This is a genomic window from Halalkalibacter sp. APA_J-10(15) (assembly GCF_023017105.1).
GTDB lineage: Bacteria > Bacillota > Bacilli > Bacillales > Bacillaceae_D > Halalkalibacter.
Window position 1 is genome coordinate 115,344 of sequence record NZ_JALKEV010000001.1, and the last position, 230,686, is coordinate 346,029.

At 40.7% G+C, this 230,686-nt stretch carries 204 protein-coding genes and 3 pseudogenes (2 of these 207 only partly in view); 154 read left to right on the forward strand and 53 right to left on the reverse strand.

The genetic code is table 11. The features are described 5' to 3' along the window. From MW695_RS00580 to MW695_RS00610, 7 genes are all read left to right on the forward strand, one after another. Window positions 1–529 carry the end of a glycoside hydrolase family 32 protein gene (locus tag MW695_RS00580; RefSeq protein WP_247101633.1) on the forward strand. It extends 923 nt beyond the left edge of the window, so the window shows 529 of its 1,452 coding nt (coding positions 924–1,452); its start codon lies off the left edge, out of view; the stop codon is at window positions 527–529. A gap of 274 nt (window positions 530–803) precedes the next feature. Then, entirely contained in the window at window positions 804–2,327 is a 1,524-nt protein-coding gene (locus tag MW695_RS00585; protein ID WP_247101635.1) for a BCCT family transporter, read from the forward strand. A gap of 256 nt (window positions 2,328–2,583) precedes the next feature. Then, a complete protein-coding gene (locus MW695_RS00590; RefSeq protein ID WP_247101636.1) occupies window positions 2,584–4,638 on the forward strand; it encodes a CocE/NonD family hydrolase in 2,055 nt (684 codons plus the stop codon). Between the two features lie 55 nt (window positions 4,639–4,693). Continuing rightward, on the forward strand, window positions 4,694–5,380 hold the full coding sequence (locus tag MW695_RS00595; RefSeq protein WP_247101639.1) for a TetR/AcrR family transcriptional regulator: 687 nt from the start codon (window positions 4,694–4,696) through the stop codon (window positions 5,378–5,380). A gap of 402 nt (window positions 5,381–5,782) precedes the next feature. After that, window positions 5,783–7,240 (forward strand): ABC transporter permease, encoded by a 1,458-nt coding sequence (locus MW695_RS00600; protein ID WP_247101642.1) that lies wholly within the window; start codon window positions 5,783–5,785, stop codon window positions 7,238–7,240. A gap of 17 nt (window positions 7,241–7,257) precedes the next feature. Further along, window positions 7,258–7,929 (forward strand): ABC transporter ATP-binding protein, encoded by a 672-nt coding sequence (locus MW695_RS00605; RefSeq protein ID WP_247101644.1) that lies wholly within the window; start codon window positions 7,258–7,260, stop codon window positions 7,927–7,929. Continuing rightward, window positions 7,922–9,367 (forward strand): PASTA domain-containing protein, encoded by a 1,446-nt coding sequence (locus MW695_RS00610; RefSeq protein ID WP_247101647.1) that lies wholly within the window; start codon window positions 7,922–7,924, stop codon window positions 9,365–9,367. The genes MW695_RS00605 and MW695_RS00610 overlap by 8 nt, the downstream gene beginning before the upstream one ends. A gap of 327 nt (window positions 9,368–9,694) precedes the next feature. Here MW695_RS00610 and MW695_RS00615 read toward each other — a convergent pair whose 3' ends face one another. From MW695_RS00615 to MW695_RS00625, 3 genes are all read right to left on the reverse strand, one after another. After that, window positions 9,695–10,072 carry a DUF6220 domain-containing protein gene (locus tag MW695_RS00615; protein ID WP_247101650.1) on the reverse strand — a complete coding sequence of 126 codons (378 nt, stop codon included), beginning with the start codon at window positions 10,070–10,072 and terminating at the stop codon, window positions 9,695–9,697. A gap of 57 nt (window positions 10,073–10,129) precedes the next feature. Beyond that, the gene (locus MW695_RS00620; protein WP_247101653.1) at window positions 10,130–10,564 is read right to left on the reverse strand and encodes a DUF6526 family protein; all 435 of its coding nucleotides are present in this window, start codon (window positions 10,562–10,564) and stop codon (window positions 10,130–10,132) included. A 141-nt stretch (window positions 10,565–10,705) separates the two neighbouring features. Continuing rightward, complete coding sequence (locus MW695_RS00625; protein WP_247101654.1) at window positions 10,706–11,311, reverse strand: TetR/AcrR family transcriptional regulator; 606 nt, start codon at window positions 11,309–11,311, stop codon at window positions 10,706–10,708. A gap of 138 nt (window positions 11,312–11,449) precedes the next feature. Between MW695_RS00625 and MW695_RS00630 the strand changes: the two genes are divergently transcribed. Then, window positions 11,450–11,998: a hypothetical protein gene (locus MW695_RS00630; RefSeq protein WP_247101657.1), complete on the forward strand. Its 549-nt coding sequence runs from the start codon at window positions 11,450–11,452 to the stop codon at window positions 11,996–11,998. Window positions 11,999–12,164: 166 nt separating this feature from the next. Here MW695_RS00630 and MW695_RS00635 read toward each other — a convergent pair whose 3' ends face one another. The 4 genes from MW695_RS00635 to MW695_RS00645 are packed head-to-tail and all read right to left on the reverse strand — an operon-like array spanning window position 12,165 to window position 12,989. Continuing rightward, window positions 12,165–12,254, reverse strand: a complete 90-nt coding sequence (locus tag MW695_RS00635) for a DUF2651 family protein (protein WP_247103045.1) — start codon at window positions 12,252–12,254, stop codon at window positions 12,165–12,167. Then, window positions 12,247–12,381: a hypothetical protein gene (locus MW695_RS22615; protein ID WP_260505815.1), complete on the reverse strand. Its 135-nt coding sequence runs from the start codon at window positions 12,379–12,381 to the stop codon at window positions 12,247–12,249. The genes MW695_RS00635 and MW695_RS22615 overlap by 8 nt, the downstream gene beginning before the upstream one ends. Before the next feature lie 16 nt (window positions 12,382–12,397). Further along, on the reverse strand, window positions 12,398–12,652 hold the full coding sequence (locus MW695_RS00640; RefSeq protein ID WP_247101659.1) for a hypothetical protein: 255 nt from the start codon (window positions 12,650–12,652) through the stop codon (window positions 12,398–12,400). A gap of 4 nt (window positions 12,653–12,656) precedes the next feature. Then, window positions 12,657–12,989, reverse strand: a complete 333-nt coding sequence (locus MW695_RS00645) for an ArsR/SmtB family transcription factor (RefSeq protein ID WP_247101661.1) — start codon at window positions 12,987–12,989, stop codon at window positions 12,657–12,659. A 136-nt stretch (window positions 12,990–13,125) separates the two neighbouring features. Between MW695_RS00645 and MW695_RS00650 the strand changes: the two genes are divergently transcribed. The 5 genes from MW695_RS00650 to MW695_RS00670 all read left to right on the forward strand — a co-directional run bounded on the left by MW695_RS00650 (window position 13,126) and on the right by MW695_RS00670 (window position 16,013). Further along, window positions 13,126–14,013, forward strand: coding sequence for a sensor histidine kinase (locus tag MW695_RS00650; RefSeq protein ID WP_247101663.1), 888 nt, complete (start codon window positions 13,126–13,128; stop codon window positions 14,011–14,013). Continuing rightward, on the forward strand, window positions 14,013–14,642 hold the full coding sequence (locus MW695_RS00655) for an accessory gene regulator ArgB-like protein (protein ID WP_247101665.1): 630 nt from the start codon (window positions 14,013–14,015) through the stop codon (window positions 14,640–14,642). Before MW695_RS00650 ends, MW695_RS00655 begins: the two co-directional genes overlap by 1 nt. After that, window positions 14,626–14,754, forward strand: a complete 129-nt coding sequence (locus MW695_RS00660) for a cyclic lactone autoinducer peptide (protein WP_247101667.1) — start codon at window positions 14,626–14,628, stop codon at window positions 14,752–14,754. Before MW695_RS00655 ends, MW695_RS00660 begins: the two co-directional genes overlap by 17 nt. Before the next feature lie 43 nt (window positions 14,755–14,797). Beyond that, complete coding sequence (locus tag MW695_RS00665) at window positions 14,798–15,268, forward strand: hypothetical protein (protein WP_247101670.1); 471 nt, start codon at window positions 14,798–14,800, stop codon at window positions 15,266–15,268. A 124-nt stretch (window positions 15,269–15,392) separates the two neighbouring features. Next, entirely contained in the window at window positions 15,393–16,013 is a 621-nt protein-coding gene (locus tag MW695_RS00670) for a DJ-1/PfpI family protein (RefSeq protein ID WP_247101672.1), read from the forward strand. A gap of 64 nt (window positions 16,014–16,077) precedes the next feature. Here MW695_RS00670 and nagE read toward each other — a convergent pair whose 3' ends face one another. The 6 genes from nagE to MW695_RS00700 form a co-directional block, all read right to left on the reverse strand. Then, complete coding sequence (nagE, locus tag MW695_RS00675; RefSeq protein ID WP_247101675.1) at window positions 16,078–17,526, reverse strand: N-acetylglucosamine-specific PTS transporter subunit IIBC; 1,449 nt, start codon at window positions 17,524–17,526, stop codon at window positions 16,078–16,080. Between the two features lie 88 nt (window positions 17,527–17,614). Next, window positions 17,615–18,433, reverse strand: a complete 819-nt coding sequence (locus MW695_RS00680; RefSeq protein ID WP_247101678.1) for a PRD domain-containing protein — start codon at window positions 18,431–18,433, stop codon at window positions 17,615–17,617. A gap of 24 nt (window positions 18,434–18,457) precedes the next feature. Then, a complete protein-coding gene (locus MW695_RS00685) occupies window positions 18,458–18,949 on the reverse strand; it encodes a PTS sugar transporter subunit IIA (protein WP_247101680.1) in 492 nt (163 codons plus the stop codon). Between the two features lie 192 nt (window positions 18,950–19,141). Next, the gene (locus MW695_RS00690; RefSeq protein ID WP_247101683.1) at window positions 19,142–19,447 is read right to left on the reverse strand and encodes a Rossmann-fold NAD(P)-binding domain-containing protein; all 306 of its coding nucleotides are present in this window, start codon (window positions 19,445–19,447) and stop codon (window positions 19,142–19,144) included. A gap of 162 nt (window positions 19,448–19,609) precedes the next feature. Continuing rightward, window positions 19,610–20,491: an RNA polymerase sigma-70 factor gene (locus MW695_RS00695; protein WP_247101686.1), complete on the reverse strand. Its 882-nt coding sequence runs from the start codon at window positions 20,489–20,491 to the stop codon at window positions 19,610–19,612. Further along, window positions 20,488–21,768 (reverse strand): phytoene desaturase family protein, encoded by a 1,281-nt coding sequence (locus MW695_RS00700; protein ID WP_247101689.1) that lies wholly within the window; start codon window positions 21,766–21,768, stop codon window positions 20,488–20,490. Before MW695_RS00700 ends, MW695_RS00695 begins: the two co-directional genes overlap by 4 nt. A gap of 204 nt (window positions 21,769–21,972) precedes the next feature. Here MW695_RS00700 and MW695_RS00705 point away from each other — a divergent pair, with 204 nt between their 5' ends. Further along, the gene (locus tag MW695_RS00705) at window positions 21,973–25,467 is read left to right on the forward strand and encodes a choice-of-anchor I family protein (protein WP_247101701.1); all 3,495 of its coding nucleotides are present in this window, start codon (window positions 21,973–21,975) and stop codon (window positions 25,465–25,467) included. Window positions 25,468–25,749: 282 nt separating this feature from the next. Further along, a complete protein-coding gene (locus tag MW695_RS00710; protein WP_247101703.1) occupies window positions 25,750–25,893 on the forward strand; it encodes a hypothetical protein in 144 nt (47 codons plus the stop codon). Window positions 25,894–25,922: 29 nt separating this feature from the next. Here the strand turns inward: MW695_RS00710 and MW695_RS00715 are convergent, their stop codons facing one another. The 4 genes from MW695_RS00715 to MW695_RS00730 form a co-directional block, all read right to left on the reverse strand. Then, window positions 25,923–26,933, reverse strand: a complete 1,011-nt coding sequence (locus MW695_RS00715) for a FecCD family ABC transporter permease (protein WP_247101705.1) — start codon at window positions 26,931–26,933, stop codon at window positions 25,923–25,925. Continuing rightward, complete coding sequence (locus MW695_RS00720) at window positions 26,930–27,940, reverse strand: FecCD family ABC transporter permease (RefSeq protein ID WP_247101706.1); 1,011 nt, start codon at window positions 27,938–27,940, stop codon at window positions 26,930–26,932. The genes MW695_RS00715 and MW695_RS00720 overlap by 4 nt, the downstream gene beginning before the upstream one ends. Window positions 27,941–28,052: 112 nt before the next feature. Next, window positions 28,053–28,991 carry an iron-hydroxamate ABC transporter substrate-binding protein gene (locus MW695_RS00725; RefSeq protein WP_247101710.1) on the reverse strand — a complete coding sequence of 313 codons (939 nt, stop codon included), beginning with the start codon at window positions 28,989–28,991 and terminating at the stop codon, window positions 28,053–28,055. Further along, window positions 28,942–29,787: an ABC transporter ATP-binding protein gene (locus MW695_RS00730; RefSeq protein ID WP_247101713.1), complete on the reverse strand. Its 846-nt coding sequence runs from the start codon at window positions 29,785–29,787 to the stop codon at window positions 28,942–28,944. The genes MW695_RS00725 and MW695_RS00730 overlap by 50 nt, the downstream gene beginning before the upstream one ends. Window positions 29,788–30,018: 231 nt before the next feature. Between MW695_RS00730 and MW695_RS00735 the strand changes: the two genes are divergently transcribed. The 6 genes from MW695_RS00735 (at window position 30,019) to MW695_RS00760 (ending at window position 36,930) form a co-directional block, all read left to right on the forward strand. Next, complete coding sequence (locus MW695_RS00735) at window positions 30,019–31,071, forward strand: NAD(P)/FAD-dependent oxidoreductase (RefSeq protein WP_247101716.1); 1,053 nt, start codon at window positions 30,019–30,021, stop codon at window positions 31,069–31,071. 176 nt (window positions 31,072–31,247) lie between these two features. Continuing rightward, window positions 31,248–32,672, forward strand: coding sequence for a carbon starvation CstA family protein (locus tag MW695_RS00740; RefSeq protein WP_247101720.1), 1,425 nt, complete (start codon window positions 31,248–31,250; stop codon window positions 32,670–32,672). Window positions 32,673–33,009: 337 nt separating this feature from the next. Further along, window positions 33,010–34,209, forward strand: coding sequence for a class I SAM-dependent rRNA methyltransferase (locus MW695_RS00745; RefSeq protein ID WP_247101723.1), 1,200 nt, complete (start codon window positions 33,010–33,012; stop codon window positions 34,207–34,209). A gap of 58 nt (window positions 34,210–34,267) precedes the next feature. After that, window positions 34,268–35,311, forward strand: coding sequence for a PP2C family protein-serine/threonine phosphatase (locus tag MW695_RS00750; protein WP_247101725.1), 1,044 nt, complete (start codon window positions 34,268–34,270; stop codon window positions 35,309–35,311). 147 nt (window positions 35,312–35,458) lie between these two features. Next, window positions 35,459–36,652, forward strand: coding sequence for an MBL fold metallo-hydrolase (locus tag MW695_RS00755; protein WP_247101728.1), 1,194 nt, complete (start codon window positions 35,459–35,461; stop codon window positions 36,650–36,652). A gap of 5 nt (window positions 36,653–36,657) precedes the next feature. Further along, window positions 36,658–36,930: a DUF3006 family protein gene (locus tag MW695_RS00760; protein ID WP_247101732.1), complete on the forward strand. Its 273-nt coding sequence runs from the start codon at window positions 36,658–36,660 to the stop codon at window positions 36,928–36,930. A 33-nt stretch (window positions 36,931–36,963) separates the two neighbouring features. Here the strand turns inward: MW695_RS00760 and MW695_RS00765 are convergent, their stop codons facing one another. Then, window positions 36,964–38,796: a DNA ligase D gene (locus MW695_RS00765; protein ID WP_247101736.1), complete on the reverse strand. Its 1,833-nt coding sequence runs from the start codon at window positions 38,794–38,796 to the stop codon at window positions 36,964–36,966. A 153-nt stretch (window positions 38,797–38,949) separates the two neighbouring features. Here MW695_RS00765 and ku point away from each other — a divergent pair, with 153 nt between their 5' ends. Continuing rightward, window positions 38,950–39,795, forward strand: a complete 846-nt coding sequence (ku, locus tag MW695_RS00770; protein ID WP_247101739.1) for a non-homologous end joining protein Ku — start codon at window positions 38,950–38,952, stop codon at window positions 39,793–39,795. A gap of 372 nt (window positions 39,796–40,167) precedes the next feature. Then, window positions 40,168–40,585: pseudogene (locus MW695_RS00775) on the forward strand (transposase); the annotation flags it as partial. Window positions 40,586–41,006: 421 nt separating this feature from the next. On the opposite strand, the gene MW695_RS00780 reads toward MW695_RS00775, so the two are convergent. The 4 genes from MW695_RS00780 to MW695_RS00795 all read right to left on the reverse strand — a co-directional run bounded on the left by MW695_RS00780 (window position 41,007) and on the right by MW695_RS00795 (window position 45,495). Continuing rightward, entirely contained in the window at window positions 41,007–42,953 is a 1,947-nt protein-coding gene (locus tag MW695_RS00780) for an ABC transporter permease (protein ID WP_247101742.1), read from the reverse strand. Continuing rightward, window positions 42,943–43,704 carry an ABC transporter ATP-binding protein gene (locus MW695_RS00785; RefSeq protein WP_247101745.1) on the reverse strand — a complete coding sequence of 254 codons (762 nt, stop codon included), beginning with the start codon at window positions 43,702–43,704 and terminating at the stop codon, window positions 42,943–42,945. Before MW695_RS00785 ends, MW695_RS00780 begins: the two co-directional genes overlap by 11 nt. A 100-nt stretch (window positions 43,705–43,804) precedes the next feature. Next, complete coding sequence (locus tag MW695_RS00790) at window positions 43,805–44,809, reverse strand: sensor histidine kinase (RefSeq protein WP_247103048.1); 1,005 nt, start codon at window positions 44,807–44,809, stop codon at window positions 43,805–43,807. Beyond that, a complete protein-coding gene (locus tag MW695_RS00795; RefSeq protein WP_247101748.1) occupies window positions 44,809–45,495 on the reverse strand; it encodes a response regulator transcription factor in 687 nt (228 codons plus the stop codon). Before MW695_RS00795 ends, MW695_RS00790 begins: the two co-directional genes overlap by 1 nt. Window positions 45,496–45,973: 478 nt before the next feature. Here MW695_RS00795 and MW695_RS00800 point away from each other — a divergent pair, with 478 nt between their 5' ends. Both MW695_RS00800 and MW695_RS00805 read left to right on the forward strand, forming a co-directional pair. After that, the gene (locus MW695_RS00800) at window positions 45,974–46,438 is read left to right on the forward strand and encodes a MarR family winged helix-turn-helix transcriptional regulator (RefSeq protein WP_247101749.1); all 465 of its coding nucleotides are present in this window, start codon (window positions 45,974–45,976) and stop codon (window positions 46,436–46,438) included. After that, entirely contained in the window at window positions 46,438–47,850 is a 1,413-nt protein-coding gene (locus tag MW695_RS00805; RefSeq protein WP_247101753.1) for an MATE family efflux transporter, read from the forward strand. The genes MW695_RS00800 and MW695_RS00805 overlap by 1 nt, the downstream gene beginning before the upstream one ends. Window positions 47,851–47,938: 88 nt before the next feature. Here the strand turns inward: MW695_RS00805 and MW695_RS00810 are convergent, their stop codons facing one another. Beyond that, window positions 47,939–50,002 (reverse strand): methyl-accepting chemotaxis protein, encoded by a 2,064-nt coding sequence (locus MW695_RS00810; protein ID WP_247101755.1) that lies wholly within the window; start codon window positions 50,000–50,002, stop codon window positions 47,939–47,941. A 200-nt stretch (window positions 50,003–50,202) separates the two neighbouring features. On the opposite strand from MW695_RS00810, the gene MW695_RS00815 reads away from it, so the two are divergent. From MW695_RS00815 to MW695_RS00845, 7 genes are all read left to right on the forward strand, one after another. Next, window positions 50,203–50,976, forward strand: a complete 774-nt coding sequence (locus MW695_RS00815) for an inositol monophosphatase family protein (RefSeq protein ID WP_247101758.1) — start codon at window positions 50,203–50,205, stop codon at window positions 50,974–50,976. 571 nt (window positions 50,977–51,547) lie between these two features. Further along, complete coding sequence (rlmN, locus tag MW695_RS00820) at window positions 51,548–52,609, forward strand: dual-specificity RNA methyltransferase RlmN (protein WP_247101760.1); 1,062 nt, start codon at window positions 51,548–51,550, stop codon at window positions 52,607–52,609. Between the two features lie 254 nt (window positions 52,610–52,863). Then, complete coding sequence (locus MW695_RS00825; protein ID WP_247101763.1) at window positions 52,864–53,784, forward strand: DUF7847 domain-containing protein; 921 nt, start codon at window positions 52,864–52,866, stop codon at window positions 53,782–53,784. A 15-nt stretch (window positions 53,785–53,799) separates the two neighbouring features. Continuing rightward, window positions 53,800–54,441, forward strand: a complete 642-nt coding sequence (locus MW695_RS00830) for a DUF4129 domain-containing protein (RefSeq protein WP_247101766.1) — start codon at window positions 53,800–53,802, stop codon at window positions 54,439–54,441. 7 nt (window positions 54,442–54,448) lie between these two features. After that, window positions 54,449–55,579 (forward strand): DUF4350 domain-containing protein, encoded by a 1,131-nt coding sequence (locus MW695_RS00835; protein ID WP_247101769.1) that lies wholly within the window; start codon window positions 54,449–54,451, stop codon window positions 55,577–55,579. Then, window positions 55,576–56,505 (forward strand): AAA family ATPase, encoded by a 930-nt coding sequence (locus MW695_RS00840; protein ID WP_247101771.1) that lies wholly within the window; start codon window positions 55,576–55,578, stop codon window positions 56,503–56,505. The genes MW695_RS00835 and MW695_RS00840 overlap by 4 nt, the downstream gene beginning before the upstream one ends. Beyond that, entirely contained in the window at window positions 56,456–57,814 is a 1,359-nt protein-coding gene (locus MW695_RS00845) for a DUF58 domain-containing protein (RefSeq protein WP_247101775.1), read from the forward strand. Before MW695_RS00840 ends, MW695_RS00845 begins: the two co-directional genes overlap by 50 nt. Window positions 57,815–58,126: 312 nt before the next feature. Here MW695_RS00845 and MW695_RS00850 read toward each other — a convergent pair whose 3' ends face one another. After that, window positions 58,127–59,104: a stage II sporulation protein M gene (locus tag MW695_RS00850; protein WP_247101778.1), complete on the reverse strand. Its 978-nt coding sequence runs from the start codon at window positions 59,102–59,104 to the stop codon at window positions 58,127–58,129. A gap of 151 nt (window positions 59,105–59,255) precedes the next feature. Between MW695_RS00850 and MW695_RS00855 the strand changes: the two genes are divergently transcribed. The 6 genes from MW695_RS00855 to bioB all read left to right on the forward strand — a co-directional run bounded on the left by MW695_RS00855 (window position 59,256) and on the right by bioB (window position 66,762). Continuing rightward, window positions 59,256–60,047 carry an RDD family protein gene (locus MW695_RS00855; protein ID WP_247101781.1) on the forward strand — a complete coding sequence of 264 codons (792 nt, stop codon included), beginning with the start codon at window positions 59,256–59,258 and terminating at the stop codon, window positions 60,045–60,047. A 282-nt stretch (window positions 60,048–60,329) separates the two neighbouring features. Beyond that, window positions 60,330–62,078, forward strand: a complete 1,749-nt coding sequence (locus tag MW695_RS00860) for an ABC transporter ATP-binding protein (RefSeq protein WP_247101783.1) — start codon at window positions 60,330–60,332, stop codon at window positions 62,076–62,078. After that, window positions 62,078–64,114, forward strand: coding sequence for an ABC transporter ATP-binding protein (locus tag MW695_RS00865; RefSeq protein WP_247101786.1), 2,037 nt, complete (start codon window positions 62,078–62,080; stop codon window positions 64,112–64,114). Before MW695_RS00860 ends, MW695_RS00865 begins: the two co-directional genes overlap by 1 nt. Window positions 64,115–64,128: 14 nt before the next feature. Further along, the gene (locus tag MW695_RS00870) at window positions 64,129–64,767 is read left to right on the forward strand and encodes a hypothetical protein (RefSeq protein ID WP_247101789.1); all 639 of its coding nucleotides are present in this window, start codon (window positions 64,129–64,131) and stop codon (window positions 64,765–64,767) included. 226 nt (window positions 64,768–64,993) lie between these two features. After that, a complete protein-coding gene (locus MW695_RS00875; protein ID WP_247101791.1) occupies window positions 64,994–65,647 on the forward strand; it encodes a FusB/FusC family EF-G-binding protein in 654 nt (217 codons plus the stop codon). Between the two features lie 101 nt (window positions 65,648–65,748). Next, window positions 65,749–66,762: a biotin synthase BioB gene (gene bioB, locus MW695_RS00880; protein WP_247101803.1), complete on the forward strand. Its 1,014-nt coding sequence runs from the start codon at window positions 65,749–65,751 to the stop codon at window positions 66,760–66,762. A 510-nt stretch (window positions 66,763–67,272) separates the two neighbouring features. On the opposite strand, the gene fumC is transcribed toward bioB, so the two are convergent. Beyond that, window positions 67,273–68,649 (reverse strand): class II fumarate hydratase, encoded by a 1,377-nt coding sequence (fumC, locus tag MW695_RS00885; RefSeq protein WP_247101806.1) that lies wholly within the window; start codon window positions 68,647–68,649, stop codon window positions 67,273–67,275. A gap of 228 nt (window positions 68,650–68,877) precedes the next feature. On the opposite strand from fumC, the gene rpiA reads away from it, so the two are divergent. Beyond that, window positions 68,878–69,576 (forward strand): ribose 5-phosphate isomerase A, encoded by a 699-nt coding sequence (gene rpiA / locus MW695_RS00890; protein WP_247101809.1) that lies wholly within the window; start codon window positions 68,878–68,880, stop codon window positions 69,574–69,576. A 161-nt stretch (window positions 69,577–69,737) separates the two neighbouring features. Here the strand turns inward: rpiA and MW695_RS00895 are convergent, their stop codons facing one another. Continuing rightward, window positions 69,738–69,998, reverse strand: a complete 261-nt coding sequence (locus MW695_RS00895) for a hypothetical protein (protein ID WP_247101811.1) — start codon at window positions 69,996–69,998, stop codon at window positions 69,738–69,740. A gap of 83 nt (window positions 69,999–70,081) precedes the next feature. Here MW695_RS00895 and MW695_RS00900 point away from each other — a divergent pair, with 83 nt between their 5' ends. Beyond that, window positions 70,082–70,876, forward strand: coding sequence for an HAD-IIA family hydrolase (locus tag MW695_RS00900; RefSeq protein ID WP_247101814.1), 795 nt, complete (start codon window positions 70,082–70,084; stop codon window positions 70,874–70,876). Window positions 70,877–71,262: 386 nt separating this feature from the next. Then, window positions 71,263–71,667 carry a hypothetical protein gene (locus MW695_RS00905; RefSeq protein WP_247101817.1) on the forward strand — a complete coding sequence of 135 codons (405 nt, stop codon included), beginning with the start codon at window positions 71,263–71,265 and terminating at the stop codon, window positions 71,665–71,667. Window positions 71,668–71,790: 123 nt separating this feature from the next. Here the strand turns inward: MW695_RS00905 and MW695_RS00910 are convergent, their stop codons facing one another. After that, window positions 71,791–71,955, reverse strand: coding sequence for a hypothetical protein (locus MW695_RS00910; RefSeq protein WP_247101819.1), 165 nt, complete (start codon window positions 71,953–71,955; stop codon window positions 71,791–71,793). 101 nt (window positions 71,956–72,056) lie between these two features. Between MW695_RS00910 and MW695_RS00915 the strand changes: the two genes are divergently transcribed. From MW695_RS00915 to MW695_RS00940, 6 genes and pseudogenes are all read left to right on the forward strand, one after another. Beyond that, the gene (locus MW695_RS00915) at window positions 72,057–74,444 is read left to right on the forward strand and encodes an NEAT domain-containing protein (protein WP_247101820.1); all 2,388 of its coding nucleotides are present in this window, start codon (window positions 72,057–72,059) and stop codon (window positions 74,442–74,444) included. A 189-nt stretch (window positions 74,445–74,633) separates the two neighbouring features. After that, a pseudogene (gene tnpA, locus MW695_RS00920) lies at window positions 74,634–74,954 on the forward strand (IS200/IS605 family transposase); the annotation flags it as partial. Between the two features lie 516 nt (window positions 74,955–75,470). Next, window positions 75,471–78,875 carry a glycosyl hydrolase gene (locus tag MW695_RS00925; protein ID WP_247101822.1) on the forward strand — a complete coding sequence of 1,135 codons (3,405 nt, stop codon included), beginning with the start codon at window positions 75,471–75,473 and terminating at the stop codon, window positions 78,873–78,875. A 182-nt stretch (window positions 78,876–79,057) separates the two neighbouring features. Beyond that, entirely contained in the window at window positions 79,058–81,052 is a 1,995-nt protein-coding gene (locus MW695_RS00930; RefSeq protein ID WP_247101824.1) for a hypothetical protein, read from the forward strand. After that, the gene (locus MW695_RS00935) at window positions 81,049–81,555 is read left to right on the forward strand and encodes a GNAT family N-acetyltransferase (RefSeq protein WP_247101826.1); all 507 of its coding nucleotides are present in this window, start codon (window positions 81,049–81,051) and stop codon (window positions 81,553–81,555) included. Before MW695_RS00930 ends, MW695_RS00935 begins: the two co-directional genes overlap by 4 nt. Window positions 81,556–81,570: 15 nt before the next feature. Further along, window positions 81,571–84,300 carry a hypothetical protein gene (locus tag MW695_RS00940; RefSeq protein WP_247101828.1) on the forward strand — a complete coding sequence of 910 codons (2,730 nt, stop codon included), beginning with the start codon at window positions 81,571–81,573 and terminating at the stop codon, window positions 84,298–84,300. A 103-nt stretch (window positions 84,301–84,403) separates the two neighbouring features. On the opposite strand, the gene MW695_RS00945 is transcribed toward MW695_RS00940, so the two are convergent. Beyond that, window positions 84,404–84,943, reverse strand: coding sequence for a YpiB family protein (locus tag MW695_RS00945; protein ID WP_247101831.1), 540 nt, complete (start codon window positions 84,941–84,943; stop codon window positions 84,404–84,406). Window positions 84,944–85,070: 127 nt separating this feature from the next. Between MW695_RS00945 and MW695_RS00950 the strand changes: the two genes are divergently transcribed. The 19 genes from MW695_RS00950 to MW695_RS01040 all read left to right on the forward strand — a co-directional run bounded on the left by MW695_RS00950 (window position 85,071) and on the right by MW695_RS01040 (window position 112,371). After that, window positions 85,071–85,484, forward strand: a complete 414-nt coding sequence (locus MW695_RS00950) for a GNAT family N-acetyltransferase (protein WP_247101833.1) — start codon at window positions 85,071–85,073, stop codon at window positions 85,482–85,484. A gap of 186 nt (window positions 85,485–85,670) precedes the next feature. After that, complete coding sequence (locus MW695_RS00955) at window positions 85,671–86,651, forward strand: Gfo/Idh/MocA family protein (protein WP_247101835.1); 981 nt, start codon at window positions 85,671–85,673, stop codon at window positions 86,649–86,651. Window positions 86,652–86,750: 99 nt separating this feature from the next. After that, window positions 86,751–87,776, forward strand: coding sequence for an agmatine deiminase family protein (locus MW695_RS00960; RefSeq protein ID WP_483299836.1), 1,026 nt, complete (start codon window positions 86,751–86,753; stop codon window positions 87,774–87,776). 7 nt (window positions 87,777–87,783) lie between these two features. Next, a complete protein-coding gene (gene aguB / locus MW695_RS00965; RefSeq protein WP_247101844.1) occupies window positions 87,784–88,659 on the forward strand; it encodes an N-carbamoylputrescine amidase in 876 nt (291 codons plus the stop codon). Window positions 88,660–88,829: 170 nt separating this feature from the next. Further along, window positions 88,830–91,481, forward strand: a complete 2,652-nt coding sequence (locus tag MW695_RS00970) for a putative bifunctional diguanylate cyclase/phosphodiesterase (RefSeq protein WP_247101846.1) — start codon at window positions 88,830–88,832, stop codon at window positions 91,479–91,481. A gap of 134 nt (window positions 91,482–91,615) precedes the next feature. Next, a complete protein-coding gene (locus MW695_RS00975; RefSeq protein WP_247101847.1) occupies window positions 91,616–92,920 on the forward strand; it encodes an ABC transporter substrate-binding protein in 1,305 nt (434 codons plus the stop codon). 59 nt (window positions 92,921–92,979) lie between these two features. Further along, window positions 92,980–93,291 carry a CHY zinc finger protein gene (locus MW695_RS00980; RefSeq protein ID WP_247103050.1) on the forward strand — a complete coding sequence of 104 codons (312 nt, stop codon included), beginning with the start codon at window positions 92,980–92,982 and terminating at the stop codon, window positions 93,289–93,291. Window positions 93,292–93,341: 50 nt separating this feature from the next. Then, entirely contained in the window at window positions 93,342–95,507 is a 2,166-nt protein-coding gene (locus MW695_RS00985; RefSeq protein WP_247101849.1) for a DNA topoisomerase III, read from the forward strand. Between the two features lie 271 nt (window positions 95,508–95,778). Next, the gene (locus tag MW695_RS00990; RefSeq protein ID WP_247103055.1) at window positions 95,779–99,198 is read left to right on the forward strand and encodes a glycoside hydrolase family 2 TIM barrel-domain containing protein; all 3,420 of its coding nucleotides are present in this window, start codon (window positions 95,779–95,781) and stop codon (window positions 99,196–99,198) included. A 19-nt stretch (window positions 99,199–99,217) separates the two neighbouring features. Further along, window positions 99,218–101,266, forward strand: a complete 2,049-nt coding sequence (locus MW695_RS00995) for an alpha-glucuronidase family glycosyl hydrolase (protein WP_247101853.1) — start codon at window positions 99,218–99,220, stop codon at window positions 101,264–101,266. Between the two features lie 171 nt (window positions 101,267–101,437). Then, window positions 101,438–102,376, forward strand: a complete 939-nt coding sequence (locus tag MW695_RS01000; RefSeq protein ID WP_247101857.1) for a helix-turn-helix domain-containing protein — start codon at window positions 101,438–101,440, stop codon at window positions 102,374–102,376. 399 nt (window positions 102,377–102,775) lie between these two features. Beyond that, window positions 102,776–103,732, forward strand: a complete 957-nt coding sequence (locus tag MW695_RS01005) for an ABC transporter permease (RefSeq protein ID WP_247101858.1) — start codon at window positions 102,776–102,778, stop codon at window positions 103,730–103,732. A gap of 12 nt (window positions 103,733–103,744) precedes the next feature. Further along, a complete protein-coding gene (locus MW695_RS01010; protein WP_247101867.1) occupies window positions 103,745–104,602 on the forward strand; it encodes a carbohydrate ABC transporter permease in 858 nt (285 codons plus the stop codon). A 57-nt stretch (window positions 104,603–104,659) separates the two neighbouring features. Then, window positions 104,660–106,207, forward strand: a complete 1,548-nt coding sequence (locus MW695_RS01015) for an extracellular solute-binding protein (RefSeq protein WP_247101876.1) — start codon at window positions 104,660–104,662, stop codon at window positions 106,205–106,207. A gap of 132 nt (window positions 106,208–106,339) precedes the next feature. Beyond that, the gene (locus tag MW695_RS01020; RefSeq protein WP_247101878.1) at window positions 106,340–107,938 is read left to right on the forward strand and encodes a glycoside hydrolase family 43 protein; all 1,599 of its coding nucleotides are present in this window, start codon (window positions 106,340–106,342) and stop codon (window positions 107,936–107,938) included. A 15-nt stretch (window positions 107,939–107,953) separates the two neighbouring features. Then, complete coding sequence (locus tag MW695_RS01025) at window positions 107,954–109,015, forward strand: NAD(P)-dependent alcohol dehydrogenase (protein ID WP_247101880.1); 1,062 nt, start codon at window positions 107,954–107,956, stop codon at window positions 109,013–109,015. Next, complete coding sequence (locus MW695_RS01030; protein WP_247101882.1) at window positions 109,016–109,729, forward strand: SDR family oxidoreductase; 714 nt, start codon at window positions 109,016–109,018, stop codon at window positions 109,727–109,729. A 26-nt stretch (window positions 109,730–109,755) separates the two neighbouring features. Next, complete coding sequence (locus MW695_RS01035; protein ID WP_247101884.1) at window positions 109,756–111,867, forward strand: glycoside hydrolase family 52 protein; 2,112 nt, start codon at window positions 109,756–109,758, stop codon at window positions 111,865–111,867. Between the two features lie 96 nt (window positions 111,868–111,963). Next, window positions 111,964–112,371, forward strand: a complete 408-nt coding sequence (locus MW695_RS01040; RefSeq protein WP_306421053.1) for a VOC family protein — start codon at window positions 111,964–111,966, stop codon at window positions 112,369–112,371. Between the two features lie 49 nt (window positions 112,372–112,420). Here the strand turns inward: MW695_RS01040 and MW695_RS01045 are convergent, their stop codons facing one another. Next, on the reverse strand, window positions 112,421–112,819 hold the full coding sequence (locus MW695_RS01045) for a hypothetical protein (RefSeq protein ID WP_247101887.1): 399 nt from the start codon (window positions 112,817–112,819) through the stop codon (window positions 112,421–112,423). 317 nt (window positions 112,820–113,136) lie between these two features. Between MW695_RS01045 and MW695_RS01050 the strand changes: the two genes are divergently transcribed. Then, window positions 113,137–116,052, forward strand: coding sequence for a LamG-like jellyroll fold domain-containing protein (locus MW695_RS01050; RefSeq protein ID WP_306421054.1), 2,916 nt, complete (start codon window positions 113,137–113,139; stop codon window positions 116,050–116,052). 249 nt (window positions 116,053–116,301) lie between these two features. Here the strand turns inward: MW695_RS01050 and MW695_RS01055 are convergent, their stop codons facing one another. Further along, the gene (locus MW695_RS01055) at window positions 116,302–117,834 is read right to left on the reverse strand and encodes an FAD-dependent oxidoreductase (protein ID WP_247101890.1); all 1,533 of its coding nucleotides are present in this window, start codon (window positions 117,832–117,834) and stop codon (window positions 116,302–116,304) included. 239 nt (window positions 117,835–118,073) lie between these two features. Here MW695_RS01055 and cshA point away from each other — a divergent pair, with 239 nt between their 5' ends. Both cshA and glnA read left to right on the forward strand, forming a co-directional pair. Then, window positions 118,074–119,552 carry a degradosome RNA helicase CshA gene (cshA, locus tag MW695_RS01060; RefSeq protein WP_247101893.1) on the forward strand — a complete coding sequence of 493 codons (1,479 nt, stop codon included), beginning with the start codon at window positions 118,074–118,076 and terminating at the stop codon, window positions 119,550–119,552. 574 nt (window positions 119,553–120,126) lie between these two features. Next, on the forward strand, window positions 120,127–121,485 hold the full coding sequence (glnA, locus tag MW695_RS01065; RefSeq protein ID WP_247101896.1) for a type I glutamate--ammonia ligase: 1,359 nt from the start codon (window positions 120,127–120,129) through the stop codon (window positions 121,483–121,485). Window positions 121,486–121,559: 74 nt separating this feature from the next. Here glnA and rarD read toward each other — a convergent pair whose 3' ends face one another. Continuing rightward, complete coding sequence (gene rarD / locus MW695_RS01070) at window positions 121,560–122,513, reverse strand: EamA family transporter RarD (protein ID WP_247101909.1); 954 nt, start codon at window positions 122,511–122,513, stop codon at window positions 121,560–121,562. A gap of 164 nt (window positions 122,514–122,677) precedes the next feature. Here rarD and pgmB point away from each other — a divergent pair, with 164 nt between their 5' ends. Both pgmB and MW695_RS01080 read left to right on the forward strand, forming a co-directional pair. After that, window positions 122,678–123,358: a beta-phosphoglucomutase gene (gene pgmB / locus MW695_RS01075; RefSeq protein WP_247101922.1), complete on the forward strand. Its 681-nt coding sequence runs from the start codon at window positions 122,678–122,680 to the stop codon at window positions 123,356–123,358. Further along, on the forward strand, window positions 123,351–124,031 hold the full coding sequence (locus MW695_RS01080; RefSeq protein ID WP_247101925.1) for a uracil-DNA glycosylase: 681 nt from the start codon (window positions 123,351–123,353) through the stop codon (window positions 124,029–124,031). Before pgmB ends, MW695_RS01080 begins: the two co-directional genes overlap by 8 nt. Window positions 124,032–124,416: 385 nt before the next feature. Here the strand turns inward: MW695_RS01080 and MW695_RS01085 are convergent, their stop codons facing one another. Both MW695_RS01085 and MW695_RS01090 read right to left on the reverse strand, forming a co-directional pair. Beyond that, window positions 124,417–126,627, reverse strand: coding sequence for a sensor histidine kinase (locus MW695_RS01085; protein WP_247101933.1), 2,211 nt, complete (start codon window positions 126,625–126,627; stop codon window positions 124,417–124,419). Beyond that, window positions 126,605–127,297, reverse strand: a complete 693-nt coding sequence (locus MW695_RS01090) for a response regulator transcription factor (RefSeq protein ID WP_247101935.1) — start codon at window positions 127,295–127,297, stop codon at window positions 126,605–126,607. Before MW695_RS01090 ends, MW695_RS01085 begins: the two co-directional genes overlap by 23 nt. A 404-nt stretch (window positions 127,298–127,701) precedes the next feature. Between MW695_RS01090 and MW695_RS01095 the strand changes: the two genes are divergently transcribed. The 5 genes and pseudogenes from MW695_RS01095 to MW695_RS01115 all read left to right on the forward strand — a co-directional run bounded on the left by MW695_RS01095 (window position 127,702) and on the right by MW695_RS01115 (window position 131,342). Then, window positions 127,702–128,970 (forward strand): ammonium transporter, encoded by a 1,269-nt coding sequence (locus tag MW695_RS01095; RefSeq protein WP_247101938.1) that lies wholly within the window; start codon window positions 127,702–127,704, stop codon window positions 128,968–128,970. Between the two features lies 1 nt (window position 128,971). Further along, the gene (locus tag MW695_RS01100; RefSeq protein WP_247101942.1) at window positions 128,972–129,976 is read left to right on the forward strand and encodes a DUF294 nucleotidyltransferase-like domain-containing protein; all 1,005 of its coding nucleotides are present in this window, start codon (window positions 128,972–128,974) and stop codon (window positions 129,974–129,976) included. Further along, entirely contained in the window at window positions 129,973–130,710 is a 738-nt protein-coding gene (locus MW695_RS01105) for an exonuclease domain-containing protein (RefSeq protein WP_247101944.1), read from the forward strand. Before MW695_RS01100 ends, MW695_RS01105 begins: the two co-directional genes overlap by 4 nt. 31 nt (window positions 130,711–130,741) lie before the next feature. Then, window positions 130,742–130,981: pseudogene (locus MW695_RS01110) on the forward strand (MerR family transcriptional regulator); the annotation flags it as partial. A 73-nt stretch (window positions 130,982–131,054) separates the two neighbouring features. After that, window positions 131,055–131,342, forward strand: coding sequence for a DUF5327 family protein (locus MW695_RS01115; RefSeq protein ID WP_247101946.1), 288 nt, complete (start codon window positions 131,055–131,057; stop codon window positions 131,340–131,342). Here the strand turns inward: MW695_RS01115 and MW695_RS01120 are convergent. Then, window positions 131,339–131,959 (reverse strand): GNAT family N-acetyltransferase, encoded by a 621-nt coding sequence (locus MW695_RS01120; protein ID WP_247101948.1) that lies wholly within the window; start codon window positions 131,957–131,959, stop codon window positions 131,339–131,341. The two genes, MW695_RS01115 and MW695_RS01120, sit on opposite strands and share 4 nt — an antisense overlap. A 162-nt stretch (window positions 131,960–132,121) precedes the next feature. On the opposite strand from MW695_RS01120, the gene MW695_RS01125 reads away from it, so the two are divergent. The 6 genes from MW695_RS01125 to MW695_RS01150 all read left to right on the forward strand — a co-directional run bounded on the left by MW695_RS01125 (window position 132,122) and on the right by MW695_RS01150 (window position 137,654). Further along, on the forward strand, window positions 132,122–132,799 hold the full coding sequence (locus MW695_RS01125; RefSeq protein ID WP_247101950.1) for a response regulator transcription factor: 678 nt from the start codon (window positions 132,122–132,124) through the stop codon (window positions 132,797–132,799). 8 nt (window positions 132,800–132,807) lie between these two features. Further along, window positions 132,808–133,845, forward strand: coding sequence for a sensor histidine kinase (locus MW695_RS01130; RefSeq protein WP_247101952.1), 1,038 nt, complete (start codon window positions 132,808–132,810; stop codon window positions 133,843–133,845). A gap of 234 nt (window positions 133,846–134,079) precedes the next feature. Then, on the forward strand, window positions 134,080–134,859 hold the full coding sequence (locus MW695_RS01135) for an ABC transporter ATP-binding protein (RefSeq protein WP_274169690.1): 780 nt from the start codon (window positions 134,080–134,082) through the stop codon (window positions 134,857–134,859). Next, complete coding sequence (locus MW695_RS01140; RefSeq protein ID WP_247101953.1) at window positions 134,856–136,766, forward strand: FtsX-like permease family protein; 1,911 nt, start codon at window positions 134,856–134,858, stop codon at window positions 136,764–136,766. The genes MW695_RS01135 and MW695_RS01140 overlap by 4 nt, the downstream gene beginning before the upstream one ends. Window positions 136,767–136,787: 21 nt before the next feature. Then, a complete protein-coding gene (locus tag MW695_RS01145) occupies window positions 136,788–137,108 on the forward strand; it encodes a YxeA family protein (RefSeq protein WP_247101956.1) in 321 nt (106 codons plus the stop codon). Between the two features lie 174 nt (window positions 137,109–137,282). Then, window positions 137,283–137,654, forward strand: coding sequence for a DUF423 domain-containing protein (locus MW695_RS01150; protein WP_247101959.1), 372 nt, complete (start codon window positions 137,283–137,285; stop codon window positions 137,652–137,654). Window positions 137,655–137,737: 83 nt separating this feature from the next. On the opposite strand, the gene gerQ is transcribed toward MW695_RS01150, so the two are convergent. From gerQ to hemQ, 3 genes are all read right to left on the reverse strand, one after another. Further along, entirely contained in the window at window positions 137,738–138,223 is a 486-nt protein-coding gene (gene gerQ, locus MW695_RS01155) for a spore coat protein GerQ (protein ID WP_247101963.1), read from the reverse strand. Window positions 138,224–138,265: 42 nt separating this feature from the next. Next, entirely contained in the window at window positions 138,266–138,697 is a 432-nt protein-coding gene (locus tag MW695_RS01160; protein WP_247101966.1) for a cell wall hydrolase, read from the reverse strand. A gap of 427 nt (window positions 138,698–139,124) precedes the next feature. Further along, complete coding sequence (gene hemQ / locus MW695_RS01165) at window positions 139,125–139,871, reverse strand: hydrogen peroxide-dependent heme synthase (RefSeq protein WP_247101969.1); 747 nt, start codon at window positions 139,869–139,871, stop codon at window positions 139,125–139,127. 508 nt (window positions 139,872–140,379) lie between these two features. Between hemQ and pta the strand changes: the two genes are divergently transcribed. Both pta and MW695_RS01175 read left to right on the forward strand, forming a co-directional pair. After that, window positions 140,380–141,375 carry a phosphate acetyltransferase gene (pta, locus tag MW695_RS01170; RefSeq protein WP_247101971.1) on the forward strand — a complete coding sequence of 332 codons (996 nt, stop codon included), beginning with the start codon at window positions 140,380–140,382 and terminating at the stop codon, window positions 141,373–141,375. A gap of 117 nt (window positions 141,376–141,492) precedes the next feature. Continuing rightward, window positions 141,493–142,416, forward strand: coding sequence for a hypothetical protein (locus tag MW695_RS01175; RefSeq protein ID WP_247101974.1), 924 nt, complete (start codon window positions 141,493–141,495; stop codon window positions 142,414–142,416). A gap of 205 nt (window positions 142,417–142,621) precedes the next feature. Here MW695_RS01175 and MW695_RS01180 read toward each other — a convergent pair whose 3' ends face one another. Next, the gene (locus MW695_RS01180) at window positions 142,622–143,449 is read right to left on the reverse strand and encodes a lipoate--protein ligase family protein (protein ID WP_247101977.1); all 828 of its coding nucleotides are present in this window, start codon (window positions 143,447–143,449) and stop codon (window positions 142,622–142,624) included. A 143-nt stretch (window positions 143,450–143,592) separates the two neighbouring features. Between MW695_RS01180 and MW695_RS01185 the strand changes: the two genes are divergently transcribed. After that, entirely contained in the window at window positions 143,593–143,835 is a 243-nt protein-coding gene (locus MW695_RS01185) for a YuzB family protein (RefSeq protein WP_035344632.1), read from the forward strand. Between the two features lie 89 nt (window positions 143,836–143,924). Here the strand turns inward: MW695_RS01185 and MW695_RS01190 are convergent, their stop codons facing one another. Then, window positions 143,925–144,326 carry a MerR family transcriptional regulator gene (locus MW695_RS01190; protein WP_247101980.1) on the reverse strand — a complete coding sequence of 134 codons (402 nt, stop codon included), beginning with the start codon at window positions 144,324–144,326 and terminating at the stop codon, window positions 143,925–143,927. Between the two features lie 417 nt (window positions 144,327–144,743). Here MW695_RS01190 and MW695_RS01195 point away from each other — a divergent pair, with 417 nt between their 5' ends. The 3 genes from MW695_RS01195 to MW695_RS01205 are packed head-to-tail and all read left to right on the forward strand — an operon-like array spanning window position 144,744 to window position 147,113. Next, entirely contained in the window at window positions 144,744–146,036 is a 1,293-nt protein-coding gene (locus MW695_RS01195) for an HD domain-containing protein (protein WP_247101983.1), read from the forward strand. A 22-nt stretch (window positions 146,037–146,058) separates the two neighbouring features. After that, on the forward strand, window positions 146,059–146,559 hold the full coding sequence (locus MW695_RS01200; RefSeq protein ID WP_035344634.1) for a YwgA family protein: 501 nt from the start codon (window positions 146,059–146,061) through the stop codon (window positions 146,557–146,559). Window positions 146,560–146,585: 26 nt separating this feature from the next. Further along, window positions 146,586–147,113: a YwhD family protein gene (locus MW695_RS01205; RefSeq protein WP_247101986.1), complete on the forward strand. Its 528-nt coding sequence runs from the start codon at window positions 146,586–146,588 to the stop codon at window positions 147,111–147,113. A 389-nt stretch (window positions 147,114–147,502) separates the two neighbouring features. Here the strand turns inward: MW695_RS01205 and MW695_RS01210 are convergent, their stop codons facing one another. Further along, on the reverse strand, window positions 147,503–149,560 hold the full coding sequence (locus MW695_RS01210) for a transglycosylase domain-containing protein (protein WP_247101989.1): 2,058 nt from the start codon (window positions 149,558–149,560) through the stop codon (window positions 147,503–147,505). A gap of 222 nt (window positions 149,561–149,782) precedes the next feature. Here MW695_RS01210 and speE point away from each other — a divergent pair, with 222 nt between their 5' ends. The 5 genes from speE to MW695_RS01235 all read left to right on the forward strand — a co-directional run bounded on the left by speE (window position 149,783) and on the right by MW695_RS01235 (window position 154,331). Then, a complete protein-coding gene (speE, locus tag MW695_RS01215; RefSeq protein WP_247101992.1) occupies window positions 149,783–150,616 on the forward strand; it encodes a spermidine synthase in 834 nt (277 codons plus the stop codon). Between the two features lie 207 nt (window positions 150,617–150,823). Continuing rightward, a complete protein-coding gene (locus MW695_RS01220) occupies window positions 150,824–151,258 on the forward strand; it encodes a YwiB family protein (RefSeq protein ID WP_247101995.1) in 435 nt (144 codons plus the stop codon). A gap of 4 nt (window positions 151,259–151,262) precedes the next feature. Then, complete coding sequence (gene argS, locus MW695_RS01225; protein ID WP_247101998.1) at window positions 151,263–152,933, forward strand: arginine--tRNA ligase; 1,671 nt, start codon at window positions 151,263–151,265, stop codon at window positions 152,931–152,933. Between the two features lie 257 nt (window positions 152,934–153,190). Then, window positions 153,191–153,361 (forward strand): XapX domain-containing protein, encoded by a 171-nt coding sequence (locus tag MW695_RS01230; protein WP_247103068.1) that lies wholly within the window; start codon window positions 153,191–153,193, stop codon window positions 153,359–153,361. Window positions 153,362–153,557: 196 nt separating this feature from the next. Beyond that, a complete protein-coding gene (locus MW695_RS01235; RefSeq protein WP_247102001.1) occupies window positions 153,558–154,331 on the forward strand; it encodes an alpha/beta fold hydrolase in 774 nt (257 codons plus the stop codon). A gap of 163 nt (window positions 154,332–154,494) precedes the next feature. On the opposite strand, the gene MW695_RS01240 is transcribed toward MW695_RS01235, so the two are convergent. Beyond that, window positions 154,495–154,935 carry a hypothetical protein gene (locus MW695_RS01240; RefSeq protein ID WP_247102004.1) on the reverse strand — a complete coding sequence of 147 codons (441 nt, stop codon included), beginning with the start codon at window positions 154,933–154,935 and terminating at the stop codon, window positions 154,495–154,497. A gap of 159 nt (window positions 154,936–155,094) precedes the next feature. After that, window positions 155,095–156,291 carry a cardiolipin synthase gene (cls, locus tag MW695_RS01245; protein ID WP_247102006.1) on the reverse strand — a complete coding sequence of 399 codons (1,197 nt, stop codon included), beginning with the start codon at window positions 156,289–156,291 and terminating at the stop codon, window positions 155,095–155,097. A 222-nt stretch (window positions 156,292–156,513) separates the two neighbouring features. Here cls and MW695_RS01250 point away from each other — a divergent pair, with 222 nt between their 5' ends. The 3 genes from MW695_RS01250 to MW695_RS01260 all read left to right on the forward strand — a co-directional run bounded on the left by MW695_RS01250 (window position 156,514) and on the right by MW695_RS01260 (window position 159,475). Then, entirely contained in the window at window positions 156,514–157,149 is a 636-nt protein-coding gene (locus MW695_RS01250) for a TetR/AcrR family transcriptional regulator (RefSeq protein ID WP_247102009.1), read from the forward strand. Window positions 157,150–157,212: 63 nt separating this feature from the next. After that, window positions 157,213–157,707, forward strand: coding sequence for a DNA-directed RNA polymerase subunit delta (gene rpoE / locus MW695_RS01255; protein ID WP_247102012.1), 495 nt, complete (start codon window positions 157,213–157,215; stop codon window positions 157,705–157,707). A 166-nt stretch (window positions 157,708–157,873) separates the two neighbouring features. Beyond that, complete coding sequence (locus MW695_RS01260) at window positions 157,874–159,475, forward strand: CTP synthase (protein WP_247102016.1); 1,602 nt, start codon at window positions 157,874–157,876, stop codon at window positions 159,473–159,475. A gap of 102 nt (window positions 159,476–159,577) precedes the next feature. Here the strand turns inward: MW695_RS01260 and MW695_RS01265 are convergent, their stop codons facing one another. Continuing rightward, window positions 159,578–160,096 (reverse strand): DUF2529 family protein, encoded by a 519-nt coding sequence (locus tag MW695_RS01265; protein WP_247102018.1) that lies wholly within the window; start codon window positions 160,094–160,096, stop codon window positions 159,578–159,580. A gap of 333 nt (window positions 160,097–160,429) precedes the next feature. Here MW695_RS01265 and MW695_RS01270 point away from each other — a divergent pair, with 333 nt between their 5' ends. The 12 genes from MW695_RS01270 (at window position 160,430) to MW695_RS01325 (ending at window position 171,922) form a co-directional block, all read left to right on the forward strand. After that, window positions 160,430–160,804 carry a response regulator gene (locus MW695_RS01270; protein WP_035344659.1) on the forward strand — a complete coding sequence of 125 codons (375 nt, stop codon included), beginning with the start codon at window positions 160,430–160,432 and terminating at the stop codon, window positions 160,802–160,804. A 224-nt stretch (window positions 160,805–161,028) separates the two neighbouring features. Further along, window positions 161,029–161,892, forward strand: a complete 864-nt coding sequence (gene fba, locus MW695_RS01275) for a class II fructose-1,6-bisphosphate aldolase (RefSeq protein ID WP_247102020.1) — start codon at window positions 161,029–161,031, stop codon at window positions 161,890–161,892. Between the two features lie 369 nt (window positions 161,893–162,261). After that, the gene (locus MW695_RS01280; RefSeq protein ID WP_247103070.1) at window positions 162,262–163,545 is read left to right on the forward strand and encodes a UDP-N-acetylglucosamine 1-carboxyvinyltransferase; all 1,284 of its coding nucleotides are present in this window, start codon (window positions 162,262–162,264) and stop codon (window positions 163,543–163,545) included. 268 nt (window positions 163,546–163,813) lie between these two features. After that, window positions 163,814–165,085: a transcription termination factor Rho gene (rho, locus tag MW695_RS01285; protein WP_247103074.1), complete on the forward strand. Its 1,272-nt coding sequence runs from the start codon at window positions 163,814–163,816 to the stop codon at window positions 165,083–165,085. 113 nt (window positions 165,086–165,198) lie between these two features. Further along, window positions 165,199–165,444 carry a type B 50S ribosomal protein L31 gene (locus MW695_RS01290; RefSeq protein WP_062052024.1) on the forward strand — a complete coding sequence of 82 codons (246 nt, stop codon included), beginning with the start codon at window positions 165,199–165,201 and terminating at the stop codon, window positions 165,442–165,444. Window positions 165,445–165,547: 103 nt separating this feature from the next. After that, window positions 165,548–166,159 (forward strand): thymidine kinase, encoded by a 612-nt coding sequence (locus MW695_RS01295; protein WP_247102023.1) that lies wholly within the window; start codon window positions 165,548–165,550, stop codon window positions 166,157–166,159. Window positions 166,160–166,408: 249 nt separating this feature from the next. Beyond that, entirely contained in the window at window positions 166,409–167,692 is a 1,284-nt protein-coding gene (gene urtA / locus MW695_RS01300) for an urea ABC transporter substrate-binding protein (protein WP_247102025.1), read from the forward strand. Window positions 167,693–167,770: 78 nt separating this feature from the next. Beyond that, on the forward strand, window positions 167,771–168,673 hold the full coding sequence (gene urtB / locus MW695_RS01305) for an urea ABC transporter permease subunit UrtB (RefSeq protein WP_247102027.1): 903 nt from the start codon (window positions 167,771–167,773) through the stop codon (window positions 168,671–168,673). Window positions 168,674–168,694: 21 nt separating this feature from the next. After that, on the forward strand, window positions 168,695–169,783 hold the full coding sequence (gene urtC, locus MW695_RS01310; RefSeq protein WP_247102030.1) for an urea ABC transporter permease subunit UrtC: 1,089 nt from the start codon (window positions 168,695–168,697) through the stop codon (window positions 169,781–169,783). After that, window positions 169,743–170,534 (forward strand): urea ABC transporter ATP-binding protein UrtD, encoded by a 792-nt coding sequence (urtD, locus tag MW695_RS01315; RefSeq protein WP_247102032.1) that lies wholly within the window; start codon window positions 169,743–169,745, stop codon window positions 170,532–170,534. Before urtC ends, urtD begins: the two co-directional genes overlap by 41 nt. Continuing rightward, window positions 170,512–171,207 carry an urea ABC transporter ATP-binding subunit UrtE gene (urtE, locus tag MW695_RS01320; RefSeq protein WP_247102034.1) on the forward strand — a complete coding sequence of 232 codons (696 nt, stop codon included), beginning with the start codon at window positions 170,512–170,514 and terminating at the stop codon, window positions 171,205–171,207. Before urtD ends, urtE begins: the two co-directional genes overlap by 23 nt. Window positions 171,208–171,436: 229 nt before the next feature. Continuing rightward, the gene (locus MW695_RS01325) at window positions 171,437–171,922 is read left to right on the forward strand and encodes a hypothetical protein (protein WP_247102036.1); all 486 of its coding nucleotides are present in this window, start codon (window positions 171,437–171,439) and stop codon (window positions 171,920–171,922) included. A 173-nt stretch (window positions 171,923–172,095) separates the two neighbouring features. Here MW695_RS01325 and MW695_RS01330 read toward each other — a convergent pair whose 3' ends face one another. Then, window positions 172,096–173,406 carry an FAD-dependent oxidoreductase gene (locus tag MW695_RS01330; protein WP_247102039.1) on the reverse strand — a complete coding sequence of 437 codons (1,311 nt, stop codon included), beginning with the start codon at window positions 173,404–173,406 and terminating at the stop codon, window positions 172,096–172,098. 313 nt (window positions 173,407–173,719) lie between these two features. On the opposite strand from MW695_RS01330, the gene prfA reads away from it, so the two are divergent. From prfA to MW695_RS01355, 5 genes are all read left to right on the forward strand, one after another. Further along, window positions 173,720–174,790: a peptide chain release factor 1 gene (gene prfA, locus MW695_RS01335; RefSeq protein WP_247102042.1), complete on the forward strand. Its 1,071-nt coding sequence runs from the start codon at window positions 173,720–173,722 to the stop codon at window positions 174,788–174,790. Then, window positions 174,777–175,667 carry a peptide chain release factor N(5)-glutamine methyltransferase gene (gene prmC / locus MW695_RS01340; RefSeq protein WP_247102045.1) on the forward strand — a complete coding sequence of 297 codons (891 nt, stop codon included), beginning with the start codon at window positions 174,777–174,779 and terminating at the stop codon, window positions 175,665–175,667. Before prfA ends, prmC begins: the two co-directional genes overlap by 14 nt. 124 nt (window positions 175,668–175,791) lie before the next feature. Next, a complete protein-coding gene (gene spoIIR, locus MW695_RS01345; RefSeq protein ID WP_247102048.1) occupies window positions 175,792–176,415 on the forward strand; it encodes a stage II sporulation protein R in 624 nt (207 codons plus the stop codon). 64 nt (window positions 176,416–176,479) lie between these two features. Further along, window positions 176,480–176,920, forward strand: a complete 441-nt coding sequence (locus MW695_RS01350) for a GNAT family protein (protein ID WP_247102051.1) — start codon at window positions 176,480–176,482, stop codon at window positions 176,918–176,920. Between the two features lie 203 nt (window positions 176,921–177,123). Continuing rightward, window positions 177,124–178,161 carry an L-threonylcarbamoyladenylate synthase gene (locus tag MW695_RS01355; protein WP_373647757.1) on the forward strand — a complete coding sequence of 346 codons (1,038 nt, stop codon included), beginning with the start codon at window positions 177,124–177,126 and terminating at the stop codon, window positions 178,159–178,161. 173 nt (window positions 178,162–178,334) lie between these two features. Here the strand turns inward: MW695_RS01355 and MW695_RS01360 are convergent, their stop codons facing one another. Together MW695_RS01360 and MW695_RS01365 are read right to left on the reverse strand one after the other, a co-directional pair. After that, window positions 178,335–179,243 carry a cation diffusion facilitator family transporter gene (locus MW695_RS01360; protein WP_247102053.1) on the reverse strand — a complete coding sequence of 303 codons (909 nt, stop codon included), beginning with the start codon at window positions 179,241–179,243 and terminating at the stop codon, window positions 178,335–178,337. Between the two features lie 24 nt (window positions 179,244–179,267). Then, the gene (locus MW695_RS01365; protein WP_247102055.1) at window positions 179,268–179,855 is read right to left on the reverse strand and encodes a TetR/AcrR family transcriptional regulator; all 588 of its coding nucleotides are present in this window, start codon (window positions 179,853–179,855) and stop codon (window positions 179,268–179,270) included. Between the two features lie 268 nt (window positions 179,856–180,123). Between MW695_RS01365 and MW695_RS01370 the strand changes: the two genes are divergently transcribed. The 22 genes from MW695_RS01370 (at window position 180,124) to spoIIQ (ending at window position 201,879) form a co-directional block, all read left to right on the forward strand. Further along, complete coding sequence (locus tag MW695_RS01370; RefSeq protein WP_247102066.1) at window positions 180,124–180,663, forward strand: manganese efflux pump MntP; 540 nt, start codon at window positions 180,124–180,126, stop codon at window positions 180,661–180,663. Window positions 180,664–180,769: 106 nt separating this feature from the next. Then, window positions 180,770–181,216, forward strand: a complete 447-nt coding sequence (locus MW695_RS01375; RefSeq protein ID WP_247102069.1) for a low molecular weight protein arginine phosphatase — start codon at window positions 180,770–180,772, stop codon at window positions 181,214–181,216. Between the two features lie 12 nt (window positions 181,217–181,228). Beyond that, window positions 181,229–182,530 carry a methyl-accepting chemotaxis protein gene (locus MW695_RS01380; RefSeq protein WP_247102074.1) on the forward strand — a complete coding sequence of 434 codons (1,302 nt, stop codon included), beginning with the start codon at window positions 181,229–181,231 and terminating at the stop codon, window positions 182,528–182,530. Window positions 182,531–182,563: 33 nt separating this feature from the next. Continuing rightward, the gene (locus tag MW695_RS01385; protein WP_247102076.1) at window positions 182,564–183,115 is read left to right on the forward strand and encodes a TIGR01440 family protein; all 552 of its coding nucleotides are present in this window, start codon (window positions 182,564–182,566) and stop codon (window positions 183,113–183,115) included. Between the two features lie 123 nt (window positions 183,116–183,238). After that, a complete protein-coding gene (gene glyA, locus MW695_RS01390) occupies window positions 183,239–184,492 on the forward strand; it encodes a serine hydroxymethyltransferase (RefSeq protein ID WP_247102078.1) in 1,254 nt (417 codons plus the stop codon). A 779-nt stretch (window positions 184,493–185,271) separates the two neighbouring features. Next, on the forward strand, window positions 185,272–185,901 hold the full coding sequence (upp, locus tag MW695_RS01395; protein ID WP_247102080.1) for a uracil phosphoribosyltransferase: 630 nt from the start codon (window positions 185,272–185,274) through the stop codon (window positions 185,899–185,901). Between the two features lie 463 nt (window positions 185,902–186,364). After that, window positions 186,365–188,611, forward strand: a complete 2,247-nt coding sequence (locus MW695_RS01400) for a S8 family serine peptidase (RefSeq protein WP_247102082.1) — start codon at window positions 186,365–186,367, stop codon at window positions 188,609–188,611. Between the two features lie 395 nt (window positions 188,612–189,006). Then, window positions 189,007–189,240 (forward strand): AtpZ/AtpI family protein, encoded by a 234-nt coding sequence (locus MW695_RS01405; protein WP_247102091.1) that lies wholly within the window; start codon window positions 189,007–189,009, stop codon window positions 189,238–189,240. Continuing rightward, complete coding sequence (locus MW695_RS01410) at window positions 189,237–189,629, forward strand: ATP synthase subunit I (protein WP_247102112.1); 393 nt, start codon at window positions 189,237–189,239, stop codon at window positions 189,627–189,629. Before MW695_RS01405 ends, MW695_RS01410 begins: the two co-directional genes overlap by 4 nt. 7 nt (window positions 189,630–189,636) lie before the next feature. Further along, complete coding sequence (gene atpB, locus MW695_RS01415) at window positions 189,637–190,350, forward strand: F0F1 ATP synthase subunit A (RefSeq protein WP_247102115.1); 714 nt, start codon at window positions 189,637–189,639, stop codon at window positions 190,348–190,350. Window positions 190,351–190,424: 74 nt separating this feature from the next. Beyond that, window positions 190,425–190,640, forward strand: a complete 216-nt coding sequence (atpE, locus tag MW695_RS01420) for a F0F1 ATP synthase subunit C (protein WP_035344710.1) — start codon at window positions 190,425–190,427, stop codon at window positions 190,638–190,640. Window positions 190,641–190,804: 164 nt separating this feature from the next. After that, the gene (gene atpF, locus MW695_RS01425) at window positions 190,805–191,290 is read left to right on the forward strand and encodes a F0F1 ATP synthase subunit B (RefSeq protein WP_252120605.1); all 486 of its coding nucleotides are present in this window, start codon (window positions 190,805–190,807) and stop codon (window positions 191,288–191,290) included. Then, the gene (locus tag MW695_RS01430; RefSeq protein ID WP_247102129.1) at window positions 191,287–191,835 is read left to right on the forward strand and encodes a F0F1 ATP synthase subunit delta; all 549 of its coding nucleotides are present in this window, start codon (window positions 191,287–191,289) and stop codon (window positions 191,833–191,835) included. The genes atpF and MW695_RS01430 overlap by 4 nt, the downstream gene beginning before the upstream one ends. A 21-nt stretch (window positions 191,836–191,856) precedes the next feature. Then, the gene (gene atpA / locus MW695_RS01435; protein WP_247102138.1) at window positions 191,857–193,365 is read left to right on the forward strand and encodes a F0F1 ATP synthase subunit alpha; all 1,509 of its coding nucleotides are present in this window, start codon (window positions 191,857–191,859) and stop codon (window positions 193,363–193,365) included. A gap of 37 nt (window positions 193,366–193,402) precedes the next feature. Then, window positions 193,403–194,266, forward strand: coding sequence for an ATP synthase F1 subunit gamma (gene atpG, locus MW695_RS01440; RefSeq protein WP_247102141.1), 864 nt, complete (start codon window positions 193,403–193,405; stop codon window positions 194,264–194,266). Between the two features lie 506 nt (window positions 194,267–194,772). After that, window positions 194,773–196,185, forward strand: a complete 1,413-nt coding sequence (atpD, locus tag MW695_RS01445) for a F0F1 ATP synthase subunit beta (protein ID WP_247103080.1) — start codon at window positions 194,773–194,775, stop codon at window positions 196,183–196,185. A gap of 100 nt (window positions 196,186–196,285) precedes the next feature. Further along, window positions 196,286–196,687: a F0F1 ATP synthase subunit epsilon gene (locus MW695_RS01450; protein ID WP_247102143.1), complete on the forward strand. Its 402-nt coding sequence runs from the start codon at window positions 196,286–196,288 to the stop codon at window positions 196,685–196,687. 350 nt (window positions 196,688–197,037) lie between these two features. Continuing rightward, window positions 197,038–197,274 (forward strand): DUF1146 family protein, encoded by a 237-nt coding sequence (locus MW695_RS01455; RefSeq protein ID WP_247102145.1) that lies wholly within the window; start codon window positions 197,038–197,040, stop codon window positions 197,272–197,274. Window positions 197,275–197,369: 95 nt separating this feature from the next. Next, complete coding sequence (locus MW695_RS01460; RefSeq protein WP_247102147.1) at window positions 197,370–198,143, forward strand: YwmB family TATA-box binding protein; 774 nt, start codon at window positions 197,370–197,372, stop codon at window positions 198,141–198,143. A 44-nt stretch (window positions 198,144–198,187) separates the two neighbouring features. Further along, window positions 198,188–199,513: a UDP-N-acetylglucosamine 1-carboxyvinyltransferase gene (murA, locus tag MW695_RS01465; RefSeq protein WP_247102162.1), complete on the forward strand. Its 1,326-nt coding sequence runs from the start codon at window positions 198,188–198,190 to the stop codon at window positions 199,511–199,513. A 164-nt stretch (window positions 199,514–199,677) separates the two neighbouring features. After that, window positions 199,678–200,694, forward strand: a complete 1,017-nt coding sequence (spoIID, locus tag MW695_RS01470) for a stage II sporulation protein D (protein WP_247102173.1) — start codon at window positions 199,678–199,680, stop codon at window positions 200,692–200,694. A gap of 357 nt (window positions 200,695–201,051) precedes the next feature. Beyond that, a complete protein-coding gene (spoIIQ, locus tag MW695_RS01475) occupies window positions 201,052–201,879 on the forward strand; it encodes a stage II sporulation protein SpoIIQ (RefSeq protein WP_247102175.1) in 828 nt (275 codons plus the stop codon). A gap of 262 nt (window positions 201,880–202,141) precedes the next feature. Here spoIIQ and MW695_RS01480 read toward each other — a convergent pair whose 3' ends face one another. Then, window positions 202,142–202,789: a transcriptional regulator gene (locus MW695_RS01480; RefSeq protein ID WP_247102178.1), complete on the reverse strand. Its 648-nt coding sequence runs from the start codon at window positions 202,787–202,789 to the stop codon at window positions 202,142–202,144. A gap of 457 nt (window positions 202,790–203,246) precedes the next feature. On the opposite strand from MW695_RS01480, the gene spoIIID reads away from it, so the two are divergent. From spoIIID to MW695_RS01540, 12 genes are all read left to right on the forward strand, one after another. After that, window positions 203,247–203,534, forward strand: a complete 288-nt coding sequence (gene spoIIID / locus MW695_RS01485; RefSeq protein ID WP_035344741.1) for a sporulation transcriptional regulator SpoIIID — start codon at window positions 203,247–203,249, stop codon at window positions 203,532–203,534. A gap of 112 nt (window positions 203,535–203,646) precedes the next feature. Then, a complete protein-coding gene (gene mreB / locus MW695_RS01490; RefSeq protein ID WP_247102181.1) occupies window positions 203,647–204,651 on the forward strand; it encodes a rod shape-determining protein in 1,005 nt (334 codons plus the stop codon). Between the two features lie 37 nt (window positions 204,652–204,688). Next, window positions 204,689–205,510 carry a flagellar hook-basal body protein gene (locus MW695_RS01495; RefSeq protein ID WP_247102184.1) on the forward strand — a complete coding sequence of 274 codons (822 nt, stop codon included), beginning with the start codon at window positions 204,689–204,691 and terminating at the stop codon, window positions 205,508–205,510. Window positions 205,511–205,522: 12 nt separating this feature from the next. Further along, on the forward strand, window positions 205,523–206,365 hold the full coding sequence (locus MW695_RS01500) for a flagellar hook-basal body protein (protein ID WP_247102187.1): 843 nt from the start codon (window positions 205,523–205,525) through the stop codon (window positions 206,363–206,365). Between the two features lie 27 nt (window positions 206,366–206,392). Continuing rightward, window positions 206,393–206,743: a DNA-directed RNA polymerase subunit beta gene (locus MW695_RS01505; protein WP_247102190.1), complete on the forward strand. Its 351-nt coding sequence runs from the start codon at window positions 206,393–206,395 to the stop codon at window positions 206,741–206,743. Window positions 206,744–206,845: 102 nt separating this feature from the next. Then, window positions 206,846–207,268 carry a 3-hydroxyacyl-ACP dehydratase FabZ gene (fabZ, locus tag MW695_RS01510; RefSeq protein ID WP_035344752.1) on the forward strand — a complete coding sequence of 141 codons (423 nt, stop codon included), beginning with the start codon at window positions 206,846–206,848 and terminating at the stop codon, window positions 207,266–207,268. Between the two features lie 49 nt (window positions 207,269–207,317). After that, window positions 207,318–208,985, forward strand: a complete 1,668-nt coding sequence (locus tag MW695_RS01515; protein ID WP_247102195.1) for a putative bifunctional diguanylate cyclase/phosphodiesterase — start codon at window positions 207,318–207,320, stop codon at window positions 208,983–208,985. Between the two features lie 291 nt (window positions 208,986–209,276). Continuing rightward, a complete protein-coding gene (locus MW695_RS01520) occupies window positions 209,277–209,558 on the forward strand; it encodes a hypothetical protein (RefSeq protein WP_247102198.1) in 282 nt (93 codons plus the stop codon). Between the two features lie 306 nt (window positions 209,559–209,864). Next, window positions 209,865–211,214: an efflux RND transporter periplasmic adaptor subunit gene (locus MW695_RS01525; RefSeq protein WP_247102200.1), complete on the forward strand. Its 1,350-nt coding sequence runs from the start codon at window positions 209,865–209,867 to the stop codon at window positions 211,212–211,214. 2 nt (window positions 211,215–211,216) lie between these two features. Continuing rightward, complete coding sequence (locus MW695_RS01530; RefSeq protein ID WP_247102202.1) at window positions 211,217–214,315, forward strand: efflux RND transporter permease subunit; 3,099 nt, start codon at window positions 211,217–211,219, stop codon at window positions 214,313–214,315. Then, window positions 214,305–214,886 carry a TetR/AcrR family transcriptional regulator gene (locus tag MW695_RS01535; protein WP_247102204.1) on the forward strand — a complete coding sequence of 194 codons (582 nt, stop codon included), beginning with the start codon at window positions 214,305–214,307 and terminating at the stop codon, window positions 214,884–214,886. The genes MW695_RS01530 and MW695_RS01535 overlap by 11 nt, the downstream gene beginning before the upstream one ends. Before the next feature lie 319 nt (window positions 214,887–215,205). After that, a complete protein-coding gene (locus MW695_RS01540; protein ID WP_247102215.1) occupies window positions 215,206–216,468 on the forward strand; it encodes a methyl-accepting chemotaxis protein in 1,263 nt (420 codons plus the stop codon). A 353-nt stretch (window positions 216,469–216,821) separates the two neighbouring features. Here MW695_RS01540 and MW695_RS01545 read toward each other — a convergent pair whose 3' ends face one another. After that, a complete protein-coding gene (locus MW695_RS01545; protein WP_247102225.1) occupies window positions 216,822–217,334 on the reverse strand; it encodes a sigma-70 family RNA polymerase sigma factor in 513 nt (170 codons plus the stop codon). Between the two features lie 266 nt (window positions 217,335–217,600). Here MW695_RS01545 and MW695_RS01550 point away from each other — a divergent pair, with 266 nt between their 5' ends. Continuing rightward, window positions 217,601–218,740 carry a CapA family protein gene (locus MW695_RS01550; protein ID WP_247102228.1) on the forward strand — a complete coding sequence of 380 codons (1,140 nt, stop codon included), beginning with the start codon at window positions 217,601–217,603 and terminating at the stop codon, window positions 218,738–218,740. Between the two features lie 194 nt (window positions 218,741–218,934). Here the strand turns inward: MW695_RS01550 and MW695_RS01555 are convergent, their stop codons facing one another. The 3 genes from MW695_RS01555 to MW695_RS01565 form a co-directional block, all read right to left on the reverse strand. Beyond that, window positions 218,935–219,381, reverse strand: a complete 447-nt coding sequence (locus MW695_RS01555; protein WP_247102230.1) for a VanZ family protein — start codon at window positions 219,379–219,381, stop codon at window positions 218,935–218,937. After that, the gene (locus MW695_RS01560; protein ID WP_247102232.1) at window positions 219,365–219,835 is read right to left on the reverse strand and encodes an NUDIX hydrolase; all 471 of its coding nucleotides are present in this window, start codon (window positions 219,833–219,835) and stop codon (window positions 219,365–219,367) included. The genes MW695_RS01555 and MW695_RS01560 overlap by 17 nt, the downstream gene beginning before the upstream one ends. Before the next feature lie 107 nt (window positions 219,836–219,942). Further along, entirely contained in the window at window positions 219,943–220,812 is an 870-nt protein-coding gene (locus MW695_RS01565) for an NERD domain-containing protein (protein WP_247102234.1), read from the reverse strand. Between the two features lie 450 nt (window positions 220,813–221,262). Here MW695_RS01565 and MW695_RS01570 point away from each other — a divergent pair, with 450 nt between their 5' ends. Next, window positions 221,263–221,694, forward strand: a complete 432-nt coding sequence (locus MW695_RS01570; protein WP_247102236.1) for a hypothetical protein — start codon at window positions 221,263–221,265, stop codon at window positions 221,692–221,694. Window positions 221,695–221,731: 37 nt separating this feature from the next. Here the strand turns inward: MW695_RS01570 and MW695_RS01575 are convergent, their stop codons facing one another. Next, window positions 221,732–222,550: an aldose epimerase family protein gene (locus tag MW695_RS01575; protein ID WP_247102238.1), complete on the reverse strand. Its 819-nt coding sequence runs from the start codon at window positions 222,548–222,550 to the stop codon at window positions 221,732–221,734. 381 nt (window positions 222,551–222,931) lie between these two features. Here MW695_RS01575 and MW695_RS01580 point away from each other — a divergent pair, with 381 nt between their 5' ends. Together MW695_RS01580 and MW695_RS01585 are read left to right on the forward strand one after the other, a co-directional pair. After that, the gene (locus tag MW695_RS01580; protein WP_247102240.1) at window positions 222,932–224,857 is read left to right on the forward strand and encodes a leucine-rich repeat domain-containing protein; all 1,926 of its coding nucleotides are present in this window, start codon (window positions 222,932–222,934) and stop codon (window positions 224,855–224,857) included. Between the two features lie 633 nt (window positions 224,858–225,490). Next, the gene (locus tag MW695_RS01585) at window positions 225,491–226,786 is read left to right on the forward strand and encodes a C40 family peptidase (protein ID WP_247102243.1); all 1,296 of its coding nucleotides are present in this window, start codon (window positions 225,491–225,493) and stop codon (window positions 226,784–226,786) included. A gap of 781 nt (window positions 226,787–227,567) precedes the next feature. On the opposite strand, the gene MW695_RS01590 is transcribed toward MW695_RS01585, so the two are convergent. Then, window positions 227,568–228,479, reverse strand: a complete 912-nt coding sequence (locus tag MW695_RS01590; RefSeq protein ID WP_247102244.1) for an LCP family glycopolymer transferase — start codon at window positions 228,477–228,479, stop codon at window positions 227,568–227,570. A 182-nt stretch (window positions 228,480–228,661) separates the two neighbouring features. Between MW695_RS01590 and MW695_RS01595 the strand changes: the two genes are divergently transcribed. From MW695_RS01595 to MW695_RS01605, 3 genes are all read left to right on the forward strand, one after another. After that, window positions 228,662–229,363 (forward strand): YveK family protein, encoded by a 702-nt coding sequence (locus MW695_RS01595; RefSeq protein ID WP_247102264.1) that lies wholly within the window; start codon window positions 228,662–228,664, stop codon window positions 229,361–229,363. 21 nt (window positions 229,364–229,384) lie between these two features. Then, the gene (locus MW695_RS01600; protein ID WP_308446057.1) at window positions 229,385–230,080 is read left to right on the forward strand and encodes a CpsD/CapB family tyrosine-protein kinase; all 696 of its coding nucleotides are present in this window, start codon (window positions 229,385–229,387) and stop codon (window positions 230,078–230,080) included. Between the two features lie 92 nt (window positions 230,081–230,172). Beyond that, a protein-coding gene (locus tag MW695_RS01605; protein WP_247102267.1) for a tyrosine-protein phosphatase crosses the window boundary here: on the forward strand, window positions 230,173–230,686 show its 5' portion. Its footprint extends 257 nt past the window's final position; 514 of the gene's 771 nt are visible here — the first part of the coding sequence; its start codon is at window positions 230,173–230,175; its stop codon lies beyond the right edge, outside the window.

The following is a 230,686-nucleotide window of genomic DNA, read 5'->3' on the forward strand; positions in this document are numbered from 1 at the left end:
GCATCCAACGATTAAGCATAAATGGCTCCATACGATGACGCTTCCGCGCGAGCTACAGCTCAAGGGAGATAAGCTCTATCAAGCTCCAGTTAAAGAGCTTGAGAATCTTCGAAAGGGTGATGCTGTTGTGGAGGAAGTGGTACTCAACAATCATGTCAAGCAAGTTGAGAGAGCGTATGGGCAAGCGTTTGAGCTGTTAGTAGAGAAGGTGGAGCTCGATGAGGGTTGGTTTGAGCTGACGATTCGTCATGCTGCGCGGATCATTTATTCGAGCGAGCAACGAGTATTGACGCTTGAACGTAAAAGCTATGTTGATGGGGTAATAGAGAAGCGTCAATGTCAGCTAGAGCATGTACGTAATTTGCGCCTATTTGTAGATACCTCGTCCATTGAATTATTTATGAATGATGGTGCGGAAGTCTTTACAACTCGTTTCTACCCGACAAAAGAAAGTGAACAGGTAACTTTTGCTACATCTGAGGAATGCCGATTTAAGGTGAAGAACTGGACATTAGCAAAAGTGACTTAATGGTGTGGTTGTTTAGTAAGGAGAAGCCTTATTAAGCAACCTTTTCTTTTTTTTGACTAGAAGAATGGTTTGGCTATTGCTGAATTAGCAAATACCGAATTACTGGATGCTGAAGAAAGCTGCTAAGTTTAAAAATGACTAAGTAAGTCTTCCTTAATGCTCCATTTGACAACATATCTATCTATGTTACTATGAACACAGTCACACAATGAACATGTTCATAAAATGAATGCGTTCAAATAAACGATAAAAATACTGGAGGTATGTGAACTGCATGAGTTATTCAAAGGTAGAAAAGTCAATATTTATCCCGTCTTTATTATTAATTGTCATTGCTACAGTACTACTAGTTGTTTTTCGTGAATCAGCTGGGCCAATGCTTGAGGGGATGCTCACAGCTATTACGTTTCGTTTAGATTGGGCATTTGAATTTTTAACAATTGGGTTATTTCTTATTTTAATTTGGTTAATGGTCGGGCGTTATAGCCGGGTGAAGCTCGGTGGCGTTGACGACAAGCCAGAGTTTTCTAGGTTCAGTTGGGGAGGCATGTTGTTTTCGGCTAGTATGGGAACAAGTATTATGTTTTGGTCGATTGTTGAGCCACTTTATTATTTTACGTGGCCACCATTTGGAATCGAAGCAGAGTCGAATGCAGCAGCGGAATATGCTGTTAGTTACGGGCTGTTTCATTGGGGGATTTCTGCATGGGCGCTCTATGCGTTACCAGCGGTCGTTATGGCGTATAGCTTCTATGTCATTAAAAATCCATCATTGAAAATTAGTGCTGCCTGCCGAGGTGTGCTTGGAAAACACGCAGATGGTTTTCTTGGGAAATCCATTGATGTACTCGTTATTTGGAGTATGATTGGAGGTCTTGGTACGTCATTAGGGTTAGGTGTGCCGATGATTTCTGCCGTTTTAGCTAATTTATTCGGTTTAGAGCCGTCAGTAGGCTTAAATATTATTATTATTGTTGTTTGGACAATTATCTTCAGTTCAAGTGCGTATTTTGGTCTCTATAAAGGCATTCGTCGATTAAGTGATTGGAACATTTATATGGCACTTGGACTAGCGATTTTTGTCATTATTGTAGGACCAACATTATTTATTTTATCGTATTTTACGAATAGCTTAGGTATTATGCTTGATCATTTCTGGATGATGAGTCTGTACACAGATCCGATTAATCAAAGTGGGTTCCCACAAGCATGGACGGTTTTCTATTGGGCTTGGTTTGCTGCGACAGCACCGTTTATCGGAATCTTTGTTGCTCGTATTTCAAAAGGACGTTCGATTCGTGAACTCGTATTTAACGTGTTACTTTGGGGTTCAGTTGGTAGCTGGGTCTATTTCGGAGTCTTTGGTGGCTATGCGATGGATCTTCAATTATCAGATAAAGTGAATCTTGTTGGTATTCAAGCAGAATCCGGTGATCCAGCTGTCATTGTAGCTGTGCTAAATTCATTGCCGTTACCAGTATTGGTTTCGATTCTGTTCGTTATTCTTGGCTTTATTTTCTTAGCGACATCCCTTGATTCAGCTAGTTATGTTATCGCAAGTGTTGCAACCAAAGAGCTAGGACCAGAAACACAGCCTGCTCGTTGGCATCGATTAATGTGGGGAATTCTCCTTTCAGCATTGGCGATAAGCTTAACGATGACAGGAGGATTGAATGTTGTTCAAACGACATCTGTACTCGTTGCTGTTCCTGTATTAATCATGTATATTCTTATTTCTGTCTCACTCGTGAAATGGTTGAAGCAGAACGAAGACAAGCACGTGTATGTGAAAAAATAAAGATAAGGGTGTCTCTAAAGGTTTATGAAAACTTGAAGGACACCCTTTTTAAAAGATAAGAAAGTATAAAATTATTAGAAGTACTGTGGGGAAATCAAGAAGACGGAAGCAGACTCAGTGATGTGCGTCGTCTCCGTTCGGGACACGTTATTCTGAAAGAACCCCACTTCAGAATAACTTCAATCCATTGTAACGACTGCGCACGACGCATTTAATAAAAAACGCTGTCGCGTTTTTCTTAAAAAGGATGGTTGTTATGGTATTTAATATTAAAGATTCAAATGAACGAGTGGTGAAAACGGATTTTCCACGTGAAATAAAGAAAATTGATTCCATCTTTATTCCGATGTCTGATGGAAAAAAGCTAGCTGCGACGATATGGTTACCGGTTGATGCAGATGAGTATCCGGTACCGGCCATTTTAGAATACATTCCGTATCGTAAAAATGATTTTACAGCGATTCGTGATTCGGTTCGCCACCCTTACTTTGCTGGACATGGTTATGCGAGTATTCGTGTTGATATACGTGGTACGGGTGATTCTGATGAGTACTTACCTGATGAATATTTAAAGCAGGAGCAGGATGATGCGTTGGACGTATTAAGCTGGATTGCTGAACAGCAATGGTCAACAGGAGCGGTTGGAATGATCGGTAAATCATGGGGAGGCTTTAATAGCTTGCAAGTGGCAGCAAGAGCTCATCCTGCATTAAAGACGATTATTACGCTTTGTTCAACCGATGACCGTTATGCTGACGATGTTCATTATCGTGGCGGAAATGTGCTAGCTTCAGATATGCTTTGGTGGGCGTCAACGATGTTTGCCTATAATGCACGCCCCCAGGACCCAGCAGTCGTTGGCAATAGCTGGAGGGAAAATTGGTATGAGCGTTTAAATACACCACCATTCGTTGAGGGATGGCTGAAGCACCAACGTCGTGATGATTATTGGAAGCATGGCTCTATTTGTGAGGATTTTTCAAAGATAAATATCCCTGTCTTTGCAGTAAGTGGCTGGCAGGATGGGTATACCGATTCTGTATTTAGACTGTTGGAGCATTTGCCTAAAGAAAGCAAAGGGTTAATTGGACCATGGGCTCATGAATATCCTGAAGTCGCGACACCGGAACCTGCGATTGGTTTCTTGCAAGAGTGTTTGCGTTGGTGGGATCAATGGTTGAAGGATGAAGATACGGGTATTATGGAAGAGCCAAAGCTCATGACCTGGATACAAAATAGCGAGCGTCCGGCTGTGACGTATGAGGAGCGGCCTGGGAAATGGGTTGGTGATCCATCGTGGCCGTCACCAAATGTAAATGGGCAATCGTGGTGGATTTCGAGTGGAAGATTACTCAATAACAAGCGAGATGTGAGACAGTCTGAAGAGGTGGTTCCGAGTGTCCAAGAGCATGGGTTCTATTCAGGTGTATTCTGTCCTTTTGGCCAGCCAGGAGATTTACCTGCTGATCAACGTAATGAAAATGGGAAGGCGGTTGTGTTTACATCAGCGCCATTAGAAGAAACGATTGAGCTATTAGGTCACCCAGTCTTTCATGCAGAGCTGTCTAGTGACCAAGAGAACGCACTGATTGCTGTTCGACTTATGGATAAAGCACCTACAGGCGAATCAACGTTAATTAGCTGGGGTATGCTGAATTTAAATCACCGTCATTCCCACGAGTTTCCAGAAAAGCTCAAGCCGAATCATCGATATCACGTTCAGGTTCAGCTTGATTCGCTCGGGCAACAAATTCCAAAGGGGCATCGACTTGAAGTGGCTGTAGCGCCAACCTATTGGCCGTCAGCGTGGCCGTCACCAAAGCCAGTAACACTCAGATTATTTGAAGGTGATACACGAATGGAGCTACCTGTTCGAACGGCTCAGACTGGAGATGGGGAAATGATTTCATTTGATCGACCTGAAACGGCTGACGTGATGGAGCGAGAGGTGATTCGTAAGGAAGAGAGAACGAGAGAAGTCATTCATGACCCTATTGAAGGTGTGTGGACAGTTGCCGACTTTTCAGATGAAGGGGAGCGCCGGTTGCCGAGTAATGGTATCCAATATGGTAGTATCAATCGTAATAAATGGAGCATTAAAGAAGGAGATCCCCTCTCGGCACGAAATATATGTGAGTGGGAGCTTACTTTAGGTCGGGGTGAAAATTGGCAGACAAGGCTTGAAACGTATAGTGAAATGTGGAGTGATGAGACACATTTCTTCCTTATTAATCGTTTAACAGCCTTTGAAAATGGCAAGCAGGTTTTCACTCGCACGTGGGAAAAATCGATTGAACGTGACCATGTTTAAGGAGAATGATAGAATAGTGTCATAACATTGGAAGTGATGTAAGGACGTGTCGTAAATGGCTACAAGTAGAAAGGACATACAGAAGGAACGAATGTGGCGTTATTTTGTTGATGCAACGGTAGAATTGATTGAACAAGAAGGCATTGAAAAGGTGACCATTCGTAAAATTGCTGATAAGGCAGGCTATACGAGTTCAACGGTGTATAACTATTTTAAAGAGTTATCTCATTTAATCTTCTTTGCTTCGATGCGCTTTACGAAGGAGTACATTGAAGAACTACCGTCTTATATGGAGGAAGGAAATCATACGGTGGAAAAGTGGCTGTATAGTTGGAAATGCTTTTGTAAGCATTCGTTTGAAAATCCATCGATCTATTCCATCATTTTTATTGACGATTTAGGTGTTGTACCAGAAGAGTTACTAGAATCGTACTATAAACTATACCGCAACGACCTAGTTGGGTTGCCAAAGCCCATTCAAGAAATTATCGTTCAGCATAGCTTTTCGAAAAGAAGTGCGCTATATATTAAGCAGGCTGTTAACGAAGGTTTTATGGAAGAAGCTGAGGTTGAACTGATTTCTGATATAACCTATCTTGTCTGGGCAGGGATGATGACTAGCTATTTAAACAATCGGATGAAGGCAACGAAAGAGGAAGTAATCGAACAAACGATGAAGTTGATCACGGACACAGTGTTAAAGGCGGTCAAGCCTGAAAAGCGACAAGAGGTGCAGTTTTAACTTCAATTATAGGAGTTTCAAAGGGGATGAGTCCTTTTGAAGCTCTTTTTTCGCCAAGTAAAAAGTGGTTGACAAAAAAAAGAAAACTCATTACAGTATTAACTGTATTAATAAAAATAATACAGAGAGTGCGATAAAGTTTTAATTTTTTTTTTACTATTTTTGAAACGAATGGTTTATGTCTTTCGTCTTATTAATGGAGGTAGTAGGAATTAGTAAAAATGAAGTGAAAAGATGTCGAAATATAGTTTTAATCTTTAGTTGTTGCAAATATATAAGAAGATTATAATAGAATTGTAGAAAAACCTGTCATTTTTACATATTTTTAACTGGATGGTGATGAGAGCAGGCATTGGCAACCTGTTTTAATGAGTATATTTTTCACTGCTAAGGAGGAAAAGGATGAATTTTTTTAAACGAGGATTGTTAAGTATTACGAGAAAAAAAGGGAAGTCTCTTATTTTATTAGCGATTATTTTCATATTAGGTAACTTAATAGCTGGTGGGATCTCGATTCAGCAAGCGACAAGTAATGTGGAACAAACGATCAAAGAAAGACTTGGGACATCAGCTACGCTGCAACCGGATCATGAAGCAATGAATCAAATGAGTGAAGAAGAGTGGATGGATTTTGAATATCCGACTGTAAGCCTTGATTTAATTAAGCAAGTCGGGCAGTTAAATTATGTGAAATATTATGATTATAGCATTTCCACCTATTTAGGTTCAGATAATCTTGATAGCTATCAAGGTGATATGGAGATGGATATGTACGAAGGGCATAGCATGGATTTCCGTTTGAAAGGGACGAACTATGCACCTGTAATGGATTTTGAAGAAGGGAATGCACAGCTCGTTGATGGACGTGTCTTCAATGATGAAGAAATCGCGAACGATACTCCTGTAGCCATTATTTCAAAGAACCTTGCCGAACATAATCAGATCGCAATAGGTGATACGATTGCTCTAACAAATATCGTATTTGATTATGATTCTGGTGATGAAGAAGTATACGATTCACGTGATACGGCATTGGAAGTGATTGGCCTATTTGAGCCTCTTTCGAGTGTAGAGGAAGGGGAGGAATCGAATCAGGATCGTGGTATGTGGGATTTCATGGATATGGAAGCGCAAAACACGGTATACGTACCAAATGGCGTTGTAGCAGAAGAATTTGAGTTTCAAATTGAAAAAACCATTGAACTGTATCCAGAAGATGCGATGTATTATGATGAAGGTATTGATGGCTTTTATACACCAAAATATGTATTGCACTCAGTAGACGATGTAGAAGCCTTTACAGAAGAAGTTCAGCCACTATTACCTGACATGTACCTCGTTAGGAGTGCAGTCGACCAATATGATAATATCGCAGGGCCGATTCAGTCGATGTCAAAGCAATCAAACTATGTTCTCATTGCTTCGATTATTGCCTCTGTATTAATTATTGGATTAGTTGTTCTTCTTTTCCTACGTGATCGAAAGCGTGAGCTCGGTATTTATTTATCTTTAGGCGAGAGTCGTGGGCGAGTCGTTAGTCAAATCTTAATTGAAGTTATGCTCATTGCGCTTATTGGTATTGCTCTTTCTCTATTTAGTGGAAATCTATTAGCTAGTAGTGTGTCTGATACATTAATAGCTAATGATGAACAAAATCAAGGATTTGATGATGGATTTTACTATTACGATGAATTTGAAACAAATGTTTCTTCTAATGATGTACTAGACTCGTATGAGGTTCAATTGAGTACAACGTATATCGTTTGGTTCTTAGTCGTTGGCTTATTAACAGTCTTACTTTCAACGGTCATCCCGTTATTATACATTGTCCGTTTAAATCCGAAGAAGATATTAATGTAGAAAAAGAGGTGATATGAATGATTTTAGAGGCGAAAAATGTAGACTACTATTATCAAGATGGTGAAAGCAGGCGTTATATTTTACGTGATACGAGTGCTTCATTTGAAAAAGGGAAATTTTATACGATTCTCGGTCAATCAGGATCTGGTAAAACGTCGTTATTGGCCCTGCTTAGTGCACTTGATACACCTCATGGTGGAAGTGTGTTGTTTAACGGCGAAGATATTAAAAAAATTGGCTATGAGAAATATCGTCGTAATAGCATCGGCATTATTTTTCAAAGCTACAATTTGATTCCGACATTTACAGCTGTAGAAAATGTACTAGTACCGATGACGATTACGGAAAATGACATTCCAGATGATATGAAAACTGTTGCTTACAATCTCTTAGATTATATTGGTATTGTAAAAAGTAAGGCAGATCGGTATGTCAATAAGTTATCTGGGGGAGAACAGCAGCGTGTAGCTATTGCACGAGCGCTAGCAACGAATGTTGAGCTGATTTTAGCAGATGAGCCTACCGGAAACCTTGATGAAGAAAAGGAACAGGAGATTATTGATATTTTTAAAAAGCTAGCTCATGAGCATCAAAAATGTGTCATTATGGTCACTCACTCGCAAGAAATTGCACAGCAGTCGGATCAAATATTCTCGTTAAGGAAAGGTGTCTTAACGCCACATGAGTGATTTTCTATCAAAATTTAATAAAGATCAGTATGATGAGCTGGTGAATGAGAAGGAAAAGGATACTGAGACGGAAAAGCCTTCAACAGAAAAAGTGGAGCAGACCGAAACGAAGTCATCTGCTTCTGAGCCTTCTACTCAACCGATTCCTTCTTCAAGTAATGAGGGGCGAAGGTATGAAGAGTTAGAGGAAACGGAAATTGATCCGACCTATAAAAGGAAGAAGCGACGAACAATCATTATATCGATTGTAGGAGGAGTCTTAGCTCTTCTCCTCATCTTCTTCATTTATGATCGTTCCGTCCATGTCGCAATGGAGGACTTTGTTGGACAGCCCGTTTCTGAAGCGCGAGCTTGGGCGGCTGAGTATAATATCGAAATTGACCTAACCCATGAAAGTAGTATGGAATACGACACAAATCAAGTGATGTCACAGGCGATTCCTGCAGGAGATAGGGTCAGAAAGGGCGAGACAATCTCGCTTGTTAGTAGTACGGGCCCAGATCCAGATGAGCACATAGAGTTACCTGATTTCACTGAAATGAGTCAATATGAGGCTGAGACATGGATAGCAGATTATAAAGTTGAAAACCTTCAACTATTATCTGAGTACAATGATGATGTTGAGGAGGGCGAATTCATTCGTCTTGTAATCCGTGATTCAAACGTTGCGGAGGAGGAATACCGCCGACGCGATAGCGCCATCGTTTATTATTCTAGGGGCGAGGAAGTGTTTGAAAAGGATATCGACGTACCAGACTTTACGGGTCAAACACGAGTCGAAGTAGAGCAATGGGCAGAAACAAATGAAATTGAAATCACATATAAAGAAGAAGCCTCAAATAGTGTTGAAGTGGAGCTAGTCGTAAGTCAAAGTGTTTCACCAGAAGATAAGGTTGCTAAAAGAGATGAAATGGAAGTTGTCATTTCGCTAGGACAAGCAACAACGGTTCCTCATTTTGGTGAACTTACAATGGAAGAAGCGACGAGTTACGGTGATTTAGTCGTAATGGTTCAACAGAGGTATCATTCTGAAGTTCCATTTGGCGGATTAATCTCACAATCGGTTAGTGCTGGTACTGAGTTGACCGATCGCGATAATAAAGAAATACAGGTTGTTTATTCGCAAGGACGTCCGTACTTAAGGGACTATCGTGGTATGCTTGAAGGGGATTTACCGCAGGCATTTTACGAGGACTACCAATCAAAGGGTGCTGATATTCGCTATACGGTCAAATATGTCGATGCACCAGAAGTAAAAGGAACAGTCGTTGGAATGAGTAAGTTTAATGAATTTGTTTCAATGTCTTATACGGTTGAAATTCGAATAAGCAATAACGCAAATGCTTCTTCTGGCTCTTGGGACGATGAAGAGGACATACAAGAAGAGATCTCTCCGATTGAAGAAACTCCTCAACCTGGAGAGGAAGAGGAAAAATAAGTATTTTATAAGCTCTTATTTACTTATAGCTGTTGATACAGGTATAAGTAAATAAGGCTTTTTTTCTTTAGAAGAAGAGGAATAAAGTGTTTTTCCATGATAAGTAGAGGCGTCTCGAAAATGAAAAAGTTCAATTATTAAATTTGTGGTATGAGTGTGGTAAGATATTGAACTCATACTCCTTTATTTCTTAGCAAATATGGGCGATATTAAAAGTGATACAGCTATGAAGCATAGCATGAATACACTCGTTAAACATAATAAACTCATTTTCGTCACTCCTATGTGTTCGAACTACATAGTACGTATACCCAAAAGAAACTGTATCTAGTACTCTTTATAAGGAGGGAGCAGCTTTACACAATTCCAAAAGACAAACAGTGCAATAATAGGGTGCAAGGCCCCAAAAATACTAAATCTTGCTGATATTACAGCTGTAAAAAACAACGCAATAATCATAACGAATAAACCAATACTTTTCCAAATGATTTTCTTTGGTAATTGGGCAAAATAGGCCAATAATGCCATGATAAGTGGAAGGAAAAAGAAGAATCTAGCAAAAATCACATGGTAACTCCAATTTATTGGGTTTATGAATAATGCAAATCCTGTTAGTAGGACCTGAATGATGATACAAAGAGTAAAGGTCCAAGAAATGATACCAAGGCAAGCTCGGAAAATGGGTACAAGTTTCTGTTTAGTCATTTATTTTTCCTCCTTATTAGGGAATGCTTCTCCCATTTATAAATCATGTTTGATTTTTTATACACGATCATGATCAGCTTTCCAACTTTGAATGGATTGTTTAATCTCATTAGGTGACAAGTTTTTTTGAATAGCTTTATTACATAAGCTTGGAAATTCTTCATCTGATGCAAAGCGTAAGGCAACAATTTGCTTAATTGATAAACGAGAGTCTGGTAATGTTCCTGTTAAAGTAAAATAACGGATACGCTCCTCGGCTCTTATAGCCCGATCCTGTACCTTGCAGGTGAAAGACCGAAGAAAAAATACTGTAATTGTTACGATCAATGCAATTGAAATTAATAGCATGGAGGTGAAAAGGAATTCTCCTCTTAGTGCCTCAAAAAAGGCGTTGCTAATAGCAAAAATAAAAGTAATGAAGCAAAGCGGAACTAAGAAATAGTGAAATACGGGTACCGATCTAGTATGGTTATTAAATGATTGTGGTTTCAATTGTGTTGTCTCCTTTCCTCATAATATAAGAGTCTTACATCATCACAATATATTATTTGAGTGGGTGCTCACTCAAATAATATAAAAGAGGCTGTATTTAAACCTCTCTAGACGTCTACGATGATCTCCAGAAAAATAAATCTAGCTACAATCATAGTCTACATCTATCTGTCGAAATAAAGTGTCCAACGTACGATAAACTACTATAATTGCTTCTGAATCTGAATGTTCATTTCCTAGAAAATTCATTTGAAATGCATATTGAAAGCAACTACCAAGTATCATATCAGCAGCAGCTCTCGGATTAATACTTAATGACAATCTGCCGATTAGTTGTTCTTCGTGAAGGTAAGATTCAATGGCTTCATTTGCTCGATGAGGGCCTTCATTACGCTGTTTAAATCCTTCTCTCTGACGAGTCAATAATGAAGGATCGGAAAAAATAGATGCCATTAAAGGCATTGAACGATAGTAGTCTTCAAGGGCGATAATGGCGACTTCCTCCAAGTTTTCTCTTACAGTTCTTGTTCCTATTCGATCTGGAAGAATCGTTAAAGCACTCATTAAGTTTCTTAGCTCTCCTCTTAAAACATACAAAAATAAATCTTCTTTATTCTCAAAATTGTTATAAATTGAGCCTTCAGAGCAATTTGCTAAGCGAGCAATTTCTTTAGTGGTCGTTCGTGAAAGTCCTTTTGTTTGAATAACCTCTTTGGCTGCTTGAATGATTTTTTCTCGTAACTCCAATTTGGGATCCCTGCCTTTCAATTTCTTGACAATAAATAAAATCGCGAGTACACTTTTTATTATGAGTGAGTACTCACTCTATGTCAACCTAAAAATGAGTGATCACTCACTCAAAAATAAAATTCTGGAGTGAAAAAGATGAAAAGTGAAAATGGTGTGAGTATAACTGTTTCAAAGTCTGTTCGATCAAACACTCTCAATAGGCTATTAATTCTTGTCGTGCTCGCTATTGAATTGTTGGCAACTTACGCCAGTGTAACGGGTGAACCCTTGAATCCGGTTGATCATTGGATAGTGACAAGAGAGACGGATTGGATGGCGTTTGTATTGGTGTTTGTAGGATGCGTTTCGCTTTTTTGGCAAAACATACGACCTACTCTTGCTTTAATTATCACGACGTTGTCTTATTGTGCATACATTTTGAGTGATTACGAATTGGGCTTGTTTCTCCCGGTCATGTTAATTTTATATACTAGTGTGGCAAATGGACATTCTCGTATATGGCCATTTTGTATGGCAATGATAAGTTTCCTTGTCTCGTTATTTTGGGTCTATCAACGACTGATTCAAGTAAACGATTCAGGTGTTATAATGTTTGCTTGGGTTGCATTTGGGGCGGTCTTTGCTGTATTCTTTATTGCGCCTCTTCTCATAGGAGAAATTGTGTACCTACGCCGGAAAAAGTAGTGAGCAGATTAGTGTTGAGCTATACAAATTTGATCAAAAAAGCACCTCCATTTGAATGTTGGTTCACACCTGGAGGTGCGAAATTGCCAAGACAGTATTCATAGTGTACATGTACATTATTTTCGTATTTGCTCATTGAGTTAGCGTACGGTTTGTTGAACCCTGTTTATGTATTCACCTTTTTCATCATTAAACTTACTAACAAGGAAAGAAGCGTATAAATCAATACCCAAACGAAGAATGAAGGATTAAAGATGGTAAATGTTAAATACGATAAATGTTAGTATAGGCATTAGCATCCACTTATGAGATAGAATGTAGCCTATTATAGAAGCTAGAATAAGACTAATAGGATATACGACTAATACTGAAATAAACTCCATGTACCTAAAACCCTCCTTAATCCACTTGCTTAAGAGTGTCCTCGATCGCTTCAAGTCTCTTGTTCATATCTTGAATGGCATTCATTTGCTGTTGCTGTAATGTTGTTATTTCTTGGTCGATTCTCAACCGTTCTTCAGCACGTCGTTCCGTGCGTCGCACAATACGTATCACATAGATGATTAAGAAGATGAACAGAGCAAGGGGTAGTAATATGGTTAGAAACGCGACTAATTGATAAAGAATTGATCCTAAATGAATGGAAGAATCCACTGATTTAATCACCTCTTTCTTTTTTCGGCTTTACTGTAAGGCTCCAAGACATTTGTGTAATGAACTGTTCATCTAAAGGGATATGAAAAGTGTTCAATTCATAATATTTCATCGTCTTCCCATCTGCTGCTATTTCATGTTGCCCTGTAACAAGTCCAGCCTCCTCTAATTTTTTCAAATGAAGATAGAGCAACGGCCTACTTATGGCTAGCTCTCGTGCCAATTGACTGACGTATGGTCTTTTGTTGAATAAGATCGAAATGATTTTAAGTCGGTAAGGATTAGAAAGGGCCTCTAGAACGTTTAGTAATTCATCGCCATTATGTATTTGTCTCATATGTAATAATTTTATGACAGGTTCTATTATCTTTCAATGGAAAGTAATAGATAAATTAAATCTTTTTCATTTGAAATGTAAAAGGAACTACAAATAAATGTTATAATTAAGTTAACTATAATAGGAGGAGTATCGATTGGATTGGATATTGTGCATGACCACAATAGACCAAACACATTTGATCAACAAAATGGCTATGCATATATTCATATTAATCGTATTTATTTTAGCGCAAGTTATTTTGAACTTTTTTTTAATCGGTTCATGGGTTGCTTTTGGTGAGCTCATGGAGATATATGGAATTCCTATACACTTTATATTAATGTGTGTATTAAATATCGGTTCTCTTGTTCTAGTTGTAACACTATTAAAAAATGAAGAAACAAAACAAATCAAATATACGGAATCCACTCACGAAGAGCAGTTCCGGGCGTTAGTGGCTTCTGTTCGATCTGATCGTCATGACCTTAACAATCACTTAACGGTTGTAGCAGGCTTATTAAAAATTGAGAATTATACAAGCGCTGTCAAGTATATTAATGAGGTCATAGGTGAAGTGAAGATTAATAATAAAGCATTATCGATTAAAAATGCGGTTCTAGCATCCATCTTATTTTCAAAAATGGAATTATATCAAAAGCATAAGGTTCCTTTCTCTATCGATATTTCAAGTGAGGGGATTACAAAGCGTCTTACATCGACGGATTTACTTCGACTCGTTAGTAATTTGCTAGATAATGCATATGAAGCAACGATTGAATTGATAAAGGATAAACAAATGATTGCATTTGAAATGGCCGAGGGAATGGATCATTACGATATTATCGTAAGAAATTCTTGTGCTCATCAATTAGATGGGGATTTCTTGAAATCAGGGTTTTCGACGAAGGGCTCTAGCCAACCTCGAGGGTTTGGGTTATCAATTATTCAGGAGGTGACTAAGAAATATGGGGGAACGCTCCATATGAAAAGTGAACAATCTATTGTTGTGTTTCATTTAGTTTTTCCAAAAGGAGAAAAATGATGATAACCAAAATAAGTAGATATGTAGCAAAAAGGTTATGCATGTATACGAATCGACAACAAGAGATAGAACACGTGCGTTATGGATTGGAGATTATTTTAGGTGGTATGCTGAAGTGGATTTGCCTTATGGGGGTTGCATTTATCCTAGGGGTGGTTCCTGCTATGGTAGCAACATTGTTAACCTTTTCTATTTTTCGAATGGCAACAGGTGGGTATCATTACTCGACGTATTTCCGATGCTTTATAGCAGGCTTGCTAAGTATGACAGCGATTTCATTTGTTGCTTCTAAAGTAATGGTTCAATATAATGAACAATTTTTATTCATTTCCATTTCAATTGTGTTCATAGTTGGATTGCTTTGCATTTATTTATATGCTCCCTCTAATCATTTCTATAAAAAAAGTACTAAAAAACAGAGAAAAAAATTACAACAATTTGCTTTCATTCTCTTGTTTATTTGGGTTATACTTATTTATAATCTAGTTAATATTAATGCTGAAATCGTTTGGGCTTCTGTGTTAGGGTTACTCTTTCAACTTAGTAGTACTCTTCCACTTTCCTATAAAATTGTTAGGAAGGTGGAGAATATAATAGAATGGAGGACTCAAAATGAAAAGGTTAGCTAAAGTAGTACTTGCGTCACTAGTCGGTGTTATTGTGTTTGTGTCTAAGACAGAGATTAGCTCGGCCTCTGCTTTTCTCCTTTATCAGCCTGAACCACCTGAAAAAGAACAGTAATACTTTTTAGCACCAATGTGAAGGTCTTCTAAGGAGCGGTTTTATGTCATGGTACAGCTATTTATTTATGTCACTACCTGAAACGTTCGTTTTATTAGTAGTAGCATTTGTTTTATTTGGATTACCGATTAAAGAGAAGTTAAAGTCAATTTTGTTATTTGCTGTGATTCAAGGAGCTTTTGTATTTATATTTAGTTTATACATGCAAAACTCCTTGAAGCCTTTTTTGAGTTTATTAAGCTTTTATTTGCTCATATGGCTTATCTTCCGGTACCACCCATTAATTAGTGTAATGATTACATTAACGTCTTATTTATTCTTAGTTATTTTTGAATTAACATTAACCTTTTCTTTTATTCAATTTTACCCAATTAGCTATGAGGAGCTTTTTGCTGATCCTTGGATACGAATTGCTGCAAGCTTCACAATGGTTCAAATCCCAATTTTGCTCATTGCGTGGGTCTTACATAAGTTGCACTGGACGATTCGATTACCTGCTTTTGCGAGACGATAATTTGCTTGATCATATTTTTGATTCAACCTACCGAGTTCAATACTTTTCAGTAGGTTTTTTTAATTTAAATAAACGGTGATGTTGTTGGAATATAATTGAGAGTGAGAGGAGCATGAGCTAAAGCATGCGAGAGATGAGGAGAATACCACAACGTACAGTAGGTATATTATTGTTTAATGAGGTAGAAGTATTAGATTTTGCAGGGCCATTTGAAGTCTTTTCTATTACGTCTATACTGCATTCTAATGAAAAGCCGTTTGTTGTAAAAACCATTTCAGAAAGTGGCGAATTAGTAACGGCGAGAAATGGATTAAAGGTGAAACCAGATTATAGTTTTGCTAATCACCCTGCATTGGATATTGTGATTATTCCTGGAGGGTATGGCGCTGAAGAGATTGAAATAAATAATCCGAAAGTCATTGAATGGATTCAACATCAACAACCGAAAGTAGAGTTTATGACGTCCGTCTGTACAGGTGCGCTCCTACTTGCTAAAGCCGGTATTCTTGATGGAAGGAAAGCAACAACCCATTGGATGGATATCGATCGATTAGAACAAGAATTCCCTTCTGTATCAGTCCAACGTGGAGTTAAGTTTGTTGATGAGGGAGCACTTATCACTTCCGGAGGGATTTCAGCAGGGATCAATATGTCTTTTTATCTTATTTCTCGATTACACGGAAAAGAAGCTGCTATTGAAACAGCGAGACGAATGGAGTATGAAATTGAATTATCATGCTCTTGAGCTAATGAAGAGTAAAGGCTTTGTCCCGTCGGTTTAACACGGACAAAGCCTCTTTGCTGACTATTTACTTTCTCAGGTTCATCATTTCATCTGCTACAAATTGCACGTTTGTTCCAACCACGACTTGGATATTGTACTTATCGATGACATAAATGCCCGGGACTCCGGTTGATTTGATTCGTTCTTGATCGACATTATCCATTTCACGTACTTCTAGTCGGAGACGTGTAATACAGTTATCGACGGACAAGACATTTTTGTCTCCACCTAATGCTTCGTAGATTTCCTTTGCCATTATGGCGGTTGTTTGTCCGGCTTCAGTTGTAGATTCACTTTTCGAAGCTTCTAAAACGTCCTCATCTTCACGTCCTGGTGTTTTCAAGTTAAATTTCACAATTAAGAAACGGAACAAAACATAATAAACAATGAAAAATGCGAGACCTTGTAGGAGTAACATATAGGGCTGATTAGCTAGTGGTAGTCTTGAGCTTAAAGCAAAGTCGATTAACCCAGCACTAAAGCCAAACCCAGCAGTCCATTGGAATGTTGCTGCAATAAATAGAGATAATCCTGTGAGTGCAGCGTGAACGACATATAGAGCTGGAGCTAAGAACATAAAGGCAAATTCAATTGGCTCTGTTACTCCTGTTAAGAAAGCGGCAAATGCAGCGGCAAGTAATAATGAAGCTGCTTGCTTCTTTCTTTTTGATTTAGCAGTATGGAACATCGCTAGTGCAGCAGCTGGCAATCCAAACATCATAATTGGAAAGAAACCCGCTTGATACATACCGGTTATGCCTCTTTCGCCTGTACCTGCCCAGAAGTTTCCGATATCGTTTATACCTGCAACATCAAACCAGAACACGGAATTTAAGGCATGATGTAAGCCGGTTGGGATTAATAAGCGATTGAAAAAGCCATACAATCCAGCACCGATCGCTCCTAACGTACTAATGGCTTCAGCGAATGATACAAGTCCAGAATAAACAAAAGGCCAAACAAAGAATAAAATCGCAGAAGCGATAAGCATAGAGACAGATGTCATTATAGGTACAAGTCGTTTTCCGCTGAAAAAGGCAAGTGCATCTGGGAGCTGAACGTTGCTGAAGCGATTGTACATGTTCGCTGCTACTAAGCCAGATAATATTCCAATAAACGCATTGCCAATATTGTCAAAAGCAGCGTTGACATTTTCTAGCTCTACTCCAGTTAACATCCCTACAGAATTTGGAGAAAGCAAAGTGGTAATAACAAGATAGGCAACGAGACCACTTAACGCAGCTGAGCCGTCGCGTTCCTTTGCCATCCCTAGAGCGACACCGAGAGCGAATAATATTGGAATGTTGTCAATAATGGAGCTTCCGGCTGTAATAAGGAAGGCCGCTATCACATTTCCTTCTCCCCATCCTGATGGATCAATCCAATAACCAATACCCATTAAGATCGCTGCTGCTGGTAGAACGGCAACAGGAAGCATTAAAGAACGGCCAAGTCTTTGTAAATATTTCATCATGAGAATTCCCCCTTAAATCATATAATTATATAAATGAAAGCGTTTTCTTACAAAGCGATATTTGTTCTATTTTTAGATCATGTATCGGTTATTTTTTTTGTAATCTTTCAATATGAAGTGTAATATAACCGAGTTCTTCATCAGGCAATTCGATTCCATGTAAGGAAATAAGCTCTTGTTGAACGTGAATAGCGCATTGATAAGAATGGGCAAATTTTTTCTTAATGATTGTGAGCATCTCGTTATCCATTGAATGGGTGTTATACTGATTCATGCGAGTTAGTGCAAAGCGAAGATGAGTAATTAATCGCTCATACGACAGGTCATCCTCATTAATGGTGATGTCAAGGAATTGTGTTATTGTATCAACCATATGGCGTAAAATAGCCGTTTGTCTGACGGTTTGTTTCATATCACCTCCTTGGATTTTCATTGTATGAATATGGAGTGCGATGAACGCCGCCTCATCAACAGGCATTTCTACGTTGATAGTCGTTTTAATATGTTTAATGGCCCACATTCCAATGGCAAATTCATCTTTGTAAAGTATTTTTATTTCTTGAAGAAGTTTATTTTTTAAATGAATTCCTTGTGCCTCTCGCTCAATCGCAAATGACAAATGATCAGTTAAAGCAAGAAAAATATGTTCATTCAGCTTTGTATCGAGCTCTTTTTCTGCATAATCGATAATATCTTCAGAGAGGATAAAGTGTTGTTCGGGAATACGCAATAGAAGCTGTTGGAGCTTCTCGTTTTCCTTTAATACGAAGAGTTTTTCAACATCATTCGGCTTAATAATGTCATTTCTTTTTTTATGGTAAGCAATACCTCCTCCTATTGCGATTTTTTCTTGCCCGTGATCTGAAACAACAACGGCGTTATTGTTTAATATCTTTTTAATTTTCAAGCTAGTCACCTCCTCTCACTGTATTCATGTACATTCATATGAAATGATAAGAGATTCGTTTGCTGTTACGTTTTTATTTTCGTGGAACTTATATACATGTTTGGTACTTGCATTATTTGTGATGATCACGGGTGTCATAATATGGTTGCCACGCTCTTTTAATAAGGTAACGTCAACGTCTGCTAAAAGCTCGCCTCTTTTCACAAACCTCCCTTTCTCTACATGTATAGTAAAGCCTTCCCCCTTTAAATGTACGGTATCCAGACCGATATGAATAAGGATTTCTGTTCCGTCAATGGTTTTAAGGCCAATCGCATGTTTGGTCGGGGCTACTTGGAGGACTTCCGCATCAATTGGTGATCGAACCTCTCCGGTATGTGGAATAATAGCTACACCTTCGCCCATCATTTTTTGACTAAAGACAGGATCTGGCACAGTTTCTAGTGGTACTAGTTCTCCAGTCATAGGGGAAAGTATTTCAACCTTTTTTATTTTTGTAAAAAATTTTTTTAACATAATAGAAACTCCTTTCCTTGCTGTAAAGGTAGCGGATATTTGTATACAAAAAAGGCATGGGGGTATGTTAAGAAAGAGCATAAAAATCTTTCTTTAACTACCACCATGCCTGATCGAATCAGTCACATGTGATTCGTCTTTTGTAATTGTTAAATGTATCTTAACATAATTTTTTTAGAGAGGCAATAACGATTACATCTTTTTTAATATCCTCTCTGCAATGGGCGGAAACCAGCGATTGATCGTTGTTAATAGCTTTACTTTGCCTATTTCCATTTCATAATGATTGTTTTTAAACTTTTTAATGAACTCATTTGTAAGCTGTTCGGTTGTCATTTTGTTCTTGCCTCTTCCCTTTGTCATCTCGGTATCAACAACAGGGGGAATGACCTCGAATACATGAATGTTCGTATCTTCTAACTGATAGCGCAGTGCCTTTGTGAAAAGGTGGATTCCAGCTTTGTTGTGTAATAGAAGCGAAAAAGTCCATTTAAACAAAATCCTATTGATTCAGGAGTTTCACTAGCTATAACAAAATGTTTAGTCTTTTCGATTCTTTGAAAACTGCCTAATGCTTTAAATATGTTCCACTCCTCTAAAGGAATGGAGGTAATGGATTGAAGCTGTTTGTATAATGTATGCCACGCTTGCTCCATAAGGTTAGTCTCCTTTTGGTATCGTTAAAACGGGTTGAAGATGATTGAGCTTGTTAGGGTTGTTTGTCATATACATTTCATTAATGCATTGATCTCTTATATAAAAGCTTATAACGCTAAAGATCGTATCATCTATATAAATAACGATGGTCGGTTGCTCGTTTAGATTGTGAATAGACACACGGAAATCTTTCTTGGCCTTTCGGATAATCCCATTATAAAAGGCGAGCACATGTGACTGGGTTTTAATTGGCCGTATAGCTGCTTTTACAATGCCACCACCATCTGAATAAAGCGTTACGTCTTCTGAGAGCAGTTGAAGGAGTTCAGCAATGTTTTGTGTTTGAAAGGCTTTAATAAAACGTTCAATAAGGATGCGATTTTGGTCATAGCTGAGGCTTTCGGCTTCAACAGAAGAGATTTTCGTTTTCGCTCGACTAAATAGCTTTCGGCAGTTTGCTTCTTGTTTATGAATCATTTTTGCAATGTCTTGATAAGGTAAGTGAAACGCCTCTCTTAATATAAGAACAGCACGTTCATAAGGACTTAAATGCTCCATCATTCGTAAGTAAGCGATGGACAGTCCTTCCTTTTGGATGGCATGAAAGGAAGGTTCGTCTTGACTAACTAGTAAAGGTTCTGGGTTCCATTCACCGGTGTATTGCTCACGGTTATAACGGGATGATTTTAATAGATCGATACATAAATTTGTCATCACCTTGCAGAGGTAAGCCTTTAGATTTGATTGAATGGTGTCGATTTGATAGCACCGTAAGAACGTTTCTTGAACGAGATCCTCAGCATCGGTAACAGAGCCAAGCATACGGTAGCCTAACGAAAAGAGAAGTGGTTTATATTTTATAAATTCCTCTTGACTGATGTTCATTGTTGCATTCCCCCTTGATTTTTCGCAATAATTTCCAGTGCGGCATTTTTTCCGCTATTAATAGCTCCTTCTGCTAAGATGAGCTGTGGATCCGCCCAATCTCCCGCTACATACAATCGGGGCAGCTCGGTTTCCTGATTATTGAAATAGTGATCTTCACCTAACTGCGGTAAACGTTGATTTACAGTGATATTCGGCATGAACCGGCTCGCCTTAACGTGTTGCTTCCAATTAGGCTGGAGCCTTTCTAGAAATTGCTCTAGCTCCTCTTTCACCTTCTGTGTATTCTTATCTTCTGTAGGGTGAAGATATTTAAAGAGGTGCAGGACGATATGGTTATGATGTCCCAGCTTGGCATATGTTGAGTGGACGGAATAATATAACGAATCTGTTAAATCTAATGCAAAAAGCTCGTGTCGATCGGGTAATGTAGATAAGGCAATGTCATATGCTGCTCCTTTAATCGGAATGATAGGAGGGATGGAGCTGTTAAGCTGCTGATTGGTCACTTGCTGTAAGTGCTCGGGAGCTCCAGTGTATAGGACAAAGTTACTGACATGCGTTTCGTTATTGTTCGTTTCGACCTGCCATTGTTGCTGATCATTCAACTCAAGTTTCGTAACAGTAGTGTCTGTTTGAACCATACTGTTGAAGAGAAGAGCCTTGTCGTGAAGTTGATTCATTATTTGCTGCCATCCGCCATCTAAATAAAGTGTTCCGCCCGATGTTAATGATAAATGTGAAAGAACGACTCTTGCATTGACTAGCTCTGGAGCATGGCAGTAAGTAGCAAGCCTTGCCAATGCATAAATAAGTGCTTGAACACGATGGGAGGCAGTGGTTTGTTCGACCCATTGCTGAAATGTTTGATTTTCGACTTTTGATTGGTTGATTCGGTTAAAGCTAGTGACCACTTTGATCCAGTCAAATCGTTCTTTTATTGAAAGGAAAGAGCCTCTTAATACATTTAAAAACGAAAAAGGTGCTAAATAGTCGACTTGGTTATATAGGATTGTTCCGCCTCCTGCTGGTGAACGCCCCTTTAACTCAATCGAAAGATCCCCAAGAATAGTTGCAGCTTTACCTTTACGATAAAGAGCATGTGGCCCTAAGTTAAAAAGGTATCCTTTTTTATTAATGGTTCGTGCTCTTCCGCCGATTTCCTTTGACTTTTCCAGAATTAATGTTGATAAATTTGCTTTTGCTAAATAGTTTGCCGCAACATACCCTGCTAACCCACCACCGATAATAATAATATCCCATTGCTTTTTCTCCATACATACCCTCTCCTTTGTTCCTTTTACCCTCTATGACGATGAGTGGTCACATTTTGTGACAAAGCTGTACATACTAATGCAAGAAATGTCGTACGAAAATATAGAATCTATGTTCATTCTTTACATGAATTTTACGTATTTTAAATGTGCTTATTGTTTGTCCATTAAAATTCTTGATGAATAGAGAAAAGGAGGACGAGAAACGTGGCTAATTTACGTTTATTTCTTGCAAGTATGCTCGTTGTACAGCTGTTGCTGTATCCATTATCATCTCAAGTGGTCGCTCTAGATGAAGGTCTGTCACCGACAAAGGAAATACAGCTGGAGCTTATTGGGCGTTATGATAGTGGGGCAGGCTTTAACCAAGGTGGAGCAGAGATTGTAACCTTTGATCGTTACACGAAACAAGCGTTTATTGTTAATGGGGCGCATTATGCAATTGATATTGTGGATCTTTCTACTATTGGTGATGTGAATCTTCTATTGGAAAGGAAAGGTCGTATTCAAGTGAGTGAGCTAGATTTGGGTGCTGGATTTCAAGTTGGCGATATTACGAGTGTTGCGATTCATCCTAGTGGCGATTTCATAGCATTTAGTGTACCTGCTGAACCAAGAACCGATTATGGACGAGTCGTTCTTGCTTATCCTGATGGTAAAGTGATAACTCACGTTGAAGTAGGAGCGCTACCCGATATGGTGACATTTAGCCCTAACGGTGAAATGATTTTAGTAGCGAATGAAGGTGAGCCGAATGATGCATATACGATTGATCCTGAGGGCTCAGTGACGATTATTGATGTTTCAGATGGCCCTCATGTAATGGAAGAACACGTCGTGACAGTTGGGTTTAGTCAGTTGAAGGCAGAGCAAATAGATGAACAGGTGCGTATCTTTGGTCCGGGGGCAGATGCAGCAAAGGATTTTGAACCTGAATATATCGTTGTATCACCTGATAGTAAGGTCGCCTATGTGTCCTTACAAGAAAATAATGCGATTGCGACACTGAACCTAGAAACGAAGCAATTTGATTATGTTCATGGGCTAGGATTTAAAGATCACTCATTGCTTGAAAATGCGTTAGATGCTTCTGATCGAGATGGAGAGGTAGCGATTAAGTCTTGGCCGGTGCTCGGAATGTATCAGCCAGACGGTATTGATTTACTAGAACGAAATGGGACACGTTATATTGTAACGGCAAATGAAGGGGACGCACGTGACTATGATGGTTTTTCTGAAGAATTAAGAGCGAAGAATGTTCGTCATCAGGTTGCTTTAAATGCGGATTATTATCAAGGCTTTTCTCAAGCTGAGCTTGACGAGATGGTGGCAAATGGGGTATTTAATGATGAGCAGCTAGGGCGACTCCGTATAACTTCTGAAATGGGGAAAAATGAGCATGGTGAATACGAAGCGCTTTACAGCTTTGGTGCACGTTCATTTTCCATTTGGGATGCTAGTACAATGGAGCTTGTCTTTGACAGTGGAAGTGAGTTTGAACGTGTGGTTTTGCATTATCTTGGGGAGAGCCATTTTAATGCGAATCACACTGAGAATACTGGGGAAACTCGTAGTGATGATAAGGGGCCAGAGCCTGAGGATGTGAAGATTGGGGTCATTAACGAGCAGTATTATGCGTTTATTGGCTTAGAAAGAGTTGGAGGAATTATCGTATATAATGTGACCGATCCACACGATCCAAAGCTTGTGACCTATTATAATAGTCGTGATTTCACGAAGGACCCAGCGAGTGGACAAGCAGGTGACCTCGGAACAGAAGGGCTGATGTTCGTTGAAGAAGCTGATAGCCCAACAGGCAAACCGCTATTATTAGCAGCTAATGAAGTGTCGGGAACGATGTCGATCTATGAAGTGTCAACGATCAATGATGAGGAACATGGTCTATTTGAGCTGACGATTATGCATACAAATGATACCCATGCCCACTTAGATCAAGTTCCGCGTCGAATTACAGCGATCCGTTCGATTCGTGAGGAAGTGCAACATTCCTTGCTGCTTGATGCAGGAGACGTATTTTCGGGGACGCTATTTTTTAATCAATATCTTGGGCAGGCGGACCTTGAATTTATGAATATGGCTAGCTATGATGCAATGGTTCCTGGTAACCATGAGTTTGACAAGGGACCACAAGTGTTAGCTGATTTTATAAAGAATGCATCATTTCCATTTGTAAGTGCGAATATTAATTATAGCCGAGAGCCGGTCTTTAATGATTTGTTTATTGATCAAATAGGAAGCCCAGGAAAAGAAGGCCGAGTTTATCCAGCGATAGTTAAAGAGTTTAATGGTGAACGTGTGGGGATTTTTGGATTGACGACAGAGGATACAGCTTTCATTGCCAACCTTGGTGCTCATATTAAATTCGAGGATTATTTGAAAAAAGCAGAGGAAACGGTACAACGACTTCAAGATGAAGGTGTAAATAAAATTATTGCATTGACGCATCTTGGCTATCGATATGATGAGATATTAGCTAAGCAAGTAGAAGGAATTGATATTGTCGTTGGAGGGCATAGTCATACGTTGCTTGAGGAGCCTGTCGTATTTCTTGAGCATACTGAACCGACGCTTGTAGTCCAAGCAAAGGAATACGGAGAATATCTTGGACGTTTAGACGTTGAGTTTGATGAGGAAGGTGTCCTTCAGTCATGGAATGGGACATTGATTAAAGTCGATGAGCAAAATGCGGAAGGTCAGTTTAAGTATGAGGAGGATTCAATTGCACGTGAGCGCTTAGCCGAGCTACAGCAGCCAATTGAGGAATTGAAGCAGCAGGTCGTTGGACAAACCGCTGTATTTCTTGATGGTGAGCGTGAGCATATTCGGACGCAAGAAACGAATTTAGGAAATTTGATTGCTGATGGGATGCTAGTGAAGGCCAAAGAAAGTGTTGATGCACAAATAGCCCTACAAAATTCCGGTGGAATACGGGCATCCATAGCAGAAGGTGGTATTACTTTGGGTGATGTGCTAACAGTGCTACCTTATGCCAATACATTAGTCACACTTGAATTAACAGGAGAAGAGATTATGGAAGCGTTGGAGTTAAGTGTAAGTTCAATTGAGGATGGGCATGGGCGCTTTTTGCAAGTGGCAGGGCTACGTTTTTACTTTGATCGAAATGAACCAGCGTTTCAGCGTGTATTTCGCGTAGAAGTCGAAACGGAAAAGGGCTATGAACCAATAAAGCTTGATCATACTTATACGGTTGCGACTAATGCATTTGCGGCAGACGGCGGGGATGGTTATACGATGTTTAAGCAAGCGCAAGATGAGGGGAGAATGACGGAGCTCTTCATACCGGATTACGATGTCTTTACGGATTATTTAGATCAAATCGGTACGGTACAGGCTCCTTACGATACAGTAGAAGGGCGTATCGTAGAAGGGGCAGAGGAGGATTTTGATTTTGATCGTAAACCACTACCAGATCCTAAAGAGCCAATAGAGGACTCAGATTCAACAAACAAAGATGATCAAAAGAAAAAAGTAATACCAGTTTCTGGTGACGGCGGGGAAGGTCCTTCAGAGCACAGTGAAGATAATCAATTAGAAACTGTGAAAGAAGGGTCGTTACCAAATACAGCAACAAATATGTATAGCTGGTTCATACTAGGCTTGATGTTTGTTATGACGGGAGTATGTGGTTTAATGGTCTATCGTCGAGTACCGATTTCGTGAAATAGGGAATGCTCAAAGTCTTATAACTAAAGACTTTGAGCGTTTCTTTACGTGTGATGTCAGTTAGTGAAGAATCGATGAAGATGTAGGCGGATTCGCAGATGTCGTTAGCTTCGCGCGTTACACATTTTTATGAAAGAACTCCGCTTTCATAAAAACTTAAATTCGTTGTAACGGCTCCGCACTCTATGCGGTTCCTTATTCCTCTATTTCCTCCATCATTCCCTGTTTCATGTCGTTATACGGTTCCTCATTCTTCTATTTTGGCTTTTATGGCCCCTATTGGACTCATTTAGCTTAAATAGCGGAATGAGGATTGCCTTTGTTGGTTGGCACTGTCAAGCTGCTTCGCAAAAGCTGTCGTTCACGCTTGATACACGCATTTATGAGCTAAACCCAATTAACGGCTTCGCGCAATGCTTTTAAAGATAAGACGCTATCGCGTTTTTCTTAATCTATGATTTCCTAACTAGCAAATAAACAAAATACGGTGCACCGATTAAGGCTACCATAATACCGGCAGACAGACCATCAGGGTCAATGAGATTCCGACCTATTGTATCGGCTAGAAGGAGAAGCCATCCTCCTAATAATAAAGCAACTGGTAGAAAGAGCTGATTACGTGGTCCAACTAATGCTTTAGCCATATGTGGAGCCATAAGTCCAATAAAGGCAATACCACCAGTTACAGATACGGCAGAAGCAGCAAGAGCAACAGCCGTTAATAATAATAGGATACGTTCCTTTTCAAGCGAGATACCGACGCCTTTGGCTACCTGTTCACCGAGGCTGAGAATGTTGAGACGACTCGCTTTATATAATGTAAAAGGAATCAATAGAATGAGCCAAGGTAGAACCGCCCAAATAAAAGGCCAATCATCTCCCCATATGTTTCCTGCAAGCCAGCGAGCAATGAAATCCACCTTAAAAGGGTCGACCGATGAGAATAAAACAATCATAACGCCCGAGAGCGCCATTGAAAATCCAACTCCAATTAGAACGAGGCGGACAGGCCGAAGCCCTGTTTGACGGCTATAGGAAAATGCATAAATGGCGACGGCTGTTAAGAGCGCGCTCATAAAGGCGATTAATGGTAATAAATATGTGAAGGTTGCTGCATCAATCGGAAAGAATAAATAGAAAACAGCGACGCCTACACCAGCGCCTGAATTAATACCAATAATTCCAGGGTCGGCTAAATCATTACGAGTAATTCCTTGTAAGATGGCTCCCGATAATGCGAGTGCCATTCCTGCTAAAATCGTTACAATAATTCGCGGTAAACGAATTGAAAAAAAGACAAACTCTTCTTTAAACGTTCCGTGCCCTAGAATGGTTGGAACAATACGATTAAATGAGACAGAGGAATAGCCTAAACCAATTCCAACAAAGGCTGTTAAGAAAATAAGTAATAGTAGAAGGCCGATGAGAAGACGTTGTCTTTTTATAACTGCTGGATGAATCATGAGAATGCTTTCCCTCCTTTCCGAACGATGAAGAGGAAGAAAGGTAAACCTAATATCGATACAATAGCAGCAACCGGTGTTTCATACGGTGCACTAATTGTTCGTGCTGCCATGTCAGCAAGGAGCATAAATGAAGCCCCAAAAATGACAGACATCGGCAAAATGAAGCGATAATCCGTTCCTACGATGGCTCGCACAATGTGAGGGATCATTAAACCGATAAAGGCCATGTTTCCAGCAAGCGCTACAGCAGCACCTGCCAGAATGACGATAACGATAAAGAGAACGACCTTAATTTGAGTTGTACGTTGACCGAGACCGACAGCAACCTCTTCATTTAAGCTTAAAATGGTCAGCTGCTTCGATAGAAGAAGAGATATGATGACCCCAATTAAAACAAAAGGGGTGATCGCCTCAAGCTGGCTCCACGTTGTCCCTACAAGTCCACCTGATGTCCACATTGATACTTCCTTTGTTATCTTAAAATAGAGGCCAATTCCTTCAGCGATTGCTGTTAAAAATGCAGAAACGGCAGCGCCAGCTAAAACAATTCTGAATGGAGAGAAGCCTCCGCGCTTCATCGCACCAATTCCTAACACCATAATCGTTCCAATAGCAGCACCGATAAAGCAGGCAATCATCACACCGAAGTAGTTAGCAGCAGGAATAAACGCAATCGTAACAGCTAAAGCAACATTCGCTCCAGCTGATAAACCGAGCAAACCAGGATCAGCCAATGGATTTCGGGTAATTCCTTGCATAATCGCACCAGAAACAGCTAATGCAGCTCCGACGATCATAGCAGCGGTGGCACGAGGAAAGCGCATTTCACGAAGCATAATTAAGGTCGAATCCTTTTCATTTGTCGTTACGGCGAACCATACATCGCGAATGGTTGTTTCGGCCGCTCCTAATACCATTGCACATATGAAGGTGATACCAAATATTAGGAGACTGAATAAGAATTTAGTTGTAAATGAGAAGATGCCTGTCTTTCTATTTGTCATAGTCCTCGCTTCTTTTCTCTTAAGTATCGATGATAGGATTGATATATGATGAGAAGGAGTTACCTAAACGACGGTTAAGTAACTCCTTCACGATAGTTCTAATACCTTTATCTTACTGATCTAAAAAGCTTTCGATAAAAAAGTCAAGCTGGAATTCTAGCGTAATAGGATCATTAAAATAGAATTCGGCTGCGTTTGCTTCAAAGACACGATCGTTTTGTACGGCTGGAATCGTTTGGTACGTTTCTGTTTCCTGGAAGGAGCTATCCTCACCGTCGTTACTTAAAATAATAAAGTCACCGGCATATTCAGGTAACACCTCAGGTGATAGTGCGTAAAAGCCATCATTTAGAGCCACTTCGCTAACCGCTTCTGGCATGTCAAGATTCATTTCTTGGTAAAGGATTTCTGTCCCTCGTCCAAAGTTGTCACCAAACACATAGAGTTGCTTATCAAAGCTTTCAATGACGGATACAGTTACATCCTTACCGTGTACATCTTTCACTTCTTCTCCTGCTGCTTCGGCTCTTTGCTTAAAGTCATCAATCCATGCTTGTGCCTCTGCTTCTTTATTTAAAAGCTTACCAATTTCTAAATGCTGTGTTAAATAATCGACTTGTCCATACGTATAAGTCACGGTTGGGGCGATACCTTCTAGTCGATCGAGGTTATTATTGGTCGGGTCAGCAATGATCAAATCAGGCTCCAACTCTAAAATCTTCTCAATACTTTCATCCGTTACTTCCTCTACGCCTTCTAAATAAGGAGCATAGCGAGGATTGTTCATTGCCCAAGTATCGACACCTACTAAGTTAACATCAAGTGCCATGACACTACCAACGTTAAAGGAAGCGAGAACAACAACTCTTTCAGGGTTAGCGGGTACCTCAATAGGTCCATTTTCCGACTCATATGTAATCGTGTCGTCGTGAGTTGTTTCTGTTTGTTCGTTAGCTTCATCTGAATCAATCGGCTTAGACGCTTCGCTGTTGCAGGCGCTACTAATAATCGCCACTAACAGCAGAGTAAATAAGATTAGGTGCTTTTTCATTAGGTGATTCTCCTTTAATTAAGTTATACGTTATGCACATCGGTTTATTTGTCCGTGGATCTCGGCCTATTTCAGCATCAATTTGAAAGACTTCGCGAAGGACATTCGGTTGAATGACATCTTCACAATCACCGGCTTTTACGACAACGCCTTCCTTTAAAGCAATCATATAATCTGCAAAACGTGCTGCTTGATTAAGGTCATGGAGAACCATAATAATCGTTCGTCTTTCTTCTTTATTTAAACGTTGTAACAGCTCAAGAACTTCGAGCTGATGAGCCATATCAAGGTAAGTCGTTGGTTCATCTAAGAAAATAATGTCCGTTTCTTGGGCAAGTGCCATGGCAATCCATACGCGCTGCCGCTGACCACCCGATAGAGCATCGACTGACCGATACTTGAATTCACTCGTACCGGTTACCTCTAGTGCCCAATCTATTACCTTATAATCCCGTTTTGTTAAGCGACCAAACCCTTTTTGATGAGGGAATCGTCCATAAGAAACAAGTTCACCTACAGTTAAACCACTAGCACTTTCCGGTGTTTGTGGTAAAATTGCCATCTTCTTTGCAAGCGTCTTGGTTGGTACTTGAGCGATGGGTTTCCCATCAAGAATGGCATCACCACCTTGGTGAGCAATAATTCTCGTAATGGCTTTAAGAAACGTTGATTTTCCACATCCATTTGGTCCAATAATAGTCGTGATTTGTTGATCAGGAATGCTAATACTGATCCCTTTCACAATGGGCTGTTCCCCGTAACCAACCTGAATGTTATCTGTAAAAAGACGAGTCATGATTTGCCTCCTCATCGACAAATTAGTGATAATGATTCTCGATTTCGATTATGAGAATACTATAAAGTTAAAACAGTCCTTATGTCAATAGTATTTTTTGAGAGTCTGAGAGCTTGATAATCTTGTGTGAAGAAAATAAAAGTTCTGTCATTTCTTACTTGTATTTTAATGATATGTGGCGTATAGTTTAATGAGAATGATAATCATTTAATGAAAATAGGAGTGGTCATAGTGGAACACCAAAACGTATACGATGTGACGATTATTGGAGGCGGACCTGCGGGACTTTACTCTGCTTTTTATAGTGGGCTTCGTGGGATGAAAACGAAAATCATCGAATTTCAGCCGTTTTTAGGTGGGAAAGTACATGTGTATCCAGAGAAAATGATCTGGGATATTGGTGGATTAACTCCTATTACTGGGCAAGCGCTTATTGATCAGCTCGTTAAGCAGGGAATGACGTTTGATCCTACTGTCGTGTTAAATGAAAAGGTTGAATCGGTTTCTAAGGGTGAGGATGGATTCTTTGTATTAAAAGGAAGTTCAGGAGAACAGCATGTATCGAAGACGGTTATTGTAGCAGTCGGATCGGGAATATTAAAGCCACAGAAGCTAGAGATTGAAGGGGCTGAACGGTTCGAAGTCACAAACCTACATTATACAGTGAAGTCTCTTAAGCAATTTAAGGATCGTACTGTGATCATTTCAGGTGGAGGTAATTCAGCGGTTGATTGGGCCAATGAATTAGAACCTATTGCGAAAAAGGTATACTTAACGTATCGAAAAGAAGAGCTAAAGGGTCATGAGGCCCAAGTCAATCAATTACTAAGTAGTTCCGTTTCCTGCCTGCTTCATACGTCGATTACTAAGCTTATTGCCAATTCAAGTGCAGATCTCGTTGAGAAAGTAGAAGTGACGAATCATGAAGAAGAAGGGACACGTCTTATTGAAGTGGACGACATTATTATTAATCACGGTTATGAACGTGACTCATCCTTATTGAAAAATAGTACATTAAATATTGAAATGGAAGAAGACTTTTATATAAAAGGAAATACGAATAGTGAATCCTCCATACCGGGGATGTATGCGGCTGGAGATATTTTAAAGCATGATGGGAAGCTACATTTGATTGCAGGTGCATTCCAGGATGCTGCTAATGCAGTCAATCAGGCGAAGCAATTTATTGATCCTGAAGCGAAGAAGGCGGCGATGGTATCCTCTCATAATGATGTGTTTAAGGAAAGAAATCGCGAGTTAGTGAAGGAAATGGTAGGGAAGTAATATAGAGAGAAGATGTGTCATAGGGGTAACCTAGTGCGGCATCTTTTTTTTTGATTAAACGAAAAAATATTATATTAGAAAAGAAAAAATAATCAATTTGTTCAGAAAATTTGTTCTTTATTTTGAAAAAACGTGATAAGATATGAAGGAGTTTTTTCAAGTAGGGGGCAAGTTAGATGGTAACACTAATAGGGGCAATGGCATTATTAATGTTAGGATATGTTTTTTACTCAAAATGGGTAGAGCGTATTTTTGTCATAAATGATTCAAGGGAAACTCCAGCTTATACACAACGGGATAATTTAGATTATGTTCCGATGAGTTGGTGGAAGGGGAATTTGATTCAGCTACTTAATATTGCTGGGTTAGGTCCGATTTATGGTGCAGTAGCTGGTGCACTATATGGACCAGTTGCATTTATTTGGATTGTGGTCGGTTGTATCTTTGCCGGAGCGGTTCATGATTATTTTTCTGGTATGATGTCTATGCGTCATGGTGGTGCTCAATTTCCTTATTTAGTCGGTCGGTATTTAGGCAATCATGTGAAGTCATTTATTAATATTGTTTCACTCGTGTTAATGATTTTAGTGGCGGCTGCATTTACAGCAGGCCCGGCTCAATTAATTTCCCAATTAACGCCATTAAGCTTTTTAGTGGCGCTTATGTTGATTTTTTCATATTTTCTATTAGCGACCGTTTTGCCAGTTAACCGAATTATTGGGCGAATTTATCCTTTTCTAGGCGCAGTTTTGCTCATTATGGCTGGAGCGGTTGCCGTTGCGCTTATGTTCTCTGATCGTACGATTCCGAACTTAACGTTGAGTAACCTTCATCCTGAAGAGTTACCTATTTGGCCACTCCTCATGGTGACGATCTCGTGTGGAGCGATATCGGGTTTTCATAGTACACAAAGCCCAATCATCGCACGAACGATGAAGAAGGAATCAGATGGCCGGCGAATCTTTTATGGGGCGATGGTCATAGAGGGTATTATTACACTCATTTGGGCAGCGGCGGGAATGGCCTTTTTCAACGGAACAGTTGGATTACAAGAGGCGCTGGCTGTGGGTGGACCTTCAGGTGTTGTGAATGAGATTTCAACGGAATTATTAGGGACGGCAGGACTTATCTTAGCTGTTTTTGGTGTTATTATTTTACCTATTACGACTGGTGATACGGCGCTACGCTCATCACGAATGATTTTGTCGGAAATCGTTGCGAAATTTTACAATATGGATGGCAAAGTGAAGGTCATAATAGTGACGATTCCTGTTGCGATCCCAGCGTTTTTCTTAGCGACGATTGATTATACATTTTTATGGCGTTACGTCGGCTGGACGAATCAGGTTGTTGCTACGGTCATGCTATGGACAGCGACAATGTATTTATTAAAGCAATTTAAATTCCATTGGATTTGTGGAATTCCAGCAGTCTTTATGACGGGTGTCGTATGTACGTATATATTCTATGCGCCTGAAGGCTTAAGTATGGATTATCAGATTTCAATGGTCATTGGCTTACTATTAACAGCTCTTGTTGCTGTTTGGTATATAGGTCAAATTTTACGAGTTAGTCATAAAGATAATCGAGTTGACCTGTAGTAGAAGTCTTCACAGTCCGTTACTAGATTGTGAAGGCTTTTCCATTTTATTTATAGAGCTTTGAGTGTTAATCATGGAGAGAAGAGGATTCACGGGTGGCGTCGGCTTCGCTCGTTACACGGTTAGAGCACGTCATCCAACTTTAAAACCATTGTAACGACTACGCAATTGATTTTAGCGAATAAAAATGTAAAATTAAAGAAATGGAGAGGTTGATCACAAAATTATGCGATCAAATGTTATCGTCATAATAAGATTCGACCTAGCTTGAAAAAGGCGATGATCGCAAACAATGTGATATACTGTAGCTAATAAATTCATACGTTAGGATGAGAAGATGAACAAAGAATACAGCTGTTTAGTGGCTTCTTCTTTTATAAAAAAATATAAAGCGGGCTATCCGCTCATTACAGATGAAGCGATTCATGCTAACTTATTAAAAGAAGAAGGAGTCGTATTTCGCCTAGTTGATGATTTGAATGACTTTATTGCGCGAGCCTATTATGGTAAGCAAAATAAAGGAATCGGTTGGGTGTTAACGTATGATGAGCAGGAAGTGATAGACGAAGCTTATTTTATTCGTAAATTTCAAGCTGCCTTTCAACAGCGAAATTCTCTATTTCGTGACCCAGAAACGACTTCATTTCGCTTATTTCATGCAGAAGGAGACGGGATTGGTGGCCTAACGATTGACTACTTTGCAGGTTTCCTTTTGATTAACTGGTACAGTCAAGGGATCTATTCTTTTAAGAAGCCAATACTCAAAGCTTTAGAGAAAACGATGGAATACCGTGGGATTTATCAGAAGAAGCGATTTGATCAAGGTGGGAAGTATGTAGAAGAGGATGATTATGTAGTCGGAGAAAGAGGCTCGTTTCCTCTTATCGTGAAGGAAAGTGGTATTCAATTTGCGGTTTATTTAAACGAAGGGGCAATGGTCGGGGTCTTTCTTGATCAGCGTGATGTGAGACGAACGTTACGTGATCACTATGCAAACGGTAAGACGGTGTTAAATACATTTTCCTATACAGGTGCCTTTTCAGTAGCCGCTGCTCTTGGTGGAGCGACGAAAACGACAAGTGTTGATTTAGCTAATCGAAGCTTACGAAAGACGATTGAGCAGTTTAGTGTAAATGGGTTGGATTATGAAGCTCATGACATTATTGTAGAGGATGTCTTTCATTATTTTAAATATGCGGTAAAGAAGCAGCTAACCTTTGATGTTGTTATTTTAGATCCCCCTAGCTTTGCACGTTCAAAGAAACATACGTTTAAGGCAGGAAAGGATTATCCAGATCTTTTAAAGCAAGCGATTGCGATTACTGCGGATAATGGACTCATTATTGCTTCGACTAATTGTGCCCAATTTCAAATGAAACGTTTTAAGGTATTTATTGATCAGGCTTTTAAAGAGATGGGAGCTGCGTATCAAATTGTCGAAGAATTCTCATTGCCACAAGACTTTAAGACGACGAAATCATTTAAAGAAGGTAACTATTTGAAGGTTGTGTTTATTCGTAAACAGACATTAAAATAGGGAGGCGATTAAAACTATACAATTAAATAAGCCCTTTTATCAGCATGTCATTAATTCAATGGCCCATCAAGTTGCGATCATTGATCAGGATGGTTGGATTGTTGCGACAAATGAAGAATGGGATCGTTTCTGCCTCATTAATGGCGGACGTATGGATGATTGTGGAGTTGGTAGCCAGTATTTAGAGGTTTCAGGAAAAGATGTTCAGTTAGGGGTTATGTCCGTATTGCAAGGTAGAAAGAAAGTATTTCGATATGAGTATCCTTGTCACTCTCCAAATGAAATGCGATGGTTTGCGATGGTTGTCACTCCTTTGAAACAGGCGCCTGACCAGTTACATATGGAAGGTGCGGTTATTACTCATACCAACATAACTGATCGCAAACGGTTAGAAATGCAACAGAGCAAGGATTTTGCATTAGCGCAAGCGATTCAAAAAAGTGTATTAGTTCCGCCGATTGAAAATGAAAATGTCATGATTAACGCACTTCTGCGCCCATCCGAACATTTATCGGGGGATCTTTATTCCTGGTACCAAATAAATGAACGTCACTATGGTGTGATTTTGCTAGATATAATGGGGCAAGGAGTAGCTTCAAGCTTAATTAGCATGTCCTTACGTGCCTTGCTCCCTGGAATTATTCGTCGAGTGAGTGATCCAGAACGAGTATATGCTGAGTTAAATAAGCACTTTCACTCATTATTTCGTTCGGTCATTCATTCTAAGCATTATTTTTGTACAGGAATCTATTTATATATTGATGTCGAGCAACAGTCGATTAAGTATTTTAATGCGGGACATCCAGCAGGTATTCTTGTTGGTGATGGAAGAAATCATTTGTTGAAGCAAACGACAACTCCTATTGGCTTAAGTGAAGATATGGAACCAGTAACAGATCAAGTTCAATATGAAAAGGAAGATCAATTAGCTATATTCACAGATGGTGTAGCAGGTACATTGAGGATGACTATTCGAGAAAGTGAACATTATATGCTAAGTATTGCTGATCAATTACATCCATCTAAGTTAGAAGAACTAAGTAAGGGGATATTTGCAGGCGAACAAGCAGATGATATTGCGATTGTATCGGTTAAGCTATGACTCTGAATATAGAAAAAAGAGACCCTTGAAAAAGGCTAGGGGGAGTTCCTAAGCCTTTTTCTGTTTCGGATAAAAGTCATGAACCCATTGGTGCAATGTTTAGAGAGTTTGATTAGTGAACAATGTAAGAGTAGAGGTGACAGCTTAGTGTATACATATGTGCTGAAATGGTTAACAGCGTTTTCGATTATCGTCTTGGTTGGGTGTGGACAGCTAGAACAGAATCTACCAAGTGATGTAGAAATGAATGAAGAGACTAACGTAGATCATGAAAATGAGGAAGAGGTACGTTCTGAGGGTGTAGAGGAAAGCTTAGAGCGATTAAAGGTGCATTTCATCGATGTGGGTCAGGCCGATGCGACGTTATTTGAGTATTCAGCTGAAGGAGAGGACTACCGAATTCTGTTCGATGCGGGTCATTGGATGGAGGAGGATCTTGTTCATTATTTACAAGTAAATGATATTGAATATATTGATATTATGGTGGGCTCTCATCCTCATGCCGACCATATTGGACAGATGGATTTAATCTTAGAGGCAATGGACGTGTCTGAGGTGTGGATGTCAGGTGACATAGCAACCTCACAAACGTTTTTGCGTGTGATGGAAGCGATTGAGGCTAGCGGTGCTGATTACCATGAGCCGCGAGCAGGTGAAGTGTATGATGTCGGTCCGTTAGAAATAGAAATCCTGAATCCAGATCAGTTGACGGGTGATGTACATGAAGGCTCGATTTCGGCTATGTTCACGTATGGCGATACACGATTTGTGTTAACAGGAGATGCAGAAAAGCAGACAGAGGAAGCCATGATCAAACGAGGCTATGAATTAGATGCTGATGTGTTGCAGTTAGGTCATCATGGCTCGAGTACATCAACCATTCCCGCTTTCCTCCAAGCAGTGAATCCCTCAGTTGCCATTATATCAGCAGGGAAGGATAATCAATATGGTCATCCACATAGAGAAGTGGTAGAACGAGTATCTGATGCCGGAGTTGAGATGTATGCAACGTTTGTGCATGGAACGATTGTGGTTGAATCGGATGGGGAAACGTTACAAATAAGAACTGAAAAAGATGGGGATGTAAATCCTAGCAATCAGCAACAAGCTGAGATTGAAGGGGAGCCACTAGAAGAACAAGTAGTAGAAAGTGATTGTATAAATATTAACGAAGCTACGATTGACTTACTACAAGAGATTAATCATATTGGCGAGGAACGTGCTGAAGCGTTAATGGAGCTTAGGCCGTTTGAATCAATGGAAGATTTAAGACGTATTAACGGTATTGGTGATGGACGATTAACCGATATTATCAATGAGGGAATCGCTTGTGTGAGGTGATGAATATGACGATACGAGCTGTTATTGATCGAATAGTTGATGGCGATAGAGCTGTTTTGTTAGTGGAGGAGCAGAAGAAGGAGTTTACTGTCCGGCAAGAACAGCTACCAACTGCAGCGGAAGAAGGCACGTGGCTGTTATTAACGGTTGAAGATGAGCAAATCGTTGAGATGACCATTGATACAAAAATGACAAATAGGATGGAAGCTAAGGTAGGAGCCACATTAAAAAGATTACGACAAAAAAGTAACGGAAGTCGATTTAAAAGAAAAGACTAAAAGAGAGCCCACTAAACGGATGGTTAGTGGGCTTTAGTTTATGCGCTTCTTTAATTCTGAGATGACATCACGCAATGGTTGCTTGTCCTTATGAGCAAAAAAGCTTTCAAACGGGTTTCCTTCTTTTATACGTTCAATGACTGTAAAGAGGTCAAAGTTGTGTGGAGTGAGATTTTCGTTGACCTCATGCCACCAAAGTGGGGTGGCAACAAGTCCATCTGCATGTCCTCTTGGCGAGAAAGGAGAAATGATTGTTTTACCTACGTCATGCTGAATGTAATCAACGTACAGTCGTTTGTCTCGTTTCTTTTTTAATCGTTCAGTTGTAAATAGAGCAGGGTTTTGTTCACATAAATATGTCGCGATAAACTTAGTAAAGAGTCGCGTTTCTTCATAAGTGAATTGATTATTCGCAATAGGTAAATAAAGCTGCAGCCCTTTTCCTCCTGACGTTTTGACATAACTATAGAGGCCAAATTGGTCAAAGACCTCTTTCATTTGCTTGGCAGCTGTAATAGCTAGATGGAACTGACGTACAGTAGGTGGGTCTAAATCAAAGACGATTTCAGTTGGCTGATTCGTGTCGATTGTTTGGAAGGGTATATGAAATTCTAGAGCTAGTTGGTTACCAAGCCAAAGCAGTGTATGAACATCGTTACACACGATGTAATCAATCCCTTCCTCGACCCTTGTTTCAATGAAATCAGGTGCATAGTTCGGGCATTGCTTTTGGTAAAAGGATTCACCCTCGACACCGTGAGGGTAACGTATAAGTGTTAAACAACGATTTTTTAAAAATGGAAGTAGAGCTGGAGCTACTTTTTGTAGATAAAGTATATACTCATCTTTATCGATGGAGAGCTTAGGGAAAATAGGTTTGTCTGCATGAGTTATAGAAATGGACTCTGGTATCGGATGTAGTTGACGTTGCATCTGTTTCCATGTACATGCTAACGGATCGGAATCAAACTGGAATTGGTGAAACGTCGGTTCACGTAAATGCTTTCCATCAAAATCAATACAGGCGACATCGACACAAATCGCAGGCTCTAATTTCCATTGCTCAGTAGAAACTTTTTGACCTTGCTTCTGAAAAAAGGATGCAAGTATCGCTTCTTCTTTTTTTGATAAACCGTGTTTAAAATGAACGACTTCAATCCATTGCTCACCTTTTAAAATGTTGCCACGGAAGTAGCCATTTTGACGGTCATAATGAGAGAGCACGACTGTTACAATTCGCCAATGCTTGATCTTTAGCCATTGAGTTGTACGAATCCCTTCTTCATATTGGCTATTACGGTGCTTGGCAATCATTCCTTCGCCGTTTTGAGCAGTCACCTGTGACCATAATCTTTGATGATTGTTTGTGTAGGTGATTAGCTGAATCCGTTTGTCATTTTGCTTCGATGGTGTTAAAGGCCATGTCGCCTTTTGGAATAATGAAGATAATCTCTCTTTTCGTTTGAAAAGGGGCTGTTTTTTGTATATTTCTCCTTTTCCTATCAATAAATCAAACGCTAGAAAATGGCAAGGGTGATGCGATTGCTGCTTGTCGATGGCTGTTTGATTGCGAAGCCTTCCTCGGTTTTGCACAATCGTAAAGTCGCTCACAAGTGAATGGGTTAAATAGACGATTTCTCCGTCTAGAAGAAGGGGGAGATATGGAGAAATCAACTCCTCATGCTGTAGGCAAAAGTCAATAATTTCAGGAAATTGTTTATTTAATAAGCGTCCCGTTCTGCTTAGTAAAGTAGGTCTGTTTTGTTTCCATTGTAGCATGCAGCGAAAGCCATCATATTTTGCTTCGTATATCCAATTGTCCCCTGTAGGAATCGATGCACGTGTTGTTAGTCGCATTGGCTTCATAGCATGATCATCTCCGAGTAGTTATATAAGAAAGTGTAAGGCTTCGTTTGTTTGATAGCCCCAAATGATCTTTCTAATAGTTAGTATGTACATTGATTGGATACATAATTTATAACGTTTCGCAACATAGTAAGAAAAAAAGAAGGTGAAACGATGCATACCGTTTGGAAAGGAAGCATTAGCTTTGGACTTGTGAATATTCCGGTTAAACTGCATACAGCAACCGAAAATAAAGATATTAAGTTAAGACAAATTCATAAGGAATGTCATACTCCGATTAAATATGAGAAGGCATGTCCTGGATGCGAAAAGGAATTAGGACAAGATGACATTGTGAAGGCCTATGAATATGCGAAGAATAAATTTGTCATTTTAGATGATGAAGAGCTCGAAAAGCTAAAAAAGGAAAATGAAGATAAATCGGTTGAAATTATTGATTTTGTGAAGCTTGAGGAGATTGATCCGATTTATTTTGAGAGAAGTTATTTTATGGCCCCTGATAGTGGAGGGGCGAAAGCCTACGCCCTTTTGCGTACAGCATTAGAGGAATCAGGAAAAATAGGTGTAGCGAAAATCATTATACGTTCAAAAGAACAGCTTGCGGTTGTCCGTGTATATGAACATATGCTCCTTATGGAGACGATTCATTTCCCTGATGAAGTACGTAAAGCAGAAGATGTTCCAAATATTCCAGAAGAACAGAAGGTCGCTAAGAAGGAGCTTGATACAGCGTTACTTCTTGTGGAACAGCTAACAACCACCTTTGACCCAGAGAAGTACACCGATGATTATCGCACTGCCTTACTTGATTTAATTGAAGAGAAAAAATCTGGTGAGCATACTGTTAGTGTAACTGAACAGGAGCCTGCAAAAGCATCCAATGTGACCGATCTCATGTCGGCCCTTGAAGCATCTCTTGACCGAACGAAAAAGAAAAAGACACGATCACGTAAAACACAAGGAAAGAAATCAGAAGGTCCTACGCGTAAAAATGCATAATCGTTGAGATGAAGAGTCTTGGACAAAACCCTCCTCTGAAATGAAAAAGTCGGTAAAATTTTACCGACTCAGCCTGTCGACAAAGTCTCGCAAAAGCGAGACAGTCGACAAGCTTTTTTATTGCCAAGAAATCGTCCTCCGACCACGCTACCGGGATGGGGGGCACGCTTTCCGCAGGAGGGCGTTGAACTAACCGACTGCGCCGGTGGATTTCAACCTGCCCTTTTCTCCTGCAGGAGTCGGCCCTCCCATCCCGTCCGCTTTGTCTAGTGTCAAAAAGCAAATTGGATTCTCCTCAAATAAGAGAAAGAAGTCCAATTTTTTTCTATAATATAAGTGAAAAAAGGGACAGGAGTGGACAGACGATGATGTCAAAAAAGTTATCGCGAGTACATATCTGATTCATCGATTTGCCAGACATGTCCTGCCTTACACCAATGCACCAAGTGTAAAAAATCATCAAAAGCTGTTCTACGGCACAATTGGCAAGATGCTTTGCATGAAGCCGAACATCTACGACATACAGATATAAATAAAGAGATTTATGCAAAGCGTAAAGAAACTATTGAACGCGTCTTTGCCGATCTGAAACAGTGCAAGCGATGCTTGTTTTTGCTGCCATGAACCAATTAGCCAACTGTCACTGGAGAAATACACATCCTCCAGTTACACCAACAGAAAATAGAAGAAATAACGTTAAAACGCTTTTGAGATCAACTTCTCAAAGGCGTTTGGTCTACGGTCTGGGTCGGTAAAATTTTACCGACTTTCATTATTTCTTACTCTTTAAAGTAAGGGGCTGTCACAGGTTCGTTCCATTCCACTATGAGAATAACCCATCGTCAGAACTACAATTTTTATAAAAATAGTTTATTTTTCACAATAAAATAAGGGCAACTTCTGATAAAAGAAAGTCACCACACAAAATCGTGTATTCTCAACTCCAACTGATACACGTACGCTTTTCCATTTCTAGATGAAATGGAATAAAAAGACTACCAGTTACCGAAACACATTGTCGCAGATGCAGGTTATGGTAGTGAACAAAACATTAATGATATCCTGGCAAACAGAAAACGAGATGGGGGTTGCGTTAATGGCAGTGAGCTTAAGAAAGCTCACTGCTAACACCTAGGCAAATCGAAGAATCCACCATTTTCACTATTTCAAGCAAGTTATGTCCCAGTCTCTTGTTGTGTTCAAGATAGATATTAAAGCGCGGCTCTAATCACTTTTTTGTAATGCAGTACGGACAGAATGCCGAATAATGAATAGAGAATCGTATACAGAGTCATCACTAGCAGCATGGGTGTCCAAAGCTCCGTACCGAAAATGAACCAACCTGATTGAACAGCAAAGTAACTATGACTAAGTCCAACAGTTAAAGGAATACCAAAGTTAAGAAGCTGTTTCCGTTGAATACCCCGTAATAAATTTGACTCTGTAAAGCCAAGCTTACGCAAAATCGTATAGGTTCCCTTCTCGCCTTCACATTCATCGACTTGTTTAAAATAGAGGATACAGCCTGACGTCACAAGGAAGGTAAGGCCGAGAAAACCGACCATAAACATGATAAGTCCCATGTTTTGCTTTTGTGTAGAAGCTGTATCTGTTTTTGACAGTGAACCGGAACTTTCGCTTAACTCAAGCTTGTGAAACCATTCATTTGCCGATTCTAAATCACGATTATTATTTATAAGGAAACCAACGAACTCGCTATAGTCCAGCTGAATGTCTTCATCATGATTCATTTCAATGTCCGAGAACCGAGCTTCATCGACGATAGCGATCGGGAGTCCACCATTCGTAAACGGAAGAGAAAGATGGTGACCATCATCAAGTCCTAAGTAAGTCAAAGGTTGCTCTTCACCGTTAAGCTGCAGGGAAATGCTACCTGAATCTTTTAAGCTTAAGAAGCTTTGCAGAATACTACTATAGCCAGAGAAGATCACTTCGTCAGGTTCAAGATCATAACCATGTAAGCTCGTATCACTAATGACAGAAAGTCGCATCGTATTCGGATCGAAATTTAACCCTTCTAAGTTCGCATCAAGAATGTCTTCAATATTAAAATCAGCTTGATACGTTTTCCGATCTATTCGCTCATAACTGACGTCGTTTTCTTCTAAAGCCTCTTGAAAGCTTAAAGCGGCCTCTTGATCGGTAAAGGAAAAGTCAGCAGCAACATATTGCTCCGCCGTTTTCTCAGCTGAGTAATAGGAAATATAACTCAAGGATAGTAAGCCGATAGCGAGTGCGGATACAGTCGTGATAATTGTCAACAACAATGCATTTGATTTCATTCGAAACATGATGGATGATAAGGAAAGGACATGGTGAATCGATAAATAGCCATTTTTTCGTTTGCGAATGCATTGAAAAATGAAGCTAACGGACCCTTTGTAAAACAAATAGGTCCCGATGATGACGGATGCTAAAATAAACAGCATTGTCACTACTAATTCGATCATGTCCGTTAAGCTACCATCAAATAAGATAGACGAAACGTAATAACCAGCTATAATCAGTCCAATCCCTAAAACGCCAATGATGATTTCAATGATCGAGTATTTTTTTATTTTATGCTCAGAAGTAGAGCGTACTTGGAACAAAGCTAAAATGCTTTGTTTTTTAATAAAAAGGTTATTCATCACCATTAATAATAGAAAAATACAACTAAATACGATGATCGTCTGGATGAAGGCTTCAGGTGAAAATGTTAAGCTAGCGATATCATCGACGCCCGTTACTTGGAAAAGAATCATGGCGATTAATTTGGAAGAAGCAAAGCCAAGAAATGCCCCGATCAATAGCGATCCGATATAAAGAACAGCATTTTCGAATGTAATAATTCGGAAAACCTCGCCCTTATTCATTCCGATTAAGCGGTAAAGGGCTATTTCAGAGCTACGCCGTTTTAAGAAAATCGTGTTAGCATAAACGAGAAAGACAAGGACAATTGCAACTAACAGAACGGACGCGGCTTGAATCGCAGCCCCACCTCGAATCGATCCTTTAGCGGGATCCATAGCCGGGTCATATTGTAACGTAACAAAGGAAAAGTAAAGGGCCACACTAAAAACAAGAGCAAAAATATATAGGAAGTAATGACCAAGATTTTTTTTAATATTTTGAGTGATCAGATGATTAATGCTCATTGTGCACACCACCTAAAACACCTTGTGTTTTCATAATATCTTGGAAGAATTGCTGTCGAGTCTCCTCTCCCTTTGTTAATTGCGTATAGATTTGGCCGTCCTTAATGAAAATCACACGACTACTATAGCTTGCGGCGACGGGATCATGTGTAACCATCATAATTGTAGCATGACGCTTTTCGTTAAGCTGGCGTAGCTTGTTTAACAAATCAGAAGCAGATTTCGAATCTAATGCTCCTGTCGGCTCGTCAGCAAAAATAATACTTGGCTGATGAATAAAGGCTCTAGCCGCTGAGGATCGTTGCTTTTGACCACCGGAAATTTGGCTTGGGTATTTGTTTTTGCATTCAAAAATGCCTAAATCATTTGCGATTTCTTTAAAGCGTTGCTGTGCCGTTCGTTTAGGCATTTTTGTAATCGAAAGCGGTAGCATAATATTTTCTTGTACGGTTAACGTATCGAGTAAGTTGTACTCTTGAAAAATAAAACCTAAATGCTGTTTGCGAAATTCGGCAAGCTTCTTTTCCTTCAATCCGACCATTTCTTGTCCATTTATCATAATGGAGCCATTACTAGCTGTATCAATGGAGGATAATACATTTAATAAGGTCGTTTTTCCAGAACCAGATGCCCCCATAATGCTAACGAATTCGCCTTTTTCAACATGTACGTCAATTCCTTTCAGTACTTCTTGTCGATTGAATTTATTTCCATAGCTTTTGCGGATGTTTGTCGCGTGTAAGATTGCCATATGAATCACTCCTCTTTCTGATCTATCATCATCTTAATGTAATGGAGAGGTTTTTTCCTTTCATTCACCGAACAAATGAGCAAGGCATGTGACAATGTTGTCACATGCCCATAAGATGAACGAGTTGATTCTTTTTTGGGAACAGAAGGTGGCAAGTCGTACCGGCTCCGAGCTTCGAGTGAATCGACAATTGAATATGTAATGAATCGCTCACCTTCTTTGTTAAATAAAGGCCCATTCCAGTTGCTGCATGCTCATGATGAGTTGTTGTTGATGTGAAGCCTTTGTCAAAAACCCTCGGTAAATCCTTTGCAGAAATTCCACAACCATCATCAGCGATTTCAAGCTGGCAATGCCCGTTTTCCATATAGCTCTTAATCGAAATATCTGCGCGTTCACTATATTTAATGGCATTGGAAAGTAGTTGGCGAATCATAAAGGATAACCACTTACTGTCACTAAGTAAAGTCGCGACTTCTAGATTTAAATCGAAGCCAATCCCTTTTTGGAAGCACCATGATTTAAGTGCTTTGATTTCTTGATGAATCAGCTCTTCTAGCTGGATTTCTTCGATATATAAGTCATTTTCAATTGAAATGAATCGTTTATGGTGCAGCTGTTGATCAAGTAGAAGGTGAATTCGTAGCCACTCATACGAGAGTTGTCGCTTCAACGTTTGCTCTCCCACTCGATCGATAATTAAATGCATAGCCGTTAACGGTGTTTTCATTTCGTGAATCCACGATAAGAGATGATCCTTTTCATCATCAAGCATCTTTTGGTGTTCATGAAGCTGCTGCTTATACATTCTCTCTTGCTCCTTGAGCGCATCATCGATGATAGATTCGAAAGGACTGCTTGGTTTCTTTAGTTGTGATAAATCTAACTCATCACTCAATGTGACGATCTGCTTGAAAAAAGCTGCCTCCTTTCTGTAGCGAATGATGAGAAAGAGCAAGAAAACCATTGTGGAGAGAAAGACGATGTAAAGGCTTGATGAGAAAGGGAGTGCCGTATCAACATAGGCAATAAACAGATGAATGAGCTGTAAGCTTACAATAAGGACAACCCAGCTGCGTCGTTCTAATACATATTGAAGAAACATCATTGTATCTCATCCTTTGCGATATAGCCTTGTCCGACCTTTGTTTCAATCGCTTCTCCTAGATCGATGGAATCAAGTCGTTTACGAAGTCTGTTTATGTTGACCGTTAACGTGTTATCACTAATAAAGCGTTCATCCTCCCAAAGACTTGAAATTAATTGTTCGCGGGAAACGATTTTGTTTTTATGCTCAATAAGCTGTTTTAAAATAAATAACTCATTCTTTGATAGGTCAACGGTTCCATGCTCATTCGAAATGGTGCTTCTTTCCATATCAATCGTCGCGTTGCACCAAGTCTTTAATACAGCTTGGTCTGACGTGTAATGGTAGACGCGCCGAAGAATCGCTTGGATTTTCGCGATTAGGACTTCAAAATGAAAGGGCTTTTGAATAAAATCATCGGCTCCAAGCTGCATCGACATAACCATATCTGTCGGATGATCACGTGAAGATAGGAAGATGATCGGTACATTGGAGTGCTCTCGAATCAATCGGCACCAATGAAAGCCATCGTATTTCGGAAGTTGAATGTCTATGATGACAAGGTCAGGTTTAACATTCGTGAATGTACTCATCACTTGGTCAAAATCATCCACACCATAGACATGATAAGACCATTGGTTTAAACGTTCCCTTATTTCGGTAAACAACGATTCGTCATCTTCAATTAGTAATAGTTTGAACATACAGCATTCCTCATTCGTCGTTAGGTTTGCCCCTTATTTTAATGAAAAAAAGTGCCATTGGCTATAAATTTGAGCATATTCAATGGCATGATTTTTTTAAAGGTTGTTCAAAAAGGGCGGTTTATCCGTTTGAATGACCTCAAAGTAAATTGTAAGGGGCTATGTTCCCCAGGAAATTCCCATCCTCGTTTTTTATTCTTGACCATTAGTCATTCGTTTTTTCACCGTTTAAATAGACCTTTATTGAATCTACCAATAATTTATAAAGCCTCCTAAATGAATTAAACTCAGTTTATTTCATTTCATACGCTAGACTCAACGGTGTAAAAATTGGATTCAAATATGATTTCTAACGATATCGGTTGAGCTGTCAGTTTATTAGTTAGCTAATTAAATATTTTTACAATAAATATCAATTGAACAATTTTTGCGAATTTGATAAGATAATTAAGTGGTAATTTAGTTAGGGGGGTAACGAATGGAGAAGCGTGATATTGAAAGGCATGTTGGATACCATATTGGAATCGCTGCCCATTTTATTCAAAATCGTTACAATGAGAAATTGGCTGAAGTTGATTTAACGGTCGCGCAAGCAAGGGCTCTTTATTTGCTTGTCGAGCATGGCCCTCAAATTCAGGTAGAACTACAAAATCGCCTGTATATAAAAGGTTCGACGATGAATGGTTTAATTGAAACGATGGAGAAGAAGGGGTTTATTGAAAGGCGTGCTAGCTCAAGCGATAAACGCTCGAAGGTGATTCACTTAACAGATAAAGGGTATGAGATTGATCAAATCTTTTGGAAGAAGCTTACGTTACTTGAAGATGAGCTGCTAGAGGGCTTTATGGAAGAGGAGAAGGCGCTTCTCATTGTTTGGTTAAAACGGTTAAAAGAGAACCTATGTGTGAAAGAAAGCAAGGCAACGGGAGAGGGTGGAGAGTAATGGATCAAAAAATGCAAAGTGAGCGGCTGGGTACAGAGAGTATTCCAACCTTACTTAAAAATTTATCGATCCCAGCGATTATTGGGATGTTTGTGATGGCTTTCTACAATGTCGTTGATACGATCTTTATTTCATATGGAGTTGGGATTGATGCCGTTGCCGGTGTAACGATTGCGTTCCCGCTTATGATGATTATAATGGCTGTTGCTGGGGCTCTAGGAATTGGTGGAGCGTCGGTCATTTCAAGGCGGCTTGGAGAACGACGTGAAGGTGAAGCCAATCAAGTGTTTGGAACGGTCATTAGCGTCGTTTTAATTGTGAGTGTCATTGGAGCGATCGGAGCGTTTACGTTTCTAGAGCCTCTATTGCTATTATTTGGAGCTACTCCTGACATTTTGCCTTATGCGATCGATTATATGTTCCCGATTTTGATTGGAACGATCTTCTTTTCCTTCTCGTTTGCGACAAATAATATCGTTCGTTCAGAAGGAAATGCCCAATTTGCCATGATGACGATGATAATTCCTGCTGTGTTAAATATTATTTTAGATCCGATCTTCATTTTCGGTTTGAACATGGGTGTAGCTGGAGCAGCATGGGCGACGGTCATCTCGCAAGCGACGGTTTCGGTCGTTTTATTACATTATTATTTGACAGGTAAGAGCTCTCTATCCATAACATGGAGAGATCTCATTGTTCGTTGGAACATATTAAAGGAAGTAACAGCTGTTGGGATGCCGGCCTTTGTCCAGCAAGCGTCAGGAAGTATTATGATGATTGCGATTAATACGATGCTTGTGCAGCATGGAGGCGACCTGTACCTCGGTATATTCGGATTGATTCAACGAATTATTATGTTTACGGTCATGCCGCTTATTGGGGTTATGCAAGGGATGATGCCGATCGTTGGCTATAATTTTGGAGCGAGGAAATTCGAACGGATGAGGGAGACGATTTGGCTTACATTAAAGGTCGTCACGATTGCGTCTGTTGTCATTAGTGCCCTCCTTCTGCTCGTACCAACATGGTTCTTACGTATCTTTACGAATGATCCAGTTGTTCTAGAAGAAGGTGCGTATGCGATGCGTATTATGTTTATTGTCTTTTCGGTTGTTGGAATCCAAGTCGTGAGTGGTGGATTGTATCAAGCTCTTGGAAAGGCAAAGCCAGCGATGATTTTGTCCTTATCACGGCAAATTATTTTCCTTATACCGCTTGTCATTATCTTGCCGCAGTTTTTCGGTTTGACGGGTGTATGGTTGGCGTTTCCTGTTTCTGATTTTCTATCAACGATTCTTGCAGTCTACTTGCTTTACCGTGATCGTGATACGATTCTAGTAAAAGGGAAAGATGAAGATCATGATCAAGGTGAGGAAGAGCCCCAAATAGCTGTGACTTCTGGTGGTGTTTAATATAAGGTTGTGCTCAAAGGGTTTGATCCCTATGAGCACACCTATTAGAAAAGACGCTGTCGCGTTTTCTTATCGTTAAGAGAAAATCTTAGTATTTAAAATGCTCAACCGTTTTGTTTAATTCCTCCGCCATATAAGCAAGCTCATTAGCGGCTGAGGCGATTTCTTCCATTGTGGCATTTTGTTCTTCAGAAGCGGAAGCGACATTTTCGCTATAAGTAGCTGATTCCCGCGATAGTTCTGTAACGGCTTCATTGGCCTCCACTACTTCGTGAATCGTTTGATTCATAGATTGAATGGAAGTCATAATGTTTTTTACTTGGGAGGAAACCCCAGTTACAGCCTCTGTAATATCCTTGAAGGCATTGCCAGCACTTGATACATATTCGGTCCCTTCATGAACCACTTTTCTTGTTTCGATCATCGCTTCAACAGCTGCTACGGTTTCTTGCTGTGTCTGGTTAATTAATGTAGCGATTTGCTGTGAGGAAGTAGCTGTATTTTCAGCGAGCTTACGAACCTCGCTCGCGACGACTGCGAAGCCTTTTCCTTGTTCTCCAGCTCTAGCTGCTTCTATTGATGCGTTTAACGATAGTAAATTTGTTTGTTCGGCAATTTCCGTGATAACTGTTACAATTTGACCAATTTCCTTCGTTTTATCATTAAGCATTTTGACTACCTTTTCACTTGAAATGGTTCGTTCATTAATGATTTCAATTTGTTGTACTGCTTTTTGAACGAGCTTATCCCCATCAGATGATAAACTAGCTGTCCTCGAAGTCGATTGATCGATCTCCTCCATGTGCGTAGCAACTTGTTGAGCTTCTTTCGCCGTATTGTTGGATAACGCTGTTGTTTGTTCAGACGTCTTCATTTGCTGTTCGGCTCCAGTCGCTACGTTTTGGATCGATTCTGTAATTTCTTCTGTTGCTTTACTAATTTGTTCTGTACTTGCCGTTAGTTCTTCAGAGGTAGAAGCGACATTTTGTGATTTATCCACTACTTGAGAGACGAGCTGCTGTAAGCTTTCAGTCATTTTATTGAAAAATTGAGCTAACTGGTGTATTTCGTTTTTCGATTTGAGCTGATGAGCTTGAATATCAATCGTTTCACGTAGATCGCCATTGGCCACTCTTTGAACGCCATTTACCATTTGGATGATTGGCTTCGTTAAGGAGCGAGCGATAGCAAATGCAATAAATGCAATGAATGCAATGGAAACGGCGATAACGATAGAAAATAACGTTATCATTTGCGTTTGCAATTGGTTTGCTTCTTGAAGGGCTGCCTGCTCTTCGACTTCTAGTACGAGCCCCCAATCGAGTAATGGGATATATTGATAGGAGCCTAATACGGCATTTCCGGCTGGGTCTTCGTATGCGGCTGATCCACTCTCAGTATTAGCAATAGCTTGAGATGCGACTGTGTCAACAGGTGACTCGGAATCTTCAATTGATAGAGCGGGAGTAACGAGAACTTGCTCGGAATCAACGAGATATGCATCTGCGTACTCACCAACGTCAAGAGACTGAATGCGTTCGAAAATCGTATCTAATAATACAGCACCACGCATAACACCTACAATGGCATTTGTCTCATCATAAATAGGGGTAGCGAGAGTAATGACATGATTTCCAGTTGACCTAGACAAAAGGGGTTGAGAAAATGTATCCTCTCCTGAAATCGCTGATTGAAACCAGTCGCGATCAGCAACATTGAAGTCGTTTACTTCTGCTTGAGAAAGGATGATTGACGATTCATTTTCATATGCAATACCACTTAATCCTATCCCTTCTGGAGATACAGCGTAAATGGTATCGTAAAAGCCATTGCTTTCGGCGATCCGATCAAGGAGATGGTCTAATTCACCAACGTTCACTTGTCCCGCGGCGTCTAAGCTAGCTAAATAACGCATTTCATTCATACGAACATTGATCCATTCGGTAATAAATTCAGCGTTATATTCCCCGATCTCATTTAATTCAGTTAGTTCTTGTTCGATTAAAAATTGTTGAGTCTGATTCATTTGATAAAGGGAGAGAGAGCCGATAATAAGTAATGGGATTGCTGTAATGATGATGAAGTAAGATAAAAGCTGGGTTCGTAATTTAGTCGTTGAAATAGTAGGTATGCGACTCATCATTGATTTCATACGTTTGACCTCCTTTTGTAATACGTTCACTATAATTCGACATGATTCATCTTTATTCTACTTTATATATATCGGCTTCAGCACACGATTTTATTAGTCATTTGACAAAATTCGATTTGAGGCTAGCGTATTATTATGATAAAGATAGTTATGAATGGGGTATATTGTGGGCTAAATGAATTCATATGGAGGTTACTACGATGAACAAACAGTGGAGTGAAAGATTTGAAAAGATTCAAGAATGGGTACAAGTAGCAGGCCAAGAGCAAGTGAAAAGAATGGATGATGAGCTAAAAATTGAGCAGAAGTCAGCTAATATTGATTTAGTAACAGAGATGGATGTGTGGACAGATGAATTTTTTCAAGAGAGAATCCGTACATTTTTCCCTAGTGATGCTATTCTTTCTGAAGAGACGGGCGTTTCTGAAGGGAGATCAGGCTATGAATGGGTGATTGATCCAATTGATGGGACAACAAATTATGCTCACCGTTTTCCGATGTTTGCGATATCGGTAGCTGTGAAATATGAAGGTGAAACGGTCATTGGGGTTGTGCATGCCCCTAAGATAGGCGAAAGCTATTCGGCGGTTAAGGGCGAAGGGGCTTTTCTAAATGGGAGGAAGGTAACGGTATCGACACGTACACGGTTGACAGATTCGGTAATTGCTACAGGCTTCCCGTATGATCGTGCGACGGATCCTCTTAATAATGTTGAACAGTTTAATGCGGTTATTTTACATATTGGTGGAATTCGGCGGACTGGTAGTGCTGCTTTGGATTTATGTCAAGTAGCGGCTGGACGCTTCGAAGGGTATTGGGAATATAAGATTAACCCATGGGATTTTGAAGCAGGGGTGCTTATTGTAAAGGAGGCTGGCGGCGTTATAGAGAAAAAGAAGCTGAATAAAGGATATTTCATTCTTGCTGGCAATGATTCCGTTTTGAATCAAATTCGGAAGCTTATTAATGAATGATTAGAAGATTTAGAATTATAAAGGTCATAAAAGTTTAATCAATGGGGCGTAGGAGGATTCGTGAGGGTGTCTGCTCCGTACGTTATCAGCTAGGATGAAAGAAGACGTAGGTTTTTTTATACTAAACGGAACCTCATTCCGTTAAATGGGATAAACACGTTGTTTGAGCGTACGAAGTGGAACCTCATTCCGCTAATACACAAAAAGAAGAGCAAAGCAAAGTAAAAACGGTCAAATAGCGGAACGAGGATCCGGAAGAGCCGTCAAAAAAGACTTTATGAAGGAGATAGCGGAATGAAGTTCCATCAAGCAGACTATATGTGAATTCAGCGAAGGGTGCCGCTCTATACGTTACATGTTGATTTGAAAGGAGAGCCTTTTCAGTTCATCTCAAGCCCTTTTAACAACTTCACTGAGCGAGGACAATGAATAAGTACAGAGCCTTTTATCCGTGCCCTTACGTTACCACGTTTTTCTTAACTAAAGTTGGAAGGTGGCTCTTCTTGCTACTTTTGCTGACTTTCAGTAGAATGGGGAATATATTCTTACGAAGTGAAAAGAGGGTAAAAGAATGAGTAAACCATCTATATATGGGTTAACGTTCGAGCAATTGACGGATTGGTTAATTGAATACGGACATAAAAAATTCCGCGCACAGCAAGTATGGGGCTGGCTGTATCAAAAGCGTGTGAAAGAATTTGCTGAGATGACAAATGTTAATAAGGATTGCTTGCAGCTACTTGAAGAGCATTACGACATTCAAACGCTTGAGGAGCATGTGAAGCAGGAGTCTAAGGATGGTACAGTTAAATTCCTATTTCGTCTTCAGGATGGAAATTTAATTGAGACGGTTCTCATGAAGCATAAGTATGGGTATTCGGTTTGTGTGACGACCCAGGTCGGCTGTAATATCGGCTGTAGCTTCTGTGCAAGTGGACTTTTGAAGAAGAGTCGGGATTTATCGAGTGGGGAAATTGTTGAGCAAATTATGAATGTTCAGCACTACCTCGATGGTCTTGGTCAAGAACAGAGAGTGAGTCACATTGTTGTCATGGGGATTGGTGAACCATTTGATAATTTTGAAAATTTAATTGATTTCTTAGATGTGGTGAAGGACCAAAAAGGACTAGCTATTGGAGCAAGACATATTACCGTCTCGACGAGTGGACTTGCAGATAAAGTCCGAAAGTTCGCCGATGTCCATTCGCAAGTGAATTTAGCGATCTCCTTACATGCGCCTAATAATGAGCTTCGGTCACAAATCATGAAGCTTAATCGTGCGATCCCAATTGAGAAGCTCATGGATGCGATTGACTATTATTTGGAGAAGACGAATCGCAGGATTACGTTTGAGTACATTTTATTAAAGGATGTTAATGATAAGAAAGAGCACGCGCTTGAACTTGCAGAATTAATCGCTGATAAGCGTAAGCTCTCATACGTGAATTTAATCCCGTATAATCCAGTCGATGAACATGGACAGTATCAGCGTAGTACAGATGAAGCAATTCGCACCTTTTTTGATACATTAAAGAAAAAGGGGATTAACTGTGGTGTAAGGCTAGAGCATGGAACGGACATTGATGCAGCCTGTGGACAGCTAAGAAGTAAACAGATAAAAAAAGCGAAATAATTTCTTAAGCAGTGGGTAAAAAGGGAACAGTCTTTTATCCATTGCTTTTTTTTTGAAAAGGGTAAGAGGGGAGAATAAAGGTAAAGTCGTTCCTCCCTAACGCCCAACAATTAAACATGTATATGAACATCCTGTTCTAATTGCGCTTTCTTAGAAATGATTTTCATATATTACTAACATGTGTTTAGGAAAAAATGTTAAAATAGAGCTTATGTGGATATCGTACAATTTTTATGTTTGGAGGATGATTGGTAGTGAAGGTGACATTTTCAAAGCCTAAAGGATTCGGGCAAATTTTAGATCATATTTTTACAATAACAAAGTCAAAATTCCCTGATTTGTTTAAGGTGGCGCTAATATTATTAGGCCCTTTATATGTATTACAAGCAGTGATTCAGCTTATATTTGGAGTTAATTTCTTTCAGGAAATAGGAAGTAGTGGCTCCTGGATTGATCGTTTTATAGCTGGTTTTGAAGAGGATTTGTTGGCGCCTGCAACGCTGCTTGACAACTGGTTAACAGTTATATCGATGGCGAGTTTTGTCCTATTAATTGTCTCTCAAGCGGCCATTATGCTGATAGTAAACCGGATTCGCTTGCAGCAGGAGTATACGGTTAAAGAAGTGATAAAGCAAGCATTTTCAAAGTTTTGGCCAGCGCTCGGAGGAACGTTGCTTTATATATTAATTTTAATTGGTATGATGGTTATTCCGATTATAATTGTGGCATTTTTCTCAGGAATTATCACTGAATTGATAGGCGGAGTTGGAGTGGTTTTATCAGTTATTTTCATGATCGCTCTCTTTGTGACAATTCTTTACTTTACAATTAGATGGAGCTTTTACTTCGGAGCAATTATTATTGATAAAAGTAAACCTGGATTCAGAAAAAGCTGGGGGTTAACGAAGAAAAGAGTGTGGGCGTTAATAGGGTTGTACCTTGTTCTTTTTCTCATTATTGGAATTGTGACCGGTGCTATTGAGGTTGTCGCCATGCTGTTTCTTGGCAATAGTGTTCTTTATTCGTTAATTATAAATACGGTGTCGCTCGTTACGACATTAATCTTCTCGGTTGGGTATGCTGTTATTTACTTTGATTTAAAAGTTCGTAATGAGGCAGATGATTTAAAAGGACTCATTGATGAATATGAGTCAGAAAAACCTAGTTCGGAATAAAGGTTAGGTGAGGTTATGGCACAGGCAAGGGAGCGTATTGCTGAAATATTAGATGGACGAGAGTATACGGTATATTATGAAGAGACAAGAACTTTGCTAGAACGTGGTATTAGTATTGTTTGGCAATGGATAATAGAGTTTATTATTGAATTGCTTCCGGTAATGCGAGCCTCACATGAAGCAGCTAATTTAGTTGTTATTGGACTTGTGATAGTCGGGACGATCGCGCTAATTATAGCATTAATCTTTGTAGCAAGGTATTTACAGAGAAAGCGTCGTTTTCGAGAATTACCCCCGATTCAGTCTGAAAATGAGATGAAGTGGTCATCTCAGATGCATTTTCAACAGCTGAAGGTGCAAGAGGAGAGAGGGAACCATACGCAAGCGTTACGTCATTTATTTTTAGGATTTTTGCTGTATTTTCATGAACATGAATGGCTCGAGGCCCGGATTTGGAAGACGAACTGGGAATATGTATATGAATTAGAGAAGGTTGATAAGGAGACATCCGCGCTCTTCCAAGATGTCGCGCTATTGTTTGATCGTGTCACATATGGGAATGTTCATGTAAGGAATGAAGAGTACCTCCATTACAAAGAGGTTGTGATGGCTTGGATACAATCTAATCAAGATGCACGTAATGGGAAGGAGGAATGAGGTCGTTTTGGATAGAAATAAATTTAGGTTTAAAGCGTGGTTTTGGATTCCAATTCTATTTGTAATCTTTCTTGCTAGTAGTTTCATTGCTATTGGACAGCCACCACGTGAATATCCGCCTTATGTCTCTCATTCTCCTTCTCCAACGGGGATTAAGGCTTTGTATACATATTTGGATGAGGAACGAGATAAGGTGCGACGTTGGGAACGAACTCCAGATCAGTTACCAGTACATGAACAAAATCGTGCTCTGCTTATGATTGAACCAGCGTTCGTACCAACGAGTAATGAAATGGTTCAGTATGAGGCTTTTATGGAAGCAGGAAATACGATTGTCCTTTTTAGTGAGAATCCAGCGGGGATGTTTGGGCTAAAATATGACCCGATCCTTCATTTCTTAGAAGATGAACCTATTTATTGGGGAGAAGAGACGTATTATGCAGAACAGCGATCTCCTTTACGGTTGGTGCCGGCAGATGAAGATGAGATTTTATTAGAAGATGAACTAGGAGTTGTCGCTTTTAAACGTGAATTTGGTGACGGAGCTTTAATGGTTGTTAATGAACCATACTGGCTTATGAACCAATTTATATTAGAAGAGGATCACATTCCGCTTATCCTGACATTAATAGAGGAAGCTAATGCTGATGAACTGTGGTTTGATGAATATGTTCATGGTGATGATAACTCAACAAGCATGCTCGAAGTCTATCCTCAATGGTTTATTATCCTGATGCTACAACTTGGTATCTTTACATTATTATGGTTGCTCTATCAGGGCAAAAGGTTTGGACCGGTTTTGGTAGAAAAAGAGGAGACCGTTCGATTTAGTGATGAGGCTCTTCATGCTCTAAGTGCATGGTTTATAAAAGGGAAGCATTACTCGGGATCTTTGCAAATTCAAAGTGACTATGTACGAACACGAATGCAAGAAAAATGGGGGGTTCCTCTAACGAAAGAGTGGTCCGATATTGCAGATAATCTCGTACAAAAGTGGGATGCGAAAACAGAAAAGGAAACACGGAAATTCGTATATGAGCTAGAGGAAGTTTTAAGAAAAGAAGTGGTTAGCAAGCAAGAATACCTACTTTGGGCTAAAAAGTTAAATGAATTACAGAAAGGCGTGGAGAAAAGGTGAGAGCAGAATTAAAGGTTTTACTAGAATCTTATGAGCAAACGATACTTGGACAAAGTCAAAATATTAAATTGTTACTGGCTTCTGTCCTTTCAGGAGGACATGTTCTTTTAGAAGGTGTACCAGGAACAGGAAAGACACAAATGGTTCGCACGCTTGCTAGACTTATTGGTGGCGATTTCCACCGTATTCAATTTACTCCTGATTTACTTCCGAGCGACATTACAGGTAGTACGATTTACAATATGAAAGATGGTCAATTTCAAACATTAAAGGGGCCGATTTTCACGAATATTTTGCTAGCGGATGAGATTAACCGAACTCCTGCGAAGACACAAGCCGCATTGCTTGAGGCAATGGAAGAAAAGCAGGTGACGATTCAAGGTGTAACCTACTCTTTATCAGAGGTTTTCTTTGTTGTCGCCACACAGAATCCGATTGAATATGAAGGGACATATCCACTTCCTGAAGCGCAACAGGATCGTTTTCTATTTAAGCTAATCATTGATTTTCCATCAGTTGAGGAAGAGCAGAAAGTGCTCAAACAAGTCATTGAGAAAAGAATGAATACAGCGGCCGTTGCATCAGAGTTAGATCTTGAAGCATTTATTTCCATACGTAAGGAAATCGAGCAAGTGACAATAAGTGATGATGTGTATGCATATATGGTTGAGATCGTACGCAAAACTAGAGAATCTGAAGCTCTTCGCTTTGGAGCTAGTACACGCGCAGCGATTTCAATCGGGAAGGCTGCGCAAGCATGGGCATATTTAGCAGAGCGTGATTATGTGTCGCCAGACGATATTAAGTTTGTAGCCAAACCAGCATTAAGACATCGAATTCAACTATCTCCACATATAGAATTGGAGGGAACGACTGTTGATCAAATTATTAACGAGCTTGTTGGGTCGATTCCTGTTCCGCGATAAAGGGATACTGCCTACGAAACGGTTGCTTCTACTTTTTATCGCGATTTCAAGTTTCTTTGTCATCTTAGGTTTCTTTGGTGCTTCATGGGTATGGATCATCATCGGAAACGGAGTTGTGTTGCTCATTAGTTTGCTCGATCTGCTTTTTTCTCCAAGCAGAGACGAATTGAATGTCTCTCGTCAATTAGATGGGGAATTGGAGAGAGGCATTGCGTATCAAGGGAAGGTAATCGTAACGAATCAATCACGCTATCCGGTAGCGATTCGTATCATTGATGATTTACCTCAATCCTTCGTGCGCCCCTTTCCGATTGTGCTACAAGCAGGTTCAGAAAGCGAATCTTCTATCGGTTATGAAACTTTAGCACCCATTCGTGGTAAATATCTCGTTAAAAAGCTGTACATACGTTATAAAAGTGTTTACGGCTTATGGGAGAAGCAAATGGCTCAAGAATCTGAAGCTGAAGTAAAAGTAATACCTGATTTGACGGATACGAGACATTTTCTTGAAAATGCGCAGAAATTTTTACTGCATGAAGGAAAGGATATTCGCAAACGCAGGAGTGATGTTGGAGAATTTGCTCAAATTCGAAATTATGTTGTTGGTGATGATCCAAGGAAGATTAATTGGCGTCAAACGGCAAAATTGCAGGAGTTAATGACAAATGAATACGAGCCTGAACACGGAAAGCACGTCACACTCTTAATTGATTGTGGGCGAATGATGGGAGCGGAGTTGAAGAAGGGAAACCGTTTAGAGCGTTCTCTAGAGGCTGCGATAACGGTTGCTGCCGCTTCTTTACAAAAAGGGGATCAAGTAGCTGTATTAGCTTTTTCTAATCAAGTTAAAGTCTTTGTCCCACCGGCGAAAGGAATGGCTCATTTACAGACGATCTTACAGGCGATTTATGATGTAGAGGTGGATGGGGTCGAATCAAACTATGCCGATGTCCTTCGTTATTTAGAAACGGTTCAGAAAAAGAGGAGTTTACTACTTCTATTTAGTGATGTTCGCACTTTTTTACATGAGGAAAGCGCCCTTGTGTATTTACAACGTTTACGTCAGCGGCATTTATTCTTCATGATTGGTGTCGAGGATGAAATGCTAAAGTCGAAAGTAGGGGATGATCCTGAAGAAGTGAGGACAGCTGTTGTCAAAGCGATGGCGATGAAGCAAATACTTGTGAAAAAACGGGAAAAGGCAAAATGGGAGAGGCAAGGACTTCATATGATTGAAGCGGAGGAAGAACGATTAGCCGTTGCCGCTGTCTCGACTTACTTTGACGTCATGAACCGCGGACTGTTATAGATGCATCCAAAAGGGTGGTTTTCCCTTTTGGATGCATCGTGGCATGGCGAAGTCGCTACAGAAGTAAAAGTCAAGTGGATAGTGGTCTTCTCTCCCCTTGACGCGTAGCGAACGAAACCAGTGCCCAAAAGGGCGGTTTTCCCTTTTGGATGCATCGTGTTTGAATCTATGTAAACATGTAATAAGCGATGTTCATCATTACGAATCGATCAAAAGGAACGTCCTTATAGTCGATAACGAATGCGAACATCGCTTTTTAAAAGACACACGTTTTCCTTAACTGATAAGTCAAGCTACTTTCAATGGCTTCCGCTAAGATTGGTTGGACTGCTCTCGCTTGAGAATTAACGCCTTACCAATGAGAGCATATAGGATTAAACCGACGGTAGTGATAAGAGCGATAGCGTATTTCGCTTCTAACGAAATGCCTGCAGGTGTTATATAGCCTTCGATCACACCAGCAATGACGAATAATGGAATCGTTCCAAGTAACAGCTGGACGGATCGTTTGGCGTTTTCCTTTAGTTGATAAGCTCTTGAATAGTCACCAGGAGCAAACAATCGATAGCCCATTAATAGACCAGCTCCGCCTGCAATGAAAATGGCAGTTAGTTCGACGATTCCGTGAGGGACGATATATGCCCAAAATTCGTAGCTGTTGCCATAGTGCCAAAAGAGAGCGGCAATGGCACCGATAATAATTCCGTTATAAATCAAAATATAGACGGTTAATAAGCCAAATGTTATTCCACCAGCAAAGGCAAGAATAGCCACTTGAATGTTGTTCACCATAATTTCAGCAGACATAACCGGTGCATTTACGGTGCCTTCTGCTGCGCCGACTTGGGTTGGATCAAATGCTTTTGCTAACTCTGCCGGCAATACAGTATAAAGGCTTAATTCATCCTGCATAACAGCAAAGAAGCTTCCAATTGCACCGAGGGTGAACAGGAGCATCGCAACGAGCACAAACTTCCATTGATCAAATAACAAATGAACAAATTTTGTACTAAAAAAATATTTGATTTGCTTCCAGCTCGATAGTTGGTCACGGTATAGTAGATTGTGAGCTTTTGCGACAAGGCCATTTAAATAAAAAGTCACATCAGCGGAAGGGAAATTTGTTTGGCTATAAGAAAGATGCTGAGCCACTTTCTGATAGGTACGGTGGAAATCATGAATGTGCTGACTTCCTGTTCTGCTTCTATTGTTCTTTTGTAGAGTCGAAATGAGTTGTTCTAGGTTGTTCCATTCTTCTCGATGCTGTTGTGTAAATTGTTTTATATTCATTTTGAGCCACACCTTCTTATTAAAAAACTCATAACTACTATTTTATAGTAATAATGGTAAAATAGAAACAGGTTATATGAATATTTTCTTTAAAGAAGCGATTGAATGTCTCGAAGTAAAATGATTGTAGTAAGTAAAGATGGAGGACGTTATGAATCAGGAACAAGTACAAGTCAAAACACCAGAATATGTATCCTTACAATTTCAATCGGCAGGTTTAGGAAGTCGAGCATCTGCCTTTATTATCGACCAAGTGATTATTATGATTGCTAATTTTACGATTTTAATTGGTGCAATTTACTTAATGGATTTTATGGGGCTATTCATGGGGACATCATGGGTGCCAATCGCTATTGTAACGATTCTTGCTTTTCTCATAAATTGGGGTTATTTCTTTTTCTTAGAGTACTTCACGGGTGGGAGAACGATAGGGAAAAAGATGCTCGGTATTCGAGTGATGCAGGAAAATGGCCATAGTATTACACTATTATCAAGCTTTATCCGAAACTTGTTACGCATTGTTGATCAACTGCCTGCAGGCTATTTACTGGGAATATTAATGATATTCTTTCATTCGAAGCATAAGCGTTTAGGGGATCTAGCTGCTGGGACGCTAGTCGTTCATGAAAGACGGGTAAGAAAGAGAAAGAAAAAAACAGCAATCGAGAAAGAGATTGAACGAAGAGGCATTACAAGGGACGATTGGAAGCTAGAAGAATGGACGATCAAAAGCTTCAAGGAAAAGGATTGGAATTTGTTAAAAACGTATGTGGAGCGTTATTTACAAGTACCGTTAGAGGAGCGTGAGCAGCTAACAAAAAAGGTTTCTAGTATTCTCATTGAAAAGGTTGGCATCGATACAAGCGGAAAAACGACGTTAGAGCGTGAGCGAATGCTGTTTACTCTCTATTTACATTTAAAAGATGAATGGGAATTTGAATAAAACCATTGACAATTGCAACTGGAAAATACTACAATACATTATACAAAATAGAAGGGAGGGTTACAAAAATGGATAAGGTTAATCGTCGTAAAAGAAAACGAAATAGAAATGTAACCCGACCGGTCGGATACGAGCTACTTTTTTAGGAGTAGAATCGGTGTGGTTACATATGTAACTGCACCTTATCTATAGGTAGTATGATTAGATACCGTGCATTCGTGTGCGGTATTTTTTTGTGTGGGAAAAAAATGGGTAATGTGGTTGAGAAGGGTGGGATAGGTTATGTTTACAATTTTATTTAAACTAGGTTGGTTTTTCAAGAAGTATTGGAAGCGCTATACGATCGCGATTATTCTTTTACTTATTGTTAGTGTGCTCGATGTTATTCCACCAAAAATCATTGAGATGGCGATTGATGATATTCAGTTTCGCCAGTTAACTCCAGAACGCCTGCGTGAGCTGATACTCTTCTATGGGGGGCTCATTGTGGCCAGTTATTTAATCACGTATGTCTGGATGTATCAGCTGTTTGGTGGGGCATTTGTACTGGAGCGCTTGCTTCGTTTTCGTTTAATGCGTCACTTCCTCTTCATGACGCCTCGTTTCTTTGAAAGAAATCGAACAGGTGATTTAATGGCTCGTGCGACAAACGACTTGAAGGCGATTTCGTTAACAGCAGGATTCGGGATTTTAACGTTAATTGATTCGACCGTGTTTATGATGATCATTATTGCTGTCATGGGCTTTACGATTAGCTGGCAGCTTACATTAGCAGCACTTATACCGTTGCCGCTTATGGCTCTGGCGATTCGTTATTATGGTAAGATGATTCACCAACGATTTACAGCTGCACAAGGTGCATTTGGTGATTTAAATGATCAAGTATTAGAATCGATTGGAGGAGTTCGTGTCATTCGTGCCTACGTACAGGAGCGGGCGGATGAAAAACGATTCCAGCAGCAAACCGAGTATGTTTACTCTAAAAATATTGACGTTGCTCGCGTGGACTCGCTTTTTGAGCCAACGATCAAAATATTAGTTGGCTTCAGTTATGTGATTGGCTTAGGGTACGGTGCTTACCTTGTGTTTCAACAAGCAATTACGCTCGGGCAGCTTGTGAGCTTTAATATTTATTTAGGAATGCTCATTTGGCCGATGTTCGCCATTGGTGAATTGATTAACATATTGCAGCGGGGGAGTGCATCACTAGATCGTGTGAATGAGACGTTAGCCTATGAGCCTGATGTGAAGGATGATCATCAAACTGTGGATGTTCCACTACCTCATACAATTGAATTTTCACATGTCTATTTTTGTTATCCTTCAACAGAACGGAAGCAACTGAAGGATGTGAACTTTACAGTTGAAAGAGGAGAGACGATCGGTATTGTTGGAAAGACAGGAAGTGGAAAGTCGACATTAATCAAGCAGCTTATTCGCGAATACCCACTTGGTGAAGGAGCGATTACGATTTCGGGTGTGGCTATTGATCAAATTCCATTAGATCGTTTGCTCTCATGGATTGGTTATGTTCCGCAAGAGCAAATTCTCTTCTCTCGTTCGATTCGTGAGAACTTAATGTTTGGAAAAGAGCATGTTTCTGAAGATGAGATCGAAGAAGCGTTACGGCTAGCTGTATTTGACCAGGTGCATCAGTTGCCAATGGGGCTTGAGACATTGGTTGGTGAGAAAGGTGTGGCTCTTTCCGGTGGGCAAAAGCAACGGTTATCGATTGCGCGTGCTCTCATTCAAGATCCTGAAATTCTTCTCTTAGACGATGCGATGTCAGCAGTAGACGGTAAGACAGAAGCGAAAATGATCGAGAACATCCGCTCCGTTCGAGAAGGGAAAACGACCTTTATTACGACACATCGACTGTCAGCAATAGAGCATGCCGATTGGATTATCGTATTAGATGAAGGTGAAGTGATTGAAGAAGGGACACATGAGCAATTATTGGCGCTTGGTGGCTGGTATAAAGAGCAATATGATCGGCAACAGGCCAATGATTCTTACGGGGAGGTGAGCTAATGAAATCACAACAAAATGTAGGGAAGCGCCTCGTCGCGTACGCTCTTGCGTTTAAAAAAACGATACTAGTAGCGCTAGTCCTGCTTACGGTCGCTGTTACAGCTGAGCTAGTCGGTCCCTTTATTGCTAAGAAAGTAATAGATGATCACATTATGGGGATTGAGGAGCCGTGGGTTGAGGTAGCAGATGAAACTGAGCAAACGGTTATGTATGAGGGGAATCTATATAAGCGTAGCTCTTACGTATCAGCAGAGGATTTAGTAGGTGAAGGTAAGCTACAGCTTTTACAAGTAGGACGCTCCTTCTATGCCATAAAAGAGCACCTCTTGTTTGATGGGGAGAGGGTGGCTGAGGAGAGTGTCGTCACGATACGTAGTGGCAATGAGCAAGTCAGTTATGAAGCAGAGCAGCTAGCAACGGCAGCATTAATTCAATTTTACCAGCCTGAAATAAGGCCGATTATCGTGTTATTAGCTGTCTATATCGCTTTACTTATCTTTGCGGCTTTCTTTCAATATGGAAAGTCCTTGTTATTACAAAAAGCAGCGAATCGAATCATTCAAAAAATGCGTACAGATGTATTTGAACATATTCAACGACTGCCGATTACGTATTTTGATAATCAGCCTGCAGGACGCATCGTTTCAAGGGTAACGAACGATACAGAAGCTATTCGTGAGTTGTATGTGAAAGTGTTAGCTTCTTTTGTAACAAGTGGTATTTATATGCTCGGAATCTTTGTCGCTTTGTTCATTCTAGATGTATACCTCGCTTTGATTACGTTAGCTGTTGTGCCTATTATAGTTGTTTGGATCATCGTATATCGTAAGCTTGCTGCAAAGTATAATTATCTTATTAGGACAAAGATTAGTGAGATTAATGGGATGATTAATGAAACGATTCAAGGTATGCCAATTATTCGTGCTTTTCGTCGGCAGAAGCAAATGACCGCAGAATTCGAACAGTTGAATAAAGAACATTTCACATATGAGAATAAGCTCCTAAACTTAAACGCCTTGACCTCTCATAACTTAGTTAATGTGCTGCGAAATGTTACATTTGTTGCGCTGATTTGGTATTTTGGAGGTCAATCAATGACAGCCGCTGGAATCATTTCGATTGGATTGTTATATGCATTCGTTGATTATTTAAATCGACTTTTCCAACCAGTAACCGATATTGTTAATCAGCTTGCTCAGTTAGAGCAAGCGCGTGTTGCATCCGCTCGCGTGTTCGAGCTACTTGATGAAAAGGGTGAGGATGTCGTTGATGATTCAGTTCCTCGTTACGAAGGGTATGTTAAATTTGACCAAGTTTGCTTTTCATATGACGGAAAGCAGGATGTACTAAAAGATATTAGCTTTGAAGCGAAGAAGGGTGAAACGGTTGCTTTAGTCGGTCACACTGGATCTGGAAAAAGCTCGATTATGAATGTATTGTTCCGTTATTATGATGTAGAACGAGGTATCATTTCAATTGATGATACACCGATTCAAATGATGTCTAAACAGCAGTTGCGTAAGCATATGGGAATTGTTTTGCAGGATCCATTTTTATTCTCGGGTACGATCGCCTCTAATGTGAGCTTAGATAACCCAGGTGTTTCAAGGGATCATGTTCTCCAAGCCTTAAAGGATGTTGGGGCAGATCGATTCATTGAGCAGTTACCGAACAGCTATGATGAGCCTGTATTAGAAAAAGGGAGCACCTTATCCGCGGGTGAACGGCAGCTTATATCCTTTGCGCGGGCTCTTGCGTATAATCCAGCGATTCTTATCTTAGATGAGGCTACCGCTAATATTGATACTGAAACAGAAGCGCTTATCCAGCAGGCCTTAAATGTCGTAAAAGAAGGGCGTACGACATTTATCATCGCTCACCGCCTATCAACGATTCGACAGGCCGATCAAATTCTCGTATTAGACCAAGGAGAAATCGTTGAACGAGGACGGCATGAAGAGCTATTAGAACGGAAGGGGAAGTATTATCAAATGTATCAAATGCAGCATAGGACGGAGCAGAAGATTATTTCATAGAGGGTGAGAGGATAATGAAAGAAAAGCTTCAACAATTGCTGTTAGATCGTCTTTCTTTTTCTACAATGGTGTACCCTTCATTTACAAACGATATGCGGCATAACTTTGAACATGCTTACGATCAATTACGAACGAATCAGATGGAGAGATACAACGGTCCCTATCCGTTGTACCTCCTTCTACATTATCTCATTGTCGAGAAAGGTTGCCTCGTTCATGGATCGAATCACCCGAACATTTCGATATTTGAACCGAGACCGCAAACATTGTATGACGGTAAGCCAGTTACTGCTGTATTTGCTTCAGCAGATGGCCTTTGGTCGTTGTTCTTTGCGGTTGTCAATCGGTTGGAATATGAAGGGGCGTTGAAAAATCTTTGTATTATAACAAAAAACAAACGTTACTACTACTTTTCTCTTAATCGTGATTGGTCGGGAACGCTATGGAGAGAAGGGACGATTTATATGTTGCCGAGTGATGCCTTTGTTCAAGGTGGAGCAAAGGCAGAATGGGTGTCAGAGAATCCAGTGTCTCCTGTTGCAAAGCTGGCGGTAGCGCCTAAGGATTTCATCTTTCGTAATCAAGTGAAAAGGCATGATGAGAACGAACCTCACTTACGTTCGCTCGTGAAGGGGTTGCTGTATAAAGGATAGTCTTGACCCATATTAGATGTGGGAATTCCCGAAGGTGGTGATATCAAATGGCGCAACTGTTTCATCTTCCGCCAAATTTTGTAGTGCCTCATGCAAAGTTGTTTATTAAGAGGGGCGATTATTTGTATGAGGTGATGAATCTAATCGCCTAATTATATTTCTGATAAACAGCTTTGCCTTATTTTTTACCATTCCTTTTAAAAAAATAATAAGGAGCTGACCAGAAATGATAAATTCAGTAGAAGAGAATGTACCTTTTCTAAAAAATGACCAATACAATTATATTAAATTTCAATTGAAACATCTCGTCTATGCTTATTCAATAACGAAGGATAAAGAAGTTCTCAACGCTTTGAAATATAGTACTCGTGATAAAGTCTTTTCTCAAATACCAAATATGAATGAAGGACAAAAGGCTGTATTAAATAAAATGATGCATCTGGAAGAAGATAAGCAAGTAGAGCGCTTTTTGCTGGAACTGAAGAATGTTGTCGTTCCATTTAAAGAGATCAATGAAAAGACTATAACGAATCTCTTTCCTAAAGCAAAGAAATTGAAAATGCCTTCTCTTAAAGAGATCGACTTTAGGAGTTTATCGTACTTAGGTTGGTATGATATTCGCTCCGAAAAGAAATTCCTTATTATAGAGAACGATGGAATATTAATCGGGATTCAAGGATCTTTTAAGAAGAGCGTAAAAGGAATTTGTGCACTATGTCATGCAAATGAAGATGTTGGTTTGTTTATGGCTAAAGTGAAGTCCGGAAAAGAAACATATACAAATAGAGGTAATTATATTTGCGCAGACAGCTTTAAATGTAATGAAAACCTAACGACATTAGATCAATTGAATCATTTCGTAAAAATATTAAATAAATAATTGGGTTTGGAGAACATGACTATTTTTATTTAACAAAGACTCTTCCACTTCTCCTATTGTTAACTTATAATGAAATTGAAGTTAACAATAGGAGGTTTTTTATGCGTTGGAGTCAAATTTCTGAAAAAATTATTAAGGGTTATGTGTTAACAAAGGAAGAAGCGTTAGCTGTTTTAAGAGCACCAGATACAGAAGTCGTTGCGCTTGTTCATGAGGCGTATCGTATTCGTCATCATTACTACGGAAAAAAAGTAAAGCTGAATATGATTTTAAATGCAAAAAGTGGTCTTTGTCCTGAGGATTGTGGGTACTGTTCGCAGTCGTTTAAAGCAACGAGTGACTGTGATACCTATGCCCTCGTCGATGAAGAGACGATTATAGAAGGGGCAAAGACAGCTGCCAATGGACAAATAGGGACCTATTGCATTGTGATGAGCGGGAGAAGACCGACGAATCGAGAGGTCGATCGGATCTCAGGGGCAGTTGAGGAAATTAAGAGAGAGCATCCTCATTTGAAAATTTGTGCCTGTTTAGGGCTTGCTACCGAAGATCAGACAGCCAAGCTTAAGGAAAGCGGTGTCGATCGTTACAATCATAATATTAATACGAGTGAGCGTTATCATAGTGAAGTTGTCACAACACATACATACGATCAACGTGTTGAAACGTTGGAAACGATGAAAAAACACGGAATCTCCCCGTGCTCTGGTGTGATTTGTGGGATGGGTGAGACAGATGAGGATATTGTTGATATGGCTTTTGCATTAAGAGAGATTGATGCTGATAGCATACCGGTCAATTTCCTGCATGCGATTGAAGGGACAAAGTTTGCTAATAAAGATGAGCTCTCACCGATGAAGTGCTTGAAAATATTAGCACTGTTTCGATTTATAAACCCTACGAAGGAAATACGAATTTCAGGTGGACGTGAGGTCAATTTGCGCTCATTACAGTCAATGGGTCTGTTCATTGCTAATTCGATCTTTGTTGGTGATTATTTAACAACGCAAGGGCAGCCAAACCTAACAGATTATGAAATGGTACGTGATCTAGGATTTGAGATTGAGGAGAATGCGTTTGAGCGAGATACGAGTGTGGTGGAGGCGAAGTCGTAGACTTGTACTACACGACGTAATTAAGAAAGGCTATGGTGTATAGGTCGCGTGTTTTATGAGCTTCCTCATTCCTCTATTTTGTCTCTATTATCCTTTTTCATTTCATTACGGTTCCTCATTCCTCTATTATGGCTTTTATGGATCCTTTTGGCTTCATTTAGCTCAAATAGCGGAACGAGGATTCCTTTTTCATTTCAGGAAGCGAGATTTCCCCGATTTAGTGGAATGAGGATTCCCTTTGTTCTTCGTATCACAGAAAGACAGCGGCGACGGTAGGAGTAGTCGTGGCTGCGCTGTATACTCCTCTGTTTTGGCTTTCCCCTCTTCTCGATTGTTTACACTTAAAATAAATATTTGGAGTTTAATTCAAGGTGGATGCAAGCAGATTCGCAGGTGGCGCAGGCCTCTCTCTTTACACGCATTTATGAAAGAACCCACTTTCATAAAAACTTAAAAACGTTATAACGCTCCGCGCAATGCTATTAAGAGAAGACTGCTACGCAGTTTTTCTCAGACCATCTTTTCAGGATTGACGTATTGATCATATTGCTTAGCTGTAAGGTGGCCGCTTTTAATAGCGGCTTCTTTTAATGATAGTCCTTCGGTATGGGCTAGTTTCGCAATCTTAGCTGCGTTCTCATAACCGATATGTGGATTGAGAGCTGTTACGAGCATGAGAGACTGTTCGACCAATTCCTTTATTCTTTCCTCATTCGGTTTTATTCCAATGAGACACTTGTCATGAAAGGAGCGTAGGCCGTCGCTCAATAGCTGTATAGATTGTAGCATGTTGTAAGCGATGACGGGTTTAAACACATTAAGCTCAAAGTTCCCTTGACTTGCAGCAAAGCTAATCGAGGTATCATTCCCCATTACTTGGCAAACGATCATAGTGAGTGCCTCGCTTTGCGTAGGGTTGACTTTTCCAGGCATAATGGAGCTCCCTGGTTCATTTGCTGGTATCGTAATTTCGCCAATTCCTGAGCGTGGTCCACTCGCAAGCCATCTGACGTCATTGGCTATTTTCATTAAGTCTGCTGCTAGCGCCTTTAGTGCACCGTGAGTGTAAACAAGTTCATCATGGCTCGTTAAGGCTTGGAATTTATTCACGGCTGTTTGGAAAGGGAATCCTGTAATGGTCGCAATGCGTTCAGCCACTTTTTCTCCAAAGGAAGGGTGTGCATTGATTCCTGTTCCGACAGCCGTTCCTCCAATAGCAAGCTCTAGTAAGCTTTCCGAACTTGTTTGGATCATACGCGTGTCTTTTTCCACCATCCGGTGCCAACCGCTAATTTCCTGTCCGAATGTTAACGGTGTAGCATCTTGCAAATGCGTACGACCAATTTTAATCAGTGATTGAAAGGCTTTTACTTGCTTGGAAAGTGTTTGCTTGAACCTTTCTAATTCTGGGAGTAACTGTTGTTGAATTTTCGTATAGATTGCAATGTGCATCGCTGTTGGAAACGTGTCGTTTGAACTTTGTGATTGGTTTACATCATCATTGGCATGAATGGAGTCGTTGTATCCTTCCTGCTTTAACCATTCATTTCCACAGTAGGAGATGACTTCATTGACGTTCATGTTCGTTTGAGTCCCACTACCTGTTTGCCACACCTTTAGTGGGAAATGCTCATCAAGCTCTCCTGCTCGTATTTTAGTCGTTACTTTACAGATTGCTTTCATTTTTTCTGTTGTTAGCAATCCTAGTGAATGGTTTACTTGTGCTGCACTTTCCTTAATAATCGAGTAAGCATAAATGAGCTCAAGTGGCATCATTTCACTGCCGATATTGAAGTTTTCTAAGCTTCTTTGTGTTTGGGACTTCCAATATTTACCTGCTTGTACGGAGATTTCACCAATTGTATCCTTTTCCATTCGGGTTTTCATGGTATGCCCCCTTAATTCTTCTTTTTCTTAGTATATTAGTGATTGTCATGCATATTCAAACAGAACGAATTATGTTTCTTACTAGAGGGTGTAGGCGAAAAGACGCTGTCGTTTTTCCTTATCCTTTTCTAAAAGAAGAATTTAACGAGTGAACGCTTTCCTCTATGTTAATTGTGTTATACTATTGGTAAGTTGTACGTATAACAAGACGTGAAATGAGGGATTATAGTGATTTGGGAAAATAAATTAGCGACTCACCTTCAATGGTCAGCCAAGATTTCGAACATAGAGGCGAAGCAAAAGGTTGCAGATAAAGTCGCAGAACGTGTAAAAGAAGGCGACGTCATTGGAATTGGTTCAGGTTCAACTTCTTTTCTAGCACTACAAGCGATAAGTAAAAAGGTTCGCGAGGAAAAGCTGAATGTTGTTGGAATTCCAACCTCACAAGAAGTGTCGATGGCGTGTTCGACATTAGGCTTGCCAACGACGACACTTCTGAATGCTCGTCCAGATTGGTCTTTTGATGGCGCGGATGAGGTTGATCCACAGAAAAGCCTGATTAAAGGCCGCGGTGGAGCGATGTTTGCTGAGAAAATTGTGATGAAGGCTTGTAAGGAAAACTACATATTAGTTGATCAATCTAAGTTTGTATCGAGGTTAGGAGAGAACTTCCCAGTCCCGGTTGAGGTTGATCCACGTGCTCTACACTTAGTTGAAACAGAGCTTGAAGAGTTAAATGCGACTGAGATTACGTTACGGATGGCTGTTGGTAAAGATGGGCCTGTTATTACAGAAGCTGGAAACTTGATTTTAGATGTGCATTTTGATGAGATACCTGCTACATATGAGCGTGATATCAAAGCGATTCCAGGCGTTATAGAAACAGGATTATTTATTGGCTTCCCAATTGAAGTGTTAACTACATAAGGAAGGGTAAAAGGTATGAGATCGTAAAGCACTCATACCTTTTCCATTTCGTTTTGAATAAAGAAGTCAAATCAACGAGTGAAGCCATTGTTATTCAAAAGAAAGGAACTGAAAAAGTCGATTTGTACTTTTTCAATCGCTTCCTTCGTAGCAGCTTTTTCTTAATGAGACTGTAGCTGCTGTAACGCTTCGATTTCCTGAGCTAAGTCTTCTCGAAGAAGCTGGTAAGCGGCTTCGTTATCAATATTGGCAGCCTGCTGAACAGAATGCTCAGCTTTCTCTAATGAGTTTTGAGCGTGTTCAATCGTTTCGGGGCTAGGGTGCGATTGAGCCTGTCTAATGGCGTGATGAGCATGCTCGATCGATTGCTGTGCTTGTGAAATTGAGTTTTGAGTTTGTGTACTTGAAATGTTATTTTTCATCGAAACACTCCTTTTTACGGATGAAATCACCAGTTACTATATGTCATTTTATTAAAATCTATACAAGGATAGGAGAAGCATAGATGAAATCGTATCAAACGTTTATGATTGATATTGATGGGACATTAATTAGGGGAGATCAATTATTACCCGGAGCAAAGGAGCTTCTCCAATATATTCGCCAACAGCAAAAGCAGCTTATTTTAGCGACGAATAATCCTGCTGATACACGAAAACAAATTCAAGTACGTTTAATGAAGTTAGGATTTCCTGTTGAGGAGGAGATAGCCACGCCGATTGATGCAATCGATGATTTCTTACGAGCTGAATCGATGGTTGCGACGATTCTTGTGTTGGCAAATGAACGGATAAAGGATGAAATAGCATCAATTGGCTGGCGTGTAAAAACGCTTCAGCAAATGAAAGGAGATGAACACGTTAGTCATGTGTTAGTTGCAATGAGTAACGAACTGACATACGTCCACTTTGCTAAAGGATTACAAGCACTTGATAGTGGAGCCTCATTAATTGGTTTAAATGCGGACTTATATTGCCCGATTAAAGGCGGAAGAGCTCCTGATACGGGGGCATTATTATCCGTGCTAGAGCTGCCTACTGGAAAGAAAGCTTTAACAATGGGGAAACCGACTGATTGGATGATCTCTGCATTAAAGAGAAAGAATCAACATGATTTAGAAGACACAGTGATGATTGGCGATTCACCTTACACAGATATACGTATGGGGAATCGGATGGAAATCGATACGATACTCCTTCAATCTGGTGTAAGTTCCTATCAAAATACAGAGCTGCCGGATGAAGCAACGTATACGTTTCAAAGTTTGTTAGAGGTGTATGAGCAGTTAATGAAGCTATGAGGTGTAGATAAAAAGTGAACTTTCTATTGACACGGATGGGTATTAATGGTATTTTTTGTTTGAAAGGATTATAGATTTCAACAGCAAGACACCTTTCCAATGCAGAAAGGCTATTTTTTTAAAGTTATAATGATAATGATTTTCATTACTGTTTAAAGTGTGCGTCCGGCTCGCCTTTTTAATCAACATTAATTGATAATAATTTTCATTATCATCGGTAGTTTTGTCTGCTATTGTCACATAAATGAAAGGAGATTAGTCATTTGAGAAGCCCACCTGTATGAACAAGGTTTGTTGTTAGGTCCGTTGTGATTAATCAATGTCCACGCTCTAGTTATTTAAGACGTATGAAAAATTAATCTTAAAATCGAAAGGGATGTTTGTAAATGATTAAATCTACCGTATCTATGAAGAATGCTGTTGCCTTGTTTTTTGTGATGCTTTTATTGACTTTAGCTCTAGTGACTCCTAGTTCTGCAGCATCATACAATTATCAATTTTTAGATGAGGATGAGAATTATTCAGCTCATGCTAGTTCATTTATTGTTGGAGATGCCATATTTAATGGTGGTTCAACGGTAACGATTACGTTAGAGGATGCTACGATTTTAGGTGATTTATTAGTTTGGGACGGAAGTAGCTTTGTTGAAGCTGATCGTGCTGTTGATGGAGATGGAAATGTTCAATTTACATTTGATATCGCCAATTTAGACAACTTAGAAATTCAATTATTTGTAAATGCAGGGCCACATAGTGGTTATATGACGCTCTTTATTGAATGGTTGTTGTAATTTTTGCGGGTTTGAACGAGCGGAAATAAACAGAGATAGCAATGTCCGCTATGCATCCTTGAGAGGAGGATGCTACATCTCTCATGATACAGATACTTGCTTGCGAGGGTGTTTCAAAAGTCATTAAATGCTTGCGAAACACCCTCTTCCAAATGAGGCCACTGAAAAGGTACTAATCGACTTTTTCAATACCTTTATTTTGATTAGCAATGGCTTCAATCGTTGCTCGCTTGATACGAGAAACCCACTCGTATCAAGCTTTTCAAAACAGACAACGGTTTCGCTCATTGCTTCAAGGGCACACAAAAAGTTAAAAACCAAACTTTTTCAGAGCACTTTGTCATATTGCTCATTTTTCAATGACACTTTTTAAAAGGAGAGGGAACACATTGAGTAAGAGAAAGCAAAAGTCATTTGCTAGTTTTATAATTGTGATGCTGCTCATTTCACAACTATTTCCTGGAGTGGCGACTACATATGCTGAGGAAGGCGACTTACCAGATGGAGTATATGAAGCAGACTACCGATATTTAAAGGATGGATCATCAGAAACATCTGCTGCGCATGGGTATTTATATGTCGAGAATACAGGCAGATTTATTGTGGAAGCGGAGCAAATTTTCTTCGAGCATGAGATAACGGCTGAAAATGAAGGGTATATTCCTTATATTGGCTTCAGGCTACCAGGCTATCCGAAGGCAACGATTTCTGGTGCTGATATAACCGGTATGGATGGTTATCAGGAAGTGGAGCCGAGTTTAGTTGATCAAGCTGACGAGAATGGGAATTATGTCGTTCGGTATGAGTTGGAAGAGGTAACAAAGGCACCAGATATCTTAATTCATGTGTATATGGAAGGTGTCCATGGATTTCCTGGCGGAGTGTATGATTATTGGTATAATGTGCAACTAGAAATTGATACGAGCACACTTCCGATTGAAGTTGAAGCTGACAAAACATCATTAATCGATTTGATCGCAGAAGCAGAGGCGCTATTTGAAGCGATCCCACCGAGTGGCACATTCATTCCTAATGTGATCTCTAATGGCGAGCATACGTATAGTACGTCTCAAATCAATAATCGATTAACGAATGCTAAAAATGTCGTTAATGATCCAAGTGCGTCACAAGCTGAAGTTGAAGCTGTGTCTAATAATTTGCAATTAGCTATGGATTCTGTGAAAAGAGATCAGTACTTTGAGACAGGCACTTTACGTTTTATTGTATTAGATTCAATTGAGGAAGGTGCAGCATTGTCTGAACACACTGGAGACTTTGGTGATAAGGCCGTTATATTAGAACAATTTGGAACTCACCAAGCTCGGGTGAATATTCCTGTAGTAGGAATGTCTGATAATTTAGATATTCGTTCATCAATGGCTCCTGCTAATGGTGAGGTTAGAGAAACGTTTGTTGCCCCAATACAATTTGTACGTAAAGAAACAGAAGAAATTAGCTGGTATCAAGCGAGTGCTAGGCATGCGAATGCAGACGACAGTGTTTGGCAAGGATTAAGCTTCTTAAGATACATAGATGAAGGTGTGGAAAAAGAGGTTTATTTAAGCTTTAATGTGAGTCAGCTAAATGAATTAGAGGAGTTATTCTTATTAGCTGAAGCCTTTAATGAAACAGCAGAAATTGGAACAGCAAATGGTCAATTTGATGCGGATCATGATGTGCAAGAAAGCTTACAAAGCGCATTGGAAAAAGCAGAGCAAGTGTCGAGCAACTTAGCAGCGACTAGACCGGAAATTGCGGAAGCTTACGAACGTTTGGATGAGGCATTGACAGAGTTTTTGAGTATAAAACAATTAGAAGCTGGTCAATATGAGCTGCAATTAGCGGATATAAGTGAGGAGTTAGCAGATTCCGTTGATTCTATTTATATGAATGTCGACTTGGATGGAACGATTGATCTTGAAGTGACACGACGCGAAGAAACAACTCAAGTTGAGCTAGTCAGTCAAAAGCATGGAGAGGCGGTTGCTTCCCGAAATGAAGGGGGTCGCACCTATTTGTTTTCAAATATTGATTTAACACATGCTTACCAATTGATTGTACAACATCAAGGTGGTCAGGAGCAGGTGTTTGTTACTTATTTTGGTATGATTTCTAGTCAGGTTGTTGAAGAGGCTCCCCCAGGGAACGAAGAAGAGCCTCCCGGAAATGAGGAAGACCAGCCAGGGAACGAGGAAGAGCCTCCCGGAAATGAGGAAGACCAGCCAGGGAACGAGGAAGAGCCTCCCGGAAATGAGGAAGACCAGCCAGGGAACGAGGAAGAGTCTCCTGGAAATGAGGAAGACCAGCCAGGGAACGAGGAAGAGCCTCCCGGAAATGAGGAAGACCAGCCAGGGAACGAGGAAGAGTCTCCCGGAAATGAGGAAGACCAGCCAGGGAACGAAGAAGAGCCTCCCGGAAATGAGGAAGACCAGCCAGGGAACGAAGAAGAGCCTCCCGGAAATGAAGAAGACCAACCAGGAAACGAAGAAGAGCCTCCCGGAAATGAAGAAGACCAACCAGGAAACGAAGAAGAACCAAATGATCATGGAGAAGTTCAAATAGAAAATGAGGAAGAAGTGACCGGAGATAGGGATCGTCTTCAAGAAAAGTCTCCAGACAATGGTGAGAAACAAGCGACTGAAGAATCGTTTAATGAGAGCTCAGGTGAAGCTTTACCTAACACATCTACTAATCTGTATGTGCTGCTGTTGCTTGGTTCGGCTTTGTTTTTATTGGGAGGATTCGCTTATTTGTATATGAGGAAGAGGCTAGTATAATAAGTGTAAGGTGCTTCAAGGATATATACTTTGAAGCACTTTTTTAATGGTTTGGAAAACCCCTGGCTATGCCGGGGGTTCAAAAGAGCTTCTAGCGTGGTATTAAAAAAACCTCACTTCGTGGTAGGATAAAGTTGGTTTCCCGACCACTTTATCTCACCAAAGAAGGAGGTATGCCCTGTGAAGGACATGAATAGTTTAGCACACACAACATGGAATTGTAAGTATCACATCGTCTTTGCACCAAAATACAGAAGGCAAATTATCTATGGGAAATATAAAAAAAGTATTGGTCAAATCATAAGGGATTTATGTGAAAGAAAAGGGATCGTCATACATGAAGCAAATGCATGTCCTGACCACATTCATATGTTAGTGAGCATCCCACCAAAACTAAGTGTCTCTCAATTTATGAGGTACTTAAAAGGGAAGAGTAGTCTCATGATATTTGATCGACATGCCCATTTAAAGTATCGATACGGAAATCGAAAGTTCTGGTGTCGAGGCTTCTAGCCGCAGAGCAAGAGGCTGGGACATAACTAAAGTGTCTATATGGAAACCCGAACAAAAGATGAACGTAGCGGATGAAATATACGTAGACTCCTGCGGGATGAAAAGCCAAGGGTGAGACCCCGCAGTGCGAAGCACGAGGAGGCTCACCGGCTTCCCGCGGAAAGCGAAGTATATTTCAGGAGCGGTTTACGTCCTCCATCTATCATTGTTCGGCTTTTCTTTTAGTTAAACCACTTTTGTCCCAGTCTCTTTGATTATATTTTGGAACTTAAACGATAAATCAATTAATTAGCTTCTCCTTTTTCTTAAATAAAGGACAACTATGAAAACGAACGGCTATAATGGAGGTTTTATCACGTTTTTTGTTGATTTATTTACAGTGTACTTAATAAATTAAAAATAATTAAGTAAAAATATATTGAATTATAAATTAAATTAAGTATAATAGTTTTATCAAGCGCTTACATTTAGAAGGTGTTTGTACAATATATAAATGATGGAGGAGGTTTTGTTATGGATCGACTAAAAAAGTGCGTACTTGTACTATTGGCCTTATTATTGTTGCTACCTACGACATCAACGGCATTTTCTGAAAGCGTTTTATCTGATGAGAGAGTGCTAAATTTATCTGATCCGAATGCGACTCGCTATACGAAGGAGTTGTTTGCGTTTCTTCAAGATGTGAGTGGAGAGCAAGTGTTATTCGGGCAACAGCATGCAACAGATGAAGGATTGACTCTGACAGGTGAAGGGAATCGAATTGGTTCAACTGAGTCGGAGGTGAAGAATGCAGTTGGTGATTATCCAGCTGTTTTTGGTTGGGATACGAACAGCTTAGATGGTCGTGAAAAGCCAGGTACAGATGTGGAAAGTCAAGAGCAGAGAATTTTAAATACGGCAGAATCGATGAAAGTGGCACATGAATTAGGAGGCATCATCACGTTAAGTATGCATCCGGATAACTTTGTTACAGGTCAATACTATGGTGATACGGATGGTAACGTCGTTCAAGAAATATTGCCAGGTGGCTCCAAGCATAATGAATTTAACGCTTGGCTAGATAATATTGCTGCCTTAGCACATGAATTAGTTGATGATAATGGAGAGCCTATTCCGGTCATCTTCCGTCCGTTCCATGAGCAAACTGGTTCGTGGTTTTGGTGGGGGGCAAGCACGACAACACCTGAACAATACAAAGCGATTTTTCGATATACAGTCGAATATTTAAGGGATGCAAAAGGTGTTCATAACTTTTTATATGGGTTCTCCCCTGGTGCAGGTCCTGCTGGGGATTTAGATCGATATTTAGAAACGTACCCAGGTGATCATTATGTCGATATTTTAGGAATTGATAATTATGATAGTAAGTCAAATGCGGGGTCAGACGCTTGGTTATCCGGAATGGTAAAAGATTTAGCGATGATCTCGAAATTGGCTGAGGAAAGAGGGAAGGTATCAGCCTTTACTGAATATGGATACAGCGCTGAAGGGATGAATCAAACGGGTAATACGTTAGATTGGCATACGCGTGTGTTAAATGCGATAAAAGCAGATGAAGATGCACGAAACATATCCTACATGCTAACGTGGGCTAACTTTGGGTGGCCGAATAATATGTTTGTTCCGTATCGTGATGTGAATGGGGATTTAGGTGGAGATCATGAGTTATTACCTGACTTTGTACAGTTTTACGAAGATGAATACTCGGCATTTCGTAAAGATATAAATGAAAGTGTTTACAATCGTGATGAGAGTTATGTTGTTGCTGATCACGAGCCATTTATGTATGTTGTTTCCCCGACGACAGGTACATATGTAACAGACTCGTCAGTTGTATTACGAGCGAAAGTAGTGAACGATGAGGATCCATCCGTTACGTATCAAGTGGCAGGTTCTGAAGAAGTTTATCAGATGACTATAGATGAAAATGGGTATTATTCTGCCGATTACATTCCTACTGCTTCTAAAAATGGAGGCTCTGTAGATATCGTTATCAACTACCATGCTGGAGAGGAGTTAATCGTTTCCGAGGAAGTAAGACTTTATCTTCAAGTGCCAGAAATATCGATTAAGAAGCTAACGTTTGATGAAGGCCTTGATGGAGTGAAAAGCAATGGCACTTGGCCGGAAGAATTAAATAGCCATTTGTCCCATGCGGTTGTGGATGGGAACAACGGTATATTAAAGGTTGAAGTCGATGGAATGCCGGTTGATGAGACGTGGCAGGAATTAAAGCTTGAGCTAGAAGGGCTTGGTGATGAACTTGCTCACGTAACGAGGCTGAAGTTTGATGCGTATATTCCGGCTACTGCGGGTGAAGGTGATATAGAGGCTTCTTTGCAATTGCCGCCTGATTGGGAGACAAAGTTTGCATCAGATCGTCAATCGTTAGATGAGCTAGAAAATGTAGAAATCGATGGTGCTCACTATAAGCATTTTCCAGTTGCGATTGATGTAGCTGGTGCTGATCAAGCTGAGTCCATTGCATTTTCGTTAATTGGTATTCAATTAAATATGTCAGATGCGTTCTATATTGACAATGTAGAGCTTTTAAATGCGTATGTTCAGGCTCCGCTAGATCCATGGCTAGTTGATAATTTCGAAGGGTATTTGGGCGACGACGCGCTGTTACATCGTCATTATTCAAGCAATGGTGACCCGATTACATTAAGACTCTCTTCTGAGTATAAGAATAATGGTGAATACGGAATGGAGTACGATTATACGATTGGTAGCATGGGTTACGCAGGTAGACAAACATCTCTTGGTCCAGTTGATTGGAGGGGTGCGAATGCGTTTGAGTTTTGGTTGAAGCATGATGGTCCGGGGCATCATTTAACGGTACAAATTCAAATAGGTGGCGTGAGCTTTGAGCATAATGTGGAATTGGATGAGCCTTATGAAGGGATGATTCGTATACCTTTTGTTGACTTTGCACCTGCTGGTTGGGAGTCCAATCAAACAGCCATTATTGATCAAAGCCGTTTGGAGAGAGTGAGCCAGTTTGCTCTTTATGTAGGTGGAGGTCAAGGTGAAGGAGTACTTTATTTTGATGATTTAAGAGCGGTGCATGATGAAGGTGCAGCAGAAGTACCTGAGGCGCCGGATTCTGAGGGTAAGGAAGTAGAGCCTATTATTTATCAGTTTGAAACTGGCCTAGAAGGATGGAGTGGTTCACAGGCTCAAATTGTAGATGATCATATGAGGGCTATTGTGCAGCTAGGTGACGGTATTACATCGGAGGTTCAGAAGACATCTGGTTACAATTTAACTGACTATCGTTATATTGTGGCAAATGTAACACATGATGAGTCAGGCACGATTGCTGAGGATGCATTGTTAGGGAAGCTATTTGTGAAATCTGGCGGTGACTGGAGCTGGTCTGATTCTGGTGAGCAAGAGATTAATAGAGGTGGCTATTCTCAAATTATTTATGATATAAGTGAACTAAATTCGAGAGAGTCTATCCAAGAGATTGGTATTGAATTTATCGGTCCTGCTGGATCTGAAGGAACAACGAATGCATACATTGATTATGTGGCCATCGTAACAAGTCTAGATGAACTCCCAGAAGAAGCCGACAATGGGAATGGAGGAGAGGGGACAGACCCTGGAGTAGACCCAGATCCAGACCCAGATCCAGACCCAGATCCAGACCCAGGTAAGAAGGAAGGTTCGGTTGAAGATGGTAATGGCGGACCGAACGGAGAGAATGGTGAAACTCCTAAGCCGTCAGAAGGAGATCCAGGTGAAAAGACGATAGATGACAAGGAGCTTGAAATAGTTAAAGGTGATTCAGAAGATGAACTGCCGAATACAGCAACAAATGTCTATAGCTTTTTACTAGCAGGCTTACTGCTGATAGTTGCGGGAGTATTAGCAATTTTCATTAGAAAACGTTTGGTTGCGAGTGAATAGATTGAGAGCAAACACACCTAAATAGCACTAGGTGTGTTTTGCCTGTTTTGAGTGTTAATGATGGATCATTGTGAAAAATGACATATGAAGGATAGCCTAAAATGAAAGTAGTATATATGTTAAAATAGTTATAAAGGCATGTGTGTTGTTAGAAAGCTAGATTGTAGGAAAGGATGAACTCATTGAGGGACGTGTTGGAACAAATAGGTCGATTGTTGATGAAGGATGAGCTTCGTGCGAGCTTTGACCCTTCGAAGAAGCAAGCAAGCGAGAATGAAGTACTCATTGGATTCGGAGTGAGTAATGAGAATGACGGGAAGGTGTTGAATCATAAAGGAACAAAGTATGCTTCTGTAACGGAGCTCGTTGTAGACGAACGTACTATTAATGATGATGGGCCCATGATTGGCCTTGAGTATACACGCTTCGTAATGGAAGACCTTTCTCCGGATAGCTGCCTTGCCTTTATACTATTATGTTATCGAAAATTAGGTGGGGACATCAATAAGGTTCCGGTTAAATGGATTGACTATGTGAATCGTTGGGAGTCTGGTGATGTCAAGACAACAGGTACACCGTTTCAATCATGGGGCTGCTTGATCAATGCACTTGGTCATCATTATATTCGCTTTCATGATGGAGAAGTGGACCAAATATCCTTTCATGATGGGCTTAAGGCGTGTGTGTTCTTTACAATTGATTTGTTAAAAGCAAATATAAACCCTGCTGATGTTGGAGTTGTTCAACATTCAAGTGAATATCACCGTGCAAAGGCTCTTATACATCATGAATACCAAGAATATAAGCAGCTCCTTTCAACGGCAGAATGCCTTCAGATTCCGTTACCTTTACAGCATTCCAATCGAATGGTAATGGTAGATGCCTTTATTGCTACGGAGCGAAAGCCAATTGGGGCATTAAAAGCGTTTTTGCGTAATGATCAGGAGCGTACATATTTTAAATCTGGCTTCGGCTTAATGGCGTTGTATCGGCCTCAAGCTGTCGGTACAGGAAATGATATGGTCATTTCTGTTGACCCTAGTATAGGTGTTGATTTACGTGATTTATGGATGGAGCTTGAACGCTTGGAGGAGAAGAAATGGCAGGGGGAGCGCCCTTCTGATCAACCTCGTTTCCCAGAGGTTTCTTCAGCAAATGAGCCTTGGTATCATGAATTGGGGAAGTATACGATTATTGCGGCACCTAAACAAATTCATTCACAGCAGCTAGGCTCAAAGCTTTCTTGGAGTGATGTGACGGATGCGATTTGGCAGGTGTATCATCCAGCGAAGCAACAATATGCTCGCCCTTTTAAAAATGGTGGAGCGTTAAAGAAGCACTGCCTATTGAGTGAATGTCCTCCGCTTATGCAAAGAAAAGATAAGCAATTGATTGCGATGAAATGGACCGCATCAACTGAACAGCAACCGCTCGTTTTGTCGCCAACGATGAAGCGTTACTTAGCTTCATTATTGCTACCAAAAGGACATGAACCGACATTACTTCAGTTGCCTTCATCAAATAGCTTTACGTTTTTAACATTTCCAGGTGGCTTTGCGGTTATTAATCGCTATGGTGTGCTTTTCTTTGATGATTGGAGCTATGATGAATCTCATGTAGAGGTATATCAAACAGAATTTGATCATATGGTAAAGCGATTTTTTGCTCTGTCGCATTTGCAAGTAGAGATTGAGAAGGAAGTAAGTGTCATTTGGGAAAGTCTGAATCATAGGAAAGGCTTACACCCTAAGGGGCTAAATAGATTGAACGACCGTCTAACGTATTATAAGGTGAAACTACGTCAAACGATTTTGGAGACGATGCCGAGTTCAAAGGATTACTACGTACAACAGTTTCGGATAGCGACGGAGAAAATGTGGGGGTTGGAATCTGAGCTTGATCAGTTATATACGACTGTTGCAGAGATTGAATCAACGATTAGTCGTTATAGTGAAGCCGGTACGAATCGGTTAATTAACGGAATTACAATTTATGGGTTTCCGGTTTTGTTGTTTACAGGGCTGTTTCAGTTTATATTTGATGATTATTTTCGTTCAGGTTCGATTCATTTTATAGGAATCGTTTTATTTATTTGTGTAACGTTTTTGATGATCATGAGCTTAAAGCTGTTCGTAAATAAACGAAAAAATATGATGATTAGGAGGAAGCAATCATGAAGATAGAAAAGGCGATTAAGCAGGATGTAGATCAAATTGTATCGATATCAAAGAGGCTGTTACACGGAGCTTCTAATCAAGAAAAGGGCTTTTTAATTAGAGAGCTTAAGCAAGAAGTCGTTCATAAGCATATCGATGAATTTTATGTTGCGAGGGCAAATGGTGAAATAGCTGGTTATTTGTGGCTGAATAAACACTATCCAGCTGACCGTTTAACTTATACCAAAATGATAGAAGAGGTTGCTCTTAGTTCTACCATATATGTGAAACAAGTAGCAGTAGATCCTTTGTTTGCTCGGAGAGGAGTAGCAACAAAGCTTTATGAGGCTGTTTTTTCGATGTATCCGCATCAGAGAATTTCAGCTTGTATTGCAACGAAGCCATTAAACAATACACCATCGATTCGTTACCATGAAAAGCTTGGTTTTACAAAGGTTGGCTCATTAGTCATGACAAACTATTTAGGCTTTGATCGTTATGAGGCAGATGTATTTATTCGTTAAGAGGGTGTGACATCAATGATTGTAGAAGACCGTTACCGACAATTGAAGGAAATAGAACAGAACACGATATTTCCAATTGCAAAATATTTATATTTAATCCGTACGGAGGAGGAGAATACACATACGCGACTTAATAAGTTGATGGAATTCATTCCGAAATATCTAACGTATATTCTACTCGCAGAGTATAAAGGAAACTGTCAGGAAGATGAAATGGAAAGACAGGAATTTATTAAGTCTTGCATGAACTTAATGAAGGCACCGTCATTTGGCGACTGGAAGGAGCTGGTGAAACGGTTACTGTCTCATTACGTCGAATTAAAGAAGGACGATGAACAGGCATGTGAAAAGATGCGTTACACACCACAACTAGTTGAGGATCTATTTGTGGAACGAAAAGGTTTAAATGAGCTCGTTTCTTTTCGAAAAGAATTATTTGAGCTTATTAAACAACGAAAGCCACGGTATCAAATACGAAAGCCAGGAAGTACATCGATTGCATTGATTGACGTCATTGAAATGCTAGTAACGTATCGAAATGCCTTTTTCGGCCATGGCGATGTGGCTAATGCATTTGAGTACCAACATCATAATGATGTGTTAATCGGACTTGTAACGGAAATGGTTCGACATATTCAACTGCTACAAACGTCAACACTCGCTTTTGTCGAGCAAGCAAAGTATAAGAAGGGTCATATACAACATGATATGTATGTTAGTCAAGGGCGAAGTATTGATTTTGAGCGCTATACATTTATTGATTCAGAAATTATTGACCCTGACCAAGTTTATTTATGTGAACAAAGAGTAGAGAATGATCAGTTGATCTTTGTTCCAACGTTGTCGCTTCATCCAATGGTCATTTATGTGTTCGATCGGCAAGAGAATAATCGTAATCTCCATTTCTTAGGTGAAATGATTGAGCAGCACGTAGGCTATAGTGCTTACCCAAATAATTCCCTTTATGAACCTAAACAGCCACAAGCTATTTATGAGGAGATGCTGACGACAGCAACGCGCCCGTTTCCAATGAGAAGAACTCTTTCCGAGGGTGATGCAATTACCGAAAGTACGAATACCCTACCTGTACATCAGTGGAATAACGATAGCCGGGTCATGGAAATGATTGATCCTGCGGAAAATCCACAAATATGGGAAAACTTCGAAGGGACCTATTATGCATACAATGCTCCATTTCAATTAGAGCGGGAAACCAATATTGAGCAATTAGTCGATAAGCATGTGCAGCGTTATGAGAATAAACGGTTAAAAAAGACAAACTACCTATTTTTTATAGGAGATATAGAAAGTGAACAGGATCGTAACAAAGTTGAAAAACGACTAGAAAATTGCTTGAAATTTATGAGTAAGCTGTATGAGCGTATTCCGAATCTTGCTGAAGCGAAAATAGATATTTATTTTATCCGCAAAGAAATTCCCAACTTGACTTTTTTCGCTGGTGAGAAGTTAGGTAGTAAGTATGGGATTATCTATGTTCATAATGAGCACTTTCTTATTGATGATATGCCTAAGCTGGCCTTTTTAACAAAAGATGAGTCATTAATTGAATCGTTAGTCCATACATTTGAAACGGATATTGCTCAGCATGTTGTCGTGAAATATGATATTGAAAGCTTTGTGAAGGACCCTAAAATAAGGGAACGAGTATATAGTGATTTATCTTCTAATATTCATGTAAAAAAGACGTTTTACTCGGATGGAGCAAGTGGACAATTATATAAGAAGCTGCTCTTGAAAAAGAAAACAAATGGACAACCAATATATGAGCTAGATCGTGCTCACTATCGTGAATGGAAGGATGATTTATTCGAAGCCCAAGTAACGGACGAGAAAGAAAAACGTTCAATTGATTTTATGAATGAAAGAGAAGCATTGCAGTATATTTTATCCATGGTTGAGGGGGATGTTCTATTACCGATACCTGCTCCGATTGAATGGATGCATGTAACGAGTATTTTACAGGATGAAACGGTTGAGTGGTTTACATCGCCCTTTCAACAAATAGATGTGTTTGAGTTTGAACGTCATATTCAACAAGCACGTCAAAAAGGGATGCAACCAGCAAAGCTTGTTGTAAAACAAGGCTTTCATTCTTTTTTCGTAAGGTGGGATGAAAAGCAACGGCAAATATTTGTTCAGGCGTGTAGAAAATATGGAATATGCGTCATAGAGGTGAACGATTCATCTGTTGGGGTAACAATACAGTCCTACTATTCAGAAGGAACGATTGTTTTACATGTAGACGAATTAACTGGACAAAGATCAGTGAAAGCGACCTTCCCGGAAAAACTCCAGCATTTGTATGAAACCATAGCTGTGCATCATAACCGCTTTAGCTCGGAAGCTCTGTATAAAAGGAAAGAGCTTTCTCAGAAGGGGAAACAATTCATTGATCAGTTAAGTCGTCGATATGAGCAAGCTGTTGGAGAGTTTGAGCGGCGGGTTGCTTCTGTATATGAGCTTGATTACATTGTATTTCAAGCAGGAACAGCGATTTATGTAGATTTTGAGTCGGTTCGCGATCTTTTACAGCGTAAGCATCAGATTAAGTTAAATAATGAGCTTTGCTATGATTTATTGGAGCGTGGACATGTAACAGCCATCCCTGGCGTGTTATTTGGTGAGCGAGCCTCAAGACTACGATTGGCCTTTATCTTGAACCCAGATGAAGTAGGTGCAATGGACGCAATAGCAGCCTATATGGATGAGTTAACATGTAAATAAGCTGGCTGCACATGTTTCGCGCCTGATACGAGAAGGCGGCTTTAAAGCTGGCTTAAGGGTATTGAAATTTGTGAACAAATCAAATGCTTCAGTGCCTTAGATCTTAACGTTGGAATTCCGTTTGCTTTTGCAACGTTTCTAGCTTTTTTACGAGTGCACGAAAACGAGCTTCATCTCGGTTGTCGAGTGCTTCATTAATTTGGTTCTTTAACATGGTTAGTTCAATGAGTGCGTCAATTTCATTGCTATCTTGTTTAAATTGCTTGTATCGCTTAAAGGAGTCTTTCCTTGGTGTTTCGACTAGCTGTACATAACGCTGATTCGACTGTTTTCCGTAAAAATGAAGAATTAAATACACTTTGTCGGCGGGATTGGCTAATAAGTCTCCGAGTGCTTTTGAGACATCCTCTGTTTTTTGGTTGTGGTAATAATACACAAAGCCGACCTCATCTGAGCTAGTACTCGAAATAACAATCGTACGCTCTCGCTGTTGAATGTTTTCTGTAAATGTGACATTTTCAAGAATATGATGCTTTTTTATGATGTGATCCAGTAGCATTCGTGCGTCCTTATGCTTTAACTGGTGCTGATCTAGAAACCATCTTAGGAAACTTCTTTTCTCTGAAGCAGATACCCAATTCATAGAACCCCACCCTATTGAAATCTTTAATACTATCATAACATGTTCTTGAGCAATATTAAAAAAAGACGCTAACATCTCTGATCTTGATTGAATAAGGTAAATCAACAAGAGGAGAGGGGGATTTGTCATGGTTATACGTAGGGCAACAGATTACGAGCGAATGCGTATTAAAGAATTTGGTGAGACCGTTCAAAAGGAGGCGACCTTAGGCTATTTGCAAACGAGTACACCGATGAATGAATATGGACCTTGTGAATATTGGGTACTCGATCATGACGGGGTTTGTGGCTGGATCGTCATTGGGGAGACGATGGCACCATTTAAAAATGTTGTAAGTGCTATGGTCTTTGAGTTATACGTCTTACCACGGTATCGAAAGAAGGGCTATGGAGCGATGTTAATGAGAGCGGCACTGGGAGAATTTCGACAAAGAGGGTACCAAACAGCGCATCTTAACGTGTTTGCCAACAATCGAGCTAAGGAACTATACAAACGTTTAGGCTTTGAAGAAATTTCAACGATTATGGAGGTTGAATTATAACGGGTCGATACGGCATGGAAAGGTTTGCTCGTTATCATTCCTATACGTAGCAATCCTAATATAGGAATGATCGATGAGTGACCATACATATGAGCGATGTTTGTAAACGATATCAATCTATTTACTGTTAAGATCTGTTAAGATAATCTTTATAGTTAAATGATACGATGAAGGGTGGAAATGATCATGAATGTAAATGTAGCAATTGTAGGCACAGGTGGATTTAGTCGAATGCATGCGGAAGTATTGGCAGAAATGAAGGACGTTTGTGTTAAGGCGTTTTGTGGGACTAGTATGGAAAAAGCAGCTGCTATTGCTCAGGAATTTAATGCCAAGCCTTATGAACACATAGATCAGATGCTCGTTGAAGAGGAGATTGACGCTCTTTATATATGTGTGCCACCATTTGCCCATGGCGATATTGAGCAGAAGGCGATTGACCGCAAGATCCCCTTTTTTGTTGAAAAGCCGTTAGGAGTAAAAGATGAAGAGCCTCGGCAAATTGAAGAGCAAGTCAAACGGTACAATCTGATTACATCAGTGGGCTATCACTTTCGTTACCAGGAGACCGTTATACAGATGAAGAAATACTTGCAAGCGAATACCGTAGGAATGGCGACAGGAAGATGGATCGGAAGTATGCCAGAGGTTGCTTGGTGGCGAGACCAAAAGCGTTCTGGAGGACAATTTATTGAACAAACGACTCATATCGTAGATCTTTTAAGGTACGTTGTTGGGGAAGTGAAGGAGGTCTATGCTTCCTATGCAACACGAGCGATGGACAAAAAATATGACGGTGTCTCTGTTGCCGATGTAGGTGCTGTCATATTAACACTTGAAAATGGCAGTGTCGCCACGATCACAAATACGTGTATCGTTCCAGGGAACTTGTCTGAGGTCGGTCTTTCGATATATACGAGTGAAGGGGTTTTAGAGTGGACACCTGAACGTTTAAAGGAGTGTATAGGTGATCAGGTTAGCGAGCATGATAATAAGTGCAATCCTTATAAAAGGGAAAGTGAAGCGTTTATTCATGCGGTTCAGACAGGAGATCGATCACGTATTCTATCAAGCTATGAGGATGCTTATAAGACGTTTAAAGTGACAGAAGCCGCTTTGCGTTCAGCAAATAGTGGTACAGCGGTAAAGTTAGAAGATGAGTTTTAAAGAAGGGTCCGAAGAGAGCAAGGTTGGCATGTATTCCTTATTGTGTCGTTTAATATTATGAGGTAAGATGTTGCTTGCAAGTATTTTGGCTAAGAAAGAGTGGATAAGATGAGTAAACAATATTTCATGCCACCAGAGTGGGAGACGCATGCGCGTACACTCATTTCATGGCCAGTTCAAGAATCAATGGTGTATCCGAGTGATTATGAGAAGGTTATGGATGGCTATATTGAAATCATTGAAGCAATTGCGGAATTTGAGCCGGTTACTGTATTAGCTCACCCTATGGAGCTTGAGAAAGTCCGTGAACATTTCTGCAATGATCAAATTGATATCATTGCGTTGGAGCATGATGATGCATGGCTTCGAGACAATGGGCCGACGCTTGTAAGGGATGAACACGGGCATGCATTTGGGATCAATTGGAGATTTAATGCTTGGGGGGAGAAATATACCCCATATGATTTAGATAATGAGGTTGCTGGGAAAATTTTGACTCACTTTGGTGTAGATCAGCTTGATGTTCCTCTTGTCATGGAGGGTGGATCGATCCACGTTGACGGTGAAGGAACATTGATTACAACAGAAGAGTGCCTGTTAAACCAAAATCGTAATCCACATCTTACGAAAGCGGAAATTGAAGGCACGTTAAAGCGAGTATTAGGAGTTGAAAAGATCATTTGGTTAAAGCGTGGCCTAAGTGGTGATGAAACAGATGGCCATGTTGATAACATAGCTTGCTTTGCTGCACCTGGGAAGGTGATGATGCAAGTTTGTAACGACCCACAAGATGAAAATTACGCCATTACACAGGAGAATAGGGCAATTTTACATGACGAACATGATGCGCAGGGTCGGAAGCTTGAGATTATTGAAATAGAACAACCACCTGCAGCTTATGTTAATGATCAACGGTTAACATTAAGCTATATTAATTTTTACTTTGTTAACAATGGAATCATTTTACCCGTGTTTGGAGGAGAAGCGGCAGATGCCGATCGCCAAGCGCAAGCGATCGTGCAAAAGACATTTCCGACAAGATGTGTGCGACTCGTGGATGGACGTTCCATTATAAAGGAAGGTGGAAATGTGCATTGTACAACCCAACAAATGATAAAGGGATGAAGTTAAGGTGAGAAAAGTGATTGTAGCAGCGACACAGATGAGTTGCACACAGCATATTCAAGAAAACATTAAGAAAGCGGAACGGCTAGTCAGGGAAGCAGCTAGCCAAGGTGCACAAATCATTCTTCTTCAAGAATTATTTGAAACACTGTATTTCTGTCAAAAGGAAAAGGTCAACTATTACCAGCTAGCTACGACGGTTGAACAAAATTTGGCGATTCGCCATTTTCAAAAGGTGGCGAAGGAACTAAAGGTTGTATTGCCTATAAGCTTCTTCGAACGAAAGAACAACGCTCGCTACAATTCATTAGCCGTTATTGATGCTGATGGGAGTTTATTAGGTATTTATCGGAAAAGTCATATCCCTGACGGTCCCGGTTATGAAGAGAAATTTTATTTTAACCCAGGTGATACAGGGTTTAAAGTGTGGGAAACGGCTTATGGGAAAATAGGTGTAGGAATTTGCTGGGATCAATGGTTCCCAGAGGCAGCTAGAAGTATGGTGCTAATGGGGGCAGAATTACTATTTTATCCAACGGCTATCGGATCAGAACCGTATGATTCGTCCATTGACTCAAAAGAGCATTGGCAAATGTGTATGCGCGGACATGCTGCATGTAATCTTGTCCCTATTATTGCATCCAATCGTATCGGAGTGGAGCAAGAGGAGGATTCCTCCATTACCTTTTACGGGTCATCCTTTATCGCTGGTCCGCAAGGGGAAAAGTTAAATGAGGCGAATCGAACGGATGAGTCTATATTAGTAGAAGAGTTTGATTTGGATCAGCTTGACCTATTACGGGCAGAATGGGGACTGTTTCGTGATAGGCGGCCAGAGTTGTATAAAGTACTAACAAGCTCTGATGGAGAATTAAATAGATAAGTGACGTGTCTGACCTGTTAATGAAGACCTGTGTGATCAAAGGGTGCTTTGTTGATAGGTCTTTATTAATTTTTCTAAACCTATATAACAATATTAACTAGTTAGATTGAATATTAACTAGTTATTAGGTACTATTAATCTAGATGGATATAGGGAATGGAGGTACAACTATGAATATAAAGCAATTCCTTCCCCATTCGGTAGGGCATTACGTGAATTTTGCGCTGTTGTTTATTATTACTTTCATATTGAAATTGTACAACCTTCCCTTTATGTTAGGTGTTTCGATTAGTTTAGCGAGTGTAGGGTTGTTTTTGATTTTAAGATTATATGGAGTACAAAAAGCGATTATTTCCGCGGTAATAATCCATTTACTATTCGTTTTACTCTTTCAAACGCCAGTATTCGATATCGTTTTTATTTTGGAGATTATTTGTGTAAGTGCTTTAGCAACATTTATGAAACGTGGGAATCTCGTTTTTTGGGATTTAATATTTTGGATTTTTGTCGGCGGACCACTTTCAATTCTAATCTATCATTTGATGTATGTTCAACATATTGAAAATGTTTTTTATTTTCAGGCGATGATTAATGTTACGAACGGGTTATTAAATGCATTGCTAGCAGATATTTTATTAGCCTATATTCCTTTTCATAAATGGATGACAAATCGTCGTGATCAGCGAAGTGGGGAAATGTATATTCATCAGATTCTCTTTCACTTTTCTATTGCGATGATTATTGTTCCCTTTTTACTTATTGTTGGTATTACGAACTTACATTCTCATCAATTGGAGAAGGGTCAAGCGAGACAAGTTGCAGTAAATACGATTAATAGCTTTGAACTGGAGCTATTAAATTGGCGTCAAGATGATTTAAGGCGATTGCAATTACTTGGGACCGTACAAAGAGGCTACATAGAAGATATCATTCAAAAGTATGCAGGGGATGAATGGTATAACGTTGTCGTTCTTGATAATGATAATGAAGTGATTATTGCGAGCGGTCTATCAAATGGAGATATACGTTCCTCAAAAGAATATGAAGAGATGTATGAAGAAAAGGAAATTTCACCGTACTTTTATCGTTATATTCCGTATGAATCAGAAAATGAATTAATGAGATGGGGAGAAGGCTATTATTTTTATTGGCGTGATTTAAACGTTGGCAATTTATCGGCTGTTGTCGTATTCCCCTTGTCTTATTTTCAGCAAAGGATGTTCGATGCATATATCGATCAATTTCAAACGTTCATTCTGTTTGTCGTTCTTGCTATGGGGATTGTTTATTTGTTAAACCGCCTGTTAATTCTCGGTTTTAACAATTTAGCAGCAACGACGACGGGGCTTCCACGGAAATTACAGCAGAAGAGCGTGATACATTGGCCGGATACTAGGGTGTATGAACTTCACTCGCTAGTTCGGAATTTCAAGCATATGTCAACGAAGCTTGTATCAATGTTTAATGAGAAGGAGGAAATGAATGAGCGATTAATGGAACAGGCAGCACAGCTGAGAGAATCGGAGAAGTCATTACATCAATTTGCCTATTTTGATATGCTAACAAGTCTACCTAATCGCTTGAACTTTCAACAGTATTTACAGGAATTGATAGAAACATATGGTGAAGATCGGTTTGCGGTTATATTTATCGATTTAAATCAATTCAAACAAATTAATGATACGTTAGGTCATGTAGCTGGGGACGAGCTATTGAAAAAGGTGGCTTACCGTCTTGAGAAAACGATATCTGATAATGTGAAAGTGTTTCGGTTAGGCGGTGATGAATTTACAGCTGTTGTTCATCCCGTCTTAGATGAAGATTTAAGCAAATTAGCAAGAAATCTGGAGGATCTCTTTATCGATCCAATTGATGTGATGGATATGACCCTTTATGTTAGTGCGAGTATGGGGGTGAGTATGTACCCTGATAACGGAAAGAATGTTGATACGCTTGTTAAGTTTGCAGATATGGCTATGTACAGCTCTAAGGACCAAGGAGGCACGACAATGCGCTTCTTTGATGAGAGTATGCAGTCACAATTTGAAGAGAAGATGCTGATTGAAAATGGGTTAAGAGATGCGTTGCGTCATGATCAGTTAGAATTGTATTATCAACCGAAAGTAGCAGCTGACACGGGTTGCATAACGAGTTTAGAAGTATTGATGAGGTGGAAGCACCCTGTATTAGGGGTAGTTCCTCCAAATAAGTTTATTAGAGTGGCGGAAGAAGTAGGTATTATTTATGATATTGACCGTTGGGGATTATTTAAAGCATGCCAGAGAGCGAAGGAGATGGAACGAGAATTAAATGAACCTATCTCTGTTTCTGTTAATATTTCAGCTAAACATTTTCATCAAGAACATATTCTAGTAATTTTAAAACAAGCATTAGCAGAATCAAAGCTTGATCCTTCACGTTTAAAAATTGAAATAACAGAGAGTGTGTTTAATAAAGATCTTAAAGGAGTTATTTCAGTCATGGACCAAATTCAACAATTAGGTGTGAGTGTTTCGATTGATGATTTTGGAATTGGATATTCCTCCTTGAATCAACTGTTACATTTACCAATTAATGAAGTGAAGCTAGATCGACAGTTTATAACAAACATTCATCATGATAGCAAAAAGGCTTCCGTCGTCAAAATGATCGTGGATTTGGCTAAGACACTACAATTAAATGTTGTAGCAGAAGGAATTGAAACAAAAGAGGAAAGCCAGGTTCTAAACGAATTAGGCTGTCATGAACTCCAAGGCTACTATTTCTGTAGACCATTGCCTGAGCAAGAAATCATTGATTTCTTAAAAGATAAGCACCTATAAAATTCTAGACACTTAATTAAGGTGGATGTAGGCGGATTCGTGGATGCGCACGATACAATGAAGAAAAGGCGCTATCGTGTTTTTTTCTTCATTGAACTTTGTAATAAGTGAGAGGGATTATGATGAGGAAATGTATGGTTGCGCTAATAGCGTTATTCCTGTGTATCGGCTGTGTAGGTGGAAGTCAAGTTGATGATGAAATAGGGCAAGAATTAGAACATGAGAGTTCTCAGTCGTGGAGAGAGGAGGATGTTCAATTAACATTATGGTCATTTTATGATAGTGGTTGGGAGTATTCGATTTCGGACTTTACTGAAGTGTACACGAATGTTTCAATTGAAGTGGAGGCCTTCCCATATGATAGTTATACGGACACCTACTTACATGCCTTATTGTCTAGAAGTGTTCCTGATATTATGGTTTTTGATAGTACTCATTTTGCCAAGTTTATCGATCTAGAGGGATTAGAAAACCTAGCAGAGCCTCCCTATACATTAACGGAATATGAGCAAGATATAGATGAGTCCTTTTGGTCAATAGGACAATCCTTTAATCAGCAGAAGATGTACGGCTTACCGATCTCGGCATCTCCAATTGTTACCTTTTATAGGCCGGATTTATTAGAGGAATATGGCTATCCAACTGAACCGGAGGACTTAGCAGAGTATATGTCTAGTCCAGAACAATGGTTGGAAATGGCGAGGACGCTCAAACAGGACGGAAGATGGATGATGCAGTGGGTAACAGAAATCGTCAATTTGGCAGCGAAAGATGTCGGTCTGTTTGATCAAGAGATGAATTTTCTTAGAATGGATCAAGACATGCAAGAGATGATTGAATTAGCGAAAGTGATTAATCAAGAAGGATTAAGTCCGGGATATAATTTGTATGAATCAAATGGACAGGATGCATTTCGAGACGATCGATTTGCAATGTTCTATCAAGGAAGCTGGGGCGAATACCAAATAGGAGATATTGCTCCTGAGCAGAAAGGGAAATGGAAGGCAACTAGGCTTCCCCTTGATTTATACGCATTAGATAGTAGTACGATTTTAGCGATTCCGTCAGCAAGTGAGCATAAGCAAGCGGCGTGGGCCTTTATGGAATATGTAGCCTTCGAGCATTCGATGCATGGGACATACGGTGTCGTTCCAAGTTATATGCCAGCTCAAGCGATTCCTGAAACGTTAGAGCAGCAAAGTGAGATTCTTTCTGGGCAACAGATTCAGCGCCTCTACCAAGATATTATGGAAAACATTGAGATGCCACGTTTAACACCTATTGACGAACAAGCAGAGCGAATATGGCATGATTATTTAGGGCAAGGCGTAGCATGGGATATTGATTCTGAAGAAATTATGGAAGAAATACGAGTGAGAATAGAAGATGAATTAAGTAGAGAAATGAGTATTTTAAGAAGACATGGGAATCTGGATTAGTCGTACAATGAAGAAAGAAGGGAATTGTGTTGGGCGATTCAATAGATGTGCTAGGTGTAATGGTTGATCAAAAGACGAGGTGTGCGCATTATCATACCGAAAAAGATGTCATCGCAATCAAACATCGCTGCTGTCATACGTATTATGCATGTATCAAATGTCATCTTGAATTAGCGAATCACAAACCAGCTGTCTGGAAAAAAGAACAATTCGATGAGAAAGCTGTACGATGCGGGGCGTGTCAAACAGAATTGTCGATAAACGAGTATTTGGAATCAAGTTTCCAATGTCCTTATTGTAAACATGAATTCAATGAACGATGTTCGTTGCATTATGGAGAATATTTTGAGGTGGATAGCGGAATCGGTTAGTATAATAAGGTTATTATATAATCACATAAATAATAGTTGGAGTTGTTTACATGAGTAAAATGGTCGTTTTAGCGGAAAAACCTTCTGTGGCACGAGATATAGCAAGTGTGCTGAAGTGTCATAAGAAAGGAAATGGCTACATCGAAGGAGATCGCTATATTGTGACGTGGGCGCTTGGCCATTTAGTAACATTAGCCGAGCCAGAGAAATATGGAGAGCAATATAAGACATGGAAGCTTGAGACATTGCCAATGTTGCCAAAGCTGAAGCTTGAAGTCATTAAGCAAACGAGCAAGCAATTTCGTGCTGTGCAAGCCCAGCTGAATCGACAGGATGTCAAACAGATTATTATTGCGACTGATGCTGGGCGTGAAGGTGAGCTTGTCGCTCGCTGGATTTTAGAGAAAGCACATGTGAAAAAGCCGATTAAGCGTTTATGGATTTCATCTGTGACCGATCGAGCGATTAAAGAAGGGTTCCAACGATTAAAGGATGGTCGAGAATATCAAGGTTTATATGACTCTGCTGTCGCTAGATCTGAAGCCGATTGGTATGTTGGAATAAACGGGACACGGGCGTTAACAACGAAATATCATGCACAATTATCATGTGGTCGTGTTCAAACGCCAACATTAGCGATGGTCGCAAAACGAGAGCGTGACATTCAAAGCTTTAAACCGACGACGTATGACGAGTTATTTGTTGAGGTCCGTAACGGTTTTTCATTACAATGGCAGCATGCATCATCAAATGAAAAACGAATGTTTGACAGAGAGAAGTCTCAGCTTATTAAGCAGAAGGTTGAGAAGAGCTCGTTAGTGATCACGAATGTTGATGTGAAAAAGAAGAAGACCTATGCTCCTGCACTGTATGATTTAACTGAGCTACAGAGAGAGGCTAATCAACGTTATGGCTACTCTGCGAAAGAAACGCTTTCGAGTCTACAGCGTTTATATGAGCAGCATAAGGTCATTACGTATCCACGAACGGATTCACGCTTTTTGTCGTCAGATCTTGTCGATACACTCGTAGAACGTATTAAAGCGTGTGATATTCAGCCATTTCGAAAAGCGGTATTACAAGTGAAACAGCAGAAGCTTTCATCACGCCTAGCGTGCTTCAATGATAAGAAGGTAAGCGACCACCATGCGATTATCCCAACAGAGCAAGCTGTCTCAGCTTCGTTACCAGATAAAGAAGCGAAGCTGTATCGCTTAATTGTCAGGCGTTTTTTAGCAAATTTACTACCTGCCTATGAATATGAACAAACGACCATCTTAGCTGAAGCGGCTAAAGAACGTTTTACTGCTAAAGGCCAACGCCCATTAGCAGCAGGCTGGAAGGTTGTCAATGAACAGGACGATCAAGAGCAAAAGGCAACACTGCCGCAGGTGACTAAAGGTGAAACGTTAGCTATTAAAAGGGCTTCTCTAGAAAAAGGGCAAACCAAACCACCTGCACGGCTTACGGAAGCAACGTTATTAAGTGCGATGGAAAAGCCTGCAGCCTTTTTAGAGGAAGAAAGTGCAGAGCTTGTTAAGACTTTAGGCGAAACAGGTGGAATTGGGACAGTAGCAACGCGCGCAGATATTATTGAAAAGCTGTTAAATACGCAATTAATGGAAAAGCGTGGTAAGGATTTAGTTATAACGAAGAAAGGGAAGCAGCTACTTGAGCTTGTTCCAAGTGAGCTACAATCACCGGCATTGACGGCAGAGTGGGAGCAAAAGCTTGACCAAATTGCAAAAGGGAAGCTAAATAAAGCAGCTTTTATTGCTGAAATGAAGCAATATGCGACAACGATTGTGTCAGAAATTAAACAGAGTACACAAACCTTTAAGCATGATAACGTCACCGGAACCCCTTGTCCACAATGTGGAAAACTATTACTTGAGTTAGAAAACAAGCATGGGAAACGACGTGTATGTCAGGATCCAGCCTGTGGATATAAGAAAAACATTTCCAAAACGACCAATGCCCGTTGTCCTAACTGTAAAAAGAAGATGGAGCTATGGGGTGAGGGAGACGGCCAAATGTTTGCTTGTGTTTGTGGACATCGGGAAAAGATGTCGACATTCCAAGAAAAAAGAAAGAAAAATCAACATAAAAAAGTGTCTAAGCGAGAAGTGAATCAATATATGAAGAAGCAAAAGGATAGTGAATTTACGAATTCAGCTTTAGCAGATGCTCTGTCGAAGCTGAAGCTAGATAAATAAGAGCCATTTTTTTATCGATGACACATCTAAGAGAAGTCCGCTATCGTGGACTTCTCTTAATCTTTATAGTACATAATAACTGTATTTTATGAATATTTTATTGAAATAAGAGATTAAGTTCCTTATAATGAAAAGACGATCTTAACTACCATACTAGTATGGTGATAGGAGGGTTCATAAGGGAAAGGTTTAAATGGTAAAGAGACAAGGACAATAATCGAAGCGAAAAGGTACAGTAACTGAAGCTGTAGAAAGTGAGCTGATTGTTATGTTGAATAATCAAATTCTATTTAACGATGGTTGGGAGTTTGCCAAGAGTCGTTTAGATGTGACGGATGATGAAAACCTTTCATATGAGCCTGTTGACCTCCCTCATGATTGGTTAATTTACGATACGTCAAACTTATATGAAACGAGTATAGGTTGGTATCGGAAAACATTCCATTGTCCGAAGAATCGACGAATGTTCTTGTATTTTGAAGGAGTTTATATGGATTCCTCTATCTATGTAAATGGTCAATTTGTCGGAGAGTGGAAAAATGGTTACTCCTCTTTCGAATATGAAATAACAGATGCGCTTGTAGATGGTGAAAATGAAATCGTTGTCAAAGTAGTCTTTCAAGCGCCTAATAGTAGATGGTATTCAGGTGCTGGGATTTATCGTAATGTCTGGTTGAAATCAAGAAGTGATCATTACATTGAGTCAGATGGAATCTATATTTCTACTACTGAAATGGAAGACGGTTGGAAAGTTGAGGTTGAAACGGAGCTTAATGTGGCAAATGACGTCATTGTTTCCCATCAATTGTTGTATAAGGGGAAGGTGATCACAACGACCTGCGAACAAGTGTTGTCAGCTACCGAAATAAATAAACAGAGCTTATTTGTGGCAAGTCCAAAGCTTTGGAGTGTGAATGAACCGAATTTGTACGAACTAGAAACAACTCTCTCTTTAGCTGAGGTGGAGCAGCATTCGAATTTATTGGAAGCGGTTTCTCTATCGGTCGGATTTAGAACTGTTCAATTAGATTCACAAAAGGGGCTTTTTGTTAACGGGGAAAAGGTGAAAATAAATGGTGTGTGTGAGCACCATGATTTAGGGGCATTAGGTGCGGCTTTTAATAAGACGGCATTAAAAAGAAGACTCGTCATATTGAAGGAAATGGGTGTAAATGGGATACGTACGGCTCATAATATGCCAGCTGTAGAATTAATGGACTTAGCGGACGAAATGGGGTTTTTAGTCGTTTCTGAAGCATTTGATATGTGGGAAAGGCCGAAGACGAAATACGATTACGCGCGTTTCTTTAAAGACTGGGCATACAAGGATGTACGAAGCTGGGTAAGACGAGATCGCAATCATCCAAGCTTAATCATGTGGAGCATTGGGAATGAAATTTATGACACTCATGCAGATGAAAGAGGTCAGGAAATTACAAGGAAGCTCATGGAATATGTAGAACAATTTGATCCGAAGCAAAATGGTTATGTGACAATTGGCTCAAACTATATGCCGTGGGAAAATGCCCAGAAATGTGCTGATATCGTCAAAGTTGCTGGCTATAATTATGCTGAGAAGTATTATGAGAAGCACCATGAGGAGCATCCTGATTGGATTATTTATGGAAGTGAAACGTCTTCGCTTGTGCAAAGTCGGGGGATTTATCATTTTCCGTTTGAGCAATCGATTTTAGCTGATGACAATGAACAATGCTCTTCTCTTGGGAATAGTTCGACGAGCTGGGGGGCGAAATCAGCTGAAGCGTGCATCATTGCAGAAAGAGACACGCCTTTTTCATTAGGCCAATTTTTATGGACGGGTTTTGATTATATTGGTGAGCCAACGCCATATCATACGAAGAATTCGTACTTTGGGCAAATAGATACGGCTACGTTTAAGAAGGATGCGTACTATGTGTATCAAGCTGAGTGGACGGATTATAAGACGAGTCCGATGGTGCATATTTTCCCATACTGGGATTTTAATAAAGGTCAAATCATCGATATTCGTGTTTGCTCGAATGCTCCAAAAATTGAGCTGCAATTCAATGGCGAAACGGTTGGAACGCATCATATTGATCATGAAAATGGAACGGACCTTGTCGGTTGGTGGAAGATTCCGTTTGAAGAAGGTGAGTTAAAAGCAATTGCCTATGATGAGCACGATCAGGTGATTGCAACAGATATAAGAAGGTCATTTGGAGAAGCGAAGGAAATTCGGTTAGAGCTAGATAAGAAGCAGCTTAGAGCGAATGGGACAGATTTGGTCTTTATGGAAATATCAATGGTTGATAAAGATGGCAATCGAGTCGAAAATGCCAATAATCGTGTGGATGTGATGGTATCTGGTGCTGGACGGTTAGTCGGACTCGATAATGGTGATAGCACGGATTATGATCAATATAAAGGAACAAGTCGCCGGTTATTTAGTGGCAAGCTGATGGCAATCATTGCTGCAAAGCTAGAGCCGGGGGATGTTCATATAAAAGTATCTTCAAAAGAATTCAAAAGCGAACAGATAACGATAAAGTCGATCGCGACAGACGAAGATCTGGTAGGTGTTTCAGCATTTATGGAAAATGAACGTATACCTGTTGTGATGGGTGATGCTGACGAAGTTCCACTACGTAAAATAGAGATCGTCAGTGATGCGGGTCAACAGTTAGATCCGAATAAAAAAGAGCTGACTGTAACGGCTATACTGCATCCAGAACATACGTCGTATCAAGAGGTGGAATGGAGTGCGGTAGCAGACAACGGTAGTGAATCGAACATAGCTAAGGTAGAGTCTGATGGCCATCGTGCGAACGTTACTGCGTTAGGAGATGGAGAGTTTCGCTTGCGCTGTACGAGCAAAAATGGAACAGGAAAAACGAAGCTTATCTCGCAATTAGAGATGAAAGCAGTAGGGCTAGGGACAGCCTATAAGGATGCGTACGGATTTATTTCGGCAGGGCTTTATGATTACAGCAAAGGTGAAGTGACGAATGGCAACGAACGTGGTGTTGCAACAAGTCGGGATGGTCAAACGCAAGTCGGTTTTCGGGAGATCGACTTTGGTGAAAGTGGCTCTAATACGATAACGATTCCGATATTCGCCTTGTCGAGTGAGGAATATCCGATTCAAATTTGGGAAGGGATGCCTGAAGAAGAAGGAAGTTCATTAGTAGCTGATGTCGTCTATCAGAAGCCATCGAAGTGGAATGTATATCAAGAAGAAACGTATAAGCTGAACAAGAAGTTGAAAGGAATTACGTCGCTTTGTTTTGTGTTAAATCAGAAGGTGCACATTAAAGGCTTTTCCTTTGAAAAGCAAAATCGTGCATTTGAAACGAATTTGGCATTAGATGCTGAGCATATTTATGGAGATTCCTTTGAATTGAAGGACCAAACGGTAGAAAGAATCGGGAATAATGTTTCGTTAACGTATGAGTCAATCGACTTTACGACAGCAGGAACGTCAACCATTACGGTTTATGGTCGTGCTCCTGTTGATAAAAATACGATCCAAATCCGTTTTGAAAATGATGAAGGTGAATCAAGTCAAATGATTGAGTTCGATCAGTCAGCAGACTATGAAGAAAAAACGTTTGACTTAGAAAAGGTTACGGGCATTCAGAAAGTTACTTTTGTTTTCTTACCAGGGTGTAATTTTGACTTTGGATGGTTCAAGTTCAATAAGTCACTTTAAAATAAAGGAGTGTTCAAAGATGAACGCAGAAAGTTATAAAAGCTGGTTACAATATGATGCAATCAAAGACGTACAAAAGCGTGATCAGTTGGCTGAATGGTGTCAGAATATTGCTATATATGATCAGTCGATACAAGTGCAGACAGCGAAAGAAGAGCTAGTACGAGGCTTAGCATCAATGGTCGGTGTTAAACCGCAAATATCTAATTCCGTGAATCAGGCTATCGTGTTAGCAACCCGTGAGACGCTTCCAAAGGAGGCCGATCACATTAAAGCGCAACCGTTAGAGGATGTTAATGATGAAGGTTTTATGATTGAAAGTGATGAACAAACAAAATCTGTTTATTTAGTTGGGAACAGTCCAACTGGTGTGCTCTATGCTGCATTTCGTTTTTTAAGAGATATTCAACGTGATCAGGCAATCGATTCTTTCAATATCATCGACCGTCCACGAAATCAAATTCGGATGATCAATCAATGGGATAATATGGACGGTAGTATTGAACGAGGCTACGCAGGTCAGTCGATTTTCTATAAAGATAACGAATTTCGAAAAGATTTAGAGCGAGTGAAAGACTATGCAAGATTACTTGCTTCTGTAGGGATTAATGCGATTTCCATCAATAATGTGAATGTGTTTGAAGTGGAAACCCATTTAATTACGAAGCGATTCCTGCCAGATGTTGCCGAGGTAGCCGATGTGTTTCGTGCATATGGTATAAAGACATTTTTAAGTATCAATTATGCGAGTCCGATTCAAATTGGCAATCTCTCAACCGCGGACCCGTTAGATGAAGAAGTGAAAGCTTGGTGGAAGGCTAAAGCGCAGGAAATTTATGATTTCATTCCGGACTTCGGTGGATTTGTCGTAAAAGCTGATTCAGAGCATCGTCCAGGGCCGTTCTCCTATGGACGTGATCATGCAGATGGCTCCAATATGTTAGCGGAGGCGTTAGAGCCATTTAATGGGGTCGTTATTTGGCGCTGCTTCGTTTACAATTGCTTGCAAGATTGGCGAGATCGAAAGACAGATCGAGCACGAGCAGCGTATGATCACTTCAAGAAGCTAGATGGACAGTTCCATGAGAATGTCGTCTTGCAAATTAAAAATGGTCCGATGGATTTCCAAGTGAGAGAGCCTGTATCTCCTTTATTCGGTGCAATGCAGGAAACAAATCAAGTGTTGGAGTTTCAAGTGACTCAAGAGTATACAGGTCAGCAAAAGGATTTATGTTATCTTGTACCGTTATGGAAAGAAGTACTCGACTTTAACACATTTGCTAAAGGGGAAGATGCGCCAATTAAATCGATAGTGGACGGCTCGCTGTATGACAGTAAGTATAGCGGAATTGCCGCTGTTTCCAACATTGGTGATGATGAAAATTGGACGGGGCATACGTTAGCACAAGCGAACTTCTATGGATATGGCCGATTAATCTGGGATCCAGAGCTCTCCTCAGAACAAATTGCCGACGAATGGATCAGGCTCACGTTTGGAGAAGACCGTCAGGTGAATGATTCAGTGTATCCAATGCTATTAAACTCGTGGTCGATCTATGAAAATTACACAGCACCTCTTGGAATTGGTTGGATGGTGAATCCCAATCATCATTACGGACCCAATATTGATGGCTATGAATATTCCGTTTGGGGAACATATCATTTTGCTGATTGGCAAGGTATCGGTGTCGACCGCACAGCGAAGAGTGGAACAGGCTATGCTGGACAATACTTTTCACCGAACGCCGAAATGTATGAGTCGATTGAGTCATGTCCAGATGAACTGATTCTCTTTTTCCACCATGTCCCATATACACATCGGCTGAAATCTGGTGAGACGGTCATACAGCACATTTATAACACTCATTTTAAAGGAGTCGAGCAAGTGGAGGAGTTGATCTTGACTTGGGAAAAGGTGAAAGGGAGGATTGATGAAGAGCGCTATCATAACGTTCGTGAAAGGCTTGATATGCAGCTTTCAAATGCCAAGGAATGGCGTGATATGGTTAATACGTATTTCTATCGAAAATCAGGCATTCATGATGAGAAGAAACGGACGATTTATTAATCGTTTCATGCAAAAGGGTTAATTGACGAACATGCTATAATGAATGTATAAAATGAAATTGCATACCGTTAATGATCATCCAACTGAAACGAGCAAGGTTAAACAGTTCAAATGTTGTGTTGCCGTCTTGATAAGAAATTGTTGTTGGAATTGATTAGAAGGGGGTAAGCTATGAATTTTACATTTGAAGATAAAGGCATTTCAGAAAACCATAAGATTACAGAGCCATACTCGATTAAAGAGTATATTTATCCTGATATTAAAACAGGATTTGAGCTCTACGGAATGCATGTAAGAGAAGTGAATCAATCTTGGAGCTACCCTACGCACGAGCATGCCATGTATGAAATTAATTTAGTAACAGAAGGGCACCAAACGTTTATTGTAAATGGTAAAACGCATGATCAATACGCTGGAGATATTGTTCTTTGTCGTCCGGGTGAGCCTCATTCTAGTAAAGGTGGAAGCAGTGAAACATTTACGTATTTCTGTTTGCACTTTACAATTGATGATAAGCTCTTTCTTCCGTATTTAAAAGATTCCTGTGAACTATTTTATCCTGCTAATTCATTATTGGCTCGTAGAATTTACCCTTTTCTAGAACGGTTAATCAACTTATCAAATAAAGCTGACTTTGGTTTGGCAGAAACGATGCATATGCACTCGGTAATGTTTGAGCTTTTAGCTGCGCTTGTCGGTGGATTGCAACATAAACAGGTCAAAAAAGAAAAAGTATCAGAACGAGCGGCGCAATTAGCCTATCGAATTGCACATGAAATTGAAAAATTAGTTGAACAGCCTTTTTCCGATGAGGATCATGCTAGAATGGGAATTGATCAAATTGCCTCAGAGCTTAATATCAGTTGTTCCTATTGTCATCGAATATTTAAATCGGTTTATAATATGTCACCACGACAATATTTATCGTTTAAAAAACTAAATGAATCAAAAAAGAGCCTTCTCAAAAGGGAGGATTCAATTGAGGCAGTAGCAGAAAAGATGGGTTATTATGATGTGGCTCATTTTAGTCGCCAATTCAAAAGGTGGACAGGTTTAACACCGAGTCAATTTAGAAAGAATTTAATTGTTTCTCAAGAACAAGTTCAGTAATGGGTAAAATAAGGGGGCTGTCCTATAAGTCTTAATTGACTTGAGGCAGCTCCCTTTGTTTAAGAACAGTTATATTCTTTACGGGTAGGACGATGGGTTCCGGTCTCTGTTTAACGTATTGTTTTAGTTATTAAGCAGGTCTTAGTTAAGAGCGCAACGTTCAAAGGCGGACGTAAGCTCCTCACTCGGACAGACTACAGCCCTCTTTCCCATTCGGTTAGCGCATATAAATGCTGTCATGCTTTTGTGTTGATTTGGGTAAATCGTTTTGCAGAAAGGTACATAGACGATTGGTTCACCGTCTTGTTACAATGAAATCAACAAGTTGAATAGTCCTTACTACTAAGAAATAAAGCCTCAGTAGTTAGTGGGTTACAGAATATGGGGGTGCTTATTGCTATGAATGTAAACGCTATCAAATCAAAATACGAAAAAATTAATGTGAAGCTGACAAACGGCCGATTTAAAAATATTTGGAAGTATCGCTGGCTTTATGCTTTTATGCTACCGGGGGTTTTGTTTTTTCTAACGTTCAGATATGCCCCGATGTGGGGACTTGTAATGGCCTTTCAAGATTATCGCCCTCACTTAGGTATATTTGGAAGTGAGTGGGTTTGGTTAAAGCACTTTGAGCGATTTTTTACATTACCTGACTTTTGGATGTTATTTCGAAACACATTATTGCTTGCGTTGTACGATTTAATTATTTTCTTTCCTCTGACGATCATTTTAGCGCTTATGCTAAATGAAATAACGAGGGAGTGGTTTAAAAAGAGTGTACAAACGATTGTCTATATTCCGTATTTCCTCTCATGGGTCGTTATCGTTGGGATTACGCACATTTTACTTTCAACAGAAGGCGGTATTATTCAACATTTCTTATTCAGCTCGTTTGGAGTTAGTATAGATTTCTTAACGAGTACCGATTGGTTCCGGCCACTTATTGTGATGCAAATGATTTGGAAGGATGCAGGGTGGGGGACGATCATCTTTTTGGCAGCGCTTACAGGTGTGAATCCAGCACTGTACGAGGCAGCTAGGTTAGATGGAGCGAATCGACTTCGATTGATTTGGCATATTACGTTACCATCGATTCGAAATATTATTATCATTCTATTAATTTTACGATTAGGGAATTTCCTTGATCTAGGCTTTGAGCAAATTTTCTTAATGGTTAACTCGTTAAATCGGGAAGTAGGGGAAGTCTTTGATACGTATGTCTATCGAGTCGGACTCGTGCAAGGGCAATTTAGTTACAGTGCTGCGGTTGGATTGTTTAAAGCGGCTGTAGGTCTTGTTTTAGTCATGGGGGCGAACTGGATTGCGAAGAAATTTGGTGAAGAAGGTATTTATTAGGAGGTGTCGCTCATGGAGCAAAAACCAAAAGTGTCAGTGCGAATATTTGATGGTCTAAATTATGTGTTTCTTGCTGTATTTTCAATGGTTTGTATTGGGCCATTTATATATGTTGTGATCGCTTCCTTTTCCTCGAGCAACAGTGTCATTCCATCTGGTTTTACACTTGATGCATATAAGTATATCTTTTCAACAGCCACGTTTGTTAGAAGTTTAGGAGTATCGGCGTACATTACGTTGCTCGGAACATTCTTAAGTATTTTGGTGACAACGTTGATGGCTTATGCCCTCTCATTTAGAGGATTGCCAGGACGAAAATGGATTATGCTCGCAGTCATTTTTACGATGCTATTTAATGGGGGAATGATCCCAACATATATCGTTGTGAGAAGTCTTGGATTAATTGATACGTATTGGGCATTAATGCTTCCGAATTTGATTATGGCATTCTATTTAATCATTATGAGAGGCTTCTTTCAAAATATCCCTGGCGAAATTATTGAGTCAGCTAAAATTGATGGAGCCAACGACTTGTCCATTTTAATTAGAATTGTGTTGCCACTTTCGATGCCAGTTATTGCAGCCATTTCATTATTCTATGCAGTTGGTATTTGGAATCAATATTTCGGGGCGGTTATGTATATGAACTCACCAGAGAAATGGCCGGTTCAAGTCGTCTTAAGGCAAGTCGTCATACTCGCAAGCGGAAATATTGGAACTGAAAGTGCAATGGATGCCGATTCTTCCTTTATTGGTCAATCATTGAAAATGGCTGTAGTTGTCGTTTCGATTGTACCAATCTTGTTAGTGTATCCATTCATTCAAAAGCATTTCGCGAAAGGAATGCTCCTAGGCTCGATAAAAGGATAATCCATTTCTTGAATGGCTTATCATTTTATAAATACAAACATACATGGAGGGGTAGTCATGAAAAGTAAGGTCTTTTTTAAACCGTTTCTATTATTGCTGCTTATGTTCACTGTGCTAGTCTTTGTCGCTTGTAGTAATGGCGAGGATGAGAATGGATCAGATGAACCGAGGGAACCATCAGATGAAGGAGCAGCTGAATCAGGTGAACCTTTAGAAATTTCGATGGGCTTGAACTTTGATGGAACAGAGGCTCCAGAGAGTGGAAATGAAGTAGAACGTTTAATTGAAGAATATACAAATACACAATTGGATATTACGCATATGGTTAGTGCAAATTTCTGTGAACGATTACCTGTATTAATTGCTTCTGGTGATTTGCCAGATGTCATTCCGAGTTGTGGACCACCGAATCAGCCATATCTGCTTAGTGCGATGCAAGACGGGGTGTTTTGGGAGATTGGACAATACCTTGATCAGTTTCCGAATTTAGCGTCGATGACTGATATTGTATATAACAATGTAGAAGTAAATGGGGAATTATATGGTATTCCAAGATATCGTCCATTATCTCGATTTGTAACGGTTTACCGTAAGGACTGGTTAGATAACCTAGGAATTGATGAACCGACAAATATGGATGAATTTTATGCGGCGCTTGAAGCTGTTTCGAATAATGATCCGAATAACTCAGGATCAGATGATACGAGAGGGTACACGAGTGTTGCTTTGCCAGGTGACTTTGGTTTAGATTTTGGTTTAGCATTTGGTGCGCCTAATAATTGGGATGTTGATGAAGCGGGCAATTTTATTGCTGAACATGAAACCGAAGAGTATTTAGAAGGGTTAAAGTTTTCACGCCAAATGTATGAAGACGGAGTTGTAAATAGTGATATTGTGGCTCCAGATCGTTCGACGAGAGAGGCAGATTTCGAAAATGGAATAACAGGCTTCTACGGCGCAGCTACTAACAATGTTGTGTCGATTGAAAGTCGCCTGTTAAACAATTTTCCTGATGCGGAGCTTGGTGTTTACAGTGCACTTGAAGGGGTTGATGGTGAGAGAAGGCTAGAGGGTGCAATGGGTTCAAACGGGATTCTTATGTTCCCGAAAAGCTCTGTTGAAACCGAAGAGCACTTACTGCAATTGCTAGGTTTCTTTGAGACATTAAATGATCAAGAAATGGTCGATTTACTTGGTTGGGGTATTGAAGGTACTCATTATGAGATGGTTGATGGTCAGCCGCAATATATTGATTATGACGTTTATATGAATGATGTAGGCTTCCCTTACCGCTTCCCGTTAGTAACTGCTCCAATTGATGATGTTATGACGCAAGGTCAATTGTCAGAGCTTGAAGAGCGTGTTCGAGAAATTGAAGTAGAGAATGATGAATTTGCTGTTATGGATCCAGCCATTAACTTAATTTCTGATACGAGAAATGAGTTAGGTGCTGATTTAGATCAATTAATTAATGATGCGAAGTACCGCTTCGTAACAGGTTCGATTGATGAAGATGGCTGGTGGGCTGAAGTAGATACATGGAGAAGTCGTGGTGGAGATACGATTCGTGCTGAATTAGAAGAGTTATACGCAGAGCGTCAATAAACCGTCTGTTGAACAATCAAAGACCTGGTCAGTGATTTCATTTGGTCAGGTCTTCTTTTTACCCTTTAGTTATACAAGTTATTAACATTCTATGTATATTTTGGTTCATTCTCTATAAAAGAAGGTGAAAAAATGAAAAAAATTATAAATCCAATTTTAACAGGATTTAATCCTGATCCGTCTATTATTAGAGTGGAAGAGGACTATTATATTGCGACGTCAACCTTTGAATGGTTTCCTGGTGTGCAGATCCACCATTCACAAGATTTAATAAATTGGAACGTAATCACTCACCCTGTTGGTGAGAAGCAGATAGATATGATAGGTGATCCAGATTCTGGTGGGGTGTGGGCACCGTGCTTGAGCTATGATAATGGTGTCTATTATTTAGTGTATACAGATGTCATTAGTCATATGGGGCCTTACAAAGATACTCATAATTATTTAATTTCAGCAACCGATATTATGGGGCCGTGGTCAGATCCAGTTTATTTAAATAGCAGCGGATTTGATCCTTCGTTGTTCCATGATGATGACGGAAAGAAATGGATTTTAAACATGATATGGGATCATCGTAAAAATAAGAATTCGTTTGCAGGGATTGTTATGCAAGAATACTCAGAAAGAGAAAAGAGCTTAGTAGGTCCGATCTATAACATCTTTAAAGGTACCGAGCTTGGTTTGACGGAAGGTCCACACATTTATAAGCATAATGGTTATTATTATTTAATGACTGCAGAAGGGGGAACTAGATGGGAGCATGCGATAACCGTTGCTCGTTCGACTCAATTAACTGGCCCTTATGAAGTAGATCCTCAAAGTCCAATGCTAACATCTGCTTATAAGCCTGAGCTAGAGCTGCAAAAGGCTGGACACGGTAGCCTCATAACAACTCCTAATAATGAGCTCTATCTTGTTCACTTATGCGGACGACCTGTAAAGCCATCAGGGAACTGTATTCTCGGTCGGGAAACGGCAATTCAATTGTGCGAATGGACAGAAGAAGGTTGGCTTCGACTAGCTAAAGGTGGCAATGATCCTCAAGTTACAATTGCTGCTCCTCCATCACCTGAATATCGAATTCATTCAACAGCGGGGCGTGTGGACTTTTCTGTTGATCAACTACCTATTGAATTTCAATCGTTGCGAGAGCCACAGTATGAAGGTTGGCTATCATTAAAAGACAGACCGGGATTTCTCCGTTTGAAAGGGAGAGAGTCATTATATTCAACACAGCGCCAAAGCTTAATTGCGAGAAGACAACAAGCATTTTCGGTAGAGGTGGAGACAGTCATGGAATATGAACCGGAATGTTTTCAACAAATGGCGGGATTAATTTATTATTACAACACGAAAAACTATCATTATTTATTCGTTAGTTATGATGAAGAGTTTGGCAAGTATTTAGGGATTATGTCGAGTAATCGTGGAGTCTATGAAGAACCTATACAAGATTGGGTATCGCTAGAAGAACATAAGAGCATCTATTTAAAAGCGGATATTCATCATGAAGAGATGCGATTTTCTATTTCAACAGATGGTCAGCAATGGGATGAAGTAGCTCCAACGCTAGATGCGAGTATTATTTCCGATGAAAATGCTGAACTTGTGAAGGATGGAGTTGCTCTTGATCAAGGATTTACGGGAGCATTCGTAGGACTGTGTGCTCAAGATTTAAGTGGGCGCAAGAAGCATGCTGATTTTAATTATTTTCAATACCGTGAGCGTTAGAGGGGAGTTTAGCATATGAGTGGAAAAATGAAAGCAGCTGTTTTAAATAAGCCACTAGATATTGAAGTGAAAGAGAGAGACGTTCCAACGATCAATGAAAATGAAGTGTTAGTAAAGGTCCATTGTATTGGTGTTTGTGGCTCTGATGTTCATTATTATGAGCACGGGAAAATTGGACGTTACGTTGTAAAGGAGCCGATTATTTTAGGGCACGAGTTGGCAGGTGATGTTGTAATGATTGGAGCGTCGGTCTCTCATCTTAAGGTAGGTGACCGTGTCGCAATTGAACCTGGTGTGACGTGTGGAACGTGTCAATATTGCAAATCTGGTCGCTATAATCTATGTCCTGATGTCGTCTTCATGGCAACACCTCCTGTAGATGGGGCTTGGGCTGATTATGTCAAAATTCGTGCAGATTTCGCCTTCAAATTACCTGATTCAATGAGCTTTGAAGAGGGAGCGTTATTAGAACCGTTATCAGTTGGTTTTCATTCAATGATTCGAGGTGAGGTTAAGCCATCTGATCGCCTGTTCATAAGCGGCTTAGGACCAATAGGCTTACTAGCTGTACAAGCAGCAAAATTATTTGGGGTGACTGAAATATATGCAAGCGACGTTGTCCCATTTCGGAGGCAGTTGGCTGAAGAGCTTGGCGTAACAGCCGTTCTAAATCCGTTAGAAGGAGATGTGAATCAGCAGCTTACAGACGACTTGACAAGCGAAAATGGGATTGATGTCGTGATTGAAACATCAGGTAATGCTAGTGCAGTCGGTGACACGGTTCATGTCGTGAAACGAGGTGGGCGGATTGTGTTAGTCGGTATGCCGGTTCAAGATGAGATCCCATTGAATGTCAATCAGCTCATTGATGCTGAATTAAATGTTCATGGAGTATTTCGCTATGTGAATACGTACCCTGCTGCGATTCAGTCGTTATCAAACTCTGACCTATCCATTGAAAAAATCATTACTCATAAATATGCGCTTAAAGATATTAAGAAAGCGGTTGAAATGGCTAGAACAGCGAAGGATACAAGTATTAAAATTATGATTTATCCGAATGAGGAGAATGTGTAGATGACAAGCTACAATCAGTCGATTTTTATCACAGGTGGAGCGAGAGGGCTGGGGTTGGAGCTATCAAAGAAGTATTTAGGGGAAGGATTTCGTGTCTTTGCTGGAATTCGTCAGTCTAATCGAGTGACCGATCAATTAGAAAATCTTTATCCTAAACAATATATAGTAATTCAAGTCGATGTTTCCGATGATCAATCCGTTACTGAAGCTGCAGTTAAGATCAAAAAGCATGCCGATCAATTAGACGTTGTAATTAATAATGCGGCTGCTCGCTTTAAAGAAACGCTTTTATCTTTAGATGCCATTGATATTGATACGTCGTTGAAAGCTTTTAATATCAATACACTAGGTCCTTTAAGAGTGGCTAAGAATTTGGCTGATTTAATCAAAAAGGGCGAAATGAAAGTTTGGGTTAATATCTCTTCAGAAGCGGGGAGTATAGCGAATTGTCAACGAAACAGTGAGTTTGATTATTGCATGTCAAAGGCTGCTCTTAATATGCAAAGTGCTCTTTTACAAAATGAGTGGAAGGAAGATCAAGTGAAGGTTTTGGCAATTCATCCAGGATGGATGAAAACGGATATGGGAGGAGAGAGGGCTCCTTTAAGTCCGAGGGAATCAGCACAGGAAATCTATGAAACGATTAAGAAAAATAAAGAAAATGTCGATAAGTCAACCTTTATCGATTACGAGGGTACGCCATATCCTTGGTAATTTTGGAGCGGATGGAGTGAATACGAATGAGAGAAAATCTATTTTACAATGCGCACCACTCACCAATTGGAGCATTTGCTAGTTTTACTCTTGGTTTTAAAGGGGCGAAAGGTGGATTAGGGCTGGAGCTTGATAAGCCGGCAAATGAAAATGTGTACATTGGATTAGAAAGTAGAGAAACGGGTTATTATGAAGCGTTGCCGTTCTTTGGGGATAATGCAGAGGACTTAGCAAGATTTGCGGTGGGGAACGGTGAAGCAAGCGGAGGAGAACAATTGATTCGTCACTTTGTTGATGATGAGATTAATAGAGAGCTCAAGCTGGGTACGGATACGTGGAAAGCTGGAGATTTAGAGTTTACAATCTATAATCCAGTTCGATCGGTGCCTGATCCAGCAGAAGCATCAGCAGGTGAGTTGAAAGACGCCATTTTGCCAGCGGTTTTCGTCAAGATGACGATTGATAATACGAGTAGTGATAAGGAAAGAAGAGCTTTCTTTGGTTATCAAGGTAATGATCCATATACGGCAATGCGCCGATTAGAGGATACGAATGAAGGTGAATTTGTTGGTGTTGGTCAAGGGAGACAGACGGCGATCGTGTCGAAAGAGGAAGGCGTAGGGGCTGGACAAGCCTTTTCGATTGAAAAGCTTTTAACGGTTGACCACGATGTGAATTATGGCTTTGGTTTAGGGCGTGTTGGTGGATTGTTAATGAAAGTACCTCCACGAACGAAGAAGGAATACACGTTTGCCGTGTGCTTTTATAAAGGAGGTTGGGTGACAACAGGAATTGACACACGCTATACGTATACTCGCTTTTTCTCCTCAATTGAAGATGTGTCAGCATATGCCCTTTCACATTTTGATAGACTCACATTAATATGTGAAAAAAGGAATCAATTGATTGAAAAGGAACATCTTTCTGAAGAACAACAATTTATGCTTGCTCATGCGATAAAAAGCTACTATGGGAACACCCAGCTTTTAGATGATCGTCAAGGGAATCCAATTTGGGTTGTGAATGAAGGCGAGTATCGTATGATGAATACATTTGATTTAACCGTCGATCAATTGTTCTTTGAATTGAAAATGAACCCGTGGACCGTGAGAAATGAGCTAGAGCTGTTTATCGATCGTTATAGTTATTATGATGAAGTAAAATTTCCAAATGGGGGAGAACGTTATTCTGGTGGAGTTAGCTTCACCCATGATATGGGGGTGGCCAACTCGTTTTCAAGGCCGGGACATTCATCTTATGAGGTAGCGGGCATTGATGGTTGCTTTTCATATATGACGCATGAACAATTGATTAATTTTCTCTGCTGTGTGACGGTGTATGTAGAGCAGACAGGGGATGAGACATTTCTTGAGAAGCATAAGGGCTTAATGAAGGAAGCTTTTACGAGCATGCTTCACCGTGATCATCCGGATCCGCATAAGCGAAATGGAATTATGGGTTTGGATAGCTTAAGAACAGCAGAGGGTGCGGAAATTACGACATATGATAGTCTAGATGTTTCGCTAGGGCAAGCTCGAAATAACAGCTATATCGCCTCTAAATGCTGGGGGATGTATGTTACGCTTGAGAAGTTATTTAAGCAACTCGGTGAAGGTGACTTATCTGAACAAGCGCAAATTCAAGCGAAAAAGTGTGCAACCATGCTAACCAATCAAATGACTAATGAAGGCTATATTCCTGGGGTTATTTTAGAAGGAAATGAATCGAGGATTATTCCTGCCATTGAAGGATTGATTTTCCCATATTTTACAGGCTGTGAACAGGCTCTTAGTCAAGAAGGGCCATACGCTTATTACATCAAAGCACTTATCAAACATATTCATACGGTGCTAAAGCCGGGAGTTTGTTTGTTCGAGGATGGGGGTTGGAAGCTATCATCGACAAGTGACAATTCATGGTTAAGTAAAATTTATCTATGCCAATTTATCTATCGTCACATTCTCGGTCAAGAGTGGGATGAAGCAGGTCGTACAGCGGATCGAGCACATGTGAAGTGGCTGAAGCATCCTGAATTATCTTACTGGAGCTGGAGTGATCAAATTATTGCGGGGGAGATAGCGGCAAGTCGTTATTATCCACGTGGGGTAACGAGTATTTTATGGTTACTTGAGGAATAGAAGTTGCTAGGGCTAAGGATCGCTAATCGATTTTTGGCCTTTTTTTGTGCTCGAATTTAATTGTATAATTAAAGATATGAAAATCATATAGAAAGGATGAAGAAGTTGATCCGAATTAAACAGCTTCATCACGTTAGCCTTGTATGTCGCGATTTACAGCGATCAGTCGTATTCTACCGTGATATGATTGGTTTGGAACAAATAGAACGTCCTGATTTTGACTTTGAGGGGGCTTGGTTTGCACTAGGGGCAGGGCAGCTTCATCTCATTGTTGATGAGGCACGTATTCCGAACAATCCGTTAGAACCGCATTCACGAAATCCCCACTTTGCTATTCGTGTAGAGGATTACAATGAAACGGTAAAGTGGCTGAAAGAGAATGAAATTGAGATGATAGAGAAGCCTCATAGTAAAAGTGGCTTCGCACAAATTTTCTGTCAAGATCCAGATGGTTACTTGATTGAACTACATGTACCACAAGAGGAGCTTCGTAAATCGTTATAATTGTTAGCGCTTGATGACCACACAATGGCATCCGAGCGCTTCTTTTTTATCATTCTTTCGTTGAAAACCACCCCACTTGTTTAACTGTATCCTCGTTTTTCACCAAATAATAATAGGTTACTTCAGGTTCGTCTTCAAACGTCACTCTGATGTAGTATGGGTTTAAATGTTTATAACCTTCCTCTCGATGTGGCACAGTTGTGATTGTCCACTTTTGTTGTGGATGTTGCTCGATCAAATAATTTTCTAGAAATACTATTTGTTTGTTTACTTGTGAATCAATCCAATATGGGCGTGCGAAAAAAAAGAGTGTATACAGGCAAAGGATGATGGTGATTAAGAGCAAGCCCATCTTTAGCCTTTTTTTCTTCAAAAAACGGGAGACAATTATGATGATTCCAATGATAAGTCCGACAATAATGAATTCAATCCAAATGGTAGGGTGCATAAGCTCGCCTTCTTTTAAAGAAAAAGTATTTGCTCTATTTTAGCATAAGAGTGAAGGATAAGAATGAAAATTAGGACAAAAGTATGATTAAGAACGGAGAACAGACTCTTGAGATTCTAAAAGTTTTATAGTAATGTTAATTTTGAAGTGAATATTTCATTCATTTATTAATATTAATAAATGTACATCTTATTAATGGAGGTGCGAATTAACTGAGGAATTGTAAGCGTTTGCTTTTGTAGTTAAAAGCAAATAAGTAAGAAACAACATGATGAAGCTCCGATGAATCAACATATTATGGAGAGGGGTTAAAAAAATTGAAACGAAAAATAGTCAAAAAAAGTGTTCTTTTGTTGTTAATGTTTTTATTAATCATACCTAGTTATTCATTTGCGAATGATTCAAGTGGGGAGCGGGAGATCCCGCAATTTAATGAGGCATCTGCACATGACCCGTCGATTATTAAGGTAGGCGATACGTATTATGCGTTTGGAACTCATATTGATGCTGCTAAATCACCTGATTTAATGAGGTGGGAAAACTTCACAAATGGGTATACGACACCGAATAATACGTTATTTGGCGATTTGTCAGAGAACTTAGCCGGTTCATTTGAATGGGCTGGAGAAGATGATGCGGATAGTGCCGGTGGCTTTGCGGTATGGGCGCCAGAGGTAATCTGGAATGAGCATTATGTTCATGAAGACGGTTCAACAGGCGCTTATATGATGTATTATAGTGCGTCTTCTACTTATATTCGCTCAGCGATTGGCTATGCAGTAGCGAAGGATATTGAAGGACCTTATGAGTATGTTGATACGATCATGTATTCAGGGTTCTTTGATCATGAAGCTTATGATAATAATAGCTCAGTAAATAAAGAATGGACTAATACGAATATACCTGAATTGATTGAGCAAGGTGTATTCGATGAGAAAAATGAGGACTGGTTTACCGAGGATGGACGTTATAATTATAACTTGTATACAAACGCCATTGATGCGAATCTCTTTTTTGATGAAGACGGTAAGCTTTGGATGACATATGGCTCTTGGGCTGGAGGTATCTTCATTTTAGAGGTGGACAAGCAGACGGGGCAGCCAATTTACCCCGGCGAAGATGGTGTGACGGAAGATGGCCGGATGATTGATCGTTACTTTGGAACGAAAATTTCTGGCGGGTATGGCCGTTCAGGAGAAGGGCCTTATGCTGTGTATGATGAAGAGACAGGTTACTACTTTCTATATGTAACATATGGCTGGCTCGGAGCGGATGGTGGATATCATATGCGCCAGTTCAGAGCAGAAAGTCCCGAAGGTCCGTATGTAGACGCTGCTGGAGTGGAGGCGGTATTACCAGATGAATTAGATGATGGAGTACCAGCTAACAGAGGGGAATCATTTGAGCATGCAGGTCACGGAAATAAACTAACAGGTAACTTTATATTTAAACGAGATTTAGGTGAGCCAGGAACAGGGATTGGTGTTGGCTACATGTCCCCTGGGCATAACTCTTATTATATTGATGATGAGACGGGGAAAGAGTTCAATGTGTTTCATGCGCGCTTCCCTGAATCAGGTGAAATGCATCAAATTCGCGTTCATCAAATGGTTAAAAATAGTGAGCAATGGCCAGTAATTACGCCACATCGCTATGCAGGTGAATCGGTTGATGCGGTGACATCTGATGAGGTGTCAGGAGCGTACAAATATATTAATCATGGAAAGGATATTTCTGCTGAGTTAGTTGAATCGACTTGGGTGAATCTTGAAGAGAATGGTACGATTACGGGTGCTGTTGAAGGAACATGGGAGCTTTATGACGACTACCGTGTCTCGTTAACGATCGAAGGAGAAGCTTCTAGCTTCGACGGTGTCTTCCTTGAACAATGGGATGAAGTTTCAGAAAGCTGGGTTATGACGTTTAGTGCGTTATCTTCAGACGGAGTGACTGTTTGGGGTAGTAAAGCAGAGAGTGGCTCTGATGAGGATGTACTATCTTCTATTAAAGAGGAACTCAACGTACTCATTCCGGAAACGGTAATCAGTCATTTAACGTTGCCGACTGAAGCGGTTCGTGGTGCACAAATCGAATGGGCTTCATCAAATGAAGAGGTTATTTCAACTGAGGGTCATGTGAATCGACCAGAAATAGGTGATGAGTCAGTTGAATTAACTGCGACGATTTCATTAAATGATGAGGTAGCCGAATGGAGCTCGACGGTGACGGTTTTGGCTGAAACAGAAGGACGATTAGCGGCCTACTATGATTTCGATGGTCAATTAAGTGACTTAACTGGCAACTTTGAAGACGGTACGGTAACGGGAGATCGATTGAATAATGAGGGTGGTCAGATTACGTATGAGGAAGGGGTTGTAGGAGACGCCGCTTACTTTGATGGAGAATCGGGTATTCGATTGCCAAATGGGTTAATTTCGAGTAGTGCTTATTCTGTTTCCTTTTGGCTAAATCCTGAGGAGTTAACTGATTTTACGACAACCTTCTTTGGAGCACGTACAGAGAATAATTGGGTGAGCCTTGTTCCGCGTGGTCCAGTTGGTGGTGAAACGATGATTTGGTCTGGCGGCTCCACCTTCTATGACGCTCCATCAGGAACGACGATTGAAACTGGAGAATGGACGCATGTTACGTTCACCGTTGAGGATGGTACGATTACGATATACTTGAATGGAGAGCCGGTCTTTACTGGAGATGACTTCCCGAATGTCTTTACAACGACAGATGCGGAATTTGCTCTCGGTGTGAACTATTGGGATATTCCTTACCAAGGATTAATGGATGAATTGATCATTTTCGACGGTTCTGCATTAACGGCGGAAGTGGTTGAAGAGCTTTTTGAAAATCCAGGAAGCTTGCGTCCAAGCGATGAAGAGCCCGAAGAACCAATAGAAGAAGATCCTAATGGCGAGGGGACAGAACCTGAAGGAGATGGTGGCGATCCAGAAGGGGAGGAACCGAAACCTGAGGATAATGGAAAGGATCCTAATGGGGACAAGATTGGAAATGGTGACGGTGTTTCTGATGATGATAACGATGAGAAGGTAACGAATGATGATGAAAAAGAAGAGCAGTTAGGGAAAGATGGTAGTGATGGTGAACGATTACCAGAAACAGCTACAAATGCTTTCAATGCGCTTCTAATCGGGGCGTTGCTTCTAATCATGGGGATGCTTGTATTTATGATCAGACGAAAAGCATCAGTGAATGAGTAATAGGTTGAGGTGTTCTCTCTGTTGAACAGAGGGAACGCCTTTTTTAAATCTGTTATTTTGGAGAATTGAATGATCATGGTATAGAGGTTGCTAGTGGCATAGAGCTGAATAAAAATTATTAAACTGCACAGAATGAATTCGTTTCCGTAGAAGGGTAAACAAGAAACACAGAGACTTATCAACTCTGTGTTTCTTGACGTTTTCTTTGACTTGAGTGCGCGATTAAAGTAGGTAAATACTCAGCTTTACTTACTCCAATTTCTTTAAAGGCTTTTTTGCAGGTCCTTCTAGCACATCGCCAGTGTAGGAAAATCTTGAGCCGTGACATGGGCAGTCCCAGCTATGCTCGCCGTCATTCCAATGAAGCTCACAGCCCATATGTGTGCACGTTGTATCGATGACATGGAGCTGTCCTTGCTCATCTCGGTAAGCACCAGCTCGTTTTCCCTCTACAGAAACGACAGCTCCTTCTCCTACATGCACATCCTCAGGCTGTCGATTCTCTTGATCGAGCTTGCCTTTTAAAAGCTGTTTGGCTACATCGGCATTTTGTGTTATAAATTGCCGCAAGCTAGGGTGTGACGCGAAGCGTGATGGTCGGAATAGAGCTTCATAACGATTTTCGCGCTTCATAACCAAATCTGTTAATAGCAGGGCGGCGGCAGTACCGTTTGTCATGCCCCACTTTCGATAGCCTGTTGCAACAAAGACGTTCGGATATCCACGAGAGATTCGCCCTATGTAAGGAATCTTATCAAGTGTTGTTAAATCTTGCGCTGACCATTTGTACGAAAGCTCAAACTCTGAAAACAATTCATTCGCAAATTGCTCTAATGCTTCATAATGGAAAGCCGTATCAACTTCTTGCCCGGTTTTGTGTGATTCTCCACTAATGATCGCTAGCTTTCGGTTGTCGACCATCGTGTAGCGTATTGAACGAGTTGGAGAATCAATGCTGTAATACATTCCATTTGGACATTCGTCATCAGGAACATATCCTGCGATGACATATGAACGATCAGCATACATTCGTGAAAAGTATAATCCATTTCCATCGATACACGGGAAATGAGAAGCAATAATGACATTGTCAGCAGAGACTAAATGATCTGTAGTCGTGTGAACGGTTTGCTTCTTTCCTTTTTTAACATCGTTCACGACGGTCTGTTCATACATATGAACACCTAATGATTGGCACTTTTCAACGAGTTGATTAATATATTCAATTGGATGAAACTGCGCTTGCTGTTCCATCTTAAGTGCCGCTTTAACGGGTATGTTGTTTAATGGTAATGTATCGAGCCATTCGCTGTTTACGCCCATTTGTTTATAGGCTTCAAATTCCCTTTCGAGCTTACTGACGCCACGATTCATCGTCGTGTAGAGTATGGCATCTTCCTTTGTGAAATGGCAGCTAATCGCTTCATTAGTAATGAGCTCTTCGATAAAATGTAGAGCTTCGCTTTCAGCTTCATAATACAAACGAGCGGTATCAACGTCAAAATGTGAGCGTAACTCATCATAGATAAGGCCGTGCTGAGCGGTAATCTTTGCTGTTGTATGACCTGTTGTTCCATTAGCTAGTTCACTTGCTTCAAGTAGAGCGACTTTCTTTCCTTCTTTCGCTAAAAGGTAAGCACTCGTCAAACCTGTCATTCCTCCGCCTACAATGGCTACGTCGACATCGAGGTCTTCGTTTAAGGATGGAAAGGAAGGTATAGAAGTTGATGCGTGCCAATAAGGATCTGGTGAAAGTTGTTCAAGTGAATGAGATATCTTCATTATAGTGACCTCCAACTAATTCTTTTTCCTATCTTTACTGTTCCCTCTTACAACATTTCCATGTATAAAAACGTGTTAGTCGAACAATAAATAATGATGTAAGGGTAAAGGGAGGGAGGTAATATAAATAAGAAGAAAAAATAAATTGTATCTTGTTCTAGGAAGTGGTATGATTAGAGATGTTTTCTAAATAGTAGTGTATAGCTATTATTAATACAAATTTAAAGGAGATTATTTATTTGGCAACTTTTTATGATTTTGAGTTAGACCATAGAGTCGTTCGTGCATTAACAGATATGGGTTTTAGTGAAGCGACTCCTATTCAAACAGCAACCATCCCTAAAGCACTTGAGGGAAAAGACATTATTGGGCAAGCCCAAACAGGAACAGGTAAAACAGGAGCCTTCGGTATTCCTTTAATCCATCGTATTGATGTTGGTGAAGAGCATGTTCAAGCACTTATCCTTGCCCCTACACGAGAGCTTGCGAATCAGGTCGCAGAGTCCCTCGTTTCATTTGGTAAGCATAAAGGCGTTCGTACGGTTGTCGTGTATGGTGGCCAGGACATGCGTAAGCAAATTCGCGATTTGAAGCGAAAGCCGCATATTGTCGTGGCAACACCAGGTCGTTTAATGGACCATATGAGAAGAAAGACGGTCCGTTTACAGCAGGTGGATACGGTTATTCTTGATGAAGCAGATGAAATGTTAAATATGGGCTTCATTGAAGATATTGAAACGATTTTGAAGGAAGTCCCGACAGAGAGACAGACGTTGCTTTTCTCTGCTACGATGCCAAAGCGAATTGAGAAGCTTGCACAGCAATTTATGAGCAATCCTGAGACCATTGCAGTGAAGGCAAAAGAAGTGACGATGGAAAACATTGAACAAGGCTATGTTGAAGTTCATGAGAAAGAGAAGTTCGATGTGTTTACTCGTATGCTTGATATCAATAATCCTGAACTAGCAATTGTGTTTGGTCGGACGAAAAGACGTGTCGACGAATTAGCGGAAGCGTTAGGGAAACGTGGTTATCGTGCAGAAGGCATTCATGGTGATTTAAATCAAGCTAAGCGTGATAGTGTTTTGCGCAAGTTTAAGCTTGGATACATTGATGTACTAGTTGCTACAGATGTTGCTGCTCGTGGCTTAGATATTAGCGGTGTCACACATGTGTATAACTTTGATTTACCACAAGATCCTGAAAGCTATGTTCATCGTATCGGAAGAACGGGACGTGCAGGGAAATCGGGTGTAGCTATTACATTTGCTACTCCACGTGAGATGGATCATGTAAAAGTGATAGAGAAGATGTCGAAGAAGAAGATGACAAAGCTTCATAAGCCGACACATGATGAAGCCGTTGCGGGTCAGCAGGAAATCGCGATAGCAGAAATACGAAAAGCGATTAATGATGTTGACAGTGATGCGTATCGTGCAGTCGCAAAAAGCTTATTGCAAGAAACCGACGCAACAACCGCTCTAGCTGCTGCACTAAAGCTATTAACGAAAGAGCCGGATGCCACTCCGGTGAATTTAACAGCTGAAGCGCCATTACGAGTGAAGAAGCGTCGTGACGGTGGTGGTGGCGGTGGTAAACCGTATCGTGGTCGTCGAGATGATCGTCGTCGTTCTAATTCACGCAAGGATGATCGCGGGAATAGAAGACAAAGTGGAAGCCGACCAAATAAAAAGCGTACCTATTCTAAAAATGCATAACAATGTATGAACATACATGACAATTGTTAAGGAATTGTTTAATGATTATAAAGAAATGGTTGATTGGCTTGTCAGCAATGAGGGATCTTGCTACATTATAAGTGCAAGTGTTATCCCCTTACCCTTTTATTGGAATGCTGCAATAACCAGCAGACCACACAGTAGTTCATTCTATTGTGAGTTAGCTATCCGATCCGTTTAAAGGCGGGTCGAATAGCTCTTTTTTTTAACAGAAACGAAACGATGCTTTATTTTATGCTGAGAAATGATGTCAGATTTAGCCATCATTTAACATGTAAGTGTTGATATTGCGCTGTTTTCTTATAAAAAGCCTCCCTCTCCGTTCACATTTCGTTCACAATTAATTTCCCTCCTTTGTAAGCTCTTACATCCTTGCTGCTTTCAAAAAAATCCTCATTTAATGAATTCAGAATATTTTCATTGTATAGACAGTTGAATAATATTTGTTTGTCAGATTATCTGACATACCCGTTGCGCGGAAGTCGAGAAAATCATAAAGTAGACGTAACAAAACGATGTCACAAAACATTACATGAAAAGGAAGTGTTAGAGGATGGCAGTATCTACACCGACAAGAGAGAGTTTAATTGAGTCTATTAAGGAGACAATTAAAGAGAAGCATGTTGAGCTTTTACACGTACAATTCGTTGATATCGAAGGAACGTTAAAGAATGTTACGGTTACTTCTGATCAGATTGACCAAGTAGTTGAAGGGAAAACAATGTTTGATGGTTCTTCTATAACTGGTTTCACACCTATTAACCAATCAGACTTATATTTAGATCCAGATTTAACATCATTTGCAGTACTACCTTGGACAGAGCAAGATGGTTATTCTGAAGCTCGTTTCTTATGTAGTGTAAAGAAGCCTGATGGTTCTGACTTTGAAGGGGACCCGCGTAACGTACTAAAAAAAACAGTAGAGCGTGCTAAAGATCACGGTTATTCCATTAGCGTAGGTCCTGAGCTTGAGTTCTTCTTATTCGAAACAGATGAGTATGGTCAACCAACTATGCGTACACAAGACGTTGGTGGTTACTTTGAAACATCACCGAAGGATTACGGTGAAAAGGTTCGTCTTGAAATCTATAAAGCTTTGAAAATGATGGGCTTCACGATTGAAGCATCTCACCACGAAGTTGCGATTGGTCAGCATGAAATTAACTTCAAGTATTCGGATGCATTAGGTTCTGCTGATGCAGCAACAACTTACAAGTGGGTTGTTAAAACAGTTGCGCAACAATTTGGTTACCATGCGACATTTATGCCTAAGCCGCTTTCTGGTGAAAACGGAAGTGGAATGCACACAAACGTTTCTCTATTTAATATCGAGAAGCAAGAGAATGCCTTTTATGATGAGTCTGATAAGCTAGGATTATCTGAAACAGCTTACCAATTTATCGCTGGTTTAATGACGCATGTTAAAGATTTTGTTGCAGTTACAAATCCACTAGTTAACTCTTACAAGCGTCTAGTGCCTGGTTATGAAGCACCTTGCTACATTGCTTGGTCTGCATCAAACCGTTCAGCGTTAATTCGTATCCCGGCTACTCGTGGAGCAGGAACTCGTGTTGAGATCCGTTGTCCAGATCCAGCTGCGAACCCGTATTTCGCATTTGCAGTCGTAGCTTCTGCTGGGTTAGATGGAGTGGAGCGCAAGTTAGACGTATCCTCTTCAACAGATGCTGATATTTTCAGCATGAGTCAAGAGGAAGTCGACGCTCGTGGCATTGAGAATCTTCCTACAAGCTTAGAGGCTGCAGTAGAGCGATTTGCTAACGGAGAAATCGGACCTAAGACATTAGGTGAGCATGCGTTTGGTGAGTATGTTGCACTTAAGCGTGCTGAGTGTGATGACTATCGCCTTGCCGTAACAGATTGGGAAGTAGCAACATATCAAGCTAAGTTTTAATGATAATGAAAGAGAGTGGCCATTGTGTCACTCTCTTTTTTGCTTTCCGGTTAGACAACATTGCACAGGGCTATTTAAGAAAGGCGTTGTGCTTTCTTCTTGTGTGAGTTTATTTTTGGTTTATGAAATAGACGTGTAAACAGAGCTGTTTTTGATGTTGTAAAGATCAACAAACCAATCCATATGAAGATAAAAGAAATAAATTGAACAAGGCTAAACGGTTCGTTGTAAAGAAAGATACCGAGTAAGAGCATTATCGTTGGTCCGATATATTGTAAGAAACCAATGAGAGATAATGAAATTCTCCTTGCGCTAATTGCGAAAAGTAATAACGGTATGGCCGTAACGGCTCCTGCCCCGATTAACAGTCTACTCATTGTTAAATCTTCTATTGTGAAAGCTTGGCTATATGTCGGTTGACGATAAAGCCAGATGATGAATATTAGGGCAAAGGGCGTCATTAAGAGCGTCTCGATAGTCAGTCCGACCATTGCTCCAACTTGAACGAGCTTCTTCATTAGACCGTAAATTCCAAACGATAAAGCAAGCACGAAGGCCACCCATGGAACGACACCATAATAGCTTGTCATAATTGTAACGCCAATAAAAGCAAACCCGACGGCGTACATTTGATAACGTGTAAAACGCTCCTTCAGAAATAGAAAGGAAAGAATAACATTTAATAAAGGATTAATATAATAACCGAGACTTGCTTCGATGACACGGTCATGGCTAACAGCCCAGATAAACACAAACCAGTTCAATGAAATGAAGCATGAAGCGAGTATCATCCCGATTGCTGGTTTCCAGTTTGAGAATATACGCTTTAATTCGGCTAAACCTACTCGTAATTGTCGTTTCCATGTTAAGATAAGGAGCATGAAGAGAAGGGACCAAATGATTCGGTGTGCTAGTACTTCTGCTGCTGAAACGGGTTCAAGTAGCTTCCAGTAAAGTGGGAGAACCCCCCATAAAATATAGGCGAAGATTGCTGCGAGTATCCCTGTTTTGTAATCAGATTGAGTCATGATGTATTCGTCCTCTCGTGAACGACCCGTCAAAGTGTGGGTTTTTTATTTTTCGCAATAGTAAAAGGGTGTGCTCGTTCTAATTGAGGCGCTATTGCTGAAACTATTGTACACAAATAATAACAAAATAACGATAACAACGACTTGGTAAAAAGGAGTAGAACATGAAGAAAATAAAGGCAGTTATATTTGATATGGACGGAGTGATTTCAAATACGATTCCGCTTCACTATATTGTGAATAAACGTGTAGCGGATCAGCTAGGGATAGAGTATAGCCATGAATGGAATATGAGTATGCAAGGCTTAAGTCGTACGGATACAGTGAAAGAACTCGTCGCTGCATCGGGAAAGAAGGTCACGCAGAAAGAGTTTGAAGAGCTGTGTGAACAAAAAAATAAACACTATAGGAGGTTATTAGAAGAATTGACTGAGGGTGATGCAAAGCCTGGTATACGTTCCTTTATCGAGCAGTTAAGTGAGCTTGGTCTTCCACTAGTTGTTGCTTCAGCAAGTCGAAATGCCCCTTTTGTATTAACGCAGCTGAAGCTAAAAGACTACTTCAAGGACATTGTTGATGTGACAACGTTAAAGCGCGGGAAGCCTGATCCGGAAATTTTTTTGAAGGCGGCTAATTTAGCAGGAGTGAAGTCAGGTGAATGTGTCGCGATTGAAGACGGAGCACCAGGGTTAAAGGCGATCCTCAAAACAGATATGTATGCGGTTGGAGTCGGTGATTATGATTATTTAAAGGAAGCAGATGCTCATTTTCGTTCAACGGAGGCCATGACCGTTTCGGCGTTAGAGGAGCATTTAAATCAAAAGGGATGGACGTTATATGAATAAATGGGTTGGTATCGAGAATGATTGGCGTGAAGTGCTGGCTGAAGAGCTAAGGAAGCCTTATATGAAAGAATTGCAAATGTTTCTAGAGCAAGAATACGAAAACCATACCGTCTATCCGAACTCTAATGATCTGTTTCAAGCGTTGAAGCAAACCGCTTATCATGAAACGAAGGTAGTCATTTTAGGACAGGACCCCTATCATCAACCAGGTCAAGCACATGGCTTGAGCTTTTCTGTACGAAAGGGTGTTAAGCTACCTCCGTCACTGCGAAATATTTTCAAAGAATTAGAAGCGGATGTTGGATGTTCAGCGCCTAGTAATGGAGATCTGACTTATTGGGCGCAGCAGGGTGTCCTACTATTGAATACCGTCTTAACCGTTAGAGAGGGAGAGCCTCAATCTCATCAAGGGAAAGGCTGGGAGAGATTTACCGATGCGATGATTCAATCCTTTAATAACAGGGAAGTGCCGGTCATTTATGTACTATGGGGGAAATCAGCTGCGACGAAGCAAGCGATTATTGCCCCACATCACGATGTGTTAATAGCTCCTCATCCTAGTCCATTGTCTGCTAGAAGAGGCTTCTTTGGAAGTAAGCCTTTCTCAAAGATCAATCAATTATTAAGGGCACGTGGAGAAGAGGAGATTAACTGGGAATTTCCAAATGAATAGATGGTAAAGGGTGTCCAATTAAGAAAAGATTGTTGAGCCGTTTTTTTATAGAATTAGAATCTATAAGTAATTCTCCATTTTAGTCGCTCCCGATAAACGGCAGAGGGATGGGTGGAGACGGATGCAAAGGTTAAGTGCTGTATGTGGTTCCTCATTCCTCTATTTCGGCTTTTATTGCTTATTTTGGCCTCATTTAGCTCAAATAGCGGAATGAGGATTCCTTTTTCTTCTCAGGAAGCGGGATTTCTCCGATTTAGCGGAATGAGGATTCCCTTTGTTCTTTGTGAAGGTATTCGCAGGATTCGTTGGGCGCGCTCGTTAGCTCATAAACACTTGAACCCGTGAAACGGCTCCGCATATTAGAAAAGACGCTAACGCGTTTTTCTTATAGGACAACAATAACTTTAAAGAGATCTCCATCAACCTCAATATCTAATTGACCTCCGTGCAAATCAACAATAGACTTAGCGATAGCTAGCCCAAGACCAGACCCTTCTGTATGTCGAGATGTATCCCCTCGTTTAAAGCGTTCGAACAATTCATCGACACTTCCGCCTAGTTCGTATTTTGTGACATTTTTAAAAATGATCACAGCCGTTTCCTTCTTTTGTTCAATTGAAATATATACTCTAGTATGCTCGAGTGAATAGTTAAAAATATTCCCGATTACATTATCGAACATTCTCCATATTTTCTGGCCGTCCACATTTGCATAAATCGGTGTATCAGGTGTAGAAATACGGAACTGCAGACTTGATTCATTCATAGCCTCATTATATTCCGCAAGAGCCTGTTGGAGTAGTTGAACGAGGTCTACCTGTTTCTTTACTAACTCGATATTTCCACTGGCCATTTTGGATGCTTCAAATAAATCATCGATTAACACCTTTAATCGTTTCGATTTGCGGTCAATAATTTCAGTGTATGCCTCACGGTCATCCTTATTAAGGTCAGCCGATTTTAGTAATTCAACGTACGTGATAATGGAAGTTAAGGGTGTACGCAAATCATGACTGACATTAGAGATAAGCTCTGTTTTTAAACGTTCACTTTTTGCTTGCTCTCGTTGAGAAGTTTTCACACCAGACTTAAGAGTATTAATGTGCCGCGCATGCTTAGCAAGCATCGATTTTCCCTTTTCAGGAAGGTTGGATTCAAGCCGTCCATTTGCTAGCGCCTCAGTATGCTTCACAATTCGATTGAAGAAACCAATTTGTTTAAATAGAAGAAATAGCACTGGGAGTCCAATGATGACAAAACCGATCCCATATGGAATGATAAGGAAGGACTCCATAAATACAAGTGAGAACGCTAATCCAAACCCGAATGTAATAGCGAGTAATAGAATCACTTTCGTTGCCAGATGTCTGTTGGCAAAAGCATCCTGTAACGTTAACCAGCCTCTATATAGTAATGCTTTTTCCCATTTTTCTTTTCTTTTAAATGGATCTTTCATAAAATCTTTTAGTAACACAGCTTGAACTAGTGTACCTGCCACAAAAAAAGTGTTTAGCAATAAATATTTTATCCCTCTCGACAGAAACGAATAGAATTGATTCATTAAGTCATAAGGTGAAAAAATGGTTTGAGTAATACTACTAGCGGCTACGATCGCAAAAAATCCAAATAATAATAATTGAATATCGATTGGCAAGCGATCATGATAGCCTTTTAGGCGAGATAGGTCGATGGAATGAATAGGATTCCGTCTTCGATATATAAAATAAGCAGCAAATAAAGCTGAAAATCCTAGTGCTCCCAGTGTTAAATAATAAATTCTCCATTTTTGGTAGCTTTCAAAGTGGGACTGTATGATGCTATTGCTCTGTAGTGATTGAGGGACGGCAATTTTCCCTTCGAATTCTCGATTTGGTAGCTCTATAACACTCATATCGATATCGTAATATACATCTGCTATACCATAATGTGTCGTAGATAAATAACGATTATTAGATGAAGGGTAATGTTCGATATAATGCATATCATTCGCATTAAAGAAGCTATTCATCTCATCTGGAACTAGCTCAATATTCGTAAACACTTCCCCTGACTGAATATCGGTTAAATAATAGTGAAAGCTAGATGATAGGGTGTCAAATTCTGAGCGATTATTTTCTAATTGTCGATAATAGTCATCAATGATTTGTTCCTTTTCTTTAATAACCTTTTCCCTAACGTAATCATCATTTGAGAAATTGCTAGAGATATCCTCTATTTTTCTTTCTCTTTCCTCTATCAATGCATCTGCTACGGTTTGGTTGTCGTTGTCAAGTGCCTCTGTAATTCGGCTCTCGTATTGATCATGTATACTAGCGAGTTGCGTAGAAAGATCTCCATAGCGATAACGATACTCTTCTATTTCATCGTTGGTTACTGTAATGAGGGCTTTCACTTGCTCTTTTGGTAATTGATTTAATTCATAAATACTGAGTTTCGTAATGAAATCTTCGAAATGATGATCAAATTCCGCCGTATTAAAATAGTTCTTCATATAATAAGGTCCATGCGTAACTAGGGTGACGACACCATTAAGACCAAAAGTTAGTAAAAGAAACCAGCTCACGACGAGTAATCTATTTTTCCATTTTGTATCCAATTCCCCATACCACCTTTAAATATCTCGGATTTTTCGGATCGATTTCAATTTTTTCTCGTATCTTTCGAATATGAACGGCGACTGTATTCTCGGCATTATAGCTTGGTTCATTCCACACTCGTTCGTAAATATCGTTAATTGAAAATACACGTCCTGCATTTCTCATTAATAATTCGACAATTTTAAATTCAATCGGTGTTAGCTTGACAATTTCTCCATGCGCTTTCACTTCTTTAGCCTCTGGGTCAAGTGTTAATCCAGATAAATCAATGACTTTATTTGTTCCTTCGTATGTACCAAGGGTGACATATCTCCTTAATTGTGATTTCACTCGAGCGATTAATTCGAGTGGGTTAAAGGGCTTTGTTACATAATCATCAGCTCCAACTTGCAAGCCTAAGATTTTATCCGTATCCTCACCCTTTGCACTTAAGATAATAATGGGAATATTCTTCTGTTCTCTAATTTTAAATGTTGTGGCGATCCCATCAAGCCGTGGCATCATGACGTCTAAGACGATCAAGTGTATCGTGTGCTCATTTAATTTTTCTAACGCTTCAATTCCGTCCTGAGCCTGTAGGACCTCATTTCCTTCGTTTTTCAAATAGATTTCAATAGCCTCTCGAATTTCCTTGTCGTCATCAACGACTAAAATGGTAAATGAATTCATCGTTTTCCTCCTCTCAACTATCCTTTCGATCATATTTGCTACTGGATTACCTTTATGTTAAACGACAAAACTTAATATTTACTGCTGTTAAATCTTAAGATTTCCTTAATTTCATTTGCTACATACGGAAACGCTTCAAGTGACGAAGAACAATACTCTGAGTTACCGCAAATGAGGACACTGTATTATAGCATTGTTTTCTACACATCTAACTCTTTACTCTAAGCCAATGATGATAGAAATGAAAGAAAGGGGAGTGGGAAATCTTCTCAAATCGAATTACTGTGTCAGATAAACTGACAACATTGTAGAAGCGATATGTGAGGTACGTATAATAAGAGTTAACAAATGATGTTAGCTTCTTTAACGCTGACTCGTTTTTAATTTTGAGAGGAGAGAATATCATGCCAGAAATAGCACTTATGGATAATTTATGGGTCATGATTTGTGCAGTATTAGTTTTGTTTATGCAAGGGGGATTTATTTTACTTGAAGCAGGTTCGACTCGAATGAAAAATGCGGGTCACATTGCTGGAAAGACAATTTTCACAGTTGGTATAGCATCCTTGGTATATTGGGCAGTCGGTTGGGGATTTGCCTACGGTGAAGGGAACTTATTCATAGGATTATCTGATTTCTTCTACGGTGACTTCGCAACAGCAGAGGAAGGATTAGTCGGTTCAGTTGATTTCTTCTTCCAAATGATGTTTGCGGCGATCGCTTTAACGATTGCGTTTGGTGGTTTTGCTGAGCGTGCGAAATTATCTGTATATATTATCTTTGCAGTCTTATTCTCAGCGTTAGTGTATCCGATCGTTTCACACTGGATTTGGGGTGATGGTTGGTTAGCAGAGCTTGGTAAGCAAGATTTCGCTGGTTCGACAGTTGTTCACTTAACAGGTGCGATGGCAGCCTTAGCAGCTACGATTCTATTAAAGCCTCGTCTTGGTAAGTTTAACAAAGATGGCTCTTCGAATGATTTAGCTGGTCACAACCAAGTGTATACAGCATTAGGTGTTATGATTCTTTGGGTAGGTTGGTTTGGATTTAATGCTGGTAGTACGTTAGAGGTTGATGGTGCGTTCTTTGGTTATGTTGCTCTTAACACACAATTAGCAGCAGGTGCAGGTGCGGTTGCAGCGATGTTCATTATATGGGCTGTTTCCGGTAAGGCAGATGTACCTACAATGTTAAATGGGGCGTTAGCAGGTTTAGTTGCGATTACAGCATCTTGTGCGTTCGTTGCTCCTTGGGCGGCAGTTGTTATTGGTTTAATTGCAGGTCTAATCGTTTATGCAAGTATGAGATTCTTTGATAAAGCGAAAATCGACGATCCGATCTTTGCCTTATCTGTCCACGGTGTTGCAGGTATTTGGGGTACAATTTCAACAGGTTTCTTTGCTACTCAAGAGTTAGCTGATCTGGTTGGTGGTCGCGCTGGTTTATTCTATGGTGGTGGCTTCACACAATTAGGTGTTCAAATTGTCAGTGTTGTAGCTTGTGGTCTCTTCGCATTCATTGCTTCTTACATTTTGCTTAAGATTACTGGAGCTCTTACTGGTGGATTACGAGTATCTGAAGAGGAAGAAATTGTCGGTCTTGACTTAAGTGAGCATGGTAGCTATGGTTACCCAGAAAATATGCCTGGTCAAGGTACGAACACAGGCGCGTAATATGAGTGAGATGTCTGAGGGTTTACAACGTGATTGGAATCAGCATTTAAAAGAGCTTCTAGATGAACGAATGAAGGTTATCCATGATTACACACATACCTCAGCTTCTTTACAACGAAGTCATGATTTGATTATGAAGAAAGCGGTCAGTCTCGCGCTTAAAAGGACAGAAGGTGAGTGGGGAGAGAGTCCCACTCACTTTACGTTCTTTCTTATGGGCAGTGGAGCAAGGCTAGAGCAAGCCTTTTGGAGTGATCAGGATCATGGCATCATTTATGAAGGAGAGAGTGAGAGGCATCGAGATTATTTTGTACTACTAGGTCAAAACATCGTCGATGCACTTAGTCAAGTAGGGTATGAGCCGTGTGATGGCAACGTGATGGCCTCTAATAGGAAATGGTGTATGTCGCTTGATGAATGGAAGATGCAATTGACTGGTTGGTTGAAGGAGAATAGATGGGAGTCACTCAGGTATACGCTAACATTCTTTGATTCTCGTGTATTGACCGGCGAAGAAAAGCTGTTATATGAGTTGAAAGGGTACCTCTTTTCCTGTATAGAGGAGCATCCATATTTATTAAAGCGATTTACGGAAAATACAGGTCGACTTCGCAAAGGAACTGGATTATTCAATCAATTGTTAGTTGAAACGAAAGGGAAGCATCAAGGGTTGTTTGACTTAAAGCAAATTGTCCTTTTCCCTTATGTGAATGGAATGCGATTGCTTGCATTAAAGCATCAGATTTATGAACCGTCTACTCTTGAACGGTTTGAGCAGCTGCCGGAAGTTCATCAAGCTATTAAGCATAAGCAAAAATCGTATGAAAGGTTGTTAGAAAAAAGAATCGAATGGACAAAAAATGTACAGGAATACGATCGAGTGCATCATTTATCATTGAAGGATATAAGTGCAGAGGATCAAAAGCAATTGAAGGAATGGGTTAGAGAAGGTCACCGGTTGTATCGAGAAATCGAAAGGGCATTTAAAGAGGGTGAATGGACATGATGAACAACATGGTTCAACTAGTGAAGCAACTATCTGGCAAGCTAAGTCCAAGCGTGTATACGTCCTTGCAGCAGCAATCCGCTGCTGCGAGGCATTCACAATTACGACAAATACAGCGAGAGTTGAAAAAAGACGACGTGTTAGAGCGCCCTCTTTCTGAACTGCCATTTGTCATCTTTGACTTTGAGACGAGTGGCTTTTCGCCTGATAAAGGAGACAGTATCTTATCAATTGGTGCTGTTAAAATGAAGGGTGATGAAATCCTTGAGAAGGAAACGTTCTACTCAACGGTGTATAGTGAAAATCCTTCGGAAGAAGTTCTTCAATTAACAGGGCTAACGAAAGAGGAGCTGATCGATTCAAAGCCGTTGTCGGATGTGTTGCCTACATTTTATGAATATATAGGTAAGTCCACACTGGTTGCTCATCACGCTAGTCATGAAAAGCGATTTATGTCGCACGCTACATGGCAATTGTTACGTACGACCTTTGTCCATCGAATTTTGGATACATCTTTTTTAACGAAGGTCGTCCATCCTTCGTTAAAGCTGGTGACATTAGATGAATGTTGTCGTCACTACCAAATTCCCATTCACGTACGCCACCATGCAATGGAAGATGCACTTGTCACCGCGAAGCTATGGCAAAAGAATATACGTCTTGCTAAAGAGTTAGGGTATGAAACGTTGCAGGAGGTTTATACGTATTTGGCTCGCCAACAACGATCAACATGATTGGATGAACGACAGGAAGGAGAGGGCAGGAGTGAAGTCAGAAATTCCACGCAAGCAAGCATGTTTACCCATCCGAGTTGTGATGGATATGACCAACTTAACTGCCCGACAAATTCGGTACTACGAGGAGCAAGGGTTGGTTAAGCCAGTCCGTAATGATGGGAACCAACGGATGTTTTCGTTAGAGGACATCGAGACGCTCCTGGAAGTAAAAGCTTTAATTAAACAAGGGGTGAATATTGCCGGTATTAAGGCGATCTTTGCATCAAGGGGTCAGGAACATGCCTGATCCTTTTTTGTGTGTTATTCTATGAGGAGAATTGATTGAAAGAGAGGGCCTTTCTATGAATGTATCAGCTAAGAAGATTGTAGAGCAATTAGAGCAGGAATTAGCACTTTTGAAACGGGCAACGGAACATGGACAAGCAGATATTGTAAAGGAGAAAGCGATAGTCATTGAATCTTATTGTCGGCTGTTAAAGGGGACGAGTACTGATTCTGCGCGGCCTATGCAACCTTTGTCTCCTATCCAATCGCAGCCGTCTATCGCACAAACGCATGTTGCGTCTCATGATTCATCAATGGAATCTTCTTCTCCTACGCCTCCTAAATCCAATTTACTTGATTTTTAGAGCTGGTCATTTTTCCATTCAACCAGTACAGCGTAATGCCGTGATTCCTCGTCATCAATGTAGTTTGGTAGAGCTTTAAGTGGAGTCAGACCTTGTTTTATCATAAAGGTAAGCACTAAATCCTTGACTTCCCCTGCTTGAACGGCTTGGATATAGGTTTGTACGTCGAGTTCGTCTGCATACTGGTGGTAATTTGGAATACGGCATCCAGCTAAAAATCGTTTATACCCATTTTGACGCACAAGCGCTTTTCTTGCTTCGTACAATGCTGTAGCTATCCCTTTACTGCGATAACTAGGGCGTACGCATAAATCAATACCATAGAGGCTATCACCGTTAGGGTCAAAGCTATTTGTCATGTATCCTTGATCGGCGACTTCTTCCCAGGTGTGAGGTTTTCCTGTGTAATGAATTAATGTTGATGTAGCGGATCCAACAATGACACCATCGAGCTCAGCTATAATAGCTCCTTCTGCAAAAGTGTTCATATGTGCGGTGATTTGGTCCTTTGACCACCATAGTTCTTCAGGGAATGGTGGAGGAAAGGCCTCCTTCTGAATTGTAAGTAAAGCCTCGAAATCATCTAATGTATACATACGAGTCTTAATGATAGACATTTGCTCGCTCCTTATCTGATAGTAGTTACTATAATTATAACGGGAGAAAGCCATCTGAGTCTATTGGGGGAACGGGATGTAGCTCTCTGTTTTTTGTAGAAGAGTGTTTATGCTGTCTATTCATTAAAGTGTAATATGTTGTTTAAAAGGGGGTTCATAGTGATGAATATTCTAATTGTTGAAGATGATCAGTATCTTTTGGAAGAATTAAAAGAAGTATTAAGTCAGTGGTCTTTGCATGTTTCTAGTCCTGTTGATTTTGAACAGGTCATGAATACATTTATAAAGGAAAACCCTCAATTGGTCATATTAGATATACAACTTCCTAAATACGATGGTTTTCATTGGTGCAGGGAAATTCGTGCGGTTTCAAAAGTACCGATTATTTTTCTTTCCTCAAGAGATCATCCGATGGATATGGTTATGGCTATGAACATGGGAGCAGATGATTATATCCAAAAGCCATTTAACATGGACGTTTTATTAGCCAAGCTTCAAGCTATTCTTCGTAGAGTATATGCTTATGAAGAAGGAGTAAATGATGTGGTTGAATGGAATGAAGCTTTAATTGACTTAAAGCGAGGTGTAATGAGGAAAGATGGAGAGGAAGTAGATTTAACGAAAAATGAATTTTTTATCCTTACGACACTTGTGAAAGCTAACCATCAAATTATTTCTAGACATGAATTAATGAGAATGCTATGGGAGGATGATCAATTTATCAATGATAATACTCTCACAGCCAACATGGCCCGCTTAAGGCAAAAATTGTCTGTTCTAGGCATTTCTGAAGCCATTGTTACAAAAAAAGGGCTAGGTTATATGGCTATCACGTTATAGGAGGAAATATGCTTTTTCGATATCTTGTTTATAAAAAAAGCTGGATTCTTTTCTTTGTTATTCTAGGAGGGGTGACTAATCTACTTATTACATTCGATCAAGGGTTCACGATAAGTGTATCCTCTATCGTATATCTAAATCTTATCGCTGTTGTTTCCTTTTGCCTTTTTTTCATTTGGCGATTCAAAAGGGAGACAGATTATTTTAGAAAATTAAGGAAACTAATGGATGAAATCGATACAGATTGGATTGAGTCCTTACCTGAGCCTATTTATAGGTTTCCAGATCAAATGGTATACGAGCTTTTATGTGAAGTAGATCGTTTTTACAGAAGGGAATTTACTGATTTGAGACAAAGCTATTTATTAGAAAATGATTATTTAGCTTCTTGGATTCATGAAGTTAAAGCTCCTCTTACAGTGATGAAAATGACCATTGATGGACATAGAAGCAATGAATTAGCTCAGAAGATTGAAACGAATTGGTTACGGATGCATTTACTTATTGATAGGCAATTGTATATTTCTAGGCTTCCTACGTTGGAATCAGATTATGTAGTGGAATTTGTCTTGATTGAGTCACTTTTAAAGGAAGAAGTGCGTGATTTAGCTTCTTGGTGTATGGAAAAGAACATTGGTGTGGAAGTAAAAGCAGAGGAAGAGCAGCGAGTTTTGACTGATAGTAAGTGGTGTCGTTTCATTATAAGGCAGCTGTTAACCAATGCGATAAAATATAGTCAAAACGGAGGAGACATCGCTATTACAATAGGCGAAAGCGATAATGGAAGGGTTTTCGTAACGATTAAAGATGAAGGCCGTGGTATACAGGTACATGATCTTCCGCGGATTTTTGACAAGGGATTTACCGGAGAAAATGGCAGACTGCAAAATGCTGCAACCGGTCTAGGTTTATACCTAGCTCAAACCGTAGCGAACAAGTTGAACATAACACTTAAGGTGTCTTCCATATACGGTAAAGGAACGGCAGTGGATATCCTTTTCTTAAAAGAGAATGAAATGGAATCGATTAGACGAAATAGACTATAAGTAAAAAAACAGTAGGAGTAGTAGACTGAATCTCATAAAATGAGGTCAGACTACGCCTTCTACTGTTTTTTTGTATACGGTTGTTTAATCTAAGTAGAATAGCGGATTCTCAGAAACTGTGTTTGAATGTGACAAAAATATCACTTTACTCTAGTGGAATGTCACCTAAAACGTGCGATTTATGAAACGTAAGAAGTCTATAATAGTCAACATAAAGATGAAAAGGGGGATTACATGAATCAATCAATGATGCCAAAGACGGTTCTAAATGCACAGGATGTGTATAAGTCGTACGGGTCTAAAGGGAGCACTCAACAAGTGCTGAAAGGAGTAAATCTTCGTGTTACAAAAGGGGAATTTGTTGGGATTATGGGTCCGTCTGGATCTGGAAAGACAACGTTACTAAATGTGTTAGCGACCATCGATCGCGCGACAGATGGCGTTATTTTAATCAATGATGACGATATTTCTAAGCTGAAGGATAAACAGATTGCGAATATTCGACGCAAACACCTTGGATTTATTTTTCAGGATTATAACTTACTCGATACGTTGACAGTAAAGGAAAATATCCTATTACCTATTTCGTTAAGTCATATAAGTGCGAGTGAGGCACAAAGAGAATTTAATGACATCGCGAATATATTAGGAATAACAAATGTAGCGAATAAGTATCCCACGGAGATTTCGGGAGGGCAGAAGCAACGCGCATCTGTAGCACGTGCATTAATTCATAAACCTTCGATCGTCTTTGCTGACGAACCTACTGGTGCATTGGATTCCAAAACGGCCGCAGCGATGCTAGAGAATTTGAATGAGATTAATGAAAAGCGTGTTGTTTCCATTGTTATGGTGACACATGACCCAGTCGCATCTAGTTATTGTAGTCGAGTTGTTTTCTTAAAGGACGGCAAAGTATTTTCTGAGCTATATCGAGGAAATAAGACAAGAGTAGGGTTTTTTAAAGAAATTATGGATGTGCAAGCTGTGCTTGGAGGAGGAAGTCCAGAATGACAACGAATAGATTAGTTATTCGTAGTATTAGAAAAAACCTAAAGATGTATTATCTTTATTTTTTCTCGATGATCTTCAGTGTTAGCCTCTACTATATCTTTGCGAATCTACAGCATGATTCGTCTATTGTAACATTGATGAGTGGTAGTGTTCAGTTCTCTAGTGCATTTCATGTTGCTGGTATTTTATTAATGGTCATTACAGGTGTATTCACCATTTATGCAAATGGTATTTTTTTAAGACGCCGTAGTAAAGAATTAGGTATTTATCAGCTCAGTGGACTCTCGAAATTTTGGATAGGGCGGCTTCTGATCGTTGAGAATATTCTACTAGGAGTAGGTGGGTTAATAGTAGGTGTCGTTGTAGGTATCCTCTTATCTCGGTTTTTCCTCATTATACTTATGCGTATTTTAGAGATAGATAAAGTTTTCGAGCTTTCTTTCTCAATCCTTGCAGTTGGGCAAACACTGCTAATCTTTACTGTTTTAATTGCAATCACTGTCATTCAAATAGTGATCAAGGTTTCTAAAAGTACACTAAAAGAATTATTATATGCAGAAAACCAAAAAGATGAATCTAAGACGATCCATCCTATTATTTCAGGTTTATTAGCTTTTGTAGGATTGGCACTTGTAGCTTTTGGATATGACCTATCGACAAAGATAATTGATAACTTGGATGCTTTGTTTGCTTATATGCTCATGGTTCTAGCTACAACAATACTTGGGACGTATTTAATATTTCGAATGACTATAGGTTGGGCTCTCTACCTCTATAGAAGAAGTAAGAAAGGGAATCTTGGGTTATTCAACAGTTTATCTATTGCTCCTTTCATGCACAGAATTAAAGGGGATGCCAATTCACTAACGATTATAACAGTGTTGTCAGCAATGACCATTACAATGGTTTCATTGTCATACTCTTTGTATTATTCGGCAGAAAAGGATACCCGCTTATCGATGCCATTTGATATAGCTTTTGAAAATATGCAAAGTGAAGCAGAATCCTTCCTCACCGACCTTGATAAGGAAGGAATTGACTTTTATAATCACCAAGTGGAAGGTATGAGGTTTGTTGGTGAATTCACTCCGCATAATAGTCAGTTGGAAGTGGTACAACGAACAATAATGGTATTTCCGGCAGAACCCTTGCAGGAAGCCGGTCTAGAGATTGACATTCCAGCCTATGGTGAAGCCTTTCATTATGATTCTAGAGCGATCATTGAAGAAAATGAGTATAGCTATCCGATACAGGTGGAGTTTGAGAATAAGACCTTGTCAGTCACTGATCTTGAAATAAAGAATATCATGAATTTCAATTTGTTAGGTATGCAACTTGTTGTGTCTCAAGCTACGTTTGATGATTTTAAGCAAGAGGTGCAGGGGAGGGATAACATTGAAATTCTTCAAATTGATACATTTCAATTTGAAGATAAGGATCAGCTAGAGGAAGCTTCTCTCCTATATATGCCGTATGTTGAAGAAGGTGTTTATATGCCCGATTACCATTCGGTTTATATTGAAGCATTTCAATTTTTCGGAGTCCTCATTTTTATTACCGCTTTTCTAGGGTTTGTCTTTTTAATATCTACGGGCAGCATTTTGTACTTTAAACAGATGACTGAAGCTGAACAGGAAAGAAGATATTATAAAACTTTGCGACAACTTGGATTTAATGTGAATGACATATTGAAAGGTATTGTCTTGAAACAGTTGTTTGTGTTTATTATTCCTCTTTTAATTGGAATTTCCCATGCAGTCTTTGCGATTAGAGTAGCATCAATCTTAGTAATCTCAAGTATTTTAGTACCTACTTTGGTAGGAATAGTCCTGTATGCAATGGTTTATTTGCTGTTCGCCTTATTCACGGTTAGCTATTATCGACAAATTGTGAAGAAAGTAATTTAAAGTTAGATTGGGGGAAGCATAATGAAGAGATTTTTCATCGTTCTTATCCTAGCGAGTATTGTGCTATTAGGAATGTATGCATTTATGCGTGAGGATCTAGATCGTTTTAACCCATTTATGTCAAAAGAGTATGTGTATGTTGAAATAAATGAAGAGCCAAAAGAGGATAATGGCAGGTATAAATATCGTTTAACAGGTACGAATGAGGAAGGTCAGAGCATACGTGTCACTTTTACAACCAGTAGCATTCTAGAAGAAGGTACTTATCTAAAAGTATTGGCTAAAGGAGCGTACACGCAAAGCTGGGAGTTAGTTGACGAGAGTGAAATGATCACGAATTAGGATGGAAGAGGCTAGATGATTTGTGTGGCACATACCAAATTAAATTGGAAATGTGCCATACTTTTTTTAGTAAACAAAAAAATCTGATAAAATGGAAACTATAACAAATACATTGTCAGAAGGTATCTTTTGACACTTTGATCTTGGAACAAAGAAGAAGGAGTGTATAGAAATATGGCGAAATTATTTTTGTTCTTAGGTAGTATAATCATGGCGTTATCCGTTGTCATTGGAGCGTTCGGTGCCCATGGGTTAGAAGGGAAGCTCTCAGAGAGAATGATGAAGAATTACCAAACAGGTGTGCAGTACCATATGATTCATGGTATTGGATTGCTTGTAGTGGGGCTATTAGCGTTGAAAATGACGAGTGGTGTACTAACAGGAGCAGGATGGAGCTTTGTTGTGGGAATTGTCCTGTTTTCAGGCAGTTTATATGTCATGGCTCTAACGGGGATAACAAAGCTAGGTGCGATTACACCTATTGGTGGATTGGCATTTATCGTAGGCTGGGTCTTATTGGGGATTGCGGTGCTTCGATACATGTAATAGATATGCGTGAAGAGTGATATGAAAATATTAAGTCTTTTCATATCACTCTTCGCATAAAGGCTCTTTTTCAGTGGCCTTCCTTATTCTGGGCGTGGAGAGTACTGTGCTAAGACCGGTCCATTGGCAAAAGGATAATCATATTCAATTGGCTCATCAAACTCCACGTAATCAAGATTAACCATTAACAGGATATAATAATTACTTCCATCGACTTCACTAACAATAATATGATCCCGACCTGCTTCTTCCACAATTCCTCTAAAAATTCTAGCGTTCCATTCCTCATTATTCTCATAGGTCATGTAAAAGCTAGCTACCTTCCCGCGGTTGAGGCGAAGAATGTTCTCGATGTAGGATTGTTCAAGTGGAAGCATGCCAGTACCGGGCTGTGGCTGCGGATACCCTGGAACCGCTCCTCCTAATGGTTGGAATTGCTGCGCTTGAGCGAATCCAGGTGTTTGATATTGTTGAGATGAGAAATAAGGCACTCCCCCTTGTTGCCCTTGCTGAGTCTGAGCTTGCATAGGCTGCTGCTGTCCTTGCTGTTGATACCATTGTTGGCTCATGTATACCTCTCCTTTGTTAAGTAATCATTGTCGTGAATTGTTTTAATAAGTACGATACACATCTGGACATTCAGAAGCGAGTGGTGAATAAAAGCAGTGAGCTTTGTAGCGACCTGAATTCCACTGTCCCCACCACTGTTCAGGACAAGTGCCATCAGGTCTAAAAAACCATAATGAATTTTCAGCAGGTCGAAAGCGCTCGCCGTTGACAACTCGCTGAGCTAACCGTTTATCTCGCTCCCGTGCACTTTGGTAAAAGTAACTCTTTTGAACAGCTTCAAACCCCCCTGGTGATTGAAAGGTCATTGTTTGAACCGAGTTAATATCACCAAAATCAAGACAACGTGTTCGGACGCGATTGACCATAACGTTTCCTGCAGTAAGCATCCCCATCTCTCCGTCGCCTTCTGCTTCCGCTCTCATTAAACGAGCAAGTGTATCAATATCATTTGAATTTGTTTTGATGACTGCCATCTACTCACCCCTCATTCAAAAGTTGTCAATCTACGTTGGATCTGACGCAGGCTGTGCAGTTACTTCACTATATGACTGACTTCTTTTCTTTATGCAAAGAAAACTTACATCCTCGTGCTGAGCCGATACAAAGGGGTTGAGCGTTTATGAAAATGCGTCTCTTTCGTAAATGCGTGTAACGAGTTTTTGGATTCTTAAAGGCTCATTTGCGTTTCACTCGATTTTCTGTCCGAGGGAAATCGAAGGTAGAAAACGAGATGGGGTTTGCGTTAATGGCAATGAACTTAAAGTTCATTGCCAACATATAGGGTAATAGAAGAATTTACACGCAAAATAGAAAAAGGTGAGTTTGAGTACACTCAAATTCACCTTTTCACTATTTGAAGCTAGTTATGTCCTAGCCTCTGGATTCAAGATAGAGAACATTTTAGTTCATAAACGTATGTAAACTCTCGAGATCTAATCGATTCCCAACATAAAAAGCGCCGAATTCCCCATAGCGAGCTGATACTTCGTCAAAACGCATTTCGTAAACAAGCTTCTTAAATTGAAGAACGTCGTCAGCGAATAACGTCACGCCCCATTCCCAATCATCAAAGCCGACAGAACCTGTAATGACTTGCTTCACTTTGCCAGCATAGCTTCGGCCAATTAAGCCATGGCTCCTCATAAGGGAACGTCGTTCTTCCATCGGGAGCATATACCAATTGTCATTTGCTTCACGGCGCTTGTCCATTGGATAAAAGCAAACATGATTGGCCTTTGGTAAAATTGGGTATAGTCTACTACGGACATGAGGGTTTTGATAAGGATCACCATCGCTATCCCCGGCCATATAATTGCTTAATTCAACAACTGAGACATACGAATAGCTCGGAATCGTGAACTCAGCTAGCTTTGATTTATTAAAGACGGTTTCGATTTCGTTTAATTCTTCCATCGTAGGACGTAAAATCATCATCATCAAGTCAGCCTTTTGTCCGACTATTGAATAGAGGGCATGACTTCCTTTTTCTTGTTCTTCTGTTTCTTGCCAAGAAGCAATCATAGAATGAAATTCGTCTAAAATTTCATTACGTTCTTCTTGAGTAAGAGTTTTCCAAGCTGGCCAATTCATTGTCCGAAAATCATGTAAGCAATACCATCCATCTAATGTTACTGCGGCTTCACTCATGATATACACACTCCTCATCTTCTGTAAATTATTTAAAGAGGTTGTCCAAAAAAGCGCTGATTTTGAAGGCACTGACAAAGTTTTGTTTTTAACTTTTTTGGTGCCCTGGTTTCCCCTTTTTGAATGACCTCGAAGCAATGAGTAGTCGCTACATTTATTGAAAGTCTTGTGATGAGTGGTTTTCTGACCACAAGACGCATAGCAACCGGAGCCATTGCCGTGTTTTATGGTACTTTTTGAACATGCTCTTTTAATATATCACACTTTTTAACAAGGAAAAAATGAAGCGAGTCTCTGACACATAAGCGTCAAATCTTTGGTCATCCTAGAAAAAGGGTAAAGTGGCGAAAGGAGAAGGATTAGCGACTGTGAAAACGGAAACAGATAGATTTTTTCAAAAATTTGAACTTTGATGAACTTGACAAATATGGTTCCTTTTTAGAATGAAGAGGAGTATCCTTATAGTAGGGAAATAAGTAGAGGGAACGGATAAAGAGGAGGAAATGTAGTGAGCGGTCTATTTGCAGCTATAAAAAATCAAGTGGAGAAACATCAGCCGACGATCGTTTTGCCTGAGGGGACAGATGAACGCATTTTGGAAGCGGCGATTAAACTTAAATCTGATCAAGTCGTTAGACCGATTTTAATTGGTAGTGAAGAGGAGATTAAAGAGAAGGCGAAGCAGCTACAATTGGATGTAGTGAATGTAACCATTATGGATCCGTCAAGCTATGATGGAATGGATGATATGATTCAAGCCTTTGTAGAACGAAGAAAAGGAAAAGAAACTGAAGAAACAGCACGTGAAAAGCTTGTTGATGTCAACTACTTTGGTACGATGCTTGTCCATATGGGGATAGCAGACGGTTTAGTAAGTGGTGCTGCTCATTCTACGGGAGATACAGTACGTCCTGCTTTACAAATTATTAAAACACAGCCAGGTATAAAGAGAACATCAGGTGTGTTTGTTATGGTGAAAGAGGACAAGAAGTTTGTATTTGGTGATTGTGCGATTAATATCGCTCCAAATAGTGAGGAGTTAGCTGAAATTGCCATTGCAACGGCTGAAACGGCTAAAGTGTTTGACATAGATCCAAAAGTAGCGATGCTAAGCTTTTCGACGAAAGGTTCGGCTTCGTCGATTGAAACGCAAAAAGTATCTGAAGCAACAAAACTAGCGCAAGCAGCTCGTCCTGATCTTGTTATAGATGGGGAGTTCCAATTCGATGCAGCGTTTGTACCTGCTGTCGCGCAAAAGAAAGCTCCTGATTCGCCATTACAAGGTCAAGCGAATGTGTTTATTTTTCCGAGCTTAGAATCAGGAAACTTAGGCTATAAGATTGCTCAACGTTTAGGTGGTTATGATGCAATTGGACCGATCCTACAAGGGTTGAATAAGCCAGTGAACGATCTTTCTCGTGGTTGTAATGCCGCAGATGTTTATAAGCTTTCTCTGATTACGGCGATGCAGGCTCTTAATCAGAAATCGGCGGTAACGAAATAAGAGAAAAGAGCTAAAAGGTGTTCTCATCTTTTAGCTCTTTTTAGGTATGATCGTATAAAGTGAAGAAATAGAAAAGCCGTTGCACGCTTTTCTCATTTTCCATTCTTTTTCCACGGTATGAAAAAGCAAATCTTTATTCACACTAAGAGCAATATACTTGAAAAGGAAAGAATATTCATGATGATTAAGACGCAAACACGCCCTTTTTTTATCGTTTGTATTTGTCATACAATTTTATTTCTTATTACGTTTGTACGTTTTAAAAAGCAAACGATAGCGTTGCTTTTGGGCTCGATTGGATTTACGTATTTATTTGAGTATGTTGTTTTAAACCTATTGCGAATGTATCGATATAAGCCTGGGGTGTTTCGGAATGCTTGGGTTGACAGTATATTCGGTGCTTTTCTTTCTCAAGCGTTCTTTGTACCTGTTAAGGCCGCATTCATTACATTGTTTCGACTTGGGTGGAAAACTAAGGTTGGGCTAGCGCTCATGTTTGGTGGAATTGAAGCGATCTTTTTAAGGAAGGGAATTTTTGTGAATCGGACGTGGAATACGTCTTTTACTGTGGTTGGTATTATTTTTTATTTTTGGTTTATCGATCAGTGGTGGTTAGGCTTTCGCTCCTCGAAGAGAAAGCTGTTTACGGTGATTTCACTCTATTTTAGTCATGTGATTTATTATACGAATGCGTTATTTTTTTTATTTGCCTTTACGAACGTGTTTCGTTTTCAATTCCCGTATCTTACGCCAAGAAGTAAGGACTGGAATCATTTTATTCTTGCTCCTGTATATGCGTTAGTTGTTAGCTTTTTCCCGACAATTAGCACGCTCTTATCAAAAGGTAGGTTTAAAGCGATTGCGCTCGGTTGTGCTCTTCTCTTTGATCAATTGCTGATTCGCTTTAAGCTGCTAAATGTAAGGAATACCAATATCATTTACTTTTTCATGCTCCATATTGTCATGCTTTTTGTTGGAGATTACACGTATTCCTTTTTTCTTGGAGTTCAAAAAGAAGTGGTGAGAGAGGATGTTGTGTAGGCGATATAACAGGATGAAATCGGGTTGCAGAATAACAAAACACGGTCAAAATAGCGTTTTTCAAGTAACGCAGCCCGGATTACAGTGGCATCAGCTTCACTCGTTCCACGTTCTTTATGAAAAAACGCCACTTTCATAAAAAGCCTAAAACCGTTGTAACGGCTCCGCGCAACGCTTCTAAGAAAAGACTGCTGCGCAGTTTTTCTTAGAACACCTTTTCATTTCGCTTCCTTAACCGAACTTGTTGCTCTAAAAACCAAGCATGCTCCTCTTGAGAAAAGGCTGTCGTTGAGAGTGAAATGTTCTCTTGAAGCATCGCTTCGAGCAGGAGATGCAATCCTTTCGTGACATCAATCTCTTCATTAAGTAAAGAGGACAAGGACGCCATTGTTGTAGGTATGATGTCTGGATATGTATATTTAGTTGGTGATTGCTTCACAGCGTGTTCATAAAACGAACGAATGAGGCGAGCGCGATCCCCGCCACTACCTGTTAAACATAAATAAATTTGAACAGCTACCCCGCCTCGTATGCGTCTTTGTGATATACCAGCAAATTTCTTGCCATTTATACTAAGGTCATAGCTACCAGGGCAATAAGAACCGGCAATTTCCCGTGCTTCAATGTTAACCTTATAAGGTGAGAGAGCTTTCTGTATAAAACGGTACATCATATCATATCCCAAATCGATCGAAATCGATTGGTTTTCCTTCATAATAAGAGAGACATTTAGTATGCCGGGATCAAGAACAACAGCCAAGCCACCTGAATTTCGGACGATGACCTCGTAACCTGCTGAATGTAAGTGTTGAATGCCATCATGAATATGAGGGAGGCGGCTATCTTGAATGCCGAGAACGATCGTTTGATTGTGAACCCAAGGTCGAATGGTTGGCATAGAATGACCTCGCCCGACGAAGGCACATAAGGTGTCGTCATAGGCAAAAGAATCAAGTGGTGGGAAATGTAGACCTAATGTTGAATGGTCTAGCAATCTCCATTGCTTAGAGATGGATGATAAGGTTTCGCTCATGTGTAGACTCCTGTTCATTAAGATAAGCTCGTTATATTATAGCATGTCTGCCCTTTTTTCGTGCAAAAAAGGAGGAGGTATGTTAAAATAATCGCTAGGTTTTATAAAAAGTAAGCTGAACTATAGATGAAAGGAACCGAGATATGGCCAATGAATTTCGAATTTGTGACGAGTGTCAGGCAACGAACATTAAGACGCTTATGCCACGTTTAAAGAAGCTCGATCCTACCGCGACTATCGATATTCGTTGTCAATCGTATTGCGGTCCAGGACGAAAGAAATCATTCGCATTTGTCAATAATCGTCCTGTAGCAGCCCCTGATGAGGATCAGCTGTTAGACAAAGTAGAAAAGAAGATAAAATCAAAAGTTGTCTCTTCTTCGTAAGAGCTTATTGCTAAGAGTGTCGCTTTACCGTCGTGTAAAAGTGGACACTCTTTTTTAAAATGAGTAAGAAAATGTGGTGTCTTTCGTAGTTAATGATGATGAATAGAGGCAGGACAACGCATCGAACGAGTTAGTTCTCTGTCTTCTTTCTTCTTAATTTGCTCTTCTAACCGTTGTTTTACGATTGATAATGCATGCATGTTCTTGTTAATTTCAGCTAATTTTTCTTCATATACGTCAAATACTTCATCACATTCCTCAATTTCATATTGTGGGTAGGAATCCATACAATTCAAAAATTCCTCGATTTGATCAGTCGTTAGTCCTAAGCCCAAATAGATTTTGATAGTTTTAATTCGTTCAATGGAAGATTCATCAAACTCCCGATAGCCGTTATCAAGACGAGTAGAAGTAATGAGATTTTTCTTTTCATAGTGACGGATCGATCGGATGCTAGCACCTGTCTTTTTAGATAATTCACTTATTTTCAATTAAAATACCTCCTTATTGGTAGCTTATATCGCATAATCAGATAGTAGATCCTTGCGAAGTTTTATAACGTGCTATTACTCATATATGTAACTATGTCACTAGCTATTACCTTCTACTGCAAGCCTCTCTTTTTCCGTTTTTTTCATGAGCGTGTATGAAATGATTATATCATTTGGTGTTTTTAAATGTCTTCGTTAGTGATTGAAAAAGACTATCTCAAATGCGTCATTTTAAGACTTTTTGAGATAGTCTCGCTACATTAGTTACCATTGACTATTCGTCAACATTAGTGTCACAGTCAACTAAAAGAAGGGCTAGAAATTAGATATTGAATGTGTGTAAGAAAGCATTGGGAAAAGACATGTATGAATATTTCTTATATAATAGTAGTAACGTCGAATATGAGAGGATGAACTATGAGTAAATATGGTGTTTTAGCAGAGGAGAAGGTGTTTAAGGATCCTGTTCATCGGTATATCCATGTCCGAGATGAATTAATCTGGGAGCTCATTGGAACGAGGGAGTTTCAGCGGTTGCGACGAATTCGACAGCTTGGGACAACCTATGTGACCTTCCATGGTGCCGAGCATACTCGCTTTAACCATTCGTTAGGGGTATACGAGATTACAAGGAGAATGGTAGAGGAATTTACCGGACGCCCTGATTGGAACGATGAGGAACGATTGCTCGTATTAACAGCTGCGCTTCTGCATGATATTGGTCATGGCCCTTTCTCTCATTCATTTGAAAAGGTGTTCGACACTGACCATGAAGAGTGGACGCGATCGATCATTTTAGGTGATACGGAGATTAATCATGTTCTTTCTCAAGTTCATCCGCAATTTCCGAAAGATGTTGCTGATGTCATTGAGAAGACGTATTCGAATAAGCTTGTGACAAGTATGATCTCAAGTCAAATTGATGCAGACCGAATGGATTACTTACAGCGCGATGCTTATTATACAGGTGTGAGCTATGGTCATTTTGACATGGAGCGAATATTGCGGGTCATGAGACCGAAAGAGGATCAAGTTGTCATTAAGAATAGCGGTATGCATGCTGTTGAGGATTATATTATGAGTCGATATCAAATGTATTGGCAGGTGTACTTTCACCCGGTCACGCGAAGTGCAGAAGTGATTTTAAGCAAAATATTAATGCGGGCGAAGGATCTTTATGAGCAAGAATACTCCTTTAAACAGGAGCCGAAACATTTTTATTCGATTTTTAAAGGAAAAGCGAGCTTGGACGATTATTTGCGGTTAGATGAGGCGATTGTCTTGTATTATTTCCAAGTTTGGCAGGAAGAAGAGGATCGCATTTTGCGCGATCTTTGTGTAAGATTTCTAAATAGACGTCTTTTTAAATATATTGAATTTAATCCAAACAACCGAATGGATGATTGGCTCGTGCTACATGATTTGTTTAAGCAGGCTGATTTACAGCCAGATTATTATTTAGTATTGGATTCCTCGTCTGATTTGCCTTATGATTTTTACAGACCGGGTGAGGAAGAAGAGCGAGTGCCGATTCATTTGTTAATGCCAAATGGAAAGCTACGAGAGCTTTCGCGACAATCAGACGTTGTTGAGGCGATTTCAGGTAAGAAGAGAACGGATCATAAGCTGTATGTGCCACTTGATCGGTTAGAGGACGAAGAAGAGTATGGTGAGATTAAGCGCCAAATACGAAAGGTTCTAGATATATAATGAAAAGGGAAGAGGGATAACGATGCTGAAGGATCACGCCAATGTGATGGGGCTGTTTTTGCAGGCGGGAGAAATCATCGGCAGAAAAAAACTGCAGAAAATGATTTACATTGCGAAGAAGCTGAATGCGCCTTTTTCAGAGAAATATACGTTTCATATGTTTGGACCGTATTCGGAAGAGTTAAGCTTAAGGATGGAGGAACTGTGTAACTTAGGGTTTGTCGTTGAACGTAAAGAGGATAAAGGGCATTACGTTCAATATCGTTATACACTTTCTACTGAAGGGGAGAGATTCTTAGGCATGTATCCGAATCAGTCTCTCTCGAAGGAATTGGTTGAAGCGTTAAATGACAAGAGCTCACGTTTTTTAGAGCTTGTTTCCACGTTACTGTACTTTGAAGATTTGGATATGGCTGAGCAGAAGGAAAAGGTTCATACTTTAAAGGCTAAGCAAAACTATAGTGATGAGGAATTAGATGAAGCATATACCTATATACATATGTTGCGGGGGCTGTTGTCATAATAGTATTTGGAAAGGATGATGGTTAGATGGATTTATTAAACAATGACAACCTTAAGAAGAAGACAACGGGCTTTAATATTTTAAGTGGGGATTCTACAGATGGGCATGGTGGATACGGTGCAGGGGTGATGAATTTAGATAATGTGTCACCTATTTTTGTTTGTCCAGAGGACGATGAGGCATTTGTTGATATGGGAGCTCTTCATGCTCGTTCAGCCGTCGAGAAACGTATTAAATTTTTGAAAAATAAGGAAGAGGTACCAAACGGCAAACTGTATTGGCTCGTTTGGGTATCGATTGAATATAAGGATAAGAAGCCGTATTATGCAGGTGTAGCAGGCTGTGAAATGCTCGTTGACCGCGAAATTCGACGTGGGTATAAGAGTATGCCAGAGCATGTGAATAAGATGGATAAATCACTAAAAGGGAAAGTAGCTGTCGATGATATGGATACAAAATCAAGGAAAATCCTTGCCCGTTTCCTGAAAGATCATAATGAGGCGATGTGGGAGCATTCTTCAGAGGAACTACACGCAGCTTTATTAGATGATTAGCGTTTATAAACGGCTTGGAAGCCTAATCAAGCTAGATTGACTATCAGAACGTCGTATAAATGTAAAGGGTAAATTACGCTTAAATTTGAACGATTTTTGAACAGTGGTTGCGACTATTGAGCTTTTTCGTCATAGCGAGTAAACTAAAAGGAAGTATAAACGCACATTTATACTAGGACAAAAAAAGCTGATCTCCAAAATGGAGGTCAGCTTTTTTGACTTTTTTAAAAGATAAGAATGTATAAAATAAAGTATAGAGGGTGTTGGCAAACGCAAAAGAGAGCGACGGCTTCGCACGTTACACGTTGTTCTGAAAGTTCAGAATAACTGAAAACCGTGCTGTAACGGCTCCGCACGACCCATTTAATAAAAAACGCTGCGCATTTTTCTTAGCTTCCGAACCAGCGGAAGAAGCGATCAATGATATTCTCTTTATCATGGTCTTGCTCTTCGTTTAACATGGCATCTTCTGTCGGGGACGGGCATGGAGTAGTTGGCTCTGTCCCTTCAAGAAAGTAAGTTGTACGGTGGGTTGGACAGTCTTCAGTCGCTAATAGGCCAGTGAAAGGATCCATTTCAACCCCAATAACTCCATCAGGGACGTCAAATGGAATTATATTTTGGCCTTCCAAGGCGTGCTCTGTGAATTGTGCCCAAATCCTCTTGGCAACTTGAGCTTCAGAGGAGTCGATCAGGTGATCGCGGTCATAGCCTACCCATACACTTGTCGATAATTGTGGTGTGAAACCGACCATCCAGCTATCAGTCGGGGTTGATCCTGATTTGCCAGCAACTTCACGAGAGAGGAAATGTGAAATAGAGCCTCCTGTGACGGAAGTGTAGCCATTTAAATAAGGGTCAAACATCCCCTTCATCAAATCAGTTGTAATATAGGCTAAACGAGGGTCAAGAGCAGGCTCTAGCTCTGGCTCAGACTCATATAGAATCTCACCCTCAGAATCGACGACTTTACGAACGAGACGAGGCGTGACGCGTTGACCGCCGTTAGCGAAGGCGCTATATGCTGTAGCTAGCTCTAATGGGTTTACTTCTGCTGCTCCAAGAGCGAGTGAAGCTCGTTCTGATAATGGACTTGTCATTCCTGTTCGATCAGCAATATCAACAAGCTTATCCATCCCAAGTAAAAGGTGAGTTTTAATGGCATAAATATTATCGGAGTAGGCCATCGCTTGTAGCAAAGTGATAAAGTCATTGGCGTAATTGTCATTAAAATTACTCGGTTTCCATACTTCACGTCCTTCATCTAATGTAAAGGTCGTTTCTTCACTTAATAGAGTTGAAGAGGGTGTATAGCCATTCTCAAGTGCAGCATAATACAAAAATGGCTTAAAAGTCGATCCACCGTGTCTCTCTAAATCAGTCGCACGATTAAAGGGACTGTCATCGTAATTCTTTCCGCCGACGAGAGCTTTTACATCTCCTTGCACTGGATCAAGGGCGACAAGAGCGACTTGTAATTCATTATTCGGCATTTCTGATTGAACGAACCGTTCCGCCTCTCGTTGCATATTTGGATCAAGCGTCGTATAAATCCGTAGGCCACCGATTTCAAATAAGGTCGGCTCTAGTCCGATCTCTTGAATCAGCTCACGTTCCACAGCATCTTGAAAATAAGGACCAACGGTTGTCGTGGCTTCAAGCTCGTCATGATCAAATACAAGCTCCTCAGCATATGCTTCATCTGCTTCGACCTGTGTGAGCACCCCTGTTGCTACCATTGATTGTAAGACGACACTTTGCCTTTTCTTCGCCCTCTCTAAGTCAAATAGAGGAGAATAGTAGCTAGGTCCTTTTGGAATACCGGCAAGCATGCTTGCTTCAGCGAGGGAAAGCTCTTGTGCTGATTTACCAAAATAATGATAGGCCGCTGCCTCGATGCCATATGCCCCGTGACCGTAATAAACGGTATTTAAATAGCCTTCAAGAATTTGATCCTTGTCATAATTCATTTCAAGGCGAAGGGAGTACATTAATTCATTCCATTTTCGTTTCCACGTTTTATCATGACTTAAATAGAGGTTGCGAGCATATTGCTGTGTAATCGTACTGGCACCTTGTACCATAGATCGTGAGCGGATGTTCGCCAGCATCGCTCCGCCAATTCGAAAGGGGTCGAACCCAAAATGATCGTAAAATTTCCGATCCTCGACAGCGATAGTTGCATCAATGACATCGTGGTCTATTGCCGATAGTTCAAGCCAGTGTCGGTTTTCCCCTTGATGGCGTTCCCCAATAATGGATTGATCCGCTCCGAAATAAACCGTCGTTTGTGCAACTGTTAATGGTGGAGGGCCTTGCATTTTCGTATAAGAAAGTAAGCCAACCGCAGCAGCAGTAAGCAAAACGAATAATAGCAGTATGAGTCTAAACAATAACCTTATAAGACGCATTCTTCGCCGTTTGCGTCGATTCAAGATGACTTCCATGTTGCCACCCCCATATAAGAGAAAGTACCTTTATCTTTATCATTGGTAAAAACATGAAAGCTTAAACGTCTGAATTCAAAGAGAAAGTGTCGAAGAACATTGCTGATTTTCAAGCATTGCTATATACTTTCTTTTGAAGAAACGACTTATTACGTTTTAGTAATCAAAAATGATGAGCAGCACGACAGAACAGAAATGAATCGTTAATATGAGGTGAAAGTAATGGAATTATGGTATACAGAAAAGCAAACAGAGCGTTTCGGCATTACAGCAAAGGTGAAGCAGACGCTTCATACGGAAAAGACGGAGTTTCAACAATTAGATATGATTGAAACGGAAGAGTTTGGAAATATGCTTGTTCTAGATGGAATGGTGATGACAACGGAGAAGGATGAATTTGTTTACCACGAAATGGTTGCTCATGTACCGTTATTTACGCACCCAAACCCGAAACGTGTATTAGTCGTTGGAGGAGGAGATGGTGGTGTAATCCGTGAAGTGTTAAAGCATCCTTCTGTGGAAAAGGCGACCCTTGTTGAAATCGATGGGAAAGTAGTCGAGTACTCGAAGAAATATTTACCGACTATTGCTGGTGCACTTGAAGATCCACGTGTCGAAGTGCAAATTGATGACGGCTTTATGCATATTGCCAAAGCAGAAAATGAATATGATGTGATCATGGTAGATTCGACCGAGCCGGTAGGACCAGCTGTTAAATTGTTTGAAAAAGGCTTTTATGAAGGGGTTTCAAGAGCGTTAAAGGAAGACGGAATCTTTGTCGCACAAACCGACAACCCTTGGTTTCAAGGGGAATTAATTTCGCACGTATATCGTGATGTGCAGGAAATCTTTCCGATTACGAATTTATACACAGCGAACATTCCAACCTATCCTAGTGGTCTTTGGACATTTACAATTGGATCGAAAAAATATGACCCGTTACAGGTTAAGGACAGTCGCTTTCATCAAATCGAGACAAACTATTATACGAAGGATTTACATAGCGCAGCGTTTGCTTTACCACGATTTGTAGCAAGATTAATCGGAAGAGACTAATTTGAAAGAAGATGAGCAACCAACAGTGGCTGCTCATTTTTTTCAAAGAGGATGAAAAGTCTTCTAAAGGACTTAGACGAGACCGCTGAAAATGTACAAATCAACTTTTTCAGTACCTTTAATTTGACTGGAAAAGATATGAAGCGCTTCTTGCAACTGAGCCTGAAACTCGCTAAACTATGAAAGATAGAGAGGTGTGCGAGCCACATGAAAAAGGCGCTAAAACGATTTGTGAAAATGCATTTTCAGACGAAAGTAGAGCAGGATGACCATACGGATACGAATGATTTCACAACTAGAGGAGAGCTCTTTCATAAAGGCAGTCAAGATTATTTGCGCTTTGAAGAGGCACCCCCAGGTCTTGAGAAGGTTCAGACGACGATGAAATGGGATGGACATGAATTAATGTTAATTAGACAGGGGGCTGTCTTAATGAGACAAGCTTTCGTTGCAGGTGAAAGAACGTTTGGACGTTATGTGACACAAGAGGCATCTTGGGAAACAGAAGCGATCACTGAAAAAGTATTAGTACAATGGCCGCGAGGAAAGACACGTGGGCGGATTGAAATCTGTTATCGGTTCTTATTGCAAGGACAAGAGACAGGACGTCATAATGTTCGCTTAACGCTTGAGGAGGAATAAATAGATGAATAGTGTAGAGCAATTGAAGCAGCAATTAAAAGAAGAAATTACGAATGCAGTGAAGGCTGCTCAGTTAGCGGATGATCAAACGATCCCAGAATGTATATTAGAATCACCTAAGGATAAAGTACATGGTGACTATGCGACGAATATGGCGATGCAGCTAGCGCGAATTGCCAAGCAAGCTCCAAGAGCCATAGCGGAGCAAATTGTCGAGCATCTTGATCAAGCTCGTGCTTCAATTGAAAAAGTTGAAATTGCTGGGCCAGGCTTTATTAATTTTTATATGGATAAAGCGTATTTACGTGAGGTCGTCCCAACGGTTATAAAGATGGGTGAGCGCTATGGCGAAACAAATATTGGTGCAGATACAAAGATTCAGATCGAATTTGTTTCTGCTAATCCAACTGGGACGTTACATCTTGGGCATGCGCGTGGTGCGGCAGTTGGTGATGCGCTTTGTCATATTTTGGACAAGGCAGGATATGAGGTCGAACGGGAATATTATATTAATGATGCTGGGAATCAAATTCATAATTTGACACTTTCTCTTGAAGCTCGTTATTTTCAAGCTCTTGGAAAAGAGAAGGGAATGCCAGAGGATGGCTATCATGGCAAAGATATCATTGAATTTGGTCAGCAGTTAGCTGATGAATATGGCGATAAATTTGTACATCAATCAGAAGGGGACAGAAGGGCATTCTTTCGCGAGTATGGATTAAAGAAGGAGCTAGATAAGATTAAATACGATTTGAAGGAATATCGGGTTGAATTTGACCATTGGTTCTCTGAAACATCGTTATATGAATCTGGCAAAGTGGACGAAACATTAGCATATCTCCTTGAAAAAGGCGAGACGTACGAAAAGGATGGTGCTACGTGGTTCCGCTCAACGTCGTATGGTGATGACAAAGACCGTGTCTTAGTTAAAAATGATGGCTCCTATACGTATTTAACTCCCGATATTGCCTATCATCAAGATAAGATGAGTCGTGGATTTGATAAGCTTATCAACATTTGGGGAGCTGACCACCATGGGTACATTCCGAGAATGAGGGCAGCGATTCAAGCGTTAGGCTATAATGCCGAGCAAATGGATGTGGAAATCATTCAAATGGTTAGCCTCTATCAAGGCGGCGAAAAAGTGAAAATGAGTAAGCGAACTGGGAAGGCGGTCACATTACGCGATCTAATGGAAGAGGTCGGAATTGACGCAACGAGATATTTCTTTGCGATGCGCAGTGCCGATACTCATTTAGACTTTGATATGGATTTGGCGGTTTCGACGTCAAATGAAAACCCCGTTTATTATGTTCAATACGCTCATGCTCGTGTATGTAGTATGCTTCGTCAAGGTCAAGAGCTAGGATTGACTTTTGATGAGACGACTGACCTTTCAAGCTTAACGTCCGAGAAGTCTTATGATTTGCTAAAAGCAATTGGTGATTTCCCAGTCGTGGTAGCGGAGGCAGCGGCAAAACAAAGCCCGCATCGTGTGACAAACTATGTTCATGAGTTAGCTTCAACACTTCATAGCTTCTACAATGCTGAGCGTGTCATTGATCCAGATCAAAAGGAGGCGAGTGCTGCGCGTCTTGCCTTAATGAAAGCAACTCAAACAACGATCAAAAATGCGTTAGCACTTGTCGGTGTTTCATCACCTGAAAAAATGTAAATGGATGAAAAGGACTCTGGAAATTGAACATTTTCAGGGTCCTTATATAGTTATATTGAAACAGTTAAGTAGGTTGTATGAAGGAAAAGAGTAAGATCGAGTAATCCGGATGAAGATTTAACAATTCATTCGGGTTTTTCTTTTGTTTCTTCTTTATGAAATGGCAACAAGTATGGTCATCTTAACTCTCCTTCAAAAACCAATGTATGAAAAGTCGCCTCATGAGACAAAGTACAAGTATGAAAGTGGGGCTAGAAATGAATGAAATGATTCTTGCATTTATCGCTGGGTTAGTCGTTGGTTTCTTGTTTGCGTGGATTAAGCTGCCTATTCCCGCTCCGCCTGCGCTAGCGGGAATACTCGGTATTTTCGGTATATATGCAGGCTATCAACTGTTCGTATTTGTATCTGCGCATTGGCTGAAATGAGGCCACTGAATCAAGGACAAATCGACTTTTTAAGTACCCTTTATTTGAGCAATGGCTTCACTCGTTGCTTGCTTGATACGATAAACCAACTCGTATCAAGCTTCCCAAAATATGGTTTCACTCATTGCTTAAAGGGCACCACAAAGGTTAAAAGCCAAACTCTTTCAAGGCCCATTGAAATAAGGAGGCGAAGAACGTGCCGTATGTTAAATTAGACAAAGCTCGTATTTATTACGAAATATACGGGAGTGGACAGCCACTTGTTTTTGTACATCCTCCAGTGATGGGACAATTAACATTTCAATCGCAACGGTCACTTGCTAAGCACTATCAAGTCATTTTCATTGATTTATTCAATAGTGGTAAAAGTACAAAGCATGTGTCTGCATCTGAGGTAGAGGTTCCGTACTTGGCACAAATGATTAATAACGTTTTAACGAAAATGAATATCCAATCAGCCGTTATTTGTGGATATTCTAATGGAGGTTCAGTCGCAACTGAATTTGCTTTAACGTACCCCGCAAGAACGGATGGGCTTATTTTAATTGGCGGGTTTCCTGAGGTATCCTCGTTTTTATTGGAGAAGGAATTTAAGCTTGGGATTTGGGCAGCGAAGAAAGAGTTGCTGGCTTTGTTTGCTCTTGCTCTACCGAAAGCTCATTTCCGCTCTAAGCGAGAGCAGAAGGAGATGGGAAGGTGGATAAAGCGTGCTGATGCGAATGTTTTGAAAGATATGTATGAAGCCGGGGAACGATATGTAGCGACTGAACGTCTTAAGCAGCTCTCCGTACCCGTTCTAACGATTTATGGGAAACGAGATCTGTTTTCAACGCCATATATCGTCTATTTTCTTCAAGAAGTGAAGCAAATTGATGTAGTCATCGTGAGTCAAGTTGCACATCAAGTACCAACGAAGACACCAGAAGAATGTAATGCGATTATCCATCAATGGATGGTCCGTCATTTTTAGAAGTATTGGATGGACTCGTTTGAAAATGACCTTAAAATGACAGTGAAGTGTTTGGTAAAATGAAACTTCAAACTGTAGATAAAAGGCCTTTGAGTCTCATTTCTCAAAGGCCTTTTAAACTATTTCTCTTATTTTTATCGTTGAAGAGTAGGGAATGTCTATCCTACCTCTCAACAAAGCGGACGGGACGGGAGGGTCGACTCCTGCAGGAGGGAAGGGCACTGAAAAAGGTTGGTTTTTGAGGCCACTGAAAAAGTTTGGTTTTAACTTTTTCAGTGGCTTTGAAGTAATGTGCGTAGCCGTTGCCCGATTTTGAAAGCCTTGCAATGAGTGGGTTTCTCATAGCAAGGCGCGCAACGAGCGGAGCCATTACTCTTCCTTGAGTTACTAGAAAGGACTTTTTCAGTGACCTCTGCCCTTTAAGCAATGTGCGAAACCGTTGCCTGTTTTGAGAAGATTGATTGAGTGGGTTTCTCGTATCAATCGAGCAACGAGTGAAGCCATTGCTTGTCAAATCAAAGGTACTGAAAAAGTTGATTTCTACTTTTTCAATGGCCTCAGGGAAGGGCAGGTTGAAATCCACCGGCGCAGCCGGTTCGTTCAACGCCCACCTGCGGAAAGCGTACCCCCATCCCGGGAGCGAGGGCAAAGCTCCCATTCAAGTCCGAAGTATACGAGCACTTTTTCAGTGGCCTCAGCCTAGGAGGGCTTTGACCCAGCCTCTAGCACGACGCAATTAAGAAAAGACGCTATCACGCTTTTCTTATAACAAGCCTGATACAAGTGTAGCAATCTTTTCTTTACTGCGATGTATGAATGGACGCTTCTCGTATGCTTTTAAGGTTAAACGCTCGGAGCGTTGCATGTCGTATTCAAGTGTATGAAGGACCTTTTGTACGAATGCCTTTTCATAAATAAGGCAATTAATTTCATGGTTAAGGTGAAAGCTCCGCTTGTCAAAGTTCGCTGTACCGATATCACACATTTGCTCATCAATGATGATACATTTCGCATGGAAGAAGCCACGATAATATTGATAGATGCTTACACCCTCTTTTAAAAGGCGTTCGAAATAAGGATAAGCAGCTTCACGAACGAGTGGATGATCACCTTTTTTCGGGAGAACGATCCGAATGTTAATTCCCCTTTGTGCGGCATTTAGTAATTCCTTTTGCAGTAATTTTCCTGGAATGTAATAAGGGGTGCCAATGACAATAGATGATTTCGCTTGTCTAATCAAATCGATAAACGTCTCTTCTAAATAACTACCGTCAGTAGGTAAAATGCGTAATGGTACTTCTCCTTTTGCTAACCGCGGATAATGGCTTTCCTTTTTGATGTACGTTTGCTTAGCTGTTTGCCAATCTTCTAGAAATTGCTCTTGCAAATCTTGAACTCCTTCACCAGCAATACGTAAATGAAAATCTCGCCAAAAGCCGAATGAAGGGTCTCTACCTAAATATTCGTCACCGACATTAAAGCCACCGACATAACCGACTGTTCCATCGATAATTGTTAGCTTTCGATGATTACGACGATTGATCGTGAAGAACAAATATGGAAAGGAAGGAGGGTGAGAGTAGGCGATTGAGATCCCTGCTTTCTTATACTTCCTTTTAACGTGTCTTGAGAGCTTGCAACCAAAGCGGTCAACGAGCAGTCGTACAGTTACACCTTGCTTTGCTTTTAATGCCAATGTCGATAATACTTTTTTTCCAATATGGTCATCACGAAAAATATAGAAGAGGATGTGGATATGATCGGTTGCCTCTTTCATATCGTGAAGCATTTGTTTAAAGCACTCTTCTCCCTCTGTCAAGAGCATGACATCTCCGTAACGAGTTTCCTGTACGTGACGAGTCGCCTCTTTCTTCTGCTTCCTTAAGCCGAGTAAGAAGTCAATGCGCATCAAAATAATGAGTGCGACAATGACAAAAAGTGCGATTAACCATCCATTCATTTAGGAACACCTACCTTTTCTCTAAAGGAGAAGATCTTTTGATAAGATTCTTCCAACTAGATTACCCTATTTACTTGAAATTCATGTTGGTTATTTTGTAAAATCATGAAATAATAGAAGTTTAGCGTTAGTAAGAAAAAATGGCTTCGCAGTTTTTCTTATAAAAGTATGGCTCATTCGTTTGAAATTTAGTATGCTATAAGCAAAATTAGGGGAGGCAGGTTGATGAAAAAGGCAGTGAAATCGCTTGTGAAGGATCCTGAATTGATTCGAAAGCGTAGGGAGCAAATGGTTAAGGCTGCGGTACATTTATTTACGGAAAAAGGATTTCATCGCACAACCACTCGTGAAATTGCAAGTGCATCAGGGTTTAGCATTGGTACCCTTTATGAATATATTCGAACGAAGGAAGACGTTCTATTCCTTGTTTGTGATTCGATTTATGAAGAAGTTCGGGGACGGTTGCAATCATTACTGAAGGAGGAAGGGAGCGGAATGGATCGGTTAAAAAATGCCATTTCATCCTATTTCCAAGTCGTTCATGAAATGCAGGATGAAGTCCTTGTCATGTATCAAGAAACGAAATCGCTATCTAAGGACGCACTGAAATATGTGCTGGAGAAGGAAGTACAGATGGTTGCGATGATAGAAGAGGTTCTTCACCATTGTGTAAAAGAGAAGATAGCTACATTAAATGAGAAGCAGATTAAGCTGATTGCGCATAATATTGTTGTTCAAGGTCAGATGTGGACGTTTAGGCGATGGTCCATTCAGAAGCTGTACAATATTGAGGAGTACACTCAGCTTCAAGTTGAAATTCTTCTTTCAGGAATGAAAAATACAAAAGCTATGGAATAAAGCTTATAATTATGTTTATAATGAAAAGATGTGCGATAGATTGCGAAGAAAGGACGTGGCAAGATGGGATTAGAATTATCGAAAGACGAAGTAATAGAGCATTCAATGGTAGAGATTGCTTACGGAATTATGAAAAAGGGTCGTAAGCCTTATGATTACTATGATTTGATGGATGAAGTAGCAAAAGTGAAAGGTATGAACGAGGAACAAGTAGCTGAACGAATTGCGAACTTATATACAGATTTAAATATTGATGGTCGTTTCCATTCACTTGGAGATAACACATGGGGGTTGAAAAGCTGGTATGCACTAGAGCAGGCTGAGGAAGAGATTACAACGCCTGTGAAGCCGAAGAAGAAATCAAAAGCAACAGCTGACCTCGATGATGACTTTGATGATTATGAAGATGAATATGAAGATCTTGAAGACGAACTAGATGAGATTGCTATGGAAGACGATGCTGATAAGGATGAGGAATCAGACGAGTATTCAGATGGAGTCGAAGATATAGACGAAGATGAGGATGATTCTGATAAATTTGAAGAAGATGGGAACTAATGAATCTGCTTGACTTCTTCGAGCATTCTCGGTAGAATCATTTTTGGGCTTAAGAACCGAATGGTGAAGTTAAAACAAAAGTGTGCCCCTTTACACAGGAGGGATCGCTCACTTTTGTTTTTTTTTATAACTAGATTGAAAGTATAAAAATAAGGGAGACGAAAACATGGCAACAAAATATATCTTTGTCACAGGCGGTGTGGTGTCGTCATTAGGAAAGGGAATAACAGCAGCTTCATTAGGGCGTTTATTAAAAAATCGTGGGTTGAAAGTCACAATTCAAAAATTCGATCCTTATATCAATGTCGATCCAGGAACAATGAGTCCGTATCAGCATGGTGAAGTATTTGTGACAGACGATGGAGCAGAAACCGATCTTGATTTAGGGCACTATGAGCGTTTTATTGATATTAACCTAAGTAAAAATAGCAATGTTACAACTGGGAAAATATATTCAACGGTCTTAAAGAAGGAACGTCGTGGAGATTACCTTGGTGGCACAGTACAAGTCATACCTCATGTGACGAATGAAATCAAAGAGCGTGTATTCCGTGCTGGGCGTGAAACACATGCTGATGTAGTCATTACAGAAATTGGTGGGACGGTTGGTGACATTGAGAGTTTACCGTTTCTAGAGGCGATTCGCCAAATAAAGAGCGATGTCGGCTTTGAAAATGTGATGTATATTCACTGTACACTTATTCCTTATTTAGCTGCAGCTGGTGAGATGAAATCAAAACCAACTCAGCATAGTGTAAAAGAGCTTAGAAGCCTAGGAATCCAACCAAACATTATTGTTGTACGTACGGAGAAGCCAGTTCCACAAGAGATGAAAGAGAAAATTGCGTTATTCTGTGACATTAATAAGGATGCGGTTATTGAGGCGCGCGATGAAGATTCATTATATAAAGTACCACTTGAGCTGCAAGCACAGCACTTAGATGATATTGTTTGTCGCCATTTCAAATTAACGTGTGATACAGCTGATATGACTGAATGGAAAGAGCTCGTTAATAGAGTTCAGAACTTATCGAAAAAGGTTACGATTGCCCTTGTCGGTAAATATGTGGCCTTGCAAGATGCCTATCTTTCAGTTGCAGAGGCATTGCGTCATGCTGGCTATTATTATGATGCTGATATTGACATTAAATGGGTTCACTCTGAAGAAGTGACAAAGGATAATGTTGCTGAATATTTAGAAGGTATAGATGGTGTTCTTGTTCCTGGGGGCTTTGGTGATCGTGGGGTTGAAGGGAAAATGGTCGCGATTCAATATGCGCGTGAACAAGGAGTGCCATTTCTAGGTATTTGTCTAGGTATGCAGCTAGCATCGATTGAGTATGCAAGGAACGTATTAGGACTTGAAGGTGCTCATTCGGCTGAGTTAAATCCAGAAACGCCTTATCCAATCATTGATCTCCTTCCAGAACAAAAGGATGTAGAAGATATGGGTGGAACATTACGTCTCGGCTTGTATCCGTGTAAGCTTGACAAAGGGTCGCTTGCAGATGTGACATACAAGGAGCCAGTCGTGTATGAGCGGCACCGCCATCGTTATGAGTTTAACAATGAATATCGTGAGCAAATGGAGGATGCGGGCTTTATCTTCTCTGGGACAAGTCCAGATGGTCGCTTAGTCGAAATTATTGAGCTTCGTGACCACCCATTCTTCATTGCTTCTCAGTTTCACCCTGAGTTCACATCTAGACCGACACGCCCACAGCCGTTATTTAGAGAGTTTATTGGTGCGTCGTTAAAAACAGAATAGGATTGGATTGCTGTTGAAAAGCGCCCTCAAGGACAATACTTGAGGGCGCTTTTTTATACACTAATATGGTGGACAATTGTCGCTAGTCTTTACAGTGCTTACTTAATACTCCTCCAACATTTCCTTCATCGTCAGTTGGATAGCGATAAAGCAAAAGAGAGCTGCGATTGAAGCAGGGTGACCAATCCGGTATCCTAGATCATTGGGCACTAACCCATCCATGCAATCCAAGTCAATGATTATATCTGCTAGCTCATCAAGCTCACTCGATTCGTGCTTCGTTACGATAGCAACAAATGGAACAGCTTGCTCGGTTAAGATCTTCGCTGTTTTTAGTAGTACGTGATGGTCTGATGTGGGTGCTACGAGCAGTGCGCGGTCAACAGGAGATATCGTTGCCATAGATCCATTCTGATAGAGGGGGTTCGTTTGCTCAAAGCGATCTTGACCATAAAGTGCTTCAGCAAGCACACCGCCCATTTCCTCTTGTGCATCAATATACAGGCTCCCATCTCCGACTAATGATTGGCATAGAAGGCGGGCGGCCTCTTCAACTAATTCTTCTTTTTGAGCGATGTCCTTGAGGCATCCTTGAAGCTGTGTTGTGAAAATCGTAAGCACAGTCGTTTCCTCCTTCTTTTCAGTGTCTTCTTATTCGATCGTATTGAAAAAATCGCTACATTGAGGTCACCGAAAAAATTAAAAACCAACTTTTTCAGAGCTCTTTCTACATCCCTTTTTCACTAACTGACTATTATGAACGACACATACCTCGAAATTATAAAAGGATTTCAATTGGAACGCAAGAAATGCAAAATATGTCGGACGAAATTATGAAAATTGAGTGGAATTTGGAAGGAGTTAGCCATTACTTGGCGAATATGTCGAGGGTGGTTTAGAATAGAGGAGCATATTTGATGAGGTAAATATGATTTAAATTAGGAGGAAGAAAGCATGAACAAAATTCTTGTCGTCGACGATCAATATGGAATACGTGTACTGCTTAGTGAAATTCTTCAAAAAGACGGTTATGTCATGTCTGATGCGGCAAATGGTGCTCAAGCTCTTAAATTGGTGGAGAAAGATAGACCAGACCTTGTGTTACTTGATATGAAAATTCCAGGAATGGATGGTCTGGAAATTTTAAGGCGTATTAAAGAGCATGATGAATCAATTCGTGTTATTATGATGACTGCTTACGGAGAATTGAATTTAATTAATGAAGCGATGAGTTTAGGTGCGGTAACACACTTTGCTAAGCCGTTTGACATTGATGACATTCGCGAAGTGATTCGTAAGACATTAGAAATGGAAGAGATTTCAAAGTGAATGTTTCTAAAAAAATTGACGAATCTCCGGTATAAATGGGTATTTTCTTGGGAGAGTATGCTATAATGGACACGTTCAACTATAGAGAGCATTTTGAAGATCATGCCTCTTACATAGAGATACGCATATTTGCGTGACGCGCTTACTTTTTGTACAAATAAGTAGATACGTCTACCGGGGATGTTGATCTTCGATTAAGGCTCAATTTAAGGAGGAAAAGAAACATGCCTTTAGTTTCAATGAAGGAAATGCTTAACAAAGCAAAGGCGGAAAGCTATGCAGTGGGTCAATTCAATTTGAATAACCTTGAGTTCACTCAAGCCATTCTACAAGCTGCCGAAGAGGAAAAGTCACCAGTAATCCTTGGTGTGTCTGAGGGTGCAGCTCGTTATATGGGTGGATTCAAAACAATCGTCAAGCTTGTTGAATCATTAATGGAAGAGTATGGTACAACTGTACCTGTTGCGATTCACCTTGACCATGGTTCTAGCTTTGAAAAGTGTGTAGAAGCGATTCATGCAGGATTTACTTCTGTAATGATTGATGGCTCTCATCACCCGCTAGAAGAAAACATTGCGATTACAAAGCAAGTTGTAGCAGTTGCTCATACGTTAGGGGTATCTGTTGAGGCTGAGCTTGGTCGTATTGGTGGACAAGAGGATGACTTAATTGTTGACGATGCAGAAGCTGCTTATGCCATTCCTTCTGAATGTAAGCAACTTGTTGCAGAAACAGGTGTTGACTGTTTTGCACCAGCGCTTGGATCTGTTCACGGACCATACAAAGGTGAGCCTAACTTAGGCTTCGATCGTATGAAGGAAATTGATGACCTAGTAGGAATTCCACTTGTTCTTCATGGTGGTACAGGAATTCCAGTAGCTGATGTTCAAAAGGCTATTGAGTTCGGACATGCGAAGATCAATGTAAATACAGAAAGCCAAATTGCATCTGCGAAAGCTGTTCGTGAAACGATTGATGCAAACCCTGATATGTATGATCCACGAAAATATTTAGGGCCTGCTCGTGACGCGATTAAAGAAACAGTAAAAGGCAAAATGCGTGATTTTGGTTCTTCAAATAAAGCATAAGCAAGCTATGTGTAGACAAAAAGCAGTTCAGCTGAACTGCTTTTTGTCCATTCATAGAGTTCATTGTATGTAGAAAAAGTGACAATCGCGAAGGCCGATGAAAAGGACATGTTATCTGATTAGCAATGGTTCGCTCGTTGCTCGCTTGATACGACTAACCCATTCGTATCAAGCCTCCAAGACAGAAAACGTTTCGCACATTGCTTTAAAGGAAACCAAAAAAGTTAAAAACAAACTTTTTGAGTTCCCTTCAGACGTCATTTCTTTTCATATAAATGAATAAAACTTTAAAAAAAGACTCGTTACTTTTTCGTTGAAATGGTTATAATGGAAGATAGAGAGATGAGCACCAATGGAAGGGATGCGATTATGGATAAATTAATGATTGAAGGCGGATATCCGTTAGAAGGAACTGTTCAAATTAGTGGTGCGAAAAATAGTGCAGTTGCGTTAATACCAGCTGCTATTTTAGCTGATTCAGAAGTGACGATTGATAATCTACCTGAAATTTCAGATGTTCAACTTCTCGCAGAGCTTCTTCAAGAGATTGGTGGAGAAGTAGAGTTAACTCCTGAAGAAATTAAAATAAAGCCTGAAAATATGATTGCGATGCCACTCCCAAATGGACGTGTCAAAAAATTGCGGGCATCTTACTATTTAATGGGTGCCATGCTAGGTAAATTTAAGAAAGCGGTGATTGGATTACCGGGTGGTTGTAACTTAGGTCCAAGACCGATTGATCAACATATAAAAGGCTTTGAGGCACTTGGAGCTAAGGTGACGAATGAACAAGGTGCGATTTATTTGCGCGCTGATGAACTCCGTGGTGCAACGATCTATTTGGATGTTGTCAGTGTTGGAGCGACCATTAACATTATGCTGGCTGCTGTTCGAGCGAAGGGGCAGACGATTATTGAAAATGCCGCAAAGGAACCTGAAATTATTGACGTTGCTACACTGTTAACAAGTATGGGAGCGAAAATAAAAGGAGCAGGGACAAATGTTATTCGAATCGATGGGGTCGACTCATTACCAGGTTGCCGCCATTCTATCATTCCTGATCGGATCGAAGCAGGAACGTATATGATATTGGCGGCTGCTATGGGTCAAAGAGTGATCATTGATAACATTATTCCTTACCATGTTGAATCACTCATTGCTAAGCTACGTGAAATGGGTGTATCGATTGATGTAAATGATGACCAATTATTGATACATAACCATAAACCAAAGCAAGGTGTTGATGTGAAAACATTAGTATACCCTGGCTTCCCGACCGATCTTCAGCAACCATTTACAACGTTGCTTACTCAAGCTGAAGGAACGAGTATTGTAACGGATACGATTTATAATGCACGCTTTAAGCACATTGACGAGCTCAGACGAATGGGGGCAAATGTCAAGGTAGAGGGACGTTCGGCGATTATTAATGGGGCGACTACGTTACAAGGGGCAAAGGTAAGAGCAACTGATCTACGAGCCGGAGCTGCTCTTGTAGTAGCAGGCCTATTGGCAGACGGGGTAACAGAAATTTCTGGAGTAGAGCATATTGATCGTGGCTATGCTCATCTTGAGGAGAAGTTATTAGGGCTAGGCGCAAAAATTTGGCGTGAATCGATGACTGAAGAAGAAGTAGAACAAGTAAAAAGTTAGGTTTGAAACTAAGAAGGGCTATTGTTAAGAAAAAGCCCTTCTTGAATAATTGATTGAAATATGGTTAAAATGATTGATAGTAGATACCATTTTAAGCCTTCTATTTTTCTCCGCAATAACTCCAAATATGACCTTATTATTTGATAAATAATAGTTTTCCTAGTATAGATGGATATGTTGTCAGTGAAGGAATCAAAACAAGTGTATCGAACCATTGATGTGGTGAGCATCAATGGGTATTCTAATATATAAGAAACGTGGTGTTACGATGGGTGTACATATTTCAGAATTGGAAAATATGAAGCTAAAAGAGCTTTATGAACTTGCTAGAGAATACAAAGTGTCTTATTATAGCAAGCTAACGAAAAAGGAGCTTGTCTTTGCCATTTTAAAAGGACAAGCTGAACAAGACGGTTTAATGTTTATGGAAGGCGTACTAGAAATTATTCAATCAGAGGGGTTTGGATTCTTACGACCGATTAATTACATGCCAAGCTCAGAGGATATTTATATTTCTGCTTCGCAAATCCGCCGATTTGATTTACGAAATGGTGATAAAGTATCAGGGAAGGTTCGACCTCCTAAGGAGAATGAACGTTATCATGGATTGTTACATGTTGAAGCTGTAAATGGCGATGCGCCTGAAACATCGAGAGAGCGTCCTCACTTTCCGGCATTAACGCCACTTTATCCTGAGCAGAAGGTCGAACTAGAAACAGCCCCTGGCCGTGTATCTTCAAGGATTATTGATATGATTTCACCTGTTGGATTTGGACAGCGCGGCTTGATTGTCGCACCTCCTAAAGCAGGTAAGACCTCATTAATGAAGGAAGTAGCGAATAGTATTGCGGAAAACCACCCGGATGTTGAGCTGATTGTTCTATTGATTGATGAACGTCCAGAAGAAGTGACTGATATTGAACGTTCGGTAAAAGCAGAAGTAGTTAGCTCGACGTTTGATGAAGTGCCTGAAAATCATATTAAAGTGGCCGAGCTCGTTCTAGAGCGCGCCATGCGTCTCGTCGAACATCGTAAGGATGTCGTCATCTTAATGGATAGTATTACTCGTTTGGCGAGAGCGTATAATCTCGTCATTCCACCGAGTGGTCGAACGCTATCTGGTGGTATCGATCCAGCAGCCTTCCACCGTCCGAAGCGTTTCTTTGGGGCGGCCCGTAATATTGAAGAAGGCGGAAGCTTAACGATTTTAGCAACAGCGCTCGTTGAAACGGGTTCACGTATGGATGATGTCATCTATGAAGAATTTAAAGGGACAGGTAATATGGAGCTTCATCTTGATCGCAAATTGGCTGAGCGACGTATTTTCCCAGCGATCGATATTCGTCGCTCTGGTACGCGAAAAGAAGAAATGCTAATGCCTAAAAGTCAGTTAGATAAGCTATGGGCCATTCGTAAAACGATGAATGATTCTCCAGATTTTGTCGATCATTTCATTAAGCGAGTGAAGGAAACGAAAACAAACATTGACTTTTTTGCATCAATGGAAGAAGAAATGAACGCAAGAGGAAGGAAAAGATAAACCATTGGATGAAAATGGAGTTGCTTTTTCTCGGTTGAGTTGATATAATTTCGTCATGTGTGATTGAGATAACTCTGTTTCGAAGAGATTCAGGGCAAAAGGAGTTGAAAGTAATGAAACAAGGTATTCATCCTGATTATCAAAAGGTTGTATTTATGGATACAAGCACGGGCTTTAAGTTCCTAAGTGGATCTACAAAGGGCTCCTCTGAAACTATTGAGTGGGAAGATGGAAACACATATCCACTTTTGAAAGTGGAAGTAAGTGCTGATTCACACCCGTTCTACACTGGTAAGCAGAAGCTAAACGACTTAGGCGGACGTGTCGATCGTTTCAAGAAGAAATACAACTTGAAATAAACCGCATTATATAAACAGGCAATAGCAATGTGCATTGCCTGTTTTTTCATGTACATGTAGTAGCAATTGTCAGAAGAGATATATTATAGATGAGGTGTAAACGATGTATGGGGATAAACAGCTTGGTTCAATTGAAGTCATATGTGGGAGTATGTTTTCAGGCAAATCGGAGGAGCTCATCCGACGAGTTCGAAGAGTGAGCTTTGGAAATGTAAAGGTTCAAGTGTTTAAGCCGATGATTGATAATCGTTACAGTGAAGAAGAGGTCGTATCCCACAATGGAACAAAGGTCTGGGCATTACCAGTGGAGCGAGCCATTGACGTGTTAGAAAAAGTCGAAGCTACAACACAAGTTGTTGCAATTGATGAGGTACAGTTTTTTGATGAGGCCATTATCGAAATTGCTGAAGAGTTAGCGAATCGTGGGAAACGAGTTATTTGCGCAGGATTAGATCGTGACTTCCGTGGTGAACCGTTTGGTCCGATTCAGCCGCTATTAGCGATTGCTGAGGATGTTACGAAGCTCCAAGCGATTTGTCCATTATGCGGGGCACCTGCAAGTCGTACACAACGATTAATTAATGGGAAGCCTGCATCGTATGATGATCCGATCATCTTAGTAGGAGCATCAGAGTCCTATGAACCTCGTTGCCGTAATTGTCATGAGGTGGAGCGGAAGCAAAAGGAATTAAAGGGTCATCGAATGAGTTTATAAAGTCGAATGAAAATAGGAATGTTTCAAAAGGTTAATGATCGACCTTTTGAAACATTCCTATTTTCGTTTTAGAGGTTCTTTCTGACAAGGCTCGTAAGTTTGTTTGTGAGGTATGTATGAGAGTTAAGAGGGTGTCGCCATATTTGAATTTAAATGGCATATTATCTTCCGTAAATTGAGACTAACATGTTAAATGTTGCTATCGTATATCTTGTAAAACAAAAACAGTTGTTATAAGGGGGCTCATTTATGAACAGAAATGTATGGTACCATTCTTTCTTTATTGGGATTGTTATGTGTCTACTGCTGTTAGCAGGATGTGGTGAAGGGAATGAAGAACCTGCCACGTCTGAACCAACAGGAGGGGAAACAGAAGATGATCCAGACGTGGAATTAGCGGAGGGAGAGGAGTACATAAATGTAGGTATCCTTCATTCTTTGAGCGGAACGATGGCGATGAGTGAAACGTCAGTAAGGGATGCCGAATTACTAGCTATTGAAGAAATTAATGAAGCGGGAGGAGTGTTAGGGAAAACAATCGTTCCAATCATTGAAGATGGAGCCTCTGAGCCATCTGTATTTTCAGAAAGAGCGACAAAGCTCTTACAGCAGGATGAGGTAGCAGTTGTTTTCGGTGGTTGGACTTCAGCGAGTCGAAAAGCGATGTTACCTGTATTCGAGGAAAATGATGGATTGCTTTATTATCCAGTGCAATACGAGGGGATGGAAGCTTCTCCGAATATTTTCTACGCCGGAGCAGCACCGAATCAGCAAATTGTACCAGCCGTTGATTGGTTACTTGAAGAAAAGGGAACAGAGTTCTTTCTACTTGGATCTGATTATGTATTCCCTAGATTAGCGAACCAAATCATTATGGCACAATTAGAGGCAAACGGTGGAACAACGGTCGATGAGCAATATACTCCGTTAGGTCATACTGATTATAGCACGATTATTTCTCGAATTCGTGATACTCAGCCAGATGTCATTTTTAATACATTAAATGGTGATAGTAATGTAGCCTTCTTTAAGCAGCTTGCTGATGCAGGCATCTCGTCTGAGGATGTTACAATTCTGTCGGTCAGTGTAGCAGAAGAAGAAATACGAGGTATCGGAGCTGACGTATTAGAAGGTCATTATGCTAGTTGGAATTATTATCAAACGACAGATACACCTGAGAATGAGGAATTTGTCACGAAGTATAAAGAAGCCTATGGTGAGGATCGTGTAACAGGAGATCCGATTGAAGCTGGTTACTTTATGGTGCATATGTGGGCGCAAGCTGTTGAAGCTGCAGGCTCCTTTGAGGTCGATGCTGTGAAGGAAGCGGCTGGCGGCTTAGAATTGGCTGCACCTGGTGGTATGGTGATATTTGATGGTGACAATCAGCACGTATGGAAAACCGTTAGAATTGGTGAGATTACGAGCGATGGGCAATTTGAAGAAGTGTGGAATTCTGGTGAGCCTGTGAAGCCTGATCCATTTTTGGAAAGCTACGATTGGGCGAGTGATATTAGCTCGTCTGTTCAATAAATTGGTACTGTCCCAAAAGGTTCCTGACACCTTTTGGGATAACACTACACCATTTAAATTGTAAGAGGTGGGATGGACATGGAAGGGATGATCATGCAGGCTTTTAATGGGATTAGTTTAGGGTCGATTCTATTATTAATTGCATTAGGGCTAGCAATAACATTTGGCTTAATGAAAGTCATCAATATGGCACATGGAGAACTTATTATGGTTGGAGCGTATGCAACGTATGTGACTCAGCTTCTATTTAAGCAATTTCTCCCTCCGGCGATGTATAGCTTGTACTTTATATTAGCAATTCCGTTTGCCTTTATCGTGGCAGCATTAATCGGAATGTTATTAGAATATTTGGTCATTCGACATTTATATGGTAGACCATTAGACAGTTTATTAGCAACCTTTGGTGTTGGTCTTATTTTACAACAAACGGCAAGGTCGATGTTTGGTGCACCAAACGTTGGTGTCGAAGCACCTACTTTCTTACGAGGAGGACTTGAATTATTTGGAATGACGTTCCCGTATACACGATTATTTATTATCGGACTTGTAATTGTTTGTTTTCTTTTTTTATATCTGTTTTTGTATAAGACAAATAATGGTCGACGGATACGTGCCGTTATGCAAAACCGTGAAATGGCAATGTGTTTAGGTGTTTCCTCGCGCAAGGTTGATACGTTAACATTTGCAGTTGGTGCTGGCTTTGCTGGTATAGCTGGCTCAGCATTAACGTTGATTGGACCGATTGGGCCAACGATTGGAATGAATTACATCATCGATGCATTTATGGTTGTCGTTGTTGGAGGAGTGGGGATGTTAGCAGGTACGGTTGTCGGAGCATTAGGAATAGGTGTATTTAATACTATTTTTGAATACTGGACGGATGCATCTATGGGAAAGGTACTTGTATTTGCTCTTATTATCCTCTTTTTACAGTGGAAGCCATCAGGCTTATTCTCATTACGAACTCGTTCATTAGATTAAGGGGCAAAGGAGTAGAAGATGATGCAACAGTCGATGGTTAAAATGATGTATGACAGAAGGTGGCTTTTTACGATTATTTTATTAGTATTAGCTCTTTGTCCCCTTTTCTTGTCAGATTTTCGTTTGAATTTATTAGGTCGCTTTTTGACGTTTGCCATACTCGTCATTGGTCTTGATCTATTGTGGGGTTATACAGGGGTTCTTAGTTTAGGGCATGGAATCTTCTTTGGAATCGGTGCGTATGTAATGGCCATTTATTTAAAGCTTGAAGCAGGTGGAGGCGCCGTTCCGGATTTTATGATGTGGAATGGAATAACGGAGTTGCCTTGGTTTTGGACGGTTTTAGCCAATCCGTTTCTAGCCATTTTCTTAGCGATCACGTTCCCAATGCTAGTGGCAGGGATGCTAGGCTTTTTTATCTTTCGAAATCGTATTAAGGATGTCTACTTTACTATTTTGACGCAAGCGTTAGTAATCGTAACAGTGACGTTGATCGTAAGTCAGCAGGAATATACCGGAGGAACCAATGGTATTACAGGTTTTTCGACTATATTTGGATTTTCGTTAACCGCTTCAAGTACACAAACGTTCTTGTATTTCATTACGGTAGCGTGCTTAGGGCTTATTTTCTTTTTATGCTACCGTCTTATATCAAGTCGGTTTGGTAAGGCGCTGATCGCGATTCGAGATGGTGAGAATCGCCTTCGCTTTTCAGGCTATGATACGTCGCTGTTTAAAGTCTTTGTCTTTTCAATTTCTGCTGGTATTGCGGGGCTTGCTGGAATGCTTTTTGTCTTACAGGTAGGAATGATAAGTCCAACAACGATAGGGATAGTCCCATCAATTGAAATGATCCTATGGGTGGCCATTGGTGGAAGAGGAACATTGATTGGCCCGGTCATTGGTGCGACTTTAACAAACCTAGCAAAAACCTTCTTCAGTGAGAATTATCCAGATATTTGGTTATTCTTTTTAGGCTCTGTCTTTGTCATTGTTGTTTTGTTCTTGCCGGGAGGTCTAATGAGCTTAACGAAAAAGCTCCGTTTGAAATTAAAAGGAGGAACGATATATGCCACAAAAAAAGTTAGCAAAAACCATTCTTCAGTGTAAGGATATGCTTGTGAAGTTTGGACAGTTTACAGCGATTAATTCCTTTTCCTTCACGATTAAGGAGGGAGAGCTACACTTTTTGATTGGTCCAAATGGAGCTGGTAAAACAACCTTTTTAGATGTTCTTTGTGGTAAAACGAGATGTCAATCTGGTGAAGTGTATTTTAATGACCATGAAGATTTAACTAAGCTTAAGGAATTTGAAATTGTACGCAAGGGAATTGGACGAAAGTTTCAAGCGCCATCTATTTTTCCTCATTTAACCGTATATGAAAACCTTGAAATAGCTATGAAGCAGGATAAAAGGCTATTGAAAATTTTATTTGCGAAGACGACGAAAAAGCAACATGATGAGATTGAGCAGCAGTTAAATCAGATTGGTTTGTTACAGCAATGCGAAGTCGAGGCAAGAGCTCTGTCCCATGGTCAAAAGCAGTGGTTAGAAATTGGTATGGTGATGATGCAGCAGCCTAAGCTACTTCTTCTAGATGAGCCGATTGCTGGGATGACTGAAGAAGAAGAGGAAAAAACCGGTCATTTGCTGCAGCAGCTAAAAAAGAAATGCTCAATTATTGTTGTTGAGCACGATATGGATTTTGTTCGTAAGTTCGCTGAAAAAGTGACAGTTATGCATGAAGGAAGGCTGCTTTGCGATGGGGAAATGGACGTCATTCAAAAAAATGAGCAAGTGATGGAAGTTTATTTAGGGAGAAAAGGTGAGAAGTCTGATGTTGCATATACAACAGCTTGAGGTCGCATACGATGATAGTACAGTCATTCGTGATATGTCATTAAAGCTCTATCCAGGTCAGACGGTATGTTTAATGGGACGAAATGGTGTCGGTAAGACGACCTTTATTAAAGCAATCATGGGGATATTGAAAACGAAGCAAGGAAATATTCATTATCAGGGGGAAGACGTGACAGGGAAATCGTCGACCTACCGTGCCAGAAAGGGATTAAGTTATGTTCCGCAAGGTCGTGAAATTTTCCCTCAATTAACCGTTTATGAAAACATCATGATGGGCTTTGAAGCACTGCCGAAAGGGAGAAGGAAAGAGATTGATGAAAGGATTTATCGTTACTTTCCTGTATTACAGAAGATGAGGGAGCGACGTGGTGGAGATTTGAGTGGAGGTCAACAGCAGCAGCTGGCGATTGCACGAGCTCTAGTGTCTGAGCCACAGTGTCTGTTACTTGATGAACCGACTGAAGGCATTCAGCCTAACATTGTTCAAGATATCCAAAATGTCATTCGAGACATTAAAGAACAGAACAAGGAAACTTCGATATTATTAGTGGAACAAAGCTTTGATTTTGCAAAGAGTGTAGCGGATTACTTTTATATTATTGATAAAGGACGAATTGTCTATGAAGGAGAAGAGCTAATTGAGTCAAAGGTTAGTCAATATTTAAGTGTATAGTAAGCTAGATCATTAAAGCACTGGAAAGGTAGGTAACTTCCTTTTTCAGTGCTCTTTATCATGTAAGTCGATTCGAGGGAGAATGTCGGACGCGCGTTATAGCTCAGCGCGACGCCATTAGGAAAATACGCAACTGCGTTTTTCTTATGGCTATATTTGTCACGTTCTTTTCTACAAAATCGGACAGACTATAAAAGAAATCAGTCTGAATGTAGAGGAGGTGCTTAGATTGAAGAAAGTATTATTTATTATCGTTGTGGTGACACTATTCCTTGCTATAGGCTGTCAACAACAAGACGCTCACTATGATTCTGGTGACGGTCAGGGTGTGCAAAATGCTTCAGATGAACCAGGTACGAATCGCGTCATGTACGGATTGTTCGGACCAGGGCCACTAAATTATGGACAAATTCGAAAGCAGCAATTAGGTCGCTACGATTTAGACGAAATGCCCAATACTGGTACGAACTTCAGATCTATGGATGTAGAGAGACGTCATTTGGGAAATGATCAACAGCTTATCGCTGAAATTATACAAGAGGATTTTGGTCTTGAATCTGGTATGGTGTTTCTTGCTGGAAATCATGCTTTTGTTAATGTGAAAGCACCGGAAGACATGGAGGAAAAGGAAAAGAAAGAATATTTTGATAAACTTCGTCAACAGCTTAGCCAAGAGATCCCAAGATATAATGTCCATATACGTGAGTCGGATTAAGGATTGAAGAAACTCAATCGGGCTATGCCTCATTTGGGTTTCTTACATATGGGTGAAATGTTACTATTTGAAGTTCTCACGTTCCTTCCTTCCTTCAACCTCTACTAAACACTTTTGTCTCCCTCCAAGCTTTTTTCTTCGATCTGAAAAGATTTTTCACAGTGACATTTAGGTCACTCTCGTCTCCGAGCGGTTTGTTGAATCGGATCCCAAACACTGTTATAAGGAGGCGCATAGGCGAGATCTAAATGCTCTAATTCATCAATCTTCATTTCGTTATAGAGAGCGGTTGAGAGGACATCGATTCGTTTGTCGACACCTGCATGACCGATGATTTGTCCACCGAGAAGCTGATTCGTTTCGCGGTGATAACAAAGTCGAACGGTTAACCTCTCAGCTCCAGGATAATAGCCGGCAATATGCCCGATTTCGGTGGTCATTTGATTATATGGGTAGGAAAGCTCCTCTAACTCACGACTTGATAGGCCTGTGCGCCCTAACGTTAAGCTGAAGAATTTAATAATCGATGTACCAACAATACCTTGAAAGGGTGTAGGCTGACCAATCATTGCTTTTCCTGCTAGTCTTCCTTGTTTATTAGCGTGTGTACCAAGAGGGATATAATCGTTCTTTTGCTTGATACGATGGTATTGTGTTGCGCAATCACCTGCTGCATATACGTTTTCTACATTCGTTTCCATGAAACGATTCACAATCACTGCACCGTTGCGATGAAAGTGAAGGTCAGAGTTAGAGAGAAACGATGTGTTGGGCGTCACACCGATTGCCACGACAACTAGATTAGTACGAATAGAAGCTTGATCCGTAATCACACGTTCGACACGTTCGTTGCCTGAAAATCCTTCAACGGTTCCATGAAGCCGAACGTTAATACCATTCTTTTCTGCTTCTTCTAGAATCATGTTGGAAAAGTCTTCATCGAAACTAGCAGCAAGCTGGGTCGCTTGTTCGATAATGGTCACATCTTTCCCTATTTTAATAAAATTTTCAGCGAGCTCCAGTCCGATATAACCACCTCCGATGATTGTGATATGCTTTTTTTCTTTCGCATCGGCCATTAATTGTTCAGTATCGGGAATTGTTTTCACTGTATGAATTCCTTCCAAGTCATTTCCTGGCCATGAAGGAACGATAGGACTAGCCCCTGTTGCAAGTAGCAGTTTGTCATATGAAAGGGAGAAGTCAACACCACTTACGATTTGGTTCTTTAGGTCAACCGAAGTCACTTCATGCTTAGTCCGAGCGTCAATTCGGTACTTATGACGAAAGGTTTCAACATCTCGAGCAATGAGATCGGTTGTTGATGAAATGAGTCCTCCAATAACATAAGGAAGACCACACTGTGCATACGAATAGATCTCTCCTCTTTCTAGTGTGATGATCTCCGCATTCTCGTCATGTCGGACAATTTGCATCGCAGCGCTCATTCCAGCTGCATCACCACCAATAATGACATATCTCATGTGAACCACCCTTTCTTACTATTTATGATGTAGGTAGTATGGCGCTTGAATAAGTTTACTACTAGTATTCCCCTCTTTTTTCATGGTGAAGCATGAATTTTAAGAAATAGCTGGAAGTTTGGGGTGATGAGCAGATTCAGTTACATACGTGACGTTTTTCTAAAAGAACCTTACTATTAGAAAAGCTCTACTTCGTTTTGACGGACGATGCACGACTCAAAAAGGCGCTGTGTATCTTTCTTATTTGACCACCGTAAGGCAATGTACTATAATAGTTCTGTTATACGATGGAATATGATGAGGTGAAAAATCCGTGTTAGATCGTTTACAATCTTTAGAAGATCGATATGATCGATTAAATGAGTTACTAAGTGACCCTGATGTCATTAGCGATTCAACGAAATTGCGTGAGTATTCAAAGGAACAATCGGATTTAGAAGAGACTGTACAGGCGTATCGTGACTATAAAGAAGCTAGTACACAATTGAAAGATGCTAAAACGATGCTTGAGGATAAGCTTGATGATGAGATGTATGCAATGGTCAAAGAGGAGATGGATGAACTATCTACGACGATTGAAGAGCTTGAAGCTCGCTTGAAAATATTATTACTACCAAAAGATCCGAATGATGATAAAAATGTCATCGTTGAAATTCGCGGAGCTGCTGGTGGAGATGAAGCGCAGCTATTCGCGAGCGATTTATATAAAATGTATACTCGTTATGCAGAAGCACAAGGCTGGAAGGTTGAAGTCATTGAATCGACAACAACAGAGCTTGGTGGCTTCAAGGAAATCATTTTCAGTGTGAACGGAAACGGTGCCTATTCTAAGCTTAAGTATGAAAATGGAGCTCATCGTGTGCAACGTGTACCGACAACCGAATCAGGTGGTCGAATTCATACGTCAACTGCTACGGTTGCTGTTCTTCCTGAAGCGGAAGAGGTTGAAGTGGAAATTCACGAAAAGGATATTCGTGTGGATACCTTTGCATCAAGTGGTCCTGGTGGGCAAAGTGTTAATACGACGATGTCTGCTGTGCGCTTAACACATGTTCCGACTGGAACGGTCGTTTCTTGTCAGGATGAGAAATCACAAATTAAGAACAAAGAGAAAGCGATGAAGGTTCTTCGTGCGCGTGTATATGATAAATTTCAGCGCGAGGTTCAGGCAGAATATGATTCCAATCGTAAGCTTGCGGTTGGAACCGGTGATCGTTCAGAACGGATTCGCACGTATAATTTTCCACAAAGTCGCGTGACCGATCACCGTATTGGTTTAACGCTTCAGAAGCTAGAGCAAATTTTACAAGGGAAGCTTGATGAAATCATCGATGCTCTGATCGTTGAAGAACAAGCGGAAGCGATGCAAAATGCCGAACAATAGGACGATCCAAGAGGCTCTTCAATGGGCTTCTTCTTTTTTAGCTGAAAGGAAGCTGGAGCAACCAGTCGGCGAATTGCTACTACGGCATTATTTACAAGTGAATCGGACACATTTTTTGATGATGCTGCAAGAGCCACTTTCTAAAGCAGTGTGGAATCAGCTATCGTCTGATCTAGAACAACATGCACAAGGGGTTCCTGTTCAGCATTTGATTGGATATGAAATCTTTTATGGGCGACGCTTTAAGGTCAATGGTGATGTGCTCATCCCACGTCCAGAAACAGAGGAGCTTGTGGAAGTGGTGAGTGAGCGCGCGCAGAAACTTTTTCAGGAGCGAACGATTCAGGTTGTTGATGTCGGGACTGGGAGTGGAGCGATTGCCATTACGCTAGCCCTTGAAAATGCTCAGATGAATATAGAAGCGATAGATATCTCACCACAAGCGATAATGGTTGCTAAGGAAAATGCACGTAGCCTAGAGGCTGATGTTACGTTTATGAATGGGGACTTACTATCTCCCTATGTATTGTCGAAAAGAAAAGTCGATGTGGTTGTATCGAATCCTCCGTATATTCCTGTACGTGATGAAGGAAAGTTGGCGGTTCATGTTAAGGGGCACGAGCCGCATTTGGCACTTTTCGGTGGTGAGGACGGGTTAGATGTATATCGTACGTTTATGACGGAACTTCCACAAGTAATAGAAGAAACGGGCTTAGTCGCGTTTGAAGTAGGTATTGGGCAAGCGCAGACGGTTTGTGAAATGTTATCAACAGTTTTTCCACACGCTGTGACTGAAATCAAGCGAGATATTAATGGGAAAGAGCGAATAGTAATTGCTTATGGAACGATGACGACGCGTCCATTACGTCGTACGTAGTCATTACATCGGCTTGAGGGTTTTATGAAGGTGACCTTCTTATCTTTCAAAAAAAGAAAAATGATAGGTTTAAATACCGCTCTCTTTGACGAGAATAATTCGTGAAGGGGCGGTGTTTTTTATTATGAAACCAAATGTTGTTATTTATCTATTATTCTCGTTATTTGTTATAGTCGTTAATTGGGAAGCTCAACATTCGCTTGCGATAGCTGAGCTACATCAGGAGGTTAATGAAGAGGAAGCCATTCGCCTACGCATTCTAGCAAATAGTGATTCAGTAGCTGATCAAGCTTTAAAGCGTGATATACGTGATCGAGTAAATGAAGCGATTACGGAATGGGTGTTACATATAGATGATATGGAAGAAGCGAAAGCGACGATTGAAGCTAATTTAGTAGAAATTGAGAAGATTGTTGCACAAGAATTAGAGCGTTATGGCTTAGAGCAAGGTTATGAGGTCGACTTTGATGCTGTTAATTTTCCGACGAAGCTGTATGGTCACCTTGTCTATCCAGCGGGTATATACGATGCTGTATTAATTACGCTAGGAAAAGGAAATGGTGAGAATTGGTGGTGTGTCTTATTCCCACCTCTATGCTTTATTGATATGGCGAATGGAGATGCAATAGAGACAACGGATGATGAATTTGAAGAAGAAATTGCTGAGGAAACAGATGAAGAGGAGATTGAAGTTTCATTTTTCTTTGTTGAGTGGTTTAGTGGATTATTTGAGCGTATATTCGGATAAGAGGCATAAATGAGACAAGCCTTGCATATAGTTTAGTAAGCTAGTAGAAAGGAAGTGGCTTGCTATGGCTATAGTTGTCCGAAAGGCAAAGCAAGAGGATTTGCTGAAGGTGCAACGGTTAGTTGCGAAAGCAGGATTACGAGATGAAGGTATTGAACATATAATTGAACATTTCTTAATTGTTGAAAACGATGCTGAACAACTAATTGGAACGGTAGGAATTGAAATGTATGAGGAGGTCGGTCTATTAAGATCACTCATTTTGCAATCGCCTGAATGGGATGCCAAGCTAAGCTTGGAATTTCTGCAATTAACGCTGAAATATGCTGAAGAGCAGAAGCTTAAGACCGTTTATTTATGTGCGAAGGCGACTAGTGCATTGTTTCATCAGCTAGGGTTTAGAGAGGTTGTCAAAGAAAGTATTCCGAAAGCGATCCAAGAATCAGCTCATTTTAAAAAGCATCAAACGGATGATGTGAAAATTTGGTGTTGTCACATTGCCTGAAAAGGGTTACTTATCTACAGGTTGTCCACAAGTGTGGATAACCTCTTTCGCATTGAAGGAACACGGAGAACGAGCTAAGAAGGAAGGAGATGTTGTGACTGATGGATTTGATTAAAAAAACCCGAGATTACGTCGAAATATGAATGAAATATTGACATCGTGTGGCTTCACTTGCAAAATGGAGAAGTTAGGAGCGATGAAAAGTGAGTTATAAACAAACAAAACGATGGATTGTGGATAAAGATGATCAATTTTTACATAAAAGTAGTGAAATAAAGGAAGCAGCGTTGTGGATAAAAAATGGAGATGTCATTGCCTTTCCAACGGAGACGGTTTATGGACTTGGTGCAAATGCTCTTGATGAAGAAGCAATTCAGAACATTTTTCAAGCGAAGGGAAGGCCGAGTGATAACCCATTAATTGTCCACATTGCTAAGGAAGAGCAGTTAAAGGAATTAGTGATCGACGTTCCGTTAGTAGCGAAAAAGCTCATACATGCCTTTTGGCCGGGACCGTTGACGATTATACTAAAGCGTACAAATAGCATAGCAGAGAGTGTAACAGCGGGATTGGACACTGTTGGCGTGCGAATGCCATCACATCCGATCGCTTTAACTCTTATAGAAGCAGCAGATGTTCCGATTGCCGCTCCAAGTGCCAATCAATCAGGTAAGCCAAGTCCGACAAGCGCGAGCCATGTCATTCATGATTTAAATGGAAAGATTGCTGGTGTTGTTGATGGAGGTGTTACGGGCGTCGGAGTTGAATCAACAGTTGTTGATTGTTCTGTGGATAGAGTGATACTCTACCGACCCGGTGGTGTCACGAAGGAAGAGATTGAAGCTGTGATCGGCCCGATTGAAGTCGATCCTTCCTTGCAAGCTGAAACTGAAGCCCCGCGTTCACCTGGAATGAAATATACCCATTATGCGCCAATCGGTCAACTGTACGTCGTTTCAGACTGTGGAAAAATCAACAATTATGTACAAGAGGCCAGAGCAAAAGGACATCGAGTCGGTGTGCTAACGACGGAGGAGAGAAAAGCTAAATATGATGCTGATATTGTCGTCGCCTGTGGAAAAAGAGATGACCTATCAACAGTTGCGCAGAAGTTATATGATAGCTTACGTACGTTTGATCAGCAAAAGGCTGAAATTATTTATGCGGAGGCATTCCCGAAAGAAGGAATTGGCATTGCGATCATGAACCGACTTGAGAAGGCGGCGGATGCGGTTATTTAGGGCTTTTGGGAGGAATCGAGGAAGGGGGAACATCCTCGAAATTTGTCATGTGAGTGCTTTCGATCAGAATTGGAGCGTTTTCACGAGCAGTTAGAGCGCTCGCTTTAATATATGAAGCGCTTTCGATGGCTTTTACAAAAACAAGAGCCATCGAAACGGCTCTTGCATCTTCATTAAACGGCCCATTTCTCATCCTTTGTAAAGGAGACAGTTAACCATTTTTGATACGGTAAATGGTCGGTTGCGCTTTTAATTTTCTCGCGAATATCGTCTTGCTGATCGACAGATTGAATCAAGGAATGCTCATTTAAAATAAAGTCAACCTCAACAAAGAGTGTTCCGCCGACTTTAGCTAGGCGGACATACATTTTCTCTATTCTCTCTTCTTGTTTAATCTTGTTAAATAACTGTTCATAGCTTGCTTGTATAGATTCATCTGGTGCCATTTCAAGTATTTCGCGACACGCTTTGATCATTTCAGTAATCGGAACCTTCAGAAAGACCCCAGCAACAAATAGGACCATGAGCGGATCAATATACGGTGTGAAATGAGCATAGGGTGTAGTTGAGACGAGTAAAGCAGCTAAAAAGCCGAGTAACACAGCCGCGCTTAAATACATATCCATTTTCCACTGGTTGGCTTCGGCTTGAACGAAGCCTAATTGGTCGCTTCCCTTCTTCAAATGCATATATATACCTAAGCAGAGTATAGTAGATAGCAGGGCATACAACATGGCATATCCAAAGTTGACCTCAGAACCACCTGAAAAAAGCGTTATTCCTGAAGAAACAATAGCTGTGATACATAACAGCAAAATAGCTGTATATTTCACTAATAGTACAATAGGCTCGACCATTTGCTTTCCAAAAGGAAAGCGTTTGGAATCTCGTTTACGAATGAAATTAGCACCTAATAAAGATAGCAATGATAATTTCACACTTATTAGTGAATAGAGACCATCAAAAACGACCATTTGTGAGGAAATAAGAAAACCCCAAATGATCGCAATAACCGCAAGTAGAAGCGCCCCGTAGATGGAAAGCTGAAGTAATTGCTTTTCCTTTTTGTGAGACGGATTCATGTTAGTACCTCCATTTTTTATATTTTATGACTGATTGTCAGTCAGTGAACTCGAAATAAAAAGTAGTAGCTGTTGCTTCACTTCACGAACAGAAGTCGTTTGTTGATTTCCGAAAAAATAAGACTCAGCTGTGGATTCTATCAAATTGATAATCATTTTTGTTAAAGAAGAGAGTTCGATTTTTGATTGAATCCCACCTTCATCGATCCCTTTTTTCAATTGAGATTCAATCCAGCTGTAATAAGGGGCGTACATTTCCTCCCAGCGTTCATACGTATGATAATAGGCGAGTCCGGAATAACAAAGCTTAATCAATTCATCATATTGATCTGTAATCGCAAATGTCTCGTCGACAACAACAGTGAGTATCTCTATCGTTGAAGCGTAATCGTCTACGTTTTCTTGAATCGATTCAAATAGGGTCGTTAGAATGCGTTCAGCAATTGCTGGAACTAGTTCATTCTTAGATTTGAAATATAAATAAAATGTCCCTTGAGCTACGCCGGCTTGTTTGACGATATCAGAAACAGAAGTGTGCTCAAAGCCCTTTTCCTTAAAACGGATAATCGCTGCATCAACGATAAGTGGTAATTTATTTGCTTTTTTTGCCATGTATCTTCCTCCTACAATTAAAAATGACTGACTGTCATTCATTAATAGTATAGCAATAAAAAAGAGCATTTGCAAATGCTGACAAGTTACTACTTATTAGCTATCATAATTTAAGATCAAATAAGTGAAATACTTTACGAGGAAGCGATATTATTTGATAATTGAGGGTGTGGATAAAGTACCCAACTCGCTCATTGACTTCATTTTCACGTCTTTTTCCTACTGTTTGTGCATACATATGGACTAGCACGGACAAGGAGTGAGCGAGATGGCGGAATGGGTCACGTTAATGATCATGGCATGTGCACTTGGGATGGATGCTTTTTCTGTTTCACTTGGAATGGGAATGGCGGGACTACGTATCATGCAAATTTTCCGTATCGGTCTTGTGATCGGTGCGTTTCATATCGTTATGCCATTACTTGGGATGGTGACAGGTAAATGGCTTTCGCAATATGTTGGTATGATAGCTCACTATGTTGGCGGTGGGCTACTTCTATTCATAGGTGTTCAGATGGTCATAAGTGCATGGCGCCAAGAGGAGGAATCGCTCTTGCAACCAGTTGGTTGGGGCTTACTGCTATTTGCCATTAGTGTTAGCTTAGATAGCTTTTCGGCAGGCTTAAGCTTGGGCATTCTTGGGGCAAAGACGTTAATGACGGTTGGCATGATTGGCTTGATGAGCATGGTACTTGCTTGGTTAGGTCTAATAGTAGGGGCTAGATTTCAGCATGTAATTGGTTCCTACAGTGAACTGTTAGGAGGGTGTATTTTAATTGGCTTTGGCGGCAAGCTACTTTTTATGTGACTAAAGACCTGTTTTAAATGATGTAGGTTTTTGGGGATGTCTATGGTAAAATTAAGGATATACTAACGATATTCGCCATAATTCGCTCAAAAAGGAGGTTTAATGTGTGAAACGTGTTCTATTTATTTGTACGGGAAACACTTGCAGAAGTCCTATGGCTGAAGCACTGTTACGGGACAGGATGGGAGAAGCAATTGAAGTGAAATCAGCAGGATTACATGCTTCGACGATGTCAGCTCTGTCAGAAGGGACAAGAACCGTACTAGAAGAGAAAGGGATCTTTGTTGCCCATTCTGTTCAAGAATTGACTGAAGATTTAATCGATTGGGCTGATTTGCTATTAACGATGACAGAGTCGCATAAGCAATCGATTCAAGTGTTTTTTCCAGAAGTGAAGGAGAAGCTTTTTACGTTAAAGGAATTTGCTTATGAACAGGAGAAGGACAGCGATATTGCTGATCCGTTTGGGGGGACGTTAGAGCAATATCGTACAGTTGCCCAAGAGATAGAAGGGTGCTTGGAACCCCTAATTGAAAAATTAAACAGAAAGTAAGAGGTGGCTCATATGGCAGAGGAGAAAAAGAAGTACCGAGCAAGTATTCGCAAGAAGCTAGTGTTTGGAGTAAGTGGACTATCACTAGTCACATTTGGTACGAGTGCAATATTTATTTTTATTCTTGGTGATTTCTTGTTAAATATATTAGGTGTTAGCATGCAAACGCTTATTTTGCTTACATTACTTAAAGGTGTTCTTTGGAGCTCAGTCTTAGGTTATTTCGCCGCACCTTATATTACAAAACCAATACGTGAGCTAGAACAATCAGCAAGGCTGGCGGCTGCTGGTAATATACAACAGGACATCACGGTGACGAAATCAGATGATGAAATTCGTTCACTGGGGTTAGCCTATAATGAAATGCTAGCGAATCTACGAAATATGGTGAAGGATATTGATCATAATTTCGAGCAAACGAATGCGAAAGTGACAGAAATGGAGCAATCCTCACAATTAGCGCAGCAAAAAGCAAAGGAAATTGGTGTGACCATACAAGAAATATCAGAAGGAGCTGAACAGTCAGCAGTCGCCTTGAATGGGACAGTTGGCTTAATGGAAGAGTTAACAGACATTGCTGGGGAGGTTCAAGCTCGTGCGCAGACATCGAAGAAATCATCAGATGAAATGGTACATACGTTAAAGGATAGTCGGGAAATCTTTGATTCATTAGTGAATGGGATTAAGCAATTAGCAACCGATAACCAGCATTCCTTGAAGGCGGTTAGTCAACTAGATGAGCAAGCGAAGCAGGTTGGCGATATTATTTCACTAGTTGGAGATATTGCCGGTCAAACGAACTTACTTGCTTTGAATGCATCGATTGAAGCGGCGCGTGCAGGTGAACAAGGGAAGGGATTCGCAGTAGTGGCGGATGAAGTTCGAAACTTAGCTGATGAAAGTGGACAAGCTGTACAAAATATAACTGAGCTCATTCACAGCATGCAAACTGAGGTACAAAATGTCGTGAAGCAGATTGGTGATCAAGTCGACTTTGCCCGTGAGCAATCTGAAAAAGGAACGACGACGAATGAAGCGATTGCAAATGTTGAACAATCTGTCTTAGAGGTTGCGGACGTGATTGCGGATATTTCGACGATGATTCACCGTCAGATGGATGCAATTAAGAGATCGAGTGGACAGTCTAAAGAGGTGGCAGCTTCGATTGCTGAAACGACAACAGCAAGTACAGAAAAGGTAGCGACAATCACTTCTGAGCAAGCGCAAGTCATTGATCAAATGTCGGAAACAGCGAATCTGCTCTCTGGTCAATCAAAAAAATTGAAAGTGACAATCGAACGATTTACGATATAAAGGTATTCATGTCATACTGTAAGGAGGCACTAGATGGAGCCGTTCACAAAACAACTATCAACTGATTTAAAGGTGGCATTAGCTGACTTACAGCAGGCTTTTCCTTTTACAGAGGATTCCTTACTCGTCGTAGGCGCTAGTACAAGCGAAGTCATTGGCGCGCAAATTGGTTCGAAAGGTTCAGAGGCAGTAGCGGATACAATCTTTCAAGTATTGGCAGAGATCCGTGCACGTACGAATGTGCAGCTTGCTTTCCAATGTTGTGAACATTTAAATCGTGCGCTTGTCGTAGAACGCAAAACAGCACGTGATCGTCGCTATGAGATCGTTAGTGCGATTCCAATTCGGACAGCAGGAGGGGCTATGGCAACTCATGCATTTGGCCAATTGGATGACCCTGTCCTTGTTGAAACCATTCAGGCTGAGATGGGGATTGATATCGGTGATACGTTCATCGGAATGCATCTTCGTCCTGTTGCTGTTCCATTAAGAAGTACGGTTAAAGAAATAGGTCAAGCTCATGTAACGATGGCTTACACAAGGCCGAGACTCATCGGTGGTATTCGTGCCGTCTATCACGAATGAATCTGAATGAAAAATATTTTTATAAAAATAATGTACGGATTTAAGGCCGTCTTATGTTAGAATATATTCTGAGATAGGACGGTTTCGTTCAAATTCCGAAAGATGAAGGGAAGGGTATGAGAGATGAAATCATTACCAAAACAAGATCCGAAAGTATTTGCTGCGATTCAACAAGAGCTAGGTCGACAAAGAGATAAAATCGAACTGATTGCATCAGAGAACTTTGTAAGTGAAGCTGTTATGGAAGCACAAGGCTCTGTATTAACGAATAAGTATGCAGAAGGATATCCTGGTCGTCGTTACTATGGTGGCTGTGAATATGTTGATATTGTAGAGGATATCGCTCGTGATCGTGCGAAGGAAATCTTCGGTGCAGAATACGTCAACGTTCAACCGCATTCAGGTGCTCAAGCAAACATGGCTGTATATTTCACGATTTTAGAGCCGGGTGATACAGTCTTAGGAATGAACCTATCACATGGCGGACACTTAACACACGGAAGCCCGGTGAACTTCAGTGGAGTTCAATATAACTTTGTTGAGTATGGTGTTGATAAAGAAACGCAACGTATTGATTACGATGCTGTTCGCCAGTTAGCGATTGAGAATAAGCCGAAGCTCATTGTAGCAGGTGCAAGCGCGTATCCACGTGCGATTGATTTCGCGAAGTTCCGTGAAATTGCAGATGAAGTGGGCGCTTATTTAATGGTTGATATGGCTCATATTGCCGGTCTAGTAGCTGCAGGGTTACACCAAAATCCTGTCGAGCATGCTCATTTTGTCACGACGACAACACATAAGACATTACGTGGACCTCGTGGTGGAATGATTATGTGTCACGAGGAGTTCGGAAAGAAAATAGACAAGTCCATTTTCCCTGGTATTCAAGGTGGCCCACTTATGCATGTTATTTCCGCAAAAGCTGTTTCATTTGGAGAGGTTTTAACTCCTGAATTTAAGCAATATGCTCAATCTATTATCGATAATGCAAAACGTTTAGGTGAAAAGCTTATAAATGAAGGTGTAAACTTGGTTTCAGGTGGTTCTGATAATCACTTGCTTTTACTTGACCTACGTACGTTGGAATTAACGGGGAAAGTAGCAGAGGAAGCATTAGATTCAGTTGGTATCACAACGAATAAAAATACGATTCCTTTTGATCCGGAAAGTCCGTTTGTCACTAGTGGTGTTCGTATCGGTACAGCGGCTGTGACAGCACGAGGGTTAGATTTAGAAGCGATGGATGAATTAGGTGAATTAATCGCATTGACGTTGAAGAATGTCGATAACGAAGAGAAGAAGGCAGAAATTCGCAAGCGAGTAGCGTCTCTTACAGCGAAATTCCCAATGTATCCAGGTCTTGGGGATTTAGTGTAGTATTATGATATAGAAGAGAATAGAATAGGTAGGCCAATGAGAAGGGCGCTGAAAAAGTTTGGTTTTTAACTTTTTTGGCGCCCTTTAAGTAATGTGCGAAACGGTTGTCTGTTTTGAAAGCATATTACGTGTGAGCTTTTCGTATCAAGCGAGCTCAAATGAAAGGTACTGGAAAAGGTGATTGATACGTGTTCAGTGGCTTCCTAATTAGCTCCTACAAAAGTATGAAGGCGAGGCAGGCAGTGTGAGAACAACAGAAGAAGCTTTCGGGGCTATTCAATGAAAAGCGTTGTTCTTGTCGGAGTTAAAGTCTAAGCGGAACATCATTCCGTTAAATGAAAGATATACGCTGTTTGAGTGTACGAAGTGGAACGTCATTCCGCTAATGCGAAAAAATAAGAGAGAAACGAAACACAAATAGCTAAATAACGGAATGGGGTTCCGGAAGGGTAGTTAAAAAAGGCTATATGAAGGAAATAACGGAATGGGGTTCCGTTAAGAAGAGTGAACGCGAATGTAGGGAGAGGTGTCTTCTCTGTACGTTACACATTGAAACAACTGTGTGCGCGCACGACTCTTGCTATCGCGTATGACGGATCATATCAAGTTTATCTTTTTCAGTGGCTTTATATCAGGATGAGTGGAAGGTTCCGTAAATTCAAAACATTTAATTTTTATCATTCTTGCAAGAAAATCGCCCATATAGCTTGAATGAACGTGTCTTTTTTTGTAGAATTTCAAAGAGTGTAAAGAAGTCCGAATACGAAGGAGCCTTAATGATGAGTAAAGTATTTGTATTTGATCACCCGTTGATCCAACATAAATTGACGTATATCCGCGATAAATCGACTGGTACGAAGGAATTTAGAGAGTTAGTTGATGAAGTATCTGGTTTGATGGCCTTTGAGATTACTCGTCATTTGCCGACACAAGAAGTGACAATCGAAACACCTGTAGGAAAAGCGACATCTAAAACGATTGCTGGGAAGAAGCTTGGTCTCGTACCTATTTTGCGAGCAGGTTTAGGTATGGTCGATGGAATTTTACGAATGATTCCTGCAGCAAAGGTGGGACATGTCGGCTTGTATCGTGATCCAGAAACATTAAAGCCGGTCGAATACTATGTGAAGTTACCGAATGATGTCAATGAGCGTGAGTTGATCGTCATTGATCCTATGCTAGCTACTGGAGGATCAGCGATCGATGCGATTACAAGTATTAAAAAGCGTGGTGCAACGTCGATTAAGCTTATGTGCTTAGTAGCGGCTCCTGAAGGGGTAGCGGCTGTACAGATGGCTCACCCTGATATTGATATTTACTTGGCGGCCATGGATGAGAAACTAAATGAAAAAGGCTACATCGTTCCAGGCTTAGGGGATGCAGGCGATCGCCTTTTTGGCACGAAATAAAAGGATTGAAAAATAAGGGGAAGAACAAAGGGTGCTGAAAAAGTCTAGTTTTTAACTTTGTCGATGTCCTCGGAGAAGCTCAACTATGATAAAAGGCATGGTTGGGCTTTTTGTATTGAAGTAGATTTTGTCCTCGGCGTGCGGGGTGGCTGTTAATCGTTCACGCGTTTCGCACCTGTATGTAGCGAAATGAAGGGAATTGTCATTCCGCTAAAGAGGATATTTGTTTGCAGAAGTGATTGAAAGGGAATCCTCATTCTGCTAATTAGGCAGAATAGATGAAAAAAGAGGCTGAAAAGGCAAATAGCGGAATGAGGATCCGTTCAATAATAGTAGGCGCGGGTCTACGATGAAATTCCATCATGTACATGCTCCCGTTACCCGCCTTTCTGGTGGTAGTAATACATAAAAATGGTTATCGTGCATCATACTATTTTTATCTCGAATTGGGTGGGGGAGTTTGATGTTGAAAAAATGCTTCGTTGCTTTCATAATAGCAACTTTATTATTTACGTTAAGCAGTGGGCAATCATTTGCCCTGAATCAATTACCTGAGCAAAAGAAGCAAAGCGAACGGGAAATTGTTGTCATTGTAACCGCTTCAGGTAATCTTGAAGAGATCGCCCAAGAGGTGATGACCCTTCTACCAGATAGTGAAATTCGAAAAATGTATCGCACGGTATTAAATGGCTTTTCATTAGAGCTTAAGGAAGGGGATCTTGATTTATTGGCGGGAATAGAGGCAATTGACCGTATTGATCGAGTCACAGAATATTCGGTTGATTTGGATGGAAGTGTGCCATTTATTGGTGGTAACGCGACTCGTGGCAAGATGGATAGGGACGGACAGCGTCTAACAGGAAAAGGAATTAAAGTAGCTGTTATCGATACAGGCGTTGATTATAATCACCCAGATTTAAAAGCGAACTTTCGTGGTGGCTACGATGTTGTTGATTATGATCATGATCCGATGGAAACAACGTCCAAACAGGGTCAGCCAACTCTACATGGAACACATGTAGCGGGTATCATTGCGGCTAATGGAAAGGTGAAGGGTGTAGCGCCAGAAGCAGAGATTTACGCTTATCGGGCATTAGGACCTGGTGGATCAGGTACGACAGAGCAAGTCATTGAAGCGATCGAAAAAGCGGTGGCAGATGAAGTTGATATTATTAATTTATCCTTAGGGAATACGGTGAATGGCCCAGACTGGCCGACGAGTGTTGCGCTCGATCAAGCGGTTGATGAGGGTATCGTCGCAGTGACATCAAATGGAAATAGCGGACCGAAGATGTGGACAGTAGGATCGCCTGGTACGTCAACGAAAGCTATTTCTGTTGGGGCATCAGCGCCGCCTATTAAGACACCTTATTTAACGTATGTTGGCGAGGAAAAAGAGTTAACGGTCTATCCTATGGGAGGAGCCCTGCCGTGGGATTTAAGAAGAGATCGCGAACTTGTTTATTTGGATTATGGACTAGAAGACGATTGGAAAGAGACCGATGTGAAGGGGAAGGTTGTGCTTGTGAAACGGGGGATGATCCCTTTTTCAGAGAAAGCGGATTATGCTGAGGAAGCAGGCGTTAAAGCGCTTATTATATACAATAACCTCTCAGGAGCTTTTGTTGGAATGGTTGAACCTTCGAAGAAAATTCCAGTTGTAAGCTTGACGAAGGAAGATGGCGAATGGCTTGTCGAAAAGATTAAAAAAGGGTCGAACTCCCCTCATTTACGGACAGTTTATCGTCATGAGGAGGACTTTATTGCGCCGTTTAGCTCAAGAGGCCCTGTCACCCAAACGTGGGAAGTAAAGCCTGATATTGTCGCGCCGGGAGTAGCGATTGATAGCACTGTTCCACAAGGGTACCTTGGCTTAAATGGCACGAGCATGTCTGCGCCACATGTTGCTGGAGCGGCAGCTTTAGTAAAGCAAGCTCACCCTGATTGGACACCAGAGCAAATTAAAGCAGCATTAATGAATACAGCAAAGAGGCTTGAAAACGATGAGGGCGAGCTCTATTTACCCTACGAGCAAGGGGCAGGTAGGCTTCAAGTAGACAAAGCTCTTGAAGTGAAAACGTTAGCGTATCCAGCGACATTAACGTTTGGGAAATGGTCGAAGGATGATAACCGTGAAAAGAGAACGGTATCGTTCACAATTGAAAACCATGATCACTTAACGCGGACGTATCATGTGAAGCCACCATTTGATGCTCCGGATGGCTTGCAATGGAAGGTTCCTTTTTCGCTTGATTTGAAACCAGGCGAAAAGAAAGAAGTACAAGTAGAGCTCGATTTATTTCCTGCTGTGCTTGAGGAAGGGATTCATCATGGTCATATCGAGATTGAAGGAGGACGTGATGAAATTTCGATCCCTTACGTTTTCTTTATCGAGGAGCCCAATTATCCACGGGTGATGGCTTTTAACTTTGGCGTAGGTGATCATCCAGGAGATTATCGCTACGAGCTCTATTTGCCGGGGGGGGCAGAAGAAATGGGTATTGCTTTGTATGATCCCGATACATTTGAATTTATTCAGTTTCTTGATGTGAAATACAACATTGGGCGTGGGATGGTTAGTGGAACTTGGTCGAAGCCTAGTGTTAAGGATGGAACGTACAAGGCGCTTGTTTACGCACGAAAAGACGGCAAGGAAGACACAATTGAAACAGTGATTACAATTGGTGATATCATTAGACCGCATTCATAAGAGCCACTGAATAAATAAAATCAAGCTTTTCAAAATAGGTAGCGGTTTCTCTTATTGCATAAATTAAAGGTCGCCTTGTCAATACCCTTAAAACCATACTTTCTTAATACCTTCCCTTTCTGCGAGGGCTTGCTGGCCGCTCGTGGAAAGGGAAAAATATATTTTAGTGTATTGGCTATGATCCTTATGCATTCAACCACGCTTGTCGACTCTTCTTGTTGCTCTTATACAGTATTCGGATTTTTTTGACAGTAATGTGAACAGATATGTTGTGAGTGTGTAAATCTGTGGGAATACGCATTGACACAAGGGGTATGCTATTGTACGATTACAAAGGGTATGAAGAAAAACTCTACATATTTATATGCTCAGCAAAAGAATGTTGAGGTGAAACGATGTCAAATGACAAAAATGGCAATCGAGTTTTGCGGACGATGGCACTTGTCTCGACGATTTCCTCCTATATCGTAGGTGGAACAGTTGGTGGTGTATTTATTGGTCTCTGGTTAGGGAACCAATTTGGAGCAAAGCCATTTTTCATCATCGCTTTTTTATTGCTGGGACTTGGTACAGGGTTTTACGGCGTATATAAAACCGTCGAGCCTTTTTTAGGGGAAGGTCAGAAGTGACAACGATTCAAAAAAAAATGAAAAATTATTGCTTAATCGTGTCAGGATTTGTGCTATTATGTATGATAGGTTATCTGACAAGTTCATTTCAGTCGCATTTCCTCGGCTTTATGATTGGGCTCCTCTTAGGCCTACTCAGTCTTTGGACAACCTATCGGAAATCCATTTTGATTGGGGAAGCTGCCTCAGGCATGAAAAACCATACAACATTATCCTATGTCGTAGCAGGGTTTGGTTTTGTTATTCGAATCGGAATCGCATTACTAGGAGTATGGCTTGCCATTACATATCCAGAGCAGCTAGATTTAATCTCAGTCATTGCAGGCTTTGCCCTGATGTATTTCATTATTATGGCAGATATGCTTATTGAATTCGCTAGAAAGAGGTGAGAATTGAATGGATCACATAGCACCTATGAGGGAATTTCTAGGGTTACAGTTTAATATGTCGACGGTATTAATGACGACCGTTACATGTGTAATCGTTTTCCTGATTTGTTTTATTGGAACACGTAATCTGTCGATGAGACCCTCAGGTATGCAAAACTTTCTTGAATGGGTTGTAGACTTTGTTCGAGGCATTATTAAGGCAAACATGCATTGGAATGTTGGCGGACAATTTACCGCGTTGGCCTTCACGCTTTTGTTTTATGTGTTTGTTGCGAATATGTTAGGGATTCCTTTTGAGATTTATAACCAACAGACTCACGAAGTATGGTGGAAATCACCAACGTCTGATGCAGCATTAACGATAACCCTTGCGGTGCTTGTTATTGTTATGACTCATTATTATGGAATTAAGATTAGAGGAACAAAGGAGTATTTTAAAGGGTATGTCAAACCAGTGCCTTTCCTATTACCGTTTAAAATTATTGAGGAATTTGCGAACGCGCTAACGCTTGGAATGCGTTTGTTTGGTAACGTTTATGCGAAGGAGATTTTAATGGTTCTATTAATTGGTCTAGGTACGACATGGGGCTTCTGGACCTTTGCCGCGTTTCTACCAACGATGGTGTGGCAGGCATTTGGAATGTTTATCGGGTCGTTGCAGGCGTTTATCTTTGCCATGCTTGCGATGGTTTATATGGCCCACAAAGTTGAAGATCATTAAACACTGCTCATTTCAATACATGAGCGTTTAAATAATTTAAAAAATAAACTTATCCTTAAGGAGGACTTATAATTATGACAGCATTAGCAATTGCAATTGTAGCAGGTTTAGCGGCGATCGGTGGAGCGTTCGCAGTAAGTATTATCGTAAAGGCAACGATCGAGGGAACAACTCGTCAACCAGAACTACGTGGTACATTACAAACTCTTATGTTCATCGGTGTACCTCTTGCTGAGGCGGTTCCGATCATTGCGATCGTTATCTCTTTCCTATTATTATTCATCTACTAATTCTTGAGCTTGCATAAGAAGCAAGCTTTATTATGGGAAATGGCGATAGTGTTCATTTAGAACCTTCGCCATTCCTTTTGTACGACTTACAAAGAAGCTAATGAATGAATTACTTATACATTGAATGGAAGTATTCTTCACATCCATGAAAGGAGTGAATCCAATTGACAATACCTTGGGGATCGATATTATACCAACTATTTGCGTTTCTAGCGTTACTATTTTTATTGAAGAAGTTTGCGTTAAAGCCTTTACTTGGTGTAATGGAAAAGCGTGAACAAATTGTAAATGATAATCTCGACTCAGCAGAGAAGACTCGTAAAGAAGCGGAAGAGCTCATTGCGAATCAAACGAAAGAGCTTGAGAAAGCAAAAGAAGAAGCACATGAAATTATTCAAAATGCGAAGAAGCTTAGTGAACAGCAAGGGCAAGATATTATTGCTCAAGCAAGAGAAAATGCCGAGCGTTTAAAGGATGCGGCTTTAGCTGAAATCCAACGTGAGAAAGAGCAGGCAGTTGCATCATTACGTGAAGAAGTAGCAGGTCTTTCTGTCTTAATTGCTCAGAAGGTCATTACGAAAGAATTGGATGCAAATGAGCAGGAGAAGCTGGTTTCAGAATATCTGAAAGAAGTAGGCGAGAAGCTATGAGCAATCTCACAGTAGCCAATCGTTATGCGGAAGCCCTTTTTAAAGTGGCTCAAGAAAAGAACGTACTAAACGAATTGAATGCCGAGCTTCAATTAGTGAAAGTCGTAATCGAATCAACTCCTGAATTTGTCCAGTTTGTTAGTCATCCGAAGGTAAAGACAGAAAAAAAGCAAGCATTTATTAAGGAAAGCTTCGGACAAGCGCTAAGTGAACCGAGCCTTCATCTGATTTACCTCTTAGTCGACCGTAAACGTACGGACATTCTCGTTCCATTAATTCAAACATTTAAGAAGCTTGCATTAGAAGCACAGGATAAAGCAGAAGCACTTGTCTATTCAGCTAAGCCTTTAGCGAAGGAAGACGAGCAGCAAATTGCCGAGCTTTTTGCAAAAAAAGCAGGGAAGAAACAACTTGAAGTGAAAAATGTGGTAGATCAAGAGCTAATCGGAGGTTTAAAGATCCGAATTGGCGATCGCATTTATGACGGTAGTGTAAAGGCGCAGCTTGACCGCATGCAGCGTCAACTAATTGCCGGAACACGCTAGTAGAAGATAGGGGTGAATGAAATGAGCATCAAACCAGAGGAAATTAGCTCTCTTATAAAACAGCAGATTGAACAGTTTCAGTCTGATGTTCAAGTACAAGATGTCGGTACAGTAATCCGTGTCGGTGACGGTATCGCACTTGCTCATGGTCTTGAAAATGTTATGGCTGGTGAGCTTCTTGAGTTCTCAAACGGGGTTATGGGGATGGCTCAGAACCTTGAGGAGAATAATATCGGGATTATTATCCTTGGGCCTTACACAGACATTCGTGAAGGTGATGAGGTCAAACGTACAGGACGTATTATGGAAGTGCCTGTTGGGGAAGAACTTCTTGGTCGTGTCGTGAATCCATTAGGTCAACCAGTTGATGGACTTGGACCAATTGAAACGTCTAAGACTCGTCCGATTGAAAGTAAAGCACCTGGAGTTATGGACCGTAAATCAGTACATGAGCCACTTCAAACAGGTATTAAATCAATCGACTCAATGGTTCCGATCGGTCGTGGTCAACGTGAGTTAATTATCGGTGACCGTCAAACAGGTAAAACAGCGATTGCAATTGATACGATTATTAACCAGAAAAACGAAGATATGATTTGTATTTACGTTGCAATTGGTCAAAAGGAATCAACGGTAGCAGGTGTTGTTGAAACACTTCGTCAAAAGGGCGCACTAGATTACACAATCGTTGTATCTGCTGGTGCATCTGATCCAGCGCCGATGTTATTTCTAGCACCTTATACAGGTGTTTCGATGGGTGAAGAATTCATGTATAACGGTAAGCATGTTCTTGTGATCTATGATGATTTAACAAAGCAAGCTTCTGCTTATCGTGAGCTTTCCCTATTGTTACGTCGTCCTCCAGGTCGTGAGGCATTCCCAGGGGATGTATTCTACTTACATTCACGTTTGCTAGAACGTGCAGCGAAGCTAAGTGATGCAAAGGGTGGCGGCTCAATCACAGCTCTTCCTTTCATTGAAACGCAAGCAGGTGACGTATCTGCATACATTCCGACAAACGTTATTTCAATTACTGACGGACAAATTTTCTTACAATCAGACTTATTCTATTCTGGGGTTCGTCCTGCGGTTAATGCCGGTTTATCGGTATCGCGTGTTGGGGGCTCTGCTCAAATTAAAGCGATGAAAAAGGTTGCAGGTACGCTACGTCTAGATTTAGCGGCGTATCGTGAACTAGAAGCATTTGCTCAATTCGGTTCAGATCTTGACAGTGCGACTCAAGCAAAGCTTAACCGTGGTCAACGTACAGTTGAAGTGTTAAAGCAAAATTTACATGAGCCACTTCCTGTTGAGAAGCAAGTAACGATTATTTATGCGCTTATTAACGGATTCCTAGATGATATTCCAGTAGAAGATGTTCTACGTTTTGAGTCAGAGCTATTTACATACTTTGACCATAACAAAAAAGAGCTCCTTGATAGCATTCGTACGACTGGAAATCTTCCTGAAGCTGGTGAGTTTAACGCAGCGATAGAGGAGTTTAAAAAGACATTTTCAGCGAGCAAGTAATCGAAACACTTGATTTTTCAAAAAGGTGGTGAGTGAAATGGCTTCAATGAGAGATATAAAAGGGCGTATTACGTCAACAAAAAAGACGAAGCAAATTACGAAGGCGATGCAGATGGTTTCAGCTGCGAAGCTAAACCGTGCCCAGCATAATGCTCAAGCGTTCCTACCATATACGGAAAAGATTCGTGAGGTTGTTGCGAGTATTGCTTCTTCCGAAACAGAGATATCTCATCCGATGCTTGAGGAGCGTCCTGTGAAGAAGACTGGCTATATTATTATTACGTCTGACCGTGGGTTAGCGGGTGGTTACAATGCTTCTTTAACACGTGCCCTTCTCCAAAAGATAAGTGAACGTCATAAATCACCTGATGAGTACGGTATTGTCGTAATGGGACGTATCGGTCGCGACTTATTCAAAAAGCGTAACTTACCGATTATTCAAGAGATTGTCGGTTTATCAGATCAGCCTGAGTTTAATGAAATTAAAAGCTTGGCGAAGACAACGGTCGACATGTTTGCTGATGGCTTGTTTGATGAGCTATACATTTGGTATAACCATTTTGTTAGCCCCATCACACAAGAAGTAACAGAAACGAAGCTGTTGCCATTAACGGATCTAGCTGAGGACAATCAATCAGGTAACGCGGCTTACGAATATGAGCCATCTGAGCAAGTCATTTTAGAGCAGCTATTGCCACAATATGCAGAAAGCCTCATTTTCGGTGCTTTGCTTGATGCCAAAGCGAGTGAATTTGGTGCCCGTATGACAGCAATGAGCTCTGCAACTGACAATGCAACGGCTCTCATCGATGATTTAACGTTAATCTATAACCGAGCACGTCAAGCAGCAATCACACAAGAGATCACCGAGATCGTCGGTGGAGCTGCCGCGTTAGAATAAAACCAAGCAATCAAAGAGAAACACAAGAACATAAGGATATCCGAAAAACATAGCGAAGTAGCTATTAGAAGGGCTCCCTCTATCCGCAAAAAAAGCATAAAGGGATTGCACCAAAACAAACAAGAAATACAAACACAAAGAGTATCCAAAAAACATGGTGTAATAGCCATTAGAAGGGCTCCCTCTATCCGCAAAAAAAGCATAAAGGGATTGCACCAAAACAAACAAGAAACACAAGCAAAATGGTTATCCGAAAAACATAGCGTAGTAGCTATTAGAAGGGCTCCCTCTATCCACTGAAAAGCACATAGGGGATTGCACCAAAACAAACAAGAAACACAAGCACACAAGGATATCCAAAAAACATGGTGTAATAGCTATTAGAAGGGCTCCCTCTATCCGCAAAAAAAGCATAAAGGGCATTGCTCCAAAACAAACAAGAAACACAAGAACAAAAGGATATCAAAAACATGGTGTAATAGCCATTAGAAGGGATGGAAAAAACTATGAATAGTGGTCGCATTACTCAAGTAATGGGTCCGGTTGTCGACGTGAAATTTGACGACGGGCAGTTACCTGAAATATATAATGCTTTACGTGTTGAGCAAAAAGGTTCGGATATAAATGCGGTTGATGTAAGCGTAACGTTAGAAGTTGCGATTCATCTTGGTGATAATACCGTACGTACTGTTGCCATGGATTCAACAGACGGACTTGTTCGTGGTACAGCTGCAGTTGATACGGGCGCTCCGATTTCCGTACCAGTTGGTGAAGCGACATTAGGACGTGTATTTAATGTATTAGGTGAGGCGATTGATTTAGATGAGCCAATCGCTGCTGATGTGAAACGTGATCCGATTCACCGTGAAGCACCACAATTTGAGGAGTTATCGACAAAAACAGAAATTCTTGAAACAGGAATTAAAGTTGTTGATCTTCTTGCTCCATACATTAAAGGTGGTAAAATCGGTTTATTTGGAGGAGCCGGGGTTGGTAAGACGGTTTTAATCCAAGAGTTAATTAATAACATTGCCCAAGAGCACGGGGGGATTTCCGTATTCGCAGGTGTAGGGGAGCGTACTCGTGAAGGGAACGATCTTTACCATGAAATGACGGATTCTGGTGTTATTAATAAAACGGCGATGGTGTTCGGCCAAATGAATGAGCCACCAGGTGCACGTATGCGTGTTGCCCTATCTGGTTTGACAATGGCTGAGCATTTCCGTGATCAAGATGGACAAGATGTATTATTGTTCGTTGATAACATTTTCCGTTTCACTCAAGCAGGTTCGGAAGTGTCGGCTCTTTTAGGTCGTATGCCTTCTGCCGTTGGTTACCAACCAACACTTGCAACGGAGATGGGTCAGCTTCAAGAGCGTATTACATCAACGAAAGTCGGTTCTGTTACATCGATCCAAGCCATTTATGTACCAGCCGATGACTATACAGATCCAGCTCCAGCGACGACGTTTGCTCACTTAGATGCAACGACAAACCTAGAGCGTAAATTATCAGAAATGGGTATTTACCCAGCCGTTGATCCATTAGCGTCTACATCACGTGCGCTTTCTCCTGAAATTGTTGGAGAAGAGCACTATGAGATAGCTCGTCAAGTGCAATCAACATTACAAAAGTATAAAGAATTACAAGATATCATTGCGATTCTCGGTATGGATGAGCTTTCTGAGGAAGATAAGCTTATTGTACACCGTGCACGTCGTGTTCAATTCTTCTTGTCGCAAAACTTCCACGTAGCCGAGCAGTTCACAGGACAGCAAGGTTCATACGTACCAGTTAAAGAAACGATCAAAGGCTTTAAAGAGATCATGTCTGGCAAGTATGATGATCTTCCAGAGGATGCATTCCGTCTTGTTGGTCGTATTGAGGAAGTTGTTGAAAAAGCGAAGGAAATGGCGTAACACTAAAAGAGGGGGCGTATGAGGCCGCTGAAAAAGTATGAATCATCTTTTTCAGAGCTCTTTGATGTACTCCGCTCAATGCTAGTAAGGAGGGTTCCACATGCAAATTAATGTTAGTGTTGTTACTCCTGATGGCAAAGTGTATGACGGAGATGTAGATATGGTAAGTGTTCGCACGATTGAAGGCGAGCTAGGCATTTTACCACGTCACATCCCGTTGGTTGCTCCATTAACAGTTGGAGCAGTGCGCTTGAAAAAAGGCACCACTGTAGAAAAAGTAGCTGTGAGTGGTGGATTTGTTGAAGTTCGCCCCGATCAGGTCACGATTTTGGCAGAGGCAGCTGAGTTGCCTTCAGGGATTGATGTTGATCGTGCACAGGAAGCTAAGAAGCGTGCCGAGCAACGGATTGAAACAAACAAAAAAGATGAAATTGATTTCAAACGTGCTGAGCTCGCCCTACGCCGAGCAAGTAACCGTTTGGATGTCGCTTCAAATAAGTAAGAATAAAGGCGCCGTGAGTGGCGCCTTTTTTTGTTTGGAATCTGGATGTTTCTTTCTATCTGCTGAAACCTTCTCATTAATCTTCTGTAAATAAATTAATTTAAAATTTTGTAAAATGTGAATAGAATGTCAAGAAACCATACAAGTTTTATTTTTGTCTAATTAGATAAAAAGTCGCTTGAACCATTGATATGTAAGCGTTTTACCCGTGTGTAGCCAAGTTTAATTAGATTTATATACCTATAGATTTTTTTTTTTGTTTCCGTTAAGATGGAGAAGGTTGTGTCATGTTGACAAGTAACCTAAAATAAATGGGATAGAGATAAGATCAAAGAAAAGGGGTCGTTTCTATGCTTGAAGGATTTGGTCAACAAGCAATGTTAGCCATCGTCATTAATGTGTTCTTTATAGCCGTTACATGGTGGGCATTACAATCTTTTCGATTTGATTTGTTTGTCAAAGATCCCGAAGGACCAAGAGCGAAGGTTCTTATGATAATCGTCACGATTGCCATTGCTCAGTTAGTTAGTCAATTCTTTTTAGATTATATGTACTCTTCACAAATGCTCCGATACATATGGGAATAAGCAATTTGTCGAGAGATGACTACAACTTCCATGTATTGAACGCACTCTCCTGGTAAAAATGATACTAAATCATGTTTTCTTGGGGAGGAGAACAAATGGCTTTATGGCGACTAATAATTATAGCAGGTTTACTTTTATTTGCGGCAGGGTATGTTCATGTGTACGGTGCACAAGAGGATGTACTTGACTATCAAGAACCGTTAACTCAGTTTTATCAATTTGTACATGACGTCGATCTTGAGGTGGAAGAGTGGCACATTCGGGTGAGGGACCAACGATTGTTACCTTTTACATCAGAGGATGATTTTATGCATGACTTGGAACAATTATTTCAATCAAATAAAAATTGGGTTCGACAAGATCTTGATATGACAGGGACGGATTGGAGTGCTTTGTATACATATGAAGATGATAAACGACCTGTAAAGGAAGCTATCCGCATTAATATGCATCCTATATCGCCCGAAAGCAACGAACGTAATCGTATCATATCGTACCAAATACAAGCAAATGATCTGATTACTGAATATGATTTAAATGAAATAGTCGAGCAACGCATTACCGAATTGGGCTTAGATGAAGGGGAAGCCTATGCTCAATTGCGCGCAATTAAAGAAAAGGAACGAACGAACACAACGAATATACAAACACAAGCGTATGAATGGTTAGAACATTTAGATGCACAAGCAGTAGAAGAATTAGTTGAGGAACAGTTTATCTCTCTCTCTGCGTATCAGCCAGAATGGGGTTCTGGTCTTATGACAGGTAATGAGCACATGAATGTCCAAATCGCCCTTCGTGATGTAGAAGGAATGGGCGCTAGGACAAGAGTGACAATTGGCACGCCTATTATTACGACTGAATATTGATGATAGAGAAGAGACTATAATTTAGAGACGCGGAGGGGAATACGTTGGAAAAAATTATTGTCCGGGGTGGCAATGAGCTACGCGGTACAGTGAAGGTAGAGGGAGCGAAGAATGCTGTTTTACCAGTCATTGCTGCATCGATCTTAGCAGGCCGCGGCACGAGCCACATATATGATGCGCCAAAATTGGCAGATGTATATACGATGAAGGAAGTTTTAAGTAATTTAAATATAGATGTTCAATATAATAAAGGTGTGTTTTCCGTAAATGCCGAAAAAACATTAAAGACAGAGGCGCCTTTTGAATATGTTCGCAAAATGAGAGCATCTTTCCTAGTAATGGGACCGTTACTTGCACGAGTTGGGAAGGCGCGAATCGCCCTTCCAGGTGGTTGTGCAATTGGATCAAGACCGATTGATCAACATCTTAAAGGCTTTGAAGCAATGGGAGCAACAGTTGAAATCGGAAATGGCTTTATTGAAGCATCGATTGATAGAAGACTACAAGGTGCCAACATTTATTTAGATTTCCCAAGTGTCGGAGCAACTGAAAACATTATGATGGCTGCTGTATTAGCTAATGGTGTGACATTAATCGAAAATGCAGCAGAAGAGCCTGAAATTGTTTGCCTGGCGAACTACTTAAATGCAATGGGAGCAAAAGTTCGCGGAGCAGGTACAGGTGAAATCCGTATTGAAGGTGTCGATGAATTGGTTGCTTGCGAGCACACGGTGATTCCGGATCGTATTGAAGCAGGTACCTTTATGGTAGCAGCCGCCATTACAAGTGGAAATATCCTAATTGAAGGTGCTGTATCAGAGCATCTACGTCCACTAATTGCCAAGATGAAAGAAATGGGCGTTAAAATTACAGAAGAAGAAAAGGGCTTGCGAGTTGTTGGTCCAAAGAAACTAAAGCCAGTTGATATTAAAACAATGCCACATCCTGGATTTCCAACGGATATGCAAGCGCAAATGATGGCATTATTATTACAAGCGAACGGTACGGGCGTCATTACGGAAACCGTGTTTGAAAATCGCTTTATGCATGTCGAAGAATTCCGTCGGATGAATGCGAATATTAAGATTGAAGGTCGATCTGCGATTATGACAGGTCCAAGTAAGCTACAAGGTGCAGAGGTAGCCTCAACTGATTTACGTGCTGGAGCGGCGCTTGTGTTAGCAGGACTCGTAGCTGACGGAGTGACACGTGTAACGGAGCTTAAACACATTGACCGTGGATATGTTGATTTAACTGATAAGCTTATTGCCCTTGGTGCTGATGTTGAACGTGTGACTGAAGTCGTAGAAACCGAAACGGAAGCTGTTGAAGCGCCATCGTCCTTACAGTTAAATACAAACCTAGTTTAAATGAAATGGCTCCAACTAGCGGGGCCTTACATACAAAGAAGAGGGCACTGAAAAAGTTTTTTTACTTTATTGGTGTCCTTTTAATTTTCTAATAAATGATGCTTCTAATTAACGCTTCGTCCTCATATACTGTCCTAGAACAATTTCACATTGGGGGACTAAATATGAAACGAATTCTCATTGTAGCACTTATTCTCTGCACAGTTATCCTCGTCATACCAACGATGCTCGTTGTGGTTGTATCACCAACACCAGATGTCAATGTGATGCAATCAGCCCCTACAGACAAAGAAAGTGGATGGGATTATGACCCGTCAGAAGATGTTTCCATTGCCGTATTTCGCAGTCAGCAAGAAGTGATTGATACGTTACCACTCGAAATTTATGTAATGGGAGTCGTCGCTTCTGAAATGAATGCAACCTTTGAAATGGAGGCACTGAAGGCACAGGCTCTAACAGCTAGAACCTATATGGTCAGACATATGCTTGCACCTCAAGATGTTGATTTACCTGAAGGTGCTATGGTTACAGATACGATTATGCATCAAGTGTATAAAGATGAAGAGGAGCTTAGAGAAGCGTGGGGGAGTGAGTATGAACACTTCATGAAACGAATTGAAGAGGCGGTCCTCTCGACGCAAGGTCAGGTGCTTACGTATGATGACGAGCCAATTGATGCGATGTTCTTTTCGACTAGTAACGGCTATACGGAAAACTCAGAAGACTATTGGGAAAATGAGATCCCTTATTTAAGAAGCGTTGAAAGCCCTTGGGATCAACGTTCACCACGGTTTACAGCCGAAACGACTTTTACGGTGGAGGAATTTGAGCAGAGGTTAGGAGTTACGTTACCTGAAGATCAATCAGTTGGCGTTATATCCGAACGAACAAAAGGAAGTAGAGTGGCGAAAGTAAATATTAACGGTACTGAATTATCAGGCAGATACGTAAGAGAGGAGCTCGGACTCGATTCCTCTGATTTTCAATGGCGTCGCGAAGGAAACCACATCGTCGTACAAACACGCGGTTGGGGACACGGTGTCGGGATGAGCCAGTATGGTGCTGACGGCATGGCAAAGGAAGGAAGCGATTATGAGGAGATCGTCAATCATTATTATCAAGGCGTAACGATTGAAATGGTTGATCCGTATGTTCAAGAGCTAACGGCAAAGGCGGAATAAGAGAGACCTTATGATGAGACGATTGAAGAAGGATATAACGAGGCCACTGAAAAAGTAAAATCGACTTTTTCAGTGCCTTTGTACAAAATAGCAATGGCTATACACGATGCGCGCCTGATACGAGAAGACTAAACCGTATCAGCTTTTTAAAATGGGAAACGGTTATGCATAACCCTCCCTACCGGTTTGTCCTTCTTTTTTTGGACAAACCTTTTTTCATATCAAAGCAAAAAGTAATCAAAATGAGATGTATAATTCTATATAAACTCTCAAATACTAAGCACAAAAAATATTTTTTCGAAAAATATGTATAGAAATCCTTCATTCTGATCACAATGGTTGCTGAGGTGATGAGAAATGAGAGAAGATAACAATCGATCTTCTAATAATGAGGAAACAAAAATGAATATTCGAAGTATTTTACGTAAACGTTGGGTTATTCCTGCACTTTATTTAGCTGCTGCTGCTCTAGTATTAAGCGCTGTATTCATGCTACAAAATAATGATGAAACAGTCGCACCTGAAATCGGAATAGATGCTGATGGCGTAAGTCAAAATGAGAATCCATATGGTGAAGAAGCCCTTCCGGTTACATCGATGTCAGAGCGCGTACAGATGCCATTTGAAAATGAACATGAGATGAACATTGTCGGTTACTTTTATGACGTTCATGCGACGGCTGAGGAGCAACAAGAAGCACTTGTCTATTATAATAATGAGTACTATCCAAATAAAGGAATGGATTTTGCTCATGTTGATGGCGAGAGCTTCGATGTCATTGCCGCTTTATCAGGTACGGTTGTTCGTGCTGAAAAAGATGAACTACTTGGCTACATTGTCGAAATCTCACATGAGGATGATGTCGTGACACATTACCACAGTCTAGAGAATATAGACGTCGAGCAAGGTGATACAGTCGAGCAGGGAGATGTGTTAGGAACGGCTGGTCGAAATGTGTATAACAAAGACGCTGGTATACATGTACACTTTGAAATTCGTCAAGATCAAATGGCGATTAATCCGAACAATGTGTTTGATCAACCAATTGATGCCATTGAGGATATTGCGAAGGAACAAGAGGAAGATGAAAAAGAAGCAGAAGAAGAACAGGATCCAGCGGAAGATGATCAAGATGAATCAGATTCCAATGATGAATCAGCTGAATCTCATGAGCTTCATTCTTAATACTACGTGTAAAGTGTGATAAAAGGGACAGGATCCTTTTTGTCACACTTTTTTGTGGTGTTGGAATACCAAACGGAACGTCATTCCGCTAATTGAGGGAAACATGCTGTTTCAGCATGCGAAGTGGAACGCTATTCCGCTATTATGCCAAAAGAAGAGCTAAGCGCCGCACAAACGATCAAATAGCGTAATGAGGTTCAGGAAAGGCCTTCAAAAAAGGCTCTATGGGTGAAATAGAGGAATGAGGTTCCGTTAAGACTCATCATTTGAGTACATAAGTGCGAGCGCGCTGGTTCCCACTAGCAACTGCTAGTATTTGTTTGTCTACTAGCTTATGCAAAATGATTCGTGCATATCGATCACTGATATGAAGGTGCTGAGCAACTTCTAGAGGAGTAAGAGGACGAAGGGTGCGTTGAGAAAAACGAACAACTTCAGATTCAAGCCAAGATAATTGTGGGGAAACATCAATTGAAGTGAACTTACCGATAAAAGCAAGGGTCAGTTGTTGACAGCGTTGAGGTTCATCCGTAATGGAAAGGTAAGCAATGGGTAAAAGTGTCCAGCCATCGAGAGCTAATAATGAATGGCGCCAGCACAGATCTTTAAAACGTCTTACATCGAGGTCTCTTGCGTGGGGACCATATCCTTGAATTTCAATCGCTCCTTTCGCTTGATGACTAGGTCTGTACGCGAGATCAAGGTAACGGTACCCATTGTTGAAATCCCGCACCTCCCATTCAGGATATAGATGATTAAAGTTTCCAAAAGTAGGGAACCAAATGTCTTGAAGAAATCTAATCGTACCATGGCCTAGTCCTTTAATGAGGAATTCTCGTCTTCTGTGATTGTTCTCTTCGGCTATTTGGTTTTCGAGCCACGTGTGTAAAGCTTGATCAAAATTTGACAAGGGAAGCACATCCTTTTAGTGGAGTAAAATCGTGGATAGGTCAATATGGAGAAAGAACATATAAAATTATAGTAACGCATGTCCTCTCTTTTCACAACGGTCTAGAGTGGATGTAATGATGAAACGGAACGTCATTCCGTTAATGGGGCGAAACACGCCGTTTCAGCATGCGAAGTGGAACGCCATTCCGCTATTATGCCAAAAGAAGTGCCAAGCGACGCACAAACGATCAAATAGCGGAATGAGGTTCAGGAAAACTCCTCGAAAAAGGCTCTATGAGTGAAATAGCGGAATGAGGTTCCAGACTATCTGGAAAGTTGCTATCCCTTGATGGTTAGCCTTAGACAACCCCCCTATTAGAAAACTCGCGCCTGTCCTTATAATAAGGTGGTATATCTCCTTTACCTCGCTAATAAACTGTACCAATCACCAAGATTGAATTAGGGAGGCGAGTCGTGTGCACGATTACATCAAAGAGCGAACCATCAAGATAGGTAGGTATGTGGTCGAGTCCAAAAAGACAGTTCGAACAATCGCAAAAGAATTTGGAGTCTCGAAAAGTACCGTACACAAAGACCTCACAGAGCGTTTACCAGAAATCAACCCAGAACTAGCTAATGAAGTGAAGGAAATTTTGGAGTATCACAAGTCTATTCGCCACCTGCGAGGCGGAGAGGCGACGAAAGTGAAGTATCGAAAGTCCGAAAAAGACAATCAACCATCTGCTGTACAAACTCCTAACTAATTTTTGAAAAAATTCCACCCGTTTCGACATTTATATGATAAAATTAACAATTAGGTACATCGTATTAGTAAACATACGATTTCTATGTTCGGAATAGGGAGGAACGAAAATAATGTTTGGTCGAGATATTGGGATAGACTTAGGTACAGCAAATGTGTTAATACACGTGAAAGGAAATGGAATTGTTTTAAATGAACCATCAGTTGTAGCAGTTGATACGACAACGAAACGAGTTCTTGCAGTTGGTGAAGAGGCTTTCCGTATGGTTGGACGTACACCAGGAAATATTGTGGCACTTCGCCCAATGAAAGATGGGGTCATAGCTAACTTTGAAATGACAGAATCAATGCTTAAGCATTTTCTAGCTAAGATTAACGTCAAGAGCTTCTTTTCAAAACCACGCATTTTAATTTGCTGCCCAACCAATATTACATCAGTTGAACAGAAAGCAATCCGAGAAGCAGCTGAGAAGAGCGGCGGGAAAAACGTGTATTTAGAAGAAGAGCCTAAGGTCGCAGCGATTGGCGCAGGGATGGATATTTTTCAGCCAAGTGGAAATATGGTTGTAGATATAGGCGGTGGAACAACGGATGTCGCAGTTCTATCAATGGGAGATATCGTCACCGCCTCTTCTATCAAAATCGCAGGTGATCGATTTGATATGGATATTCTTGCGTTCATTAAGAAGAAATACAAACTACTTATTGGTGAACGTACAGCTGAAAATATCAAAGTACAAGTGGCTACTGTATTTCCAGGTGCACGACAGGAAGAAATTGATATACGTGGACGCGATATGGTTAGTGGACTTCCGCGCACAATTACGATAAACTCAAATGAGATAGAAGGAGCGTTGCGTGAATCTGTTTATTATATTGTACAAGCTTCTAAGCAAGTACTTGAGCAAACGCCACCAGAGCTTTCGGCGGATATCATTGATCGTGGTGTTATCTTAACAGGTGGAGGAGCCTTATTGCACGGAATGGACCAACTTCTATCAGATCAGTTAAAAGTACCTGTTCTCGTTGCTGATGAACCTATGCATTGTGTAGCGAAAGGGACTGGAATGATCTTAGATAATTTAGATCGTATGTCAACAAAAAAAATTCAGATTTAATACATACATTTATAAGAAAGAATGGGGGAGAATGTCAATGCTTCGCGGACTATATGGAGCGGCTGCTGGAATGGTGGCTCAACAAAATCGACAAGAAATGTTGTCAAATAATTTGGCAAATGCAAATACACCAGGCTTTAAAGCAGATCAGGCATCATTACGCTCATTTCCTAATATGCTCTTACATGCAGTCGATACTCAAGCGATGCCGGGTAGACGCTCATATCCGATCGGGGAGCTAACGACAGGCGTGTATCTCCAAGAGCGAATGCCTAATTTTAAGCAAGGTGATTTAGTCGAGTCAGGAAACGCGACGGATATCGCGTTATTGCAGGGGGTCTTACCTGAGAATGAAGATGGTCGTGAGATGGCTTTATTTTATACGATCGAACATAATGAGGATGAGATTCGTTATAGTCGTAACGGTCATTTTACAGTTGATGGCGAAGGGTTCCTCACAACAGCACAAGGACGCTATGTTCTTGATGTCGATGGTGAACGAATTCAAGTGGATAACGAGAACTTTATTGTGACACCAAATGGAATCGTCACAAATGAAGCCGGAGATCAGGTTGGACAGATTAATGTCGTTGTAGCAGAGGACCCGATGCTTTTAGTGAAGGAAGGCGATGGACTACTACGCTTTACAGAAGAGGGAGAGCTTCCTTCTGTTGTAGGCGATGATGAGATAGCGTATCAGCTGCAGCAAGGCTTTACGGAACGCTCGAATGTCGATGCAGGACAAACGATGACGGAAATGATGACAGCTTATCGTGCATTTGAAGCGAATCAACGTGTCTTGCAGGCTTACGACCAAAGCCTAGAAAAGGCAGTGAATGAAGTTGGACGGATTGGATAAGGGGGTTAGAGGATGAATACATCAATGATTGCAGGCGCTGTGACGATGGGACAATTACAGAAAAAAATTGATACGATCTCCAATAACGTGGCGAATGTGAATACAAATGGATTTAAACGTCGAGAAGCAACCTTTTCTGATTTACTTTTCCAACAAGTGTACAATCAGACAAACCTTCAAATGGAGGGAGGACGTCTAACTCCTGATGGAATTAGAGTTGGATCAGGTGCACGATTGGCACAAACAGCTCTACGCTTAGAGCAAGGATCACTACTCACAACAGAGCGCGAGCTTGATTTTGCTTTGACAGAGCGCGATGTCTTTTTTCAAATTGAAGCGGTTGTCGGCGGAGAGGTGACAGAGCAGCTTACTCGCGATGGAGCATTTTACTTAACGGAAAGTGTCGATAATCCCGGTGAATGGTCGATTGTCACATCTGATGGAAGCTTTGTTCTTAGTGCAACAGGGGAACGGATGAATGTTCCTGAGAACTTCCAATCTCTTGAACTAGCGGGTAACGGAATGCTTGTCGCAACATTAGAGGATGGTGCTCAGCAAGATGTCGGCCAAATTGGACTTACTCGTGTGTTAAAGCCACAACTCCTAACTGCGACTGGTGATAATCGTTACGCTGTTCCGAATTTGGCTGAGTTAGGATTTGATGAGGCTGACGTGATTGAAGCAGCCGCTATCACACCACAACTCGTTCAGCAAGGGGTATTGGAAGGTTCAAATGTGGATTTGTCTAATGAGATGAATGAACTCATTCAAGCACAGCGTCATTTTCAATTTAATGGACAGTCGATTTCAATTGCAGATGATATGGCTGGTCTAATAAACGGAATCCGAAGATAAGCGTGATTTAGATTTGGGGAGTATACGATGACTGAAAAGAAGGCAACTAAAAACGTGAAAGAAGCGAATAAGGAAGAGCCGATCGTTCAACAGGAACCTGTTGAACAGAATACAAGCTCTCAAGCGATCGATGAGTCAGCACAACAGGTCGAAACAAATGATGATGAACACTCAAAACAGAGATATCGTCGTAAACGCCTGCGCTTGCGGATGATCCCAATTTGGCTACGAATTTTTCTTTCGATCGTGCTCATTGGTGGTAGCTTTCTCGTTGGACTGATGGTTGGCTTTGGTATTGTCGGAGACGGGGACAACCCAGCTGAAATTTTAAAGCCAGATTTATGGTATTATTTAATGGACATGATCCGAGGAAGGTAGCTTCCTCGGCTTTTTCTGTTTCTCATAGACCTGAATGATTCGCATTGGAAAAGAAAATTATGGTATAATATGAAAAAAACATCTTGGAAAGGGATGAGGTTATTGCTTACAGTTGAAGAAATTAAAGAAATCATTCCACATCGTTATCCTTTTTTATTAATTGATCGTATTGTTGAATTAGAAGAGGGACAGAAGGCTGTAGGAATTAAAAATGTAACGGCAAATGAGGAGTTTTTTAATGGACATTTTCCAGAATACCCTGTTATGCCAGGAGTGCTTATTGTAGAAGCTCTTGCTCAAGTTGGGGCAGTTGCTATTTTGAAGGTCGAAGCCAATAGAGGGAAATTAGCGATGTTTGCCGGGATTGATAAGTGTCGCTTTAAGAAACAAGTGAAGCCGGGAGATCAACTAAGACTAGAGGTTGAAATTACTCGTATGAAGGGCCCAATCGGAAAAGGACATGCAGTGGCTTCAGTAGATGGTGAAGTGGCAGCGGAGCTTGATATGACCTTTGCTATTCAATAGCCGGAAAAGTACGATTCATTTCACGTCATGATGAAGGAGAGGCCCACTCATGAATCAAGCTTTTACTCGTTTTGTCGAAAATGATAAGAATATAGAAACGCTCGTTCATTGTATGAATGATGGTGTACTGTTAATCGATAATCATATGCGCATTATCGCTGTGAATCCAGCGTTTGAGCAAATGACTCATTTTTCCTGCAATGACGTTTTAAATCAGCCTATTCGTGACGTTTTGATTGATGATGGACAAACAGTAGAACGCCTATTTCAGTCGGTCATGACTGGAGAAGGTTGGTCAGGTGACATTAGATTTTTGCGACACGAAGGAGAATCTTTTTGGTCGGCGTTGTCGATTACGAAGGTCGAGCAGCAGTCAGGAATTTGTTATTATATTGGTATAATGCGCGATATTTCAGAGAAGAAAGCGAAAGAAGAGAAGCTTACCTATTTGTCAAACTATGATCAGTTAACGAAGTTACCTAACCGTCATATGTTGATGGTGCTTGCGGAAAGTGCGATCAGGCAAGAAGAACATGAATCCGGTCGATTAGACATCCTTTTCTTTGACTTAGATCGTTTTGAAAAGATCAACAAAAATTATGGCTATGAAATGGGTGATCAGCTTATCTTGCAAGTAGCGCAACGCTTACGCCATATTGTGGGTGAGAGCATTGTGAGTCGTGTGAGCGGTGATGAATTTATCATATTATTAAAGAACTATACTCATACTAAAACACTAGAGATGATTGAACAGATCTTCCGTGCCTTCGAAAGGCCTTTTGCCATCGGTAATCATACCTTTATCGTGACGATTAGTATGGGGGTCAGCTCGTTTCCTGAGAATGGAGGAGACGTGACGACTTTATTGCAAAATGCCGATAGTGCTCTATTCCATGCAAAAATGGAAGGGCGCAATCATTATGTTTATTATAGAACGACAATGAATGATCGTGTCGGACAGGAGCTTGCTCTTGAACAGGGATTATTTGAAGCGTTGAAAAGCGATGAACTCGAGGTCTTTTACCAGCTTCAGGTTGATGTAGAAACATCAGAGCCATATGGAGTCGAAGCGCTCGTTCGCTGGAATCATCCTACACACGGAGTGATGGCTCCGGGTGTATTTCTACCGATTGCGGAAGAGATGGGGATTCTTGCTCATATTGATGAATGGGTCTTAAATCAAGCTTGTAGTCAAGGGAAGAAATGGCATGACGCAGGCCGCGAGCTTGTTGTGTCTGTGAATGTGTCAAAAGCCTTTTTTAAACAGCCTGACTTTATCAAACGAGTCGAGAAGGCACTAATGCTTTCCGATTTAGAGCCTGATTATTTGTGCTTAGAAATAACGGAAAATACGGCTGCTCTACAAGTTGACGATATTCGTGAGAAGTTAAGGGTTTTAAAGGGAGTGGGTATTCACGTTTCATTAGATGACTTTGGAACTGGCTACTCCTCCTTGAGTCAGCTAAACCTATTCCCGATTGATACGTTGAAAATCGACCAATCCTTTGTACGTGGTGAACCATCGCAAACGAAAAATGCGATTGTCAGGTTGATCATCGGTATGGCCAAAACATTGGGTGTTAGTGTGATATGCGAAGGGGTTGAAACGGAGGAGCAGCTTCAATTATTAAAGGACGAAGGGTGTAAGCACGCCCAAGGCTATTATTTCAGTAAGCCTGTCCCGTCCGCTCAATGTGAGGCATTAATGAGAGTATAGGGAAATGAAAGAGCGACTATGATGAGCCACTGAATAAGGACACACTCCTTTTCAGTGGCTTTGATTTGACTTTTTTGCGCGCTTGATAAGACAAACCCATTCGTATCAAGGGGTTTCACACATTATTTAAAGAACAGCGAGAAGTTAAAAATCAAACGATTTCAGCATCCTTGCGCACCGATTTTCTGATGGTGAGAATTCATATTAATTTGTACAAATATGAATATAGTGGATAATGCAGGTGAATACTACAACACAGCTAGACAATTTCCAACATGGAGGTATCACAATATGATGAAAAAATGGTTAAAATCAATCACAATTGCTGTTTTGACAGTGGGGTTAATTACAGCATGTGCACCAGCTGAAGAAGAACCAGCGCCAGAAGATCCAATTATGGAAGATGGTAATGGTATTGATGATCCAGCTCAAACGCCAGATGAAGAGTCGCCGATGGATGAGCCACTCGAAACAGATCCAGAGGCAGATATGGATGATCCTGAGGAACAAATCGACGTTGATTTAGAAGACGATGAGACTGGTGATGAATTAGCAGAGGACGAGGACAATTAAGGAAGAAGGGGAACTCCGATAAGCGGGGTTCCCTTTTTCATGTGGTGAGAGAAGGGGGTGTCGAATTGTGCCGTATGAGCGCTTACACGATTTAAAGCGCACTGAAACGTAATTTTGTGCATGTCAACCCAAAAAAGGTGCTTTCACTACCGGAACAAGTATGCCCTTCACATTAAACCTTCGTTAGAAATGAGGGGAATCTTCTTGACGTTAATAGGACGAGAAATTACAATCAAAGTAGCGTTAAAACTGACTGGTCAGTCGGGGTGTTTGTGAAAGAAAAAAGAGGAGTGGAGAAGTGTGACGATGAAATCATTACGAGCATGGACAGTAGGCTTTTTTGTACTGTTTCTTGCAGCTTGCGGATCAGATGTAGAGACAGAAGCTGAGCCAGAGGAAACAGCAGTAGCGGTAGAGGAAGTGATACAGGGGGACATTGTCGGCGAGAACCGTTTTATCGGACAAGTTCAAGCTGGTGGCCAACAGGTCGTGATGCCTAAGGTGGCAGGTGAAGTAGTTGAAGTGCTTGTCGAAAAAGGGGATCAAGTTGAAGAGGGCGATGTGCTAGCCCGCTTGGACGATCGCGACTTACGATTACAGCTTGAAGCTGATGAGGCGCAATTAGAGCAGGCGCGTAGTGGGCTTCGCCGAGCAGAAAATGGTAAGACACAGGCAGAGGCCAATGTGAGCCAAGCACAATCACAGCTTCGTCAAGCAGAGCAAGGATTAAAGGATGCTAATAAGGCGAAAAATGATCAAGAGCATGCGTTAGAAGAACAAATTGCTGAAACGGAGCGGATGGTTGATCAGCTGCGAGAATCATTAGAAGAGGGGGGCGCAACCGAAGAGCAGGTGGAGCAAGCGGAGCAGCTTCTGCAAGGGTTGCTTGCCTCACAATCGGGTGGAAATGCGCAAATGAGTGCAGAGCAAAGTATAGCATCGATTGAAGCATCTGTTGATCAGGCCGAAACGGGTGTTGATATGGCGCGCTCATCTGTCACAGAAGCCGATCTAGCTGTAGATGAGGCTAAACGCATGGTCGAGCAAGCCGAGCAAGCTGTGGAACGGTCGCAGGAGCGATTAGATGATGCGATTATTCGTGCAACGGCAGACGGAGAGGTGTTGGCGGTTGAAGCGAGTGAGGGTGATATCGTCTCCCCACAAGCACCGTTTGCTCAGCTGATCTCACTTGATTCGGTTATCGTTACGTTAAATGTCACAGCCGATCAGCTCAGCTACTTCTCACTTGAGCAGGAGTTAGAGGTGGAGATTAGTAGCGTCAGTGATATGCAAACAGGTGAGGTCACGTTCATTGCTCCATCTGTTAATGATTCACGTCTCTTTCCAATTGAAATAGAGCTTACAAATACAGAAGCCGATATCCGCCAAGGAATGGTCGCTTCAGTCTTTGTTGAGGAAGTGTTGGTTGAGGATGAGCAAATTGTTCCAACAGAGGCGATTCTAGAAAGTCAAGGACGGGCATTTGTCTTCGTTGTAGAAAAAGGTACAGCACGCGAAGTAGAAGTAGAGGTCATTCGCTTTGATAGTGAGCAATCGGCGATTAGTGGAGAAATCGAAGTAGGAGATCAAGTCGTGGTAAAAGGTCAGCATCTTATTGACGATGGCGACTTCGTTCGTATCGTCGAGGAGGTGTAAGTATGAGGTTAGTTGAAACGTCAGTCAAACGTCCTGTCGGGGTGATTATGCTCGTCTTAGCGGCACTCGTCCTCGGTGGGATCTCATTGAAAAATTTATCGATTGATTTATTCCCGAATATCGATGTACCTGTTGCGGTCATTGCTACCTCCTATCAAGGTGCAGCTCCACAGGAAATGGAACAGCTCGTAACGAGGCCGGTCGAATCGGCAGTGGGCTCTATTGAAGGGGTACAAGCGATTGAATCGATGTCACAAGCAGGATCATCACTAGTGATTCTACAGTTTGACTGGGGACGAAACATTGATGAATCGATGAACGCCATTAGAGAGCGGGTCGACCAGGTCGTTGGCGTTTTGCCAGAGGATGCTGGACGTCCATCGATCTTACGCTTTGATCCTCAGCAGCTTCCAGTTATGTGGGTCGGGGTGTCTGGTGCTTCACCGGACATATTACAGCAGCTCGCTGAAAGTGATATTCAACCAGCATTTGAGCGAGTGGACGGTGTCGCATCGGTTTCAATTGAAGGTGGATTAACGCGAGAGATTCAAGTGCAAATGGATCAAGCACGGCTCGCTTCCTATGGTTTAAATGGTACACAAATTGTCCAAGCAATATCCACAGAAAATCAATCGGTTTCGGCTGGGACACTAGCGAGGGGAACGCAAGATTTACAGCTACGAATCAATGGTGATTTCACAACTGTTGAAGATATAGGAGATACGCCAGTTATGCTTCCATCTGGCGGAACGATTACAGTGAATGATGTCGCAAATGTGACAGATACATTCCGTACACCTGATCTACGCTCGGAGGTTAATGGCTCCGAAGCGGTCGTATTATCGATTATGAAGCAGTCGGATGGAAATACGGTTGAAGTAGCTGACAACATGTACCGCGCAATTGAGCAAGTACAAGATGAATTAGCGGACAGCGAATTTTCAGTTGATGTGATTATTGATACGTCGGACTTTATTCGCCAATCGATTTCAAGCGTTGTGAACAATATGCTCATCGGTGCGGTACTATCGATTATTGTGTTACTCGTATTTTTACGCAGTATCCGAACGACGCTCGTTATCGGAATTTCGATTCCAATTGCGATCATTTCGACGTTTACGCTCATGTATTTTACTGGAGAAACGTTAAATGTCCTTTCGATGGGTGGACTCGCACTCGGGCTCGGAATGATGGTCGACAGCTCGATTGTCATATTGGAAAATATCTTTAGTAAACGCCAGCAAGGCTATTCGATGAAAGAAGCAGCAAAGGAAGGTGGATCAGAGCTAGCATCAGCTGTGCTCGCATCGACATTAACGAGCGTGGTTGTATTCTTACCCATTGTCTTCGTTGAAGGGTTAGCATCTGAAATTTTCAGACCGCTCGCTTATACAGTCGCCTTTGCCTTGTTCGCCTCGCTCGTCGTCTCGTTAACACTTATTCCCATGCTGTCATCGAAGCTGCTTTCAAAAGTGAAGGTCGATGAGCCTGAGGAGAAGAAAGGCTTTGATCGCTGGTTTGAAAAAGGGACCAATGTGTACGAGCGTGTCTTAAATTGGGCACTCATTAAGCGTAAGACGACGGTCTTGCTAACCGGATTAGCGATTGTGGCAAGCTTGGCGTTAACACCGTTTATCGGGATGTCCTTTATCCCTGAAGCTGACCAAGGACAAGTGCAAATGAATGTTGTGACGCAGACAGGGACAAGGCTTGCGGAGCTTGATGAAATAGCAGAACGCGTCAATGAAACGCTTCAGCCATATGAGGAGATCATTGATACAAGCTATGCGATGATTGGCGGTAGCTCACAAGGTATGGGTGGTGGCTCAAGTGAAATTGAGTTTATTATTCAACTTGTTCAGCCGTCAGATCGAAGCATGACGACCGAGGAATTCGTTCAATCGCTTAGTGATGAAATGGACGACCTACCAGGTGCCGAAACGACAATTGCCACTGTTGACGCTGGACTCGGAGGCGGTTCACCGATTCAAATTGATATTAGTGGACCCGACTTGGACGTTCTCGAAGATTTAGCCCAGCAGGTCATGTGGATGATTGAAGATAATGAAGGTATTACGAATGTAGATAGTACGGTTAATGAAGGAAGCCCAGAGCTACAAATTGTCGTTGATCGTGAGATGGCGGCACAATACGGATTAACGCAGCAGCAAGTCATGAATGAAATCATGCTCGGCTATAATGGCCAAGTGGCGACACGTTATCGTGAAGCGGGGAATGAATTTGATGTGCGTGTCATTTTACCAGAGGAGTCACGACAAACGATTCAAGATGTCGAAACGTTGATGATCCATAATCAGCAAGGTGCGGAAATTCCGCTATCAAATATTGCTGAATTACGTCAGATTCAAGGGCCAACCGAAATAAACCGCAGCAATCAGCAGCGAGAGGTGAGAGTGACGAGTGACATCGTCGGTGTAGACCTTGGAACGGCAACAACGCAAATCGAACGACAATTAGAACGAATGAACCAGCCAGATGGCTACACGATGTCGATTGGTGGACAGTCACAAGAGATGATCGATGCCTTTGAGCAGCTCATCCTAGCATTCTTACTATCGATTTTCCTCGTGTATATGGTGATGGCGATCCAATTTGAATCATTCCTGTTCCCTTTTATCATCATGTTCTCTCTACCAACGATGCTTGTCGGAGTTCTCGGAGGATTATTCATTACGAATGAGCCGTTAAGTGTACCAGCCTTTGTCGGGGTCATTATGCTCGCTGGAATTGTCGTCAATAACGCGATTGTACTTGTGAGCTACATTAATATTTTGCGGGAAAAAGGATTCGACCGTCACGAAGCGATTATTGAATCCGGTAGGTCGCGTTTGCGTCCGATCTTCATGACGACGTTAACGACCGCTCTAGCGATGGTGCCACTTGCACTGGGACTTGGTCAAGGTGCTGAAGCACAAACACCAATGGCTGTTGTCATTATCTTCGGTTTAATGGCATCGACGATTTTCACGCTTATTTTAATTCCGGTCATGTACATTTTCTTTGATAATCTATCAAAACGAATGGGTTCATTCTCCTTCAGACGTAAGCGAAAGCAGGAGGTTGATCCAGTTGAAGAATAAAGAAACAAAGCGGGAGCAAATATTGAAGGCAGCCTTTCATGTCTTCTTAAGAGATGGCTATGAGCGAGCGACGATGCAGGAAGTGGCCGAAGTGGCCGGTGTAGGTAAAGGAACAACCTACGAGTATTTCTCAAGCAAGGAGGCACTCCTCTTTGAAGTCGTGCAGAAAGGGTTTGGTTATTTTCTTGAACAACTGCTTGATGCGATTGAGCAGCCAGGAACCGTCCGAGAAAAAGTCGAGCGCCTGTTTCTATGCAACTTGAACTTCTTTCAGCAGGAAGTGAAATTTCGCGATTTCATGTTAAATGATTTTGGCAAAATGCCTGATGAATTACATAAATGGCTATTGGAAAAGCATGGCATGTTTATCGGGGAGCTTGCGAAGGTTATACGTGAAGGCCAGCAGTCTGGCGAGGTGGGTCCTGTTCATCCAGAGATAGTAGCAAGTACGCTCATTCATAGCTTAAAAATGATTTATTTCTATCCAGAGACAAAAAAGGAAACACGTCAAGAAATTGTCCGAACACAAGTCGAGTACTTGTTTCAAGGGCTAGCAAAACGAGATGAATGACGAGGATCTTCATCCTAGTTAGCAGGAGGTGTCCAAAGGTTAATAGGCCTTTGGACATCTTTTTTTGTGGGATTGATCTTTTCTACGACAAGTACCCGACTAGCACACGTTAAAAAAATTCTACTATGCAACTAGTTACACGTCTTGTATACTAGTGATAAAGTCACATTATGTAAGCTTATACCTAAAGATGTTGAATTTAGAAGAAATTAATCGATATTGGGTATAAGCTTTTAAAATAGATGGACTTTACAACTTGTGGGAATATTTCATTAGATTAGGAGGGCTCGTTATTAAAACTGGAAGTAAAAAACTCAAAATGAATTTGCAATTAAAGGTAACGGTGTTGCTTGTAGTGCTTATTTTTATCATTACGAGCATTAGTACGACGGTAACAGGTTTTGCGCATGCGCATATTGCCAATCCGACAATGGTAACGGTTGTGACGTCCCTTTTCACTGTTCTTGTTGGTGCGGTTGGCTGTGTACTAATTATCCATTTTCTCATTAAAAAGCCTCTTGCCAAATTAACAGAAATCGCACAGGCCTTTAAAAGGAATGACTATGAAAAACGAGTGAGCATTGGAACGGGCGATGAATTCCAACAGCTCGGGATGGTTTTCAATGAGACCGCAGAGCAAATGGAGTTTCTCATAGAGGAGTTAGGCTCATCAAGTGATCAGCTTTCGAAGCAATCCAATGGGATGAGACATGCTCTATTAGAAACACAGCAATCATCCGAACAAATTGCAACGACAACAGAGCATTTCTCACAAACGACGGAAACGATGGTGAAGGATATCCAAGTTGTCGTAGAGGAAACGAATAAGACTGCAAAGGAAATGAAGAGCTTTTCAAGTCGTGTCGATCAAGTCGATGATTCCGCAACTGATGTGCTTTCACTTATTAAGGAAGGACAGAAGGCGGTTAAGTCCTCGATGGAAAAGACGACACTTACACAGACAAAATTTACAGATACTGCAAAGAGTGTGAAACGATTAAGTGATAAGTCGCGTGAAATTAATGAAATCATTGAGCTGATTACGTCGATTTCTGAGCAAACGAACTTACTAGCATTAAATGCTTCGATTGAAGCAGCGCGTGCAGGAGAGCATGGGAAAGGCTTTGCGGTGGTTGCAGATGAGGTTCGTAACTTGGCGACACAGTCTCAGGCATCAATTGGACAAATTCACCTTCATATTACAGCCATCCAGCAAGAAGTAGAGAATATGGTTCGTGATATTCATGAAAATGAAGCCGACATGAATGGCATTGTTGAGAAAATGCAAGGAACGACACAAGTTATGACATCAATTGATGATGCAACCGATGATATTAAAGAGCAAACGGCTGCAATGAAAAAGATGATGGCAGAGCTTGTTTCCCGAGGAGAGCGAGTGAATGAACTTATGCTCGGTACAGTGGAGCTTGTTGATGAAGCACAGTCAGGTACGGAGGAAATCGCCGCAACGACAGAAGAGCAGCTTTCAACGGCGACTCAACTAACAGAAATGGGTCAGACATTAGAGGAAATGTCGGTCTTATTAGACAAAACGGTGAGGAAGTTATCAACAAAACCATAAAAAGTTATCCACAAAAACAGAACGCGTCGTTATCAAGTTTGTTTGATAGAAACGATTGTTTTTGTGGATTTCTCATAGAAATCGGTGGATAATGTGCATAACACTGTGGATAACGATGGCTTTATTCATTATCCATGGCTAACTAGTTCACCAATTGTGCATAAACTGTTCACAAATGAAACTTAAGTTCGGAGGCCACTGAAAAAGTTTGGTTTTAACTTTTTCAGTGGCTTTGAAGTAATGTGCGTAGCCGTTGCCCGATTTTGAAAGCCTTGCAATGAGTGGGTTTCTCATAGCAAGGCGCGCAACGAGCGGAGCCATTACTCTTCCTTGAGTTACTAGAAAGGACTTTTTCAGTGACCTCTAAGTTCGCCCTTTTTCATCGCTTCCTGGAGCTTGGCTTTTGCCTTTTTACGCCAAGTTGCTACAGTATTAGTTGAAACCTTTTGCTCGTGGGCAATTTGTGCGGGCTTTTTGTCATGAATAACCGTGTCGTACAGCCATTGTACTTCTCGATCAGTTAGAAATTTGCGATAGTCATCAAGGTTGTGGTCAAGCCACTCAGCGATCAGGCAGCCTTCATCCTCCATATAATCAAACACGATATCCATTCCGTAAATATGGTGGTCGCTATAGCGACCTTCCTTACGTAGAAAATCAAGCAAGCAACCGCGCACTTTGAACAACGCAATTGTCGAAAAGCTCCCTTTTTCCTGATCGAATTGCTCATACGCCTTCCAAAGTCCAATTAGCCCAACTTGATAGAATTCCTCACGATTACGATAGATGTTCAGCTTTTTGATTTGTCCTCTAATGAGAGGCTCGTACTGCTTGGCAACTTCAGCAAATGTCCTATTTTCAATCATATTACTAATCCTTCTAGAAACGCGCTTCATCTATATTCCCGGTATGTTTACAGTACGGAAAAAAGGGGATTATCGCACCTAAACAAATGATTCCTTTCGAATGAAGCACGTACTCGAAATCGCCCGTTTCGTCTAGGGGAAACTGAATAATTGAGAGAAGGTATTAGTAAGAAAATGGCAAAAACATACTTTTTTTCGCGAAGGTTCGATGAAACATGATACAATAAGACACGATTCAAATCGGATACATAATTGGAGTGAACAAGATGAATAAGATTCAAATGGCAGTTGTGCTCATGCTGCTCGTGCTAGTCGGCTGTCAGCAAGCAACAGAACCACCAGCCGTAGAAGAGCCTGTAACACCACCTGAGGAAACGGAGGTAGAACAAGAGGAAGAGCCAGAACCACCGCCACCGGTTGAGGAGGAAACGACGATTTCGATCGGGGCTGTCGGTGATGTTCTCTTACATGAACGTCTATATGAAACAGCGGAGGTAGAGGATGGCTATGACTTCATGCCAATGCTTGAACCTGTCAAACATTTGATGGAGGCACCTGATTTTATGATGGCTAACCAAGAGTCGCTACCTGGGGGAGAAGAGCTAGGGCTATCAACGTATCCGACGTTCAACAGCCCACAAGAAATTGCTCGTGACTTACAGTTGGCTGGTGTTGATATGGTGTCTGTTGCCAATAATCATACGTTAGATCGTGGGCTTGATTTAGTATACAATTCGATCGATTATTATGAAGAAATTGGTCTTGGCTATGTCGGTGCGTATCGTGACCAGGACGATCGCGATACAGATCGTATTGTCGATGTCGATGGTATTACTCTCGGCATTCTTGCTTATACGTACGGAACGAACGGCATTCCTGTACCTGAAGGCCATGACTATGTTGTTGCTTTAATTGACGATGAGCAAATGGAGGAAGATGTTGCAGCCTTGCGTGATGAGGTCGATATTTTGATTGTTCATATGCATTGGGGAGCTGAATACATTTTGGAACCAAATGAAGATCAGCTTCAACAGGCGAACCTCCTTGCCGAAGCTGGTGTTGACATTATTTTTGGACACCACCCGCACGTTTTGCAGCCGATTGAGGTAATCGAGCAAGAGGATGGCCATGAAACGACGGTGTTCTATTCATTAGGGAACTTCCTATCAGGGCAGAACTTTGATTATACGGACATTGGTGGGATTGCAACCATCGATGTGACAAAGGTAACGCTTGATGACGAGCTCGTTTCCCTGGAGGTCCATTCACCTCACATTGAACCGACGGTCGTGACGAGAGAAGAAGGTTCATTTCGCGTTCGAGAGCTAAGTGAAGTCGGAGCATCGCCGATAAACGGCAGTACGCATGACGAAATGAGCGAGCATGTGATTCAATATATCGAGTAAAAATGAGCCTAGAGCGGAGAATCAACAAGTGTAGTGAAAAAAGTTCGTTTTAACTTTTTCGCCGCACTTGGAAAACTCTTCTCTAGGCTTTTAATAGTCATGAGTTACAAGTGTCGATAAAAAAAGATGCCTATTCCTCTAGAATAAGCATCTTTCCAATGTCATACTATTCATTATCGAATAAATATATCTATTTACATCTCCAACTGCCGACTGCGTAGCATGCGGCGTTCCTTTTCGAGCTTGCTGATGTAGCATAAATGTATAATCATTAGAGCAAGACATGCACCGAGCGAATTAATTAAGACATCGAGTACACTTGCCGTTCGATCTGGCAGAAAGCTTTGGTGGACCTCATCAATCACGCCATAGCCACTCGCTAGAATCCATGCGCCATAATAACGTATTTTTCGTCGACGGATACGATCTAATGCCAGGAAAAAGAAGATAGCCAACAACCCAAATGAGGCTAAATGAACCCCTTTGCGAAAGAAATAATTCATAATTTCAGGATCAATAAAGACGATAAAATCAAAAAACGATTCCGTCGATTCCCCCGTTAGCCCAGGACGACGGGTAGCCATGGCAATGACGAGACACCAGCTAATAGCAATGATCCACCATTTATTTAGCTTCTTCATCACGATCCCCCTGCTCTCTTTTATAACGCTCAATCATTTTTCGTGTTGTTGGAATCATTTGTTCAGGAAGCTCATCAAACGAAAAATAACGCACGTCATGGCTTTCGTGATCAATCAAAATATCGCCACTCACCTCTTTTGTCACAAATGAAACAATCACGTTATATACTTCATCTCCATTAGGATATTGAAAATAAAATTCCTTACCAGAAAAGACATCAAAGAGCTCCATCCCATGAACCGTAAGCCCGGTTTCTTCCTTTAGTTCACGCCTGGCTGCCTCTTCAATCGATTCACCTAATTCCATAAATCCTCCAGGCAAGCCCCACGTATTCGTATCCGTTCGATGCTGTAGCAAAACACGTCCCTCATCATCGATTACAATCATCGAAGCGGCTGTTAAGATTAACGGCTGAGAACCGGCAATCGAACGAATATGTTGTATGTAATCCATGTCCCCACACTCCCTCTTGTCTCTAATTATACATTTTATTACCAAGTTAACCATAAGAAATATTTTACAATACGGAGAACCCTAGCGAATAAGAGGACATTATGTGGCTAGATATGTAGTAAGGTAGGTAATGAATCAAGTGAAATTTCGTACGACTGGCGCCGCTTCTTCCCATCAGATACAGCAATTCTTTTTAGCCATGAGCGAACGAGATGCTTACTAGTTATTTGTAAAAAATGCTGCGCCTCCTCATTCGTCAGTCGACCGTCAATGAGGCAAACATAATCACGAAGAGTATGGAAGTGGGCACTTTGTGAAAACTCACCACAGGAAGCACAAAGCCATTTTCCACGAGTGCGGATGAGAGGAAGGTGATCACATGATGGGCAATGAGTACCGCGTTGTAAAGCAGCTGGAGCAATACCCCAATCGGAAAGGAGAGAGTAAGCAGCAGCCTCGTGCCTTTGTAACAGAAGAGTGGTTAGCTGACGGAGGTTTTTATTAGTATAAGAAGTTTGCTGGTAGATTCGTTCATAACGTTGAATCATTTGTGGGAGGAATGACTTATGAATGACATAGTGAGAGAGTGATTCGTGGCCTTTTTTTGTTTGGATTTGAGAATGAGGGGAGCTAATAACCACGAGTGGAAGGATCGGAGTAGCCGGAAAACGGTTGGAGGAGAGCCATCGTTGTAGCTGTGTGGCCTGCCGTTCATTTTGCAAAATCGGATCGGGAAACGTTTCAACTTCGCCTTCGAAGGTGCGAATGAGCTGGTGGAAGTCAGGATCAAAATAGAGCTGACCGGCGATATTCTTCACCTCCACGACAACGATGAAGCACGAGCACACAATAAGCAGATCAAACTGGGCGAAATAGTCCCCGACTGCAAGCCGGACGTCATGAAAGAGATCATACCTCTTCGGATCTAAGAAGCTCAGCTCATACTCTAGCGACCTCTCGCCCTTATAACCCGCCACCCGTCGCCGCCACTGCTCACGAATCATCGTCTGCCGCTCATGACTAGGCGGAAGTCGTCGTCTTAATGCATCCAGCTGAAAAAGGATCTGTGGCACACGCAAAGGTTTTACAATCATTGAATCACTCCTTTCATATTGGTACTATTCGCCCCCAATGGGGATGCCTCCTGCTTGTGATGTAGGTTTTTTGAGAGTATGTGCTTAGGTTTTTTCATGAGAGAAGAGGAAAATGATTGTGAAAACGCTCTCATTTTGATTCGGAGTGTGCAAATCGACTGCGAGAATGCACAAAAACTGTTTGAAAACGCTCACAAAAGTAGTGTAAGCGCTCACGTGAGCAAATACGACAACTTTCGCAATACTCCTAACGTCCTTGTACCGCTTTGCTGCGTATGACATCGGTGTAGGTTGGCTACACTGATGCTAGAACAGAGAAAGGAGCTGAGATCGATGTGGAAAGCGATCGGAGCGGGAGCTGTGTGTGTCCTCCTGTTATTTATAGGTGCTGGCTACTTAGGTTATCAATCGTACGATGAGAAGAACAGCTCGTACACCGTTCAGCATCATCCAAAAAAGGGCGAGAGCCAGCTGTTGAATAAAGAGATAACGGAGAAGACTTGGCGTGAGAAGGCTGTAACGGCGAGTGCAGTGCCTTCTGAAGAACAGGCAGTTGTCGCAACGGCTCAAGGAGAGACGATCGAATCATTAGTCGCTCGTTTAACAATAACAGAGCTGATGGAGATATATGAAATTGCCGAAGAAGGAATCAATGATAAGTCTATCCAACGCATTCAAGAAAAGCTAGAGGATCGATTCACACAAGAGGAAATAGATGTCCTTATCTCATTTGGTCTTGCTGAAGTGGAGCATATGATTCAATAACAGAAGAAAGGCTCCCTGGAATGGGAAGCCTCTTCTATTAATCCGCAAGTTCAATTCGGCAAAACGTCTTCAACGGATCTCCATTCTTCACATAAACAAGTTCATCCTTACGATGAAACTCACCATTCTTCGCCATCCACGGCTCAACGCAAACAAATCCCTTCCCTTCCTCAGTCCATAGCACGACATATGGGAAATCCTCGCCATAGCTAATACGTACCTTCGTCCCTAGTTCAGGCAATGCAAAGACGACGTGAGGTTTCTCCGCATCAATGAGAGCGATCGCCTCCTTCTTCCCATTTAAATCAACGATCCCATCAAATGGCTTCAAGTCATGATCGTTGTAATCAAGCATAATCGTCGCATCACTTTCGACGACAACTCCTTTCTCCTCTGTACGGAAATACGGATGGAAGCCAGGATACATCGGCATCGGCTTCTCAGACAAATTCGTGTACGTCTGCTCAATGACTAGTCCACCCTCTTTCAAGTGATACGTAAATTCAAGCTCGAAATCAAATGGAAACCCAGCCTTCGTCTCATCTGTGCTCGTTAAGCGAATCGTGAGCTGATCCTCATCCTGTGTTACAACCTCCCATGGTACATTGCGTGCAAAGCCATGGTTGTTCAACGTATATGTCTTTCCTTCCCACTCATATTGCTTATTCTCAAGCTGCCCGCTAATCGGAAAAAGAATCGGTATCCCACCTCGTACGTTAGCATCTAAATCATATAATGTATCCTCATTCAAATAGAGCAAATCATGCCCTTCAAGCTGCAAGCGCGTCACGATCCCACCACGTTCAGGAATCACCTCAGCAGATGCCGTTCCATTTTTCAATGTATAGGTTTTCATCTTCTCATACCTCCAATGAATGAAATGTCTATCTTACTATCATAATCTTCTGACAAAAAAAGTCTAGTATAGAGTGTTCAAAATGTTCACATCGTACTGCGTCTTGTGGTCAAAGAATCCCATTAGGGTTGATGCCATGATCATGAGAAGGCTAATGATTTGTTTCGAAGAAGTGGTTTAGTAAATTTAATGAAGTGAGACTATTCCAATCTAAAGTCTTACTTTTTTAATAAAAGTGACCAAATATAGTTAAAAAATGACTATTAAATGTGTAATCTTTTGTCATTCAATAGTATAATTGGAAGAGTAACATTTGAGGATACTAAATTAGTTAGATATTTACTTTTTTAGTATGGTTGAAATAAATTAGGAGGAGTTCAAATGCGTATGAAAAAAACCTTAGCAATGTTATTAATTTGGACATGGGTATTTTCGTTTTATCAGGTGTCATTATCGAATGTGGCCGTAGCAGAAGAGGAGGAAGTTGGGCTTAATTTTTCTTATGAAGCAGGAATAGATTATTTGACTCTCCATTTTGAACCACTTTATACATTAGATAATAATCATACACTTTCTTTAATAATGAATGGTGAAAAATGGGAGACTTGGTCAGAGAATCCTGAGACATATGAGGTTTTAGGGCTCGAGTCTGATACCGCATATGAGTTAGAAGTACGAGAGCTTGATGGTGAAGGTAACATTGTGTCCACGACGGGGGAGGCAACCACAACCACTTTAATGGAACAGGTACATATTGAAGATCAGAGCTTATTACTAGCAATTCAAGATGAGAATGAAATAGAGAATGATTACGTTCTTGAACGAATGTATGCTTATGCGCAATATCAATATGATCGTGCGGCTCTCATTGTGTGGAGTTATCCCGATGACCTGTTCGATGTGGACTATTATGAAATATATCTCGATGGGGAACTTTTTACGAGTGTCGAAGCAGACCCTTCACGAGAGTGTTGCTATTATTATTATTTTGTTGAAGACCTTGAACCAGAGACTAGCTATGAAATCGAGATTGCCGCTTTTTTTGACGGAGAACGACGTATGGGCGATGCTATTTTTACGATTGCGACGGTAGCAGAACCGACTGGGGATCCAGTATCATTTGCTGATGATTCACTAGAGCAAATGATTCGTGACCAACTTCATTTACATTATCGTGACGTGTACCCACCCGATATGGAGGTCATTTATAGCATTCTTATTGATGCTACCGTGACAAGTATAGAGGGGCTACAATTTGCGATAAATCTAAATAATGTGTACATCGATGGCAATGAAACACTTGATTTAGATTGGTTTAGTGATTTTCAATTTTTAACGCAGGTATCAATCAATAATCGTCATTTAACTAGTGTTGATTATGATGCGCTAAAATCGATATCGAATTTACGGCAATTATCATTAACGAATGTCGGGCTGCAAGATGTATCTCAGCTAGAACAGTTCTCAGAATATTTAAGCCATTTAACAATTGATGATAATGCAATCGAAGACCTTTCAATACTCGCTTATTTTGAAGAGTTGAGGGAACTCTCATTTTCGAGGAACCTTGTCGTAAATATTGATTTTTTACTTGAATTAGAAGAGTTGTATAGCGTAAATGTTAGTGGGAATCCGCTTTCTAATTCGGCCACGACGGTGCTTGCCGAATTAGAAAGTCGTGGTGTGAACGTGATAAAAGATCCACCCTTTGCTCCATCTATTGAACCGACGGAAGTCACAGAAACAACGGCAACATTTGACCTAACCCCATGGAACGAAGACGGTTTAGCTGCTAACTATATGATCTATGTCAATAACGAGCTCGTTGCGACGCTTGATGGCTCTGAAACATCCTATACAATCACAGGCTTACAAGGTGGCCGAGAATATATGATTTCTATTGAACGGATAACAATCGACGGTGATCGTTATCAAGATCAAATTGAGGTGTTTACACTTATAGTCGCATACCCTCCAGAAGGTGATAACAAAGACTTAGATGAAGGGTCATCAGATCGAGCTAACCCTCCTATATCGGATCCTGATAAAGAGCTACCAGAACCGAAGCCAGAACCGAAGCCAGAACCGAAGCCAGAACCGAAGCCAGAACCGAAGCCAGAACCAAAGCCAGAACCAAAGCCAGGTCATGAGGAAGAGGAATCTTCTGATGGTTCAAAAGGATATGAAGAAGTTGGTAGTCTACCAGCGACAGCAACCAACTTCTACAATTTCTTAATTATCGGTATTCTCATACTTGTCAGTGGATTTATTCTGACACATCGAATGCATATAAGTACGAAAGAATAGTTGTGTGAACGCCAACGTAAGCGGAAATTTGCTTGCGCTGGCGTTTTTGCTGATGAATCTTATATTTGTGATAATGAGATAATTAATTGGTCTTTGGTGTGAGAGCATATTCTGTCAAAATCTATAGTTAACATATGAAATATCGCATATATCTGATTGTTCGGTCTCTACTTTTAAAGATACCCACCTATCACTAATCTCTTTCCTCCTCACTCCCCCTCAATCAACTCATACGCTCATTATTTCGCTATCGCGACTCTCCCTAACAAAATAGTCAAAAAAGCCTACAATCGCCTCCTAGAAGCTTCTAAACGCAAGGTTCAATATATCGAATCAGTCAAATGACTCAATAACGAACATCAAAAACTATATTAGGGTATTATAGACTATATAACGAACGCTTGAAAATAAGCCATCACATCACAATAATAGACTTATAGACACGCGACTTTAGACTCATTTTTAACTAAAAAATAAACCTTAATAACCGAAAAACCGAGTTTCTTCTATTATAATAGTGTTTATGTAATCGTTTTCAACAATAAAAATAATGATGGAAAGAATTGAAAGATAACTATAAAATGAAATTATTAGACTTATATACTAGTAGTGTACAAGGAGGAAAATACTAGAATGAATAAGACATTGAAACGAGTTGTCATTTCTTCCGCATTTGCGACTGGACTTTTGATCACCACGCCACAGGTTGCAGATGCTGCTTTAGGTGATCAGACGCTACGTAAAGGTATGACCGATCCGGACGTCAAGGACTTACAAGATGCGTTGAAGAAGAAAGGGTTCTTCAACTACGACCAGTCTACCGGCTACTACGGCACGATTACAAATGAAGCGGTACGCAAATTCCAGAAGGAGCATAACCTTCAAGTGGATGGTATTGCGGGTCCGCAAACGTTAAACAAGCTACTAGAATTAATGGACGGGGAAGTAGCACCACCAACGTCATCGAACACAAATACACAATCATCAAGTCCAACGCAATCAGCATCGTCATCACTTGCGAATTATTCATCGCTCATCCGCCAAGGGCAAAGCGGGAAGCATGTCGAGCAGCTACAGAAGATTCTAAAGGAGCAAGGTTATTTTCGCACAGATGTAACAGGATACTTTGGGCGTGTGACAGAGGCAGCGGTAAGAGATTTTCAGCGTGATATGAATATTAAGGTTGATGGGATCGTTGGACCACAAACGATTGGAAAGCTATTAAATGAGAACAAAACAGAAGTGAAGGAGCCTGAATACAAGCCGTCACTACCTCAAGAAACGTCAAAGCTCGACACATCGAAAGTTTACCGTGTCGGAAGCACAGGACAAGCTGTCACAGAGCTACAATCACAGCTTCGCTCAGTGGGTGTCTTCAACCAAGATCCAACAGGCTATTATGGTGAAATCACTGCAACGTCAGTACGTAGCTTCCAGCGTCTACACAATTTGAAGGTCGACGGAATCGCCGGTCCACAAACGTTATCGAAGCTAAAGGAAGTCTCGACGAATAAGAACAATAATTCTAATTCGAATGCGTCTAATGGGAACAACTCATCATCGAATTCCTCAGCTTTTGTAACGAATGTTGTCGCAGATGCAGCGACTTTAATTGGGGTTCCATACGTTTGGGGCGGAACAACAACGAATGGCTTTGATTGCAGTGGATTCGTTCAATATGTATTCAACAAGCAAGGTGTATCGATTCCAAGAACTGTAGCTTTGCAATGGAATGCCGGTAAGTCTGTTTCAGAACCAGCTGTTGGTGATATCGTATTCTTCGATACAACAGGTGGCCCATCTCATAACGGAATCTATATTGGAAACAATCAGTTCGTACATAGTGGATCATCGACAGGTGTCACGATTGCGAATTTAAACAATAACTATTGGAGTCAGCGTTACCTTGGAGCGAAACGCCTCCACTAAGATACGTTGGAAGACATTGAAAAGAACCTGTTTTCAATGTCTTTTTTCATTTAGATTCAGAGCACAAAGGAGAGATCAATCAGGCCCATTGAACGCTTCCCCCAACCTCAGAACATGAGCAAGCCCTCAACACAATCACAGCGCGCGATCCAAAGGGAATCGCCATGCCGCTATTAGCGAAAAAATAGTGAAAAAATGGAAAGAGCGTCATCCACATTCCGCAAATACTCCGATTCTCTAGCTAATAACCGCAAAAATGCTGAAATAGAGGAATGAGGATGCCTCTTCGCCTCGCAAAAGCTGTATATGGAGGAAATAGAGGAACGAGGAACCGTTCCACAGCCCGCGTTGCCTGTCCCACCCTGCTTTGTCCCTCCGCGCTACCGCACTGATTCGCAGATTCACCCCTGCCTCACACTGCTGTTCGCTCCGCCACCCAACCTCCTCCGCGCTGCTTCATGTCCTCCCCCACTGTGTCCTTCTCCTCCTCCAAGGCTCATCCTCTTTCACAAATTCCCTCTCACTGACAGTTTCATACTTCATTCGACAAATCCATCACTTTACACAATGTCGCACTCCCTTAACAAACTCCATTCACAAGATCGAACTAAATAATAGGAAGAAACTAGGTCTAAAAAGAACAAAATTCATACAAATGAATGAAGTAAGCACATACACGGTCTATGATATAAGCGCTATGCATAGTGAAAACAGCTTTCGACAGTCATGACGAAAAAAGAACACTCACCCCAACAGGAGCAAGTGCACGCTTCACCATTATTTAATCCAACTCCAAATGCTCTCGTAGTTCACCACTAACACGTGCTACTTCTTCATCAGGGACTTGGAAATAATAAATGCCATCAATCGTCGTACCACTACCTGAAATTTGCATCTGCTCGACTGTGTGCCTAGCATCACGATAGTTCGATTGAACCTTCCACATTTCATCTAACGACAAATCGGTGCGCACTGAACCACCGACCACATTCAGGATTTCGCCAACTCTTGTAATCGAGCCAATATGTGCTGCTTCTTGAATCATAGACTCGACAATTTGACGCTGGCGATCATTTCGGCCGAAATCGCCACGGGGATCTTCATATCTCATTCGTGAGTACGCCAATGCTTGTTCACCATCGAGGTAGATTTCACCTTCATTGAACGTATGTCCACTTTGCGTGAAAGAGAAATCATTATCGACCGTTACCCCACCAACAGCATCGACTAAACCTTTGAATCCTTCCATATTAATGCTCACATAATGATCAACTGGAATGTCCAAGAAGTTCTCCACTGTGTCCATCGACATTTCGACACCACCGTAGGAATAGGCATGGTTAATCTTCTCAATCGTGCCACGTCCGATAATTTCGGTACGTGTATCACGCGGGATGCTTACCATCTTAATCGATCGCTGATTCGGATTGACGGTCATGACGATAATCGTATCAGAACGTCCGGCATGTGTCTCACCGCGCGAATCGACACCAGTGATTAAAAACGACAAAGGCTCCTGATTCTCAATATCGACAGCATTCTCTCTTCGTTCTGTCGTCCGTTCAATCGGTTGATGAATTTCACTCGCTGTGTCACTCACTGATTTGTACAAATAGAAGCCATAAGCCACAACTGCTAAAAATAATACGCCAAATATGATCCCAATAGAAATCAATATTTTCTTCTTTGTCATTCGTTTAAACGCCCTTCTCTAGTGTATTAGACTCATTTTCCAAAAAAAGTAGCTAGATTACTCATTCATTATAAATTATAGTAATAATAAGATTCAACAAAATTTTCATGAACAGAAATTGACAATCTATGATATAATCCTCATAGCAATTGTGACTAATCGTAGGAGGTTTCAAATTCGAAATGGAAGAAACAATTAGTTTAAAGGATATTATGCTAACGATCAAAAAGCATTTGCGTCTGATCATCCTGATTCCGATCGTCGCTGTCGTCGTTAGCGCTTTAGCAAGCTACTTACTATTAACCCCTATCTTTCAAAGCTCTACACAAATTCTCGTGAACCAAACGAACGGTGATCAACAAATAAGTCAAAATGAAATCCGGACAAATATTGAAATTATTAACACATATACAGAAATTATTCGGGAGCCGATTATTTTAGATAAAGTGATTGAAGAAGCAAGCTTAACAGAATCGGTCAGTCAATTAAGAGGTATGATTAGTGTAAACCCGCAAAACAATTCTCAAATCGTGCGGATTTCAGTTGAGCATGAACAACCAGTACAAGCCGCCCTTATTGCCAATACGGTAGCGGAAGTGTTTCAGCGTGAAATTATTGAAATTATGAATGTCGATAATGTTCATATTCTTTCCCATGCTGAAGTCGGTGATTCACCATCACCTGTCGCACCGAATCCAACGTTAAATATGGCGATTGCCTTTGTCGTAGGCTTAATGGCAGCGGTCGGTGTAGCCTTCTTACTAGAATATTTAGATACGACTGTCAAAACGGAAAAAGACGTTGAAGACTTGACCGAGCTTCCGATTCTCGGAATTGTTTCAAATATGGATAACATGATGTCGAAAAAAAGTAAGATCAATTAGTCGATAAAGGAGAACGATCAAGTGGCACGTACGAATAGACCGAACAAAGTGAACAATGAACGGAATTTAATCGCAGATACGGATAAGCGCTCACCAGTTGCTGAGCAATACCGAACGATTCGCACGAACATTGAATTCTCTGCGGTGGATGAAGAGCTGAGAACGATTGCAGTCACATCATCAGGGCCTGGAGAAGGAAAGTCAACAACAACAGCTAACTTAGCCATCGTCATGGCTCAAAATGGTAGTAGAGTGTTACTAATCGACGCTGACTTACGTAAGCCGACGATGCACTATACGTTCAAGACGATTAATAGTCGAGGTCTGACGAATGTGTTGACGAAGCAGGACGAGCTAGACGAAGCCTGTCAGCAGACGAAGATTGAGAATTTAACGATTCTCACGTCAGGGCCGATTCCGCCGAACCCATCAGAATTGTTGAATTCGAAAATGATGGAAATTACGCTACGCCAAGCAACCGAAATGTTTGATGTCGTGCTCTTAGATACACCACCTGTTATGGCTGTTGCTGATCCGCAAATTATTGCAAGTAAAGTGAACGGAACGATTATTGTCACATCTAGCGGAAAGACAGATAAGGAACAATTAACAAGGACGAAAGACCTGTTAATGAAGGCGAAGGCAAGGCTTTTAGGCGTTGTTCTGAACAACAAAGAAGTGAACGAAGGACAATATTACTATTACGCCAACCAATAATTTGATAGTGGCGCATTCTATGTTACGATTAATTTGTTTTTTACAAAACATTTAAGAGAAATTAAAAAAAATGAGAGAAAGAAGGTGTTAAGATGATTGATATTCACTGTCATATATTGCCTGGGGTTGATGACGGCGCAAAGACGATCGCTGAAAGCATCGAACTAGCGAAGCAAGCTCAACAAGAAGGAATCACGACCATTGTGGCAACTCCGCATCATCATCACCCTTCCTTCTCAAATGCTGGGCATTCGGTAATAGAAGCGGTTGAAGAGTTGAATGAGGCTCTGAAGGAACATGATATTCCAGTCAATATCCTTCCAGCACAAGAAATCCGTATCCATGGAGAGATGATCGGTCATTTTGAGACAGGTGATCTATTAACCTATGGTGGACATCAGCAGTATCTTCTAGTTGAATTTCCGTCGAGTCAAGTACCACGTTATACAAAACAATTATTCTATGAATTGCGAATGCAAGAATATATTCCAATTATTGCTCATCCCGAGCGTAACAAAGTGTTTATCGAAAAGCCTGACATGCTCTATGAATTTGTGAAGGATGGAGCATTAACACAAGTGACGACATCGAGTTTGACGGGGCACT

Coding starts and splice junctions, on each gene's coding strand:
- MW695_RS00585 (WP_247101635.1), top strand. CDS start 804: ATGAGTTATTCAAAGGTAGAAAAGTCAATATTTATCCCGTCTTTATTA.
- MW695_RS00590 (WP_247101636.1), top strand. CDS start 2,584: ATGGTATTTAATATTAAAGATTCAAATGAACGAGTGGTGAAAACGGAT.
- MW695_RS00595 (WP_247101639.1), top strand. CDS start 4,694: ATGGCTACAAGTAGAAAGGACATACAGAAGGAACGAATGTGGCGTTAT.
- MW695_RS00600 (WP_247101642.1), top strand. CDS start 5,783: ATGAATTTTTTTAAACGAGGATTGTTAAGTATTACGAGAAAAAAAGGG.
- MW695_RS00605 (WP_247101644.1), top strand. CDS start 7,258: ATGATTTTAGAGGCGAAAAATGTAGACTACTATTATCAAGATGGTGAA.
- MW695_RS00610 (WP_247101647.1), top strand. CDS start 7,922: ATGAGTGATTTTCTATCAAAATTTAATAAAGATCAGTATGATGAGCTG.
- MW695_RS00615 (WP_247101650.1), bottom strand. CDS start 10,072: ATGACTAAACAGAAACTTGTACCCATTTTCCGAGCTTGCCTTGGTATC.
- MW695_RS00630 (WP_247101657.1), top strand. CDS start 11,450: ATGAAAAGTGAAAATGGTGTGAGTATAACTGTTTCAAAGTCTGTTCGA.
- MW695_RS22615 (WP_260505815.1), bottom strand. CDS start 12,381: ATGGAGTTTATTTCAGTATTAGTCGTATATCCTATTAGTCTTATTCTA.
- MW695_RS00645 (WP_247101661.1), bottom strand. CDS start 12,989: ATGAGACAAATACATAATGGCGATGAATTACTAAACGTTCTAGAGGCC.
- MW695_RS00655 (WP_247101665.1), top strand. CDS start 14,013: ATGATAACCAAAATAAGTAGATATGTAGCAAAAAGGTTATGCATGTAT.
- MW695_RS00660 (WP_247101667.1), top strand. CDS start 14,626: ATGAAAAGGTTAGCTAAAGTAGTACTTGCGTCACTAGTCGGTGTTATT.
- MW695_RS00665 (WP_247101670.1), top strand. CDS start 14,798: ATGTCATGGTACAGCTATTTATTTATGTCACTACCTGAAACGTTCGTT.
- MW695_RS00670 (WP_247101672.1), top strand. CDS start 15,393: ATGCGAGAGATGAGGAGAATACCACAACGTACAGTAGGTATATTATTG.
- nagE (WP_247101675.1), bottom strand. CDS start 17,526: ATGATGAAATATTTACAAAGACTTGGCCGTTCTTTAATGCTTCCTGTT.
- MW695_RS00685 (WP_247101680.1), bottom strand. CDS start 18,949: ATGTTAAAAAAATTTTTTACAAAAATAAAAAAGGTTGAAATACTTTCC.
- MW695_RS00695 (WP_247101686.1), bottom strand. CDS start 20,491: ATGAACATCAGTCAAGAGGAATTTATAAAATATAAACCACTTCTCTTT.
- MW695_RS00700 (WP_247101689.1), bottom strand. CDS start 21,768: ATGGAGAAAAAGCAATGGGATATTATTATTATCGGTGGTGGGTTAGCA.
- MW695_RS00715 (WP_247101705.1), bottom strand. CDS start 26,933: ATGATTCATCCAGCAGTTATAAAAAGACAACGTCTTCTCATCGGCCTT.
- MW695_RS00720 (WP_247101706.1), bottom strand. CDS start 27,940: ATGACAAATAGAAAGACAGGCATCTTCTCATTTACAACTAAATTCTTA.
- MW695_RS00725 (WP_247101710.1), bottom strand. CDS start 28,991: ATGAAAAAGCACCTAATCTTATTTACTCTGCTGTTAGTGGCGATTATT.
- MW695_RS00730 (WP_247101713.1), bottom strand. CDS start 29,787: ATGACTCGTCTTTTTACAGATAACATTCAGGTTGGTTACGGGGAACAG.
- MW695_RS00740 (WP_247101720.1), top strand. CDS start 31,248: ATGGTAACACTAATAGGGGCAATGGCATTATTAATGTTAGGATATGTT.
- MW695_RS00745 (WP_247101723.1), top strand. CDS start 33,010: ATGAACAAAGAATACAGCTGTTTAGTGGCTTCTTCTTTTATAAAAAAA.
- MW695_RS00750 (WP_247101725.1), top strand. CDS start 34,268: ATGGCCCATCAAGTTGCGATCATTGATCAGGATGGTTGGATTGTTGCG.
- MW695_RS00760 (WP_247101732.1), top strand. CDS start 36,658: ATGACGATACGAGCTGTTATTGATCGAATAGTTGATGGCGATAGAGCT.
- MW695_RS00765 (WP_247101736.1), bottom strand. CDS start 38,796: ATGAAGCCAATGCGACTAACAACACGTGCATCGATTCCTACAGGGGAC.
- ku (WP_247101739.1), top strand. CDS start 38,950: ATGCATACCGTTTGGAAAGGAAGCATTAGCTTTGGACTTGTGAATATT.
- MW695_RS00780 (WP_247101742.1), bottom strand. CDS start 42,953: ATGAGCATTAATCATCTGATCACTCAAAATATTAAAAAAAATCTTGGT.
- MW695_RS00785 (WP_247101745.1), bottom strand. CDS start 43,704: ATGGCAATCTTACACGCGACAAACATCCGCAAAAGCTATGGAAATAAA.
- MW695_RS00790 (WP_247103048.1), bottom strand. CDS start 44,809: ATGTTTCTTCAATATGTATTAGAACGACGCAGCTGGGTTGTCCTTATT.
- MW695_RS00795 (WP_247101748.1), bottom strand. CDS start 45,495: ATGTTCAAACTATTACTAATTGAAGATGACGAATCGTTGTTTACCGAA.
- MW695_RS00800 (WP_247101749.1), top strand. CDS start 45,974: ATGGAGAAGCGTGATATTGAAAGGCATGTTGGATACCATATTGGAATC.
- MW695_RS00805 (WP_247101753.1), top strand. CDS start 46,438: ATGGATCAAAAAATGCAAAGTGAGCGGCTGGGTACAGAGAGTATTCCA.
- MW695_RS00810 (WP_247101755.1), bottom strand. CDS start 50,002: ATGAAATCAATGATGAGTCGCATACCTACTATTTCAACGACTAAATTA.
- MW695_RS00815 (WP_247101758.1), top strand. CDS start 50,203: ATGAACAAACAGTGGAGTGAAAGATTTGAAAAGATTCAAGAATGGGTA.
- rlmN (WP_247101760.1), top strand. CDS start 51,548: ATGAGTAAACCATCTATATATGGGTTAACGTTCGAGCAATTGACGGAT.
- MW695_RS00830 (WP_247101766.1), top strand. CDS start 53,800: ATGGCACAGGCAAGGGAGCGTATTGCTGAAATATTAGATGGACGAGAG.
- MW695_RS00850 (WP_247101778.1), bottom strand. CDS start 59,104: ATGAATATAAAACAATTTACACAACAGCATCGAGAAGAATGGAACAAC.
- MW695_RS00855 (WP_247101781.1), top strand. CDS start 59,256: ATGAATCAGGAACAAGTACAAGTCAAAACACCAGAATATGTATCCTTA.
- MW695_RS00860 (WP_247101783.1), top strand. CDS start 60,330: ATGTTTACAATTTTATTTAAACTAGGTTGGTTTTTCAAGAAGTATTGG.
- MW695_RS00865 (WP_247101786.1), top strand. CDS start 62,078: ATGAAATCACAACAAAATGTAGGGAAGCGCCTCGTCGCGTACGCTCTT.
- MW695_RS00870 (WP_247101789.1), top strand. CDS start 64,129: ATGAAAGAAAAGCTTCAACAATTGCTGTTAGATCGTCTTTCTTTTTCT.
- MW695_RS00875 (WP_247101791.1), top strand. CDS start 64,994: ATGATAAATTCAGTAGAAGAGAATGTACCTTTTCTAAAAAATGACCAA.
- bioB (WP_247101803.1), top strand. CDS start 65,749: ATGCGTTGGAGTCAAATTTCTGAAAAAATTATTAAGGGTTATGTGTTA.
- fumC (WP_247101806.1), bottom strand. CDS start 68,649: ATGAAAACCCGAATGGAAAAGGATACAATTGGTGAAATCTCCGTACAA.
- MW695_RS00895 (WP_247101811.1), bottom strand. CDS start 69,998: ATGAAAAATAACATTTCAAGTACACAAACTCAAAACTCAATTTCACAA.
- MW695_RS00900 (WP_247101814.1), top strand. CDS start 70,082: ATGAAATCGTATCAAACGTTTATGATTGATATTGATGGGACATTAATT.
- MW695_RS00905 (WP_247101817.1), top strand. CDS start 71,263: ATGATTAAATCTACCGTATCTATGAAGAATGCTGTTGCCTTGTTTTTT.
- MW695_RS00910 (WP_247101819.1), bottom strand. CDS start 71,955: ATGAGCGAAACCGTTGTCTGTTTTGAAAAGCTTGATACGAGTGGGTTT.
- MW695_RS00925 (WP_247101822.1), top strand. CDS start 75,471: ATGGATCGACTAAAAAAGTGCGTACTTGTACTATTGGCCTTATTATTG.
- MW695_RS00935 (WP_247101826.1), top strand. CDS start 81,049: ATGAAGATAGAAAAGGCGATTAAGCAGGATGTAGATCAAATTGTATCG.
- MW695_RS00940 (WP_247101828.1), top strand. CDS start 81,571: ATGATTGTAGAAGACCGTTACCGACAATTGAAGGAAATAGAACAGAAC.
- MW695_RS00945 (WP_247101831.1), bottom strand. CDS start 84,943: ATGAATTGGGTATCTGCTTCAGAGAAAAGAAGTTTCCTAAGATGGTTT.
- MW695_RS00950 (WP_247101833.1), top strand. CDS start 85,071: ATGGTTATACGTAGGGCAACAGATTACGAGCGAATGCGTATTAAAGAA.
- MW695_RS00955 (WP_247101835.1), top strand. CDS start 85,671: ATGAATGTAAATGTAGCAATTGTAGGCACAGGTGGATTTAGTCGAATG.
- MW695_RS00970 (WP_247101846.1), top strand. CDS start 88,830: ATGAATATAAAGCAATTCCTTCCCCATTCGGTAGGGCATTACGTGAAT.
- MW695_RS00975 (WP_247101847.1), top strand. CDS start 91,616: ATGGTTGCGCTAATAGCGTTATTCCTGTGTATCGGCTGTGTAGGTGGA.
- MW695_RS00980 (WP_247103050.1), top strand. CDS start 92,980: ATGGTTGATCAAAAGACGAGGTGTGCGCATTATCATACCGAAAAAGAT.
- MW695_RS00985 (WP_247101849.1), top strand. CDS start 93,342: ATGAGTAAAATGGTCGTTTTAGCGGAAAAACCTTCTGTGGCACGAGAT.
- MW695_RS00995 (WP_247101853.1), top strand. CDS start 99,218: ATGAACGCAGAAAGTTATAAAAGCTGGTTACAATATGATGCAATCAAA.
- MW695_RS01000 (WP_247101857.1), top strand. CDS start 101,438: ATGAATTTTACATTTGAAGATAAAGGCATTTCAGAAAACCATAAGATT.
- MW695_RS01005 (WP_247101858.1), top strand. CDS start 102,776: ATGAATGTAAACGCTATCAAATCAAAATACGAAAAAATTAATGTGAAG.
- MW695_RS01010 (WP_247101867.1), top strand. CDS start 103,745: ATGGAGCAAAAACCAAAAGTGTCAGTGCGAATATTTGATGGTCTAAAT.
- MW695_RS01015 (WP_247101876.1), top strand. CDS start 104,660: ATGAAAAGTAAGGTCTTTTTTAAACCGTTTCTATTATTGCTGCTTATG.
- MW695_RS01020 (WP_247101878.1), top strand. CDS start 106,340: ATGAAAAAAATTATAAATCCAATTTTAACAGGATTTAATCCTGATCCG.
- MW695_RS01025 (WP_247101880.1), top strand. CDS start 107,954: ATGAGTGGAAAAATGAAAGCAGCTGTTTTAAATAAGCCACTAGATATT.
- MW695_RS01030 (WP_247101882.1), top strand. CDS start 109,016: ATGACAAGCTACAATCAGTCGATTTTTATCACAGGTGGAGCGAGAGGG.
- MW695_RS01035 (WP_247101884.1), top strand. CDS start 109,756: ATGAGAGAAAATCTATTTTACAATGCGCACCACTCACCAATTGGAGCA.
- MW695_RS01040 (WP_306421053.1), top strand. CDS start 111,964: ATGAAGAAGTTGATCCGAATTAAACAGCTTCATCACGTTAGCCTTGTA.
- MW695_RS01045 (WP_247101887.1), bottom strand. CDS start 112,819: ATGCACCCTACCATTTGGATTGAATTCATTATTGTCGGACTTATCATT.
- MW695_RS01055 (WP_247101890.1), bottom strand. CDS start 117,834: ATGAAGATATCTCATTCACTTGAACAACTTTCACCAGATCCTTATTGG.
- glnA (WP_247101896.1), top strand. CDS start 120,127: ATGGCAGTATCTACACCGACAAGAGAGAGTTTAATTGAGTCTATTAAG.
- rarD (WP_247101909.1), bottom strand. CDS start 122,513: ATGACTCAATCTGATTACAAAACAGGGATACTCGCAGCAATCTTCGCC.
- pgmB (WP_247101922.1), top strand. CDS start 122,678: ATGAAGAAAATAAAGGCAGTTATATTTGATATGGACGGAGTGATTTCA.
- MW695_RS01080 (WP_247101925.1), top strand. CDS start 123,351: ATGAATAAATGGGTTGGTATCGAGAATGATTGGCGTGAAGTGCTGGCT.
- MW695_RS01090 (WP_247101935.1), bottom strand. CDS start 127,297: ATGAATTCATTTACCATTTTAGTCGTTGATGACGACAAGGAAATTCGA.
- MW695_RS01095 (WP_247101938.1), top strand. CDS start 127,702: ATGCCAGAAATAGCACTTATGGATAATTTATGGGTCATGATTTGTGCA.
- MW695_RS01100 (WP_247101942.1), top strand. CDS start 128,972: ATGAGTGAGATGTCTGAGGGTTTACAACGTGATTGGAATCAGCATTTA.
- MW695_RS01105 (WP_247101944.1), top strand. CDS start 129,973: ATGATGAACAACATGGTTCAACTAGTGAAGCAACTATCTGGCAAGCTA.
- MW695_RS01115 (WP_247101946.1), top strand. CDS start 131,055: ATGAATGTATCAGCTAAGAAGATTGTAGAGCAATTAGAGCAGGAATTA.
- MW695_RS01120 (WP_247101948.1), bottom strand. CDS start 131,959: ATGTCTATCATTAAGACTCGTATGTATACATTAGATGATTTCGAGGCT.
- MW695_RS01125 (WP_247101950.1), top strand. CDS start 132,122: ATGAATATTCTAATTGTTGAAGATGATCAGTATCTTTTGGAAGAATTA.
- MW695_RS01130 (WP_247101952.1), top strand. CDS start 132,808: ATGCTTTTTCGATATCTTGTTTATAAAAAAAGCTGGATTCTTTTCTTT.
- MW695_RS01135 (WP_274169690.1), top strand. CDS start 134,080: ATGAATCAATCAATGATGCCAAAGACGGTTCTAAATGCACAGGATGTG.
- MW695_RS01140 (WP_247101953.1), top strand. CDS start 134,856: ATGACAACGAATAGATTAGTTATTCGTAGTATTAGAAAAAACCTAAAG.
- MW695_RS01145 (WP_247101956.1), top strand. CDS start 136,788: ATGAAGAGATTTTTCATCGTTCTTATCCTAGCGAGTATTGTGCTATTA.
- MW695_RS01150 (WP_247101959.1), top strand. CDS start 137,283: ATGGCGAAATTATTTTTGTTCTTAGGTAGTATAATCATGGCGTTATCC.
- gerQ (WP_247101963.1), bottom strand. CDS start 138,223: ATGAGCCAACAATGGTATCAACAGCAAGGACAGCAGCAGCCTATGCAA.
- MW695_RS01160 (WP_247101966.1), bottom strand. CDS start 138,697: ATGGCAGTCATCAAAACAAATTCAAATGATATTGATACACTTGCTCGT.
- hemQ (WP_247101969.1), bottom strand. CDS start 139,871: ATGAGTGAAGCCGCAGTAACATTAGATGGATGGTATTGCTTACATGAT.
- MW695_RS01175 (WP_247101974.1), top strand. CDS start 141,493: ATGAAAAAGCAAATCTTTATTCACACTAAGAGCAATATACTTGAAAAG.
- MW695_RS01180 (WP_247101977.1), bottom strand. CDS start 143,449: ATGAGCGAAACCTTATCATCCATCTCTAAGCAATGGAGATTGCTAGAC.
- MW695_RS01185 (WP_035344632.1), top strand. CDS start 143,593: ATGGCCAATGAATTTCGAATTTGTGACGAGTGTCAGGCAACGAACATT.
- MW695_RS01195 (WP_247101983.1), top strand. CDS start 144,744: ATGAGTAAATATGGTGTTTTAGCAGAGGAGAAGGTGTTTAAGGATCCT.
- MW695_RS01200 (WP_035344634.1), top strand. CDS start 146,059: ATGCTGAAGGATCACGCCAATGTGATGGGGCTGTTTTTGCAGGCGGGA.
- MW695_RS01205 (WP_247101986.1), top strand. CDS start 146,586: ATGGATTTATTAAACAATGACAACCTTAAGAAGAAGACAACGGGCTTT.
- MW695_RS01210 (WP_247101989.1), bottom strand. CDS start 149,560: ATGGAAGTCATCTTGAATCGACGCAAACGGCGAAGAATGCGTCTTATA.
- speE (WP_247101992.1), top strand. CDS start 149,783: ATGGAATTATGGTATACAGAAAAGCAAACAGAGCGTTTCGGCATTACA.
- MW695_RS01220 (WP_247101995.1), top strand. CDS start 150,824: ATGAAAAAGGCGCTAAAACGATTTGTGAAAATGCATTTTCAGACGAAA.
- argS (WP_247101998.1), top strand. CDS start 151,263: ATGAATAGTGTAGAGCAATTGAAGCAGCAATTAAAAGAAGAAATTACG.
- MW695_RS01230 (WP_247103068.1), top strand. CDS start 153,191: ATGAATGAAATGATTCTTGCATTTATCGCTGGGTTAGTCGTTGGTTTC.
- cls (WP_247102006.1), bottom strand. CDS start 156,291: ATGAATGGATGGTTAATCGCACTTTTTGTCATTGTCGCACTCATTATT.
- rpoE (WP_247102012.1), top strand. CDS start 157,213: ATGGGATTAGAATTATCGAAAGACGAAGTAATAGAGCATTCAATGGTA.
- MW695_RS01260 (WP_247102016.1), top strand. CDS start 157,874: ATGGCAACAAAATATATCTTTGTCACAGGCGGTGTGGTGTCGTCATTA.
- MW695_RS01270 (WP_035344659.1), top strand. CDS start 160,430: ATGAACAAAATTCTTGTCGTCGACGATCAATATGGAATACGTGTACTG.
- fba (WP_247102020.1), top strand. CDS start 161,029: ATGCCTTTAGTTTCAATGAAGGAAATGCTTAACAAAGCAAAGGCGGAA.
- MW695_RS01280 (WP_247103070.1), top strand. CDS start 162,262: ATGGATAAATTAATGATTGAAGGCGGATATCCGTTAGAAGGAACTGTT.
- rho (WP_247103074.1), top strand. CDS start 163,814: ATGGGTGTACATATTTCAGAATTGGAAAATATGAAGCTAAAAGAGCTT.
- MW695_RS01290 (WP_062052024.1), top strand. CDS start 165,199: ATGAAACAAGGTATTCATCCTGATTATCAAAAGGTTGTATTTATGGAT.
- MW695_RS01295 (WP_247102023.1), top strand. CDS start 165,548: ATGTATGGGGATAAACAGCTTGGTTCAATTGAAGTCATATGTGGGAGT.
- urtA (WP_247102025.1), top strand. CDS start 166,409: ATGAACAGAAATGTATGGTACCATTCTTTCTTTATTGGGATTGTTATG.
- urtB (WP_247102027.1), top strand. CDS start 167,771: ATGGAAGGGATGATCATGCAGGCTTTTAATGGGATTAGTTTAGGGTCG.
- urtC (WP_247102030.1), top strand. CDS start 168,695: ATGCAACAGTCGATGGTTAAAATGATGTATGACAGAAGGTGGCTTTTT.
- urtD (WP_247102032.1), top strand. CDS start 169,743: ATGCCACAAAAAAAGTTAGCAAAAACCATTCTTCAGTGTAAGGATATG.
- urtE (WP_247102034.1), top strand. CDS start 170,512: ATGTTGCATATACAACAGCTTGAGGTCGCATACGATGATAGTACAGTC.
- MW695_RS01330 (WP_247102039.1), bottom strand. CDS start 173,406: ATGAGATATGTCATTATTGGTGGTGATGCAGCTGGAATGAGCGCTGCG.
- prmC (WP_247102045.1), top strand. CDS start 174,777: ATGCCGAACAATAGGACGATCCAAGAGGCTCTTCAATGGGCTTCTTCT.
- spoIIR (WP_247102048.1), top strand. CDS start 175,792: ATGAAACCAAATGTTGTTATTTATCTATTATTCTCGTTATTTGTTATA.
- MW695_RS01350 (WP_247102051.1), top strand. CDS start 176,480: ATGGCTATAGTTGTCCGAAAGGCAAAGCAAGAGGATTTGCTGAAGGTG.
- MW695_RS01360 (WP_247102053.1), bottom strand. CDS start 179,243: ATGAATCCGTCTCACAAAAAGGAAAAGCAATTACTTCAGCTTTCCATC.
- MW695_RS01365 (WP_247102055.1), bottom strand. CDS start 179,855: ATGGCAAAAAAAGCAAATAAATTACCACTTATCGTTGATGCAGCGATT.
- MW695_RS01370 (WP_247102066.1), top strand. CDS start 180,124: ATGGCGGAATGGGTCACGTTAATGATCATGGCATGTGCACTTGGGATG.
- MW695_RS01380 (WP_247102074.1), top strand. CDS start 181,229: ATGGCAGAGGAGAAAAAGAAGTACCGAGCAAGTATTCGCAAGAAGCTA.
- MW695_RS01385 (WP_247102076.1), top strand. CDS start 182,564: ATGGAGCCGTTCACAAAACAACTATCAACTGATTTAAAGGTGGCATTA.
- glyA (WP_247102078.1), top strand. CDS start 183,239: ATGAAATCATTACCAAAACAAGATCCGAAAGTATTTGCTGCGATTCAA.
- upp (WP_247102080.1), top strand. CDS start 185,272: ATGAGTAAAGTATTTGTATTTGATCACCCGTTGATCCAACATAAATTG.
- MW695_RS01400 (WP_247102082.1), top strand. CDS start 186,365: ATGTTGAAAAAATGCTTCGTTGCTTTCATAATAGCAACTTTATTATTT.
- MW695_RS01405 (WP_247102091.1), top strand. CDS start 189,007: ATGTCAAATGACAAAAATGGCAATCGAGTTTTGCGGACGATGGCACTT.
- atpB (WP_247102115.1), top strand. CDS start 189,637: ATGGATCACATAGCACCTATGAGGGAATTTCTAGGGTTACAGTTTAAT.
- atpE (WP_035344710.1), top strand. CDS start 190,425: ATGACAGCATTAGCAATTGCAATTGTAGCAGGTTTAGCGGCGATCGGT.
- MW695_RS01430 (WP_247102129.1), top strand. CDS start 191,287: ATGAGCAATCTCACAGTAGCCAATCGTTATGCGGAAGCCCTTTTTAAA.
- atpA (WP_247102138.1), top strand. CDS start 191,857: ATGAGCATCAAACCAGAGGAAATTAGCTCTCTTATAAAACAGCAGATT.
- atpG (WP_247102141.1), top strand. CDS start 193,403: ATGGCTTCAATGAGAGATATAAAAGGGCGTATTACGTCAACAAAAAAG.
- atpD (WP_247103080.1), top strand. CDS start 194,773: ATGAATAGTGGTCGCATTACTCAAGTAATGGGTCCGGTTGTCGACGTG.
- MW695_RS01450 (WP_247102143.1), top strand. CDS start 196,286: ATGCAAATTAATGTTAGTGTTGTTACTCCTGATGGCAAAGTGTATGAC.
- MW695_RS01455 (WP_247102145.1), top strand. CDS start 197,038: ATGCTTGAAGGATTTGGTCAACAAGCAATGTTAGCCATCGTCATTAAT.
- MW695_RS01460 (WP_247102147.1), top strand. CDS start 197,370: ATGGCTTTATGGCGACTAATAATTATAGCAGGTTTACTTTTATTTGCG.
- spoIID (WP_247102173.1), top strand. CDS start 199,678: ATGAAACGAATTCTCATTGTAGCACTTATTCTCTGCACAGTTATCCTC.
- spoIIQ (WP_247102175.1), top strand. CDS start 201,052: ATGAGAGAAGATAACAATCGATCTTCTAATAATGAGGAAACAAAAATG.
- mreB (WP_247102181.1), top strand. CDS start 203,647: ATGTTTGGTCGAGATATTGGGATAGACTTAGGTACAGCAAATGTGTTA.
- MW695_RS01495 (WP_247102184.1), top strand. CDS start 204,689: ATGCTTCGCGGACTATATGGAGCGGCTGCTGGAATGGTGGCTCAACAA.
- MW695_RS01500 (WP_247102187.1), top strand. CDS start 205,523: ATGAATACATCAATGATTGCAGGCGCTGTGACGATGGGACAATTACAG.
- MW695_RS01505 (WP_247102190.1), top strand. CDS start 206,393: ATGACTGAAAAGAAGGCAACTAAAAACGTGAAAGAAGCGAATAAGGAA.
- MW695_RS01515 (WP_247102195.1), top strand. CDS start 207,318: ATGAATCAAGCTTTTACTCGTTTTGTCGAAAATGATAAGAATATAGAA.
- MW695_RS01520 (WP_247102198.1), top strand. CDS start 209,277: ATGATGAAAAAATGGTTAAAATCAATCACAATTGCTGTTTTGACAGTG.
- MW695_RS01525 (WP_247102200.1), top strand. CDS start 209,865: ATGAAATCATTACGAGCATGGACAGTAGGCTTTTTTGTACTGTTTCTT.
- MW695_RS01530 (WP_247102202.1), top strand. CDS start 211,217: ATGAGGTTAGTTGAAACGTCAGTCAAACGTCCTGTCGGGGTGATTATG.
- MW695_RS01540 (WP_247102215.1), top strand. CDS start 215,206: ATGAATTTGCAATTAAAGGTAACGGTGTTGCTTGTAGTGCTTATTTTT.
- MW695_RS01545 (WP_247102225.1), bottom strand. CDS start 217,334: ATGATTGAAAATAGGACATTTGCTGAAGTTGCCAAGCAGTACGAGCCT.
- MW695_RS01550 (WP_247102228.1), top strand. CDS start 217,601: ATGAATAAGATTCAAATGGCAGTTGTGCTCATGCTGCTCGTGCTAGTC.
- MW695_RS01555 (WP_247102230.1), bottom strand. CDS start 219,381: ATGAAGAAGCTAAATAAATGGTGGATCATTGCTATTAGCTGGTGTCTC.
- MW695_RS01560 (WP_247102232.1), bottom strand. CDS start 219,835: ATGGATTACATACAACATATTCGTTCGATTGCCGGTTCTCAGCCGTTA.
- MW695_RS01570 (WP_247102236.1), top strand. CDS start 221,263: ATGTGGAAAGCGATCGGAGCGGGAGCTGTGTGTGTCCTCCTGTTATTT.
- MW695_RS01575 (WP_247102238.1), bottom strand. CDS start 222,550: ATGAAAACCTATACATTGAAAAATGGAACGGCATCTGCTGAGGTGATT.
- MW695_RS01580 (WP_247102240.1), top strand. CDS start 222,932: ATGCGTATGAAAAAAACCTTAGCAATGTTATTAATTTGGACATGGGTA.
- MW695_RS01585 (WP_247102243.1), top strand. CDS start 225,491: ATGAATAAGACATTGAAACGAGTTGTCATTTCTTCCGCATTTGCGACT.
- MW695_RS01590 (WP_247102244.1), bottom strand. CDS start 228,479: ATGACAAAGAAGAAAATATTGATTTCTATTGGGATCATATTTGGCGTA.
- MW695_RS01595 (WP_247102264.1), top strand. CDS start 228,662: ATGGAAGAAACAATTAGTTTAAAGGATATTATGCTAACGATCAAAAAG.